This window comes from Paenibacillus sp. FSL H8-0175 (genome assembly GCF_045040615.1).
In the GTDB taxonomy this organism is placed as follows: Bacteria; Bacillota; Bacilli; order Paenibacillales; family Paenibacillaceae; genus Paenibacillus_AQ; species Paenibacillus_AQ odorifer.
This window is the reverse complement of the sequence record NZ_CP150299.1, coordinates 1-230,686: the sequence shown is the minus strand read 5'-3', so window position 1 is coordinate 230,686 and position 230,686 is coordinate 1. Positions and strand designations below refer to the sequence as shown.

The window sequence follows — 230,686 nt, the reverse complement described above, 5'->3', positions numbered from 1 at the left end:
AGCCAGCACATAATAAAATTCACAACCATTAGGTAAACAAGGAGGAATTTTCAATTGAGCGCAAATAAACCAGACAAGAATCTGATCAACACTGTAAAAGATTTGGAAGCCACGCCCGTAAACAGCCTGGAAGCCCAACAGCAGCAACAAGCCCGTAATGATCGCCGCAAGCAATCCCAGCATGATAGCGACGGCAAATTCACGGAAAATGAAACTGGGAACTTTCATTAAAGTCAGGGATAATATTGGCATCTTTTTTTCAAGCCGCAATAACGCAAAAAGACACCCTTCAAGGTGTCTTTTCTTTTACTACCTATGGAGCCGTATCAAAATCATTTAATCCTTAGTGCCTGGCTACAACGTGTGCAGTAACGTGTACCCGGCGGAGACATTGACCCGCAGCCTTTACAATAAAGCTCCTGCGTCATAGGCTTCACTTGTTCGTCATGTCGGATCGCCTCATACATAGTTGGATTTAACATATTCAAGGCATGGAACTCCTCTCTTCTGCCCCTACGAATGAGTAAGAACAATAAAAAGAGACCCATAATCCCGACTACGGCCATAACACCGGCCTTCATCAGCCCCGATTCAAAGTGATAATTCCATAATGCATGCATCACAATAACTACTAAAAACATTTCAATTGCGCGTCGCCATCTTGTCCATGGCTTGACGTCCCCCAAGCTCGAATTCTTATGCATGCTACTTGCATACCATATCCCCACAGTGGCAATCGCAGTCCATGTTCCATGACCGAAGGGCGATAATAATGCTCTCATCCATAGGACAGTAAGCATCCCTATTGACGATGCCTCGTCTAGATGAACCCATCCATAAATAATACTTTCCACTGCTGCGAATCCCATGCCTGCTGCCGCACCAAACACCACTGCATCCATTAGAAATTGGATTTTCCGCGTTCGAACGAGCATCACACAAATTAATAATTTCGCAGTTTCTTCTATTAGGGCTACAGACAAAGGTACGTAAAGCTGTGAAAAATCAAAAGAATTTGCTTTTACTTCAAAAAGCCATATCCGCTCTAAATACCAAGCCAGAGGAATAGCCACAACCGCGGTAGACACAAAAACTATAACAAGTCTCCGCTGACGGAAGCCTATTAACTGCTGACTTCTCACAAAAGCTACGAAGGCTGCGGGACCCACCACTCCTCCAACAATCAAGGTGGCGATCTTCCACCATTGGCTATGAAGGAATAGTGCCAAGAAGGAGACTACAAGAAATCCACCTACCAGCCACAACAGCTGGTCAATCCACTTGTCTTTGGTTTTAGGTAGCGATTCCTTATCCTCGGCAATAGACTCCTCGCCGATGGCAATTGTAACTTTCTCCAGCAGATGGGGTGTTCGTATGTTTAGAACCTTAATGAGTTGTTGACGAACCGGAGCGTAATAGTCGAGTATAGTTAAGAACTCTAACTTGCCCATGATAAGTAATTCACTATCTTCTACCGCGATCAACGTGTGCGAGGCAGCCGTGTCTGTTAGTAACTCTGTCTCTCCATAAAAATCTCCTTCTCGAAGAACAGTCTTACGCCGCTTTTGGCCACGAAGCTCGATACTCCCGCTGTTAATCATGAAAAAATGATCAATTACCGCACCTTCCACGATAATCTCTTCACCCTTCGTGACTTTCTTGATCGTTGTAATCTCTGCAAGACCCCGAAGCTCAGCATCAGGTATGACCGACCAGATTGTAGCTTTACGAAGCATACTATGGATCATTCGGATCCGTATGTTCACAAGCACACTCTCGTAAAATAATGGACTTAGGTTCGCCAAATATTCGAAGGATGGACGGTCTAGACGCAACGCCTTTACTGGCCCGATTGCCGTAACACTAGCTGATCTTTGTTCGTTCCGAATAAGACCCATCTCTCCCACTAACTCTCCCGGTCCAAGTTCAGCTAAGAGCAGTGTTTTCCCAACTAAGTTAACTGAGGTTACTTGCACCTTCCCTTGCCATAAAATGAAACAGTCCTTAGAGGTGGACGCTTCCATAAGAAGTCGTTGTCCATCCTCTAAAGACACAAGTGTTATAGCGTTAATTACATTTTGTAGCTCATCATCAGGAATACCTCGTAATAACGGATGATCACGTAGAAAATCAACTGCAGCTTTGGATATCATAGTTTTAACTCATCACCGCATATTCCCTATAATACTACTTCTGGAATCTTGCATTTTTTTAATAAAATTCGTCATTACATCGAAGGCTTCGTTACGTTTATTCGTTAAACTTTGCAGGCGCAGCATGTCCATTTGCTGGCTATTACTTGCACTATCAATCTGTGACTTGATTTGCCCCAACAGCTTCTCAAGTTCCCCTTTGGTTTGCGGTATAGCCATGCCCATAGCAGTAAACATAGCACCCTTGTCATCTACCAGATCCACAGCAGAGCCGGCCTCAGCACCAGAAGGAAGCTTCCCTAGCTCTTCATTAATAACTCCCAACAATTGATTCAGTTTTGCGATTGTTTCATTCTGGGCTTGTACAGCTGTGATTTGATCTTTTAACTGGCTCTCTAACATATTAGTACGATTCTCCTGCACAGCCATCATTGCGGTTTCAAGATCCATGCCCTGAATGTTAACCTGTGTCATCCCCTCCAAATTAACGCTACCTACCGAGTTTTGCGTGGCATTTCCATTCAGGGCATCCTTAACAGAGTTATAAACCGAATTGTTATATAACAAGGCCCCTCCTACAATGATCCCCAGTAAAAAAGTACCTGACATAGATAAAACCAATTTTTTTACACTCATTTCATTTCCCCTTTTCATTTATGGATGATCATTGTGTCATCACGATTAATAAAGCAAAATGTACGCGTTCTTTGTTAATATTGTTATATCATTTAGGGTGATTTATGGTCTGTAACCCCAATTACAAATTCAAACATTTGAACTCACTCAGATTACGTCAAGTATATTTCTAAGTCTACCTATGTTACACACAAGTATTTTCCTCTGATCAATACGTATCAACTGCTCATCCTGTAATCCAAGCAATGATTTTGTCACGGTCTCACGCGCCGTTCCTGTCATATCCGCCAGGTGTTGATGCGTTAATTTCAAATCGATTAGAACACCTTCATTAGAGGGCACTCCGTGCTGTTCTGTTAGACGCAACAACACGCGAGCAATACGCGTACGTACGTCGATAACGGTTAAGTCTGTTATTAATTTATTGGCATCCCGCAGACGATCTAATGCTGTTTCCAAAATGCCGATTAGTATTTCCGGATTACTTTTTAGTAAAGGAATGAAATCACGTTTTTTCAAAATACATAAGGTAGACTTCTCAATGGTCCTTGCAGAAGCAGAGCGCGCTCTTTCGTTTTGCAACAAAGCCATCTCTCCAAAGAAATCACCTTCTCTAAAAATAGAAAGAATTACATCCCTAGAGTGGTTATCTTGATAGATTTGAACAACTCCAGAGAGAACCAGATAAAGCTCCTCTCCCTCTTCACCCTCAAAAAAAATGGACTCTCCTTTTATATAAGTACGCTCGTTACATACCTTAGCAATTTCAGCTAAATATTCATCATCAAGATGTTCAAAGAACGGAAAATCCCGTAACAGTTGTGGGTTCATCTTCTAGAGGTTCCTCCAGTATAAGCAATAAATTTTTTAGGATTGAATCGCGAAACCTATCCTATATTGTAATGCTTTTAATTTAAGATAAATAGTGACAGCAGTCATTAAATTATGATGTGACATTTTTACATTTTATGGGTTTGTTGTTGAGTATATTTCACAAATTTTCCAAATTAACCATCGTAAAATGGAAGGTTTTGGTTGTTTAGGACAAGAATAAAGTTAAGATTCTAAATTTCGAGAAGTGAGTTGATGAACATGAGTGATAAGATGGTGACTGTTTTTAGAAGACAGTTTGATCCAACCGTAGAAATGTTGAAGAATCTTATCGAAGTATGTCCTGATCATTTTTGGAAGGATGCCAAGCATAAATACTGGAAGCATATATTCCATGCTACAACCAGCATGAAATTTTGGTTTAGGCAGCAGAAGGATGAAGAATTCACGATACCTGACTTCGGTAAAGATATAACAGAAGACTTAGATAAGGAGTGCTCTGACTACCCTACTAAGGAGGAAATGACGGAGTACGTAGAGGAGATAATGAGTGTGGCTCGTAATTTTTTTGCTGAACTTACTGACGGCAGATTATTGGAACCATGTGTACTATACGAAGAAATAACTAAAACTGATGTTATCCTCATGCAGATAAGGCATGTTCAACATCATATAGGTTATTGCAACAGCATATTGAATTCGAATCACCTACAAACAGCAAAGTGGCTATGATAAAATGAGTGACCGAAATCAGCTTCTTTACCACGAGAAGTGTTATTTATATGGTTTATGAATTTGATAGTGAGATAAAGCTGCTGGAAGGTAAAATGAAATGGAAAGTAGTCTATTTCCCCTATTCAGTAAGGGAGATATTCAATACTAATGGTAAAGTACCTATTCAAATCTCTGTTGACGGGTACGAATTTGACCATACTTTATTGCCGTCAAAGAATGGGCATTATTTTGTTTATAACGAATTTATTCGAAGAGCAGTACAAAAAGAGCTCGGTGATACATTACATATAATACTTAAGAAATGCGAGGAAAATCGTAAACTGATTGTGCCTGATTACATTACTACAAACCTTGAAGAGTACCACATGCTGAATACATTTCTAAACCAGCCTGATTACATTAAACGAGAGCAGATTAATTATATTGAGCTTGCTAAAAAGGAAGATACAAAAAATAGACGAATACTAGCTCTAATTGATAAACTTAAGGATTAATAAAGGGACGACAATAAAGTTGAGGTAAAATGAAGACATCAGAGTTAAGCAACGAATAAAATGAGCACAAAACTTTAAAAAATCACAAAAAAGCGATGAGAAACAATCCTCATCGCTTTCACATTACTAAAACCAGACTTGTTACAGCAAACCTCTGCCATAGTAATAGATGATCGTTTAAGAGTCAGCAACCCTCTGCCCCCTTACGTGGTGCTGGCACGTCGATTAGCAAGCGCCATAGCAGCGGCGTAGCCGGAGCTCCAAGCCCATTGCAGGTTATAGCCGCCGCAATCTCCATCCACATCCATCACTTCACCTGCCAAATACAGCCCAGGGACTAACTTAGATTCTAACGTTCCTTCGATTAGCTCCGTCGTATCGATGCCACCGGCTGTTGTTTGTGCATTCGTGAAGCTATTGGTATCGGTCACTTTAAATTCCCAATGCTTCAAGATTCGATAAAATATTTTCTTGGTTTTCCATGATAAATCCATACAAAGCAAGTGCGGCTGTTGATCAATTCCAGCCTCCTTCAGCAGAACTGGAATCAGTTTCTTGCTGACGATGCCCACAAAAGAATCGGCAACCGTCCGGTGTCCGAAGATCCCCCAGTGGATCTCCAGAAAATCAATTAACTCTTCCTCCGTGCGCTCCGGCATTAAATCAACCGACAATGTCACCGATTCTCCTATTCCGAGATTATACGCAGCCTTTCTGCTGAGCTGAAGTATGGGCGGGCCCGAGATACCATAGTCCGTAAAAAGAATCTCACCAGACTCAGTGCGGATGACTTCATTGTTTACGATAACATGGGCCTCTCCCTCAAATTTGATGCCCGATAGTTCCTTCAAATACGGATAATCCAGCTTCAATTGTACAATGCCTGGCACCGGGTTGATCAGGGTGTGCCCCAGGCGTTGGACAAGCGTATAACCGGAGCCGTCCGTTCCCGTTTTGGGAGCGGTAAGGCCGCCTGCACATAGAAAAAGATAGTCGCTGGTATACACAACCTGTTCCTCTGTCTCCGTCTGGCAGGTTATCGCGAACCGCGGATGTCCCGCCGAAACGGTAACATCCAACACTTTATGTTTATAATATACGGGAACATTCCGATCCTCCAGCGCCAGCTTAAATACACCCGGCACCGAAGCCGCCTGCAGCGACATCGGATACATCCGGCCATTCTCCAAGCTTACAAAAGGAAGCCCGAGTGAGGAGAAAAATTCGATCGTTTGGCGGACACCGAATTGCCGCAATACATGTATTGGGAATCCTTCCTGATTACTGTGATACTTGCGTGATAAAGCGGCCGCTTCATCCGTACCGGTGGCGGTGGATTGGTTCGTAATGTTGCAACGCCCGTTACCCGTCGTTATTATTTTCTTCCCAAGCCGGTCATTGCTTTCAATAATTGCTGTATCAATACCTTGATCCCTCGCTGTAACTGCAGCCATTAGACCTGCAGCACCCCCACCGATAATGAACAGCTCGTGGTGCTTAGAAGTCTGATCCTTATACATGTTAATTGATGCATCCCTTTTCCTAATAAATTTATTGAATTGACTTAGCTAGCGCCATGGCGGCCACATATCCGGAACTCCAGGCCCATTGCAGGTTATAGCCGCCGAAATCTCCGTCGACATCCATCACTTCGCCAGCCAAATACAGCCCAGGCACCAGCTTGGATTCCAGCGTTCCTTCGATGAGTTCCGACGTATCAATGCCGCCGGCTGTCACTTGCGCATTCGTAAAGCCATTGGTATCCGTCACTTTAAATTCCCAACGCTTCAAGATTTGATAAAATTTCCCCTTAGTTTTCAACGACAGAGCCTGGCAAAGCAGCTGTGGTTGCTGATCTAAGCCGGTCTCCTTGAGTAGGACCGTAACAAGCTTCTTGTTAAAGATGCCAACGAGAGAATCCGCAACCGTCCGGTGTCCAAAGGTCTCCCAGAGCCTTTCTAAAAACTCAACTAACTCTTTCTCCGTGCGGCCCGGCATCAGATCAACCGACAATGTTACCTGTTCTCCTCTTGCAAGATGATACGCAGCCTTCCTGCTTAGCTGAAGAATTGGCGGGCCGGTAATACCATAATCCGTGAAGGCAATTTCACCCTGTTCACTGCAGATGACTTTACCGTTCACAATGATATGGGCTTGTCCCTGAGATTTGATAGTGGACAGTGCCCTCATATTCGGATATTGCAGCTTCAATTGCACAATGGCCGGCAAAGGCTCAATCAGGGTGTGCCCCAGACGTTCGGCAAGTGTATACCCAGGAGGTTCTTTTCCCGCATTTGGACCGGCAAGGCCACCCGCAGATAGAAGTAGATAGTCGCTAGTATAAACAACCTCCTCCTCTGTCTCCGTTTGGCATTTTATCTTGAAGCGCGGATGATTCTTCGAAACAGTAACATCCAACACTTTGTTATTGAGGTATACCGGAACATTCCGATCCTCCAGCGCAAGCTGGAAAATATCCAGCACCGCTGCTGCCTGCAGCGACATTGGATACATCAAGCCCTCCTTCAATCTTGTAAGTGGAAGCCCGAGAAAGGAGAAAAAATCTATAGTCTGACGGATGCCAAATTGCTGCAATACCGCAAGTGGAAATCCGGCCTGATTACTGTGATACTTGTGCGATAAAGCAATTGCTTCATCCGTACCCGTCGCAGTGGATTCATTCGTAATGTTACAGCGGCCATCACCTGTCATTAATATCTTCTTTCCAATCCGGTCGTTACCCTCCAGAATGGCAGTATCGATACCCATATCACGCGCAGTAACGGCGGCCATTAGTCCGGCAGCACCTGCGCCGATAATAAACAGCTTGTGGTGCATAGAAGTCTGATTCTCATACATGGTTGGTCAATGCATCCTTTATCCAATTTTTCTAAAACACAGAGTCACTTTATTAAATTATAGCATAAGTATACTGGTTTTCATTTATATCTCCCTATTAACTCTTCCTATCCTAGGTTTGCCTTTTTTATCCCTATATAGAACCTTAAATTTTCCTTCACACCTTCTTCACTGCAATCTTTAATTCCACATACGAAAGATACTGGATCTAGCAAGATACTCATTTTTTTGAACCGCCACGCATAGTCCAGATCATATTCTGAAAATATGAAAAAAGACACCTTTCATGGTGTCTTCAATAGTACTCCATATGGAGCTGAGCCATGGCTGTACAAATCCACAATTCGCCGCCGTGTGATGATTCGGATGTTCGGCGAGGTAGCATAGTTTAAGATCATTCCTTGGTCAGCGTATCGATGCGCGTGTGGCATTGCCCAGCGGATCAAATACGCCATTCTTCTTCCCATTGATAATACTAGCTTCTGCTTCATCTTTAATTAGATTCACTGCATAAGAGCTTGCGGTAGACATATCCGTAACTTTGCCTTTGGAAGCATCTTTATTACACTGATTTAGCCATTCAAGGAAAACAAACTCTCCTATAAAGAAAGGCGATCCTTGAGTAGCATAAAAAAGAGTTGCAACGACAACAAGACCTAGACGAAGCGTTCGAAGCGGTTAATTACAAACTTCGCAAGTACGATCAAATCTAGAAGGGGCAAATAACGGCTGAGCAGGAGTTTGTAATGGGTGATCACGAGGTAATGCATGACGAGTTCCTCTAAATATACACAAAAAAGAACCTTCAACCACTTAGCTTGTGGTTGAAGGTTCTTGCTGTTACGAACTCAGTTTGGCCGCTTCGAGCAAGCGTTGTAAAATGACGGTAGCTTCGGCACGTGTAATGACATTGTTCGGCGTAAGCTGTCCTTGATTGCCTATGATAATTCCGTATTTAACGTTAAGTGCAGCTGCCGCTCTTGCAGACAAGTCGAGCAAATGATGGTCTTTGAATGTGCTAAGCTGTTGAGCGGCTTCGCTATCGGAAATCGCTGTATCCATCCCAGCAAGCTTCATGGCTTTCCCCAGCAACACCATTGCTTCTTCTCGGCTTAGCTTCTCGTTGGGAGTGTACTGGCTATTGTTACTTGCCGTAACTAACCCGTAGCCTTCCGCAATGGAGACCGTTTCGTAATACCATTGCCCGCTGTTGACGTCAGTAAAGCTAGTAGGCTGATCAACCGTGTGTAATCCGAGAGCCCGGACCAACATCGCCGTGAACTCAGCTCGGGTAATTTGCTTGTTCGGTTGAAAGCTCGATTCAGTGACACCTTGGACGATCAGCTTGGACGCTACTTGTTCGATATCATACTTCGCCCAATGATTCTGAATATCCGCAAAGGTTTTGTCATTCTCTATAACGGCATAGACGCTATTTGTCAGGCTATAAATGACAGCAAAGGTCTTGCCGTTCTCCCTCATCATTCGGGTAGGTACCGGCACGATGTTTCCATCCTTCGTCATCGTAATCCCCGTTATATTTTTATTGTGATCATCTGCTGAATTGGGAATGACAATCGTCCGCTCGACATAGCTAAGAAACTTGTTGAGCTCAATCGTCTTACCGCCATGTGCTGCTGTGATGTTGAAATCAATCGGCGGCGACAAGAGTCTTGCCTTCCCTATACTATTAGCAAGTTGCACGATATCGCTTTCTGGTACATTGGTAATCTCGACTTGAATCACCATGTTTCGCAGTGCATCCTCCGAACCGAAACGCTTCGTGACAAGACTCCAATCGATCCGGTTGGCAGCTAGAAGATAGGAACCAAGCTCCGTTTGAATTAGAATAACTGCGTTTCGGTCATTCAGTGTTGTGATAAGCTGACCGTTTAAGAGCAGAAGAACACGATCTGAATCATTATGGACCGGTATGTTAATGACTGGCTTATCGGGTAAGGAATCGAGGTAACGCGATAATTTCTTCTCGTCGATGGTTACCGTTGTCACTTTCTTTCCGTTCATAACAGCAGTTGTTTCTTTGGCTAAATCCTTCTGTTTAACTCCATTGATCTCGATCTCTAGCCCTAAGCTTGGAATTGGGCTTGTACTTGAGCTTGTACTTGGGTCTGAGCTTGAACCTGAACCGGATTCAGGAGTCGAGATGTTCAGCGTAAACGTGGCAATCGTCTGATTTCCTGCTTCATCGATGACGACTAGCGTGTAGTTGCCAGAAGATATAACTCTCGTTCCGGTTGTGAAGGGCTGACCGTTTAATGTAGCGGTACCTTCATTAAATCCAATCGTCAACGGACTGGTGTAGTTGCTTATTCCTACAGTTAGACCGGTTATAATCGGGTTTGTTCGATCAATTGTGAAAGAAATCATTGTGACGTTACCCGCCTCATCCGTCACCACAAGCGTATAGTCACCTTCGGCAAAAACCGTTGCGCCACTTGCGAATGGATCTCCGTTCAAGGTCGCCGTACCTTCATTGAACGTAATCGATTGATTCGTGTTATAGATAGAGCCGTCGGTCACACCGCTAATGATCGGGACCGTTTTATCGATCGTGAATGCAATGGTTGTAACGTTGCCCATCGCGTCCGTTACGATGAGTGTGTAGTCGCCCTCGGCACTGACTTCAGATCCGCTAGCAAAGGGATCTCCGTTCAATGTTGCGATTCCCGTGTTAAACGTGATCATTCTGTCGGTATTATAACTCGATCCGTAAACAACCCCAGTAACGGTTGGGCCGGTTTTGTGGATCGTAAAGCTGACTGTCGTAACGTTGCCCACCGCATCGGTCACAATGAGTGTATAGTCGCCTTCGGCGGAAACGGTCTCGCCACTTGCGAATGGATCTCCGTTCAACGTTGCCGTACCTTCGTTAAAAGTGATCGTTCTGTCGGTGTTGTAGCTCACCCCGTAAACAACGCCGGTGACGGTTGGAGCGGTTCTGTCAATGGTGAAGTTGGCCGTCGTAACGTTACCCGCCTCATCCGTCACCACAAGCGTATAGTCACCTTCGGCGAAAATGGTTGCGCCACTTGCAAATGGATCTCCGTTCAAGGTCGCCGTACCTTCATTGAACGTAATCGATTGATTCGTGTTATAGATAGAGCCGTCGGTCACACCGCTAATGATCGGGACCGTTTTATCGATCGTGAATGCAATGGTTGTGACGTTGCCCATCGCGTCCGTTACGATGAGTGTGTAGTCGCCCTCGGCACTGACTTCAGATCCGCTAGCAAAGGAATCGCCGTTCAACGTTGCGATTCCCGTGTTAAACGTGATCATTCTGTCGGTATTATAACTCGATCCGTAAACAACCCCAGTAACGGTTGGGCCGGTTTTGTGGATCGTAAAGCTGACTGTCGTAACGTTGCCCACCGCATCGGTCACAATGAGTGTATAGTCGCCTTCAGCGGAAACGGTCTCGCCACTTGCGAATGGATCTCCGTTCAACGTTGCCGTACCTTCGTTAAAAGTGATCGTTCTGTCGGTGTTGTAGCTCACCCCGTAAACAACGCCGGTGACGGTTGGAGCGGTTCTGTCAATGGTGAAGTTGGCCGTCGTAACGTTACCCGCCTCATCCGTCACCACAAGCGTATAGTCACCTTCGGCGAAAATGGTTGCGCCACTTGCAAATGGATCTCCGTTCAAGGTCGCCGTACCTTCATTGAACGTAATCGATTGATTCGTGTTATAGATAGAGCCGTCGGTCACACCGCTAATGATCGGGACTGTTTTATCGATCGTGAATGCAATGGTTGTGACGTTGCCCATCGCGTCCGTTACGATGAGTGTGTAGTCGCCCTCGGCACTGACTTCAGATCCGCTAGCAAAGGAATCGCCGTTCAACGTTGCGATTCCCGTGTTAAACGTGATCATTCTGTCGGTATTATAACTCGATCCGTAAACAACCCCAGTAACGGTTGGGCCGGTTTTGTGGATCGTAAAGCTGACTGTCGTAACGTTGCCCACCGCATCGGTCACAATGAGTGTATAGTCGCCTTCAGCGGAAACGGTCTCGCCACTTGCGAATGGATCTCCGTTCAACGTTGCCGTACCTTCGTTAAAAGTGATCGTTCTGTCGGTGTTGTAGCTCACCCCGTAAACAACGCCGGTGACGGTTGGAGCGGTTCTGTCAATGATGAATTTCACCATCGTGACGTTGCCTGCTGCATCGGTTACAACCAGCGTATACACACCATCCTGATCAATCTTTGTACCGCTTGTATAAGCAGTTCCATTCAATTGCGCTGTCCCTTCATTAAAACTAGGAACTACCGATATATAAATTCCGCCCTCCATTACTCCCGTGACAATTGGCGCCACATTTTCGATCTCAAAGTTAACCGTTGTTACATTACCTACTGTATCGGTTACAACCAGCGTATACACACCATCCTGATCAATCCTTGTACCGCTCATATAAGCAGTTCCATTCAGCTGCGCTGTTCCTTCATTAAAACTGGGAGTTACCGACTTATAAACCCCGCCCTCGCTTACCCCTTTAATTTTAGGTGCTGTTGTGTCTATCTCAAAGTTAATCGTTGTTACATTGCCTGCTGTATCCGTTACAATCAGGGTATACACACCATCTTGTGAAACCTGTGCACCACTAACAAAAGCAGCTCCGTTTAAAGTCGCGGTTCCTTTGTTAAAGGTAATCGTTTTGATTGTGTTGTATATTACACCATTCGCTATTCCCGTTACGGTAGGTGCTATCGTATCAACCTTGAAAACCACCGTCGCACTATTGCCTGCTTGATCGGTGACGATCAGTGTATACGTTCCATCCTGGGTGATGTCTGTACCACTGGTATAGGGACTCCCATTAAGCAATCCGCTGCCTTCATAAAATAGAGGATTAACTTTGCTATTATATACTATGTTATTCACTACATTTGTAATAACAGGAGCTATTGTATCTACTGTAATTGTACTACTAATAGTTGAGTTGCTCGAATTACCAACTCTATCTTTATATTGTACATATACGTTTTTGACTCCCTGTCCAGCCGGAAGGACCCATGACCTCCCGTTCAGATCAGCGATACTGAACCAGCTGGTCTGCCAAGTCCCATTAACATTGGAGAGACGCACCTGCTCAACTCCTGAGCCGCTTCCATCCGTATAGGTTCCTTTTAAAGTGACCATCTCTGATTTCGTCCATGCAGCACCATCATTAATAATCAGTGCACCTGTTGGTGCTGTCTGATCCAATAGAATGATCTGAGAAGAACTGGCAGATATCGCATTGTTGGAATCTCTCACCTGCATATAGATGTTCTTCGCCCCATCCCCTCCACTTAGACTGAATGTTGCTGTATTGCTGAAAGGCAACCAAGATGCCGCCGATAAATTAGCAACGCTATTCGCAAATCTCATATGGGTAACACTATCACCTGCATCAGGATCTGAACCTGTTACGGATAGATTGACTGTGCTGGCGCTTGTCGCTGTTCCCTCCGCAATTTTGAAAGAGCCCGTAGGCGGGGTATTCGTCGGTCCGGTCTCATAAGTAACGACTAGCTTCGGGCGAAATGCAGCATTCGAAGCTTCTAAGGAATACAATAAAAATCTCCCGCTGTCTGCATCTGCTTCATTGCCGTTAAGTGTAAAAGTTACTGTGCGATCAGAACCACCCGTAAAGGCATCGACAGCACTCTTAACATTGAAAGTAATCGATTGATCCTGAAGATAAGTGCCCATCGGCACTTCCGCAGTGCTTTTCGCCGTAAATTTATCTGAAAAAGGGCTATTCACATCTACGAAGGGGAAGGTACCATTAAAATTATGGTCCAAACTATTCGCAGCAGAGCCCCTTGCCTCCATGTACAGCGTGTGATTCGGGACTCTTAATACAGTAGCAACCGTCACAACCAGCTCTGCTGATACAATGGTCCCTTCTGGAGCACCTAAATTGAAAGATGCGGCCATTCTATTGCGCACATTGACGAAGCCGTCATTATTGCTCATGCCGACATATAGATAACCATCTCCGTCATTATCATAGATTCCGTTATATTCCGCTTGACCATTTAATTGCATCGTATCAGCAGTTGCTGTATAGGTCTTTGTAACTGTGCCTCCTGCTGCTTCAGCACTCGGTACCAACCCGGGTGTGATTGTCGTGAATAGAATAGCAATCGTCATGAATAGAGTTAGAATTCTTTCTCTCAATGTTTCTCCCCATTTCATATAAATATCAATATAATACTTTATGTAATATAATTACATTATAAATAAATAATACAAAATAAAAATTTATAGACAATAGCCTTACGAAGCCTATCTTGTCTATGTAATCTATCCATTATATAATTCCAGCATTTGAGAGAATAGTTACTGCTGTCATCACTATTGTCACATGACAAATTTGTAAATTTAACCAGTTATTATTCATCCTATTTAGGTATACTTTAGAGAACGAAAAAACTGGCCTCATGTGTGTTCAATCAGTTGAGAACAGTTACGTATCCCTTCTCGTTCAGCTACCTCCTTATAGCTCGATGAACCCTCTTAATACGCTCTGACCGCCTTTAATTTGAATTCCTCTGTATACTTCTGAAATGTTTGACCTTTTTTAGCCATAAAAAATATCCCCTCCAAGTGGCACTCAAGCCTACATGATAACATGAAGGTTTTTTTGAGTGTCTACTTGAAGGGGATAATATCAATCAGCGGGTCTTTCAAATGGAGCCGAGGGGAGTCGAACCCCTGTTCGAAGATAATGACACATAATCTTCTACGAGTCTACTTACAGTTTTGATGTCATCCTAGAAGCATTCTAACCAATATTTGATAAGTCATTCTGATTAAGGAGACTGGTCATAGGAATAACTCCTTAGTATAGTGATCCATTTATATAAGTTAATCCTGAATATATCGGTTTTTCACAGTGCTTCTTCAATACGCAGAAAGTACCTTTGGCGCTACAGATGATGGCTGGATCCTTTTAATTTTTAGAAGTTGCTAATTCCCTGCAGAATCAAGATACGCTTCAGCTTCTTCTATCGATTCGTACAAGTTTGCAATATCTTTAAACATACGATTCATTTGCGTTTTGTAGAACGCCGTAGGCGCAACATACACCCATTTGTGTTTTGTGGACATTCCAGCTTTCACAGCATCTTCACCAGTTGGAGCAAGAATTGCCATCACCTCTTGCTTAAATACCAGACCACCAGTGATTACAGTCATACCTGTAAACCCTCGCTTAGTTTTCTTCAGTATCTTCGGAAATTGTTCTGCGTACGCAAAGGCATCCTCAACTTCCATACCGTCCGATGTTACAATAATTCTGTTTTTATTTTTAACATAATCAATAGTGAAACTCATAATAGTAATTCCCCCGAATATTTTTGCTTTTGAGTGCTTAATGCCATAATCTAATCTTATATCAGTTCGAGCTCTTATAGATGTAGTTTCGGAAAATGTGCCACTAAATATTAACTTCAAAGTGAATGATCTAATTTTAGATGTAGACAACATGTCTACAAGAATAAATACTTTTAGTTCCCCATAATTCCTTGTCTGCATTCGGTCTACAATTCAATCACTAAACAGCAAAAAAACCGCTATCTCAGCGGGTTCCTCTTATGGAGCCGAGGGAAGTCAAACCCCTGTCCGAAGATAACGGCACATAAGCTTCTACGAGTGTAGTCAGAGCTTTGATGTCACAAAATTCATGACTCCCGCCAGAAAATTGTTTTACGGTGTAGTTGTAATTCTAAACTCAAAACTGTGCTATAGCGAAAAATCGGTAACACCCTTTTTATAGGAAAATTTAAGACTATATGTTTCTTCTTTTCCATAGGGCATTGTAGCAATTTTTATACGAGTATAATCAAGCCTGCTATCTCTTAAAACTCTCTTTACCAAGGCTATACTACGTTCTTCTTCCGTAATGATACAAAATATATTAAGAGCATATTTTTTTGGGTCGGAAATGCATTTGCCCATATCAAAGCCATCAACACAACCTAAGTTAGCATCTATTAGAGATATGTCCAGGTATTCCATTACTTTATCTCTTAACCAGTTATCACGTTGGCTTCCTTTTTCACTTTTTAGAGGATACTGTACTACTAACCAAAATTTTTCACTCATTCATAATCACCAGCCAATGAAGAGATTATTATAATAATTATAACAAAGAAACTTTGCAAAAGGGTATCGTTAACAATAGTATGGGAACCATCCTCATGCGGACGGTATTCGTGGTGGAAGAGAAATCTTTTTGCAGTTTAAAATGCATATCAAACATTCCGAAGACCTCATAGTAGACATGATAAACCACAAGTACACATTTGAGGAATTGGCTGAAATCATTAAAAAGCATTGCCTAACTTTAATTATGAGGATACAAAAAAGCGACCCCTAAAGGTCGCTTTTTCTAAAACTCCATATGGAGCCGAGCCGTGGCTTGGTAAATCCACAATTCGCCGCCGCGTGATGCTTAGGATGTTTGGCGAGGTGACACAAATTATGTTAGCCAATAGATCAAATTTAGTTGTAACAACACCAGTAGTAATTTAGAAGATCGGCAAATAAAACTTAATTAACGAATGGATTAATTCGTATCCGATTCTGCAGTATGCAGTTGTTTCGTCATTCGTTCCATGGAAGTTAGAATTTCTAATAGCGTAGGCGCATAATAAAGCATTCTCAGAAACTGCTTCATTATTATTATTATGAAGTGCATCCTTTAATTTCAGAGAAACATTATTACTATTTCGCAGTTCAAGATTCGCTGATTTAAGTGAATCTAAATATTCACGGCAATATCCACTATTGATGAACGCAATGACATCGCGTTTTTTGGAAAATTGGACAATGGAAGCCTTATCACCATTGGCGGTTGTTGTTACCTCGTACAAAGCATTAAACGCACTCCATATATACCTAAATCTATTGATAATGTCATGCGAGGTATAGGTCCTCTTATCTTGGTTTACTGTGTTTGATAAATGCATAAAGAATAATACATCATCAATTTTATCTTTAGTGGAGAGCCTATTTAACATATTAATGGAGTCGATGAATTCGTTTTGAGGTAATACCACCGCTTTCTTAACTAATTCGGCCTTGCCATATAACTTTTCCATTATATAATTGGATACCCCAGAAGCTATAAGAGCAGTTCGATTGGTAAGTTCAATATGAGGATCCATTAGATAATAATTGTCAATACCTTTATGGATTGAGAGTACCTTCCCAATAATCTCCGGAATGTGGTAATCAATATACATGTATCCTGCTGCCGCGTGATCAGAAGTAGAAATCGTTTTCCCTTCAACGATTGTGTCATCACCTGTGCTCTTAAAGATTAACTCTACAACACGGTGTGAATTCCGTTTGAAGGTATCCAATAAGGTCTGATCCATAATCGTTAAATTAAGAGCTATCCGTTGAATTTTCATTGAAAACGAGAAATTGAAAATGTGACTCATAGTAACTCCTTATCTTGATCATTGATTTTTAAGAATTCCTCGTGATGAACCCCTGTCCATCATTAACCGTTGTGGTTTTGTATGGACAAGGGTTTATTTTTCCGAACCATGGTTGTGCAAAACCACAATTCGCCGCAACGTGATGATCAAACTTTCTGATCCCCCTACTTCGACGTAAAACTAGGGGACGCTTTAGCGAACATTTCAGTGCGTGTAAATCTAGAAATGTCGAATTGATAAACACTGCAATTGCAGTCTCAAAGGTCTCGACGTTCGCGTTCGAATAATAATTCAAGGCCCTAACCGACAAGTAATTCGCGACACTGAGCCCTATACTAAACAAACTATAAGGGTCGATACAGCCTCCGGCTACATCCACCAAACATTGTCCACGAACTCCCCCGCTCTTGGCAAGAAAAAATCTCCTTCCCCTACAGGAGAATTGAGCGGCTACACTATTCATTTAATTTCACATAGTATTCATAACAATTGTTAATAACTTCTCGATTTATAAAGTCTATTTCACTGTCAGGGTAATCTATAAATGCAAAATCTATTTTCTTGTCTAAATAGAATATTCCAACTAGTATGTTTGGTGTTAATGGGAAGTAAGTGTACTGAGGTTCAGTCTCTTCGTTAATGATAGTAAACACTGGATTATCAGATGTAATAAATTTTTCACTACCTCTTGCAAATATAAACACTAATTGCTTTGTTGAGATTTCATGTAATTGATATCCCATAATATTATTACGAATACCATTTTGATAATCGATAATAGTTTTCTTAAACAGAAATGATGTGAACTCTTCTTTTAAGCTTGCATCAACTTCTTTGCAGAATACAATTTCTCCGTCCTTTGACCAGTAGTTATCTATATATATTTTGCAGCGGTTAAATGCATGTGGATTTCTAAAACTAGATGAAACTATATAATCATATAAATCAGAAATAGTTTCACCATTTAGTTCATATTCCGTATCGTAGTATAACTTTTCCAACTCACTTTTTATTGTGTGGAATTTCCCTTCAACTTTGTGCCAACCTATCTCAATATCTATCAGTCGGTTCTCGTATAGTCTTTGCTTTATATAATTGTGTTCTACACATACTCCATCTTTCATGATAATCCAATTATCGAACCATTGAATACAAGTTCTAAAATCATCCGAAGTCTCTAATCTTTTATCATAATGGTAGACTTCAAAATCTTCGAGGAATTTAAATACTTTATCAACATTTTCATCAGAAATTAAAAGCGGTTCGTTATGTCTTATTGAATAAAAATCATTTGCACCAAACGCTTTAGTTACATTATTGCTAAAATTTTTATTGGTTTTCTTATTTACAATCTTAATTTGCCCGTTTTCAGCCCATTGTTCTAAATAAGCACGTTGAACATAATGTTGAAACTTATAGTCAGCCATATTATCCTCCTCACTTTTACTGTTATATGTGAGAAAGTGAATTCCAGCGGGGTAAAACCAGTCCCTGCCCGCCGATTATATTCTCAAACGATATTAAATCAATATTCGACTAAATCTTCCACATACCTCCACATACAAATAAAAAAGCACCCAATCAACGTCACATTGACGCAAGTCGGGTACTTCTATTAGTGACAAGCAATGCTGAACCCCTATCCAGTATTATTAGTTGTGGTTTTGCAAGGACAAGGGTTCACAAAAGCGAGCCGTGGCGTGGTAAATCCACAATTCGTCGTCGTTTGATGTTGAGGATGTTCGGAGAGCTGGCATGATTACTCAATGCCGAACGACGTCCCACCTATAGAATTCATTATTCTTTCATACAATTTCCCCTTATATATTTCATTGTAAATATTTGCAAAACTACCTAGCACAAGTGCATATTCTAATGTAAATAATATTACTTTCTTACTAAAGGCATTTTTATACTTCTTTCTAACTTTTTCATCTATTAAATAATCATTAATTTTCTCAATAACTCCATCTAGATTCATAATGGTATCTTCAATTTCAGATATAGTAATCTCTTTTGGTTTACCTCCTATAGGAGGGTTTGCAATAGCAAACATCAAATGAGAGTCTTTAAATTTTTCTGGAATATCATCTGCGACAATTTTGCAAAATTCATTCTCAAATGACAAACCTACCTTTAGCACCGATGTTCAGAAACTAGCGCTTATTAATAGAGATGGCGTGCGGTTAATTTGTTCCGTCAATTCATTGGTGATTATGACCGAGAAGCGTTTTGTATTCTTTGCCTCAATACAAAAAACGAGCCAACAGCGATACATCAGGTATCCTGCGGTTCACTGAGCGCCTCAATTGTTCATCCTAGGGAGACGTTTAAGCTTGCTATCCTGGCCAACTCAGCTTCCATCATAGCCTGCCATAATCATCCGTCAGGCCAGCCAGATCCAAGTCCTGAGGACGTGGAGATTACAGAGCGACTACGAGACAGTGGCTGCCTACTTGGGATAGATCTACTGGACCACGTCATCCTAGGCGACAATTCTTTCGTCAGCATGAAGGAACGCGGATTAATGTAATCATCCACAAAATGATCATCGTACTCTTTGCGTCAGAAACTCAAAAAATTAAATCGCTAACAACAAGGAGGATTTCGATCATGCTATACTTCACCATCATTTCTCGAAAAAAACTCAAGCAATCCTGCACTGAACCCGATTCAAGTTCCATGCAGTCTGCTGAACAGGTAATGGAGACACCTGAACAATATTATCAGCCTGCAGTTGAACTACTGAATACTATTCTCCAAAAAATATCATAAACAAATATCATCTACATCATTCTAACAGCGGCTCCTCTGGTTAGGGGCCGATCCTTTAATAATCATGTAAATCAGAGAGGGGAATTCTCATGACTTTTAGAGCAGCTTTTTACGGTAGATTTTCCAGCGATAACCAAAGAGACGAATCAATTGATGCACAAAAACGTGCAGCCGAACATTTCTGTAGGTCAAACGACTATAGAATTGTGGCAGAGTATGAAGATCGTGCAAAAACAGCAACATCTGACAAGCGGCCTGGCTTTCTTCAAATGATAGAAGACAGCGGAAAAGGGATGTTTGATGTAGTTATCATTCACAAACTGGACCGCTTCAGTCGCGACAAATACGATAGTGCCAAATATAAGCGAATATTAAAAATGAACGGCATACGCTTGATTAGCGTAACGGAGAATCTGGATGACTCTCCAGAGAGTATCATTTTGGAATCCTTGCTCGAAGGCATGGCCGAATATTACTCCAAGAACCTTGCTCGGGAAGTGATGAAGGGCATGAAAGAAACCGCCTACCAGTGTAAGCATACAGGGGGATTGCCTCCAATTGGCTACTCGGTTGACCCCATCACCAGGAAATACATCATTAACGAGGAAGAACGCCGAATCGTAGATACAGTTTTCTCGATGTTTATCGCAGGCTACGGTTACAACCAAATCATTCGGGAATTGGCCGACAATGACTACAAATCACGATATGGCAAGCCCATCAGCAAGGGAACTTTAGGTACAATACTTCGTAACGAGAAGTACACAGGAACCTACATCTATAATCTGACGGACGGGAAAGATGTACACGGCAAGCGGAACGGCAACCGTAAAAAAGACAATGAGGATGTCATTCGAGTAGAAGGGGGCATGCCAGCAATCATCTCTAAGGAAGTTTTCCAGCAGGTTCAAGAAAAGATGGACAGTAACAAACGCCAGCCTGGAGCATATAAGGCTAAAGAAGTTTACCTGCTAAGCGGTCTCATCGTCTGTGGTGAATGCCTAAAAAACGTTGGTACTCCGTATTCAATGATGGGCAATACAAAATTCAGCGGAAGAAACAAGCTCAAATACGTCACCTACCGCTGTGGTAATCGTGATCGAACGAAAGAATGTAATAATCCCGAGCTACGCCGAGAATATATTGAAAACTACGTCATCTCTCAATTGCAAGAGAAGATATTTAATGAGGAGGCCATTCCGCTGCTTGCCAAGCAACTAAACGACTATCATAACTCCAAGCAATCAAACGTAAAAGGTGAACGCGAACGCTTAGCTAAGAGCCTGGAGGGTATTGAACGTCAGATTACAAATATAGTTAATGCCATCGCTAGTGGCACTTTCAACATTGCTTTGTCTAGTAAGCTTGAGGAATTAGAGCAGCATAAACTACAGCTTGGCCAGAAGTTGCTCGAAACTAAGGCTGTAACAGAAAAAGCAGCCATCACAGAGGATACTCTGCGACAACTGCTTTCTAAGTTTGGAGTCCACGTTACAAACCACGATCTTCCCGAAATCAAAAAGTTCATTGGTAGTTATGTGGATAAGGTGCTCGTCTACAAAGTGCATGTAGAGATAATCTTTAAACTCCAAATTGTGGATTTAACATATGGAGCCGAGGGGAGTCGAACCCCTGTCCGAAGATAACGGCACATAAGCTTCTACGAGTGTAGTTACAGTTTTGATGTCACCCGAGTATCGCCCCGTAACTGGCTATACGTTGGGTCAGCCTGATTGTCTTCTTCAGCTCACCGCAGGCGGAGATGAGACAGCGATCCCACTATTTGTTAGCCCCTATCCCTGTCACATGGGCGATGCAGAGTAGAAGCACGCACACAGTTTCTGAATAAATACTTTATGCTAATACATGAAAAGAAAAAGGGTTAAAGCTTAGTCTTTCTACATCAGGCACAACCCTATAGAGCAAACCATCGAATCTCAGTGATCCAATTTCCTTTAAATTATCCAAAACATCCCTAATCGAGGCATGCTCATCTATAATTATTTCATTGTTTTCTTTAATAAATATTTGTGTTATTTGTTGTTCGGAAAATTCCTTCATTTCATACACTAAATCAACAAAATTTTCTTTATTACGATCAAATCTTTTGCACATTTAAATCGCCTCCCAATTCATTAAAAAATTTATTGATTTCTTCCGCAAGACCTTTTCCTATTTTCTCCTTTACTTCACGTAACTCATCCTTAGAAAGACTCCGTCCAGCAGTATACATATATATAAAGTATGGCGGAAAAACACCTTTATTACTCTTTAAATCAACTTCAATACGAGAATTGTCTTGAATTGATTTAATACCATGTTCATCATAAATTATAGCCTCATTGCTAAGACCTGTAGAAAGTTTTGTCTTTTTAACAATAATATCTACAATATTGTATTCTGCCTTAACTGCATTCGCTACATTGTTTAGCATTGATAAAATTTCATGGTCTTTCCCTAAATTGCTAAACAGTTCCGTTATCGCAATAATAAACAACCCGTGCATCGGAACTCTGGATGCCCAAGAACGCCCTTGTTCTATCTCATTTCTATATTCTGTTTTATAATAGGAAATAATTTGTACTAACGCTTTAGCATTCTGCTTTTCTTGAACGCCTACCAAACACCCCTCATCAAAATGTTCAAGTAAAGCTAGGTCTAGAGGAAGTAATCCATCGTAACGTTTATACAATGAAAAATAATGCTTTTTATTTGAGAGCAGCTCTTCAAGCTGAATAGTTGTAGCATCGTTTATTTGATTATGTTTTCTCTTAAAATATTCTCTGCGAAGACACGACAGGAGCCATGAATCGTCCCATTGTATAAAATGATTTATATAATCAATATGAGTTAAATTAAATGATTTCCCTACAGTTTTCCATAATCCAGATATATCATTCGGAATAGTAAAGTCGTAATCTTCTTCTACCTCCTTCGGTTCCTTTTCTAATAAGTATTCTTCTGCAAGAGACCTGATGGTTTGATTAAGTAGCAGATCTGTTTTAACAACACGATGGTGGAGTATAACATGCTTATACATCCTCCATCTTCTATTTAGAAAATCCTCAATAGTGTTCATTACACTACTTGAAAAACAAAACTTAAAAGAGGCTCCGTTCTGAGCTAGTTTCATAGTTTTAATAATACGTCCATATTCAATTTGTCCATCATTAAATCCAGAAGCTAGTGGATCACGAGAAACGTAATCTAATCTATCGCAATCAATAACCCCATCAACTACTCGATGAATCTCTTTAAAATCTTCCGAAAAGTCATTTAATATTGCAAGCGTTACAAATTTAACGTGAAGGTAGAATATTATTTTTTCTTTATTTTCAATAGCATTTAGAGTAGAAGAAAAAACATGCGTAACTAAGTGTTTACTTAATTTCTCGTGTAGTTTATCTCCAGATATTTTATATTCCTTAATTGTATTATAATAATCAGTTTCTCTTCCATTCAATCTATCACCACGATCAATTTTCGACTGAATACTGGCATAAATTGAATCCAATGCATCCTCAGTAATATGGCTAAATGGCGGATGACCTAAATCATGCAACAATGCCGAAAGGCGGAGACTTTGATAAACAACAATATAAGAGTATAGCTGTTCTTGTGATATTAGAAAAGGTGAATTTGCTTTATAGAAGGAATCATCGAATTCTCTCCTCTTTAAATCAGTGAACATTCTCTTATACTCAGTCATAGAATTAAACGAAATGCCAACTTCTCTCCGGAAATCTTCATTATTGTCAGACAAAGTATTCAGAAACGTTTCGATAACTCTCAATAGATTTTCAATAGCAATATTTTCTCCATTTGTCACTGCGTAACGGAACATCTCACCTCCAAGGTGCATAACACCGATAGAATGTGCAAATCTACTAGTTTTATTTGTTGGAAAAGTAAGATACGCAGTTGAGTTCTGAAGAACATGATGTAATCGATTAAAAACCTGAGTAGAGATAATCGTTTTCTCAAGTTCACTTATTTGAATTGATCCGTGCAAACTATCCGATATTTGATTTATCTTCTTTGTAAACACAAGTCCATCTCCCCAATCAAGTTCCATACTTTATTATATGTCCCTTGTATTACTAGTTCAACACTAAGAAATCGAGCTCTATATTTCTTCCTATTTTAGTCTAGACTCTTCAATGCATTTATCCTATCAACACAATTAGGACAAACACCACAATGAACTTCACTGTTTGCTTGGCATGAATAAGTTAATGCTATTGGAACTCCCAATTCAATTCCTAACTCAGCAACTTCCTTCTTAGACATATCACGGAAAGGCATTTGAATATTAACAGTTCCGTATTCTCCAAGTAAGCCTCCCAATTTATCAAAGAATTCTTTGGAACAATCAATTTCTTTTGCATGATTAGAATTAATAAAGGCCGAGTACACTTCAGATACGTTTTCAGATTGAGCGACCGATGAAGCAATTGATAGAAACAAGAGGTTACGGTATGGTAAGTATAAATCATCTGCCGTAACATCATCTTCCCACAGGTTAGGCTCCCGTATCATTCGAGATTCTGAATTCACGTATATATCTCCTATCCTGACGACTCGAACAGAATCCTTATACTCCTGAGGAAGTACTTTGAGTAGTGTTTCATATTCCACTTTTTTAAAATGTTGTCCATAGTCAATAAACAGGATTTGCACCCGCATACCTTGCTTTTTCAGCCAATAAGCCATGACCGTCGAGTCAAGACCACCAGATGCCATAAGAATTGCATCATAGCTTGCTTTATCATTTCCCAACTTCTTCTTCTCCTTTTGTACTAAGCTGGTACACCGCATCTACAACTTCTCCTAAGGTATAACATATCTTGGTTACAGTCTTTATTAAAAAGAGGTTATATGATCTACGATAAGGATCAAACAAGATTGTTGGTTTTCCGAATTTGGCCATCCAACCAATTTCCACATATGTACCAGGATCATCATTTAGCAATACTGCAACTAATATAGAGCATTCATTTAATAATTTTATGTCTTTATCATAAGCTTGTAACTGTTGTGACTCAGGCTCATTCCCTCTAATAATGCCGTTTTCTCTGACTGGTCTATGCGGTATAAAATTATGATATGTCAACGCATTGCATACATAGTCAATCCAAGTAGTATCCACGTCTGGAAAATCTGGAGCAGCAATATATATATGCTTCATACTTCTTTCATCCCAGGGTAGTTCTATGCCATTAAGTAATAACAACTCTTCTTCATCAGGTAAAAAATTCATTATTTCCTTAAATTCATCATGCATCCATGTGCTTGCATATAATGATGCTGAATACGATGCTTGCTTAAGGGCAAATCGAATATTATCCTGCATGTATTTTGTACTTAGGAAAACCGAATTATAGCAGTCTCCCACACCTACTGAATGCTGAGTAACGACTGGAAACGAAGGGGCCGTAATCCACTGCTTCTCACTATGAATATATAGTCTGGAGCCTCCTCTATTTTCCTTTAATAATATTGTTTTGGCGTACTTGCTCTCAATTTTCTCAACAAGAAGTGAGGATTGTCTGTTACATTCCTCTTTAAAATATCCAGCTGAAGTAGATAAAATAAACGTTTCAAGAATTATTCCATTTGCTCTGAGCATTTCCAACTCTACTAATCCATACTGAAAATCAATATGGATGCGGCATTTAGTCTTTCCAAGACTTTGATAGATGGATGATAGAGGATATTTCCCTGGATATAGAACAATATCTGTTGGTTTAAACTTATCCAAAGCCTTTTCTAGTTCGGATATATTTATTGAAGCTGTTGATTGTTCTCTTAAAATATCGTTGTAGCCTTGGTCTCCTGCTTCGACAGAATCGGATATCAGCATCACATTTGGGCAGTTATTTATCTCTCCAATATAAAAACATTCAACCGCCGAAAGTTCATTAGCATATTTACTGACACTTTCATTTATATAGCTTGGTGATATTGTAGCTAAAGCATAAACTTGATTAAATGCATCAAGTGATCGAGCACTATGAAACACCCCACCTAACCTTAAAATACTCTTCCCATCCGATTTTGCGTGCAGATGAACGTCAGTATATACTTCTCCGATAACCAAAAATCTAGAATTAGACTGCATCTATGTTTACCATTACTTTAGGAATAGGGGTATTAACACTGTGCACAACAGTACCTATGTATTGATGCCCTTTCTTCATACAACCTAGCAAGTAGCTATATGAACTAGGCAATAAACCTATTATTTCATCTGTAGATGTGCTGACTACAACAATCCTTCCATTAACTATACTGTTATGAATATGAACTGGATGCATTATTGAGGGAACTCCACCTTGAGTTTTAAAGAAATCACATCTTGCTACTTCTTCAAGCCAGTCATCCTTTATACTTCTTAAACACATTTGACTTTCGCTTGACCCTTTCAAATCACCAAAAGATCCGGTTCCAGAACTCCCCATTTCTTTTCCTCCTTTTTCCTTCTCGACATTTTATGTAACTATTAGACATTAATATGCAAATCCCTTCTTTCCCCAATAAAAAAAGCCCTCCAATTTATAGAGGGCCTATTACTATGCCTGCAATGATATATCGCAGACTTCTAACTCATTTTTATTATATATTAGCTTACCAGTAATGATGCCTTCGTAGTCAACAATGTAAGGAAGAATATAGGTCATACTATCAGGCACATTTCTACTATTATAAATAGTATCTAAATCAATCCAGTCAATTAATCCTTCATCAGAAGAAGTTAGTTCTCCTTCAAAGTCACTTGATTCAAACAGCATTAGGACTTCTGTTCCCAACTTGCGTATAGCATTAGAAACAGTCATGATTCCTCTAAATTTCAGATCATTGAGGTGCAAACCAGTTTCTTCATACACTTCTCTCAGGCAAGCTTCAGTGGGAGACTCTCGAAGCTCCACTTTTCCACCTGGAGCGTTCCAAAATCCCTTGAACGGGTGTTTCTCCCTTTTTTGTACTAATATCTTCTCGTTGTCTCTAACTATACAGAGCGTGAATATATTACTACTCATAGTCATTTCACCTCCAAAACTAGTTAAGACTCCTTATAAAACTATCAGAAATCCTATCATTCTTAAAGAGAACATATGCTTCTTTTCAATTAAGAACTCCTTTTAGGTCAAAACTTAATTATTTCTAAGCAAGTTAAGATTGCTAAACCTAGAATGATTTATTAAGTTTTTGCTCATATGACCTCTATAACTATTATCTACGACTAAGCTTAGGTAAGGATTTGTCTAACCACGTTCCTTTGAGCTGAGTTCCAGAACAATGGATATCGTATCCAAGCAATTCAAAGTTCATTGGAACTTCAGAATAAAATTCATTTGGGATTCGATGAGTTGTATTCCGTAATGTGTTTATTGTGTACCCTACACCTTTATTTAGTAATTCAATTAAATGGTCTAACGTTACGACATGAGCAAAAGCGTCGCAATGCTCTCCCGTGCCTATACTTTCATTTATAGCGACACAATATTCTTGATCTCTAGGCTGCACTCCTTTATAGGATGCACCGAAGTATTCGAAAAGTATGGTATCGATATGTTGAGCTACATATTCATGGGCTTTTTGTAATTGCTCTAAACCCTTCTTTACCTGATTATCAACATTGTACATTTCACCTGTATTAGATGGAGAAGCTGTCCATTTCAGTTCAACTACTAACAATTCCTTAGTATTTACATCTAAAAATAAAATGTCCATACCTGGCCTAACCTCTTGAGCTTTAGTTTTCTTCTCTGCTATGAGAATCTCTTCATCCTTTAAAGATTGTTTTATCAAACTTATTTGTTGTCCTTCACAATCGTTAGTTAATTGATGGAACGCATTCTCTGGCATTTTAGGTATTAGGGCCACTAAATTCCTTTCCGGTCTAATAAACACACCTGCAAAACATGCAGATAGGGCTAATTCATTTTCATTAAGAGGCACAAAATATTGATATGCTGGATCAGTATCTTTTATATTGCTGTAAGTTAAATCCGATATAATATCCTTAACAGTATTTTGGGATAATCCAGATATATTTGATATCTGTTGAAACCACCAATTTTCATGATGAATTTTCACTAACTCTGATGAATTATATTTACCAATTACTATTTTGGGATTTTTAGTCCCGTGATTTTTTATCCATATTGAAAGCAATTCATCAAGACTTACACTAAATTGCTTATACTCATTCAATGTGTATTTGCCTAGATCCCATGTATCTGGCATAGTAAATTCGCTTGACTGCACTTCCTTTATAGCTGCTATTCCTGTTGACTGAATGTTATTAATCTGTATGCGTTCTCTGTAAGCTTGTCTCCAAGAATTGTATGCTAAGAAAGCGTGATTAATATTCTCAGGAATAAACTCGAGTCTATTATTTGTTAATTTAATAGAATATCCACCTTTTGAAGCAGAAAACAGCACATCACGAAAGAAATCATATTTATAAGCAAATATCAGCATCTCAATTACTTCTTTTCTCGAAGGTTTAATTGATTTGCTTTCCCCTTTATCATTACAAAAATCGAAGACCCATTTAATTGCCCATTTCAGTGATTCTTGAATTAATCTCTCACTCTGTCTTTCATCAAGTTCAGGATTTAGATCAGGTATTCTCCGATACCCACCTTTAAGATGTATAAATGAAAGTTCAGAGTGTACTGTTAGTAATTCTAATAGAGCTTTCCTTCTGGAAAGATGAACTATAGGGAGACTCGCAGGATAGTCGCCAATTTTTTTCAAAAACAAATGTAAATCCTCTTGAGTACCTAATGATTCTTGATGTAATTTATATTTTGTCCCTTGTTTTTCGCCCATTGATTGCACCTCTAAATTTAATTTCATTCTTTAAAAAGGAAGGTCATCATCAATAATAATTTTTATACTAGCTAACCGAGTATGTATATTGTCTAAAACTATTTTCTGCTTGTAAGGCTCTAATCTTAATAAAAAATGATAAAAGTCCTTTACGTGGTTTACGCTTATATCACATTTTTTATTGAAAGAGTATCCTCCCTTAATGAAACATCTAATTAACTGAGCATTGTCTTGTACAAATATCTCAAGCGAACTGTTGCGAATTAGGGTACCTAACTTATTGAGTGTTATTTCAATATCGTTTATTGGGTCGTACTTATCATAATAGTTAGATATATGACTGACTAAGGCATCCGCAAAATGTTTATATGTCTCCTTTTCCTTATTCGAGAAATTTATTTCACTCATTACTCCAGCTGATATGACTTGAGATATTTCATTGAAAGAGCCATAACGATCACTTGGATCAATTTTGATCATCTTATTAACAATATAATCAAATTTAAAATTTTCTTTTTTACTTTTTTCCCTAAGAATACTTTGAAATAGTTTTCCAATGAAATAGATTTCAGTCTGATGATTATATACACCTTCTAGTTGTGTTTCATTAGGTAGCTGTGTAACAGGCCAATTAAGAAATACACTTCTCCCCTCTTTTTCCTCAATCTGTAGTTTTTTTCCGAAGCCAAAATCAATGATCTTTACATTTTCGTCTTTATCTATCATTATATTAGACGGTCTAATATCTCTATGTAATATTTGATTTTCTTCTAGATATTCAAAAGCATATATAACCTCTTTAAATATGTCAGTCCAAGTCTTTCCAAAGCTTGGTTCAAATTTGTGAATAGCTACTCCGTCTACATATTCCATTTGCAAATAACCTGATTTAGCTTCAGGGTATAAATAATAATTAAAGATTCTAACTACATTATGATGAGACAACTTGAATAAAATTTTTATCTCATCAACAAAACGTCTAAATGTATCATCAGTATCATTAGAACCTTTCGGCGAATACTTTTTAAAAGCAAAGAGCATATCGGTCGTTTCATCCTTAAATAGATGAGCATCTCCAGTACCTCCGGCTCCTAATGGCGAGAGATGTCTAAAATTTTTCATACTATTAAATTTCACTATTTCACCTGGTTGCAACATAATAATTCATCCCATCCCTGCCTTATTTTTCGTTTCTTTCTTTTGACCATTTCATCTGCGGAATAGCAGCATTTAACACACAAGCTAATCACAATAATTCACTAACATCCAAAACAACTTGAGCAAGCGGCATCTCTCCTTCATACTCCCGTATTCGTGCAACAGCCGTTTCTAAATAAGTTTGGCTAAGCCTCTCAGGAACGCTCTTCGCCTGCATAAGCGTATGAGCAATGATTTGATCAAGAATTCGGCTATATTCAGCCTCTGCTTCCTTAATGGTGAGTTGATACTCCTTCCAGCCGATATCAAGACCAGAAATCCAAAGAATATCACCTTCACGTTTTGCTACCCACTGTTCGCCATGTTCATTCTCGTAGTATGAGAAGTAAGAGTCATTTTGCTTACCCATAGTCCAAGCAGGGGGATTCAAACCTTGAATGTTTATACGAAATTCAGCCGACAACTCTATCAACTCCTTCAAGATATTGGAATGTTATATGGCAATATTCTCATACCGTGAATTTACTGTCAAAAGAATTGTCGACCGTTTCATACAGAGAGCTTTATTACATTTCGGCTACAATGTTCTTCTCATACAAAACATCATCCGCATTCACAAATTGCACCTTCACATAAACATTCTTCGTCTCCCTCTGCACAACCACCTTCGATACAAACTTACTCACGATCTGATGCAACATCTGCGGATTCTGAACCTCTGCATCCAGCAGACCAATTAATGTCTGAATATCATATTTCACAGACGCGATGTATTCCTCTGGGACATCGACCTCTCGCAGCCCTGCCGACAATGCTGCATGCTCTGCCTTCTTCTCCATCAACTCCGTCTTCATCTCATCCAGCATCTCCTGATGAAATGACTTTTCTTTCCCTGCATTCATATCACCTACAACCGCATCTACACGTTTCTCCAAAAATATGATCTCGGCCGCAAGGCTCGATACTTGAGCAATGACATGCTTGTTCTTCTCGTTATGGCATGCGAATCTCTTCCTCCAACTGATTATCCATCGACAATCGCAACAGCGTTGTTCTGAGCTTATTCGTCACGACCTCTTCCACACGCTCCTTTCTCCAGCCGACATAAGAGCAGAATTCCTTTCCTTTCCTCAGATATCCGCCACAAGTGTAGTATCGCTGTCCACCACTCTTACTGCGTGTGGATGCAGAGTTGCCAACCATTCACGAGCCGCATTTGTCGCAGACCATGATGCCACGCAGCCAGAAGGGCGATGCGATCCTGTTGCCGAAGGGCTTGTGAGTTTCACCTCCACCATTGTTGCGTCGCTTAGCAGCAGCCTGGCACTGTTCAAACAGTTCCTTCGTAATCAACGCTGGGTGAGCGTTCTCAGTGATGATCCATTCAGAGCGATCTCTCCACTTTTTACCTTTGGTTTGATAGTCTTGCTTATTCCACACTTTGCTTCCGATATACGATTCATTAAAAATGATTGCACGAATGGTACTGGCTGACCATGTTCCACCTTTTTGCGTAGGCACTTGCTGTTGATTTAATTCAGATGCGATTTTATGGTAGCCTTTGTTTTCAAAAGCGTACTGATTAAATATCCACCGGATAATATCAATCTCTTCACGTGGCCCCGGCACCCACACCGACTTCGTATTCTGGTGTCCCAAAGCGATGTGTTCCGTCCGATAGCCGTATGGCGGCGTTCCACCATTGTTGTAACCCAGTTTGGCATTCTGAGTCATTCCTTTCCGCACCTCTACAGCAAGATTGGCATTGAAGAATTCAGAGATGATTTCAAGCATTCCCTCCAGCAGCATATCCTGCGGTGTCTCCCCTTCCGTTTTCTCCGTAATCGAAATGACCTTATCCCCACATTGATTAAGCAACGCCTTGTAAATAACATGGTCGTCACGTTTACGGGAAAACCTGTCGAACTTGTGGACGATCACCGCGTCAAAAGGGCGATTGGAGCGTTTGGCTAAAGCGATCATCTTCTGAAATTCCGGACGATCATCCGTTTTGGCGGACTTGCCTTTTTCAATAAACTCGCCGACGATACTCCAATTTTTCTCCATGCAGTATTGTTGTATGGCTTTTATCTGTGCTGGAATGGATAACTCTTTCTCTGCTTGACGCTCAGATAACACACGGACATAATAGACTACTTTCATAAATACACATTCCTCTCGTATATTGATTTTTGGGCATAAAAAAAGCAGATACACCCATGTGGGCATACCTGCTGATAAATGAAGCCAATATTACTTGGACTGTCTGCGACTCATTAAGGAAGCCTGAGCGGCATTCCACAGTTCCATGTCGATAATCGAAGGATGAGCATCTTCGGTCACGATTAAATCATTTCAGCACGATAACGTAAAAAAGACACCCCTAAAGGTGTCTTTTACTTTACTCCATATGGAGCCGAGGGGAGTCGAACCCCTGTCCGAAGATAACGGCACATAAGCTTCTACGAGTGTAGTCACAGTTTTGATGTCACCCGAGTATCGCCCCGTAACCGGCTATACGTTGGGTCAGCCTGATTGTCTTCTTCAGCTCACCGCAGGCGGAGATGAGACAGCGTATCCCACTATTTGTTAGCCCCTATCCCTGTCACATGGGCGATGCAGAGTAGAAGCACGCACACAGTTTCTTAGGCTGCGAAAGCGTAGTTGTTTTGTTGTTTGCCGTTTAATAGGCTTTAGCGTTGATGAAGCGGACGCGTCCCCACTACTCGCTACTCATGCTCGAACTACCCCCGTCGAATCCAAGAACGGCCCCTCATTAAAAAGGGCGCTTCGGATCAAGCGGATCTTCCAAGCAAGAGAGATCCAATCTACAGCTTCTTGTTCAAGAAAACTGTAACGAAGCAATAACTAACTTACTTACTTACTCAGTATAGCACATTTATCAACACTTTAACACGTGGGTTAAAGGAATTGAAGGTTGAAACTGGAACTCATTTGAATCGTCTAGTTCTCCCAGATTATCTGGCGATCTTTTGCTTATCACGCAGTACACGCTGGATATCACGTTGAGCATCTCGCTTGGCAGCCGAGTCACGTTTGTCATACTCTTTTTTACCTTTACCAAGACCAATCAGCAGCTTCGCATAGCCATTCCGCACATAAATCTTAAGTGGCACAATCGTAAACCCATCTCGCTTGGACAAGCCCAGCAGTTTATGAATTTGCTCCTTATGCATTAACAATTTACGTGTGCGTGTGGGATCAGTAGGATTGGCACGGTTACCTTGTTCAAAAGGGCTGATATGCATGTTGTGAATCTGAATCTCACCATTGCGGATCGTAGCAAAAGCATCTCCAATATTAGCGCGGCCATTACGCAGCGACTTGATCTCTGTACCCGTCAGCACCAAGCCAGCTTCATAAGTATCCTCGATAAAATAATCATGGGAAGCTTTCTTGTTCTGGGCGAGTACTTTCCCGTCTGCTTTTTTACCCATGAGAATCACTCCTTGAATCATATTCATAAGTTAAAGTAACCATGTCTGTCTAATCTTAAACGACACAGCCATCGAACGTCTGATCTATATTGTAACAAATGGAATCAAGTGAGCGCAAGGAACCTTCAACCAAATATACCTCACCTAATTTGTCATATAGTTGTCAGTAACATTACCCAATATCTAGCATTTGTTACAAAAAAACATTAAGCTGAGTTGATCTGGAGTTTTTAGAAAATAGCGAGGTTAGCCTTTTGCTTGTGCGCCTTAATTAACAGATAGTTATCCACTAATCTCTTACATATCTATATCCATCTACCCTATTTACTTATTACCTATTGTTCTCAATTATCCGCTTCCCCCTACTTGGATATACATCTATTCGACGCCTATTCAAATAGTGCCGCTTTTACCTATACTGTGCCTATCCTATACTGCACCTATCCTCTACCTATCCACTTTGCTATCACCTACGTTTTTCTATATAAATGTATTTCGTGCAACTATTTAAGCCTTATCACCGCCAAAAAACTAATTAGTTGCACTTTCTGCAGCTAAAAAAGCGAAATCAAACCAATTAGAGGTAACTCATCAGATTTAGATGTACAAAATGCAACTAACTGCCACTTTTACTACATAACCCAAATTTAACTGCACATAATGCAATTAACCAAGCCTGTTATGTGTTAAAAAGCACCGCCCCCAAGAGGGACGGTGCTTAGTATCGTTATAGAGTTATGCAACGCATAACCGTCATTTATTTCTTTTTACGCTTACGTGGTGCTCCTTCTGGAGCGCCGCCATTATTGTCACCCCGTTTAGAAGTAACTTGCTCAGACGTCTCTACGTTGCCTGGTGTCACGGACTGGCCGATGAACACGCCGCCTTTGGTTTTCTTTTTGCGGCGGCCTTTGCCTGTAGGAGCGCCGTTACGGCCTTCTCCACCGCCAAAGTTACCCCCGCGATCCTCGCGGCTGCGGAACTTCGTGCTGCCATCCACGCCCCGCGCTTCGCCGCCGGAGGCGTCGGACGCAGGAGCGCCGTATCCGCCTTTGCCTGAGCCAAAGCCGAAGCTGATGCCGCGTCCACCACCGGCACCGCCGGTGTCTCCGCCGCGGCCTCGCCCGCCGCTTCGCTCACGCGGCGCGCCTGCGTTGCCGCCGGCTTCGCCTCCGCGCTCTGCGCCCGGCGCAGCAACTACCCGGCTCGCATCCTCGCCGGCCTCGCGCCCGCGCTTCCGCTTACCGCGTCCGCCCGCTGCGCCAACACCGGCCGCTTCGCGCGGCCCTTCACCGGCGCGCACAGCTGCGCCCGGCTTGCCCTTGCCCGCGCCTGCAGCAGCGCCGCCGGGCTTGCCTTTACCGCCGCGTCCCTTGCCCGCGGCGCCTTTGCCCCCGGCCGGCTTAATGAAGCCGCCGCCCGAACGGCCGCCCTTGCCTCCGCGGCCGCCTGCAAAACCACCGCCGCGGTGCTCGCCTGGCGCGCGTGGCTTCATGTCGACCAACTCGAAATCGATCGTGTGGTCATCCATATTTACTTTGGCGACTCGGATCTTCACCTCGTCACCAATGCGGAACACACGCGATGTGCGCTCGCCAATAAGCGCCATATGACCTTCGTCGAAGTGATAATAATCGTCGCTCATTGCACTGAGACGAATAAGACCTTCGACGGTATTATCCAGCTCGATGAACATTCCGAAGCTGGTCACACTGCTGACCATAGCCTCGAATTCCTCGCCTACTTTATCCTGCATGTATTCTGCTTTCTTCAGTTGCTCCGTATCGCGTTCAGCTTCTACCGCCACACGCTCGCGTTCCGAGGACTGCTGAGCAATGTCAGGCATCCGGCTAGACAAATAATCATGCCGTTTCTGGGTCAGTGCCCCTCCATTCTCAATCACTTCACGCATTACGCGGTGAATGACCAGATCGGGGTACCGGCGAATCGGAGAAGTGAAGTGAGAATAGTATTCCGCAGCCAGTCCGAAATGGCCCGTGCTCTCCGCATCATACTTTGCCTGCTTCATAGAACGCAACATCATCGTACTGATGACCGTCTGCTCCTTTGTGCCTTGGATTTGCTCCAACAAATCCTGCAAAGCACGTGGATGAACCGAATTGCCACGACCCTTGACGTGATATCCGAAATTGGCCGCAAAAGCCATGAAATTCTGCAGCTTCTCTGGGTCTGGATCTTCGTGAATCCGGTAAAGGAACGGAACCTTCAACCAGTGGAAATGTTCAGCTACTGTTTCATTTGCCGCCAGCATGAACTCCTCGATAATCTGTTCAGCTACAGAACGTTCACGCTTCACGATATCTACAGCCTTGCCGTTCTCATCCACGATGATTTTGCTCTCTTCAAAATCAAAATCAACCGCACCCCGGCGCATCCGCGCATCGCGCAGCTTCATCGCCAATTCTTTCATGAGGCGGAAATCGTCAATTAGTGGACTATAACGTTCCAGCAGCTCTGGATCTTCGTCTTCGAGAATTTTACGAACATTGGAGTAAGTCATTCTCTCTTTGGTGCGAATCACGCTCGTAAAGACATCGTGCTTCACAACCTTCATTTGCTCGTTAAATTCCATTTCACAGGACATTGTTAACCGGTCTACCTGTGGATTCAAGCTGCAAATCCCGTTCGATAGACGGTGCGGCAGCATCGGAATAACCCGGTCTACCAAATACACACTACAACCGCGGTCATAGGCTTCTTTATCCAGCTCAGAGCCTTCACGCACATAATAACCTACGTCTGCTATATGGACGCCCAGCTTGTAATGTCCATTCTCCAAGCGCTGTACGTTTACCGCATCATCCAAATCCTTAGCATCTTCGCCATCAATCGTAACAATGTTCAGTCCGCGCAGGTCGCGTCTTCCTTGCTCCGCAATCTCCTCTTCTGTAATTGAATCAGGAGCACTATCGGCTTCATCCATCACTTCAGCTGGAAATGCTTCAGGCAATTGATGTTTGCGGATAATGGAAAGAATATCAACACCCGGATCATCCTTATGTCCGAGAATTTCAATAATTTCACCCTCTGCCGCTGCTCGGCCTTCCGGATAACTCACAATACGCACAACGACCTTTTGACCATCTACAGCACCTTTAAAGGATTGCTTCGGAATAAAAATATCACGATTAATCCGCTTATCATCAGGCAGCACAAAACCATAGGTCTCCAGGTTCTGAAAAACACCTACCGTCTGCAACACGCCACGTTTTACAATACGTACTACTTCGCCTTCCATACGTCCGCCGGACGGACTTTTAGAGGTAATACGAATCAGAACGATATCGCCATTCATAGCTCCCTTAAGATCATTTGCATGGATATATACGTCAGGATGATCACGATCATCCGGGATTAAAAAAGCAAAACCCTTCGCATGTGCTTGTAAACGTCCACGCAGTAAATCCATCCGTTCTGGCACGCCATAACGTGCAGTACGGGTCAATACAATTCTTCCATCCTGCTCTAATTCAATCAGCAGCTCCTCGAACTTTTTAAACCCTTCACTATCCTCTAGAGCAAAATGACTCACCAGCTCTTCATAAGTCATTGGTTTATATGCAGTTTCCCGCATGAAATCGAGTAATATTTCTTGTGTTATCATGTTCGTCACCCCAGCCCTCCGCGGCTTCAAGCCGCTGGCAAATATGTATATCTTGTCCTGCCCTGCAGTAATGCCAAGTAAATTTTACCTTTACTACTTCATACCCTAGTATACACGAAATCAATCCTGCGCATCCCTGTTACTGTCATCCAAAGGTTAACGCAGTACAAAATTTCCTTTAACTGCTGAAATACATCCATGCCAATTTCAGATTTACTTCTTATCGATCCAGCCTTTTTCTTTGCGAATATGAAAAGAAAAGCACCCTTAGGTGCTTTTTAACTCCTTTTAATATAACAAAAAAGCCTCCGCTCTATTCCATTTAGAACAGAGCGAGGGCTTACGGTAGATCTTTTAGTCGATTAGAATAGCAGCTAGAATCGCCATGATGAAGAAACCAGCAGCAAGTCCAACAGTTACACGTTGTAGTACAAGCTCCATACCACGAGCTTTTGTTTTACCAAAGAGATGCTCAGCACCGCCAGAGATGGCACCGGAAAGACCCGCGCTTTTCCCCTTTTGCAGAAGAACGACCGCAATAAGACCGACGGAAAAAATCAGGAGCACAACTTTCAAAAAGATATCCATTCACTTCCACCTCCTACGCCTAAGCATCACTATCTATGGTAATTTAGGTTATCACGATACATAAACAGTATTCTTATTTTATCATAGCGCTGTCGGTAATACAACAGCTTAGACTGTTAAGTCGTAGCTTTTCTTGCAAGATAAGGATAAACCTATTAAAGTCTATCTTCTTCAAATCATAAAAAAGACCCGCCATAACGGCGGGTCTTCGAAGTCTGCTATAAAAGCAGATTATCTTTTAAGGTTGTAGAAGGATTTCAGGCCGTTGTATTGAGCCAATTCACCCAACTCATCTTCGATGCGAAGCAATTGGTTGTATTTAGCAACACGGTCTGTACGGGAAGGAGCACCTGTTTTGATTTGACCAGCATTAGTCGCAACGGCGATATCAGCGATTGTGCTATCTTCGGATTCACCGGAACGGTGGGAGATAACTGCTGTGTAACCAGCACGTTTAGCCATTTCAATAGCATCAAAAGTTTCAGTCAATGTACCAATTTGGTTAACCTTAACCAAGATGGAGTTACCGATACCTTTTTCGATACCTGTTGCAAGACGCTCAGTGTTAGTTACGAACAAGTCGTCACCAACCAATTGGACTTTGTCGCCCAATTTTTCAGTAAGCAATTTCCAGCCATCCCAGTCGTCTTCGGACATACCGTCTTCGATTGTGATGATAGGATATTTTTCAACCCATGAAGCAAGAAGGTCAACATACTCAGCGGAAGTGTAAGATTTACCTTCGCCAGCAAGGGTGTATTTACCGTCTTTGTAGAACTCAGTGGAAGCAACGTCCATACCCAAGAATACGTCAACACCTGGTTTGTAACCAGCTTTTTCAATAGCTTCGATGATTGTAGTGATTGCTTCTTCATTCGAACCAAGGTTCGGTGCGAAACCACCTTCGTCACCTACAGCTGTGTTCAGGCCTTTGGATTGAAGTACGGATTTCAAGTTGTGGAAGATTTCAGCACCTGTGCGAAGAGCTTCTTTGAAGCTTGGAGCTCCTACAGGAAGAACCATGAACTCTTGAACGTCGATGTTGTTGTCCGCATGCTCACCACCATTGATGATGTTCATCATTGGTACTGGTAGAGTTTTAGCGTTGAATCCGCCCAGGTATACGTACAAAGGAATATCCAAAGCTGCTGCAGCTGCACGAGCTACTGCCATGGATACAGCTAGGATTGCGTTAGCGCCCAATTTACCTTTGTTAGGAGTTCCGTCCAAAGTAATCATCAATTTGTCGATGCCCACTTGGTCAAGAGCGTCCATACCGATAACTTCTGGAGCGATGATTTCATTTACGTTCTCAACAGCTTTCAGAACGCCTTTACCCATGTAACGGGATTTGTCGCCATCACGAAGTTCTACAGCTTCGTGAGCACCAGTGGAAGCGCCGGAAGGAACGATAGCGCGGCCTTTAGCACCGGATTCCAGATAAACGTCAACCTCTACAGTAGGGTTACCACGGGAGTCAAGGACTTCGCGAGCATATACATCAGAAATAATAGTCATGTAAGTTAATCTCCTTTTAACATTGTTTTGGTCTTACTTGTATAGCTTAAAATCAAAGGCGTTATACCTTACCTTACTTACGGCTAGCAATCATGGATTGTCCGGTCATTTCCGCAGGTTGCGGAAGTCCCATCAAATCTAGGATTGTTGGTGCTACGTCTGCAAGAATACCGGATTCACGCAATACAACATTCTCAGTAGTCACGATGAACGGAACAGGATTGGTTGTATGAGCTGTGAACGGGCGACCGTTCTCGTCAAATACCATATCTGCATTACCATGGTCAGCGATAATAATGGCAACGCCACCTTTGGCAACAACCGCATCCACTACTTTACCTACACACTCATCCGTCACTTCTACAGCCTTGATTGTTGGTTCCAGCATGCCGGAGTGTCCAACCATATCAGGATTGGCAAAGTTAAGAATGATAGCATCCTGTCTTTCCGCTTCGATTTCCGCTACGCAGGCTGCAGCCACTTCGTATGCGCTCATCTCAGGTTGAAGATCATAGGTTGCCACTTTAGGAGAGTTGATTAAGATCCGAGTTTCACCAGGAAGCTCCTCGTCACGTCCACCGCTGAAGAAGAAGGTTACATGCGGATATTTCTCAGTTTCCGCGATGCGCAGTTGCTTCTTGTTTTGTTGAACAAGCACTTCACCCAATGTGTTATCCAGGTTCTTCGGTGAATAGGCTACATAACCTTGTACCGTTTCGCTGAAAGTAGTTAGGCATACGAAGTGCAGGTTTTGCGGGAACAAAGGACCACGATCGAAACCGCGGAAATCTTGATTCGTGAACACTTGTGACAATTGAATAGCACGGTCAGGACGGAAGTTGAGGAATACGACGGAATCGCCGCTCTCTACTGCCGTTACAGGTTTGCCTTCACTGTTTACAATTACACTAGGTTCAACGAATTCATCAAATACCGAGTTTTCATAAGATGAAGTGATGGCTTGCACAGCATCCGTGTATTTAGGGCCTTCACCATAAACCATAGCACGGTAGGCTTTCTCTACACGTTCCCAACGTTTATCACGATCCATTGCGTAATAACGTCCGGACACCGTTGCAATTGTACCCACGCCAACCTCTTCGATTTTAGCTACTAGATCTTGGACAAACTTCTTCCCACTATCAGGAGCTACGTCACGACCGTCCATAAAAGCATGGATATACACTTCATGCATATCTTCTTTTTTAGCCAGGTCAAGCATAGCAAACAGGTGGTTAATATGGCTATGTACCCCTCCGTCGGATACAAGCGCATAAAGGTGAAGCTTTTTGCCAGTGTTCTTAGCATTTCTAACTGCGCTAACCAGGGTTTCGTTATCGAAGAACTCACCCTCGCGAATCGATTTATCGATACGAGTCAAATCCTGATAAACGATCCGGCCTGCACCAATATTCAAATGCCCTACTTCGGAGTTGCCCATTTGCCCTGCCGGAAGGCCTACAGCTTCACCGCAAGCAGTGAGTGTAGTGTTAGGATATTGTTTCAGGTAACGGTCATAGTTAGGTTTGTTGGCTTGAGCAACGGCATTACCTTCTGTCGTTCCACGCAAACCAAAACCATCCATGATGATCAAAGCTACGGGTTTTGGAGCTGACATCTTACTTCGCCCCCTCAACCAATTGAACGAAGGAATCCGGTTGTAAGCTGGCACCGCCAACAAGCGCACCATCGATGTCGCTTTGGCCCATGTACTCAGTTACATTCTCAGGCTTCACGCTGCCGCCGTATTGAATACGAACAGCTTCAGCTGTTGCTGCATCATACAGATCTTTTACAAGACTGCGGATGTAAGCAATAACTTCGTTAGCATCTTGGGAAGTGGAAGATTTACCTGTGCCAATAGCCCAGATAGGTTCGTATGCAATAACAACTTTTGCTGCTTGCTCGGCACTAAGACCTTGGAATGCAGCTTCAGTTTGTACTTTACATACTGCTTTAGTTTGATCAGCTTCACGCTCTTCGAGCTTTTCGCCAACACATACGATAGGAGTAATTCCGTGACGAAATGCAGCATGCATTTTCTTATTCACGATTTCATCCGTTTCGCCAAAATAAGCACGACGCTCAGAGTGGCCAATGATAACATAGTCCACACCAAGATCACTTAGCATTACACCACTGATCTCGCCTGTGTAAGCACCGTTATCTTCAAAGTGTAGGTTTTGTGCACCAATCTTGATGTCAGTACCTTTTGCAGCTGCTACAAGTGCAGGCAGGTTAGTAAATGGAGCGCAGATTACAGTCTCAACGCCTTCTACTTCTGCTTTGCCTTTAATTTCAGCAATAAAGCTTTCTGCTTCAGGAACTGTTTTGAACATTTTCCAGTTACCTGCAATAATAGGTGTTCTCATGACTTATGTTGCCTCCTTCTTAGGTCTTACTTATCGTTCAGTGCTTCTACGCCAGGAAGCGCCTTGCCTTCCATGAACTCAAGGGATGCACCGCCACCAGTGGAGATATGATCCATTTGATCAGCCAGGTGGAATTTCTCTGCTGCTGCTGCGGAATCTCCGCCACCAATAACAGTGTAACCTTCAGTAGTTGCACAAGCTTTTGCTACTGCAAGTGTACCTTCAGCGAATTTATCGATTTCGAATACGCCCATAGGTCCATTCCAGACAACCAGCTTGGAGTTCTTGATAATATCGGCATAAAGTTCACGAGTCTTAGGTCCGATATCAAGTCCTTCCCAACCTTCTGGGATTTCATTGTAATCAACGATCTTAGTGTTAGCGTCAGCACCAAATTTATCAGCAACAACAACATCAACAGGAAGCATGAAGTTTTTACCAAGTGCTTTTGCTTTTTCGATGAATCCAAGAGCAACGTCCAGTTTGTCGTTGTCTACTAGTGATTTACCGATTTCAAAGCCTTGTGCTTTAGTGAATGTATAAGACAATCCACCGCCGATCAGGACGTTATCAGCCAAAGACAACAAGTTATCAATAACATCAATCTTGTCTTTAACTTTCGAACCACCGATGATCGCAGTGAAAGGACGTTCTGGGTTAGAAAGAGCTTTACCAAGAACGGACAATTCTTTCTCCATCAAAAGACCGGATACAGCTGGTAAGAAATGAGCGATACCTTCTGTCGATGCATGTGCACGGTGAGCCGCACCAAACGCATCATTAACAAACAAATCAGCCAATTCAGCGAATTGTTTAGCCAGTTCAGGATCGTTTTTCTCTTCACCTGGGTAGAAGCGAACATTCTCAAGTACAAGTACGTCGCCTTCGCCTAGCTCAGCGATTTTTGCTTTTACAGCTTCGCCAATTGCCTCGTCAGCTTTAGCTACTGGTTTGCCAAGGAGCTCGGACAGACGTTCAGCAGCAGTAGTCAAACGCATGGAATCTACGAATTCGCCTTTAGGACGACCCATATGACTCGCAAGAATGATCTTTGCACCGTTCTCGATCAAATATTTAATGGTTGGAAGTGTTTCGCGAATACGAGTATCATCAGTAATTTTACCGTCTTCTACAGGTACGTTGAAATCCACGCGTACAAATACGCGCTTACCCTTTACTTCTACATCACGGACGCTTTTTTTGTTCATGATTAATTCCTCCACACCCAAAATTGTTTCTAGCAGGAAACAAGAAATACATTTAGAAAGAGCGGAAACAAGGAATTTCTGTTTCCGCTCTATAGATGTTGCTTATATCAAGTCAATTACTTAGCGATTTTAGCGAATTTCTCCAAAGTACGAACCAATTGTGCAGTGTAGGACATTTCATTGTCATACCAAGCAACAGTTTTAACCAGTTGTTTGTCGCCAACAGTCAATACTTTAGTTTGTGTAGCATCGAACAGGGATCCGAAAGTCATACCTTTGATGTCGGAAGATACGATTTCATCTTCAGTGTAACCATAAGTGTCTGGATCGGAAGCTGCTTTCATTGCTGCGTTGATTTCTTCAACAGTAACGCTCTTATCAAGAACAGTTACAAGCTCAGTCAGGGAACCAGTTGCAACTGGAACACGTTGAGCTGCACCATCCAATTTACCTTTAAGTTCTGGAATAACCAGACCGATTGCTTTAGCAGCACCAGTAGTGTTAGGAATGATGTTCTCAGCTGCTGCACGAGCGCGTCTGAAGTCACCTTTAGCATGTGGAGCATCCAAAGTGTTTTGGTCGCCAGTGTAAGCATGAATTGTAGTCATCAAGCCTTCAACGATACCGAACTTGTCGTTCAGTACTTTTGCCATTGGAGCTAGGCAGTTAGTTGTGCAAGATGCGCCGGAAATAACAGTCTCAGTACCATCAAGAATGTCATCGTTAACGTTGTAAACGACAGTTTTCATGTCGCCAGTAGCTGGAGCGGAGATAACTACTTTCTTAGCTCCACCTTTCAAGTGTTTTTCAGCTGCTTCTTTAGTTGTGAAGAAACCTGTGCACTCAAGTACGATATCAACGCCTAGGTCGCCCCATGGCAATTCTTCAGGGTTGCGGTTAGCAAGAACCTTAACTTCTTTACCATTGACTTTGAAGAAGCCATCATGCACTTCAACATCACCTTGGAATTTACCTTGAGTTGTATCATATTTAAGCAAATGAGCAAGCATCTTAGCGTCAGTCAAGTCGTTGATTGCTACCACTTCGATACCTTCTACATTTTGAATACGGCGGAAAGCAAGGCGTCCAATACGTCCAAAACCGTTAATTCCAACTTTTACACTCATTGAATAGTTCCTCCTAGAATTCGTTTTATTTATTCAAAACAGACGGTGAGGTCTGTCATGACAACAATGTTAAGTATGATGCAAGAAGTATGTTATTGCCTGCAATCTAAAAACTACGAAGATAGCTGTAGTTGATTGTCAATTTCCTTGCCTATTTCTACTGCAGCAGCCTCGTCCGTGACGAGAATATTCTCCTGCCCGAAACGCAGCATGGCATGAATGGCTTTGGCCTTGGGTTTGCCTCCTGCAATACCGATGACTTTCTCTGTCCGGATAATATCTTCTAGACGTAGACCCATCGTAAGCATGGTATGGACAACCTGACCCTCTTCATTGAAATAATAGCCAAAAGATTCGGCCACTGCCCCTTCACCCTGGATTTCCGAGACTGTAGCCTCGTCCAGTTTGCGGCGGCGGGTCATTTCAATGGCATCCCCAATCCCATGTACAATAATACGCGAACTACGGATGGTTTGTACAATCTCTCCAATATTAGAGTCAAGTGCCAGCGATTGGTATGCATCCCCGCTAAGCAAATCAGGGACATGCAACAACCGGTAGTTGGCTCCAACCCGCTTTGCCATTGTTGAGGCAATCGTGTTGGCTTGAATCTCCATACTCTCTCCTAATCCTCCACGCGCCGGAACAAACCAAGCGTTCTTATAGGAAAGGGACAACGGCGGTGCCAGTTGATCAGCCATATCGGCAAGCGTCGATCCACCTGTGACGGCAACTGTATCATCTGCGCGAAGTATACTCAGCAGCGCTTTCGCACCCGCTCGGCCAAGCTCTCGTTTGGTGAACGGCGATGACTCACAATCACCCGGTACTACAATAACTTTATCCAGACCATACGTTGCTCGAATTTTCTCTTCCAGCTCATCCAGACCAAATAGGCTCTTAACAACCGGCTCTAGCAAATCAAGCAGTCTACGTCCAGCAGCGCTAATGCGCATGCCAACACTCTCGATCTCAATAAGCCCTTGCGATTTCAGAAGATCCGTCTCGGCACGCAGTACCCGCTCAGTCATATCTAGCGAAGCGGCTAGCGTTCTGCGCCCAATAATATCGGACAGCATGATCTGATGAAGAATCGTGTACCGTCTCTTAAGGGTTTCCATGAGATCAGGCAGAAGCTGCTTTTGGATATCTAATAAATTACGCATACTTTCACTCCTGCAACTTCGTCTTCCTCTATTCCCTTGTTCATGGTCTCAAAACGTCCCGGGTAAACTTTTTAAGTCCCACCCATATTCTAACCAAATATTGCTCGAAGCGCAAGTCTTCCGAGAGTAGAATTCTCAAGCGCTTGTCTTCTTATACATTAATAAGGTCAGAAAAAGATATAGCGCCCGATGCCTGTCCCTAGAGCGCTTGTCCAGTATTAATATTACATTGCAATTGTGTAAAAATTGTATTATAATCATTTTTGTTGCGCCCGTGGTCCAATGGATATGACGTAGGCCTCCGAAGCCTGAGATCCAAGTTCGATTCTTGGCGGGCGCGCCATTAATTTCATTTTTGCACATAATTTAGTAGTGCCTATACTACTACTTAACCAAAGAGCCGCTTGTCGGCTCTTTTTTTTGAATATAAGTTTGACTTTCTTTGACTTTTTGTTTGAATTTGTTTATCATGTGGGTAATACGGCAAGAGTAAAAATGAATACATTTGAAGAACCAATATCAAGGAGGTTTTCCACGTGAGTTATATTCCTATGGTAGTAGAACAGAGCAACCGCGGCGAGCGCGCTTATGACATCTATTCCCGCCTGCTGAAGGACCGCATCATTTTCCTTGGAACGGAGGTTAATGACGTGGTAGCCAATTCTATCATCGCACAAATGCTGTTCTTGGCTGCCGAAGATCCTGACAAGGACATTCACCTTTACGTGAATAGCCCAGGCGGTTCCATTACTGCAGGTATGGCTATTTTTGATACAATGCAGTACATTAAACCAGATGTTTCCACCATCTGTGTGGGTATGGCAGCTTCCATGGGAGCTTTCCTGCTAAACGCTGGCGCCAAAGGCAAACGCTTCGCACTGCCTAACAGCGAGATCATGATCCACCAGCCTCTGGGTGGTGCTCAAGGTCAAGCAACGGACATTGAAATCCGTGCCCGCCGCATCCTCAAATTGCGCGATAAGCTGAACCGTATTCTAGCAGAACGTACGGGTCAACCTCTAGAACGTATTGAGAAGGATACAGATCGCGACTACTTCATGACTGCTGCAGACGCGGCTGAATACGGTATCGTAGATAAAGTAATCGAGAAGACATTGCCTAGCGGTGTGTAAGCTATAAAGTAAAAATATAAAGAGGCTGTGCTCTATCCGTTATGGTTAGAGCACAGCCTCTTTATATTTTATAGAAGACCTAAATCCAATCACGCCAGCCCGCCATAACCTAGCGCATCCAGCTTCTCGGCAATCACGCGATAACCCCGGCCATTCGGATGCAGATGATCAATGGATAACAGCCCTCTCTCATTTCCTGCGAACTCACTATAAATCGAAGCAAATCCACATACTCGGCTGCTGTACTGTGCTGCGTATTGATTAAACTGTCTGACCCACTCTGTCGCACCAACCACCTGAGGATAGGGATTATATAATCCCACAATTCTAATGATAAAAGGTCTACAAGTCCTCGCCTTCAATTGTATAAGGATATTCATAATTGCAGAGAAATTTTGTTTGCATTCCTGAAGCGATCTCCGCAGTTCTGCGGATAAGTTTCCTTGCTGTCTTGCTGCTGATTTGGCCGCGTGAATCAAATCATTACCACCGATAGACACAGTGATGATATCGGCTACTCGAACGGCCTCACGCATCATGGAATTTCCGCGCAGCCGCTGCTCCAGCTCTGAAGTAGTCATTCCGTTCACGCCTAAATTCGTAGAGGCTACAGTAGTCCGCAGTCTCCCTTCTGCCATTCTACGGTACACCGGTACAAAACCGTTACCTGGCAGAGCACCAAATCCAGTCGTCAAGGAATCGCCAATTGCAGTATATTGGTAGCCCATAGCTCTCCCCCGTTCATAAACTAGTTACTCCCTTTAGCATATGAACAAGAGACAACTCTGGTAAGGGGGAGATGTCTTGTGCCGACATTAGCGGAGACGAAACATTGCCATTTATTTCATGCCAGCAAACGGGCTACTGCCATCCGGCAAAAGCTCTTTGAAACTAAAAGTATACTCAGGGAAGCCTGCAGCATACGCTGTGTACTCATATAATTGGAAGAACAGAACAACCTTGTCGTCCTTCAGATAGAAATATTTCTCCGTATTCAATCCGTTGAATCCTCCCAAATAACTATCCTCTGCCTTCAGCAGCTTGCTCAGCTTTGCATTCAGCTGTTTTTTGTAGTTTGGATTAGCTCCAAACAGGTCGCCCAACAGTAGACGTTTACCATCCTTAAGCGAGAAGGTGAAGGCTTCACGGTTAGTCATTCCATGGGCCCCGCCCGTATCACTATACTGATGCATCACTATGCTGATCACACCATTCTGATTGTAGGTCACTACATAACCTGAATCATAGGTGTATTTGGGCTCTGCTCCATCTCGATCGGAGATATCCTGTTCTGCACCCGCCGCGAATTTCATAACACTTTCCTTCAAAGTATTATTAATAGCTTGTTGCGCACTGGAGTTGCCCAATCCACTGATCTTCGGATAATCAAGCTGAATAAAAGCTTCTGCCCGATCTTTAGCATAAGTTTCCGTGGTTACCGTCAGCGCGTTCTGCGGTCTGTTCACCACATTCAGCCTACTGGCGGCCCGACTCCAATCTACCTTATAACCCATATAATCATTTAACAATCCTGATGGAACATAGAGGCGATTATTAATTAACTTCCCTTCATACTCTCGAATGAAATAGTTGTTCACCCACACAGAAGTACCGTAGCTGGATAACATCAACTTGGCCTTGGCCGATCCTTTTCCAATCATGTACGCATTTTCCTTCTTATCATACACAAGCGGTAATCCCAACACATCTCGCATAAAAGTTATGGGAATCCAGGCCTGTCCTTCCTTCAAAATACCTTCCTGCAACGAATTTATCCCGTTTGCCTTTAAAACGATACGCGAATCAATAGCTTTATTCTCCGTTTTACTAGCTGCTGCATAACCCGTTTCGCTGGGCAGCAGACCTCCACCAAACAATAAACCTGCTGACATCAGACCTATGCCCCATTTGCGTGCTGATTCTTTTGAAATAATATTCATCATCTTATTTTTCCTCTCCTTTCCAATTTATTAAACAGAATCGTAGAGAACTTACACAAAAAAAGAGGCGCCCCCCCACTATTACTAGTGGAAGACACCTCTCCTCTCTGCATTCACCTTGTTCTGATACTATTTCAATTCATACATTACGCTCAGCTGAGTTGTAACTTTAACTACTCCGGGTTGCACAGATGTGCTTGCACCAGCATCTGCTGCAGCCATATTCATTTTTAGATTCTGTTCAAAATAAACCGGAGTGATATCGCCATCATTTTGGCTGACCGTGATCACTTGACCCAAGCTGCGTTTAGCTGCCTTAGCAATAGCCCCTGCTTTAACATCTGCATTCGCCATCGCTTTTTCAATCACCTGAGCTTCAAATGCAGAAGTATCTTCCACAGAAAAACGTGCATTTCCGATATTATTCGCCCCTGCCGCAGATGCAGCGTCCAGCAATTCACCAACCTTGGTCAGATCTCTATAAGACACTAACAGCGTATGATTGGCGTTGTACCCCTTCACTTGCTGTCCTTCTTTTTCGCTGTAACTATAATTGGGTTGCACATAAAACTGCGTGCTTTGAATATCTTTATCTGCAATTTTCCAAGTATTCTTCAGTAAAGTCATAATCTTCTGAATTTTAGCGGCATTGGTCTTCTGCGCTTCTTGCGCAGTTGTGGCTGTAGTATCCACACCGATGGACAAGTATACGATATCCGGCTTGAGGGACAATTCGCCTTTACCTACTACACTAACGACATTTTTCTGCACTTCATCTGCGTAAGCCTTTGCAGGACCTTGGAAAACACCACTCATGCTGATCCCTCCAATTAACAAACTCCCTACGATCATCACTGAACCAATTTTCTTCAATAAACCTTTCATATTTGCCAGCCCCTTTCATTTCTTGTGATTTGTTATTATCCTCTAGACGAGTCATTTTGGTAAATGTTGCACGTTCTCCATCTATTTTTTGGTATTAAAAAAAGCCCCGAAGGGCTTTTGGTCATGCGATAAATAAAGTCTTCCTAGCAGAAACGATGTTGTCTTCCTATTATTGGTTCTCAAGCTCTTCTTTGCTGACCAGACTTGTCAAAGCGTTTACAGCTTGATCGGCATCCGCACCGTCCGCGCTAATGTAAATCTCCGTGCCGGAACTGATAGCGAGGCTCATAATCCCCATAATACTTTTAGCATTTACTTTTTTATCATCTTTTTCCACGAAAATCTCCGACGAAAACTTGTTAGCTTCTTGCACAAACAATGCTGCCGGTCGGGCATGAAGCCCTGTCTTCAACCGAACAACTACCGGGTGCTTTGTCATGAAACGCTTACCCCCTAATTGAGTTCTCCCCAAAAGTTTCACATTAATTTTATATTATTATATCATTATAACGTAAACCACACTAGAAAAAAAGTAATTAGCCGCCTCGAACCTTGTCCGCCAGCTCATCAATCTTACGAAGCCGATGATTTACTCCCGACTTACTGACTGTACCTTTGAGCATTTCACCAACCTCCTTGAGGTTGATATCTGGATGCGCCATTCGAATTTCTGCTACTTCACGCAGTTTATCCGGCAAATTCTCCAGTCCCATTTCTCGCTGCAACAGCTTGATATTTTCAATCTGCCGCACCGCAGCACTTATTGTTTTGTTGAGATTTGCGGTCTCGCAGTTCACGATCCGATTCACGGAATTACGCATATCGCGCATAATTCTTACATCCTCAAATTTGAACAGCGCCTGATGCGCTCCAATCAAACTTAAGAATTCAATAATCTTCTCGCCTTCTTTAATGTAAAGAATGAACCCTTTTTTACGTTCGATGCAGCGTGCGTTTAGGTGGAATTCCCCAGCCAGATCCACTAATGCTTTACAATGTTCCTCATACATCGAGGAAATCTCCAAATGGTAGGAGGAGCCTTCCGGATTATTAACCGATCCGCCAGCCAGAAAGGCACCGCGCAAATAAGCACGCTTGCAGCAGTTATTCCCAACAATCTCATCATCAATACCATCGGTAAAAATAAATCCTTCCGACACAATTCTAAGATCCTTTAGGATCTCTTGTACACGGTTTGGGATTCTGACGATATAGACGTTATTTTTCTTCAAACGCATTTTTTTACGCACGAGTAGCTCAATATGGACCTGGTAATATTTCTTAAGTAAAGAATATACCCGCCTTGCAATCGCGGCGTTCTCCGTCGAAATGTCGAGAATAACCTTTTTGCTTGAAAGCTGCACAGATCCATTCATACGGATAAGCGCTGACATTTCCGCCTTCTCGCAGCAGGGTTCACTCTCCACCATCGTCAGCTCTTTTTTGGTAAGGGCCGCAAAAGACAAGGGTCTCACCTCTTTCTTGATAAGTACTTCGTTCTCATCTATAAGTTATACCCTAGGGTTTCTGTTTATCCAATCCTGCACAAGCTGATAAATGTGATGGCTAAGCTTATCGGTATCATGTCTCAAATAAGTTCGGAATAAAACCAGTTTATCGGCTATAACCTTGTATCCATTGCCATCCAGCGCTTCTTTATCAAGCTGCACCGGGCGCGCGCCCTTCTCGGCGTATTTCGTCTGGACCTGTTCCGGAATCTCACCGTCATTAACAATAACATAATCGAATAAATCGATCCCGATATGATCATATACAGCTTGAAGATGATCGCTGACGGTATAGTTATCCGTTTCACCCGGCTGAGTCATTACGTTGCAGACGAAAATTTTGATAGCATTCGAAGATACAACCGCTTCTGCCAGTTTCGGAACAAGCAGGTTGGGAAGAATGCTCGTATACAGACTGCCAGGACCCAGCAGGATCGCATCTGCATTCCGAATCGCCTCAAGCGCTTCGGGCAACGGTTCTACATCTGGCGGCTCCAAGGACACTCGTCTGATGATCCCGCCAGCTTCAGGGATTTTGGACTCCCCCGTGATAATCGTGCCGTCCGACATTTCTGCATGCAGGATTACAGCTTCACCGGCCGCAGGCAATACCCGGCCGCGAACAGCGAATAATCGACTAAGCTCCCGTACAGCCGTAACGAAATCGCCGGATATATCCGTGAGCGCAGCAAGAATCAAGTTGCCGAGACTATGACCAGCTAGTCCCTCACCCGTGTTGAAACGGTATCTCATAATCTCTGCCATGAGCGGCTCCACATCAGCCATAGCTGTCAATACGTTGCGGATGTCCCCAGGAGGAGGCATTTGCAGTTCACTGCGCAAAATACCTGAGCTTCCCCCATCATCGGCAACGGTAACAATAGCAGTAATATCTAATGGCTTCTCTTTTAAACCACGAAGCATGACAGATAACCCCGTGCCACCGCCCATAACGACGATACGTGGACGCTGTCTTTGTTCTTCAGCCACTATGACCCCTTCTCTCTAGTGCCGATCACGCTCGGAATCCCGATGACTAACGGTTACGGATTCCGTCTCGCTAACGCCCAGCATTTTACCCAAATACTCGGAAATGGCTACGGAACGGTGTTTACCTCCCGTACAGCCAATGCCAATGATAATCTGGGACTTACCTTCCTTACGATATTGCGGAATTAGAAAATGAAGCATATCGAGCAGTTTGGTCAGGAACACCTGTGTTTCAGGCCACTTCATTACATAATCGTAGACTTCACTGTCCTGGCCGGTTTTAGGCCGCAGATGGTCCACATAATGTGGGTTAGGCAAGAAGCGGACATCGAAGACAAGATCTGCATCAATAGGAATACCGTACTTAAATCCGAAGGATGTAATATTGACGGAAAGCGTACTTTTTCCTAGATGCGAAAACCGTGAAACGATCTTCTCCTTAAGCTGCACGGGCTTCATACTGCTGGTATCTAAACATAACGTAGCTGAATTTTTCAATTCTTCAAGCATTTTACGTTCTAGCTTGATACCATCAAGCGGCAGCCCCTTAGGTGCTAATGGATGATGACGTCGACTTTCCTTGTAACGCTGAACAAGTACTGAATCTGTAGCATCCAAAAACAAGATCTCACAGCCAATGGTTGACTCATCCTTGATATAGGCAAGAGACTCAGACAAAGCAGTGAAGAATTCTCGACCACGCAGGTCAATTACAAGGGCTACCTTGGCAATCTTACCCTTTGACTGTTCAATTAGCTCTGCGAACTTGGGAATCAGCACCGGTGGTAAATTATCGACACAGAAGAACCCTAGGTCTTCCAGACTTTGTACAGCAATTGTCTTCCCCGCACCTGACATTCCCGTAATAATAATCAGGGTGGCTCCAGCCGTTGGGGTATTGTCCAATTCGGTCATAAAAGCGTCCCCTCCCTAGATTTAGTATATGAATACTTCCCGTCTTTTAAGAACGCAGCAAAAGGCCGGCAGCCCCAACAATACCTGCGTCATTGCCAAGCTCAGCTGGAATAATCGAAACACCAGTTTGAAGCGGAGCCGGTGTCAATTTCGCAAACACTCGACGAACCTCATCAAATAGAATATCTCCAGCCTTAGACACACCGCCGCCAACGATAAATACTTCAGGGTTAAGCACAGCCGCAACAGAAGCCATGGATTTACCCAGATAGTACGCTGCACGATTTACTATACGGATAGCTACTTCATCGCCAGCCTTAGCCGCATCAAAGACTTCTTTCGCAGCAATCTTCTCTACCATAGAGAGAGAAGTACGATCGCCACGAGCTACTGCATCATTAGCCATGCGGATAATACCTGTAGCGGAGGAAACGGTTTCCAGACAGCCCATGTTGCCACAGCCGCATTGAATAGCTTCCAGATCCGGCACTACTGTGATATGACCAAGCTCACCAGCTAATCCCGCAAAGCCTTGATAAATCTTTCCATTAATAATGATTCCGCCACCGACACCTGTTCCAAGCGTATAGCAGACACAGTTATCAACGCCACGTCCCGCACCACTCCAAGCTTCGCCCAGTGCAGCCACATTCGCATCATTGTCTATTTTGACAGGCTTGTTCCAACGATCTTCCAAAATGGAACGGATCGGCACATCTCTAAATCCTATGTTAGGCGCAAGGATGATGATTCCTTCACGAATATTTGTGAACCCGGCTACACCCGCTCCTACACCTGCAAGCTGATCCCAAGAGTACGGGGAATCCTCCACAATTTGGCGTACATACTTCTCGATATTATCGATAACAGTATCGACACCCTCTGCAGTTCCTGTAGGTCCCTCATAAGTATGTAGCAGGGTACCTTCAGCATTACAGATTCCAACCTTAATTGCAGTTCCACCCAAATCCACGCCAACGTAGATATTCTCAGACATGTAACAAGCCACCTTTTTTTATACTAAAATAGTTAATCCTAAGTACCAACTATAATAGAAGCCCTCTCTGTGGTCAAGGAAAGACAACACACCCGGGAATTCCTTATTTTAAGAGTATACTCTATTATATTCTAAAAAGACCCCCTTACGCCTAAGTAAGAGAGTCTTGTACTTATATTATTATCTGGAAAATAACCCAACGCACCGATTTATTCTGATAAAATGCGCTTTTGGCCCTCTAATGCTCGGATTGGAGCGATATTCTGTGTGAACTCTAGCGTGCCCATATATTGGCCTGACTCGTCTCGTACAGCGAAGTAACGGATGTAGATAAACTTATCCTTGATATTGATCCAGAAGTCTTCAGCATCCTTACGGCCTGCCTTAAAGTCTTCCAAAAGCTTCTCTACCACATGAACACTTTGCGGGGGATGACAGTTCTGTACTGTACGGCCGATAACCGCTTTAGTTCGGGCAAAGATACGCTCCTTCCCATGTGAAAAATATCGGACAACATCATTCTCATCAATGAAGGTTAGATCTACAGGAAGATGGTTGAGTACGGTCTCCAGCTGATGCAGTGACAACAACCCTGTCTCAAAACGGATGAACCCGCCTTGCGGCGTAGCTCCTTCTGTTTCTTCCAGCACTGCGCCGTCCGGCTCAGCGGCCCGCTCAGGGATCCACTCCTGCTCCGGTGCGGTTAGGCAGAACCCGATCTCATCGCTCTCCCGGGCGATTTTGACCCATTCATCTTCCGTCAGTTTGTCCAGGGCCATAGGCAATAGAATATTTTCTTCCTTAAAGATCATTTCATTAACTTCCTTGATGATCTCCTCAAGCTGAACGCCTATTTCTGCTGCGTTTCCGCTATAAGTGCTGAGCGCTGCTTTTGCCTCTTTAATCATACGGCGGATATTATCATCCACTCCCCACATTACCTTGGTTGGGCCATAAATGCCGTATTTTTCGAGGTATGGGAACAGCAGATTTTCTTTTCGGCTATAGTGTTTATCAAGATCCAGCAGCAAGCTAAGATCCTCCAACAATTTGAAGATCAGTTCCTCACTATCATTCTTTTGAAACTTTGTTGCGTGCAGATCCATGCGGAAGTTAACAAGTCTTTCGATCTCACGATTCTCCAATTTGAAGGTGTGTACTGGATGGCCTGGCTGCTCCTCGGGCTGGGACGAGCGGTGAATCTGCTCAATAGAGCCTTTAAAAATGGCTGTATGTACCGAACAAAGACGTTGGACCTCGGATACCGGAATTCCTTCTTCGGTCATTAATGAATGCTCCATCGCGGAAATCTCCGCTACGGTAACATCACCCACAGCTTCGGCGAATCGCGCCTTAACCTCTTCTACACTTTTCCCTGCATGCAGCTCTTTAATAATCTCCTTAAGCATAGCCTGGCGACGAGTCTGTTCCGGCACATCAACTTCACGGTTGTTAATCAGTTCGCTCATATTAACACTCCTTTATTAAATAATCTCGAAACCATGACGTTCAAAAGTTAGCTTCACGTGCTCGAGTTCCATTTTCTTCAGCTTAATTCCTTTGGATAAGGTCATGAAACGGCCAGCGGTCTGCAGCATGCCAGGCTTGGCAATATCCTTAAAGCCCAGCTCTACCATAATCTCGATGACCTCCGGATGCCGTGATACCATCTCGAATATAGATTCATCCAAACTCAGCACTTTTTCCATTTCACTCTTCTCCTTCATGTGAGAACTATTCTCAATAAAAGATTAGCACAGGCCGTACAGGACCATTGTGATTGCAATCACTAATTCAAAAGAATGCAATTATCGTTCTTTTTAAGACGGATTATGTCTGCTGTGAACCTAAAAAAACTGCCCCCTACGCTTAAAAAGCATAAGAGACAGCCTGATTTGTCATTAATTAATGATTTATTATAGCGTTACTCCTGTTTTGAATATGGAGATCTCACGGAAATTATTCTTTTCATTATTAACCCATTCACCGCTGGCCACCGCAATAATATAGTTTATGAAGCTGCGCAGGACCTCATCTGGAGAACCATCTTCCACCAACACACCTGCATTAAAATCGATCCAATGACGTTTGCCTTCATACAATGGGGTATTGGTAGATACCTTCATCGTAGGCACGAATGTACCAAATGGTGTTCCCCGCCCGGTCGTAAAGATCACCAATTGGCAGCCAGCAGCAGCCAGTGCAGAGGAAGCCACAAGATCATTGCCAGGTGCGTTAAGGAGATTTAAGCCTTTATTAGTGATAAGCTCCCCGTACTTGAGGACATCCATAACTGTAGCGTTCCCGGATTTTTGAGTACAACCCAATGATTTATCCTCAAGCGTAGTAATTCCTCCGGCTTTATTCCCTGGAGAAGGATTTTCATATACCGGCTGTTTATAGTCCATAAAATACTGCTTAAAGTCATTAATGAGATCAACAATTTTGTTGAAAATATTTTCGTCCGCAGCACGTTCCATTAGAATTTTTTCGGCACCAAACATTTCAGGTACTTCTGTCAGTACAGTGGTCCCGCCTTGAGCAGCCATATAATCAGACAGACGTCCAAGGAGCGGATTCGCAGTAATACCGGATAACCCGTCGGAGCCTCCACATTTCAGACCGATTTTCAGCTCAGAGAGTGATACCTCTTCCCGTTGATCGCCTTGGACATTATTATAGATTTCCTTCAGCAGCTTCACGCCTTCTTCAATCTCATTCCCAACCTCTTGGGAGACAAGGAAACGCACACGATCCTCATCATAGCTGCCCAGCATGTCTTTAAAAATATGCAAATTGTTATTCTCACAGCCCAATCCGAGCACAAGCACGCCGCCCGCATTCGGGTGTTTAACCGCGTTAGCCAGAATCGTACGTGTATTGTCATGATCATCGCCCAGCTGGGAGCAACCGTAGTTATGCTTAAGCACGAGCACGTTATCGAAAGGTGCGATATCTCCAACCTCTGCTTTGAAAATATTGATGATCTGCTCCGCCACTCCATTCACACAACCAACAGTAGGGACGATCCACAGCTCATTGCGGATACCTACAGATCCATCAAAGCGGCGATACCCCTTAAAGGTCAAATTCTCCGCTGCAAAAGGATTCGGCGTCAGCTTCTGCTCAAAGGTATATTCCTCTACCCCTGTTAGGTTTGTCTTAGTGTTATGGGTATGCACCCACTGCCCCGGCGCGATAGACGCTATAGCATGACCAATGGGGTAACCATATTTCAATACGTTTTCACCTTCGCTAATGCTGGATAGTGCAATTTTATGGCCTCTAGCGATATCTTCAGTAATTTTAATCTCTTTTGAACCAATCACAATGGTGTCGCCTGCTTTATAGTCTTTTAGTGCAACAGCGACATTATCAGCCTCATTAATCTGCAATACTTCTTTCATCGTCTTGATCATATCATTGTCACCTCCAGGGTATTAGTTGTGTGCCGGTCTCTTCACGAACGCTTTTAAGGCTTGCTTCATGCCATTTTTCTCAATCGCAATCAGTCCTTCTGTCACCTTGTCAGTAAGTCCAGACACTTCATTCAGGTCACAGCCCCAGCGATTGGTTGCGGCAAGTACTTCGACGGCCAGTGCGCGCAGCCCGGTGTCTGTGCCATCCCATCCTCCCCATAAGGAGGCGAACCATTCCAAAATATCCGCATCATCAGCCAGTTGAATGTTTTCTTCCCCTCTGCGTCCTCTATAGAAGGCAATTAATGCGCTCAATGAGAAGACAAGCTTTTCAGGCAATTGTCCTTTGGCCTCTACATATTGCAGTAAAGAAGGCAGATCTCTTGTCTTAAACTTCGATATAGAATTAAGGGAAATGCTCATCAAGTAATGCTGCACATAAGGGTTCAGGAATCTTTCTAATACCGCGTCTGCAAAAGAATTCAATTCCTCTGCCGGCAGATCCAGCGTTGGAATAATCTCATCATAGATTAAGGACTTCACGTACGCCCCAACCTCTTCGTGCTCAATGGCTTCAGCAACCGTATCAATACCGTACAAATACGCTACTGGTGTCATAGCTGTATGAGCTCCGTTTAAAATCCTCACTTTACGAGTCCGATAAGGGGCCATATCATCCACCACCAGCACATTAAGACCTGCTAGTTCAGCCGGAAACTCCTTTTTAATCCACTGTGGTCCTTCAATCACCCAAAGATGGAATTGCTCGCCGACAACGACCAGCTTATCCTCATAACCCAGCTCTTCTGTAATCTCGGCAATGCTGTCTCTTGGATAACCGGGAACAATGCGGTCCACCAGACTGCAGCAGAAGGTATTAGCTTCATTCAACCAGTTCACAAAACCTTCTCCAAGATTCCACAGCTCAGCATATTTCAAAATAACCTTTTTGAGTTCATCACCATTCCGGTCAATCAGCTCGCATGGAATGATGATAAAACCTTTAGAAGCCTCCCCATTAAAAATTTGATAACGTTTGTACAATAAGGCCGTCAGCTTGCCTGGGAAACTACTCTGCGGCGTATCGGTTAACTTGTCGCCAGCTTCAAAAGCAATTCCCGCTTCAGTAGTATTAGACACGATAAAGCGCAGCTCAGGGTTCTCAGCCAGCTTCATATACTCCTCATGCTGTGAATAGGGATTAAGCGTCCGCGTAATACAATTAATTACCTCGTGTTCTTTTACAGCCGCTCCGTCTTTAATGCCTTGCAGATAAAGGGTATACAGCCCATCCTGATCATTCAGCATTTCTGCCAGTCCGTTAGCCAATGGCTGTACAACAACCACTCCACCATTGAAATCCGTTTTTTGATTCATGGTATGAATCTGCCAATCTACAAAGGCGCGCATGAAATTGCCTTCGCCAAATTGTAGAACCTTCTCAGGATACTGCTTGTAAGCTGTCCAATTATCACTATTTAATCTTTTCATATTAACGCCTCCTAATAGTAAATGCACACGATAAACTTATTAAATAAACTATATAAAATCATATTTATATTACTAATTCATTAAATATATGCACACGTGAAAATTTTAGATAGCAATCCTTTACGAAGGTAAAGGATCAGGCTGCTATGCGCAGCCTCTACTTCTGCAACTTCCTGACTGATTCTCTGGCAATAAGCTCTGTCTCGATCGAGATCCGCCCGTCTTTTTCTGAGGGTTCCTTGACCAAGCTTAACAGCTGGCGAGCGCCTTGCTCACTAATCTTCTCAATAGGACGTTTGACCGTGGTGAGTGAAGGATTGGCAAAAAGTGAAAACCCAATGTCGTCAAAACCAACAACAGAGATATCATTTGGCACCTGCAGCCCTCGCTCAAACACGCCTTTCATAGCCCCGATCGCCATATCATCATTGGAGCAAAATACAGCAGTCGGTGGCTTCTCGAGATCCAGCAGCTTGCCCATCGCCTCATATCCACTTTGCATATCATAACTACCGCTTATCATGTAGTCATTACGAACAGGGATATTATGGTCAATCAAAGCTTTTATAAAGCCATCTCTGCGTTCCTGTGTGGATTTAAAGCCCTCGACACCTTCAATAATTGCAATGTCTTGATGCCCGTTTTCGATCAGGTATTTGCCTGCATTATAAGCACCTTCCCGGTCGTTCGAGATGATGTTGATAATGGAACGGTCATCAATTTCCCGGTTCAGCACAACGATTGGAATGCCTTGCTGGACAACATGGTAAATGAATTTATTATCTGCTTCACTCTGGCTCATTAGAATAATTCCATCAAAACGTTTGCGATGAATAGAGGAGTAATCCGCATAATCGTCGATCCCACGGATGAACAGATTGTACTCTACATCTATGACCCTATTTACACCACGAATCGTATCAGAGAAGAAACCAGAAGTTGTGCCGTTGGCAATACTCGTGAAGAACAGACCAATGGTATAGGATCGCTGCATCACAAGGCTTTTGGCATTGTAATTAGGGACGTAACCCACTTGCGCAGCGATCTCGGCAATTTTTTTACGTGTGACCTCTTTAATTAGTGGACTATTGTTAAGTGCTCTCGATACAGTTGTATGCGATACATTCGCCAATTTGGCGATATCCTTGATTGTAGGTGCCATGGGTCAACCTTCCTTATTAAACGGGTTTGGCTCTTCCATGTAAGGATATCATAACGATTACCTAGTCACCAATGCCTGTTTCGAGAAATTAAAATAATGATCAGCGTTATTGTAACAGATGTTCTCAATCATACTGCCCAGTAACTCCATATCATCCGGGGCTTCTCCAGCTTCTACCCAAGAGCCTACTAGATCACACAAGATTCTTCTAAAGTACTCATGTCTGGTATACGATAAAAAGCTTCTGGAGTCTGTTAACATCCCAACAAATTGGCTAAGTACGCCTAGATTAGCAAGTGTCTTCATCTGTTCCAGCATGCCGTCTTTATTATCGTTGTACCACCATGCGGTTCCGAATTGAATCTTCCCTGGAATACCGCCGCCCTGGAAGCTACCCATTAGACTGGCAATAACATGATTATCATTAGGGTTCAATGAGTACAAAATGGTCTTAGGCAACGCATTCTCACGATCCAGCGCATCGAGCAGACCCGCCAAAGGCTTAGCAATCACGCCGTCATTGATAGAATCATAACCCGTGTCAGGTCCGAGACGTCCGAACATTACGCTGTTGTTATTCCGTAGCGCATGAATATGGAATTGCATCGCCCAATCCAGCTCGTTATACAATTTGCCGAGGAATACTAGCGTGAATCCTTTATATTTCTTTTCTTCACTCTCACTTACAGTGCCTTCATAAAGTGCTTTAGCGAATATAGCTGTAGCTTCCTCCAAGGTAGTAGGCTCAAACATTACCGCATCCAAAGCATGGTCAGATACACGGCCGGCTCTGGCGTGGAAGAATCTCACTCTGCTCTCCAATGCTGCAAGAAACTGTCCGTAATTCTTAACAGCCATTCCCGAAACTTCGCTTAGCTGAGCTACCCAAGGCTGGAAGGTAGGACGGTTGATTTCAAGCGCTTTATCTGGCCGGAATCCCGGCACAACGCTAGCATTGAATCCACTCAGATTACTGATTTTCTCATGATATTCCAGATTATCTACAGGATCATCGGTAGTACAAACCGTAGTCACCTTCGATTTAATGATCAAATCTCTTGCTCCGTATCCTTCACCCTGTAACTGTCTATTCACTTCATCCCAAATTTTTGGTGCGTTAGCTTCATTCAGCAACTCATATACACCGAAGAAACGTTGCAGCTCCAGATGCGTCCAATGGTATAGCGGATTCCCGATAATCATCGGAACCGTTCTAGCCCAGGCTAAAAATTTATCATAATCACTGGCATCGCCAGTAATGAATTTCTCTTCTATACCGTTAGCGCGCATCACTCTCCATTTATAATGGTCGCCATACAGCCAAGCTTCGGTGATATTGTTGAACGTTTTGTTCTCATAAATTTCTTTTGGGCTGAGGTGGCAATGATAATCGATAATGGGCATGTCTTTCGCATGATGATGAAACAGCTTAATTGCGGTCTCGCTCGACAATAGGAAGTTCTCATCCATGAATTTTTTACTCATGAGGTTTGCTGCTCTCCTTTAAGTTCGAATGGGAGTTACACAAAGTTTAACGTGAACATTTATTCAATCGGTCGATTTCTTAATAAATATTTTAAACTTAAAATTATTGCTTATAATAGTGTTTGTGTAAATTGTTCACGTTAACATTATATCTTCATTGTAAACGTATTTTTAAAATGCGCAAGTCTTTTTATAAAGACATTGTTACAGTTATTTTAACTTCCGAGCGGTAATAAATAAACAACATATTTAATATCTGGACACGGCCCCGCCAATATTGAAAAAAGCAGGCAACCCTTTAGAAAAAGGATTACCTGCTTATATGTCATCGGACTAAGATTTCTCGCAAAATTAACTATCCAGTGTTTCGCTCCAGTCATGCACCATCGTACCCTCTAGGTACTTCTCAGCATCCATTGCTGCCATACAGCCGGATCCCGCTGCAGAAATTGCCTGACGATAACGGGTATCCTGCACGTCGCCACAAGCGAATACGCCCGGGATGTTCGTTTCTGTCGTTCCAGGGTTGACCACAATGTAGCCGTTGGTATCGGTCGTAATTTGCCCCCCTAAAAATCCGGTGTTCGGCGTGTGCCCGATCGCGATAAACACTCCGTCCGCTTCGATGAGTTCATCAATTCCCGTCTCATTGTTGCGAACCGTCAGCCCCTTAACGCCAGACTCGTCGGTTGTAACCTTAAGCGGTGTACGGTTAAGAGCCCACGATACCTTACTGTTATCCCGTGCGCGAGCCTGCATAATCTTCGAAGCTCTAAGCTCATCACGACGGTGAACCAATGTTACATTGGAAGCGAATCGGGTTAAAAAGCTGGCTTCCTCCATCGCTGAATCTCCACCACCGACGACAATAATCTTTTTGCCACGGAAAAAGAATCCGTCACAAGTAGCACAAGTGCTGACCCCACGGCCCACATTCTCCTGCTCCCCGGGGATTCCTAAATATCTGGCAGATGCGCCGGTTGAGATGATCACTGACTCCGCCTCTAATACTCCCAATCCATCTACAGTCACTTTAAATGGACGCTGTGAAAAATCAACTGAATCCACCCAACCATTCTTAAATTCAGCCCCAAAACGTTCAGCCTGCTTGCGCATGTTGTCCATTAAATCCGGGCCTAGAATTCCTTCAGGAAAGCCTGGGAAGTTCTCGACTTCTGTTGTCGTTGTCAGTTGTCCACCTGGTTGCATACCTTCAATCACAAGTGGGTTTAGGTTGGCACGTGCCAAATAAATTGCAGCAGTAAGCCCGGCTGGGCCTGTTCCGATTACAATCGTTTTGTACATAACAGTGGCCTCCTCACAATAGGGTTTATTTAGAAGAAACGGGCCCTTTTTTGGCGAGCATAGACGCCTTCGGTGTCCCTATAAGGAACATTAGCGTTACGCAAGACATATAAAAAGGGCTCCGTTTCTACGAAATACTACATGATCGATTTAGATATTCTCGGTAAATGGCGGAAGGCTGTCGCTCACACTTCCCTCGAAACTACATTCCGTATCTATGCGCCGAGCATAACGACTGACCATAGATACGGAAACATTGTAACGCTGAGCTACTTCACGGTAGGTGACCGGCAGGTTATGCGTTTTAGCAATTAGATATTCTAAGGCAGCACACCAGCCATTCGCATGACGGATAAACGGAACATCCGGATAAAGGCTGCTCAGAAATTGCTTCCACAGTAATTCAGCATCTTTTTTGTGGATTGCATCATATCTTCGATCCATCATACTAAGGGTCTGGTCGATAACTTTCTGCCAATCCTCTCTCCATTCCGGCAGTCCCTTCAGACGCGGGGAAGAGGTTTCTTTGACTTCCTGAAGCACATTCTCTTCAGGAACACTTCCAATCAGCCGCTGCAGACTAAGAAGTGCCGCTTCTTGCAGCTTTTCTTCCTGCAAGGGCTGCTGCTTCAGAAGTCCTTGCAGAATTTCGGACATCTCTTCATCTTCGATCCACCGCAGAGCTTCTGTAACCTGAAGCTTCGTATTGGCATCCCCGTAGCGGAGCGCCCAGAAGAAGGAAGAGCGAAGCAGCGGATTGTTCCGTACCTCTTCGGTAAAGCTGCCCTTGTTGTCCTTCCACAGCTTCAGCTGCTCCTGAAAAGGAAGCTGATAGTTGTAGCTGACCAGCGACAGCGTTTTACCTTCCCCCTGCGCCTGCTGCAGCTGAGCCAGAAAAAATCTCGGCACAGCCGATTCCGGATCGAGCTTAGCCGCCTTCTGCCAGCAGCGTTGTGCTTCTGTATACAGGCCACTATTGCTGGCAGCTGCCGCACAGTAATGATAGAGACTGGCGTCGCCACCGACCTCTTCATCCTTCAACAGACGTCTAAAATGGCCATAGGCGGTTCTATGGCGTCCCAGAATCCCCATGGTGGTGGCCATTTTGAACAGATGCTCCTGATGAAACGGAATGGTGGTCTCCAGAAGGCGTAACAATCCATCCAGTTGCCCGCGGTCACCTTCATACTGAAGGAAGATCGCTAAGTTACAGAGTGCATGCAAATTCCCGGAGTCCTGCTCCAGCACCCGCATAATACATTCCTTAGCTTTGGTAAAACGACCCATGTAAAAATACGCTAGGGCTAGGTTGTTATGTGCCGCCAGGAAGTCAGGCGTATTGCTCACAATCTCTTCAAGCAAAGTGACGGCTTGTGTAAACTTGCCCTCCTCCAACAGTGCTCGGGCTCGCTCATGCTCTATTACACCTTCCCGGCTTCTAATCCGGATAAGTGGAGCAGGACGGTCCAGCTCATATTGCAGCAGCTCCATCAATTCTTCCGATTCGGCCAGAAATTCACCGTTCACATCTTCTTCGAGATAAGTGACGAGTGAGCGTTCTGCCTCCTCATAGCTTTCCATATTGGCGAAGTTGTTAGCCATATAGAAATAACATTCCGTCATTGCCGGATCAATATTCTCCAGTACATGGGTTAAAATGTCGTTGGACGCTTCATAATTACCCATTTCTGATAATACGCCAGCCACGTTGCAATGATTGACCGGATTCTCCGGCTCGTACTCTACAGCTTTGCGAAAATTCTTTAATGCCTTATCATATTGAAAGCGATCCAAGGACCGAACGGCTCTTTCAAAGAAAAAATTGGCATTCAGAGTTACAGGAATCACATTATCATTCCCCAGTTCATACTCTGAAGTTCTCTCAATCATGGAAGCAAGGCACCTCCCTTATAAGAAGCTTCCTTATACTAACGAAAAATAGGAGGGCGGCGCCCTATGGGGTATGCCGGAGCTCCATCCTTAATCGCTATTCCGTTCCCTTATTGGGCGCGGGTATCTCCACACAGTATACCACATGTGACAGCGAGAATCTCAAGTTGAGAAAGACTCTACCACTCTGCTTACAACATCTTTTTTGACAAAAAATAAAAAAGACGGGGAATTAAATTCCCGCGTCTCTAAATAGCTTATCGATTGAACCACCCTCAAGGATGATGTGCGTAGCCTGGGCAAGCATCGGTGCAACAGATAATACCGTAAACCGACTTGAATGGTCATCAGGCAGTGCAATAGAATCTGTCGTAACCACTTCCTGAATAGAAGGATGGTCAAGCCGCTGTAGCGCGGGCCCTGAGAATAATCCGTGCGTCGCGCAGACAATACTGTCCTTCGCACCTCTCTCCTTCAGGCCTTCTACCACATTCACAATGGTCGTCCCAGTATCGATCAGATCCTCAATAATGATAGGTGTCCGTCCCTCGACATCACCAATGACATGAGTGATTACCGATTCATTATGGGCTGGGCGCTTCTTGATCATAATGGCAAAAGGTGAATCCAGCTTATTCGCCAGCTTCTCAGCCATAGACGCACGCCCTGCATCCGGGGAAACAATGACCAGATCAGACATTGCCTTGGCTTTCAAATGGCTGCTGATCAAATCGAGTGCAGTCAGATGATCGACCGGAATGTTGAAAAAGCCTTGAATCGCCGCTGCGTGCAAATCGATGGTGATTACGCGGGTTGCTCCAGCGGTCGTCAGCACATCAGCCACCATCTTAGCCGAGATCGGCTCACGGGGTGCGGACTTCCGCTCCTGCCGAGCGTACCCATAATACGGCACAATAATGTTCACTGTACGAGCTGAAGCCCGTTTGGCAGCATCTATCATCACCAGCAGCTCCACGAACATCTCATTAATGGGATGCGAAAGGGATTGCACCAAAAATACGTCGCAGTTCCGGATGCTTTCTTCGTAATGCACGTAAATCTCGCCGCTCATGAAGCGGGTCAGCTTTATCTGCCCCAATTCAACACCAAGTCGCTCCGCAATATCAGCCGCTAACTTTGGATTCGACGAACCGGAAAAAATACGTAATTGTTGATGATGCATAATACCCTCCTGCGGATTATATATTATAGTTTGAACTGAACAGTGGTACGGCGGCGTCCCTCAAATACAGCCAGCTCACGAAAACCAGTCTGCCAAAGCATACTACGCGCCTCTTGCAGCCCGTCCCCCAGCTTGGCAGGATCATGTGCATCGGAGCCTAATGTCAGCGGTATGCCGAGCTTTAGGGCCTCCTGTAGCAGATGCTCGGCCGGGAACATCTCAGCGCAAGGCTTCGTAAGTCCGGATGCATTCAGCTCCATGGCGATTCCTCTATCCGCTATAACCTTTAAGGTCTCTAGCTCCAGCGCCCTTACCTCAGCCGTGCCCTCCGGTGTTTGTGGGCCATAACCGAACCGTTTAATAACATCCATATGTCCTATAATATCATATAATCCCGATAACGCCGACTTCTTTACCGCATCGTAATAAAGACGATATACCTGTAGCGCATCTTTGCCTTCCCAACCATGAACCTGGCGGTGATCCGTAATATCCCACTCCCCAAGAAAATGCACAGAACCTATAAGATAATCCCATGGATACGGCGACAAAATCTCGCGAATTTGCTCTTCATAGCCTTCGATATAATCGGCTTCCAGCCCCACCCGCAGATCTATGACTCCACGGTAACGCTCCTTTAGGGTTAGACATTCCTCCACATAACGAGGCAGTTCAGCCATTGGCATAGCCATTTCAGGATAATAGCTGGCGGGATCTACGTGGATGAGCGGCAAGTGGTCGGATAATCCCAGCTGCTGAAGTCCAAGCTCTATCCCGCGCTGTACATACTCCTCAAGCTTACCCACGGCATGGCCACAGCGTTCATGATGCGTGTGGTAATCAATGTGCATCACTCAGTCCTCCCTTAGTACTGATCCCGGCGTGGGCGTTCGTGACGGGTACTCAACTCTTCCATAATCTCATCCAGTGGAAGCTTGCGCTCTTGCAGCAATACCAACAGATGATAGATCAGATCACTGACCTCAAGACGCAGCTCGGCGTTATCTTTATTTTTGGCGGCAATTATGGTCTCGGAAGCTTCCTCGCCTACCTTTTTGAGGATCTTATCCACGCCTTTATCAAACAGATAAGTGGTATACGCGCCTTCCGGGCGTTCCACTTCCCGCTCAGCAATCACACGCTCCAGCTCACCAAGAACAGCAAAACGCTCACCATCTGTCAAACTAGACACTGGTTTCGAAGCATCTGTTATTGGGTTATTCAAAGGAATCTCACGGAAAAAGCATGACGTAGCTCCAGTATGGCAAGCTGGTCCTTCAGGCACAACCTTCACGAGTAGTGTGTCGCTATCACAATCATAGGATATGGAGGTAATAGCTTGTGTGTTGCCTGAGGTTCCGCCTTTATGCCAAAGTTCGCTGCGCGAGCGGCTCCAAAACCAAGTCTGGCCACTCTCCAGTGAGAGCTGTAACGATTCGGAGTTCATATAAGCAACCATCAGTACCTCTAAACTGCTAGCATCCTGAACAACGGCAGGCACCAGACCCGCTTCATTCCAGCGAATGCCTGCCAGAGCTTCTTTTTGGCTTAATGTGGTATTGTTTTGTGTTTCGCTCATCGGATTTCTACCCCTTTTTGCTTCAAATCTGCCTTTAAATCATTAATTGCAATCTCTTTATAGTGAAAAATGGTCGCCGCAAGTCCCGCATCGGCTTTCCCTTCCGTAAATACATCGTAAAAATGCTCCTTCTTCCCAGCGCCGCCAGAAGCAATCACAGGAATACTGAGCAAATCGCATACTGCCGAGGTTAGCTTCAGGTCGAAGCCGTCTTTTGTGCCATCTGCATCCATGCTAGTGAGCAAAATCTCACCTGCGCCCAGCTTCTCAGCTTCTTTAGCCCAAGCCAGAGCACGGATGCCGGTGGGCTTACGCCCGCCATGAGTGTACACTTCCCATTCACCAAAAGCCTCATTATATTTAGCATCTATCGCTACTACAATACACTGGGAGCCAAATCGGCGAGCACCGTCCAAAATTAACTGAGGATTAGTGATGGCTGCCGTATTAATGCCGATTTTGTCTGCGCCTGCACGAAGAATTCTTTTCATATCATCAGTTGTAGAGATCCCTCCACCCACTGTAAAAGGAATGGCAATCTCACCAGCGGTCTGCCGCACAACCTCGATCATCGTTGCTCTACCTTCTACGGAAGCCGATATATCGAGAAACACAAGCTCGTCTGCGCCCTCACGGTCATACAGCGCCGCTAGCTCTACCGGATCTCCAGCATCACGCAGATTCACAAAGTTAACGCCTTTGACTACCCGTCCATCCTTAACGTCAAGACAGGGGATGATACGTTTTGCTAACATTATGAAATCCCCCTTTCTTTAAAAAGCCTTTCAAGCACCTAAAGTGTGTCCGTCCCCCTAAAGCCCTCTTAGTCCAGGGGGAGCCCAAGGGCCCCTGCCCTTTGGAAACCTCGATTGTTGGCATGGCGGATCATAGCCCATCCGGCTGAACCATAGCCCACACGGCTGAACATGTGCTATGATCGCTAACCCCTTCGTAGCCGCTTCCTTGACCCATAACACCTTCATGTTCCGCGGTTTTGGCCCTTATGTCGTCGGAAGGGCTCGCGCCACCTGCAAGCCCACGAGTATTTAGTTGCACAACGTGCAGTTATTTTATCAACCTTTTTGCAAGCTACTCTTTTAACTGCATTTCGTACAACTAAATCTGGGGATGAGCTTATAAATCAACTCATCTCTGAGTTATAGCTGCACGAAATACAACTAAATTAGCTAATCAGCTCTAAATGTGAAAAATAGCTGTATAAAGTACACTTAAATCATCATCCGAGGAAAAACACCCTTCCCGCCGCCTCATTACGCCTATTGTAGCAGATTGTGAAGCGGGTTTTAGCTAGCGGGTAACCTCCATCTTCACAGGTATTAAAATTTCACCGGATCCCTCGCTGAAACAGCGCCCAAGTCGTTACGCCATTCGTAATGAGATGAGATTTTTGCAAAGTGAAAACACATTAGCTAGTTGGATTTGTTGCTTTATTGGCCAGCTGGTTTGTTTTAGCTCTTTTGTTGGTTTGTTGCTTTGTTATTAAGCCCTTTTGCTGGTTTGCTGGTTTAACTTTTGCTAGTTTGCTTCTCTGGGCGTTCATTTAATTATCATTAGTTACTCATTTACTGTTACGTCTATTTCTTTAACCCACTGCTCATTTACTAGTTCATCTATTGTCTTTTTGTTCATTCGCTCGTTTATTAATTAGTTTGGTGATTTAGTGATTTGTGTTCACTACGTTACTGTTAAGTCTATTTCTTTAACCCACTGTTGGTTCTTTCTGTTTCATTAATCCACTATTCCTTGGCTAGCTCATGTCGTCTTTTTGTTCATCCGCTCATCAATTAGCGCGCTCGCCCAACGCTATTTCTGCCCAAGCGCTCGCAAAGCTCCAGAAAGATCAATATTGCCCGTATATAACGCCTTGCCAACAATAGCTCCGCCTACACCGCTGCCGCTGTGCACGTTCAGACGCAACAGATCATCAAGACTGGTGACTCCGCCGGACGCGATCACAGTTTTACCGCTGGCCTGCGCCATGGACAGGATACCGTCCACGTTCGGTCCCTGCATCATCCCGTCGCGGGAGATGTCGGTGTAAATGAATGTCTCGGCTCCTTTTGCCGCCAATTCCTTGGCAAGAGCTTCAGCACGTACTTCAGAGGTGTTCAGCCAGCCGTGTGTCGCAACATAACCGTTACGTGCATCAATGCCGATCGCGACTTTATCGCCGTATTTTGCCAGTACCTCTTCGGTAAAAGCATGATCATTAATCGCAGCAGTACCGATAATAACGCGGCTAACGCCAAGTCCGAGCAATTTCTCTACGTCCGCAAGATTGCGAAGACCGCCACCCACCTGCACAGGAACGTTAGCATTAGCAGCAATAGCACCGATAATCGCATCGTTCACAGGATGACCCGCTTTCGCACCATCTAAGTCCACCAAATGAATGAACTTTCCACCTTGCTCTTCCCATGATTTTGCCACCTTTAGTGGACTATCATTGTATATCGTTTCCTGATTGTAATCCCCCTGCTGCAGCCTGACGCATTTTCCATCCCGGATATCAATCGCCGGATATACAATAAAAGAAGACATTTGGCGCTCCCCACTTTCGTTCCATTATATTTATAGCGTGACTTACGCCCGCTCTCTCTTAATCTTCAAAAAATTACCCAACAGCTTGATTCCCAGCTCTCCGCTTTTTTCCGGATGGAACTGCATACCGAACACATTATCTTGCCCGACAATAGCTGTAACTGGGTAACCATAATCTGTGACGGCCAGCAGATCACTCTCTTTTGCTACAAGCGCGTGATAAGAGTGGACAAAATACACATGCCCCTCCTCAAGGCCAACAAAAAGCGGATTCTCCGGCTGTCTAAAGCTAAGCTTGTTCCACCCCATATGCGGCACCTTATAGCCATCTCTAGGAGCGAACCGCACCACTGAACCCGAGAGAATATCTAACCCCTCATGGCTGCCATGCTCTTCACCGGTGCTAAACAACAGCTGCATACCAAGACAGATCCCAAGCAGAGGCTGCTCTCCAGCGGCTACCTGTTTGACGACAAGATCCAAACCATTCTCCCGCAGATGCCCCATCGCATCGCCAAATGCACCGACACCTGGCAGAATGACACTATCAGCAGCGAGAATTTGCTCGGCATCACCCGTCACTACACACTCATAACCGAGACGTTCTACCGCCTTACTCACACTGTGCAGGTTGCCCATGCCATAATCGACGATTGCAACAGTCATCCTACAGCACTCCCTTCGTAGAAGGCACACCCTTCACACGGGGATCAATCAATGTTGCCTCATCCAGCGCCCGTCCAAGCGCTTTGAATACAGCCTCAATCATGTGGTGTGTGTTAGAACCGTAGTGTACGATAACATGTAACGTAATCCGTGCTTCGAGCGCGAACTTCCACAGGAACTCCTGAACAAGCTCCGTCGAAAAGCTGCCCACCTGCTGTGAAGGATAGGTTGCACGATATTCAAAGTGCGGGCGATTGCTGATATCGATCACAACCTGCGCCAACGCCTCATCCATCGGTACAAAAACACTCGCATAACGTTTGATTCCTTTTTTATCACCCAGTGCTTCGTGCAGTGCCTGCCCTAGGCAGATCCCAATGTCTTCAACCGTGTGGTGGTCATCAATCTCGATGTCTCCACGCGCCTGTACAGACAGGTCAAATTGTCCGTGCTTCGTGAACAGATCCAACATATGATTCAGAAAAGGAACATCCGTCTCCAGCTCTGAAACTCCACTTCCATCTACGTTAAGAGACAACTTTATATCCGTCTCGTTTGTTTTACGGCTTAATCCAGCTTGGCGCAGGGCCTGTTCGTTATTGTTCTCCATATCCGTCTCCACCTTTTCCTTCGTTCTTGAGTCGAATCTCAATGGCTCGTGCGTGGCCTTCTAAGCCTTCGCGACGTGCCAACTCTATAATGGTCTTCCCATCACGCAAGAGTGCTTCCTTACTGTAATAGATCAGACTTGATTTTTTAATAAAATCATCCACATCCACTGGTGACGAGAAACGTGCGGTCCCATTGGTTGGGATAATATGATTTGGCCCGGCAAAATAATCACCCACGGGCTCGGAGCTATACGCTCCCAGGAAGATGGCTCCAGCATTCTCAATGCTGCCTACGAGGCCCATAGGATCTTCGACAACAATCTCCAGATGCTCTGGTGCCAGTCTATTCACTACGGAGATCCCTTCCTCCATAGATTCCACAACAATGATCGCGCCGTAATTCTCTACCGAAGAACGGGCGATCGCCTGACGCGGCAGCTCTTGCAGCTGACGCTCCACTTCGGCCGCCACGTTATCCGCCAGGCTCTGCGATGGCGTGACCAGAATCGCCGAGGCCATCTCGTCATGCTCGGCCTGCGAGAGCAGATCCGCTGCGACATAAGCCGGCTCAGCGGTCTCATCTGCCAGCACGACAATTTCGCTTGGACCCGCGATACTGTCGATATCCACGGCGCCATATACCTCGCGTTTAGCCAGCGCAACGTATATGTTGCCAGGCCCACATATTTTATCTACCGGCGCTATGCTCTCCGTACCAAAAGCCAAAGCAGCTACCGCCTGTGCTCCGCCCACACGGTAGATTTCATTCACACCTGCTTCTGCGGCAGCAACCAGGATATAAGGGTCAATCCCTTCCTTGCCGCCGGTGGATGGCGGAGTCACCATGACGATCTCCGGCACACCCGCGATCTGTGCTGGGATCACGTTCATCAGCACCGAGGAGGGATAAGCTGCTTTGCCACCAGGTACATATACCCCTACCCGCTTCAGCGGACGAATAATCTGCCCCAGAATCGTGCCATCCGGCTGCAAATCCATCCATGAATTCCGTTTCTGTCTGGCATGGAACGCCCGGATATTGGCTGCAGCTGCTTGAATGGCAGATACGAAAGATTGCTCTACTCGGCCATACGCTGCCTGAAGCTCTTCCGGCGTTACCCGCAGTTGATTCGGCGTAAGTGCAACCCGGTCAAATTGCTCCGTATAGCGAAGAAGCGCTGTGTCTCCTTCTTTTTTAATGGCGGCCACAATTTCCTTTACCGCCTGATTTTGCTCTGGCGTACCATACTCCACTTCCCGCTCTAGCTTAAAGTCCTTGCTCGACACAACCTTCATCGCTGGTTCCTCCCTTTACCCCTAACATCTGTTGCCGCCTACCGCAAATTAGGTTGCCCTATAACTGCCTGTAGTCGGTCACACAGTTGCTGTATCTCTTCATTTTTCATCCGATAGCTCACACGATTCGCCACCAGGCGGCTTGTAATTTCGAATATACTCTTCATTTCGATTAATCCGTTGTCCCGCAGCGTTTGCCCGGTCTCTACCATATCCACAATACGATCGGCCAGACCAATCAGTGGTGCAAGCTCGATGGATCCATTTAGCTTCACTACCTCGACCTGTTGGCCCTGCTCCCTAAAATACCTTGAAGCTACATTCGGATATTTCGTCGCTACACGCTGCTGAATTCCCGGCTGCCAGTTCGGCAATCCGATGATCGACATCCGGCAGCGGGCAATGCCAAGATCAAGCAGCTCGTATACATCACGATCTTCCTCCAGCAAAACATCCTTGCCCACGATCCCAATATCCGCCACGCCATATTCTACATATGTAGGTACATCTACTGGTTTCGCCAATATAAACTCCATCCCTGCCTCAGGCAGCGGAATAACAAGCTTGCGTGATGCCTCACCGTCCGGTGGAATCGGAAGACCTGCCTGGCGGAACAGCTCAGCAGCCTTTTCGTAAATCCGGCCTTTTGGCATAGCCACCTTCAATATCTGTGCCATTGTTAAGTTGCCTCCTTTTCCATCTCCATGCAAAATTTATGTTATTCGCTTTTTGTACTAGCGATATCCTCAGCCATGCTCACTTACAAAAGATACGAATGTATAGATCTCACCGTACCGTACACCCTCTGCTTCAACCGTGTCCGTATCCAAACGCTTCACCGTTTCAAGCTCTTCTGGACCTGCAGCAAGTCTAGTAACGACTGCATGACCCTCTGACCGCAGGCGTGTTGCCTCTTCCAAGCCTTCTTTTCTGCGAATCGCATCATATTGGATCAAAATAGGCAGCTCTTGCTCTTCGACCACTCCAGTTACACCATCCAAGATGCGATTCGTTTTTAAGGAAAATCCTGTGGATGGGATCGGACGCCCAAACTGTTGCAGCAGATTGTCATATCTACCACCACTGCATACCGGAAATCCTAACTCCGCTGCATAACCTTCAAAAGTCATGCCTGTATAATAGGAAAAGTCCCCGATCATCGTCAGATCAATCAGTACATGCTGTGATACGCCGTAAGAGACCAGCACCTCCCACACCTTGCACAAATGATCAATCGAATGACGCGCGAGCGGATGATTGCTCAGCTCTAGCGCCTGTCCACAAATCTCCTTGCCTCCGCGCAGACGCAGCAGCCCATCCAGTTCGTTCTTCTGCGCTTCTGTAAGATCCAGCCGCCGTAAAGTCTCCCGGAAAGAAACATAGTCACGGCCCAGCAAATGACTTTTCAGCTCCTCTTGAGCCTCAGGCAGTTCAGGAAGTGCCTCTTGAAATAACCCATTCAGAAAGCCTACATGCCCCATAGCGATCTTAAAAGACTTCACACCCGCGGCTTGCAGCGAAGAAATAGCAAGCGCAACTACCTCCGCATCGGCTTCAGGTGAATCATCACCTACCAGCTCTACACCTGTCTGGAAGAACTCCGCTTCCCGCCCCGCTTCTTCCTCAATGGCACGGAATACATTCGCGTGATATGACAGACGCAATGGCAGTGGCTCATCCTTCAATAGAGAGGCAACAACACGGGCAACCGGGGCAGTCATTTCTGATCGAAGCACCAAAGCCTGACCACGATTGTTAAGTAATTTATAGAGCTTCTGGTCCGACGTAGAGCTAGCCACGCCAACTGTATCGTAATATTCCAACGTTGGAGTCATCATTTGCTGATATCCCCAGCGACTCATGCAATGCAGTACATCGTTCTCAATTTTGCGCAATTTCGTTACGGCCCGGGGCAGATAGTCCCGAACGCCAGACGGCTTCTCAAATCCCTTTGGTTTGGACATCTTCATTGTTCACCTCGTCAGTTATCATTAGATACTGTTTATGTTTACTTTACTATGGTAAAGTGGTAGCAAATTAAAGTATTTTCAATATCGTATCATGTTCACTGCTTTTTCGTCAATCAAACCCTTAGTCGAGCGTTTGGCATTTTCTTTATTTTTGCCTCCCCGCTTATCGAATACTATAATGAGCTAATACGATTGTACTTCATAATTTTGTAATTGGTGTTCTAAAAATATACTTTCAACTAGAAAGAAGGGCTAACGCTTGACTAAATCCTATATGATTGGCGTTGATATTGGTACTACAAGTACAAAGGCAGTTCTCTTCGAGGAGAATGGAGCCATAGTTGCACAAGCGAATATGGGTTATCCCTTGCATCAACCCTCCCCTTCTATAGCGGAGCAGGACCCAGAGCAAATCCTACGTGCAGTCTTTCATACCCTCTCTAATGTCATGCGGCAAAGCGCCGTAACTCCAGATAAGATCCTATTCGTCTCCTTCAGTTCAGCCATGCACAGTGTCATTGCAATTGATCAGCTGGGTAAACCACTTACTGCCTGCATCACTTGGGCTGACAACCGTAGTGCCGGATCTGCACTTCGCCTGAAGAACGAGTTCAACGGACATGAGTTGTATTTGCGCACAGGAACGCCTATTCATCCTATGTCACCGATTACCAAGCTAATGTGGCTTCGGGAAGAGCAGCCTCAGTTGTTTCAACAAACCTATAAATTCATTTCTATAAAAGAATACATATTCGCTCGGCTGTTCGGCGAATACATCATCGATCATTCCATTGCCTCTTCTACAGGCATGCTCAACCTTGAACTTTTGGAGTGGGATCAAGAGGCCCTGGAGATAGCCCATATTTCACCAGATCAACTCTCACGGCTTGTTCCCACCACAGAGATCATGCAAGGCCTGCTTCCCGGTCTAGCAGAGGAGCTATTACTGCTCCCGACGACACCTTTTGTCGTAGGAGCCAGTGATGGCGTCTTGTCCAACCTTGGCGTAGGCGCGATTAAACCCGGTGTAGTGGCCGCAACGATTGGAACAAGCGGAGCGATTCGCACCGTAGTGGATCACCCGCTTACCGACCCTAAAGGACGGACCTTCTGTTATAACTTAACCCCAAAACATTGGGTGATCGGAGGGCCCGTTAATAACGGTGGTATGCTGTTCCGCTGGGTACGGGATGAGTTCGCTGCTTCTGAAGTCGAAACCGCCAAACGTCTTGGCATTGACCCTTACGAGGTTCTAACGCGCATCGCGGAACAAGTTCCGGCAGGTAGCGGTGGTCTTCTATTCCATCCTTACTTAACTGGTGAACGGGCACCGCTGTGGAATCCTGATGCTCGTGGCTCCTTCTTCGGCCTTTCTATGAATCACCATAAGGAGCATATGATTCGCTCGGTACTAGAAGGCGTAATCTTCAATATGTATATGGTTCTGCTGGCTATGGAAGAGCAAATCGGGCGTCCTAGCAAAATTCTGGCTACAGGCGGCTTCGCCCGTTCCTCAGTCTGGCGGCAGATGATGTCTGATATTTTTGATCAAGAGGTCATCATTCCGGAGAGTATTGAAAGCTCCTGCCTCGGAGCAGTAGTGCTTGGTCTTTACGCAACGGGCCGCGTGGACTCCTTCGATGTTGTATTCGACATGATCGGTTCAACTTACCAGCATGATCCGATTGATGAACATACCAAAGTGTACAAGCAGCTGCTGCCGATTTATATTTCCGTCTACCGTAGTCTGGAAAGCCAGTATCAAGCTATTGCGGAGTTTCAGCGGGAACAAGCTGGAGAATAGACAAAAAATAAAAGCGCCGGTCAACCCGCATATACGGGAGACCGGCGCTTTTATATTACCTAGCAGTAGACTATGCGCTTATGGAGCCTGTTTTTGCTTTCTTTTGTGCGCCTGATCCGAAAATAATCCAAGACGCAGGCACATACCGGAAGACGAGAGCCACTGCCAGCCATGAAACCAGCAGCGCAACAAGCCATCCTCCTACAATCGCTGCGATGTACGCAAGAGAACCCCCGTGAAACGGTAATTTTCTATAGAAATACAGCAGCATAGGGTGCAATAGATAAATTCCGAAGGAGCATGCTCCCACGGATACCAAAAGTCTTGTCAGCAAGCTACGACCCGCCCCATAGAGCAAGAAGGAGATTTGCAACAGCACCACACAAGAGAGCAGCGCATGTAAATTAGAGAAACCCTCATACCATAAGCTGTTGATGACAGTTTTTTTCGTGTAATTGTTAAACCATAGCTCAACATGAACAACCCCTGCTACAATCCATAACAACCACAAAGTAATCCAAACCGGACCTTTACCGGCGCGCCAGCCTTCACGTGAAGGCACTAACCATTTTTTCAAAGAAGAGTAATACACTGCAATCCCAGCACCCAGCAGGAAATACGAGAAGTAAGTGATCGCCAGACTCCCCTTGGATAACTGCCAATACCCGTGATTGGTCATGTATTTATTCAGCAACACAAAACCCCACTGTAGTAATAACCCGATCAGTGGCGCCCAAGCCGCCAGATGACGAACCTTTTGCAAACACCACAAAATGAGCGGAAATAACACGTAAAACTGAATAATGATAATAATATAATACAGATGCGTATATGCCGTTCCTGTCCATAAATACTTCCATAGCTTAGAAGCCATCTCCCCCGGAGGTAAGCCCCAAGTATTCCCGGCATTCATTTTTAACGCAAAATACAGCAGTGAAAATACTACATAAGGCACAATAATATAAAGCAGCCTTCTAGTGTAGAACTTTCCTAGCGTTTTGCCACCCAGCGGACGGTCAATATAGTTATAGAAGAGCACGAACCCACTCAAAAATATGAATGAAGGTACGGCGAACTGGCTGAATTTATTAATAAATAAGAACGGATGAAACATGTTTGTACCTAGTGTCTCCGCCAACGTTCGTGAAGTAGCATGAATAGCCAGCACTGCAAAAATAGCAATCGCCCGAAAAATATCCAGCTGCGGAATTCTTTCTTTTTGTCTCATAATCTTTCCTCCTGTTAAGCTCCGCATCGAAGTGATGCCTTTTTAATCAAATATTATGAAGGCTACTTCCCCACGTTTAAGCGTGTGCGTGTATCAGACCTTCTTCTAACGCTATTTCTCCTGCTGCACGAACCCCTTTGCCCGTTCCTCAGGGATATAACCTGACTTTTCCTGCGGACTGGATTCCAAAGAGCGAGGCACGCTTCCAAAAATAATCCATGAACCCGGGACTCGCCGGAAAGCAAACTGCACAATAAGCCAGCTCCCTCCCAGTGCGACCACAAGCCCTCCGTAGATGAACAAAACATATGTTAGCGACTCTAGGGGAATCTGATATCGGAACCTGCGATATACCGCCAGCAATAGCGGATGAATCAAATATATCGCAAATGAGAGTTCACCCAAACGTGTTAAAAAAGCAACAATCCCGCGAGAGGCCTTACGATAGATCAGGAATGTAGCATACAACAGAACCAATGCTGATAACATCGTATGGACATTCCATAGTAGCTCGTACCACAGCGAATCCGTCCACACCCCAAAATGGCGGGCCACATACCATAGCTGCACATGGATAAAGGCTGCAATTAACCACCCGCTCACTAACAGGGCAGTCCATCCTTTTTGCCTGGCAGTTAGCTCTCTCCATGGCTTCATCAGCCAAGTCTTCACCTTCTCAAAGTGAATTGCGATATAAGCACCCATCATATAATAAGCCAGATAAGAGATCGCGAGGCTCCCTTTTTCAACAATGTGCAGTTCGTATTTATTCCAGAAAATAAACCCCCACTGAAGTGCCAATCCGAGCGGAACCGCCCATTTAATTAAAAAGCGGGAACTCTGGAGTAGCTTAAGCAGTACTGGAAAAAGCAAATAAAACTGAATGCTGATAAATACAAAATACAAATGCGCATATGCGGAACCTGAGAATAACGCTCTAATAAAGCTGTACAGGTTGCCACCGAGGTTCTGGGTCAATCGTCCGTTCACATATAAGGTTAGTGCGTAATAGCCCATAGAGGCTAGCAGATAAGGTAATAAAATATACTTTAATCGACGACGGTAGAAATTAATAATCAAGCTGCGTGTCACAGGACGCCCATAATAATTATAAAACAATACAAAGCTGCTCAGAAAAATAAATGAGGGCGTACCGAATTTAAAGAAAATGTTGATCCAGTTCAGCCAGTAATAATAAGGGGAATGCAGTGCCTGCTCTCCAGCGGCAAAAGATGAGGAATGCACATGCAATACGCCTAAGATCGCTAATGCTCTGAAAATATCCAGCTGGGGCAGCCTTTCCTGTCTCGCAGTGTTCATATTATATTCCTCTTCTCTACTATGATGGTTGTTCATAGAGACGCTAAGCGGAATGTGGAAACTGAAAATACCAGGAAGCCTGCACCTGCTGATTTTACATTCTGATATTTGAAGCTGAATGCCTAGCGTGGGATTCGCCTTATCACTAACGCTAATTATATCGAATGTATCTGTTCTAAAAACTTAAGAAGAACTTAAAGTTTCCTTAATAATCTTCTCTAAGACGCAAGAAACCCTGCAGAACCTGCGCTAAAAAAACGCAATATGTAACTGCAGGGTTAAAAAAGCATCGTTTACACTTGTTCCGAATGTTCTTCCGTTGAAGAGGGGCGCAGCTCTCGCAGAGGATTGCCTCCGACAAAAGAGCCAGCCGCCACATTTTTGTGCACCACGGAGCCAGCAGCTATAACTGCCCAATCTCCAATGGTTACACCGGGAAGAATCGTTGTATTCGCGCCGATCAATACATTTTCACCGATCACCACTTCGCCCAGACGATATTCCTTGATCAGATACTCATGCGCCAGAATCGTCGTGTTATAACCAATAATAGAATTCTCACCTACCGTTATTTTCTCCGGAAAAAACACATCCACCATTGCCATAAGACCAAAAGCCGTGTGTTTACCAACCTTCATCCCCAGCATCCGTCGATAGATCCAATTCTTTAACGGTAGAATCGGACAATAGCGGGCAATCTGAATAAAAATAAAGTTGCGGACACCCTTCCAAGGGCTGACCGTACGGTAAATATACCAAAGTGAGTTATGACCTTCTACTGGATAACGGGTTACGTTTCTCACGATTCATTCGTTCCTCGCTCCATAATTTCTATAATATCCTTCATGTTATGGATGATAAAGTCCGGATCATACTTGCGGAGCGTATCCTCGCCCTTCAAAGACCAAGATACTCCAGCAGCGTATACACCGGCAGCTTTGGCTGATTGAATATCAACTGCACTGTCACCTATCATTAAGGTTTTGCGAGGATCAACACCAAGGTTGTGGACCGCTGTCAGTACGGGCTCCGGATGTGGCTTTGGTTCAGTAACATCGTTCACAGTCACAATCGTATCCATGTACTTAAGCAAATCGAACCTTTCCAGGGTCTTGATCGTTGTTGGACGGATCTTAGTAGTTACAATCCCAAGTTTGATCCCACGACGCGAGAGCTCCTCTATGGTCTCCTTTACAAGCGGAAAGGAACGCACTAACTCATCATGATGCTCATTATTATAAGAACGATAGGACTTTTCTAACGTACCATTTACATCCTCTAGTCCAGAGAATACTCTCATCTGTTGCTGAAGGGTTGTTCCCATATGCGGAATTATCTCTTCTCTGGTCAGTGGAGCCAGACCATTGTCCTTCAGCGCGTACATAAATGAGCTAATGATTAGCTCATTCGTATCGACAATCGTTCCATCCAGATCAAAAAGAACGCATTCTATCATAAGTTTTACTGCTCCTTCTTATCTCCATCCGCTGGCTGTCCTTGCTCAGGTTGTGTTCCTTGACGAGTTTTCTGCGGTGTATTTACTGCGCTTTCTGGCACTACAGTATCTGCTTGGATCGGTTTAGTACATACGATAGGGTCAGAATAATGTGCTTTAGGCTCTCCGGTTACTCTGCGAATAACGATCAGCAATATAGCTGCCACAATAATAAGTAGAGAAAGCAGCTGAGAAATACGAATATTACCATAGGCAGGATCCAGATATCCTTGTTCAAAACCTAACCATTCCATCGGACTCCATAAGCCGTTTATAAACGAAGCCAGTCCTGCACTTCCGTTAAAAGCTAAACTGTCAGTACGCACAGCCTCGATGAAGAACCGACCGATGGAATACCATATAAAGTAAGACATAAAGATTTCTCCAGCACGTACAAACTTCTGACGACGGAGAACCATCAATAACGCAATCCCTAGTAAGCTCCAAAGAGATTCATACAGGAAGGTCGGATGATGAAAAGCATCTCCTATGTACATTTGATTAACGATGAAGTCAGGTAAATGCAGTTTATCCCGTAAAAAAGATTCCTCAACTACGCTGCCGTATGCCTCTTGGTTGACAAAGTTTCCCCAGCGGCCAATCATTTGACCCGCCAGTAGTCCAGGTGCACAAATATCAACAATACGCCAGAAAGGGTAACCCTTATAACGGAAATAAATAATTCCGCAAATAATCGCTCCTATTAATGCGCCGTAAATGGCGATGCCGCCATTCCAGATCTTAAAGACGTCTATCAGATTATGCTTATAATCGTCCCATTTAAAAGCTACAAAATAAATCCGTGCCCCTATAATTGCCGAGGGTACACCCAGTAGCAGCATATCCATAAAGAATTCTTGCGGGATTCCGAACCGTTTGCCCTCGCGGATCGCAAGAAATAATCCCGCGAGTGCACCGACCCCTAGTATTAACCCGTACCAGTGTACAGGTAGTGATCCAATTGAGAATACAATAGGATCTATTGCTAATGGGAACATTGTCTCACACTCCTAATCGAGATCGTCCATATCCTCAGATATGGTCGCAGTTAACTTATTCGTAAACTGCAGGGCTGCATTAAAGCCCATTTGCTTCAGGCGATAGTTCATCGCAGCAACCTCAATAATAACGGCAAGGTTACGTCCTGGACGTACAGGAATGGTTACAAGTGGAACATCGGTATCAATAATCCGCGTTGTTTCCTCATCAAGTCCAAGCCGGTCATACTGCTTGTCTTGCTGCCAAGCCTCTAATCTAACGACAAGTGTAATCCGTTTATGATTACGGATAGCACCCGCACCAAAAAGTGTCATTACGTTAATGATACCTACTCCGCGAATTTCCAACAAGTGACGGATCAACTCAGGGGCTGTACCATGCAGCTGGTTATCTGAAGTCTGGCGGATTTCCACGGCATCATCAGCGATCAGTCTATGTCCACGTTTTACAAGTTCAAGGGCTGTCTCACTCTTACCAATACCACTACTACCAGTAATCAGCATACCTACACCATATACATCACAGAGTACACCATGAATCGTTGCTGTAGGGGCTAATCTCCCTTCTAAGAAGCTCGTCAAACGGCTGGAGAAAATAGTCGTAGCCATCGAGCTACGAAGCACAGGAAGTCCCTTTTCATTACTTATATCAATTAACTCCTGTGGCACATCCAAACTACGGGTAATTACGATACAAGGGGTATTGTCATTACAGATTCCACGAAGCCTACTTTTACGTTCAGCTTCAGGCAGCATGGAGAAGAATGCGAGTTCTGTCTTACCTAATAGTTGAACACGTTCTTCCGGATAATATTCGAAATAACCAGCAATCTCTAGTCCAGGGCGATTCAGGTCATCGACCGTAATAGGTCGTTTTAGACCTTCCTGGCCGGAAATAACCTCTAATTGAAAATGTTGTACCAATTCAGATACTTTTACTTTCTTAGCCATGTAAATTCGTCCTTTCGTCACCTGCGGTATATGTCCGCTTACTGCGTCCGGTTGACAGCGATCTCATTACAATTCCGGAGGTAATTCTCCTGCTATCTTAATTGATAACGCTTGTGAATGCAATCTTAACGCCTATCCATTACGACCCTAATTAAACAATAAAGCCACCCTTTCGGGTGGCTTTATCAAGAGAGAAAAGATCCTGCGATCTTATCCCAACAGAATGTTAACTTCGGATTCTTTATCGAAGAAGTGAACTTTGTTCATATCGATAGCCAATTTTGGCTTGCTGCCTTCGCGAGTAGTGGAACGTCCATCTACACGAGCGATTACAGTAGATTTACCAAGGCCGCTCAAGTAAAGGAGCATTTCGTGACCAAGGTTTTCAGTTACATCAACCAATGAAGTAAAGATTGTGTTCGGGGAAGCTTCCAAGAATACTGGCTCTTCATGGATATCTTCTGGACGAACGCCCATAATTACTTCTTTGCCAATGTAGCCTTTGCTGCGGATGATTTGAGCTTTTCCGCCTGGTACTTCAACATCAAGGTTCTCAGCGCGGAAACGGATAGAACCGTTTGCTTCGGACAAAGTACCATTGATAAAGTTCATTGTAGGGGATCCGATAAATCCAGCTACGAACAGGTTAGTTGGTTCATTGTACAACTCTTCAGGGGAAGCAGCTTGTTGAATGATACCATCATACATAACTACGATACGGTCACCCATTGTCATAGCTTCTGTTTGGTCATGCGTTACGTAGATACAAGTGGTTTCAAGGCGTTTAACCAGTTTAGTGATTTCAGCGCGCATTTGACCACGAAGTTTAGCATCCAAGTTGGAAAGAGGCTCATCCATCAAGAAGACTTGTGGATCACGTACGATAGCGCGTCCCAAAGCGACACGTTGGCGTTGACCACCGGAAAGTGCTTTTGGTTTACGATCTAGCAAATGCTCGATATCGAGAATTCTAGCAGCTTCACGTACTTTCTTGTCGATTTCATCTTTCTTCACTTTACGAAGTTTCAAACCGAAAGCCATGTTTTGGTATACGCTCATATGCGGATACAGGGCGTAGGATTGGAATACCATCGCGATATCGCGGTCTTTAGGTGCAACGTCGTTGACTACACGATCGCCAATGTACATTTTACCTTCGGAGATTTCTTCCAGACCAGCGATCATACGCAAAGTTGTGGATTTACCGCAACCGGATGGTCCAACCAATACTAGAAATTCCTTATCTTTAATATCAAGATTGATATCCATTACTGTTGCTTTATCTGAACCCGGGTATTTTTTGAAAATATGCTCTAAACGTACGCCTGCCATTGTATTTCCCCCTCGAGTTAATTATTGATTAATTGAAAAATTCTTTTTTCCTTGTACATTTATATTACCCTAGACGGGACACGGTGGCTATTTGTAACGTTCACAAAAAACCTATTTCCTTTTCGTCACTTTATACAAAAGCATAGTAAGCTTCACAATAGCAGCGTCCCCAAAGCTACGCACATCGGCACCCGTCTCCTGTTTTATCTTGTCCAGACGGTATAAAAGCGTGTTGCGATGAATATATAACTTCTTGGCTGTTTCACTTACATTACAATCCATCTCAAAAAACGTCTCCAGGGTCATCAGCATCTCTTTATCCGATAATACGGAAGAATAGTCGCCAATCTGTCCAAGTAACTGTTTACGCCGTGCATCAGGAATGCTGTTAACCAAACGTTCCAAATGCAGCTCCCAAGGTAAATGAATATATTCACCCACTTGGAAAATACGTCCGAGTACAATGGTCTCCCTCAGCAAGGCCACGGATCCCGTCAATCCCTTAACAGGGACTATAGCCGGAGCTACAGCCAAATGGAATACACCTACCCATTCGCTGGCTATCAGTTCGTGTAAGCCCATACTGGTCTGAGCCAGAATTTCATCTACACTCTCTTCTTCCTCATCCTTATCATCTCCGCCCGTGAGTAGTTCCTTCCGGGCCAATATTAACCATTCTTTTTCTTGAAGAGGTATAAGCAGAATTTCATTCTCAAAATAGCTGCGCAGCAGCTTCATTAAGGAACGATAAGTGATCTGCGGGCTATGTGCATTCTCACTGCTAAGTAGGAATGGAACCATATCTCCGAATAAACGTCCCTTTAGAGCCATCTCATCGGGTATCTCAGAGTCATTTTTCTCTTGCTCCAGTTCGGTGTTCAACCAGGTACCCAGCTGCCGAGCCTCCGCTTCCCCTTCTTCTCTAACCCCAGTAGCTTTTAGTGCAATTGCAAAGTTTCGAACTGCATAATTCACTAATTGTATTTCCAAAGAGTTAAGTCCATCCAATTCCACCCAGACAGCGGTTACACGTCCATCAGTCTCATATAATGGTGCCCAAAGATGACCTTCATGGATTACCGGCTGTTCTTGTGCTTCCAATCCCAGGCTAAAAAGAGAAGCTGAATGTTGCCTCCCTAACTGCTTGATTCCGGTTTTCTTTCCGGTGAGCTGCTCTAACTTTTTTCGCAATGTTTCGCTATCCATAGTCACCATACTCCACCACTTTTGCTCTTTTCGCCTATTTTAGCATATTCTCTAATATTATGTTAATCACTGCAGCAGCGCGCTACTATAATACGACATAAAAACACAAAAAAAGCCACCACCCTAAGGTGATGACTTTCTGTTTGGGATGAGCCATGAAGGACTCGAACCTTCGACACCCTGATTAAAAGTCAGGTGCTCTACCAACTGAGCTAATGGCTCATAAATGGTGGGGGATGATGGATTCGAACCACCGAACACGTACGTGAGCAGATTTACAGTCTGATGCGTTTGGCCACTTCGCTAATCCCCCAAAAAAGGTGGCTCGGGACGGAATCGAACCGCCGACACGAGGATTTTCAGTCCTCTGCTCTACCGACTGAGCTACCGAGCCATAAGATTACATGACAATTAAGCGGAAAAGTCTTACACTTCCCACTCATTTTGTGGAAAAAATGGCGGAACCGACGGGATTCGAACCCGCGGTCTCCTGCGTGACAGGCAGGCATGTTAGGCCAACTACACCACGGTTCCGCATTAATTAAAAATGGTGCCGGCGAGAGGACTTGAACCCCCAACCTACTGATTACAAGTCAGTTGCTCTACCAGTTGAGCTACACCGGCACGGTGTAAAAGCAATTCTAAAAAGATGAAAATGGTGGAGGCTGAGGGGATCGAACCCCCGACCCTCTGCTTGTAAGGCAGATGCTCTCCCAGCTGAGCTAAGCCTCCAGGTATTATGGTAGCGGCGAAGGGGATCGAACCCCCGACCTCACGGGTATGAACCGTACGCTCTAGCCAGCTGAGCTACACCGCCACAATAATTAGTATTGCTATGGATTGAAAATGGCGGAGAGAGTGGGATTCGAACCCACGCACCGCTTACGCAGTCTAACCCCTTAGCAGAGGGTCCCCTTATAGCCACTTGGGTATCTCTCCAAACGATATCAGTACCACAGCAATCCAAACAGGAATTTGACTCCCTGAAAACTGAATCCGAAACGAATCTGCATTCTAACTATAGGATAAGCCCTCGACCGATTAGTATTGGTCAGCTCCATGCATTGCTGCACTTCCACCTCCAACCTATCTACCTCGTCGTCTTCAAGGGGTCTTACTAATTGGGAAATCTCATCTTGAGGGGGGCTTCACGCTTAGATGCTTTCAGCGCTTATCCCGTCCGTACGTAGCTACCCAGCCATGCTCCTGGCGGAACAACTGGTGCACCAGCGGTACGTCCATCCCGGTCCTCTCGTACTAAGGACAGCTCCTCTCAAATTTCCTGCGCCCACGACAGATAGGGACCGAACTGTCTCACGACGTTCTGAACCCAGCTCGCGTACCGCTTTAATGGGCGAACAGCCCAACCCTTGGGACCTACTTCAGCCCCAGGATGCGATGAGCCGACATCGAGGTGCCAAACCTCCCCGTCGATGTGGACTCTTGGGGGAGATAAGCCTGTTATCCCCAGGGTAGCTTTTATCCGTTGAGCGATGGCCCTTCCATGCGGTACCACCGGATCACTAAGTCCGACTTTCGTCCCTGCTCGACTTGTAGGTCTCGCAGTCAAGCTCCCTTATGCCTTTGCACTCTGCGAATGATTTCCAACCATTCTGAGGGAACCTTGGAACGCCTCCGTTACTCTTTAGGAGGCGACCGCCCCAGTCAAACTGCCCGCCTGACACGGTCCCCGTACCCGGTAAGGGCACTAGGTTAGAACCTAGATACGATCAGGGTGGTATCCCAACGGCGCCTCCACCGAAGCTTGCGCTCCGATTTCTACGGCTCCCACCTATCCTGTACAGATCGTACCCAAATTCAATATCAAGCTGCAGTAAAGCTCCATGGGGTCTTTCCGTCTTGTCGCGGGTAACCTGCATCTTCACAGGTATTAAAATTTCACCGGATCTCTCGTTGAGACAGCGCCCAAGTCGTTACGCCATTCGTGCGGGTCAGAATTTACCTGACAAGGAATTTCGCTACCTTAGGACCGTTATAGTTACGGCCGCCGTTTACTGGGGCTTCGGTTCATAGCTTCGGGTTACCCCTAACCACTCCCCTTAACCTTCCAGCACCGGGCAGGCGTCAGCCCGTATACTTCGCCTTGCGGCTTCGCACAGACCTGTGTTTTTGCTAAACAGTCGCTTGGGCCTTTTCACTGCGGCCCCCTCGTGCTATTCACACTACCGGGGCACCCCTTCTCCCGAAGTTACGGGGTCATTTTGCCGAGTTCCTTAACGAGAGTTCTTCCGCGCGCCTTAGAATTCTCTTCTCGCCTACCTGTGTCGGTTTGCGGTACGGGCACCTTCTCCTGGCTAGAGGCTTTTCTTGGCAGTGTGAGATCATGACCTTCGCTACTATAATTTTCGCTCCCCATCACAGCCCAGCCTTAATGATGTGCGGATTTGCCTACACATCAGCCTCACTGCTTAGACGGACATCCATCAGTCCGCGTCACTACCCTCCTGCGTCACCCCATCGCTCATAGCGGATTACGGTGGTACAGTAATTTCAAACTGTTGTCCTTCGACTACGCCTTTCGGCCTCGCCTTAGGTCCCGACTTACCCTGAGCGGACGAGCCTTCCTCAGGAAACCTTGGGCTTTCGGCGGATCAGATTCTCACTGATCTTTTCGTTACTCATACCGGCATTCTCACTTGTGTAGTGTCCAGCGCTCTTTTCAGTACACCTTCAACCCCTACACAACGCTCCCCTACCCCAGATACATACGTATCTAGCCATAGCTTCGGTGGTGTGTTTAGCCCCGTTACATTTTCGGCGCAGAGTCACTCGACCAGTGAGCTATTACGCACTCTTTCAATGGTGGCTGCTTCTAAGCCAACATCCTGGTTGTCTGTGCAACTCCACATCCTTTCCCACTTAACACACACTTGGGGACCTTAGCTGATGGTCTGGGCTGTTTCCCTTTTGACAATGGATCTTAGCACTCACTGTCTGACTCCCGGCAATAAGTATATGGCATTCGGAGTTTGACTGAGCTTGGTAATCCTTGCGGACCCCGCACCCAATCAGTGCTCTACCTCCACTACTCTTATACCGAGGCTAGCCCTAAAGCTATTTCGGGGAGAACCAGCTATCTCCGAGTTCGATTGGAATTTCTCCGCTACCCCCACCTCATCCCCGCACTTTTCAACGTACGTGGGTTCGGGCCTCCAGTGCGTGTTACCGCACCTTCACCCTGGACAGGGGTAGATCACACGGTTTCGGGTCTACGTCCACATACTAATTCGCCCTATTCAGACTCGCTTTCGCTGCGGCTCCACCTTCTCGGCTTAACCTTGCATGTTAAACGTAACTCGCCGGTTCATTCTACAAAAGGCACGCCATCACCCATAGATCGGGCTCTGACTTTTTGTAAGCACACGGTTTCAGGTTCTATTTCACTCCCCTTCCGGGGTGCTTTTCACCTTTCCCTCACGGTACTGTTTCACTATCGGTCGCCAGGTAGTATTTAGCCTTAGCAGATGGTCCTGCTGGATTCATACGGGGTTTCACGTGCCCCGCACTACTCGGGATCCGTCTCGGAGAGAACACAGTTTAGGTTACAGGGCTTTTACCTCTATCGCGGGCCTTTCCAGACCTCTTCACCTACCATATTCCTTTGTAACTCCATGTGAGACGTCCCACAACCCCTAAGAGCAAGCTCTTAGGTTTAGGCTGTTCCGCGTTCGCTCGCCGCTACTGACGGAATCACTATTGTTTTCTCTTCCTCAGGGTACTTAGATGTTTCAGTTCCCCTGGTCTGCCTCTACATTTCCTATGTATTCAGAAATGAGTAACTGCGAATTACCACAGCTGGGTTTCCCCATTCGGACACCCCCGGATCAAAGCTTGCTTACAGCTCCCCGAGGCAGTTTCGTTGTTCGCCACGTCCTTCGTCGGCTCCTGGCGCCTAGGCATCCTCCGTGTGCTCTTATTAGCTTAACCTTGATTCTTCCGCAGGAAAATATCATACGATGACATTCTCTTTGGAATCATCTCACTAATAACATTTACTTGTTTGCACAAGTTGCTAAAAGATGTTCTAAAACGCAAATTCGTTTCGGTATCCAGTTTTCAAGGATCAAGTTGAAAAAGTTATTCATTTAAAAATTTATGGTGGAGCCAAGCGGGATCGAACCGCTGACCTCCTGCTTGCAAGGCAGGCGCTCTCCCAGCTGAGCTATGGCCCCATAAAATTACTCTATAGTGTTATATGGTGGGCCTTGGTGGACTCGAACCACCGACCTCACCCTTATCAGAGGTGCGCTCTAACCAACTGAGCTAAAAGCCCATATAACATATATAACATTGTGAATCAACCAATGAATTGGTTGTCCGCTTGGCAACGTCCTACTCTCCCAGGACCCTTCGGTCCAAGTACCATCGGCGCTGGAGGGCTTAACGGTCGTGTTCGGGATGGGTACGTGTGGAACCCCTCCGCTATCGCCACCAAACGCATACGAAAGAGACTTGCTCTTTCAAAACTGAACACGAGTGAGTGTTCGAACCCGAGGGTTCTATCGTGGAAGCTAAGCTTCCGATTTGAATGTTCTCATTGCAGAGAACGATTCTCCATAGAAAGGAGGTGATCCAGCCGCACCTTCCGATACGGCTACCTTGTTACGACTTCACCCCAATCATCTACCCCACCTTCGGCGGCTGGCTCCCTTGCGGGTTACCCCACCGACTTCGGGTGTTGTAAACTCTCGTGGTGTGACGGGCGGTGTGTACAAGACCCGGGAACGTATTCACCGCGGCATGCTGATCCGCGATTACTAGCAATTCCGACTTCATGCAGGCGAGTTGCAGCCTGCAATCCGAACTGAGACCGGCTTTGATGGGATTGGCTCCACCTCGCGGCTTCGCTTCCCGTTGTACCGGCCATTGTAGTACGTGTGTAGCCCAGGTCATAAGGGGCATGATGATTTGACGTCATCCCCACCTTCCTCCGGTTTGTCACCGGCAGTCACTCTAGAGTGCCCAACATTACTTGCTGGCAACTAAAGTTAAGGGTTGCGCTCGTTGCGGGACTTAACCCAACATCTCACGACACGAGCTGACGACAACCATGCACCACCTGTCTCCTCTGTCCCGAAGGCCGCTGCTATCTCTAGCAGATTCAGAGGGATGTCAAGACCTGGTAAGGTTCTTCGCGTTGCTTCGAATTAAACCACATACTCCACTGCTTGTGCGGGTCCCCGTCAATTCCTTTGAGTTTCAGTCTTGCGACCGTACTCCCCAGGCGGAGTGCTTACTGTGTTAACTTCGGCACCAAGGGTATCGAAACCCCTAACACCTAGCACTCATCGTTTACGGCGTGGACTACCAGGGTATCTAATCCTGTTTGCTCCCCACGCTTTCGCGCCTCAGCGTCAGTTACAGCCCAGAAAGTCGCCTTCGCCACTGGTGTTCCTCCACATATCTACGCATTTCACCGCTACACGTGGAATTCCACTTTCCTCTTCTGTACTCAAGCCACCCAGTTTCCAGTGCGACCTCAGGTTGAGCCCAAGGTTTAAACACCAGACTTAAATAGCCGCCTGCGCGCGCTTTACGCCCAATAATTCCGGACAACGCTTGCCCCCTACGTATTACCGCGGCTGCTGGCACGTAGTTAGCCGGGGCTTTCTTCTCAGGTACCGTCACTCCGGTAGCAGTTACTCTACCGGACGTTCTTCCCTGGCAACAGAGCTTTACGATCCGAAAACCTTCATCACTCACGCGGCGTTGCTCCGTCAGGCTTTCGCCCATTGCGGAAGATTCCCTACTGCTGCCTCCCGTAGGAGTCTGGGCCGTGTCTCAGTCCCAGTGTGGCCGTTCACCCTCTCAGGTCGGCTACGCATCGTCGCCTTGGTGGGCCGTTACCCCACCAACTAGCTAATGCGCCGCAGGCCCATCCCTCAGTGACAGATTGCTCCGTCTTTCATTCTTCTCTCAGGAGAAAAAAGAAATTATCCGGTATTAGCTACCGTTTCCGGTAGTTATCCCAGTCTGAAGGGCAGGTTGCCTACGTGTTACTCACCCGTCCGCCGCTAAGTTATTTTGAAAGCAAGCTTTCAAAATAACTCCGCTCGACTTGCATGTATTAGGCACGCCGCCAGCGTTCGTCCTGAGCCAGGATCAAACTCTCCAATTAGTATTGAAAAGAGCGATATGCTCATTTTGAAACATCTGACGAGAAAATTAATTCTCTAATTTGGATTTCACTTACGTGATTTCCCACTCACTCGTTGTTCAGTTTTCAAAGATCAATGTCTCATCTTTCGTCGTCGTTGCTTGTCAGCAGCGACCTTTATAATATATCACAGCGCCTTTGTTTTCGTCAAGCATTTTTTTAATTTCTTTTTTTGCTTGACCATTTCAGCAAGTTGTTAATCAACAGCTTGTCCAAACGGGCGAGACTTAATGTATCATATTTTTCAAAGCCACGTCAAGCATTAAAACAAAATTATTCTTAATCCGAGTAACATCACCACGCCAGGAAGCCCAAGAACCGTTACTGCGCCTATAGTTGCAGGGTTCAAAGGGATATACACCTGCGTGAGCAAACCTGAGAAGTTCACTACATATATCCCGAGTGCAGCCAATACCAAATGAACCCCAAATAAACTTAGCCACCCAAAACCCAGCTTTTTTCTAAATACAACTAAAATTAATAAGATAACGGATAATATCAATACGCCCATAGCTATCATTCTAAGCATGTAGATCCCCCTTATACATTTATTTATAAGCCCTTATATTTGACTGCTGTTCAACCCCAAGCTTTTTGCATGTTTGAGATGTATCTGATATTTACGTTCTGCGGCCTCCAAAATATATATTGCGTAATCTATCTGATCCTGTCCCAACGCCTCGTCGAACATCAGGTACGCCCTCTCCCACTCTGAATGCGCCTTACGGACCTCTAAGAGGGTTTCCCATCCCTCACTTTCCTTTTCGCCTTGTTCCTTATCCACTCCCCACCACAGCTCTCTCCACCATCCCATTTCAATTCCTCCTCAGAATAATTTTGATGCAAAATACACATCTCGTTATTCTCATTCATATCGGGATAGGGACAAACTTAGAACAAAAAAAAGGAAACCCGAGGGCTTCCTTTTTGAAAAATACCACTATAGAGCTGCTAGAATAGCTCGCGACGGCCTTCCAACGCTTTGGACAAAGTAACTTCATCAGCGTATTCAAGATCGCCACCTACAGGCAAGCCATGAGCTATCCTGGTGATTTTAATCTCAAACGGCCGAACAAGACGAGAAATGTACATCGCCGTTGCTTCTCCCTCAATGTTGGGGTTAGTCGCCATTATAAGCTCGCTTACTCTCTCATCACTCAGACGGGTCAATAATTCTTTCAGGCGAATATCATCAGGGCCGATACCCTCCATAGGTGAAATAGCACCCTGAAGAACATGGTAATATCCATTAAACTCCTTGGTTCGTTCTATAGCCACCAAATCCTTAGAGTCTTGAATCACACATATCACTGAAGGATCTCTAGTTTTGTCCTGACATATCTTACATGGGTCCGTATCCGTAATATTACAGCAGACCGAGCAATAGTGAAGATTGCGTTTGACGCTTACTAGCGCTTTTGCAAAATCAATGACTTCATCCTCTTTCATGTTAAGCACATGAAAAGCTAACCGGGCGGCTGTCTTCGGTCCAATCCCGGGCAAACGCGTAAAAGCATCGATCAGCTTAGCTAGCGGTTCGGGATAATACAAATTAATAATTCTCCTTTAGACTGAAGTGGAGTGGGCTATTAGAACAAGCCTGGGATCTTCATTCCACCAGTGAATTTACCCATGTCATTGTTAGCAAGCTCTTCAGCTTGAGTCAATGCATCATTTACAGCAGTGATTACAAGATCTTGCAGCATTTCAACATCTTCCGGATCAACGGCTTCCGGTTTAATTTGAATAGACAGCAATTTTTTGTGGCCGTTTACTTGAACAGTAACTACGCCGCCACCTGATGAACCCTCAATAACCTTGCCTCCGAGTTCCTCTTGAGCTTTAAGCATTTGCTCCTGCATTTTCTTAACTTGCTTCATCATTTGGTTCATATTATTCATACATCGTCTCTCCTTTGGAATGCGCAATTAGCGCTAGTATGTTTATATTACTCTTTTATGACAACAAGGTCTTCTCCAAAAAGCTGGATAGCCTCATCAATCCAAGGTTCAGGTTTAGCTTCTGCAGTATCGTGTTCATGCTCCAATTGCAGTTCTTCTTTGCCAGTCTGTCCCACAGACTTCTGGGCAGCTTCATTCCAGTCACGAAGCATCATGGTTACAAGTCTATAAGGTTTTCCTAGACGCGCTGCAAGCACACTCTCAATAACCTGTCTGTTTGCCGGCTTCTCAGTAGTATCGCGGTGAATCGTGTTCTTGAATGCAACAAGTACCGCATCCTCCATAATCGATACTGGCTCACCGTCTACAAACCATGCATGAACCGTTACCTTTTCCTCTTTTACTCCCTGCAGGACAAGGCTCCACTGTTTATAGACAGCTGCAAAATCGGGACTATCCTTACCAGCAATAAACCTATCTACGTTAGGAGGCATTTTCGAGGCTGAAGAAACCCGCGGTGTTGGAACCGCGTGCGATTTCGGTGCAGGAGCACCATCACGCCCTCCTCCGGAAATACCACCGGATTGCATTGCCTGTTCCAGCTTCTTCTCCAGTGCTGCGATCTGTCTTTTGAGAAGATCCAGTTCACCAGAGTCAACGCTCGAATGATTCGCGCTTACTCCGGCATTTGTTTCACCTAACGGAGCAAATGCGGCGCTCTGACTTACCTCTTGCTGCAAGCTGCAAAGCTTCATCAGCGCCACTTCAAACAGTGTCTGAGGATGTGTTGCGTATTTCATTTCACCTAGGTATTTATTGATTGTATCTACAATCTGAAATAGACGCTCCCGAGAAAATGCGGTGGCCATATCTTTAAATTCAGCAGGATTCAGCACCCTCTCTGTTAATTGATCGGCCTCGGGTACCATCTTAATCATCAATAAATCACGGAAATAATACATGAGATTCTCTAGGCATTTATCTGCACTTTTACCTTCATGCATAAGCTGCTCAACGAGCTCCAGAAGAAGACCCATATCACCTTCTAATATGGCAGTGGCAAGACGTGCAAATTGCTCGGAGGGAATTCCCCCTGTCATTCCTAACACTTGCTCGTACGTAACATTACCATCTGTAAAGGATGAAATCTGATCCAGCAAGCTCAATGCATCACGCATACCACCATCAGATAGACGGGCAATATACTGCAATGCGTTGTTATCCGCTGTAATCCCTTCCTTCTCACAAATAGCAGTCAGATGGGCGGTCTGTTCTTCTAACGCCACTCTACGGAAGTCAAAACGCTGACAACGGGAAATTATTGTCGCCGGCAATTTGTGAGGTTCCGTTGTCGCAAGAATAAACATCGCATGTGACGGCGGTTCCTCCAAAGTCTTTAATAGAGCATTAAAAGCTTCTGTCGTCAGCATATGCACTTCATCAATGATATACACTTTACGGCGCACCTCGGTAGGTGCATACTTCACCTTCTCACGCAGATCACGGATCTCCTCTACGCCCCGGTTTGATGCCGCATCTATTTCCTGCACATCCATTACATTACCCGCAGCGATTCGCAGGCAGGATGGACATTCGTTACAAGGTTCCGGACCTGGCCCACGTTCACAGTTAACCGCTTTAGCTAAGACTTTAGCAGCACTTGTCTTACCAGTTCCCCGCGGACCGCTGAACAGATAGGCATGCGAAACCCGCTGTTCACGAATTGCGTTCTGCAGCGTTTGGATAATGTGCTGTTGTCCAACCATGTCTTGAAACGACTGCGGCCGCCAAGCACGGTACAGCGCGATATGTTCCACTATGCATTACCCTCTCTTAAGCTGCCGCTTTCCCGGCATTTGTCGCAAATTTATTATACTATATTCATCGGCTATTGACCAAAAACAAAAAGCATCTTTGCTTGTGGCAAAGATGCTATGATAAACAGAATTATAAACCGTGCACCTGTTATTGATGGCTACGATCCAAGCGGCACCCCTACATGACTGCTCGAGTTAGGCCACCCTCCGGCACAAGAGTAATCTTACTTATGGCTGCTTCCTTCCGGACCTGACCAGGTTCATAAGCACTCATTGCGGAGGACCCAACTGTCAACACAGCCCGTAGGAACCAAGGCCTCACATCGATAGCACCTCTAACAGGAATTCAACCTCGCTACAGCGGATTGCGAGTTACAGGGCACCGCTACCTCCCCGTCTAGCACGGCGAAGATAAGTATAGCTCACGCTCGGACAAAAATCAACTCCAAGACATAAAATGAGCCCCTCAGCTATACAACTGGGGGCTCAATCTAACCGTTAAGCCGCAAAGCGACTGTTCAAATTAGATACCATATTTCTTCTTAAATTTATCAACGCGACCGCCGGCATCCAAGAACTTCTGCTTGCCAGTGAAGAACGGATGGCAGTTGGAGCAAATTTCGACACGAAGCTCTTGTTTAACAGAGCCAGCTTCGAAAGTGTTGCCACATGCGCAGGTTACCTTAGTTACATTATACTTTGGTTGAATTGCTTCTTGCATTTTGAATTTCACCTCTCATGCCCTAAGCCTCATGCGGACCCAGAGTTATATGATTACACTGTGGTATTTTAGCACGAAATATCAAATTGGGCAATATGTTTCATATTTACATTTTAGCTGCTTAAATATTGATTCCCCGCCGCTTAGCCCGCGCCATATCTGCTGGTGGCACATGTGTATAAGAGCCTATAACTACATCCGGCAGTTCATCGCGGAAAATATCAAGCATCGTCTTCATCCCAAGGATTTCACCCTGGGCAGGAGGAATCAACTCTAAATAACTCTCCGGGTCAATGTTTAGATTGCGCATCTGAATAAGCTTAAGATCAGTACGTCTTACAAACTCCAGCATCGCTTCAATCTCTTCTTCGCGATCAGTCACTCCAGGGAAGATCAGATAATTGATCGATGTGTAAACCCCCTGCGAAGCAGCGTATTTCAAAGATTTTTCTACATTGGCCAATGTATAACCGCGTGGTTTGTAATAAGCATTATAATGGTCATCAAGGGCACTGATTGTGCTGACACGCATCAAATCGAGCCCAGCATCAACGATTCCTCGCATATGATCGCTTAATCCCGCATTGGTGTTGATATTGATATAGCCCATATCAGTAATCGAGCGCACTTCACGAATAGCTTCTATAATAAGTTTTGCCTGCGTGGAAGGTTCCCCTTCACAGCCTTGTCCAAAGCTGATAATCGATTCAGGCGTCTTTAAATGTTCCAACATAACTTGTGAAATTTCGTTGACCGTAGGCCGGAAATTCATCCGAGTCTGCGGAGATACAAAGCCGCTATCATCAGGTTGCTCAGAAATACAGCCAAAACATCCAGCATTACATGAATAAGAGACGGGTACACCGCCCTCCCAACGCCCTAAAAAGGTATTGGAGGAAGTCAGGCATTCATAGCCAAGCGCACAGTTAGAAAGATGCTCATAGAGGCGGTTATCAGGATATTTGGCTGTCATCTCACCAACACTGACTTCAAGATCTTCTTTGTCACAATTAAGTGGATTCCATTTCTCTGGATTATCGGTAGGGTCTGCCGCAACATAGAACCCGCCATCCTTCCACACTACAGCCGAATACCCAAACAGAGGAAGCTTATAAGACTTATCTGTCTTCACATAACCAGGAAGACATAGACGAGTGTAGCCTTGCGGCAGCAGCGCTCCGACAGCCTGCGAACCTTCCGGCAAAGACATCATTTCACCCGTCTCAGGATTCATACCCACAGCACGTGTACTAGGCAAGCCCACGAGCGTAGCACCTTCTGGTAATGGAATTAATTCTTCCTCCAGCATTTCAACAATCATATCCCCACTACGGGCTAGCCCGTACAGTTCAGGATGATCATATACGTTTCCTTGCCCGTCGGCATATACCAAATACATGTTAGTCTCCTCTTATTATCAATTCTCAAGTTGTAGGTACTGAAGGTGTCTTCGCCCGTGTGGTACGACGAGCAGCTGTACCGCTGTTGGAGGTGCCTCCGTTACTTGCAGTCCCGTTTGGTGTTGTTTTTGCCCCAGCAACGTCAAAGGATGCCAAGAACTCAGCATTAGTCTTCGTATCACGCAGCTTTTTGATGAATCCCTCCACAAAATCGTAGGACTCGTTCATATTTTTGCGAATCGCCCAAATCGTATCCAGTTCTTCTTTGCTCAAGAGCACTTCTTCGCGACGTGTACCTGAACGACGAATATCGATAGCTGGGAATATCCGGCGTTCCGCCAATTTGCGGTCCAAATGAAGCTCCATATTACCGGTACCCTTAAATTCTTCATATATAATATCATCCATACGCGAGCCAGTATCTATTAATGCTGTTGCCAAAATAGTTAATGAGCCGCCTTCTTCCACATTCCGTGCAGAACCAAAAAACCGCTTCGGCCGGTGAAAAGCCGCCGGGTCAATCCCCCCGCTAAGTGTACGTCCAGATGGTGGAACCACCAGATTATAAGCACGCGCCAGACGCGTAATGCTATCCAAAAGAATAACTACATCCTTCTTGTGCTCAACTAAACGAAGTGCCCTTTGCAACACAAGCTCAGCCACTTTAATATGATTCTCTGGAAGCTCATCAAACGTCGATGCAACCACTTCGCCTTTTACAGAACGCTGCATATCGGTTACTTCTTCAGGACGTTCATCAATCAGCAATACAAAGAGCTCAATCTCAGGATTATTAGTGGAAATACTATTGGCAATTTCTTTTAAGAGGAGCGTTTTTCCTGCTTTTGGAGGTGCTACAATCAAACCCCGCTGCCCCAAACCTACAGGAGCGAGCAAATCCATTATTCGGGTAGACAAATGAGTAGGGGATGTTTCAAGCGGTAGCTTGTCTTGCGGATAAAGTGGTGTTAATGCTGGAAAATGAAGACGCTCCGCTGCACTAGCAGGGTTCTCGCCATTAACGGCATTGACTTGAAGCAGGCCAAAATATCGTTCATTTTCTTTTGGTGTCCGACATTTACCAGACACAAGATCTCCGCTTCTGAGATCAAACTTACGAATTTGTGAAGCTGAGATGTAAATATCTTCAGCACTGGGCAAATAGTTAATCGGCCTAAGAAACCCATAGCCCTCAGGCAAAATTTCTAGTACGCCTTCCATAAACATGAGACCGCTCTGCTCTGCCTGTGCCCGAAGGATCGCAAAGATCAGTTCCCGTTTCTTCAGCTGTCCGTAATAAGGGATCTGGTATTTCTTGGCCAGCTTATATAACTCGGTCAGCTTCATTTCTTCCAGATCGGAAATTTGAAGATCCATGTAATAACCACCTATTCAATTTTTAAATGAGTTCTTCCTAGTCTATCTACTAGGCAAAAATATGATTCTATTAAAATGCTCATTAGGTTAGTATTACCCCAAATGGAAGGAAATATGCGGTTTGGCCGCAAATTAATACTCCTTCCAAGCGGGATATCCTAATATTATTCATTCTCACGCCAAACATGAGCACCAAGTTGCCGAAGGTTGCTCACTAAATTATCATAACCACGATCAATATACTCTACGCCGGTCACTTCAGTAATACCATCTTCTACTGTTAACCCGGCAATGACAAGGGCTGCACCCGCACGCAGATCAGCTGCCTTTACTTTAGCAGCATTAAGTTTACTGCCCTCAATAATTGCAGATCGGCCTTCAACACGAATCTTTGCGCCCATTCTTACCAACTCTGGCACATGCTTGAAGCGGTTGCTGTAGACGAAATCGCTAAGCACACTAACCCCTTCTGCCTGTGTCAGCATACTTGTCATAGGAGATTGTAAATCTGTAGGAAATCCAGGATAGGTCAGTGCTTTAACATCTGCATGTTCATAATTAGCTCTACCTATAACTCGGATACTTTCATCAAGCTCTTCAATATCCACGCCCATCTCTAAAAGCTTGGCTGTTAAGGCTTCCAAGTGCTTAGGAATAACGTTATCTATCAACACATTACCGCGCGTAGCCGCAGCGGCAATCATATAAGTTCCTGCTTGAATCCGATCGGGAATAATGGAATGACGGCAACCGTGCATTTCCGAGACCCCTTCGATCCGGATGGTTTCTGTACCAGCGCCTTTAATAACAGCGCCCATAGAGTTCAATAGGGTAGCTACATCTATAATCTCAGGCTCTTTAGCCGCATTTTCAATAATTGTAGAGCCTTTGGCTCGTGAAGCCGCCAGCATGATGTTTATAGTGGCACCTACGCTTGATACGTCCAGATAAATCTTCGCACCGCGTAGCTCTTTTGCATATAAGTGGATAGAACCATGTTCGTTGGTAACTGTGGCTCCCAAAGCCTCGAATCCCTTGATATGTTGATCAATTGGACGAGGTTCAAAATTACAGCCACCAGGAAGACCTATTGTCGCTTCTTTGAATCTTCCAAGCAGAGCTCCCATCATATAATACGAAGCTCTAAGTTTCTTAACCGGCCCATTGGGCATTGGAATAGATACAATACGTGAAGGGTCAATTCTCATCTGATTGCCTGACCAGGATACATTAGCGCCAAGCTCTTGCAAGATTTCGGAGTAAACGGCTACATCACTAAGGGACGGTAAATTATCCAGAACAACTTCAGATTCGGCCAAAATTGCCGCAGGAATAAGCGCGATGGCACTATTCTTTGCTCCACTGATGGTTACAACGCCCTCTAGCGGACGTCCACCGCCAATCATTAATTTTTCCATAGATTTATCAATTTCCCCCTACGTGTATTGCAGCTGGGTGGGCAATACGTGCTGTGGACTTTTAGTGATGAAAATGGAAAGACACCGGCTAAGCGGTGTGCTTTCCTCATCAAACTATTCAACTGGACAGAGTAATAGCCCTATCCTTTAACAAATTGCTTGTCCACCTGAGGCGGAAGCTACAATGATTAGGCTTTGTTGTTGGATCCAAATTCGCGAATTTTACCAATAACGGTTTCTTTGATTGCATCGCGACCTGGTGCGATGAATGTACGTGGATCGTAAGCATCAGGTTTAGCAGCTAGAACTTCGCGAACCACTTTTGCGAACACGATTTGGTTCTCAGTGTTCACGTTGATTTTGGAAGTACCCAGGGAGATGGCTTTCTTGATGTCATGTTCAGGAATACCTGTACCACCATGAAGAACCATTGGGATGTTAGTAGCGTCACGGATTTCTTCCATTTCTTTGAATCCGAGGTTAGGCTCGCCATGGTAAGGTCCATGAACGGAACCAAGTGCAGGAGCCAGGGTGTCGATACCTGTTTCTTTCACAATACGTACGCACTCATCAAGCTTAGCATACATGATGCCGCCGATAACGTCGTCTTCTTGTCCACCAACAGTACCTACTTCAGCTTCTACAGAAACGCCTTTAGCGTGAGCATATTCAACGACTTTTTTAGTCATATCGATGTTCTCATCGATTGGGTGATGGGAACCGTCGATCATTACGGATGTAAATCCAGCATCAATTGCTGCTTTACATTTATCAAAGCTAGATCCATGGTCAAGGTGGATAGCTACAGGAACAGTGATATTCATGTCAATAATTAGACCTTCAACCATTTTAACAACAGTAGTGAAGCCGCCCATGTGGCGTGCTGCGCCTTCAGATACACCAAGGATTACTGGTGATTTTTCTTGTTCAGCGGCACCAAGAATAGCTTGAGTCCACTCCAAGTTGTTAATGTTGTACTGACCTACTGCATATTTTCCTTCAAGTGCTTTGTTCAACATGTCTGTCATAGATACTAATGGCATGGTTTCATCCTCCTAAGAATGTTGGTTGGCTATGTTTTTAAACCGACATCACATACAGGCTTATTATAGCACATCCTGTGTCAAATACTAAATAGGGTAAACAAAAAAATGTCCCGGTGGGACGATTTTTATCCAGCCCATATAACAATTACACTCATCCTCTTCGGAGTCACCACGCGAAATAGGACCGATACAGAAATCACCGTTCTAACTGCATTGATCCACAGACTTGTTATGAAGATGCATGTTTACCGCTACGCGCATTTCGTCTATGTCGAACGGCTTTGTAAAATGCATTAACGCCCCTAGCTTGGTCGCCTCCTTAATCATGTCCAGTTCACCATATGCCGTCATCATAATGACCTTAATGGACGGATTGATCTCCTTTAGATGCTTCAGAATCTCGAGTCCATCCATTCCCGGTATTTTCATATCGAGTAAGACCAAATCGGGTGACTCGCTGCGAACAATGTCTAATGCCAATTTTCCGTTAGCCGCTTGAAATGTTGTATATCCCTCACTATTGAACACTTCCATAAGAAGAATCCGGATCCCATTCTGATCATCGACAATTAATACTTTCTTCTTTTCCATACGATACCCTCCCAGAAATTAAGGCAGATTGACTATACCGCGCTCTCCACAGCGACCGGCCCCTTTAGAAACTACTCCATACGAAACCTATTATTCGTGCTTTACTGTCCAAATCCTGCTAATTGGATAAAATGGGTAAATAAAGAGTCTAAAATGAAATAAATGTCAGTTACAATATTTCTATTAAAGGGTAATACAAAAAGAGAGCCTTCGGATGAAGGCTCTCTTCGACTATTTAAGAACCGAGGGTTCTTTCTGTCTGTGTATAAATTATTGCTGCTCGGAATGCGTCAAAGAGGCTTTGACAAATTCACGGAATAGCGGTTGCGGGCGGTTCGGACGCGAAGTGAATTCCGGGTGGAATTGAACCGAGAGAAACCACGGATGCTCTGGAAGCTCTACGATCTCAACTAGACGGCCATCCGGAGAAGTTCCGGAGATAACCAGTCCTGCTTTTTCAATTTCGTCACGGTAAGCATTGTTGAACTCATACCGGTGACGGTGACGCTCATATACCAGTTCATCATCATAGCAAGACATTGCCAGAGAGTCCGGAATAATCTTACAAGGATACAACCCAAGACGCATAGTGCCGCCCATATCTTCAATATCTTTTTGCTCAGGAAGCAAATCAATCAATGGATATTGTGTATTTGGATCGATTTCGGAGCTGTTTGCACCTTGTAGTCCAAGAACAGAACGGCCATATTCAATTACAGAAACCTGCATTCCAAGGCAAATGCCAAAGAAAGGTATCAATTGCTCACGGGCATAACGAATAGCGGAGATTTTACCTTCGATTCCCCGATCACCGAAACCACCAGGAACAAGAATACCGCCAATACCACGCAGCATTTCGTCCACGTTCTCATCCGTAATTTCCTCTGCATTCACCCAGCGGATCTTAACCTCTGCATTCGCAGCAAAACCTGCGTGTGAAAGTGATTCAACAACGCTCAAATAAGCGTCATGCAGTGCTACGTACTTACCTACAATTGCGATTTCTACTGTCTTCTCTAATTTCTGAATCCGGCTAAGCATACTTTCCCATTCGCGCATATCTGGCGCAGGTGTTGTAAGCTTCAAATGATTAACAACAATCTCGTCCAATCCTTCATCACGAAGGTTCAATGGAACTTCATATAACGTCGAAGCATCGCGGCATTCCACAACAGCATTAGCATCAATATCGCAAAAGAGTGCGATTTTGGCTTTCATGTCCGCGGAAAGCTCATATTCCGTCCGGCACACGATGACATTCGGTTGAATACCGATACTGCGCAGCTCTTTAACGCTATGCTGTGTCGGCTTCGTCTTCACTTCTCCAGCAGCCTTGATATAAGGAATCAAGGTTACGTGGATATACATCACATTTTCCCGGCCAATATCACTCTTGATTTGACGAATCGCTTCCAGGAACGGAAGACTTTCAATATCCCCTACAGTACCGCCGATCTCTGTGATAACTACATCAGAGTTGGTCTCGCGGCCCGCGCGGAACACGCGTTCTTTGATCTCATTCGTAATATGCGGGATAACTTGTACAGTTCCACCCAAGTACTCTCCACGACGTTCCTTGCTGATTACGGATGAATAGATCTTACCTGTCGTCACATTGCTGTTCTTCGACAGATTGATATCAATAAACCGTTCATAGTGCCCAAGGTCAAGGTCAGTCTCTGCACCGTCATCCGTTACGAAGACTTCTCCGTGCTGGTAAGGGCTCATTGTTCCAGGGTCTACGTTAAGATACGGATCAAATTTCTGAATCGTTACCTTTAGACCTCTGTTCTTGAGCAGCCTGCCCAGCGAAGCGGCGGTAATGCCTTTACCCAGGGAAGACACAACGCCACCCGTTACAAAAATATACTTTGTCACTGTAAAACCCTCCTAAATAAAGTCCAAACATAAAAGCGGCACATGGTGTTTATCGTAACCCGTTTTACTATCATCAAAACAGGGGAAATCAAAAGTTTAATTCACCGGGGAAAACATAAACCGTCATCCCTCAAATTCCATTAATCTACAGCTACTTTGCATCTAAAAAAACAAAAAAGTGACACCCGTAGAACCGGGGCACTTTTTATTTTAGAAAACACGTTTATTAACTTACATGATAAGCCCATGCAATAGTTTACTCTGACGATCCCCCACTGTCAAGGGAGGAATTATGCCACAGACAAGACTCTTCTGATTATTGATCTTACTTGTCATCCTCGGAATCTTCATCGTCGCCATCTTCTGCATCGTCTTCGTCCGTATCGTCTTCGTCTATGTCATCTTCATCGATCACGACATCTTCGTCGACTTCTTCTTCGCTGTCGTCGTCAGAATAGAGGTCGTCGCGATCTTCATCGATAGCGTCGAAATCCTCTTCTTCAGCTGTGTAGTTTTCTTCTTCATCAGCAAAATCGTCATCTTCCAAATCATCGTCTTCATCGTTGATGATGCGCACCCGTTTAGTGTTACCAACCGGATCATCGGAGCGCTCAAGAGGATACCAGCGTTTCAGTCCCCAAAGGTTGGTTCCGACACAGGCAAAACGCCCGTCAATGTTAATCTCGGTATATAACTGGGCAATAGTATCTTGGCTTTCTTGATCGGTCATGCCGCGTAACTTGGCTACCTCGACCATCAGATCACGGTAATAATACGGTGTATTGGCTGCTTTAAGCACCAGAAAGGCAAGATCCACCATTGGCATTTCTTTAACTTTCTCAGGGTCTAGCTTTAAATTGAGTGGCGTACTCACTAAAGGACACTTCCTCTCACGCATTGTTCACATTACGGTTTATTTCAATAATATCCATTAACAAAACTAAGTAAAACCTATTTAACAACAAAATGCAAGTCAAATGCAAGAACCGCCCAACAGAAAAAGCCTCCTGCTTATTATCCATACAGGAAACCTGTCTTCATCAAGAAGAGTTGATATGTAATTGTAGCAAGGGTCGCCGCACCCAAAGTTTTTAGAAATGGGATTTAAAAAGGCGGAGGAAGACCTCCGCGCATGACTGTATCCACGCCAAGGATCGGCTCCTTACGGGATGTTACAAAGAGAGTTTTAATCTCTTCTGTTTATTTTATGTAAAGCGCCGTCTTTTGACACGCTGGGCAGCCCATTTCCTTAAAAAAGGGCAAGTTCCCATTCGGACCCCTCCCTCCGCTCATACAATATGGCAGCAGGGCACCGAGGAGGGACAGCGAAACCTATGGACTATTACAAATTTTGGAACATGCTTCTTGAAGAAATATCGGTTGCCCCCAAAAATGGTGAGCGGCGTATTCTTACCTTCAACGATCCCCGCCAGTATGCCGGAGCTTTCTCACAATGGAAGGCTCTAAAAGCAAAGCAGCCCGAGCTGCGGCAAGTACAGGTATCTCCGCTGATTCGGGCCTTCTTCGTGCCCGCTGCCGCCGGAAAGCTGATGAACCGATTTGCAGACCTTCTAAATGTCGAGGACGATCTGCAAATCCAAATCCATTCCATAGCTAACGAAAAAAGCGGAATCGCAGCGCTCCCATGGGGGGTGAAAGCGATTCATGCTCCTCAGGCATGGTCTAAATCAACCGGAGTTCACGTCAAAATCGGCGTCATTGACACCGGCGCGGATTACCGTCATCCCGATCTGAAGCATTCATTAGCCACTGGAGTCAACCTACTACACCGCGGAATGCTGCCGCTGGATGATAATGGGCACGGAACTCATATCGCCGGAACCTTAGCGGCAGCAGGGGGGAATCGCGGAATGATGGGAGTGGCGCCGCGAGCGCTGCTATATCCAGTCAAGGCTTTTGATCATAGTGGATCAGCCTATGTATCCGATATTGTGCTAGGTATTGATTGGTGTGTCCAGAACCGAATCGACGTCATTAATATGAGCTTTGGAATGAAGACTAGAAGCAAGGCGCTCCACAATGTGGTTATAAAAGCGTATCGGGCCGGAATCGCCGTCATTGCCTCCTCTGGGAATGACGGCAAACGTGGCGGGGACTATCCCGCCCGTTATCCCGAGACGATAGCCGTGGGCGCCATCGATAAAAGACACCGGGTTGCCGGCTTCAGCAATCGCGGTTCATATATCGATGTATACGCGCCCGGCGAAGGCGTGCCCTCCTGCTGGCTGAAGGAGGGCTACAAAGAAATGAGCGGCACCTCCATGGCGACCTCGCATGTCACGGGAGCCGCCGCACTGCTGCTCGCACTGCGACCGGGCCTCACGCCAAGGGAGCTGAAGCTGCTCTTGCGCCGCACCGCGTCCCCGGTGCGGCTGCGTAAGGGGCAGCGCCGCGCATCCCTAGGCGGCGGCTCTGCCGATGCCCTACGCCTGCTGAGAGCAGGAGTAAGGGCGAAGCGTTCGGTCTCCGCGAACGTGTAGACCCCGCCCGGGCACCGGGTGGGTCACTCTGACGTTAGCGCAGCTGATGCCGGTGCGAAGAACGGCAGCAAAGAAAAATCCGCCCCCCAGGAAACCGGAAGGCGGATTTTTTGTCGTTTGCTGTTGATTTACATGCGATCCGGTGCAGAAACTCCGACAAGACGCAGTACATTGGCAATAGTAGTACGTGTTGCGCCCAGCAGAGCAAGACGCGCCACGGTTTGAGCAGCATCCTCAGTAATTACACGTTCAGCTTTGTAATAACTGTGGAACATCGCAGCCAGCTCATATACATAACGAATGAGGCGATGTGGAGCATAACCTTCAGCCGCAACAGCGATTTCTGCCGGGAGCTCACCAATTTTGCGCAGCAGGTCATATTCATGCACTGCTGTCAGCTTGGAGAAGTCAATTTCAGCGTAATCAGGGATAGAAATCCCTTGCTCCTCTGCCTGACGGAAAATACTGCAAATACGCGCATGCGCATATTGAACATAGAATACAGGATTTTCATTAGAAGTAGAGATCGCCAAATCCATATCGAAATCAAGATGAGAATCCATGCTGCGCATGGTGAAGAAATAACGAATCGCATCGATCCCTACTTCCTCCATCAAATCTTCCATCGTAACCGCTTTGCCGGTACGTTTGGACATTTTGACCTTTTCACCATTCTGGAACAGGCTGACCATCTGAGCAATCAGAACCACTAGCTTCTCAGGATCATTGCCAAGGGCTGACATTGCCGCCTTCATCCGCGGAATATAACCATGGTGATCAGCGCCCCAAATGTTAATCATTTTATCGTAACCGCGGCCATACTTATCGCTGTGATAAGCAATATCCGGGGTAAGGTAGGTATATGTGCCATCATTTTTGATCAAGACACGGTCTTTATCATCCCCGTATTTTGTCGTTTGCAGCCAGGTTGCCCCATCTTGCTCATACACTTCTCCACGATCACGGAGCTCGTCCAGCGAGCGCAGTACTTCTCCGTTCTCATACAGCGAGGTTTCACTGAACCAGATATCGAAGTTTACACGGAAAAGACCTAGATCACGTTTGATTTTATCCAACTCTTTATTAAGTCCATAGGTCCGGAAAAAAGCAGCGCGCTCACTAGGGCTCATCTCGAGCAAGGTATCGCCCTTTTCTGCCACAAGCTCCTTCGCAAAACCCTTAATATCCTCACCATGGTAACCATCTTCCGGCATTTCTGCCTCTTGTCCCAGCTCCTGAAGGTATCTGGTTTCAATGGATTTACACAGATTAGCCACTTGGTTACCGGCATCATTAATATAATATTCCCGGGTCACTTCATAACCTGCATAATCAAGCACATTACACAGCGCATCACCGACAGCAGCACCACGGGCATGCCCTAAATGTAGGCTACCCGTTGGATTGGCACTGACGAACTCCATTTCAACCTTCTGACCTTGACCCAGATTAATACGGCCATAGTCATCCCCCTGCTCAGCAACAAGGCTGATGATTGGGTACAAGTAATTCTTAGACAGGGTAAAGTTAATAAAGCCTGGTCCTGCAATCTCCGCTTTCTCAATAGAAGCTCGGCTCGTATCCAAATGCTCAATAATAGCTTCAGCAATCTGGCGTGGATTACGTTTAGCAATTTTGGTCAGCTGCATAGCAGCGTTCGTAGCCAAATCACCATGCGCCTTATCTCTTGGTACTTCAAGTACAATATCCGGAACCTCTTCCGGTGCAACCAGCCCAGCATTCACAATCGCATCGGCGATGGCTTCTTTTACCCGTTCATTTACAAGCTCTAACGGATTCTTACTATGTGTCATAATTTCGGTTCCTCCTGTATATGCAAACTAATAGCGAACTTTCCTGTCAATTCCTCGTAAACGTACAAATCATATTCCCAGGCAACCGTTAAAGAACGCCCTTCGCGCACAACTTCCAGCTTGTTCGTTTCCGTAGAAAGATTGAACTGCGTATATGGCGAGCGGTAGAATCCTGGCAGACGCCGTCCAGCTTCAAAGCTCTGCTCCGACTGAATCCCGCCATGGCGGATTAGCTTCAGTTGATTGCCTGCAATCTTTATCGTTGTACGAACAGAAACTTCCTCTCCGCGAGGACCCTGCTCTAATTCTTCATATTGAATATATAGATGCGGTCCCTTGGATGTTACTTCTCCATTCGCTTCCATAACATTTCGCTGACCATCTTGAAGGCTCACGAGCGTAATAGAGACATCATATTTGTCAGACTGTATTTCAGGCATCACACGTTCCTCCATTCTGCAAGCCTCTGCATTCTGCATAAGAAAAACGTCTAATGGCAAAGCTTAAACATTTTTATATTAATCAAAGGCCTATTTCGCTTTCCCATTGTACACTATAATCCAGTTCAAAGAAGCATTTCAATACAGAATCAAGCATATCTTCATAAGCACATAAAATATTACCATATTGATGATTAAAAGCACACTTTGAACGTCCATTCTCTATGTATATCATTTACTTCGATTATATTTGCACCTACCAAGCACCTATCGGACATAGATGACCTTAAACGCAGTATGATTCCATATTCGGTGTGATAACGGACCCCTTAGTCGCTATTGGCATAAAAAGCAACCCATTTGAACCTCTTTCTAGGCAATAGTGTTACTGGAGTCCGAAACCCTATCCCAAAGGCCGAAAATTTGCAAATAACGTCAACTGGGTCCGTACCCCTCCGAGGATGAGGGATCTGATAAGGCCACTGATAAGGGTACTATTCAAGCAAGCAACCAAGGATAAAAAATACAGAGCAGCGATTCTCCAAGTATCCGGAGAATCGCTGCTCTGCTGTTTATTTGCGATTTTTACAATACTTCGGACCCTTATATTTTTTTATTGAAGAGAATTATTGGGTCATCACTTTTAAAGAAAACCTGCTTTCCCATGAAGCTCCGCCGTCTTTGGTCACATACAAGGAAGAGTAATCAAGCTCACGGATGGCGAGCCAGCCCTCTTTATTACTAGTGAAGGAGATTACCCCGTCATAACCAGCGAGCTCCGGAAGATTAGTCCATTGCTTACCGCCGTTATAAGAGCGTCCAACTGCCACTTTCTCTGCTGCTGGAGAAAATCCCACTAAAAAAGATGTGCTGTTTCCCACAAGCTGCAGGTTCCCGGGTTTGCCAGCGGCTGGCCCTTTATTGAATTCAGCCTTGCCACTGCCTGGTGCAGGTCCGCCGCCGGCAGTTTCCTGAGCGATCACACGATTCCAACTTTTCCCCCTGTTCGCACTTTCATACAGCGAGTAGGAGGTCTGACTCATCCCCGTACCGCCATAGAGCACTACAGCGACCTGATCTCCCTTAGCGGAGATTTGTCCAAACTCGGGCTCGGCAAAAGCCGCCTTCAGTGAAAGGCTCCAAGTTCCCCCTCCATCTGTGGTCTTCATTACCCGATATCCGCTTCCCGGCACGATTACAACCGCCCAGCCGGTATTCCGGTCACTAAAATAAGCGCCTCGTGTATTGGGTGGGGTGGAAATTTTACTCCAGCTCAGCCCCCCGTCTTTGGTGTAAAACGTGGCGGCTCTCTCATAAGCAAAACCTTTCTTACTATCGATAAAATTTATTCTTTCAAAGCTGACGGCATTGTTCGAAAGTCTCTTCCACTCCGAGCCACCGTTAGAGGTACCAATTAAATATTGAGCCTGCCCCTCCTCTACAGAAGCAAGAGCAAAGCCATGTACATTATCGGGAAAATCGAATTGTTTGAAGCTCCATTGGCCTTGATAGATCTCTTGAAAATGGCAACCTCCGTCAGAGGTACCAATCATAAATCCGTTACCTGCTGCCCGTCCGGTATTCCCATTCAAAAACTGAACATCAGAAAAGCTAAGCGGTGTGGATACATCGCCTGAATGCTTGTTTTGCAGGGCCTGTAGCAAGCCGTGATCTCCCGTGCCGCAAGTCGCTGGTGCTGGTGCAGCATGTACAGAAGTTACAGGTGCACTCCAGCCTGAAACCATAATAAGCGTCGCCGAGAGGGCGGTTATTGTCGTCTTATGAATCCTTTTCGTCCATTTCATGATGACACCTCCTAATATGTATATACCCTTACTCACAATCCCTACTCTGTTATACCGCCAGAGAGGATACCCTATCTACCTTAAACAATCACAAAATAGAAACAATTTGTTACCCTCCATATCCCTAATGAATATCCTTCCAGATCCTTCCCCATAATATGAAAGAAAGGAGTCTGGTGCCATGACACGCGAATCAACGAATCCACCGAAACGAAAAAGCCGCTTCCGGCGTTTATTTCGGCTGCTGGCAGCCTTGATCATATTATTTGTATTAACCACCGGAGCTCTGCTCGGTTATCTATATCAAAAAGATCTTCCACCGATTAGCGATGATGTGCGCTCCAAGCTGTTTGACTCCCGGGGCAATGTTCTTGCCACCTTTACCTCAGACGGCCGCAGCCGTGAACCCGTCAAATTAAGTCAAATTTCTCCCCTGCTCATTGAAGCTACACTAGCAGTCGAGGATCGTAAATTTTATGAGCATTCCGGATTTGATCTGAAAGGGATGGCACGAGCTGTTCTTGTCAATCTGGAAGAGGGGAACCGGTCGCAGGGTGCTAGTACGCTAACTCAACAGCTCGCACGTAACCTCTACCTATCCCATGAAAAAACGTGGACGCGCAAGGCTAAAGAAGCTGTCTATACGATGCAGCTGGAGATGAAATACAGCAAAGATGAAATCCTGAACATGTATTTAAATAATATCTATTATGGCCACGGTGCTTACGGCATTGAAGCAGCCTCACGGATGTATTTTGGTAAATCTGCAGCTGATTTAGACCTGGCAGAGAGTACCATGCTGGCTGGAATTCCAAAGGGACCTACCTATTATTCACCATACAACCACATGGACAATGCTAAAAACCGCCAGAGAATCATCCTGACCGTCATGGCGAATTTAGGTAATATCACTCAGGAAGAAGCCGGACAAGCTGTCCAAGAGAACTTAAACTTCAAGCCGCAAGGGCAAAAGGATACGCTTGTAGCTGCGCCTTATTTCCGGGATTATATCCGCAATTTGGCTATAGAATCGCTCCACATCAGTAATGATGAGCTGGAGCAAGGCGGACTAAATGTCTATACCACCCTTGACCCTGACATGCAGCATGCCGCAGAAAATGCTGTTGACACAGAGATGGATCAAACTAGTGATCTGGAGACTGCGCTTGTATCCATCGATCCTCGCACCGGTTACATCAAAGCAATGGTCGGCGGAAAAAATTATCGTACCAACCAGTACAATCATGCTTTGGCCACCACACGCCAGCCGGGTTCTTCCTTTAAGCCGATTATGTATTTGGCCGCACTCTCTTCCAAAGAGATGACAGGACTTTCGGTCTTCAATAGTCAGCCAACGATGTTTCATTATGATAACAACCGCAAAACGTATCAGCCCCGAAACTTTGGGGATAAGTATCTGGGTGAAATTAATATGCGGCAAGCTATCGCAGCATCGGACAATATCTATGCTGTTAATACAATTATGAAGATCGGCGCGGATAAAGTGAGCGAAATGGCTGCGAAGATGGGCATTGACAGTCCACTTCAAAGCGTACCTTCGCTGGCACTAGGCACTTCACCGATCAGTCCGCTTGAAATGGCTGCGGCTTTTGCTGTAATTGGAAACAGCGGTCAGAAAATGCCGACCACAGCCATTCTAAAAATAACCGATTCAAATGGCATGGTCCTGTATGAAGCACCTCAACCCAAAGGAGTAACCGTCGTAGAACCTTCAGCTGCCTATGTCCTGACTCGTTTAATGGAGGGGGTATTCGAGACTGGGGGGACGGGCAATCGGGTGGCTTCCATAATCAAACGTCCGGTAGCCGGCAAGACCGGCACTACGGATACAGATGGCTGGATGGTAGGATTCACCCCGGAGCTATCCACGGCAGTCTGGGTTGGATACGACAAGGGGCGCGACATCGCAACTACCGACGGACGGCGTGCGGCTCCTATTTTCGCCCAATTTACTGAAAAAGCGCTGGAAAATGTCCCTCCAAAAATTTTCCCCATTCCAGATGGAGTGGTCAGCGTATACGTCAATCCGCAATCCGGTAAACTTGCTACAGCAGCATGTCCCGACAAAGAACTGGAAACCTTTATTAGTGGAACTGAGCCCACCGAATACTGCGAATTGCATGGGACAGGCTCCGCTCCTGCTGTCGATGACATACAAAGCAAGGTTGATCCTGCTGAAGAGAACCGTTCCCTATGGAAGAACATTAAACGCTGGTGGTTGAATTAGCCTCTTCATTTATATTGAAGGGGTTTTTCTTTTTTATAAGTTATATATTGTAGTAACAACAGAATTTCCAAATTGAAATATCACTTATCACATAAGGGATGTAACCGTTTTATTTATTATGCTTACCCCATTCTCTTAACTCTCAATTACTGCTATAATAGTTATTAGAAACCAAAATAAATTGATGTAAATGAGGGACATGGGATGAAGGATACAGGCATGATCCGGAGTTTAGACAGTCTTGGGAGAATTGTGGTTCCCGCAGAAATCCGTATGACGCGTAATATCGACATTGGTGATCCTATCGAATTTTTTGTTTTAGACGAAAAAATCATCGTCCTTAGGAAGTACACCTCGACAGAGTGTACATTTTGCAGAAGCCACGACCATGTCACCTACTATAAAGAGCAGTTTATTTGTAGCAGCTGTCTAAAAGAAATTGTCGATCCTGAACGCATGTCTCAATTGCCAGAGTCACGTGAGGATTTTGTTGTTGAGGCACCAGAGCACAACACCAGCATCCGAAAGTCGAAGACAGAGGAAATGTGCCAACGTCTGGAACAAGCTATTGAAGATCATCCCTATGCCAACCAAAAAGAACTTGCAGAAATCCTCGGGATTAGCCAAGCCAGAGTGAGTCAGCTCAAACGCAAGCTTAGCAGTACAAGCAAATCATAAATTAAAAAAGCTTCGACGCTCCTATTTCCGGAGGTCGAAGCTTTTTTTATATCGGATAACCCTTCTGGAGGCTCCTATACTATTCAGTCAGTGCAGCTTTAAGCTCATCTGAGGATGCATTCCACCATGCTTCATTATGAGAGATCAGAAGGGATTTGAGCGCCGACTTCTCAATGGCTCCAAGCCCTGCCACATCGATCTTGCGTTTAAGAGCTGCATCCAGCTTATTGACATGCTCGGCAAGAATTTTCCATCCGCGGCGCGCTTCTGTATCAATCCACATTTCACAGGCTGTGATTCCACCATAAAATTGAGCTTCCAATGTACGGTCTACCGCTACCCATACCACCCAAACCTGTCTTCCATTCGGTACATCTTCACGATTCATGGAAAATTTAATTCCTTTTTCCACCTTGCTCTTGGCATGCATGGCACCGATATCAATAACCGCCACATCACCATCAATAATGACAGGTGAAACGTTGTTGAGATCTATAGAGCCTGCTCCAAAGCCTTTATGTTTACTTTTAGCGTTCACAATATTTAAGGCAATCTGTTTCTTGCCCTCCGGTTGTATGTTGTCCACGAGTGCACACCCTTCCTCTTACGAATAATTTAATTTTAGCTAATAATGCGGCGATTGCAAACATATACATCCCGTAGATGCTTGTCACGGGAGGAATCACACTATGAAGTCACTGTCATTAAAGTACATCATCTTTGCGACCCTGGCCATCCTCGCGCTGCTGGGAGGAGGAATATGGACCTTTTCAGGGGATAGCTCAACAGCTTCTGTTACTAGCTTTGCTTCAAAAGAGGCCAAGTCCTCTAGCGGCACAGCGCCTGCAGCCGTACCACAGCAGGTATTGCCTGAGAGCGCACCCGTCCCGGCAGAGGAGGCTTTAAGCCAGCGGGTAGTCGAGTATCACATTGATGTCCAGCTTGTTCCTGACACAGAAACCTTAAAAGCTTCTGAGACAGTAACCTGGACACACCCCGGAGTAAAGCCAGTAAGTGATTTATATTTTCACATGTATCCAAATGCATTTGCCTCATCAGATACCACCTTTATGAAGGAATCCGGGGGGACGCTCAGAGGCGACAGCATGCCTGAGAACGGCTTCGGAAATATGACGCTGACCGATCTGCGCACGACAGAGGGAACTTCGCTAATGCAAAGAGTGCAATATGTTCAACCTGATGACGGCAATATCAACGATAAGACGCTTCTAAAGGTACATCTTCCTCAGCCTGTTAATGGTGGGGAAAGTGTAACACTTAAGCTTCAGTATGAAGTCCAGCTGCCCAAAATCTTTGCTCGCATGGGTGCTTCAGGTAACTTCGTTATGGCTGGGCAATGGTTCCCTAAGCTTAGTGTATACGAGCCTAAGGGCACACGCGGAGTTAAAGAAGAAGGCTGGGACCTGCATCAGTATCACGGGACCTCTGAGTTTTACAGTGATTTTGGCATCTTTAATGTAACGATTGCCGTTCCTTCCAACTATACGGTGGCTGCGACCGGATTTCCTGTAAAAAATGCCAAGCTCAAACAAGATCAAAAAATATATCAGTTCTACGCCGATGATGTCCACGACTTCGCTTGGGCTGCATCCCCTGATTTTACAGTAGCAGAGGAAGCTTTCTCTACGCCGGAAGTGCCTGGAGTACGAATTAAGGTGTATCTCGACCCACTGCACAAAGACTTACAAGAGCGTTACCTTCAAGCTGCCAAGGCTGCCCTGACCTACTTCAGCAAATGGTATGGCCCTTATCCCTACTCTACGCTGTCTATTATCGTCCCACCTAAGGAGGGAAACGGCGCGGGAGGAATGGAATATCCTACCCTTATTACAGCCTTTGGGGCCGCGGATTCTTCTCCAGATACCTCACTTGAAAGAACCGTCATTCATGAGATCGGCCATCAATACTTCTACGGTATGGTAGCCAGCAATGAATTCGAGGAGGCCTGGCTGGATGAAAGCTTTACTTCCTATGCCGAAGACAGACTTATGGAACAAGAATACGGTATCAAGTCTAATTTGCCTTTACAGGCCAGCCTGGTAACTATACCTGAGCCGTTAAATCTGGAAACGTGGAAATATGCAGGGGCGGATTCCTATAGCCGAAATGTTTATATCCGCGGCAAGCTTGTACTTAAAGATATCGAACGCCAGGTAGGTACCAAAGCAATGAACAGCATCATGTCCTCCTACGCTCGTAAGTTCCGTTTCCAGCATCCCGCTACGTCAGATTTTCAGAAAGTCGTTGAGAAGGTAACCAAAAAATCATGGCAGGCCTATTTCGATGACTATATTTATGGTGATGGTGCGCCTGACTTCTCAGTAGATACGATTACTTTTAAAAAAAATAACAGCGGCGATGCTCAAAGCTACGAATCATTAGTGAAGATTTCAAACAAAGGGAGCCATTACGTTGATGTTCCCGTGAAATTCACATTCGCCGACAGCTCTTCGGTGCAGCGGGTCTGGAACGGTGATGGAGCAGAGACTACGTTTCAATTGTTAAGCGATAAGCCTCTTCTCTCTGCTGAGATTGACCCTGAGCATTCCATCTTATTGGAGAGCAAACATTTAAACAACTTTAGGCTGGCGGAAATAGAGCCCAAGACGCTCTCTCGCTGGACGTTAAGTGTAACTAAACTACTTGAAACCGTGCTCGGAACTCTTGTCTGGTGAGGTGAATGATTGTGAGAACATCGATAACCCGCGGCTGGCAAAGCATGAAGGAGCAATTTTATATTTTAATTCTGCTCTTCATCTACCGACTGCTCTGGGGCTACTTTATGTATGGTTTCATCCGATCTGCTATTATTCCAATTCTACTGCGCTATCCAGATAAAGACGCCGGCGGCAGCGGTATGGGCAGACTGTTGTATTATATCGAGGGACAGTTCAGCTTGAATACTGACCCTGCGATACGCACTTGGTTATGGATGCTTCTAGGACTTGTTGTCTTGCGACTTCTGCTTTCTCCTTTCATAAGGGCAGGATTGCTGCATGAGCTGCACCAGGAGCGAAAGGGCGAGCGCGGGCTGTTCTTTTTCCCCGGCATGAAGATCTATGGACTACCTGTCTTAGTCTTTAGCCTAATCGAATGGGTGCTGACCCTGCTGCCGCTTTACTGGCTTGCTCCAAAAATGTACGGGCTGTTCTTATCCTCTTTGTTTAACTACACTTTGTTACTTCATTTAGTACCATACGTATTGGCATGGCTTATATATATTTTTATCGTGCGCCTGTTTCTTCTATATATGCAGTTTGGTTACACCGGCGGTACAGGAATGTTCTCCTCACTGTTCATCTGCTTGCGGTCACTGATTCCTGCTATAGGTGTTTCCATTGTACTTGGTGCGGGAGGCTTGCTCTTACTGCTAGTGTGCGGACTGACGGGTCTGTTCTGTCCCGGCCTGCCGGCACTTATAATACGGCAAATCTCACCACTACCTTCTACGCTCTTAAAAATGTGGGGAATCTCTGCACAATATCATCTATGGTGTAGCAAAGCATTTCCACAATAAATTAACCTTATTTGACATAATAAAAAGGTCCCAATTCCTGTATTCAGGAGCTGGGACTTTTTCTCATTACGGATAACTTAAGAGTATTTGCAAAATCATAAAAGCTCTGTTACAATAAGTCCTGTGCTATTAGTAACAATTTTGTAATCAATTGAAACGATTCCTACATAACTAAATGTATTTATCGTAAGTGTAACTGTCGAAACGTCATTCTCTTGGTGCTTAACACGCCTAATTCCTTTGCACCGGGAAGTGGGGGAACCATATTTTGGGTGAATTGATCTCGCTTTACAGGGATCATAGGGAATCTTCTACCGAACCCTTAAGCTAACCTCGCAGGCCTTGGAAGGAGTACATCTTTTGAAAAGACATAATTTAAGAAAAAAATGCGTCGCTGCGGCGCTAGGACTTGTAATGGCATTATCTATTGGTGGAGGAAGCGCCTTTGCCGACTCTAAGATGGACACTGTAATCTCAAAGACTATTGGAGTTGCCTATAAAACCGGAGGTACAAGCACTGCCGGATTTGATTGCTCTGGATTTACAAAATATGTATTCAAGAATGTGGGTCTTACTTTACCTCGTACATCAAAAGCTCAATATAGCGTTGGAACTGCTGTATCCAAAAGCAATCTGCGTTCTGGTGATCTAGTGTTCTTTAACACACTTGGCAATGGAGTATCCCATGTCGGCATTTATGTTGGAAACGGAAAATTCGCACAATCGTCCTCTTCGCGTGGAGTGACCATCACTTCACTCAGTCAGGCCTACTGGGCCAATCGTTATGTTGGCGCTAAAAGAGTAATGAGTACTTCAGCTTATCAAGCTGTAGCCTTCGATTGAAACCTTCCTCACAACTATAACCTCATAATTACAACTATATGAACCTGAATCTGATTATTCCCGTAATCAAATTCGGGTTTTTCTTTTTTCCATAATATATTTTTACACTAATAGAGCCCAATTGAAACACGTTTATTTGATAAAAATTGCAATTATATTAAAAATTAGGTCATTATTAACGCTTACATATGCCTTTCTACCGTAAAAATGCCAATTTTTCTGCATTAATATGTTAAAAACGATTGCCAAGCGGCTTTCTGTTTGTTACAATTAGCGCAGTGAGATTTTAGTAACATTTTTGTAATCATTAAGTTGTTATTTACAAAGGTTTTGTCATGTATTGATTACAAGCTAATCCTAATCAACAGTATGAGCCGAGTTTCCTAACTATTAGGAAAACGGGGGAACCAACTTTGGGTGAATTGACCTCCATTATATAGAGGGGTCATAGGGGACCTTCAACCGAACCCTTAAGCTAACCTCGTAGGCATTTGGAAGGGGTATACACTTTTGAAGAAGAAGTTAGCAGCAGCAGTACTAAGCTTTTCCATCATCCTCACCATCGGAGCAGGAAGCGCTTTCGCAGATTCCAAAATGGATAAAGTGATTGACAAGGCCATCGGTACTAAATACGTATCCGGCGGTATATCCACTAACGGATTTGATTGCTCCGGATTTACAATGTATGTGTTTGATAAGATTGGCATTAACCTTCCACACCAATCAGGTTCCCAATATCAAATGGGCACAGCAATCTCCCGTGATGATATAAGAGCCGGAGATCTTGTATTCTTCAATACAAGTGGCAAAGGTGTCTCCCATGTCGGCATTTATGTCGGTGAAGGTAAGTTCGCACACGCTTCTACCTCACGCGGTGTTACGATTAGCTCTCTGAGTGATAGCTACTACGTGAAACGCTACGTTGGTGCTAAGCGCATTATGAGCACAGACGCTTACCAATCGGTTGCTGCTGAATCGGAAGACAATGATGATGTCCAATAAGTAACGTACATAGGCTCTTTTCCAAGGTAACTCTTGGAGGAGAGCTTGTTTTTTTGTCTTATTACTTATTTACCCCTCTCATAATTTGTAAAACATTCCTCTCATATAAAGTTTCTGAGTCGAACCTCCCCCATTTTGTATATAATTAGTAATATAGCAATGTCCTCGTGAAAGGAGATCGTTGACCTTATGATAAATCCCTCGGTAACTTTTCATGTTGTTCCTATGGAGGCAATTCACGGAGAAGCTATTTGTAAGTGGAGCTATACGCCCCCATATAATATTTATGGCTGGATGCCGTGGGAGCAGATGCAGGCTCTTGGCATCGAGTTTGGCGATCCGCAGCTCCGGGAGGAACAATATATCTCCATATTAAATGAACAAGAGATTTTGTGCGGATTCGCACAGTTGTTCCCGATGGAAGGAGTCGTTCGTTTAGGAGTTGGGATGCGCCCCGATCTATGCGGCCATGGTTTAGGCAAACTATTCGTAGATGCCATCGTCCAGACAGCCTTGAATCGTTATCCTGATCGTGAGATAGATCTAGAAGTCCTGACCTGGAACCAACGCGCCATTCGAACTTATCAAAAATGTGGATTTACGATTACAGATACGTATGAACGCCGCACACCTACAGGAGACAAACCTTTTTATTGCATGGTCTATGACAAATGATATTAAATACCATATATTTCATGAGAATGATTGTATTCTCGTTCATTTTTTTGTCACAAACCCTATGATAACGCTTCACCATAAGCTATAATGTAGGGAGCAGCTTACATAGAAGGGACGAATTGGGATGCAGAAATGGATCATGAGCGGTTTGTTTTTTGCCGCCTGTGCCTTTGCGGTAGTACTCATGTTTACACTTCCGGGTAAAGAAGAGGTAGCGGAAGAAAATAAGCCCACGATGCCGGTAGTTCAACTGGACGCAGCAAAGGCAGAAGCAACCGTGAAAGCCAGCTGTATCACCTGTCACGGCGATCAGCTTCAAGGTGGAGTTGGACCAAGTCTTCAGAATGAAGGTGGCCAGCATGACGCTGAGGAAATCTATAGCATCGTCACTAAAGGACGTGGCCAAATGCCTTCCTTTAAGGAGAAACTAGCGCCTGAAGAGATCGCCAACGTCGCACTCTGGCTCTCAGAGAAAAAGTAACCCACCCAAGCAACTAAAAACGCCCGTGTATGAGATAGGTGACTATCTCTGCACGGGCGTTTATTTTATGATTTCGGCTAAACTAGTGATTTTTTTCAAAGGCTTCATTAAATTGATGCGCCTCTCGAAGATCTAGAGCCGTAATCCCATCTTCTTCATTAGATTCAAGTCGCAGTGTAACTGTTTTATAATCAATCGTAATATGTGGATGATGATCGAAGGCTTCTGAAATCGTGGCTACTTCATCAACAAACGCAATGCCCTTCATATATTGGCTGAACATATATTTTCGTACCATAACGTTATCTTCCAGCTTCCAGCCCTCTAGCTTGGTGATCTCCTCACGCAGTTCCTCTTCCGTAAATAACAATTCGTTTCCTCCCTTACAAAAAATTGCAGTAAAGTGCGCAGTTCCCTTTACTTGTCTTAGGCTTTAAACAAAACATCCCTTAGCTTCTGAGGTCCAAGGGATGTGCCAGGATAAAGGCGATATTTTCGATTTAATGTATTCACAAATCCCAGCGATTATAACTCGGCTTTATCAATTTTAACACGGGCTACTGACTACGGGCAAATTACGTACAGACTTCTCCTCCGCCTAAATTAAAACCACTGAAGCCAAATCCTCTTCGCCAACTAAAATATTAATGCGGTGCGTGTCCTTATCGTAAATAATTACGCCGCTCCCCACCTCAATCATAGGTTCATTACCCAGCGCGAAGAAAAGATCCTCAGCCAATGCTTCCCATACCTCCAGCTTTGATTCTTGGGGTAGTTCCTGCCACTCGTCCGGATCCATCTCAAAAAATAAATATCCATCGGAAATTCGTCCGACGGCTTCGGTCAAATCTGTTAGAATTTCACCGTAATCTCTACCATGCTTTACACCCACGTATATCACTCCGTTTTCTTCACAGATGAATAATTACTTACCTTATCCATTATAGCCGAAAAAATGACTTCACAAAAAACCGAATGATGTCGATAAATAAGAATATACGTTAATTCGGTTTCGCACAGAGTGCCCTGCCGCTGTTTCAAGGATGATATACGCGGCATTGTCGGAACACATCTTAAATCTCACGGACGAGGTGCAAAATGGAAATTTCAACAATAATTGGTTTAATTTTTGGTTTGGTTGCTGTAATCTGGGGCATGATCCTCAAGCACGCTCCACTTCATGCTTTGGCCACACCTGCTGCTTACGTTATTATCTTGGTGGGTACGGCAGCGTCTATTTTCATGGCCTTTCCTTTCAACGAGGTCAAAAAGATTCCAAGTCTGTTCAAAATGATCTTTATCAAAAAGAAATTAATCAGTAAACCCGAATTAATCACTATGTTTATGGAATGGGCTTCTATCACACGGCGTGAAGGTCTGTTGGCTCTAGAATCAAAGGTCGATGAAATAGAAGATAACTTCCTCAGGAATGGCATGCGGATGATCATTGATGGAAATGATCAGGATTTTGTCCGCGATGTCCTCATGGAGGATATCCACGCCACAGAGGATAGACATAAAGCAGGAGCGCTCATTTTCTCACAGGCAGGTATGTATGCTCCTACCCTTGGGGTGCTCGGGGCGGTTATCGGCCTCATCGCCGCTCTGGCTGATATGAGTGATATGAACAAATTGGCTGCGGCAATCGGGGCTGCCTTCATCGCCACTTTGCTTGGTATCTTTACAGGTTACGTATTATGGCATCCTATTGCTAATAAACTGAAACGTCTCTCCAAACAAGAAATCGAAGTTCGAATGATGATGGTCGAAGGTCTTTTGTCCATACAGTCCGGTGTATCTACTATTGCCATCAATCAGAAGCTTGCTGTATTCCTAACACCTTCGCAACGCGTTAAGTTAAATGAGAAGGACGGTGGATCAGGTGAGCAAAAAGACTAGACACGAAGAGCATGAAGAACATGCCGATGAATCGTGGCTGTTACCTTATTCCGACCTCATGACTCTTCTGGTGGCTCTGTTCATCGTTATGTATTCTATGAGCGCAACGGATGCCAAGAAATTTGAAGAGATGAGTCAAGCCTTCAGTTCCGCACTTAATGGCGGTACAGGTATTCTTGAAGAGCGGGCAGCAATGCCTAGTAAAACTCAAGAAGATCTAGGGAAAAATGATAAGATGGGTAGCTCTACTTCCAAGAAAGCTGAAGAAGCAGAAATGGCAAAGCTACGACAAAAGGAACAAGAGGATTTAGAGAAGCTTAAGAAACAATTCGATCAATATATTAAGAGCAACGGTCTAACTGATCTGCTCAGTACGAAGCTTAATCAATCTCAGCTAATGATTACGATCAGTGATAACGCATTGTTCGCCTCTGGCCAAGCCATTGTTAAGGATGATTCGCGGCAATTAGCTAAATCCATCTCAACGATGCTGCAGCAATTCCCGGATTATGATGTAGTAGTGCAAGGGCACACCGACGATATTCCGATTTCCAATAGCAACTATTCATCCAACTGGGATCTGAGTGCGGATCGGGCACTTCAGTTCATGAAGATTTTGCTGCAGAACACGAATCTAAATCCGCGCAAATTTAGTGCGATTGGATACGGCGAGTATCATCCTATTTCGGATAATGACACAGCTACCGGCCGAAGCAAGAATCGCCGGGTAGAGGTTTCCATTATTCGCAAATATCAAGAATCCAAAGAGTTTACAGGGATTGTTCCCTCTGCTGAATAAGTGATGTCGTAAGGTAATAAAAAGAGCTGTCCAAAGGTCTTAGACCCCGGACAGCTCTTTTTTGTTGCGAGTACTACATTCTATATGGACCTGTAACATTGTAATAACATTCCTACAGTAACTCGTAGTTCAGCGTAGCTCCAAGCTCTTTCTTCTCATCAGCAGACAGCTCCCGCCATTCTCCCGTTTGCAATGCCCCCAGGCGAATATTCATAATCCGAATGCGTTGCAGCTTTCGAACCTCATAGCCAAAAGCGCTGCACATACGACGAATCTGGCGATTTTTGCCCTCTGTCAAAATAATACGGAAGACACGCTCCGTAATACGCGTGACCTCACAGGGCAGCGTCTTCTCACCTAATATTTTCACACCGCTCGACATGCCGGTAATAAATGAAGGCGTAATGGGTCTGTCCACGGTAACCACATATTCTTTTTCATGCCGGCCTTCCGCCCGCAAAATTTTATTAACGATATCACCATCATTAGTAAGCAAGATTAATCCTTCCGAATCCTTATCGAGACGACCAATCGGGAATATACGCTCATGATGACCTACAAAATCGACAATATTCCCCTTGATATGCTGTTCTGTGGTTGATGTAATCCCTACCGGCTTGTTTAGAGCAATGTAGACCGTCTGGCTTGAGGTTTCAAGCGCTATACCATCTATTCGCACATCATCGCCCGGAACAGCCTGACTGCCCAGCACAGCAGGCTCTCCGTTGATCGTAACTCTGCCGGCATCCACAAGCTTGTCTGCTTCTCGGCGTGAACAGTACCCTGTCTCACTGATGAATTTATTAATTCTCACGTTGTTCTTCACTCCGTTCATCCTTAATGTTGAGCCAAGGTGTAACCCCTCCAGCTGCAGGCAGCTTAATCATAACGGTTGTCCCCCGGCCAACTTCACTTTGTATTTCCAAATGACCCTTATGAGCCTGAATAATACGCTGGCTAATCATTAACCCAAGACCAGTCCCCGATTCCTTATTCGTGAAGAACGGTTCACCCAGCTTAGGCAGCACGTCCTCTGGAATCCCTTCACCCTGATCTTTAATTACAATAAAGACGCAATCCACAGAGTTCCACAGTTCCATCGAAATGACGCCACCCTCGGGCATAGCCTCAATTGCATTTTTAACAATATTAATAAATACCTGCTTCAGCTGGTTCTCTTCACAATGTACAGTAGCAGGTTGTTCAGAGAATTTCGTACTAAATTGAATATCATGTAGATGAGCCAGACTATCCAATAGAGAAACTACATCACCTAATATGTAGCGAAGATCTTTCTCCTGAAAATGAACGGCTTGTGGCTTAGCCAGAATTAAAAATTCACTGACGATAAGATTAATCCGCTCCAGCTCGGATAACATCAGCTCTATATGAAGCGGAACCAAGAGCTCCTTCTCCTGTTGAAGCTGTAGAAATCCTTTTAATGTGGTAAGAGGATTACGAATCTCATGAGCTACTCCTGCGGCCAATTGGCCGACTGTAGTTAGTTTCTCAGAGCGTCTAAGCAGCTCCTCCATTCGATTGCGTTCCGTCATATCACGAGAAACGTGAATAAAGGAATGGGGATAACCCTCTTCATCTCGAATTATCGAGGTACTAACGCTAACTTCAACTAATGATCCGTCCCGTTTAAGTCTCACTGTCTCGATCGGCGGCAGAACTGCACCATTTCTTAACGCGTCAAGCCGCTCTTCCTCTTGCTTAAGCGCTGTCGCGGGTACAAGATATGGCATATTGCCTATCACTTCTGTTGCACTCCATCCGTACAGCTCCTCAAAGGCTCTGTTAGTGCTAGTGATTCGTCCCTCCATATCCAACGTATGAATCGCATCCGACGTACCGTTAATTACGGATTCCAAATGCTCCTTAACCGCCCGGTTCTCTTCCAGCGTCTGCTTAAGACGATTGGTGCGTTGCATAAGATGAGAAGTCATAGCGTTAATCCGCAAGGCTAATTGACCTAACTCATCACGAGAGGTTACCTTTAATGGAGGTTCGAACTTACCTCGCGCTACGTCATTGACTTTGGCAAGTATAGCCTGAATTGGACGAGTAATAAAACCTGAAAGTATGTAACTACATAGCAAAAATAATGCTAGCAATAACAGAGACGTAGTCAAATAATTGGCTAATTGTTCATGAACTACGGATGAAATCACAGAATAATCCAAAACTACACCGATTACGTAAGGCTCCATTTTAGGATTCTGAATAGGAATGAAGCTTTTGAGCACTCTTTTCCCATGTACCTTCGTCTCCAGTGTAACTGGCTTCTGCTTCTGCTGAGCTAATAGAATAGCTGCTTTATCTTGCTCCACATTACCATAAGTATAGGTACCGAACTTAATTGGGCGGTTGCCAAGTTTCTTTTTAAATGCATCGCTTCCATCACCCGCCATACTTGCTAAACCAAATGTTGTTGGATTAAATCCTGTAAGCTCTAAAATCCCTGGATTAACTTCTTTGGTTCGCTCTACAATTTGATCGGGGTTGGTGATTTCGATATATTCACTTGCCGCAGTATTGAGAATAACAGGATTAATGATGTAGTTGCTTGCTTCATCATGATAATAACCCCACTTCTCAATGAAATCGGGATTGTAGGTTGAATATTCAAATGGGCCTGACCAAAAATGATCCAATGACTGACCTTGCCCCACAGTGACTTCCTGATTATCAAATAACTCCAAAAGGGCAAGGTACCAGTACCCCCAACCTTGAGTGGACATTCCAATATCAATCGGATTTGATGCCCTTGTCACCACGATATCATTATCAGTCTTTACCAGAATTGAAATATTAGACACGCCCAACTTGGAAGTTAGGGCCTTAAGTTGAGCGTTGGTTATATTCTTATAATCCGGACCCAATTCCTTAGAGGCAAAGATGGCAGCCATTCTTAAGTTATGCGCGATTTGATATTCTACATAGTTAGAGCTATAGTTACTTTGTTCTACAGAAACAGCCATTTGCATAGCGGTGATCTGCATATTATTTACGTTTTCATTTCTTAGATTATTCTGAGCGGCATAAAGGTTAAATGTCAGATTCAATGCTAAAATTAGCAGTACCGCTCCAAAAATAATAGCAGATAGTTTTGTCTTTATGGACAAACTGTTATTCACCTCTTATCCACTGGTAAATCCTTGCGGAGCCTATAATAAACATCATACCTTTTGCCCCCTCATTTGAAAAGGACATTTAAAACAAGCCTATTAATTCACCAAATATTGAAATTCAAAAGGTGTTTCTCTACAATATATAAGAAACCATCCACATCTTATGCACATATAAACAAATTATTAAAGTCCGGTGTGTACAAAAATGTGTATAAGTAGGCTGTTATCCACAGAGTTATGCACATTTTGTTAAGAACGAATATTTGTTCGTTGTACAATGGTTACAGAAGAAGGGAAGATGATCTTGAATATTAAAGCCAATGAATCGCCAGAAGATATACAAGCGGTTCATGAATATTGGATGAGGCAGGCGATCGCAGAAGCACGTAAAGCTGAGGCATTAGGTGAGGTTCCTATTGGCGCTGTCATTGTTCGACATGGTGAAATTATAGGACGTGGATACAATTTACGAGAAACGACAATGGATTCGACAGCCCATGCAGAGATGGTAGCCATTCGCGAGGCCAGCAATGTCATGAATTCTTGGCGTCTGCTGGATTGCCAGCTGTACGTCACCCTAGAACCTTGTCCGATGTGTGCAGGAGCAATAGTGCAGTCCAGAGTGCCTCTCACGGTATATGGAACGCCTGACCCTAAAGCTGGATGTGCCGGGACCCTCATGAACTTGCTTGAAGAGCCGCGATTTAATCATAGAACTGAGGTAATACAGGATGTTTTACAAGAAGAATGTGCAGATCTACTCACCTCCTTCTTTCGCCGTTTACGTAAAAAGCCAATTAAACAAAAGGAGGACTCCTAAATGACCCTTACTCTATATCATACCTCTCAAGGGATCTATATTTCTCCACTTGAGCTTAAGGATGCACAGAGCCTGCTGGAGCTTCGTTTAAATAACCGGGTAACCCACGAACCGTTTGAGCCAAAACGTGATGAGCACTTCTTTACCCTGGAGAGTCAGCAACAGATCATCAATCAGCGTATTGAGGACGCCCTACAGGACAGAGCTTATATGTTCGGCATTTATCTGCTGGATGGACAGCTAATCGGTCAGATCACATTGTCCAACGTCTCACGAGGTGTAGCACAATATGCTGATTTAGGATATTTAATGGATCATCGGATGCAAGGACAAGGTTATATGACAGCAGCGGTCGGATTAGTCCTTGGCTATGCTTTCCGAGCCTTAGGTCTACATAGAGTTCAGGCAGCTATTTTATTGCATAATGAAGCTTCCCGAAGAGTCCTGGAGAAGAGTGGGTTTAAACCTGAAGGGGTTGCCCGTCAGTATCTTAAAATAAATGGACAGTGGCAGGATCACCAAACCTACGCAATCTTAACTGAAGATGTGCTGACAGAGGAACAGAAATAGGATTCTGCATTGTCGCAGGAATCAGCGCTACTTTTTTTCCTAAAAAAAGACCCGCATGGGCGTATAATATACGCCTCATGCGGGTCTTTATCTTGCGAACTGGGATTAATAAGTTCCCAAACCACCGAATTCTTCTCCAAGTTGATCCATTGTAATTACATCATCACCTTGAGGGATACCAATCTTGAATACCGGCTTTTCGTTGATCTTGCTGTATTGGCCCGTTCCATTTACTGAGAAGGCCACTTTTGTGCCATCTTCCGGATCATTTACTTTAACATCCATCAATAAATCCTGATACACAGCGTATCCGTCCTTATTGATCGCAGTATTATAGTGGAACTGGTTGATGGTAAGGTACTTATCAAGATCAGCTAAGCCCTTATCCAATTCAGTTCTAGCTTCACCTGATGTCAGTTCTTCTTTAGCCTTAGCTAGATCTGCATCTTTAATCTGCAGCATATCCTTGTATTCTTCCTTGCTTACGATATCAATGATTTTTGGCAGGGCATTATTCACCAAGATAGTGATTGCTTCTTTAACATTATCGTTAGTCACTTGGAACTGAACGACTTGTTTAGCTTCCACACCTTCTGGTAAATTAGCATCTTTGGGATCAATCTCGTTAAAATATTTTTCTTCGTCATATTCAGCTAGGACAGTGTCCACCACTTCATTAGACAGCTTCTGCATTTTTTGAGTATCCATCGTACTTGGGTTAAATTCTGCACCCTCCTGCTCTGCCAACGCCTTCAGATCAACCTCTACAAACTTATTGAGGATTGTCTCAGGAATCGGTACGAAAGGAATAGATGGAATCTTAACATACAACTTCTCGGCAGTCATTACCATAGGAACATTAAAGCTCATGCTCATATCGCCTTTCAGATTCAGAACCATAGTTAGTTCTGTCTGCATTGGCTCTGCTTGATATACCCCATCAATGGTAATATCAGCATTCTTAAGCATACTAAGTACCTGTGTAGTCATTGCAGCAGATTCAGCGTCAGAAGTCTCGATCGTAAGATCGTTGATCGTGAATTTACTCTTCATCTCATAAGATGACATTGTAGTCGCTTTAGTAGCGGCTGATTTTAAGGCCTCTTTTGGCGCCTCCTGTTTACTTGCACATCCCGGCAGAATTACTGCTGCTGTAAGCAGCAATGCAGCGGCCGACAAACCCCACTTTTTGTTCATTATTGTTCTCCTCTCCCATTGTAAAAGAAATCTCTCCCCCTCCTATGATAAACCATTTGTAAAAATCAAGAAACACTTCTTTAAAATTCTTAACGTTTTTATTTGTTAACCTTGTGGATTATGGTGGTCAACATGGTTCGCTTGTTTCACCTTTTTAGAACCTGAAAGCGGTTCTGGGCCTGATGGAGTATGGTCTTTTCTCCGCTCACCACTTGTTGGCTCTGCCCCAGGAACAGGGATACTTTTTGGTTTCGACATTTTCATTCCTCCTAAGGATTGGTCAAGTTCTGAAGAGCCTGAGCACATTCATGAATTTGCCGTGAGTATTGCTGTGCCAGCTGCTGTACGGCATCACTACGCTCATCAATATGGAGACCGCTCTGTTCCACATCCAGCAGATCCACTGCCACTTCTCTGCTATCTACATACTTGCAGCGAAAATCCAGCGAATAGCCTTGATGACCTGCCGCATTAAAATGAATCAGCAAGCTATTCGGATCCCCATTATCCGCCAGCACACTGAAACTATCCCCATCATCCATCAACGCCGGCAAGCGCTCCTGCCAGGCTGAGACAAGCTTATGCTGATCAACTTCTAATGATCTATCCATGATTATGATCATCCTCCTTCTCTAATACATTGCGGAGAAATGAAGCTTTTTATTCTCAATAGAACTGGGTCTACCAAACAAAACAAAAAACCGTCCCCCAGAGGGAACGGTTTCTATCTAATTATTCTTTAAGTTCATAAAGGAATGGCGGAGAGGATGGGATTCGAACCCATGTGGGCTTGCACCCTAACGGTTTTCAAGACCGCCCCGTTATGACCGCTTCGGTACCTCTCCAAATGCATTTAAATTTCACATGCATTAGGATTGTACCATACAATGCAAAGAAAAAGCAACTATATCTTTAAATAGTTTTTGGTTGTATAGATTTTACATTGCGCATATAAGGTTGTAGGCATTCTGGAATCAGAACACTGCCATCCTCTTGCTGATAATTCTCAAGAATTGCAGCAACCGTACGTCCAACAGCCAAAGCAGAGCCGTTCAGCGTATGAACAAATTCAGGCTTCGATTTTGGATCCTTACGGAAACGAATATTTGCCCGGCGTGCTTGGAAGTCTTCTGTATTTGAGCAAGAGGAGATCTCACGGTACATCCCACTCTCAGGCAACCACACTTCCAAATCGTACGTCTTAGCCGATGTAAAGCCCATATCAGCCGTACATAACCCAAGTACACGATAAGGCAGTCCCAACAGCTGCAGCACACTTTCAGCGTCTGCTGTCATTTTTTCTAATTCCTCATAAGAGGATTCAGGGGTGGTGAGCTTCACCAACTCTACCTTGTTGAATTGATGCTGGCGAATCAAACCGCGAGTATCACGGCCCGCCGAGCCCGCCTCAGAACGGAAACAAGAGCTGTAAGCTACATGGTATTTAGGCAGGTCAGCTGCCGTCAAAATCTCTTCGCGATAGTAGTTCGTTACCGGTACTTCAGCTGTAGGAATCAAATAGTATTCGGTATCCCGCAGCTTGAACAGATCCTCTTCGAATTTAGGCAGTTGTCCTGTACCATACAAGCTGTCTTTGTTTACAATGTAAGGCGGCAGCATTTCCTCATAGTTATGCTCACCACTGTGAAGATCCATCATAAAGTTAATCAGCGCCCGTTCTAGACGTGCTCCAAGTCCTTTATAGAAAACAAACCGGGATCCTGTAACCTTTGCTGCAGCTTCAAAATCAATAATATCAAGCTGCTGCGCAAGCTCCCAATGTGATTTCGGAGTGAATCCGAACTCTTTGGGCTCCGACCAGCGGCGTAATTCAACGTTATCATCCTCAGACTTCCCTACTGGAACTGAATCATGAGGAATATTAGGGATATTCATAGTAAGATCAGCAATCTGAGCTTCCAGTTCACGTACTTCATCATCAAGCTCTTTAATTCGGTCAGATACTGTACGCATTTCTGTAATTAGATCATCTGCTGGTTCGCCGTTCTTTTTCTTTTTCGCTACTTCACCTGAAACTGTATTACGACGGTTCTTAAGACCTTCGGTTTCTTGCAGTAATTCACGTCGACGCAAATCAAGTTGTGGAAAATCAGCAATTAAGTCCAGTGATTTGCCCCGTTTTTCTAAAGCCTCTTCCACTCTTGCGTAATCACTACGTAGTATTTTCACATCTAACACAAAGTTTCCCTCCTGAAAACAGCCTAAACTCTTTCAAAATGCTGATTACAGCTTTGAAAGAGTCAGGATGTTCTTTATATGCGATTTTGTTGTTGGACTTCCCTATTCGCCTCTACCATATCGGCAAAATATTGGTGCAGTCTGAAATCATCGGTCAGTTCTGGATGAAAAGAAGACACCAGCAAGTTGCCTTCGCGCGCGGTTACAATCTCATCATTATAGACTGTAAGCACATCAACTCCCGGTCCTACCTCGTTGATAAGCGGTGCACGTATAAACACAGCACGAACCGGCTCATCAATGCCTTTAACCTCCAGATCACATTCAAAGCTTTCCCGTTGGCGGCCGAATGCATTCCGGGCTACGGTAATATCCATCAGCTCCAAATGCCCCGGTTCACCACCGGCAATTTTTTTGGCCAGCACGATCATACCCGCACATGTGCCAAAAATAGGCTTACCCTGATCAGAAAAATCACGGATGGCTTCTATGAAGCCATATTTCCGCATTAGCTTTCCAATCGTTGTACTTTCTCCGCCGGGGATAATCAGGCCTTCAACCTCTTCTAGCTGCTCCACACGCTTGATAGGCACGCCTTCTGCACCGGTCTTCTCTATACTAACAATATGCTCCGTAACAGCGCCTTGCAGCGCCAATACTCCTATCTTCATCCTACAACCTTCTCTCTATTAACGGCCACGCTCCGACATACGTTCAGCCGGGGTGAGAGTTGCAATATCAATCCCCTTCATTGGTGCACCAAGGTTCTTGGATACTTCAGCAATCAGTTTGTAATCAGTATAGTGTGTAGTGGCTTCAACAATCGCACGCGCAAATTTCTCAGGATTGTCCGATTTAAAAATACCCGAGCCTACGAATACACCATCAGCACCCAAATGCATCATAAGAGCAGCATCTGCAGGAGTAGCTACACCCCCAGCGGCAAAGTTAACAACCGGCAGTTTGCCAAGCTCATGTACTTCGAGCAACAGCTCGTAGGAAACTCCCAGGTTCTTTGCTTCATTATATAGCTCGTCCTTGGACAAATTCGTTACTTTACGGATTTGACTGTTGATAAAGCGCATGTGACGCACGGCCTCAACAATGTTGCCTGTTCCTGGTTCACCTTTTGTACGGATCATGGAGGCACCTTCGTTAATACGTCTCAGTGCTTCTCCCAGATCCTTCGCTCCACATACAAAAGGAACGGTGAACTCATGTTTATCAATATGGAATACTTCATCAGCAGGAGTAAGAACTTCACTCTCATCCAAGTAATCAACACCCAAAGATTCTAGAACTTTCGCTTCTACATAATGGCCGATACGAGCCTTAGCCATAACAGGGATACTTACCACCTTGAGAACCTCTTCTACAATTGTAGGATCGGCCATCCGTGCTACACCGCCAGCTGCACGAATGTCAGAAGGTACGCGTTCCAGAGCCATAACAGCAACTGCACCAGCAGCCTCAGCAATTTTTGCTTGCTCTGCATTCATGACGTCCATAATGACGCCGCCTTTTTGCATTTCTGCCATGCCTCTTTTAACTCGCGATGTACCTGTTTCCATGTCCTAACCCCCCGAATGATCTATCTTAATCTAACTTGTAATTTTACCCCAATGAAGGGAAATCTACAACCCATTTACTCGGATTTACTGCTGATTTCGACACCAAACTGCATTAGAACAAGTTCTTGATCCCTGAAAATAAATCACCGAAGAAATCACCAATCGCTCTAAGGAACAACTTGAACCAGCCAGCCTTCTCAGCTTCCTCTACTGTGATCAGATTAACTGTTTTCTCCTGTGCTGCTTGCATGCCTTCAGCCTTGTAGGAATAGGTAACTTTACCTACTTTAGAGGATTGAGCTATAGGAGCAACCAAAGTTGCAGGGTCATTTGTTACAACAGTTGTAGTAACTTCAGGAGAAACCGTTCCCTTAGGAACAATGAAAGAAACTCCTTCATCAGTAACTATAGAAACATCTTTATTCTTTCCTTTCAGTACCGGAACTGTTTCCGTGCCAGCAATAACAGCCTTCGGAGCTACAACCTGTTTGATTTCAAAGTTGTTAAATCCGTAGTCGAGCACTTTTTTTGTTTCTGTGAATCGATGTGCCTCTGAATTAGCACCCATAACAACACTGATTAGACGCATTCCATCACGCACAGCAGTACCTGTAAAGCAGTTACCTGCATTTGTGGTATGGCCAGTCTTCAGTCCATCTAGACCTGGATAAGCATATGCCTTAAAGTTGGGAATACTTTTGTTAGCTTCCAGCATCCAGTTGTAGTTAATGATCGGCGCTGTATCCCGATCACGGAATTTATAAGACTGAATCGTTGTAAATTCAGTGAAGTCCGGGTGGTCAGTAACTATAAATTTAGCAAGAGTAGCTGCATCTCTAGCTGACATTACAGTCTCTTTATCAAGATCAGGACGGAATTTCTTCGGCATGTCTGCCCGATCAAGTCCAGTTGAGTTAATAAAATAGGTATTTTTCATGCCCATCTTCTGTGCAGTCTGATTCATTAGTTCTACGAATTGTTCTTCTGAACCCGATACCAATTCTGCCAAAGCAACTGTGGCATCATTCGCCGATCCTACGGCCATCGCTATGTATAGCTCTTTAACCGTATGTTCATCTCCAGCTGCCAGAAAAATTCGTGATCCGACCTGTTTGGAAGCATTCTCTTGAATGATAACTTTCTGATCCCAAGAGATGTCTCCTTTTTTCACGGCATCAGATACAAGATATTCAGTCATCATCTTGGTCATACTCGCAGGTGGGAGTGGTGTATCTGGATTTAGAGCCATAAGTACTTGGCCTGTAGTTGGTTCTATTAGAATAGCAGAACTCAATTCCAAGTTAAGAGATTCCACAGAAGGGATCTTAACTGCGTTGGTCTTGGGTGCAGTTTCAGTAGTAGTTGCGGCACCCTCGGTTGTAGCCGGAGTTTTGCCCGCTTCAGCCAATGCTGGAATTACAGGGTTCATTAACATATTTAAAAGCAGACCTACAGTCGCTGTCTTAATTACAATTTGCTTACCATTAAATTTTCGTTTGTGCTTCAATGATTACGACTCTCCTTTAAATCTCATATCAATAGCTTGTTCTATTCTAACACAGGGGTACCCGCAAAAAAAGACAGACAGGACGAAATAGTCCTGTCTGTCCAAAAAATAATACGGTTAGTCCATTATACGGAATAGTTTGGTGCTTCTTTTGTAATTTGCACATCATGCGGGTGGCTTTCACGAAGTCCAGCACTTGTGATGCGAATGAAAGAAGTATCGTTACGCAGTTCTTCCAATGACTTCGTACCGCAATAGCCCATACCTGAGCGCAATCCGCCGATCAATTGATGAACAGTGTCCGAAAGAGGCCCTTTAAAAGCAATACGTCCCTCAATTCCTTCAGGAACGAGCTTTTTATCATCATCTTGGAAATAACGGTCTTTACTGCCTTGTTTCATGGCACTCATGCTACCCATACCACGATATACTTTAAATTTACGGCCTTGATAAAGCTCAGATTCCCCTGGGCTTTCTTCTGTACCCGCAAACATACTTCCCATCATTACAGCATGAGCACCAGCTGCGATAGCCTTAGTGATCTCCCCAGAATACTTAATACCGCCATCAGCGATAATAGGAATTCCGTACTCACGAGCAACTGTGGCACAATCATAAATGGCTGTAACCTGTGGTACGCCGATACCAGCGATAACGCGTGTTGTACAGATCGATCCTGGTCCAATACCTACTTTAACTACAGATGCACCAGCTTCAATAAGTTCACGGGTTGCTTCGCCTGTAGCTACGTTACCAGCAACAATCGTAAGATCAGGATACAGCTCACGAATTTGGCGAACCGCTTCAATTATATTAATGTGGTGACCATGTGCAGAATCGACGACGATCAAGTCCACACCAGCTTTTACTAATGCTGCAGTACGTTCGAAGGTGTCTTTAGAGATACCAACAGCTGCTCCAACAAGTAGACGGCCATGTGCATCTTTGGCTCCGTTAGGGAATTGAATAGCTTTTTCAATATCCTTAATGGTGATGAGGCCCTTAAGAATATTATTCTCGTCCACAAGGGGAAGCTTCTCGATCTTATGACGTTGCAGGATACCTTCTGCTTCCTGAAGGGTTGTACCCACAGCAGCTGTTACAAGATTCTCATGTGTCATAACTTCTTTAATTTGAATATTGAAATCATGAATAAAGCGTAAGTCTCTATTAGTCAGAATACCGACAAGTTTATTGTCACTGTCTACAATCGGCACTCCGGAAATGCGATATTTACCCATTAAAAGCTCTGCATCAGATACCATGTGTTCTGCCGTAAGTGAGAATGGATTCGTAATAACTCCGCTCTCGGAACGCTTCACACGATCTACTTCTTCCGCTTGCTGCTCTACAGGCATATTCTTGTGTATAATCCCGATGCCACCCTCACGAGCAATTGCAATGGCCATGGCTGCTTCTGTGACTGTGTCCATACCTGCACTCATAAGTGGAATATTCAACTTCACATTCTTACTTAGAACTGTGGTCAAATCCACTTCTTTAGGCAGTACCTCAGATTTACGCGGAACCAGCAGCACATCATCAAAAGTTAGACCTTCTTTACCAAACTTATCTTTCCACACCTGGGTCATTCCTCCTCGGTTGTTTTAAATTATACCCGCCTACAAACTTTATGAAAGAAGAACCTTTGACTCCAGTCCATTCACGACAGACAATTCTGTACATCTGGGGGCTGAACAAGTGTAGATCTTCAATTAAGGTTTGAGATGCTTATCCAAAAATATATTATTGCCATCTTAGCAAAGGGCATTTGGACTGTCAAGAACATTACATCATCAGAGTAGGTATTCAAAAAACGGCCGCCGAGTAAGCGAATTATTGGACGTTAGTCCGTGCTGAGAGGACAATTTAGTGTGTTAAAAATTTACAGTTCGCCTCTGTTCACCTTTTAAACCACGCTTATCTCCATCTTAGTATCTCAAAATATAGCCCAATGAATTCTCTATTTACATAACAAAAAGACCACTGTCGATTACTCAACAGTGGTCTTGCGTGCTTGGCAACGTCCTACTCTCCCAGGACCCTTCGGTCCAAGTACCATCGGCGCTGGAGGGCTTAACGGTCGTGTTCGGGATGGGTACGCGTGGAACCCCTCCGCTATCGCCACCAAACATGCGTCTGTGAAACAGACGCTGCCGCGTGAAATTCGGTTCTTCACCAGAAGTGAGAATAAATTTCTAAGCGTGTTACAGGCTTGATGCCTGAAAACTGAATCCGAAACAAATCTGCATTCTAACTATAGGATAAGCCCTCGACCGATTAGTATTGGTCAGCTCCATGCATTACTGCACTTCCACCTCCAACCTATCTACCTCGTCGTCTTCAAGGGGTCTTACTAATTGGGAAATCTCATCTTGAGGGGGGCTTCACGCTTAGATGCTTTCAGCGCTTATCCCGTCCGTACGTAGCTACCCAGCCATGCTCCTGGCGGAACAACTGGTGCACCAGCGGTACGTCCATCCCGGTCCTCTCGTACTAAGGACAGCTCCTCTCAAATTTCCTGCGCCCACGACAGATAGGGACCGAACTGTCTCACGACGTTCTGAACCCAGCTCGCGTACCGCTTTAATGGGCGAACAGCCCAACCCTTGGGACCTACTTCAGCCCCAGGATGCGATGAGCCGACATCGAGGTGCCAAACCTCCCCGTCGATGTGGACTCTTGGGGGAGATAAGCCTGTTATCCCCAGGGTAGCTTTTATCCGTTGAGCGATGGCCCTTCCATGCGGTACCACCGGATCACTAAGTCCGACTTTCGTCCCTGCTCGACTTGTAGGTCTCGCAGTCAAGCTCCCTTATGCCTTTGCACTCTGCGAATGATTTCCAACCATTCTGAGGGAACCTTGGAACGCCTCCGTTACTCTTTAGGAGGCGACCGCCCCAGTCAAACTGCCCGCCTGACACGGTCCCCGTACCCGATAAGGGTACTAGGTTAGAACCTAGATACGATCAGGGTGGTATCCCAACGGCGCCTCCACCGAAGCTTGCGCTCCGATTTCTACGGCTCCCACCTATCCTGTACAGATCGTACCCAAATTCAATATCAAGCTGCAGTAAAGCTCCATGGGGTCTTTCCGTCTTGTCGCGGGTAACCTGCATCTTCACAGGTATTAAAATTTCACCGGATCTCTCGTTGAGACAGCGCCCAAGTCGTTACGCCATTCGTGCGGGTCAGAATTTACCTGACAAGGAATTTCGCTACCTTAGGACCGTTATAGTTACGGCCGCCGTTTACTGGGGCTTCGGTTCATAGCTTCGGGTTACCCCTAACCACTCCCCTTAACCTTCCAGCACCGGGCAGGCGTCAGCCCGTATACTTCGCCTTGCGGCTTCGCACAGACCTGTGTTTTTGCTAAACAGTCGCTTGGGCCTTTTCACTGCGGCCCCCTCGTGCTATTCACACTACCGGGGCACCCCTTCTCCCGAAGTTACGGGGTCATTTTGCCGAGTTCCTTAACGAGAGTTCTTCCGCGCGCCTTAGAATTCTCTTCTCGCCTACCTGTGTCGGTTTGCGGTACGGGCACCTTCTCCTGGCTAGAGGCTTTTCTTGGCAGTGTGAGATCATGACCTTCGCTACTATAATTTTCGCTCCCCATCACAGCCCAGCCTTAATGATGTGCGGATTTGCCTACACATCAGCCTCACTGCTTAGACGGACATCCATCAGTCCGCGTCACTACCCTCCTGCGTCACCCCATCGCTCATAGCGGATTACGGTGGTACAGTAATTTCAAACTGTTGTCCTTCGACTACGCCTTTCGGCCTCGCCTTAGGTCCCGACTTACCCTGAGCGGACGAGCCTTCCTCAGGAAACCTTGGGCTTTCGGCGGATCAGATTCTCACTGATCTTTTCGTTACTCATACCGGCATTCTCACTTGTGTAGTGTCCAGCGCTCTTTTCAGTACACCTTCAACCCCTACACAACGCTCCCCTACCCCAGATACATACGTATCTAGCCATAGCTTCGGTGGTGTGTTTAGCCCCGTTACATTTTCGGCGCAGAGTCACTCGACCAGTGAGCTATTACGCACTCTTTCAATGGTGGCTGCTTCTAAGCCAACATCCTGGTTGTCTGTGCAACTCCACATCCTTTCCCACTTAACACACACTTGGGGACCTTAGCTGATGGTCTGGGCTGTTTCCCTTTTGACAATGGATCTTAGCACTCACTGTCTGACTCCCGGCAATAAGTATATGGCATTCGGAGTTTGACTGAGCTTGGTAATCCTTGCGGACCCCGCACCCAATCAGTGCTCTACCTCCACTACTCTTATACCGAGGCTAGCCCTAAAGCTATTTCGGGGAGAACCAGCTATCTCCGAGTTCGATTGGAATTTCTCCGCTACCCCCACCTCATCCCCGCACTTTTCAACGTACGTGGGTTCGGGCCTCCAGTGCGTGTTACCGCACCTTCACCCTGGACAGGGGTAGATCACACGGTTTCGGGTCTACGTCCACATACTAATTCGCCCTATTCAGACTCGCTTTCGCTGCGGCTCCACCTTCTCGGCTTAACCTTGCATGTTAAACGTAACTCGCCGGTTCATTCTACAAAAGGCACGCCATCACCCATTAATAGGGCTCTGACTTTTTGTAAGCACACGGTTTCAGGTTCTATTTCACTCCCCTTCCGGGGTGCTTTTCACCTTTCCCTCACGGTACTGTTTCACTATCGGTCGCCAGGTAGTATTTAGCCTTAGCAGATGGTCCTGCTGGATTCATACGGGGTTTCACGTGCCCCGCACTACTCGGGATCCGTCTCGGAGAGAATACAGTTTAGGTTACAGGGCTTTTACCTCTATCGCGGGCCTTTCCAGACCTCTTCGCCTACCATATTCCTTTGTAACTCCATGTGAGACGTCCCACAACCCCTAAGAGCAAGCTCTTAGGTTTAGGCTGTTCCGCGTTCGCTCGCCGCTACTGACGGAATCACTATTGTTTTCTCTTCCTCAGGGTACTTAGATGTTTCAGTTCCCCTGGTCTGCCTCTACATTTCCTATGTATTCAGAAATGAGTAACTGCGAATTACCACAGCTGGGTTTCCCCATTCGGACACCCCCGGATCAAAGCTTGCTTACAGCTCCCCGAGGCAGTTTCGTTGTTCGCCACGTCCTTCGTCGGCTCCTGGCGCCTAGGCATCCTCCGTGTGCTCTTATTAGCTTAACCTTGATTTTTCCGCAGGAAAATATCATACGATGACATTCTCTTTGGAATCATCTCACTAATAACATTTACTTGTTTACACAAGTTGCTAAAAGATGTTCTAAAACGCAAATTCGTTTCGGTATCCAGTTTTCAAGGATCAAGTCTTACTTGAGAGCTTAAACTCTCAAAACTGAGCAACGAGTGAGTAACAGGCCTAAACCTGAGTTTTGGAAGCTTAGCTTCCGATTTGAATGTTCTCATTGCAGAGAACGATTCTCCATAGAAAGGAGGTGATCCAGCCGCACCTTCCGATACGGCTACCTTGTTACGACTTCACCCCAATCATCTACCCCACCTTCGGCGGCTGGCTCCCTTGCGGGTTACCCCACCGACTTCGGGTGTTGTAAACTCTCGTGGTGTGACGGGCGGTGTGTACAAGACCCGGGAACGTATTCACCGCGGCATGCTGATCCGCGATTACTAGCAATTCCGACTTCATGCAGGCGAGTTGCAGCCTGCAATCCGAACTGAGACCGGCTTTGATGGGATTGGCTCCACCTCGCGGCTTCGCTTCCCGTTGTACCGGCCATTGTAGTACGTGTGTAGCCCAGGTCATAAGGGGCATGATGATTTGACGTCATCCCCACCTTCCTCCGGTTTGTCACCGGCAGTCACTCTAGAGTGCCCAACATTACTTGCTGGCAACTAAAGTTAAGGGTTGCGCTCGTTGCGGGACTTAACCCAACATCTCACGACACGAGCTGACGACAACCATGCACCACCTGTCTCCTCTGTCCCGAAGGCCGCTGCTATCTCTAGCAGATTCAGAGGGATGTCAAGACCTGGTAAGGTTCTTCGCGTTGCTTCGAATTAAACCACATACTCCACTGCTTGTGCGGGTCCCCGTCAATTCCTTTGAGTTTCAGTCTTGCGACCGTACTCCCCAGGCGGAGTGCTTACTGTGTTAACTTCGGCACCAAGGGTATCGAAACCCCTAACACCTAGCACTCATCGTTTACGGCGTGGACTACCAGGGTATCTAATCCTGTTTGCTCCCCACGCTTTCGCGCCTCAGCGTCAGTTACAGCCCAGAAAGTCGCCTTCGCCACTGGTGTTCCTCCACATATCTACGCATTTCACCGCTACACGTGGAATTCCACTTTCCTCTTCTGTACTCAAGCCACCCAGTTTCCAGTGCGACCTCAGGTTGAGCCCAAGGTTTAAACACCAGACTTAAATAGCCGCCTGCGCGCGCTTTACGCCCAATAATTCCGGACAACGCTTGCCCCCTACGTATTACCGCGGCTGCTGGCACGTAGTTAGCCGGGGCTTTCTTCTCAGGTACCGTCACTCCGGTAGCAGTTACTCTACCGGACGTTCTTCCCTGGCAACAGAGCTTTACGATCCGAAAACCTTCATCACTCACGCGGCGTTGCTCCGTCAGGCTTTCGCCCATTGCGGAAGATTCCCTACTGCTGCCTCCCGTAGGAGTCTGGGCCGTGTCTCAGTCCCAGTGTGGCCGTTCACCCTCTCAGGTCGGCTACGCATCGTCGCCTTGGTGGGCCGTTACCCCACCAACTAGCTAATGCGCCGCAGGCCCATCCCTCAGTGACAGATTGCTCCGTCTTTCATTCTTCTCTCAGGAGAAAAAAGAAATTATCCGGTATTAGCTACCGTTTCCGGTAGTTATCCCAGTCTGAAGGGCAGGTTGCCTACGTGTTACTCACCCGTCCGCCGCTAAGTTATTTTGAAAGCAAGCTTTCAAAATAACTCCGCTCGACTTGCATGTATTAGGCACGCCGCCAGCGTTCGTCCTGAGCCAGGATCAAACTCTCCAATTAGTATTGAAAAGAGCGATATGCTCATTTTGAAACATCTGACGAGAAAATTAATTCTCTAATTTTGGATTTCACTTACGTGATTTCCTACTCACTCGTTGTTCAGTTTTCAAAGATCAAGTTCTCGTTGGCGCCATTTAATGTCTCAGCAGCAACTCTTATACTATATCATGTTCGGCTATTTAATGTCAATCTCTTTTTTTAACTTCTTTTCGAGCTCGGCATGTGTACTTCTTGGCCGGACTTAGAATATATCATGTATGGAGTTGCATTGCAAGAGTTTTTTTGAAACTAATATTAAATCTCTACATTCTATAGGAGCAATGAAGTGAAAGCACCACTTCTAATCAACAGTAGCTGAGAGAACTGCCCTTAGACAGCTCCCTTAAGCCCTGTGTTCTATAGATACTATTCAGTACGGTTACGCATATGTGGAAACAGCAATACATCGCGAATCGATGCAGAATTGGTAAGCAGCATGATCAAACGGTCTACGCCGATTCCCAGTCCGCCAGTAGGTGGCATACCATATTCCAGGGCGCGGATGAAATCATCATCCATCTCATGAGCTTCGTCATTACCTTGCTCTTTCTCCTGGATCTGTGCCTCAAAGCGTTGACGTTGGTCAATCGGATCATTCAATTCACTAAATGCATTAGCGTGCTCACGACCCACAATAAACAGCTCAAAACGATCGGTAAAGCGTGGATCCTCATCGTTTTTCTTCGCAAGTGGTGAAATCTCAACAGGGTGTCCCATTACAAAGGTTGGCTGAATTAGAGTTTCCTCTACAAATTGCTCGAAGAAAGCGTTAAGGATATGACCGAACGTCATATGTTTCTCAACAGGCACACGATGTTCTTTTGCCAAAGCTTGTGCTTCGTCATCTGTCATGTGAACGCTGAAATCAACACCGGTTACTTCTTTAACAGCATCAACCATAGTTACACGACGCCATCCTGGAGACAGATTTACCTCTTTGCCTTGGTAATCCAGCAGTTGTGTACCTAATACCTCTTGGGCAATATGTGCAATCATATTCTCCGTGAGATTCATGATGTCCTTGTAGTCGGCATATGCTTCGTACAACTCAATCATAGTGAACTCTGGATTATGACGAGTCGACATTCCCTCGTTACGGTAGACACGACCGATTTCGTACACTTTTTCCAAACCGCCAACGATAAGGCGTTTCAAGTGAAGCTCGATAGCAATCCGCATATACAGCTGCATTTCAAGTGTGTTGTGGTAAGTAATAAATGGACGCGCAGCTGCTCCACCGGCGATCGTATGAAGTGTAGGTGTTTCAACTTCAAGATAACCAAGTGAATCCAAATAACGACGCATCGATTGAATAATTCTTGAACGGGCAATAAAGGTCTGTTGAACTTCCGGATTAATAATCAAATCAACATAGCGCTGGCGATAACGCAGTTCTACATCTTTAAGACCATGATATTTTTCAGGAAGTGGCAGCAGGGATTTGGACAAGACTTCGAGATTATGCACTTTGATGGAGGTCTCGCCTGTTTTGGTTTTGAATACTGTTCCACGAACGCCGATAATATCTCCCAGATCGAGAACATTAAACGCCGCGTATTGAGTTTCAGGAATGCTGTCTTGACGAACATAAAGCTGAATTCTTCCGCTAAGGTCCTGGATATGCGCAAAGCTGGCTTTACCCATAACGCGTTTTGCCATAATACGCCCAGCAATGCTCACTTCAACAGAAAGCTCGTCCAATTCCTCTTTGGAAAGTCCATCATACTTAGCTACGATATCGCCAGCGTTAGCTGTGCGCTCGTATTTTTTGCCAAAAGGATCAATACCAAGTCCTCTTAGCTCGTCCAGTTTGGCACGGCGGATCTGCAAAAGCTCACTAAGTTCGTTCTCTGCATTGTCCACATTGTTCATTTCCTCGGTCATGCGATTCATCCCCTTATAACTCAGTAATATCATATACACAAGAAGAAACGGCTCCGTCTCCATAGTTAGAGGACAGTCCCGTTCCAGCTCAAAATATAAGCAGTTTGTTTTACCTATCGTTTCTGGATGATTTGAAAAAAGCTTCCCTAAGGAAGCTTTCCCAAACATGTTCCCTTATCTACCTATGTACAGTGAAGTGACTAATACATATGGCAGCACATCTATTTACAGACATTAAGGTCTGTATATTACTTCATTCTGATATCGAGAATTTTATATTGAATAACTCCTGCAGGTGTGGAAACATCAACTACCGTACCTATTTTTTTTCCGATAATAGCTTTGCCTACCGGACTTTCGTTGGAAATCTTGTTATTCAGTGGATCAGATTCTGCTGTACCTACGATCGTATACTCCATAGTGTCCCCATATTCCAAATCCTCGACACTTACAGTAACACCAATACTTACTACGTCAGTAACGATCTCGTCGCTATTGATGATACGCGCGTTGCGAAGCATCTTCTCCAAAGTGAGAACGCGTCCTTCGATAAAAGCTTGCTCATTCTTCGCGTCTTCATACTCCGAGTTCTCACTGATATCTCCGTAGCCAATCGCTACCTTAATCCGTTCAGCAACCTCACGGCGTTTTACGGATTTGAGGGTCTCCAGCTCATCTTCCAGACGTTTTAGCCCGTCCGGCGTAAGGATGACTTCTTTATCGCTCATCTCAACCGATTCTCCTGTCGTATACAATTATTGAAAACACCATACTATATGCTAATCTAGAAGGATAAGAACCCTCCCTGCTGCATTGCTCTTACTGTAACGGCGATTTTATACTGTGAAATTATATTGGAACCGCTACAAAATGTCAATGACACCACATATAAAGTCAGATGTGTTCAAATATCAGCAGAAAAAAGGCAATTATACAGCAGAAGAAGACATTTCAATGCCCTTGCTCTCTTCTTCATGCTTTAATTGAACGACAAAATCATTCAATATCCTCACCATTCCATCGCGTTTTGTTTCTGTCATAAGAACATCCTTCACTCTAGCGGCAGCCTTCAAGCCTTTTAAATACCAAGCCATATGCTTACGCATCTCACGGACAGCTACAGCTTCTCCCTTAAGAGCTACCAGACGATCCATATGAAGAATAGCAACCTTAATCTTCTCATCCAAACCAGGTTCAGGCATAAGCTCGCCGGTGCTCAAATATTGAATCGTACGATACAACATCCAAGGATTACCTAGTGCTCCACGCCCGATCATTACACCATCGCAGCCAGTCTGATCCAACATAGCCCGAGCATCTTCAGGTGTATTAACATCCCCGTTGCCAATAACGGGAATGGAAACTGCTTCTTTTGCCATCTTGATGTAGTTCCAGTCCGCATGGCCTGTGTAAAGCTGCTCGCGGGTACGACCGTGTACGCTGACAGCCTTACCCCCGGCACGTTCAACCGCACGCGCATTATCTTCGACAAAAATATGCTCGCTATCCCAGCCAATCCGCATTTTCACGGTTACCGGTTTATCGACAACATCGACAACCGCAGAGACCATTTCATAGATTTTGTCGGGATTCAAAAGCCAGCGGGCTCCCGCATCACATTTAGTCACTTTTGGCACTGGGCATCCCATATTGATATCGATAATATCAGCATTGGTTTCTTTATCAACGACTTTAGCTGCTTGCACCAGTGATGCTCTATCCCCGCCAAAAATCTGCAAACTAAGCGGTTTCTCCCGTTCATCTACAAACAACATTTCGCGAGTACGTGTATTTCCGTGAATAATGGCCTTATCGCTTACCATTTCCGCACAGACCAGACCTGTACCAAATTCCTTAGCGATCAGACGAAAAGCCGGATTGCACACGCCAGCCATAGGTGCCAGAACAACCTGATTTTTCATCTCAATATCGCCAATCTTCAGCATTCGTATCACTTCCTGCCTTTTAATTCTTGGAAATTATGAGTTGGGATCCACAAGCTCTTCTGTTGTAACCCCTAGAACATTCGCAATTTTATCTAAAATTTGATCTTCTAATCGTCTGTTACCCCTCTCGACTGCACCAAGCACAGCCAAGGAAATTCCGGCAAGATCCGCAAGATCCTGTTGAGTATACCCTTTTAGCTTACGGAATGCCCTGACCCTCCGTCCCAAACGCTTGTTGTCCACAACCGAATTCCTTCCTTCCCGTCTATGTCTTGAAGCGCTGCTGTAATCAGCTTGCGAAGTCCGGAAGATTGTTCATTCTGTGGAACGATGTCACTGAGCGGAAACAATACAAAAGCACGCTCTAACATGCGTGGATGCGGTAACGTTAAATGTGGTGTATCGAGCACCTGACCCTCAACCCACAACAAATCCAAATCTACCGTTCTCGGTCCATAGCGGATATCCCGGATACGACCCAACTGCGTTTCAATCCCCAACATCACTTCCAGCAAGGACTCGGGCGCAAGTGTCGTTCGCAAAGCTGCTGCCATATTGAGAAACTGCGGCTGATCTAAATAACCTACTGGCTCTGTCTCGTAAACTTTGGAGCAGCGGACCACCGATATTTCATCATGAGCGTCCAGTCTGTTCAAAGCCTCTGACAGTGTGCCCTCGCGGTCACCCAAATTAGCCCCTAAAGCAATATAAGCCTCTGATTCTTCAGAGGTGGAATGTATATTCATGGACCTTGTTCTCACTTTCTAGTTCTGCGCAGCTCTACAGTCACTCCCTGAAAATGAATGTCGAAAGGCGGATGAGGTTTAGTTACCTTAACCGTTACTGCATTGATAACAGTATAAGTGTCCAGTACGGAGGATGCAATATATTCTGCCAAAGCTTCGATCAACTTAAAAGACTTTATTTCGACAATGTTTTTGACTAATTCATGAACTTCAGCATAATTCACAGTTTGACTCAAATCATCATTCAAGCCCGCACCCTGCAAATCAAGCTCTAGCTCTAAATCAATGTAAAAACGTTGTCCCAGCTTACGCTCTTCCTCAAATACACCGTGGTATCCGTAATATTCCATGCGATGCATTGTCATTTTATCCATGATTAATCCGCCCTTTTTCGTAAAATATAGCTATTCACGCACCACTGGAGGTGCAGCATACAACATCGCATCACACATCTTAACCGTTCGTTTAATTAGAGATACATCATGTACACGTACGATCTGGCAACCCTGAGCAATACCAAAAGCTACTGTAGCTGCGGTGCCTTCCACAACATCATCAGACGGCAAATCAAGTACCGTGCGGATGAATTTTTTGCGGGATGTCGCCAGTAACAACGGATAGCCTAACTCAGTCAACCCGTCTAAAAGCATCATTGCCTGCAGGTTTTCATTATAATCCTTAGCAAAGCCGATACCTGGATCCAATATGATATTGGCCGGCTTAACACCTGCGGCTAACGCAAGATCAATACTTTCCTTAAGATCAGCCGACATATCCGCACTCAGATTCGTATAATTACGGTCCTGCCGGTTATGCATCAAAATAATAGTACAGTCAGCAGCAGCGGCCACTGCCGCCATTTCCGGATCTTCCTTACAACCCCATATGTCATTAATGATATGAGCACCCGCAGCTAAAGCTTGGCGGGCTACCTCAGCTTTATAGGTATCGATGGATAACGGAAGATGAGGTGCCGCCTTATGAATACTCTCGATCACAGGCAATACACGGGCTAACTCCTCTTCAAGTCCCACCGGTTGATGACCAGGACGAGTAGATTCACCGCCGATATCAATAATATCAGCACCCTCTGCAGCCATACGCAGCGCATGCTCAACGGCTTTGTCCGGATGATCCCAAAGTCCTCCATCTGAAAAAGAATCAGGGGTAACATTAAGGATGCCCATAATCAATGTTCGATTTCCTAACTCCAAGTCTGTATTTCCACAACGGTATGTCCGCTTAAAGAGGACTGGTCTCATTTCGCAATCGCCGTCCTATCTCTATATAATGAAATCAAGCCAGCAGTAATTGTTCCACACTGGCCAGTACCTATAGTAAATCTTGCATCTCCGTGCCACACCCCGGTAACAGGAACAATTTCTTGTACGGAATTGGTAAGAAACACTTCATCAGCAGCTTTCAACTGCTCCCAGTGATATGTTCCTTCTTCAACACTAAGGCCTGCACTAAGAGCCAGCTCCAGCACCATTTCCCGGGTAATTCCCGGAAGAATGCCTGTGGTGAGATCTGGGGTATAGAGCCTGTTGTTTTTAATAAAAAAGATGTTGCTGACAATGCCCTCCGCAATAAATTCTTCTGCCGTCAGCATTAGTCCTTCAGCACCATTTGCGGCAGAAGCATACCCTCTAAGCTCACGCTTAGCCAGAATGTTATTCATATAATGCAGCGACTTGAATCGCACTGTTCCCTCAGGAGTATTACGCCGCAAGGACAACAGCTGCAGCTCTTTGCCTTCACTGTTAAGCTTATCTGGTACTTTCGGCAGCGCTTTGATGTACAACAAATGATTGGGCTTTTGATAATCACCAGCAGGTAATCCGAGAATATCCTCACCGGCTGTTACGGTATAGCGTATATAAGCTTCTTTTAATTCATTTTTGTCCATGACGCGCTTAATCCAGTCAAGTAGATGTGCCGCTTCTGCCTCAAATGGAATGCCCAGTTCCTTGCACCCCTCTGCCATACGCTTCAAATGACGCTCCAGCAAAAAGGGAACTCCCCCATAGGTCCGAAAGGTTTCGAACAAGCCAATGCCGTACAAAAAGCCGTGATCCAAGGCAGAAACCACGGCTTCTCGGGCGTCAATGACACCATTGTTGAATCCTATATATTTCATGCCGTTTCTCCGGCTCTCCGTTTCAAGAAATTACGCAGCATCGTATGACCATGATCCGTAATAATAGATTCCGGGTGGAACTGCACACCTTCAATAGGATATTCTTTATGGCGCAATGCCATAATCTCCCCCTCTTCAGTCTCAGCCGTAATCTCCAAGCAATCTGGGAGACTCTCCCGCTCTACAATCAGTGAATGATATCGGGTAGCTGTAAATGGAGACTCCAGACCTTCAAAAACTGAGGTCCCGTTATGGTAAATAGGCGATGTCTTCCCATGCATCAAACGCTCAGCACGGATGACATTGCCACCAAATGCTTGTCCAATCGCTTGATGTCCAAGGCATACGCCGAAGATCGGAATGATCCCCTTGAAATGATGCAACAATTCCAGACTAATTCCCGCTTCATTTGGTGTACATGGGCCTGGTGAAATCAGAATATGGTCAGGTGCCAGTTTTTCAATCTCTTCGATGGTAATTTCATCATTGCGGTGCACTTTAACCTCTTCCCCAAGCTCACCTAAATACTGTACGAGGTTATACGTAAAGGAATCATAATTATCGATGACCAAGATCACAGTGCTACTCCCCCTTCGGCTCCGCTGGTAGCTGGCAATTCCTGCTGCAGTTCACTACAGAGTACTGCCTTCACTACCGCTTTGGCTTTATTATGGCATTCACGGTATTCACGGTAGGGATCGGAATCGATCACTATGCCGGCACCTGTCTGAATATATCCGACCCCGTCTTTTACAGCCAGCGTTCTTATAATAATATTTAATTCCATATTGCCGTTATAGTCAATAAAACCCATCGAACCTGTATAGGGTCCACGTCGAACCGGCTCCAGTTCTTCGATAATCTCCATTGTCCTTACCTTGGGAGCCCCTGTGATGGTTCCCCCCGGGAATAAAGCTGCGATAACCGCATAAGCGTCTTTATCCGGCGCAATCTGGCCCTCTACCTGCGAAACGAGATGCATCACATGAGAGTAGCGCTCCACCGTCATCAGCTCCGGCACGCTGACGGAACCGTATGCAGCGACACGTCCGATGTCGTTGCGTTCCAGATCGACAAGCATAATATGCTCGGCGATCTCTTTTTCGCTCCCGCGAAGCTCCGCCTCCATGGCGGCATCCTCCGCGGGAGTGAGTCCCCGGCGCCGGGTACCGGCGATGGGCCGGGCGCTCACTTTGTCACCGTGCAGCTTGACGAGCAGCTCCGGTGAAGCGCTAGACAGCGCGAAGCCGGGCGACCGCAAGAGCCCCATGTACGGGGACGGGTTGAGCTTGCGCAGCCACTCGTAAACATCCTCCGGCGAGGACTTCAGTTGCGCCTCCTGGCGCAGCGAGAGGTTCACTTGGAAGACATCGCCTTGGCGGATGTATTCCTGAACGTCCACCACTGCCTGCTGAAACTTCTCAGGCGAAAAAGCCGAGGCCATGCCCGGCCACTCTCCTGATGAAACTGTAAGGGCCTCAATGCTGCCCACAGCCTCATCATCCAATCCTGCAGCTGAAGATATCAGCTGCCACTGCTCTACCATTTGTCCAGCCTGTTCTATACTGCCAAGATAGAGATTTTGCAGATCCTCCAGCCCACAGTCTGCTGGAACTGGAACGTGGACAGCACAATACAGCACATGCTCTTCGTGATCATAAATCCATATCTCGTCAAACCTCATAAAAAGATAATCAGGAAAACCAGGATCATCTTGGGCAAAAGAAGGCAACCGTTCCAAAGAACGAACCACATCATAACCAAGGAATCCAATACATCCACCAGAGAAAGGAGGAACATCTTCATCCTTTAACTTAGGCGACGTAAAATCCGACATCCATTGCTGCAGTAGCTCCAGCGGTTGTCCATGCAGTGTTGTTGCCTCAGGTGTCCTCTCCTCGTTCACTGATGCTGATTCCAAAGATTCAGTAGGGAAGCTAAATACTTCCGCGTTATCCTCCTTGCCCTTCAATATCGAAACAGGATTTAAGCCCAAGTACGTATAACGGCCACCCTTACCACTTTCTAAAACTACAGAATACTGGGAAGCTAACTCCCAGGCTTTCTCCCAGGACGCGGGTAATTCGTTGGTGCACCGGGGGGATTTTATAATCAAGGGAAACATGCTCCAGTCTTCAGCAGCCCATTGTTCCCACTCGTTCCAGGTTGTTATGATTTCCAAAGCCATCCTCCTAAAAGTTTTATGAAGCCATTACTTCGTAGACATCACTTCGCAATAAAACTCGCTTCGTAAGCATTTGCTTAGTTTTGTCCAATCGTCAGTAGTATATTGCCTGTCAGTATACTGTACTTAAGGCATTATTGAAAAGCCCTCAGCGATAGGAAATTATTATGATTTTTTCGTTTTCTGCAAAAACCAGAGCTTTTTTCAACAATAATAAAATTACCACGTCTAGCCTGCCATATATGCAAAGTACCAAATGCCTTTTAAATCAACGAAAAGAGTCTCCATCACCACCAAAAAAGTGGTATGAAGACTCTTATAGATTTACGTTATTGCAAATAATTACGCTTCGAAATTGTAAAGTGGTGTGCTCAGGTAACGTTCGCCGTTACTTGGGATAATGACTACTACTTTTTTGCCAGGGCCTAAATCTTTAGCTACTTTAAGAGCGGCAAATACAGCAGCACCTGAAGAAATACCAGACAAGACGCCTTCTTCTTTAGCTACACGACGTGCAGTTTCGAAAGCTTCATCATTCTCAACGTGGATGATTTCATCATAAATATCTTGGTTCAGAATCTCAGGGATGAAGTTAGCTCCGATACCCTGGATTTTGTGAGGACCTGGTTTGCCTCCAGCCAAGATTGGGGAAGCAGCAGGCTCTACAGCATAGATCTTAATATCAGGATATTGGCTTTTCAGCACTTCACCCGCACCAGTGATCGTTCCGCCTGTTCCGATACCTGCAATAAAAGCATCCAAAGGACCGCCGATGGATTCAATAGCGTCAATAATTTCAGGTCCAGTAGTCTCACGGTGAATCTTCACGTTCGCTTTATTCTTGAATTGCTCGGATGGGAAATAGCTTGGGTTCTCTTTCAGAATTTCGTCTGCTTTCTTAACCGCACCATTCATACCTTCCGATCCTGGGGTCAGCACCAATTCCGCTCCATATGCGCGAAGGAGATTACGGCGCTCCAAGCTCATTGTTTCCGGCATTACGATAACTGCTTTATAACCTTTAGCAGCAGCTACAAGTGCCAGGCCGATACCAGTGTTACCACTAGTAGCTTCTACAATCGTACCTCCCGGTTTCAGTAGACCTTCACGCTCAGCTTCTTCCACGATGCTGATTGCAATCCGGTCTTTTACGCTTGATCCCGGGTTCTGATATTCCAATTTCAAATAAATATCTGCGGAGCCTTCCTGTGCCAGACGATTCAAACGAACGAGCGGAGTACCTCCGATCAATTCTGTTACGTTGTTAACGACTTTAGCCATGAGCAAAAACCTCCTTAGAATGATAAATGCGATATAAGAACGTAAATTATGACTTTATGCTTCTGTGTATGGAGTTTAAATTGTTGACCACCGTCAGTTATTTCCGACTAAAACGGTAGGGTTTACGTTAATATCATATTATCAATCTTGCAGGCTGTTGTCAATATTTATTGATACCTCATATTTATTGCGTAAATCGCTTTCCACCTGCTGCAAGGGAGGGGCTTGCTCCAAAGCCAGCTCTTGACGTACAAGCGCCCGAATTTCTTTCTGATCCGGCATTTCTGGAGAGTGAATACTCTCCAAGCGGATAATGGCGAAGTCTTCCCCTGTCTCGATTGGACCGGCTATATCACCCACATCCAATCCAGCGGCAGTCTTTAACATTCCCTCTGGCCAAAAAGGGTCATCTTCCTCTACTTTGCCTAAACTGCCTCCGTGCTGCCGACTCTCATCATCAATAGACACTTCCCTAGCCAAATCAGCGAAATCCTCACCCTGTTCCAAGCGATCCATTACCTGCTGGCCTTTCTCATAGGATGAGACCTTGATCATAGAAAGCTGCATTTCCTTTTTTGGAATGAAGCGCTCGGCATTTTGCTCTAAATAAGCATCTATATCGGCATCACTGATTGTAATGCCCACCGTGGCTATCGCTTGTAAGGACAGACGATAAGCTGTCTCTGCGAACACTTCCTGACGAGATAATCCGAGCTGAGATTGCATTTGAGCATAATATTGCGCTTCTGATTCGTACCCAACTATAGTGCGTGCCAGTTCCTGCTTAACCTCATCGTCTGTCACGGTAATTCCTAATGCCTTAGCTTCCATGTTCACGACAATATGGTTAAGCATACTGATTAACACTTCTTCTCCATGCTTTTTTTTGAGCTCATCCATCCACTGCTGATCCGTTATCGGTTGTCCGCCTGCAGTCGCTACATCCGGTGATTCATTGTCTGTTGTATCTCCTTTAAGAAGGGCCATGGCGCGCAAACTCCAGAATAATAGACCCCCGAGCATTAAAGTTGCAACAGCTAGAATAATAACCGTATTGCGAAGTGCACGTTCCTGTCTCGTCATCATCCCAATACCCTACGAATTCGCTTGTTCTAAAATGACCTGTAAATCGTCCTTATTGAAAACATAAGCCTCATTGCAAAAATGGCATACGACTTCAGCCTGTTCATCTTCTGCAATTAATCTCTCCAGTTCATCCCGTCCTAAGCTAACCAATGTCTGCTCTACCCGCTCACGCGAACACTGACAAGCAAAGTTAATATCCAGTTCATCCATAACCACTGCATCCGGCAACAGGTAGCGCAGCATTTCTTCTGGCTCCAGCCCCTGATCGAGAAGCGCTGTTACAGAAGGCATCGCCCCTACAGCTTTTTCAATCTCTGTGATCTCCGCATCAGTCAGACCAGGAAGAAGCTGAACAATAAATCCTCCAGCCACAATTACTGACTCATCGGTATCTACCAGTACACCTAGGCCGACCGCAGCTGGAGTTTGCTCAGAAACCGCAAAATAATAGGTAAAATCATCGCCAAGCTCCCCGGAGATAATAGGAATACTACCTCTGTACGGCTCTTTCATACCTAAATCTTTTATAACATCAATGAACCCTTCAGTTCCCACCGCTCCAGCTACATCCAGCTTCCCCATGCTATTGCTCGGTAAATGAATGTGAGGATTATGCACATAACCACGCACTTCTCCCAATGCATTGGATTCTGCAACGATTTGTCCGATCGGTCCATTCCCTTTAACCATAATACTCAGCTTCTCACTACCCTTGAGCATAGCGCCCATCATGGCTGCAGCGGTAACTGTACGTCCCATTGCGGCTGTAGCCGTTGGATACGTATCGTGTCTGCGTCTCAGTTCTTCAACCAATTCAGTTGTGCGGACAGCAAACGCTCTCACTTTACCATTAAGAGCCGTGCCGCGGATTAGTCGATCCTTCTTTTTTTCCATTGGGTGCATAGCCCTCCTATCTCTTCGCCTTTTAGGCTTCTTTATCTTTATTGGTTACGATCGTAAATAATTCTTAATCCTTCTAGCGTTAACATAGGATTTACTTCATCGATACAGTCCGTTTCACCCGCAATTAGCGAGGCAAGGCCTCCGGTCGAAATAACCTTCAGTTCGGGAGCGTTCATCTCGACTTTAATTCGTTTAACAATGCCCTCAACCTGACCCGCATAGCCAAAAATAATCCCGGCCTGCATCGCGTGCACCGTATTACGCCCGATGACCTTTTTAGGCTTCTCCAATTCAATTCGCGGCAGCTTAGATGCCCGCTGGTATAATGCCTCCGTTGAAATGCCTAGACCGGGGACAATCGCGCCACCAAGATAATTAGCACCTGCATCAATGCAATCAAAAGTCGTAGCCGTACCAAAATCAACAACGACAAGTGGACATTTGTATTGTTCAATCGCAGCAACTGCATTAACAATCCGGTCTGCGCCAATTTCACGCGGATTCTCATAACGTAAGTTAAGCCCCGTCTTAATCCCTGGTCCAACAATCAATGGGTCTTTCCCTATATATTTAATACACATATCCTCAATAGTCTTAACTAGTGGCGGAACAACCGAAGATATAATTACACCTTCAACGTCTTTGACAGATATACCTGACATGTGAAAAAGATTGTGTATCATTACTCCATATTCATCCACGGTCGATTGACGCGCAGTACTTAGCCGAAAATGATGCAGCAATTCGCGTTTTCTATATACACCGAGAACAATATTGGTATTACCGATATCGACAGCAAGCATCATGACAAAGGCCCTTCCTTCTTGGCATTAAGGTCTAGACTGATATCCAGACTGGAGAAGGAGTACGTAAGGCGCCCGACAGAAATCACATCCACACCCGTTTCAGCAATCCCGCGTAAGGTTTCTAACGATACATTGCCAGAAGCCTCTGTCTTAACATGCGGAGCTTTCGATTTAATCCTAGCCACGGCTTGCTTCATCATATCGTTAGACATGTTATCGAGCATTATAATATCAGTACCTGCTGCCAGCGCCTCTTCGACTTGCTCTAAATTCTCGGTCTCCACTTCGATGCTCATCGTATGCGGGATGTTCTTCCGGGCACGACCTACAGCCTGCCGAATACCACCCGCGCCTTTGATATGATTATCCTTGATCATAACTGCATCATATAAGCCAAAACGGTGATTATAGCCTCCACCAATACGAACAGCATATTTCTCTAGCATCCGGTGACCTGGTGTAGTCTTACGTGTGTCCACTAGACGAGTCGGTAATCCCTCCAGCACCTGCACGAAAGAAGCTGTACGTGATGCCACACCCGAAAGACGCTGCATCAAGTTAAGCGCAAGCCGCTCACCTGTTAGAATCGCATGTGTGCTGCCCTCAACCTCAATAATTACAGTCCCTTTGGTTACAGCTTGACCTTCCTCGACAAGGGCTGTAAAACTAAGCGTCGGATCCACAATTTCAAAAACCAACTCTGCAATTGGGATGCCACAAATTATCCCGTCTTCCTTGGCATGAATAATCCCTTTGGACTCATGGCCCACTGGAATCGTCATCTGCGTGGTTACATCTCCGGAACCAACATCTTCCCGCAACCAGGCCTTGATGGATTGTACTAGCTCTTCATTGTAACCATTAAACATCATCGCTTAATTCCTCCACTATTCCCAGTTCGCGAATTTGAAGCAGGTGCTTACGCCACTGATCATCATCCCGCTGCGGATAATCCTCACGGTAATGCGCCCCGCGGCTCTCTTCCCGTGCCAGAGCAGACTCTGTCACAAGCAAACAGCAGGTCAGCATATTAGCAAATTCATATTCCTCACGTTTGGACAAAGCTGATCCAAAGATTGGCAGCTGTCGTTTTAATTCATCTAGTCCTTTAAGTAACATCTCTTCGTTACGACGTAGTCCGGCATATCGAACCATTACCTTCTGTAGCTTCAAACGACGTTCCACAATAGCTTGAGTTGGCGAATCTACACGTCCCTCGTTACTGTTAACCGATAAAACATCACGGTCCAGCGGGGAAAGCTCATGAATCCGATCAATAATACGCTGTCCGAATACAATGGCCTCAGATAATGAATTACTAGCTAAACGGTTAGCGCCATGCAGGCCTGTGGAGGAAACCTCTCCGCAAGCAAACAGACGTGGGATAGTGCTCTCTCCATTCAGATCGGTCTTAATCCCCCCCATCATATAATGCGCAGCGGGAGCCACTGGAATCCAATCACTTGTAATATCCAGTCCATAGCCCATACATGTCTCATATATTGTGGGAAACCGATGCTTCACCATCTCTGGAGATTCATGTGTAATATCCAAATAAACGAACGTTGATTTAGTATGTTCCATTTCACTTACAATAGCTCGTGCTACAATATCCCGCGGAGCCAGCTCAAGCAGGTCATGATAACGTTCCATGAACCGTTCTCCATTAATATTGCGCAAGACTGCTCCTTCCCCGCGCACAGCTTCGGAGATTAAAAATCTAGGAGCTCCCGGGTAACTAAGTGCTGTAGGATGAAATTGAATAAATTCCATATCTCGTATATGAGCGCCAGCGCGATAGGCGATCGCTACTCCATCTCCTGTAGCTACTTCTGGGTTGGTAGTGTATCGATATAATTGTCCTGCTCCACCAGAGCACAGAATGGTCGCATCCCCTTGCAGGAACAACCTTCCACCACCGGGCCGTTGCAATAATGCGCCTACACATTCTCCACCTTCAGTGATGAGATCGATAACATAATGATCATCCCAGACCTCAATATTCTCATGTTCGGCTACCTGTTCCGCCAATGCACGAACAATCTCATAACCTGTAGCATCCCCATTAGCATGTAAAATACGGCGGTGGCTGTGTGCACCTTCCTGAGTCAAAGCCAGTACCCCATCTTCCTTATCAAACAGAGTTCCTAAGCGAATTAACTCATGAACGCCTTCCGGCCCTTCATTAACAAGTGCATCGACAGCTGTTGAGGAGCAAAGACCTGCTCCGGCCATTAAGGTATCCTGCCGGTGGTAAGCAGGGGAATCATCCTCAGCTATAACAGCTGCGATCCCCCCCTGTGCATAGCGAGTATTACTTTCCATTACTGATTTCTTTGTGATCATTATGACACGCCGATCTTCACTGGCTTTAATAGCTGTGAATAACCCGGCAATCCCTGAACCAATAACAATACAATCTGTCTTTACCGTAGGAATATCCCGAAGATCAAAATCAACCAAATATTGTGGAATCATGACCGCTTTTCACCTGTTTCAACGAAAGAGTAGCGCATGCTACCGGACTTGTAGCATGCGCTCTAGGGATGTTCTGGCTTTGTCGGCGACAGCAGGCGGTACATAGATTTGTGGCTTCATCGTCTCCAGGCATTTCACCAGTTTTTTTAGATTATTAACTTTCATATTAGGACAAACAAGAAATTTGGTAGCAAAATGGAATTCTTTATCTGGACTATCCTTACGAAGCTGATATCCGGTACCATCTTCCGTTCCAACGATAAATTGCTTACGATCCGATTTCCGGCAATACTCCAGAATTGATGTAGTGCTGCCTACATAGTCACCCATGGCGACTACTTCAGGACGACACTCTGGATGAACTACAAATTCCGCATCTGGATATTTTGCTCTCATTTCTACTACATCTTTGACGGTCAACATGTCGTGAGTGTTGCAATAGCCTTCCCAAATAATCAGCTTCTTGCCCGTCTGATCTTGTACATATTGACCAAGATTCTTATCTGGGACCCAAATAATCTCTTCGGCGTCAAGGGATTCGATTACTTTCACAGCATTAGCAGAGGTACAACAAATATCGGTTTCTGCTTTAATCTCGGCGGACGAGTTGATATAAGTGACTACTTTAGCATTTGGATGTTGAGCTTTTAGCTTACGCAAACCGTCTACATTGACCATATCTGCCATTGGACAGCCTGCACGTTCATCAGGAATAAGGACGGTTTTGTTCGGGGCTAGAATTTTTGCACTTTCCCCCATGAAATGAACACCGCAGAATACAATAACTTCTGCATCTGTCTCTGCAGCCTTCTGAGCGAGTAAAAAAGAGTCGCCCCGGAAATCGGCAACCTCCTGAATTTCATCACGTTGATAATAATGAGCTAAAATGATTGCGTTTCGTTCCTTTTTAAGCTGTTCAAGACGTATACGAAGTTCTCGATTCTGTTCCTGCTTGCGCTCAAGCGCCAGAGCTTCCACCGATTGTTCTCCCCCTTAAATCCTCGCGGCTTTTCGCCGACATGATGTTATCAAATGGCATGCGCCATCATGGTGAAAAAATGAACATGCTGATATAAATAGTAAGTAATATTAATCACTAATGTACACAACGTTCCAGCCTCTGTCAATGTAACTGGACAGGCTTTAAGGCATAGAATCCCTTAAAAATTAAAATAAAAAATCCGGAGAACAGTTACGTTCTCCGGATAAATTTACATCATATGAATGGTGGACCCAATTAGGTAAGGCTAGTGCCCCCACCTTTGTTGTCATCACCGGAACCGTCATTACCCTCAGAATCAGGGTTATTCGGGATATCCTTCGACAGGTCAGGAAGTGTGGACTGTTCATCCTCAGGCTTGCCTTGAATGCGAACTCGCACATCACCGATATTGTCGATGACAGGCTCGCCAACTTCATGGGCAACACCTTCGCCACCCTCTGGTTTACCATCCTCGGAAAGGAATCCTTGTTCAATCAGTTGTGTGATCTGATCAAGCTCAAGTGTTTCTTTCTCAAGTAATGTATTGGCAATCAAGTGCATTTCTTTGGAGTGTTTGATCAACAGATCTTTACAACGTTCGTAACTCGAAGTAATAAAGTTCTGCATTTCCTGATCAATCTCATAAGCAATGGAGTCACTGTAATTCTGTTCATGCCCAATATCACGACCCAAGAATACTTGACCTTGAGAAGATCCGAACTGCATAGGTCCAAGCTTATCGCTCATACCGTACTCCATAATCATGGCACGCACGATGCGCGTAGCCTGTTGGAAGTCACTGTATGCACCCGTACCGATCTCACCAATAAACAATTCTTCAGCAACACGTCCACCAAGTAATCCAGTAACCTTATCCAAAAGCTCCTGTTTGGTAACGATCATCCGATCTTCCTTCGGAAGCATAATAACATATCCGCCTGCACGTCCGCGTGGGATAATAGTAACTTTATGCACCATATCGGCGTGCTCAAGGAAGTAACCTGCAATAGTATGGCCTGCTTCATGATAAGCTACAATACGTTTCTCGCGGTCACTGATCACACGGCTGCGTTTCTCAGTACCTACGATAACACGGTCAATAGCTTCATCCACTTCAATCATGGAAATATCTTTACGGTTACGACGTGCAGCTAGCAAAGCTGCCTCATTCAGCAGATTCTCCAGATCAGCACCTGTGAATCCGGTTGTGCGTTTAGCAACAACATCCAGTCTTACATCTTTCGTAAGCGGTTTGTTACGAGCGTGAACCTTAAGTACAGCTTCACGGCCTTTCACATCAGGACGGTCAACCGTAATTTGACGGTCAAAACGTCCTGGACGAAGCAATGCCGGATCAAGTATATCAGCGCGGTTAGTCGCCGCTACAATAATAATGCCTTCGTTACCACCGAATCCATCCATCTCAACCAGCAATTGGTTAAGCGTCTGTTCACGCTCGTCATGTCCGCCACCAAGACCGGCGCCACGCTGACGACCCACAGCATCAATTTCATCAATGAAGATAATACATGGAGCATTCTTCTTAGCATTCTCGAACAAATCACGTACCCGAGAAGCACCGACACCCACGAACATTTCCACAAAGTCAGAACCGGAAATACTAAAGAAAGGAACGCCAGCTTCACCTGCTACCGCACGGGCAAGCAATGTTTTACCTGTTCCCGGAGGACCTACAAGCAATACGCCCTTAGGAATACGTGCGCCGACAGCTGCAAATTTGCGTGGATCTTTTAGGAACTCAACGACTTCGACAAGCTCTTGCTTCTCTTCGTCCGCCCCTGCTACATCCTCAAAGCTGATTTTCTTCTTCTCTTCATTATATAACCGAGCCTTGCTCTTGCCGAAATTCATGACTTTACCGCCGCCACCTTGCGCCTGGTTAAACAGGAAGAAGAACAAGATGAACATAATTACCAGTGGGATAATTGAAGAAAGGAATGTCAGCCAAATGCTGGTACCTTCCATTTTCTTCTGAGTTAATTCAATCCCATTAACATCACTGGCTTGAATCAGTTCATTGATAGCGGCATCTGTAGGAGGAATATATGTGGAGAAGCTTTTCGATTTAGTATCGGCAGGCAGCTCTCTATACTCACCTGTGACCAGAAAGGCATTACCCTCAAACTGAACCGTCAAATCCTTCACATTGTTGTTCTTGATCTCCTGCCGTAACTCGTCGTATCTAGGGAAATCGGCGGCTTCATTTCCATTGCTCACAAACTGGACAATACCCACCACGACTAAAAATAAAATCAAATAAAAACCAGAATTCCGGATGAACCGATTCATCCCCTACCTCCTCTCACAACACTCAAGTTATTGTACCATAGCCTCTTGGGACACCTCAAATAAAGGAAGTTGTGGGTATCCGATCCGTATGATCGAGGCAGTCCTTAGTTCAATTGGAATAAATCTCAGGTTTCAGTACTCCAACATATGGGAGGTTCCGATACCGCTCGGCATAATCCAATCCGTAGCCTACTACAAATTCGTCAGGTAACACGAAGCCTGTGTAGCTGGCTTCAAGATTAACAGTGCGGCCTGATGGTTTATCAAACAAGGTAACCACAGAGATAGTAGCAGCATTCCGGTTGCGGAGCAACTCAATTAAATAGCTGAGTGTAAGACCACTGTCAATAATATCTTCAACGATCAAGATATCGCGGCCTTCTACCGATACATCCAAATCCTTAATAATTTTGACTACTCCAGAGGACTTGGTGGATGCTCCATAGCTGGACACTGCCATGAAATCCATCTCAACAGGTACTGTAATGGCTTTAACCAAATCTGCCATAAATATAAACGCACCTTTTAGTACACAAATTACTAAAGGGGTACGACCTGCGTATTCTTCGCTCAGTGTTCGACCGAGCTCCTTAATTTTCTGCTGAAGTTCCTCTTCGGTGATCAATACTTCTTGAATATCGTTTTGCAACTTGCGAAACCTCCTAAGTTATACTATGAAAGACTTACTTCGACCATTACGTGACTTCGTGGTCATCCAGCTCTGCCAGAGACAATAGAAGTACGGAGGTCGTGTGCCGCCCTACTGCGGCATGCATCGAGCGTCTTACGCCCGGAATCCAGACGATATTGCCCAAACCATCACAAACGAGGGGAATCAATGACCGTTCGGAAGCAGGTATTTTATCATCAATATAAATATCTTTTACCTTTTTGCTTCCGTTTAATCCCATGATCCTTATGGTATCTCCAGGCAATCGGGATCGTATCGTCAGTGGAAAGACCAGTTCATCACGGTCAAACCAAGCCGACATCTTCCCATAATCCTCCCCCTGTACAAAAAAGTTTTCTCTCTCCAGTACCGCCATCGACATCACCTTACCTATTTCCTCCAATTTAAGCTCAGAGTCCGGTAAAAACAGACGATATGTATAGCTTGCCTGTGGCGTCGTGGGCTTGGACGAGAACAAGATACTATCATATTGCCGCACACAAGTCAGGCCTCCACCCAAATCCAAGCTCCAGGTGGTGGGATAGCTCTGCAGCGTTCCCCGACGTACAGCTTCAATCTTGGGGAAATCAAGGGCAGATAAATCCGCCGACAGATAATTTAATATTAGTTTAATCAAACGCCGTTGTAAAGCGGAGGGTATGGCAGCAAATGAAGCTCTGTTAAAGGTGTATTTCCCATCCCCTTCCGAAACTAGCTCTTCAAAGCATTTTGCCGCAGACGCTTCCATATACTCATCTTCAGCTCCCGCAATTTCCGCAAGCTGTACGAGGGATTGCCTCACTCTGCCATTATACTTTTCCAGAAAAGGAAGAACTTCCAAACGAATGGCATTCCGCTTATATTTCGTCAGCAGATTGGTGGCATCCTCAGCATAAGTGAAACCTTCATTTTGGCATAACCCTAAAAGTGCTGTTTTGTTAATACGTAGGAATGGGCGAATGAGTTCCACCTTTTTTTCTGTTCTTTTCCACTTGATACCCGACAGTCCAGATAAGCCACTTCCGCGTAATAGACGCATAATTACAGTTTCTGCCTGATCATCAGCATGATGAGCCAGAGCAACAGAACGCGCCCCATATCGGTGCGCCGTATCAATCAGAAATTCGTACCGCTTCTCACGTGCAGTACCCTCAGGACCAAGTCCACTCTCTTTAGCCAAGGAGGGAATATCGAATTCCGCAAACTCAAAGGGCAGTCCCAATTCTTCAGCCATACCACGTACGAGCTCTGCCTCTTCCTTCGACTCCGGCCTAAATCCATGATTCACATGAGCACATATTAAGGTAAGCGGTATAAATTTTAAAGATATTTCATGTAAAACATGCAAAAGAGCCACAGAATCCGGGCCGCCGGAAACTGCGACTACAATGGTGTCATGGGGCGCCCACAGCTCATGCTCGGCTGCTGACTCCAATACAGACTCCACCAGTCCATTCATTTGCTCCATATGCGCCCCCCTCTCTCTCCAACTATATGTATGAGTTCAAAAACGGAATACCCAATAAATCGTAAAGGCGAGCAAAAACAAAGACAATGCGAATGCATTTTTTAACCACCGAGGGGTGTCCATACTATCCGGGCGCTTTCTGCGCGAGTTATAAATATGGTTTCGCCAGACCTCAGTAGCATCCGCAGAGCCTGAGAACCCCCCTTTTAACGCCATACAAATCCAGGAGGATAGTTTCTTATTGGGTAAATTTCTAGCCAGCTTAAATAATTCGTCCACACTTCTCGTCTGCGGCAGCTGTAAGGCTGCCTTTTTGAGCCCTTCTTCATTGAGCAAACGAAGACACAGCACAGCAAATGCGAAAAGATCGTAACCCTCATCGCTGATTCGACTGCCCGCATTCCAGAAACCACGATCATGCCATTCGGTAAACTGCTTCACGCTACGACCAATAGGGCTTGTGCCCCCAAAGTCGATCAGTTCCACTTCACCGTATTTAGATACCATGACGTTCTCGGGCTTCAAATCACCGAACACAAATCCACATTCATGAAGTGTGCGCAGCTTTTCAAGCAGACCAAGACCTACCAGGCCTAACCAATCGGGACCGTTTTTCGATAAAAAATGATGCAGCGGTTTGCCTTCAACATACCTCATCACATAGAAGGGGATATTATCCCCATTCGCAAAATCATCCGCTTCCAAAAAATAAGAAGACAATGGATTCTCACGACGAGCCCGATGTTCATTCCGCTTTCGTCGCGATTGCAGCGAGGTCAGTACATTGATCTCCGATTGAAGTTCAAGTGTATCGTATCCGATTTTTAGCGCGTACCTTTCCCGTCTGCCTTCTCTTTGCACAAGATATACGGTTCCGTTCGCGCCCCTTCCCAGCATCCGCTCAACGACATAACGGTTACCCCGCCATTTGCCGTTAATTAAGGTACCAGTAGGATAGGACGGATTAGACGACATACCCACCAATCATCCCTTCTCTTTCGTCGTGGTCATCGCTTAGTCGGCGTCCACGATGTTCATCCAGTGTATCATAACGATAATGTTCAAGCACCTTGAAAATAGCTGGGCCAGTCGGTGTTGCGCCTCTCATGTGTAATTTAGAGAATAGCGTACGAATACCTGACATGTCATGCGTCCAATCTAGATCAAGCTTGGCATCTTCACTGCTGTTATTTCCGGGAAAATGAAACACAGCAATCTCACTCTTGCCTTCCCGGGCTTCTAAACTGAGCGCCAAATCGCGAATTGCATCTTCGACAGCACCCAGTTTAGGCTTCATACTGGCACTGGCATCGATAAGAAGTGCAATGCGCAGCGGCGTTGTTTCTGTGAGTTCATCTACAACTGTAACAACCTGTGAACGTTGAACAGGAGGCAGCTGATCCAGTGAGCCATCGCCTAGTATCTTTTTTACCTCTTTATTAACCGCCTGCTGGATCGTCTGAACCACGGTCTTGCGTGTCATCATCTGAATCGTCTGCGCCAGTTGTGGTGTTCCGACTATTCGGCTAAGGCCTCCCCCGGCCTTGGCAATGTCGGCAATCTCCCGGCTGCCGATTTCACCGATCGTACCATAATCAACTACACCGACCACATTTACGGTGATTCCCTCCTGCAGGGCATGCGCCGCTGCCAACACCGGACTTTCTCCTACATTCGAACAACCGTCAGTAATGAGCATAATTTGCTTCATAACCCTCAACTCCCCCTTTGTTTGAACCTCTGTTTCTAGCATATCCAGAAATGAGAGATTTCAAACGGTCGATATTAAGTGTGGGAATTTCGATCAAATAGGGGGGGGTAGTGAATAGGGGAACTGCGAGAAATGTTTGGGCTTTCGATCGCTGTTGTCCTCAGATTCCTTGATTAGAACCGCCTCTCGCGGTTGGAATCCGAGGACAAAGGCGAACGCTCCGCTTCTACAGCTCCAAACTTTCTCTCCGTTCCATACCTTCACTAGTAAACAGTTTAGATCTACAGATTCCGTCCCAAGTCAGCCGACATTGAAACGAGAATAGTAGAGGCCGGCGAGTTACACATCACGTACTCGCCTCGAATACCTCCATCAGCACGACGCCTTACGCGTGCTACAAACTCACAAGCAACACGACGCTTCGCGCGTGCCCAACATTAAAACCTACTAAACCTAAACCTAAAATAACTAACTTACCGTACGAGGGCGCTCCATACGGCCGATGCCCGGCATATGCAGGCTGGACCATTCCGGATGGAAATGATCAAGACGGCTGACGACAATAGTCATGTCATCAAGGATCTCATTGCCCTGATAACGGATCACTTTCTCCAACAGGCTGTCCGCTAAATCCTGAGGATCATCACCCTCAAGCTCTTGGATCATCCGTTTCATCCATATCTCCTTATTAACGGCATATCCAGGCGCATCATAAATACCATCGGTCATCATAATTAAAATATCGCCGGGGCGAAGCTGCATACTGATTAAATCCACATCAATATCTTTAATGATTCCTATCGGCAGATTGCTAGAGGTTATTGGAATGACCTCACTCCCCCTCCGGATGAAGCTTGGTGCTGAAGCAATCTTCATAAACGTTGTCTGCGCAGAATATTGATCGATTAAAGCCATGTCCACAGTAGCATAGAATTCATCAGGGGAGCGTAATAAAAGAATTGAGTTGACCGACTTTACAGCCAGCTTTTCATCCATACCGGATTGCAGCAGCTTTTCTAACATGCCGAGTGCGGCACTGCTCTCCATCCTTGCCCGTTCACCATTCCCCATACCATCACTAATGGATACTGCAAAAGTGCCATTTCCAAGCTCTACGGTACTGAAGCTATCGCCAGACAGCATATCCCCACCTTTAGAAACAACTGCCACACCCGTGTTTACCTCAAAGGCTTTGGCTGAACCAAAGGTAACCATGGAGAGTCCTTCCCGGGGATGAACCGCCGTCTCACTCATGACAGCAATATTCTCATCCAGAATGTCGGAGAGGAGTGGGGCAATCATTTTACGGCATTCATCAAAACCGCGATTATAAGCGTGCACTACTTCTATTTCTACGCGTCCTGGGTCCAGACTTAAAATTTCAATGCCATGAATAGACAGTCCCAATTTCTCAAGAGCCTCGCGGATTTGCGCTTCCTGCCGATACATGGCCTGTCCCTCACGCTTAATTTCCTTGGCCAAGTCTTCCATAACCTGTGACACGCCTGACAGCTGCTCGGCAACAAATTGGCGACTATCGTATATTTGTCTTTTCCACCGCATATCATGTTGGTAGAGATCATATTGTCCCTTCATGACCTCAAGCACTTCTCCGGTTTTGCCACAAATACGGCTCCATTCCGGTGGCAGCTGAGCAGCCGTAATATCAGGGCATTCCTCAACAGTTGTCATCATATCTGTCATGTATCTATATGTCTGATAGAATTTTGCATCCCAGCAGTGGGTACGGCGAATGCATCCAGCGCAGGCGCCTTCTGTGACCGTATTCATAAAATCTTCCATTTCACGATCCGATTTGCCCACTTCTCCGGCACGTGGAATCTGACCAAAGCTACTGGAGAGCTGTTGGAATACCTGTGAGAATTGAGTGACCCGTTCTGCAGTCAGATCCCTGACCCTGCGGGCATATTCATGTTGAGATCGGCTATGATCTGACGTGCCCGGTACATATTTTGCAATCGCCGATATCATCGCCTTAGGCGTTATTAGAAACAGCACTATTGCTGCGCAGGTCTCCCATGTTGAGGCCATCATATCACCCGGACCCGTAAAATAGACGGAAAGGATCGTTGATCCTAGCAACATGCCAATAGATACCGCACCCTTTCGCCCACCCTGCATCATTCCCGCTAGCATTCCGGAAAAAGCAAGCAGACTCATCTGATAGATAGCACTGATATCGGCCAGGCTGAGGATCAACCCCGTCACCACCCCAACAGCTGCACCGAGGGGAGCGCCCCCCGCCATGGCAAAGAGCAGAATTAAATAACGAGACAATATATGCTCTAATGACCAACCATTAAGGGTCCAGCCCACAAGGCCTGTCATTACGGAGGCTAACAGAATAATAAGGCATAAAACCTCCTCGTTCCTCAGCGATCTGCTTTTTTGTTTGTAAGTTAGTAGAGGAAGTGCCTGAATGAACACAAGGGTAAGAACAAACCCAAGTAAAGCATCCAGAGTTGTCATCATAAAGGGGTACCAGGAAAGAGACGGTCCGAGAACAATCTTGAACAGGCCAACCATAAACGAGGATACGAATACCATAAGGGGTGCATAAGACAAATCTATTCGTTCGAAACTTTCAAGCCCTCTATAAACAAGAAAAAATATAATTAGTTCAGCCGTAGTAACCAAGGCACCCGGAAACGGAGTGAAGAGACTTCCAGCTATAATAGCACCTGCTACAGGTAACATAGAGTCTCGACGCATAAACACAATGACGGCAAAATATGCGACAGCAAAAGGGGACAGCTCGTCCAGAATCATAGCTCTTCCTAGCAGAAACCCCATAAAGCTTAACAGAAGCATCCACTTCTTCGCTGTTATAAGCTGAATATAACGCTGCTTCTGACCCCAAGCTATAATACGCGTGCCTAAGGCTTGTCTCTGCTTCTTATCTTCGCTTCCCACTCTTGTCCACTCTGGCAAATTCACCACATTGCTTTTACTCATTTCCCTACACCACCCGTTTAAGAATTTATGGTTCTCATTATATAGCGGGTCATTTGAGAAAGTTTGTCAGAAATGGAGGGACAGTCATAAGAAATTTCCGACAAAAAAGCCTTTGTTCATTATTCCTAAAAAAATAGATCGATCCCTTGCGGCGCAGTAGGTTGCTTCTCCTTAAGCTTGTTTCCAGTGCAGTTTTAGGCGCAAGCCTGGCGGTCATTCGCCAGCGATTGCCCTAGAGTTATGTGAGAATGACATGGATGCTGTCGGCAAGTTTATATGACACGACAAAAAAACCGCAAGGGCGAAATGCCCTTGCGGTTATTTATGATGTACAGGTATTGGATTATACGCGTTTGGCTCCACGGCCTCCGCGCTTTCCTTCTGTGTTCTTCTTAATCGAAGATATCCGTTCTTCGCTGTCTTTCAGGAATCGCGACATTTTATCCTCGAATGAAGGTTTACCGGCTGCAGGCTTAAATGGACGCCCACCCCGTTCACGATTGAATCCACCGCCGCCTCCACCACTGCCGCCACCGCCGCCGAAACGGTCTCCGCCGCTAGGACGTTCTGGTCTTGGAGCTCTAGGCGGACGTACTTCCGATGCTGGCTTGTCAACAGCCTGCTTAATGGAAAGTCCGATCTTGCCGTCCTTATCGACGTTGATCACCTTGACGGTTACTACATCACTAATCTTCAGATGATCGTTAACATCCTTGACGTAATTATCGGCGATTTCCGAGATGTGAACGAGACCTGTGACACCTCCTGACAGATCCACAAATGCTCCGAAATGCGTGATGCCTGTCACTTTGCCTTCTAACTTGGTGCCCACTTCAATTGCCATAGAATAAAATGATCCTCCCTTAAAAATATACAGACGAATATTAAGGTCATCCTGTCTGCGGTGATTTGATTATACAGTAAAGAGCAAAGCAAGGCAACAGAGTAAAAGCCTCTTTTAGCCGGTATTATTGCTCTGATTGCTCTGTTCGAATAGGAGTTTCCCCTTGAGGATAGATATTGTACCATTTACGCGCTAATTGGCCAATATACTCATCATCATTAAGTCTGGACACTTCATATTTCAGTTGATTCAAAGATGCTGTGACGCTCTCACTAGTCTTTTGTTTCTTGGCGAGTTGCTCGCCCTTGTCCGTAATTGCCGCACTTTGATTGAAGTAAGTATAACCCGCCCAGCCAAAAAATACTGCCACAAAGAGAATCCACATGACTCTTCTTCTCTTCGCGCCTGCGGCCGAATTTTTGCTGGGATTACTTTTCTCTTCCGCAGTGAATCTGTTCATGCAGCGTACCCCCTAATTCAAAGGTCAGCGTTTCCGCCATTTGGTAATCCATCCAGTAATCTTCACGATCCAGGCGCTATGCTTAAGCCGAGATAACCATGGAGAAATCCACCTTACTGGTAATACCCAAATTGGCTTCGTTAGACGCAGCAGAAGCTTAAAGATGAATAATAGAATACGACCTAGCAGCACTAGCAACCCTATAATAAGGCGCCAAAGCCAGCGAAGAGGTTTACCTATTAGAATCTCCACAAGTCTCCATAGCAATCTGCACATATACTGAACCGATTGAATTAACATTAACACAAAACGCCGCACCGTAACACTGAAGATCAAAAAATAGATCCATATTCCTAGAAATAAACCTAAAAAGACATAAAATCGCAATTGCCCCTGATTTCCGGCATAGAGCATTCTAAAAACAAACAAAGCAGCACAAAGCCAATACAGCAGGTCAAGCATGGCATTCAGCCATTTGGGAAAATTGAACTTGAGCGACAGCACCCGGTAGCTGTCATAGGCCAGTCCCATTGTCACCCCGGCCAATATCATGTAGAACAGCGTCAGCCACTGAACTGCAGGATTCATTTAAATAGCTTACCGAGTAGACCTTTATTTTTGCCCTGCGATCCGGGATCTAGATAAATCAGGGAATGTACATTGCCCTCCAAGGACAACAGTCCATTCTCCAGACTTAAATTTTTGATATGTAAATGATTCCCGCGAATGGTGAGATGGCCGAGTTCTGTACGAAGCAAAAATTCCTCGCTATCAAAGCTCTCCACATTTTGCACGCCCGTCAACTCTAGCTGTTTACGACTGCGCATGTGCAGATCATGCTGTTTATTTACCTTTCCTGGCTCGATCATAGCATGTACCCCTCCTTCTTACCTCTAATCTATGGCAGTAGAAGAAGTTATAGAACATTCCAATCCACTAAAATAAGAGAGATAAAAAAAGAAAAAAGAAGGCACAACTCTACAATATGTAAAGTTGTGCCTTCTTATTTACTATTAACTATGTTACTCCTACCAGTCCAAGCCGGTGCTTTTGGCAACAGGCTCTTCCCGAAGTAGAGTATACATACCAGCGGCTTCGTCCTTGCGTGTCGTTTCGACTAGCTTTTCGACTTTGACCGTTACAAGCTTTTGTCCAAATTGCACAGTAATCTCGTCACCGATCTTAACTGCACTACTTGGCTTAGATTCCCGCCCGTTAATCAGCACCCGGCCTTGTTCGGACACATCCTTGGCCACTGTACGGCGCTTGATTAATCGGGACACTTTCAGGAATTTGTCAAGACGCATTAGTTAACGGCTTCTTTAAGCTTGTTACCAGCTTTGAATGCCGGTACAGTTGATTCTGGAATTTCAATCGTTGTGCCCGTTTGCGGGTTGCGACCAGTACGTCCTGCACGTTTACGAGTTTCGAATGTACCGAAACCGATCAGTTGAACTTTATCGCCTTTTGCCAAAGCTTCTGTGATCTCACCCAAGAATCCGTTCAATACTGCTTCTACATCTTTTTTTGCCAATCCGTTTTTCTCGGAAATGTTGTTTACCAAATCTGTCTTGTTCATAATTTAAAGTTCCTCCTAGGATACGAAAAAATAAATGAAACGAGATTCACCGCCATATTATGGGGCAAGCCGTCATTTCGTCTTTATGATATTCTTGATGTCATCTTAAAATCCTGCCACGAATCGTCGTTTTTTAAAAAAAGAAACAGTTATTTCTCAGAAATCGTCGCAGAATCTATTCTATAGCACTATTAAACTACTCGCCATAATCTAAATCAGAGATGAATGCTACTTTCACAGCATTGCCTCATCTTAAGGTCCGTATACCGTACATAGTCTGAGAAAATCACTATAATTTTCGTTCCTCAGTCTTTGCCTCCTGCCACAACTCTTCCATCTCTTCCAAGCTGCTATCCTCTACACTCATACCCTTGGCTCGCAGACTCTGCTCGATATACTGAAACCGACGCACAAATTTGCGGTTGGTCCGGGTTAAAGCTTCTTCCGGATCTGCGCCAATAAATCGGGCAACATTGGTAACAGCAAATAATAGATCGCCCAGCTCCAGGATTTGATCCTCGGCGGCTGCATCAGTATCGATAGCTTCTTGCAGCTCTTCTATTTCTTCACGAACCTTAGCTAAGCAATCCGTAGCGTTGTCCCAATCAAAGCCCACCTTGGATGCTTTTTTCTGAAGCTTGTACGCCTTCATAAGAGCGGGCAAATCACGCGGAACCCCACTGAGGGCGGATAATTCCTCTGGCTTCACGCCTTTACGCCGCTTCTCCTCTGCCTTCATGCCCTCCCAATTGATCAGAGCTTCTTCAGCATCATTCGCATTCTTGTCACCAAATACATGGGGATGGCGGAAGATAAGCTTATCATTCAGTCCTTCTATGACGTCAAATACGTTAAACGTGCCCAGCTCCTCTTCCATTTGGGAGTGCAGCATGATCTGCAGCAAAAGATCGCCCAGCTCCTCTTTCATATGGTCTGGGTCATCCTCATCAATCGTCTCAAGCACTTCGTAGGTTTCTTCGATTAGATTTTTACGCAAAGATTCATGAGTCTGCTCCCGATCCCACGGACAACCGTCCGGACTGCGCAAAATATCGACAATCTCATGCAAGCGAGCGAAAGTACGATTTCTTAGCTTCTCCTCACGATTCGCAGGTACATAGACCAGAGACAAATTGCCATAACCCTCAAGCCGGTCCAATTCGTATAGAGGAACAGTCACAATGTTTTCTTCGTTCTCCACGCCAAGGGCATGACCCACCACCACTTCATATTCGGGCGGATACAGCTCCATCAGACATAACTTTGTCTCCGAAGCTGTAAAGCTGTCATAAACCTGGCCAATCAGAGTATGCAATTCAGGTTGAAGCTGAGCGCTGCGAATGCCTGAAGCATCTAATAACTGGAAGCCTTCAATAGGGTCGAACCCCAGTCGCACAAACGCCTCGTCCAGAAAACTCTCCCCGCCTAATATTTGCAGTTCTATTCCTTCTTCCGGGCAACGCTGACGCAGCTGTGAAACAGCTGACTCTGCAACCATGGGATGCCCCGGAACCGCATAGACAATATCTGTACCGTCTGCGGCGGAGCGAGCCTCTTCAATCAATTTTGAAGTAATTGCAGCATAGACCTCAGGAAACGAAGCTAATGTTTCATACAGTCCATCAAAGGATTGCGTGGCGATTTCAAGCTCGTTGAGAGCAGCCATAACTGGATGCTCTTGGGTACGAACGTAGACAACGGATGCTGCCTTCAGTTTTTTTATAATTCCTAGTGTCAGCCGATCGGGATTACCTGACCCGAGACCAACAACTGTTAATGTTGCACTCATATCTGTTCCTCCTTTTAAGCGGGTTAATTATGGAAATAAACGCAGCTTTTTGAACTTGTCCGCCAGAGACGGGCCGATGCCCGGAAGCTGGCGAAGCTCGCTTTCGCTGAGCAGCCGCAGCACCACCGCGCCTACGGCAAAGACAACGCAGCCTGCGAGTACCCCGAGCAGGCTCTGCGCCAAGCTGGCGGTGCGTCCGCCGCCGATGCCAGCGGCCGTAGCCGCGGCGCCAGTGCCCCAGCTGGCAGCTGCGGCGGCAAGAGCCAGGCCCGCTGTGAGCAGCGCGGGCCGTGCCAGGGCATCTGCGAGGCGAAGCCGCAGATGGCCCTGGCGGTACAGCAGCAGCACGTTAAGCGCTGCTGCGAACGAATGCGCGGCCACGCCAGCGATGGCCGCACCGGTAATGCCCTGCTGCGGAACCAGCAGCAGGTTCAGGGCCGCCTTGAGCAGCGCGGCGGCCAAAAGGTGCAGGGCCGGGGCGCGCACGTAGCCGAGGCCCTGCAGGAGCGCAGCAGAGATGATGCTGACTGTACCGCCAACAGCGGTAAAAGCCAGCCAAGTCATTGTGCTGCTGCCAGCGGTATCGCCGTAAAGAGCCATATTAATCGGCTCAGCAAGCACTGCAAGGCCCGCTGAGGCCGCTAGACCTAACAGCCAGAACCAACGCAGCGACAAGCTGCAGCGGGTCTCAATCAGCTTCATATCTCCCTTGTACTTCGCTTCCGCCAAAGCTGGAATGAACACAACAGACAGTGAGGTGGCAATCATCGTTATAATCTGCACAAGTGGCAAACCCCGATTGTACACACCAAACTGGGCCATCGCAGCTACTTCACTTCCGTCAGACGACAGCAGTCGAGGCACAGTGAATACATCTACAAGACCGATAAGAGGCATAGCCAGTGCACCTAGCATTACGGGAATTCCATAAGCCAGCAGTGTACCTGCTTTAATGCCCATAAACCCTTGCTTGGAACCTAGCCCATGTCCTGCATCCAGCGCTCTTACACGCTGACTTTCGACAGCACCAGCTACTTCAGCAGCAGCTTCCTGTTTTACCCTCCGGCGGTGACGTCTCAAGTACAGCAGCATAATTACAAGCCCTGCGGCTCCCCCTCCGGCAGAACCAAGCAGCGCGCCAGCAGCGATACTCTCGGCTCCTGCTCCCTGCGAAGTGAGATATAACAGAAGAATAATCATCACTGTAACCCGTACAGACTGCTCTACAATCTGTGACACGGCAGTAGGAACCATATTATGCAGCCCCTGAAAGTACCCGCGTATGGCCGACATGACAGGGACAACAGCCAGACCCCAGGCGCTTGTCCGCAAGGCAGGCATTACATGTGAGTTACCTACCCATTCGGCAATGATGGGTGCACCTGCATAGGTGATGGCGCCGATAATCAAGCCGCTGATGCCTGTAATTAGCGCGGATAATAGTAGAATCCGGCGGCCTTCTTCATCGCGTCTCCCAGCCGAAGCTTCGGCGACAAATTTGGAGATCGCCGCAGGCAGACCTAGCATAGCTACCGTTAACAGCATTGTATACAAGGGATACACTGTGTTGTATATACCAAATACAGCATCTCCGCCTAGATTTTGCAGCGGAATTTTTTGAAGTGTGCCAATAAGCTTTGAGATAATGGCCGCGGCACTAAGGATAAATGCGCCTTGCAGCAATCGTGATGTTTGTGTATTAGATTTCATATAATACCTGCTTCTACAACTTTGATGGGATGAATTTCTATATTATAACGTATGTATGCCCACAAGTAGAAACGGTTTTGTGTAAACGACAAAACCCCGTTTGCCCTTTGTATATCTTACCAAAAGGAAAGCGGGGTCTAAATTAAGATTACTGCTCCATTTGTTTGCCCAGGAAAGCGGCAGCCGTTTCGGCCATTTTTATTTCCATTTGCGCCATCTTCGCCGAATCATCCTTGCTCACCATCACTACACAACCAATAGGATCTCCACCGGAAATGATCGGTGAGGCTACATATGAGGACACCAAATCCGGATGATCTTTAGCAATTTCATAACTGCCTTCATTGGTTTCTAACACAGTCTTACGGCTGTCCATGACTTTCTCCAGCAGCACTCCTACCTGTTTCTCCAAATAATCTTTTTTGGAGCCGCCTGCAAGGGCAATGAAGGTGTCACGATCAGCAATCATCGTAATGTGTCCAGTACCTTCGAACAATGACTCCGCGTACTCTTTTGCAAAGTCACCCAACTCACCAATCGGAGAATATTTCTTGAGAATGACTTCACCGTCCCGATCGACGAATATTTCCAGTGGGTCTCCTTCTCTAATACGAAGAGTACGTCTAATTTCTTTGGGAATAACCACGCGTCCGAGGTCATCAATACGGCGAACAATTCCAGTAGCTTTCATTTCACATGTGCCCCGCTTTCTTAAGAAGTATGGTCTTACTACTGTCCATTATGGGAAAGGATAATCCCAGTGATTTATCGTAATATCTGACCATAGTATTCATCTCTTCCCAGATCCTTATACATAAGCTGACATGTATTAATATCTGCATCAAGATAAAGGTAGTTCTACAACCGTTTCTGCGAAATAAAAAGCCATCTTCACTTTAAGTGAAGATGGCTTTTCTAAGGTAAGCTTGTCCATATTTACCGATGTTTATTCAGCGGCATCTGTAGCACTTGGAGAAGCACTTGGGGATGCGCTTGGAGCTGTAGTGGCTTCTGTTCCACTATTTGTCCCGGTTTCATCTGCGGCAGCAGAGCTTTTTGGCAGATTGATGTTCTCAATAATGGCTTCCAGATCCTTTTCCATGAACGTTTCTAGGTTCTTGGATACAATTGAGCTCTTAATGCCTTCTTTTTGCTCATCCGTTAACTGGTCAAAAGTCTTGTCTGTACGGGACTCCACCTTGATGATGTGGTAACCGTAAGAAGTTTCTACAGGATCACTGATGGTATTTAGAGGCAAGGTCTGAGCAGCCTTCTTAAACTCCTCCACATAAGTGCCTACAGCTTTATCTTTATATTCTCCGCCTGCCTCTTTAGAGCCAGTATCGTCAGAATATTCCTTAGCGATGGCTGCGAAATCAGCACCGCCATCCAGCTTCGCCTTAACTTCTTTCGCTATTTTAAGCGCTTCTTCGCTGGTACGCTCTTTGTTGTCTGCATCTGTCAGACCAATTAGCACATGACGTAGTGTGGCAACCGTAAAGTCGCCTTTAGTCGCTTCGAATTCTTTGACAACTTGATCATCAGTCACTTTAAGCAGCATATCCTGATAAACTGTCAGCACACGCTCCATATAAGTACGAATATCTTTCTCTGTAACGTCAGCATCTTTCAATGTCTTCTTATAGGTATCGCCCAATTGTTCCTTAATGCTTGCAATTTGAGTATCGGCTTCTTTCTCCGCTTGCTTTTTCGCTTCATCCGTTGCTTGGGAAGCCAAATATTCAAAGCCCACTTCTTGCTTCAGAATGGACTCCTTAAACGCATCAATCTCTAAGTATTGCGCTTGTTGTGGAGAGAGGAATTTCATGATTTTTTGATCCATTGCAAATTCCTTTTGTGTAATCGTTCCACCTTTATAAGTGGCTACAGCTTGATTATCATCCGCACTATTTCCACATGCTGCTAGCATAGAAAAGGAAACTGCCGCTGCCAATGAAACGAGCAGCACTTTCCATGATTTTGTTTTATTTAACGACATTGTGTAGTTCTCCCTTCGATTTAAAAGACTGTTTAGCTTCCTTAAGAAACTGTTCAAGCAAGTCAAGCAGCTGTTTATCACTTAAATCTTTCGATTTGACCCGGATACTGGCTTTCGCATCCCTATCAAATTGTACACGTCTTTCGAAGCTATTTCCAACTTTGGCGAGTTTCGCTGTGTCTAAAGCGCCGAGACTTCCCTCATAGAAATTCAAGGTAACATCATCTCCGCGTCTAATCATGGAATCAATGCCATACATTTTTCCATACACTTTCAAACGAGCGACCGATAGTAGATTCACCACGGCTTCAGGTAACTCACCGAACCGATCCAAGAGCTCATCTTCAAGCTCGGAAGCATCATCGAAGGAGGTTACTGCCGCCACTTTTTTATAAATTTCAATTTTTTGGATACTGTCGTAAATATACTCTGACGGCAGATACGCGTCAATCGACAAATCAATGACTGTATTGCCTTCTTTCAGGGATGTATCTTCCTCCCCAAGCACAGTAACCTTACGCTTACGAATTTCCTCCGCCAGCATTTGTGAGTACAGATCAAACCCCACGGATGCGATAAAGCCATGCTGCTCTGCACCCAGCAAGTTACCTGCACCGCGAATAGACAGATCTCGCATCGCTATTTTGAAACCAGAGCCCAGCTCCGTAAATTCCTTAATAGACTGCAGACGTTTCTCTGCAACCTCTGTCAGAACCTTGTCCCGTTGATACGTGAAATAAGCGTAAGCGATCCGATTGGACCGGCCTACACGTCCACGCAGCTGATAGAGCTGAGACAAGCCCATTTTATCCGCATCATGCACAATAAGTGTATTAACGTTCGGAATATCTACGCCCGTCTCAATAATACTTGTGCTGACGAGCACATCGTATTCTCCGTCAAGGAAATCGAGAATAGTCTTCTCCAGCTCAGATTCCGACATTTGACCATGTCCGATGCCAACTCTAGCCTCAGGAACAAGCATAGAGATTTGAGCAGCCATTTCTTGAATGCCCTGCACACGATTATAGAGATAATAGACTTGACCACCACGAGCTAATTCCCGCTCTACAGCTTCCCGCGTAAGGGTCTGGCTATGCTCCACTACATACGTTTGCACAGGGAATCTGTTCTCTGGCGGGGTCTCAATGACAGACAAATCCCGCACTCCGAGCATCGACATATGTAGCGTACGAGGAATTGGAGTTGCAGTCAGCGTAAGAACGTCTACATTCGTTTTCAGTTTTTTCAGCTTTTCTTTATGAGTCACACCGAAACGCTGTTCTTCATCCACAATTAATAACCCCAGATCCTTGAATACAAGGTCCTGAGATAACAGACGATGTGTACCGATAACTACATCGACAGTTCCTGCCCTAACGCCTTTAATCGTCTCGTTCTGCTCTTTACGGCTGCGGAAACGACTTAAGACCTGAATATTAAGCGGGTAATTAGCGAAACGTTCCCGGAAGGTCTCATAATGCTGCTGAGCCAAAATCGTTGTCGGGACTAGCACCGCCACCTGTTTACCTTCAATCGCTGATTTAAAAGCCGCCCGAATAGCCACTTCAGTCTTACCATACCCAACATCACCGCAAAGCAATCGGTCCATTGGCCGGTTTTGTTCCATATCCTTCTTAATCTCTTCGATAGCCCGAAGCTGATCTCGGGTCTCCTCGTAAGGGAACATTTCTTCAAATTCATGCTGTTCCTGTGTATCCTTTTCAAAACCATATCCTGCGGCACTTTGGCGCTCAGCATATAGCTTTATCAAATCATCAGCAATATTCTGAACGGAGGAACGAACCTTATTGGTCACTCGTGTCCATTCATTGCCGCCTAGCTTATATACTTTCGGCTCTTTATCTTCGGAACCGACATATTTCTGAATCAGGTCAATCTGCTCAATCGGAACTGAGAGCTTATCGCCGCCAGCATACAAAATATGCATGTAATCACGGTGAATACCGCTGACCTCAAGCGTGCCGATTCCCATATATTTTCCGATACCATGGTTCTGATGGACGACATAATCACCGATTTTCAGCTCTGTGTAACTCTTGATCCGTTCTGCATTATCTATTCCTTTGGAGATCTTCCGTGCCTTCCGCTGCTTCTGAGAGAACATTTCTCCCTCAGTTATAACAGCTAGATGAATAGAGGGCAGCTCAAAACCAGAACCCAGATTTCCTTGTACAATCATCGGCTCGTTAATGCCGTAATCATAAAGAACTCTGCGCACTCGTTCAATCCGTTCCTCACTGCTCGCAAGCATCATTACCTTAACACCGGACTTCTGCCAACGCTCCATTTCCGATTTCAGCACATTCATCTGGCCATGGAAATCCTGCATTCCACGACTGATAAACCCAAGAATGTTCTGAGGCTGAATATGCGGAACCTGACGTAAAAAGATTGACATAAACAGGCTTTGGAACGGGCGCTGATACATAACAACATCCGTATCGACAGAGAGATCTAGATCCGGCAATGATTTGCCGTTTTGCAGCAAATGCAGATTCCATTCCGATTCATCCCGTTCAAGCTGTCTCGCCGTTTCGAGCAGTCTTGTCGGCTCATCTAGAATAAGAATGGTATCCTGGGCCATGTAATCAAATAAATGAGAGCGTTCAGGATATAAAAGACTGATATATTTATAGATCTCCGGGAAATAAGTACCTTCCCGCAGCATTTCCAGCTCACGGCCAATTTCTTCCCGCAGCCTGAGCTTCGCCTGGCGATCCGCCATCTTCTCCAACTGTCGCTCCATCATAGCTGAGGCTTCAGCAGAAGCAGATTCCTGGCGCAATCTACTAGCTATAATCTCTTTAGCCGGTGTAATCTTCACACTACGTACCTTATCAATAGAACGCTGATCCACTGGATCAAAAGTTCTTATGGAATCAACCTCATCGTCAAATAACTCAACCCGATAAGCAAAAGGAGATGTCATTGGATAAAAATCAATTATTCCACCCCGTACGCTCAGTTCACCACGATTTTCAACCCGCTCTACTCTTTCATAGCCCATTTCAATCATGGACATCAAAAATTCATCCAGAGCAAGCGTTCCATCTTGGGAAACGGTGACTTGTGCCTCTGCCATAACCTCTGGGGCTGGCAGCAATCTACGCACTCCTGAGTAAGGAACTACAACAATACCACGGAAGCCCTGAGCGCATTTGGTCAGCACATCTATACGCTGAGCCAGTGTCTCTGGGCTTGATACAGCCGCTTCTGCAGCCACTAGTTCATTGGCGGGATAGAGCAGAACCCGGTCAGGGGAAAGCGCTTCCTGCAAATCATCGGCCATCTTCTGGGCCGAAAACATATTATGAGTCACTACAAGTAAGGGACGAGTTGTCTCTTCATGTAATGCTGCAAGCATAATCTGTCTAGCAGAACCTGTAAGCCCCGAAATGAGCTGCTCTTTCATACCTGCAGCAACACCATGGGTGATAGACTGGAAATCGGGATCCTTGGAAAAAGCTTCTATAAGACCTTGTAACAACAGGCGCACCTCTCTTACTAAACAGGCTAACGGTGGCATAGCCACCGTCACCTATTATGATTGGAATCGAAAAGAAGCCTCAGCTGTAACGCCAAGGCTTGCGGATGACGATAGAGACAGGCGCTTCCACCTTACTGAAGCGGACTTGTCAGCAGGCTAAGCTCCGGATTGTTCTCTAAAGCCTCCTTGCAATAGTCGCAAGTAACCTTTACCGTGATTTCACCTTCTGAATTATACGCTATTATATCTCTGCGCTCCGCAGGGGTCAAGGAATGAAGGCCCAACTGCATTTCTGTAACATCACTTCTATTAATACTGCCTAGAGATGTCTTACAGTGCCTACAAACATAGTTTATTGCCATCTATATGCCTCCTGAAGGTACTATATACCTTCAGTATGTCCGGGCAGCTTCATCTTTAGCCTTAAAAACAACAGGGTTTACAGATTAACCATTGAACTTAGCCATTGTCTGCTCGAATGAATGCTGTAAGCTGTATTCCAGTGCATCACAAGTATTAAGGATCATTTGCTTAAGCGGATCGCTTTCCTTCTTAGGAAAAGTAGAAAGAACATAATCGACAATAGCAAAACCTGGCTCAGGACGAGAAATACCCATTCGTACCCGATTGAAATTCTGTGTTCCTACATGCTGTATGATGGATTTAATTCCATTATGTCCACCAGCGCTTCCTTGATAACGCAAGCGGACTTTTCCGATTTCTGTATCCAAATCATCATAAACGACGATCATATCTTCAAGTTGAACTTTGTAATAATCCATATAAGCGCGAACGGCCTCACCGGATAAGTTCATAAAGGTCATGGGCTTAATCAATACGGTTTTGACGCCACCAATGACCCCTTCACCGATGACGGATTTACATTTGCTCTGGTTGAAGGCAATTCCGTTCTGGGCAGCAAGCTCATCCAAAGCCATAAAGCCAACATTATGCCTTGTTTTCGCGTACTGTGTTCCGGGATTTCCCAATCCGACAATCCATTTCATTATCGAACCTTTCCTTTCCGTTCGGGCTCTCCGGCAAGAGGAGTCCGTTTTTGGTACAATAGATCTAATCTACATATCTCTGTGCAACCAGAGCGAAATTATACTCCGAAGACAGGTGATAACCCATGCCGCACAAAGGCGAATTATTGACACATCAACGCCATTTTCAGTACCACATCCAATATGCTGTGCCCGTGGAAATATACAAGGGCGACGTGCATATTGATATCGGTGTATTAACAGCGGTAGACGAAGCTTTCGTGGAGCTACAAGGGACACTATATAACCGCAGTTTATTCACCTTTGTCTCCCGTCCCGGATATTAAATCCAGTAGTTCTACCTGTAGCACGCCGATAAGGGTTACATCTCCGAGAACGGAGGTGTAACCCTTTTGTACTATTCATTCGTTATATTTATTCAATCTCGAACAATTTACTAATCGACAACTCTTCATGAACGCGGATAATTGCCTCACCCATAAGTGGAGCCACGGACAACACCTTGAGCTTAGAGGTTGGATTCGCGCTGCGAATTGGAATGGTATCCGTCACGATAATTTCTTTGATTGGAGAATTCTCCAGACGCTCGTGTGCAGGACCAGACAATACTGGGTGTGTACAGCATGCGTATACTTCCTTCACGCCGCCTTCCATCAAAGCATTAGCACCAAGTACGATCGTTCCAGCGGTATCGATGATATCATCGATCAGGATGGCTGTTTTGCCTTCGATATTACCGATGATGTTCATAACTTCGCTGACGTTAGGTTCTGGACGACGCTTGTCTATAATAGCCAGTGGAGCGTTCAGGAAATCAGCAAGCTTTCTTGCACGTACTACACCGCCATGGTCCGGCGATACGACAACTGGGTTCTCGATTTGCTTGGAACGGAAATACTGAGCCAGAATCGGTACACCAAGCAAGTGATCCACTGGAATATCGAAGAATCCTTGAATCTGCATGGCATGAAGATCCATCGTGATTACACGGTGAGCGCCAGCCTTTTCAATTAGATTCGCTACCAGCTTAGCGGTAATGGGGTCACGGGAACGGGCTTTACGATCTTGACGGGCATATCCGTAGTAAGGGATAACCACGTTGATGCTTTTTGCGGAGGCACGTTTAAGCGCATCTACCATAACCAAAAGCTCCATCAGGTTATCATTTACAGGGCCACAAGTGGATTGAACAATATAAACATGGCATCCCCGAACGCTTTCTGACAGCTTGACCTGAATTTCTCCATCGCTGAAACTTGTGGTGTGTGATTCACCCATCGGAATCCCGATGTAATCAGCAATTTGACTAGCTAGCTTAGGATTGGAGTTACAGGTGAAAATCTTTAACTTGGAATCACAATAAGTCATAAAATATAAACCCTCCGTGACGGAATTTAGCTTTCCAAAGGCGCCGGCGCGGAAATATAAGTCCGTCCGGCGCTTCTTAGCAACGCTTTACGATGGACTCGAGTGGTCTTTCTTCGCTTTTGCACGGGAACGGATCTTCTCTGCATATCCCGGTTTGTTCTCTTGTCTTACTCTAGCTACAGCCAGATCGTTCTCGGAAACGGAACGTGTAATTGTCGAACCTGCTACAACAAAAGCCCCTTTGCCCACAGTAACTGGAGCAATAAGGTTAACATTACTGCCAATAAAGGCATCGTCTGCGATTGTTGTCTTGAATTTATTATACCCGTCGTAGTTAACGGTAATCGCACCGCACCCGACGTTTACATTCTTACCTACAGATGCGTCGCCGACATAACTAAGATGTGACACTTTTGAACCGTCACCAATAGTAGCATTCTTGATCTCGACGAAATCTCCAACCTTAACTTCTTCTCCAAGCACAGAGCCTGGACGCAAATAGGCAAAAGGCCCAACGGTTGTCCGTGCGCCGACTTGAGCTTGATTCAATACGGACTGCTTAATCGTTGCATCATCCATAATCTGACAGTCTTCGATTTCACTAGCCGGTCCGATCACACAATTGTCCCCGATTACAGTCTTCCCTTTCAGGATGGTTCCTGGATAAAGCGTAGTATCTGATCCGATAACTACATCTGCTCCGATATAAGTGGAGGCTGGATCAATGATGGTCACACCGCCCAGCATGTGTTTACGATTAATACGTTGACGCATAAAGGCTTCCGCTTCGGACAAAGCTAAACGATCATTAACGCCGATAGACTCAGCTGCGTCATGGGTCTGATATCCTAGTACGGTATCCCCTTGTGAACGAAGAATCCCAATCACATCAGTCAAATAATACTCCTGCTGGTTATTACTGTTCGTTACCTTCTCGAGTGCAGCAAATAATTTAGCATTATCAAAACAATAAGTGCCTGTATTGATTTCTTGAACGGCATCTTCTTCAGTAGTGCAATCCTTCTGCTCTACAATCTTCAGAACGCCGCCATCTTCACCACGAATAATTCTTCCGTAGCCTGTAGGCTTTTCCATAACAGCTGTCAATACGGTTGCAGCCGCATTACGCTGTTCATGAAGCGCCATGAGTCCTTCCAGGGTCTCCGTGGTTACGAGTGGTGTGTCTCCACAAATAACTATAGTTGTTCCTTCTTCGCCAGCAAGTAAATCCTTTGCTTGTTTGACAGCATGGCCAGTGCCGAGCTGAGTTTCCTGCAGAACGTATTCCGCTCCTTCACCTACATAGGCCTTAACTTTCTCTGCGCCATGCCCAACAACAACAACGGTGCGCTGGCATCCGGTCGCTTTTACTGTATCAAGCACGTGCCCTACCATCGGCTTACCGCAAACGGGGTGCAGCACCTTATATAATTTAGATTTCATTCGCTTGCCTTGACCTGCGGCAAGTACTACAGCCATTCTTTTCAAGAATGCCAACCTCCTACTCTTGAACTCACTACTGAATATATCTCATTCCGGGCAAAAAGAAAAGAGAACCATGAAGTCATGGTTCTCTTTTCTATAAACCCCAAGTTAGAAAAGCATTTATCGCTGCCTTTCGAAGATGTCGTCAAATCCTTCACCAGCAATAGCTTTTCTTGCAAGATCAGGCTGCTAATTCATGAAGTGTATGTCGGTGTGATCTTATCAAAAACGGCGGATCCTACGCCACCCAAAAGGTAGCCGTCTTCCGAGGAAGCCTAAGCTCCCTCTTCAATAACTTCTTCTTCTTCCGTAGCGGCGCGATCGTACTCGGCCAGAACCGCGGATTGAATCTTCTCGCGTGTTCCCGAAGAGATCGGGTGCGCGATATCGCGGAATTCGCCGTCCGGTGTACGCTTGCTGGGCATTGCAACAAACATCCCATTATTGCCATCGATGACGCGAATGTCATGAACAACAAACTCGTTATCGATGGTAATGGATGCGATTGCTTTCATTCTCCCCTCAGAGTTAACGCGGCGGAGTCTGACATCCGTAATTTGCATGTGTGTGTTCACCACCTTTTTCCATCAGAGACTTGGTGTATAATTCCACACAGCAAAGCGAATTCCTTCTTTTTGATTCCATAAAATACCTAAAAAAGAAATATATTTTTTGGGATATGTTGTTTTCGACATACATCGAGTAGTTTTCTTAATATTCCTTACGTTTTCGACAATTTCCACGCTTTTTGAAAATGTAAGAGAATGGCTAATCAAGAGGAAAAGTAGTTGCCCGGATGCGCCGAAATTCTCCGCTCTTTCGAGTCTACTTCACTTAGTTTTACCAAGGACACGTAATCGTGCAACAGACGCTCTTCCGTCTCTACAGCGCCTGATTCCACTAAAACGCCTACCCCAGCAACCTCGGCATTAAATTCACCGAGCAGATCGACCATACCACGTACAGTCCCTCCCGCCTTCATGAAGTCATCTACGATAAGTACTCGCGATTTCTCCTTGAGTGCACGTCTGGAGAGAGACATTGTGTGTATGCTTTTATGAGATCCTGATACGTAGTTAATACTTACTGCTGATCCCTCTGTAACCTGATGGTCACGTCGCACAAGCACTACCGGCAAGCCTAGCTGTGCTGCTGTTGCATAGGCTAGTGGAATGCCTTTCGTTTCAACGGTCATCACCACATCGATTTCCGATCCGTAAAAGGCCGTTGCGATGATCTTACCCGCCTGTTCCATCAAAGACGGCAACCCAAGTAGATCCGACATATACAAATAACCGCCAGGCAATATCCGGTCAGTCTGCTCTAGCTGCACACATAAGCGCTGCACAAAGGTAAGCGCCATATCTTTAGGCATAACCGGGATATAACGTACTCCACCCGCTGCACCAGCTAAAGTCTGCAGCTCTCCGATGCCTTCACCTTCAAATACTTCTTTTATGATTGCCAAATCTTCACTAATGGAGGACTTAGCCGCTCCATAGCGATCGGCAAATATAGACAGCGGCAGTAGTTCATGCGGCCGCTCAAGTAAAAACTGAGTCATGTCTACCAAACGTTGGCTTCTTTTTAATTTCTTCACGGAATGCTCCTCGCCAAAACCGAATATTTTAGAAAAATATATCACTTTTGTACGGGTTTACACAAGAGAAGCAGACTAATTCAGTGATCTCACTGCGTAGACTTCCTTGCAGAACCCTCGCAGTCCGTTGTAAATCCTTGCTACTTTAGACTGCTTGGACACTAACCCGAATACGGTAGGTCCGCTGCCTGACATCAGTACGCCATCTGCTCCAAGCTTTATCATCGCTTCCTTAAGCTGCTGAACCTCTGGATGCAGCTTTAGGGTAACATCTTCAAGCACGTTGCCTAGATGGTTGCACACGCCCCCAAAGTCTCCAGCTTCTATCGCTTGCTGCATCTTTCGAGCAGAAGGATGAACCGCTATATTATTGCTCCGAACGCGTCCATACACTTCTGCAGTCGATACATTGATCGGTGGTTTCGCCAACACAACCCAGCATTGTGGCGGGTTATTGATTGGTGTCAGCTTTTCGCCTCGTCCTGTAGCCAAGGCTGTGCCGCCTGTGACGCAGAAAGGTACATCAGAACCCAGCTCAGCGCCAAGCTCCTGTAGCTCCTGCGCAGGAATACCCAGACGCCACAGACGGTTTAGACCGCGTAGCGTAGCTGCGGCATCACTGCTGCCGCCAGCCAGGCCAGCCGCAACCGGAATTCTTTTATCCAGATGGATATGTACCCCATTCTTCACGTTATAACGGTCTTTAATAAGCCTTGCCGCCTGGAAAGCTAAATTTTTCTCGTCCAGGGGAATATAACCAGCCTGACTTGATATTATAATAGTATCCCTTGGCAGCTCAGACAGCTCTAAGCGGTCTGCTAAATCTACCATGGTCATAATCATTTCCACCTCATGAAAACCGTCAGCACGTTTGTGCAGCACATCCAGCATCAAATTAATTTTAGCTGGTGCCTTTTCATACATTTTCAAGGCGTTCACCCACCTTCAGCTTTTCCCGTAAAAACAACTTAACATATTATATGAGAAACTTCTAATGAAGTCCAATAATAAAAGGGTGTCGCCATTTAGACGCACCCTTTTTCAGTAATATTCACTTTATAGCCTAAAATTTAAGATTTCCGCGCAGCCTGTTCAGCAAGCTGTATCGCTTTTTTCACCATGTTGCCAGCGTCTTGAGTTGTAATTCCACCCCAGCCCTCACGTTCCACGGTTTCATAAAAACCCAGCTCCTTGGCTAACTCTGTCTTCAATTCCTCCGACATCATGCCTCGTTTTCTGCGGCTCATTACGGAATTCCTCCCTTATGAAAATAAATGATTAACCCGTTGCCCAATTAGTATGCTTGCTTAGCACACGGATCATGCACCAAATATTTGTCCCAAAAAACGCAAACAAAAAACAGCCTCCAAGGGAGACTGTTCGTGAAACATTAAGCTTTAATATACATAATCCGCATCTGCCCATCGTCTTCACAAACTGTGATTTCCACAGATTCAGTAAGTATATCGGCATAGCTATAGGAGACTCGCTTAAAAGTTTGCTGCTCCTGATCCAGTTTGACAATAAATACAGAAGGGTACGTTTCTTCCAGGACACCTGTGCGTTCAACGGTTTTACGACGACCTCCGTTTGCACGCAATGTGATCTTATGACCGACGTGAGCTTCAAGACTGCGTTTGATTTCCAACAGCGCGTTATTAGCCATTACCTGACGACCACCTCTTTTCTTGTCCATTATACAACTTTTTCAGGACAATGTCAAAGCAAATAAATAATTAATTATAGTTGATGCATATTTCGTTGTCAACGGAATTTTTTTGCGAGAAATCAGCGCCGGACTAATATCCTTGTTATCTGTAATATAGGCATTACAAAGAAAAAAAGAAAGGGTTAAGCTCAGCGCTCACCCTTTCTTTCGGATATTCTATTCAGCCCATTCAAATTACCTATATTCCTGACACCATAGACCTATCTCTGCCGCTTAGATGGCTGATGGTGTCACTTTTAGCGCCGACAGATTCTGCAGTCGCGGCATTCCGATGCGGAAGCTGCCACGGGTCTCAACACCACCAATACCCTGATTGCCGCTGATGGTATTATTCAGAACATCGCTAAGATTTACAGTATCCCTGATGGAAGTAAAGGATGATTTTGCTGCTACATACACGGGATCCAGAGCATGGATCAAAATTCGACCAGGTGAACTGGCAAAATTAGCTCCAGCTCCAAGTAATGCCTCGAAATGAGATTGACAAGCACCGGCAACAATAGTCAACGCATCAAAATTCCGCTCATACTCCCTAGCTACCCTAATAGCAGCTATAAAGTTTTGCGAATTTTTATAGCTATTCAGACTATACAGATCGTAAGTATGCTGTTGCTTCAGTACCCCATCATGACCAGTGATCACTACAATATCTGGGCGTACACGGGGCAACAGCCGGTATAACGTATCAGCCATTGCAGATTCATGAACATGATGCCCTTCAGCGGGAATCCGCAGCTGCTCGTATAAGCTAAGGCTCTTATTCAAATATGCCGGATCGCCATCCAGATGCAGTACTTTACCTGGCACTTCAAAATAAGGAGCTTCCTTGGACGGTGGAGCCCATGTCCCCTCTGTTAGGGTTCCCCCGCTCCGCTGACTTTGCTCCTGACGGTCCTTCCGCAGCTGTGTCAGTGATTCCTTCGCTTTGATCTGTGCTTGCTGTCCCCGTTCCGTTATTCGGGTAGGAGGCACTTGAACCAGGTCATCCAGAGGAGAATCCGCCAACAGGCGGAAATCTGTGCCTTTAATGACGGCTCTATCCTGCACAATATTATCTACACGAAATGTTAAATCACCGCCATAAGATTTGCGAACGACCAAGTCTCCTAAATTCATTACAACCACCACCTCTACCCCATCGTATGGGCAAAGGCCTCAGTTGGTTCATAACTCAACATATTTTTAAAATATAAGAATGTATAATGCTCCACCAGAATAACATCCTTATATTTCTACGAGAAACGGTTGTCGTCCTTAAGACAACAACCGTTTCCTATTGCTTATTCAATTCCAGCGGCTAGCAAAACACCGCTTAAGCGGGCGTATTCTTCAAGACTGAGTGTTTCTCCGCGACGGGTCGGTTCAATACCCGCTTCTGCGAGTAATGCCTCCAGCTGCTCACGTCCTTGTTCAGGGAAGTAACGAGCCTTCAGATTGTTAGCAATCGTCTTGCGGCGCTGTGTGAAAGAAGCGTGAACCACTTCAAAGAAATGCTTCTCACTCTCCACCTTTACCGGAGGATGCTCTCTAACCTTCAGACGGATAACAGCAGACTCCACATTAGGTTGAGGGATGAATACCGTACGTGGCACGATACAGACGAGCTCAGGCTCGCTGTAGTACTGCACGGCAATGCTAAGACTTCCGTATTCCTTTCCACCTGGAGATGCAGCCATACGCTCCGCAACCTCCTTCTGAATCATTACAACGATGTTATCAAGGGGAAGCTTCTCTTCGAGCAGCTTCATCAGAATCGGAGTAGTCACATAATAAGGCAGGTTAGCAACCACACTGACCTTGTTCACAGTGGTGAAATCTTCCTTGAACATTTCCTGCAAGTTCACATTGAGGACATCATCGTTACGAACCTTAACATGGGGATAGGGGGAAAGTACGTCTTTTAATATTGGAATCAGTCTACGGTCAATCTCTACGGCAGTTACAGCACCCGCTGTTAGTGCCAGACGCTCCGTCAGCGCTCCAATTCCCGGCCCGATCTCCAGCGCCCCAGAATCGCTATCTAGTCCAGCAGCGTCTACAATCTTGTCCAAAATATTTTGATCAATCAAAAAATTCTGTCCCAGGCTTTTCTTGAACTTGAATCCATAACGTTGAATAATCTCTTTGGTCCGTTTTGGAGTCGAAATTTCCTCTCTACCACTCATGAAGTAATGCCTCCCTGATCAATTTGGGCGAGAGCCCCGGCAAATTCCTCCCGCGTAATCCCAAACATCGCCAGCCGCTTGTACAGCTGTTTGCCGTTACAATATCCGATTCCAAGCAAATTACCAAGCGCCATACGTCTTTCAGCAGCCCGAGGGTGTACAAGCATTCCAGCGGCCATAAGATCATCAATACCAATCAAAGCAGGTGCTCCTTCAAAAGAGGTATGTACATTACGCAGCGCATGACGAATCGCCTCTGGCGATGCATTCTCTACACCGATATCCCCTTTTCGAGTTGCGTCCTTCTCTGGAATAAAAGCATGCTTGCAGCCCGGCACCTTCGCTGAAACGATTTTACGAATTCGCTCCCCAGCATGGTCCGGGTCCGTAAGAATAATAACCCCTCTACGTTCCATAGCAAGCGCGATCTTAGCAATTACAGTCCGGTTTATAGCAGATCCGCCTGTCTCAATGGTATCCGCTTCTACAGCACGCTTAATGGCTACGGTATCGCTTTTGCCTTCAACGACGATTAATTCCTTAATCATATTTCTTGACTCCTTCCAAAAAAAGCAAAAAGAAGAGGATTCGCTCCTCTTCTTTTGGTTAAAGAATGTATAAGTGATGAGCGGTTGCTCTGCGATCAACGAAATGATCATCCAGCGTTCCTTAACGGTTATCATCACTATAGCTTATCAAAGGATTTTTTGCAAAAGCTTCAGTTCTAGTTAAGCTCTGGTTTCACAGGTCCAATCACATAAACGGTACGTGATTTACGGCCGAAATTACGAGCATGGCTCAGGGAATCATAATAGACATCCACTTTATTGCCTTTAATGGCACCGCCAGTATCCTCTGCACGGCGGAATCCAAGCCCATCGATATAAACCCACCAGCCAATAGGAATTACATTCGGATCTACTGCAATTGTACGACCTTCCGTTACGCGTGTTCCGGAGGCAGTTTTAGTACCTATCCCTGGCTCTTCTGACGAATAAGCTGTCATGGAGACGTTCTTAATCATCTTCTTGTACTCAAAGTCTACGCCAGCCTTGCTTGTGACGTTCTTAGTCTTAGCGCTAACTTTAGTCGTTTTGGAGGTAGTGCTTGATTTGGAAGTTGTTGTAGCTTTAGCAACTACAGTAGGCTTAGGAAGTGCTTTAGTACCAACGGCAATGATCTTATCTTTTGTTACCGTTTGTACTTCCTTGCCGATCATGCGCATAGAGGCCAGTTCTCCGTCTTGATAGATCTTTTCAATATGCTGAACCATGACGCCTGGTTTGCCTGCCTGTGCCACTCTAACTGTTCCCACAGTAAGGGAGGGATCTGCTGTCTTAATAACACGGAAAGGTAAGTTAGTTGTTCGCTGTACCGTTTGCTTGTTGATACGAACGATCTTAATCTCCATGTCAGCAGAGATGGTGGTGTCTAACGAAGGAAAAATCTTGTCATAGCCTTCTAGGTTGATACCCAGTTTGTCAATCGCTTGACCGATAGTGTCTTCGGTCGTATATAACGTTTTTGTTGCTCCGTCCGCAGTAAGGCTAAATTTCTGCGCACGATTGATAACGACACGGTCACCGTCTTTTATTTCATCACTCAGACCTAAAGATAATTCATCATGCGGCTGCAGCGAAATTTGCTCTTTCTCCAACACATCACCAAGAAGTGCTTCTCGCGTTTCAAGTGTCTGTGTTTGCCCGTCTATTACTAAAACTAATTGTTTATTACTTTGACCGTGTACGTACAGCAGAATTAACAGCGCGATTGCGATTGAAATCACACCTGCAAGTAAAAGTACGCGAGTATTTACTTGCTCCCACCGTAATGCGAAAGACCTGCTGGATGACTGCGAATCATGGGATACCTCTGGTTGGAATAAGCCCATTCTCTCCATCCTCCTTACATAGCCTCGTCGTCAATTTGTATATCATGAGGACTGAATTTCTTTGACGAAACTATTTGAGATTGTCACAGGATACGCACGTATTAACTTAGCGTCTCCTGCTCATGGATCGCCTGCTCGGCACAGCTACTCCCACACCTGTTATATAACAGTATGCGGGCAACATTCAGTTTATTCAAAAATAAAGAAGCCTAAAAAGAGTTCTCTTGAGGACTCTTTCGTGGCTTCTCCGATGTCAGAATACGCGGGAATGTTTGTGCACGAGGTTGCCTCTCTTACTTGCGCTTACGGGGTTAGCTGTCGGGTTCGGACGAAAGAGAGACGCCCTATTTCAGGTCACCCGCTCACGGCGGTTGCCCTTAAATTCACCCCAAAGACCACGTGAAGAAATCAAATATTGTTCTGCGGCAATTCCTAGTCGTATTCAAGATACAGGCATGCGGCAGTTCAATATTGGTTCCCCCGTTCTCCATACGGAGACTCAGCGAGACGATCCATGAATCAATGGCTGTCACAATAACAACAGCTCACATCACTGAAAAGATGATATCCTGTTTTGATGCATGTTGTAAAGGACGATTCAACCACGTTTACGCAAATATATGGTTAAAATATTGTAATAATCAGCCGTTTTTATATTAAAAAAGTTTAATATATCGGCCATTCTCTATTTTTCACCCGTTTTACTCCTGTTTTCAGACAATCCCAAATCGTTCCAGTGCGTTCGCATACGTAATTTTAGCCAATTCTTCCCATGTTAACCCTTTAATTTCAGCCGCAGCCTCTGCTACTAACTTCACATGAGCACTCTCATTTCGCTTGCCTCGGAAGGGGTGTGGAGTCAAATATGGAGCGTCTGTTTCGATCAATAATCGGTCCAATGGCGTCTGTGCAAGCACCTCTTTAGGCACTCTGGCATTTTTGAACGTGATCGGTCCTCCAAATGACAAATGAAATCCTAGATCTAGACACATTTTTGCGGTTTCCCAGCTGCCTGAGAAAGAATGCATTACGCCACCAATTTCATTTGCTTTTTCCTCCCGTAAAATCCGTACGACATCTTCATGGGCATCACGGTCATGTATGCAGATTGGCATTTTTAGTTCACGGGCTAGTCCAATTTGTTTGCGGAAGACCTCCTGCTGCACATCCTTGGGAGAGGTATCCCAATAATAATCCAACCCAATCTCTCCGATGGCCACCACTTTCTCATGGCTGCAAAGAGAGGCGATCCAATCGAGGTCCCCCTCTTTCATATCAATCGCATCCTGTGGATGCCAGCCCACCGCTGCATAAATATAATCATAAGATTCAGCCAGCTTCATCGTTGAAGGGATCGTTTCCCGATTAAATCCTATATTGATCATCTTGCTAACTCCGGCCTCTACTGCACGAGCTATAACTTCCTCGCGATCCTCGTCGAATTGAGGCGCATCTAAATGTGTATGAGTGTCGAACAGATACATTTTAAAGCTCACTCCTTGTTGTTTTTATCAATAGTTCCATAAATATTTGTATTATTTTGCAAAAATCTCTGCTACAGAAGAGGGCAACCGTGTAAGGGCTTTTTTCAGCTTATCCTGTGGGAAATATAGGTGATATCTGCCACGATGAATCCCGCTTATTGAGCGCACAATATCCGATACCTCTGAAATTTCCCGCAATTGCTCATTCCGATCAAGCAGTAAAATTTGATTATTGTCGAAGGCTGCTCCTGGACGGAACACATCATAAGGCAAATCTGTCGGATAATCAATCTCTAAGTCATATTCTGGGTTAAGTCCCGCTCCCGCAAAACTGCTGCGGATTTCCGTAATCATATCTGTATCCAAATTCTCGATCTCTACATATTTATACAGTTTACGATGAATAAAACGGGTACACAAGTCGCTTAATAACTCATCTTCTTCAAGGGTCCATTGCATAAAAGCAGTCTGTACCAGTGCCTCATCAAGCATTAAATATTGCTTCACTGTTACTTCTCCTCGAAAGAGATCTTCCAGCGGAGCGATCATAAAGCGAAATTTGTACCCCTCTTGGAACAACTCTTTAGCTCTACGGAAGATTTGACGCAAAATAATTTCAGAGCTGCGCGTCACCGGATGAAAATATACCTGCCAGTACATTTGATAACGCGACATTAAATAATCTTCAATGGCATGCATACCTGATTCTTTTACTACAATCCGCCCATTATAAGGACGAAGCATTCTCAAAATCCGATCAATGTCGATGGTTCCATAGTTTACACCTGTATAGTACGCATCACGCAGTAAATAATCCATACGATCAGCATCCAGTGGACTGGAAACCAAATTGACAACAATTTCATGCTCATAAGTCTTAGAGATAACTGAAGCTACTTTACGAGGAAAATCTTCCTCCACATCACGCAATATTTCGGTAATCTCCGTGTCCTCCAAAATAATCCGGCAGGTCCAATCCTCATGGTTCATTTCAAAAGCTTCTTCTATAGAATGTGAAAATGGGCCATGCCCTAAATCATGCAGCAAAGCCGCACACAAAGTAAGCAAACTTTCTTCTGGAATCCAATCCTTATACCCGCTGCGCTCAAATTGCGAAATGATTCTGCGTGTAATTTCATATACTCCTAAAGAATGAGAAAAACGACTATGCTCTGCACCATGAAAAGTGAGATATGAGGTACCTAATTGGCGAATCCGGCGTAAACGCTGAAATTCTTTTGTATTAATTAGTCGCCAAATAATCGTATCCTGTACGTGAATATAATTATGAACGGGATCCTTGAAAACTTTTTCTTCCGTGAGCGGCTGCTTCATGAGATCAACTCCTTCTAATAATTTAATATGATTTTAACTAATATCAGTATATAATAAGTAATTATGTCGTACTTTGTCGAAAAGTATCATTTTTGGTCTTGGTAAATCGACAAAATGCTTTCAGGGTAATTCTTAATTTTTATAGGGACATTCAAAGTTCTTATGGAAATTTTCTTATTCAGCCTATGAAAAAAGGTTGACTGATTTGGGAATCGTTGGTATTATAAGTATCATAAAACAGTGAACAATGTCGAATAATGACGTTTTTGGAACATTGAGAGGAGTAACGATTGTTATGATGAAATCAACAGGAATTGTAAGAAAAGTAGACGAACTTGGACGGGTTGTTATTCCTATTGAATTACGCCGTACACTTGGCATTGGCGAAAAGGACGCACTGGAAATTTACGTTGATGGCGAACGGATTATGCTTAAAAAGTATGAGCCTGCCTGCATTTTCTGTGGCAACGCTGAGAACGTAACTTACTTTAAAGGAAAAATAGTTTGTCATGAATGCATATCTTCCATCCCTACCCCTGTGACAAACTAAATTAAATAGTATATAATAGAACTAATCAAATTGTTAATTCTAACCTTTTCATATCTCCTTGACCTCCCGTGACCGCGGGAGGTATTTTTTATGTCTGGGTTTGCCCTCCTGGTTATCCCCTCCCTAAGGGCAATGTGCTTCAAGACGGAACTAGTAATACTTAGTTGTATTTCTTACAGTTATTTTAAATGCTTTTTACCATTAAACGAATTAATTGTATTTTGTACACTTATATTTCCTATATCTCCGTGAAATCAATCCTTTCCACCTTTATAACTGTATGAAGTACAACTAAACGAACAAATACATAAAAAAATTCAAAAATAACTGTACAAATTACATTTAACCCACAGATAAATCACTCAAGCTCGAAACGGCTCCGAAAATCCTTAGTTATTCTAAGAATTCGTCTACAACACTTACTCTTCTGCTCTATCAAGCAACGCATTATAAATATCCCGTTTGGCTACACCCCGGTCTGATGCCGCTTTTTTCATAGCCTCTTTCCGTGGTACATCCTGTGCTTCGTAATGAGCTACATGATCTTCAATGCTTAACTGACGCCACCACGCCGATTCTGCGATTTCTGCATCTTCCTTGCTCTCCCCTTCTACGACAATAACATATTCGCCTAGCGGAGGATGTTCAGCCAGCCATAGTGTACATTCCTCAATCGAACCGCGTAGAAACTCCTCATATCTTTTCGTTAATTCACGTGCCAACACAATCTGGCGATTACCGAATGCTTCTTGAAGATGAGCAAGTGTCTTAACTACGCGATGGGGAGATTCGTAGAACAACAAAGTGCCTTGGGCCGAGCGAAGTGGACTTAATACTGCTCGGATGTCCTTACGCTCTCGGGGAAGAAAGCCGATAAAGGTGAACGTATTCGTAGATAGACCAGAAGCGATCAAAGCTGACAACGCTGCGTTAGCTCCAGGGATAGGAATCACCGGAATTCCATGACTTATAGCAAGGGCTACAAGATCCGCTCCAGGGTCAGAAATCGCTGGTAAACCGGCATCGCTGACGAGTGCCAAATTTTTTCCTTCTATTATATAGCGTACAAGCTCAGGTCCACTGGCGGCCTTATTATGCTCATGATAACTAAACAACATCGAAGGTGAAATCTCAAAGTGGCTGAGTAATTTTCGGGTCTGTCTCGTATCTTCCGCGGCAATAATATCACATTCCTGTAATGTGCGGACTGCACGATAGGTCATATCCTCCAGATTACCGATAGGTGTAGCCACCAGAAAAAGCAACCCTGTTGTCTCCTGAGTACTGGTATTAGTCTTGTTTTGAAAACTGCTTTGGCATGATATAGTCATGATTTACCCTCTTTAGCACCATAGTAGATGTCCATAATCTCTGGACAGTATTGATTGTCCTCATTATATACGATGAGCGGTGGTTGTAAACGAACCTCAGGCTTTCCATCACGTGCGGCTTCGATTAATACCATATTTGCCTCCAGATGGGCACGTGGATGTACAAACCGAATAATCTTTGGCTCGAGTCTATATTGTCTCATAAGACTGATAATATCAACCAACCGTTGTGGTTTATGAACCATACTTACCTTTCCGCCCGTCCGAACCAATCGCACACAAGCCTGAATGACCTCCTCCAGTGTACAGCCTATCTCATGACGAGCCATAGCTTGATGGTTGTTCAGCTTCAGATCACTGCCATTAAGCGGCATATAAGGAGGGTTCACCGTTATTGCATCATACACACCATATCCTGCGGTAGTATATAACTCGCGCAAATCACCTTCATGAATTACAACCTGATCCTGAAGGCCATTTAGAGCCACGCTACGACGAGCCATATCAGCTAAACGAGGTTGTATTTCAATACCTTCTATAGAAGCTTTTGTCCGGGTAGTCATTAAAATCGGTATTACACCATTTCCCGTACAAAGATCTAGAACTCTTCCACGTGGCGGAACACTGGCGAAACGAGCAAGCAATACAGCATCCATAGAAAAGCTAAATACTTCATCACTTTGAATAATGCGCAGGTCATGTGTTAGTAAATCATCCACCCGCTCCGTCGGTAACAAGGGGACAGATATATCATTAAAAGAATTCGTCATGTAATAATCTCCTAAAGGTTTTGATGAGAAAAACTTGCTTCAAATGCATATGCCTATTGGCTAAAATTCAAAAAAAACCGTAGGATTAATCTCCTACGGCTGGATATCCTCATTTATTAAGAAAAGAAAGACAGAACAGACAGTCACCTTCCGTGCGTAAATGTCCAAAATAAACATTACAGATGTGAAAGCCTTCGTGGTAAAGCCGAGCCAAGTTGTCATAACCTTCCCCGACAACCTCTTCTGTTCCCTCTCCGGTAGCTAAAAGAGCTTCCGCCTCCGCAGAATCTACGGTAGGATCCAAAGGTGCATCCCGCTTTAAAATTTTGCGAAGCTGTTCATTCTCCAGAGTTAACCTCTGGTTAGCTTCCATCAGTTCTTTTACCGTCTGTTTCCATTCTCCAAGATTGGCGCGCATCGTTTCCATCTGCGCTTCCATATCCTGCATGTGTGCAAATATATTTTTCTTCTCCAAGTTTCCACCCCGAAAGTAACCTTATATGGTTTACTTGACGACAACATCATCCATTGGAAGTTCCTTAACTTTGCCCACTTCAAACAACTGTACATGAACCGTACGGTTTCCGGCATTGATCCCTACTACTTTGCCATCCCCCAATGAGGTCACGACAATCTTGCCGACCGCTGGCATTTCTTCCTTTACACTCTCATAATTGTCATGCTCAAATTTCAAACAACACATCAGACGTCCACAAAGTCCGGAAATCTTGGTCGGATTAAGTGAAAGGTTCTGATCCTTGGCCATTTTTATGGATACGGGTTCAAAATCCCCTAACCAAGAGGAGCAGCAAAGCACTCGTCCACAAGGTCCAAGTCCACCTAGCATCTTAGCTTCATCACGTACCCCAATTTGCCGCAGCTCAATGCGGGTCCGAAAAATACTTGCCAGATCCTTAACCAATTCTCTAAAGTCAACGCGTCCTTCAGCCGTAAAGTAAAATATAATCTTATTACGGTCAAAAGTAAACTCTACATCTACGAGCTTCATTTTGAGACCGTGGTCGCGTATTTTATTTAAACAGGTGGTAAAAGCCTCCTTAGCGGCGCTTTTGTTCTCCTCAACAACGCGTGCGTCGGTTTCTCCGGCAATACGCATCACTTTTTTGAGGGGTAGTACAACATCGGACTCCTCCACCTCTTTTTTGCCTACGACAACCTTACCGTATTCCACCCCACGTGCTGTCTCAACAATAACACATTGATCTCGTTCAATCGGAAAATCAAGTGGATCAAAATAATATATTTTACCCGCTTTTTTAAAACGGACACCTACTACGCTGTACAAAAATTAACCCCCTTGTTTGCCGGTAAAAGGAACCTATGGGCATGTCCGCTCCCTGATGATCCATGCTTGTCCTTCCTCGTCTGTTAAAACGATACTTCCAGGTAAAGCGACATCCGGAGGATATATCATTGCTAATCCTTTAACTTTCCAGTCGGATTAAGAACTGCTCCAGACACAACTGGGCATTGGCATTGGAACGCAGCTTCTTAGTACTCTCTGCAGCATATCCCATATAAGCCACCCATTGTTCCGCACTGCGCCCACGGGCATGCCTGGAAATAAAGTCTAACTGATCTATAAAAACGATACTTTCGTGCTTGCGGTACAGGAAGTAGAGCATATCTTTAAACCATAGATGGAACATGCTGAAAAGGATATCCAAATGTTCAGCGAGCCCAGTCTTGAACAGCTTCTGCCCGGCAGTTGCTACCGTGGAGCTGCCCTTGCTTAAGGACTCCTTAGCTAATTGTAACACTAGATTTCTCATTTCTGCAAACCAATTCTGTTCCAAAAGTTCCCTGCAACCATCAAGTCCCGAACTAAGTGATACTGCACATCGAGCTAAGGGGATCGGCACACCCTCACTTGCTAGCGCTTGAAGCATAATATCCGGATTTAACGGACTAAATGGGATCCTCTGAGTCCGTGACTGAATCGTCGGCAATAAAGAACGACTATTATCAGATATTAGAATTCCTACTGCCGGAGCTGGCGGTTCTTCCAGAAACTTCAACAAACTATTGGCAGCTTGTACCGTCATTTTGTCTGCCCCATCTATAATATAAACCTTTGGATTCACACCCTCAGATCGATAGGAAAAGACACGCTGCAGCTCACGGATCTGATCTATTTTTATGCTTGCACCGTCGGGCTGCAGCAATGACAAATCAGGATGGTTTCCATGCTCAACCTTTCGGCACTCTAGACATTCGCCACAGGCGTCATCCTTGCTTTCCGTGCAAAAAATTGCTTGGGCAAACATCAGCGCCGTCTTCATTTGTCCACTGCCTGCTGGTCCTGTAAATAAATAAGCATGGCTCACAGCATCCTTGCGCAAGGCATTTTGGAGTAGCCGTTTAGCATGCTCCTGGCCTACTATATCATGAAAAGGCATAATTTCCTCCCAAAACTTTAAAAAGAAAGGTTGATTAACAACCCGCGAATTTCTCCAACACGTCCCAACAGATCTATTCGGCCCTGCTCACTATTCAGCAGATCATCTGCCATAGATAGCAAAGCCGCATCAATTTCCTCAAGCAGCTTGTAACGCTTACCCCGCCCACGTCTATCCCATCCACGTGTCTCTTTCAGTATAACGCCTCTACGAGCGGTTTCTTCCAGAAACCTTTTGATCATCATCCGGTAAATGGTGAGTTCACGAATGGTCATAGACTTAGATAAACGGTCGCCTTGTGACTGTATTTCTTTGATCTGGCGGTTTAGTTCATCTTTGGTTTTCTGTTCACCTTGCTGCTGAAAAACGTCAGAGAACGATTTCTGCTGAACAGGCTTATTAGCCCCTTCTGCATTTGGAAGCTCACTCTTTAAGGGCCTATATCCCGGATTGATCTTCAAAGGTTATCTACCGCCCCTTTTTTGTAAATGACTTGCTCATTTATATTATACTTAATAATGTTCGAAACGATCTACAGGAAGCACGAATACAGTAGCGCCACCGACCTGTACTTCAACAGGGAGCGGTAAATAGGAATCCGTCGTGCCACTCATCGGAGTTACTGGAGTGACTAGTTGTTCACGCACTTTACAGCTGTTACGGATAACGTTCAATACAGCTTCGATCTGACTGTCTTCCACCCCAATCATAAATGTCGTATTTCCCGCCCGCAGAAATCCACCTGTACTTGCGAGTTTGGTAGCACGGAAATTGGCTTTTACTAGCTCACTGGATAACCGGTTACTGTCTTTATCCTGGATAATTGCAATGATCAACTTCATCTTCGCATTCCCTCCCAAAAAAGTTTTATGGAGTATTACTACTTAATGTGTTCTTAGTAGTAACCTCACTTCATAAGCAAACGCTTAGTTATATGCCACTTCTCTTATTATATTAGACAAAACACCCTAAAAACCCTTTAATACTCTCTCTTCAAGAGTTCTCACGATATCTTGTTCTACCAGATGAATAGGGCGGTTTGCATCAAGAACTACTATTCTCTCCGGATTCGCCTTAATTAATAAATGATAACCTTCACGAACCTTCTGATGAAATGCAAGACTCTCCATATCCAGACGATTGACTTCGCGATCTTGATTGGCCGCAATCCGTGATAATCCAATCTCAGGGTCTACATCCAGATAAAAGGTTAGATCGGGCATGCGATTTCCAATAGCAAAACGGTTAATACTCCACACCTCTTCCATACCTAATCCTCTTGCATGTCCTTGATAAACGAGACTGCTGTCTACAAAGCGGTCACAGAGGACTGTAAGCCCTTCTCTAAGAGCTGGCTCTACTACTTCAGCGAGATGTTGGCTTCTTGATGCAGCGTACAGCAATGCCTCTGTACGTGCATCCATTGCAGTATGGGCAGGATCCAGAATAATAGAGCGAATTTTTTCGGCGATTTCTATGCCTCCAGGTTCACGTGTAATTCGATAGGGCATGGACCGATTCTGCAAATATGCTGCTACTCTACCCAGTACCGTTGTTTTTCCGGAGCCTTCGCCCCCTTCTAATGTTATGAAGAAACCTTCTTTGCCCACTTATACTTCTCCGCCCTTCTGAATGTTGTATACCTTAATACGCTGTAAGACCGGATCAGCACAAGCCTGGAACTTCGCGCCTCCATAAGCTAAACCAGTCAGTCTTTGCTGTATCTGATCTGTGATGACCTCACCCGGATATAATAATGGAATGCCTGGTGGATAGGGAATTACCATTTCTGCAGCTACTCTCCCCACGCTGTGTTCAAGATTAATACTTTCTACCTCATTGGCTGACACCGGCTTCAAAGAGAAGGGAACGGGTACCGAGATTTGTAAAACATTCAAATTGTTCCACGTGGAAATATTTTGAGATTCTAAAATGCCAGCGGTGTGCGGTGATTCGGATGTATCCTCCGACTCTATTTCCCGCAGCGCCTGCAATAACCTTGCTGCATCTTCAGCCTTCGAACCGAGGCTGAACAGCAGCACTACGTGCCGGTCGTCACTCATCTCCGGCACACAGCCCTTAGCCTCGAGCCTGCGCTGCAGCTCGAAACCGCCTAGGACCCCGGTGGCGTCATAAATGACGACTTTGAAGGGGTCCTGCGTCTCGTACGCCGCCTTATGCAGCGGCGTGCCGTCGTGCAGCGGCTCTGCCGGCTGCACCAATCCATAGCGCGGCAGCTCGGCAAGGCCGCGCCGCAGGACATCCACGGCGGCCAGCCCCGCCGTGAATGCATCGCTGCCCCGGCTGTGCAGCAGCCGCCGGGCAAGATCAAGCGACGCCATCATAGGATATGATGGGCTGGAGCTCTGCACCATGGCGAGCCGCTGCGAGAGCAGGGCACGGTCGAGCCGCTGCCCTTGAACATGCAGCATAGCGCCCATGGTCATCGCAGTGAGCATCTTGTGCGTGGACTGCACTACGCCGTCCGCGCCACAAGCAAGCGCCCCGGCAGGCAGTGCCGGGTGCTGCCCGTAATGCGCCCCATGCGCTTCATCGACAAGCAGCGGTACACCGCTGTCGTGGCAAATACGCGCGAGGGGCGCAAGGTCACTGCCCATGCCGTAGTAATTGGGCATGGTGACAAATACAGCGGCGGCTTCCGGATAGGCTGCAAGTGCAGCCTCAACAGCTTCTGCCGCCGGCGCTACTGCCAAGCCGCTGAGTGGATCAATTAGCGGCTCGACGAAAACAGCCCTCACTCCAGCTAACATAAGACCATGAATCACTGATTTATGCACATTTCGTTGAAGAATCAGAATCATTCCTGGCTCGGGGCAAGCCGTTAGAATCAGCGCCAGGTTACCCGCCGTACTTCCGCCAACTAGAAAAAAACTCTCCTCTGCTCCAAAGCAATCCGCAGCCAACTCCTGTGCTTCCTTAATGACTCCCTCAGGATGATGAAGATCATCCGTACCGGTAATCTCCGTAACATCGTACTTCATGACCTCATCTAGAAACCCAGCGCCTTCTACGCCGTCATATGCCGCTCCATTTTTATGTCCCGGCACATGATAAGATATATTACCCACAATTCTATATTGCTCCAGCATTTCGTATACAGGTGCCCTACATCGTTGTAATTTATTCATATTAAATTCCTTCCCATAGGGTTCCTTCTATTTTAACGTAAATATTCAGAAACTCCTATGTTTCCTCATAAAAGCATCTGACTGAACAGCAAAACGGCTCCCCCCGCTTAAACAACGAGGAAGCCGTATATGAATATCTCTAATGCAGCCCTTATATCTTTCATCCAGACTGCTCTCTTATCCGCATCAATTAACAGAGTTACTCTACTTAAGCGTTCTTTTGCAATCCGATCTTCTTCATCTGGCCAATAAAAAAACGGTACTTAGCATCTTCTGCCTCGGTACGGATCATTTCTGCCTCACAATCCTCACAAATAAAATGCGAGACAATCACAATACCTTCTTCTTTTTCCTGCCCACAAATGATACAAGCTTGCCCGGTTTGCTGTTCCATAACCATCCCACCTTGACTCTTTTAAGAACAGTATGATACACCTTCTATCATTTTAAACCTTTTCATAGTTTTTTCATATCCTTCGTTTCGTGTATTATATATATTCCGCTGCCCCTATATCGGTGAATATTCGCCCATAGTTTAATAAAATGCTTTCATTCGCCGATATTAAGAACATATGAATCTGTGAGGAGGTTAGTCTATTTTATATGGAACCCAACACCAAAGGCGCTGCTACATTCTATCAATATAAATTAATCAAAAAAATTAATCTAACGGCACCTCTGCTGCGTGTTTATATTTTGCTCCCTCTTTTGGTCCTTGTGCTCGAGACAGTCTTTCTTTCTTGGTGGAGTATTCTCTACTTAATTATAGCTGCTCCGGTTATGTTCTGGGTTCAATATGTTATTTCACGCTCAGTACTTCTAATCTCCGGGCATCCTATTTCAAAAAGATGGTCCATCTCATTTAAAATCCCGTGGCTTGGCTTCATGCCAGATCAACACATTAGTTACCGCATTTTCCGTAAAGTACAGTTACATAATTTTTATATTGGTCTTTGTATTGCAGCTCTCTTTATTTTTTGGTCTCCACCGGCATTTACAGTATCCCTGATTATTTGCCACTTGTGGCTTTTATTGCCCCGTCTCTATACACTGTTCAAAATAAATCAACGCAACAAGGAAGGCATGCTGAAGTTTAATCCATCCGATGCCTCCTATTACTCTCAATAGAGTACAGTTAACCTGTGTTCGCATATAAATAAATAATCGCCATCCATAAAGGACGGCGATTATTTATTTTGTCTTAAGACCTTTAATTAAGGCCTTCTTTTCTTTAGGAATCATAACTATAAAATAATCATCATGCACTGTTAAATGAACCGTTACTCCATCCTTCTGAAAAACACCAGATGAATCGGTATTCTCCTCTTCCTGTTCAACCCATCCCCAGGCCTTAATAGTATCCATATACTCCTCTGGGATGCCGTTCTTCTCCTTTAATCCAGGTAAAGAATAACGCACATAATCCATAGCAACGTTTGTCGTAGTCTGGTCTGGTGAGTACGCCTCTTGGGGCACAGGGAAATTTTTCTCGTTTAGCGCACCCTCAAAAGCATCCCAGCTGGGCGCTTTCGTACCGCAGCCTGCCAGTATTAAAGCTACTATACACGAAAAAATTAATATCTTAATAATTCTTGTTTGTTTCATGCCTTAAATCCTCCTTACCTCCACAATGCATCTAAAGACACAAGAAAATTCAAAGTTAGAATTTATGAGTAGTTCCTTCGTATTAGAGATGTTGCTTATTATTTGCACTTATCTATTATACTTGTATCGACCTCAGCGTCGGTAACAAAAATGTCACTCAATTACAGCCCCTTCAGATGTTGTACTCCCCTTCAAATAACACTCTTGTCCAAAAAAAAACAAAAAAGCCACTGCTGATAAATCAACAATGGCTTAATGTGCTTGGCAACGTCCTACTCTCCCAGGACCCTTCGGTCCAAGTACCATCGGCGCTGGAGGGCTTAACGGTCGTGTTCGGGATGGGTACGCGTGGAACCCCTCCGCTATCGCCACCAAACATGCGTCTGTGAAACAGACGCTGCCGCGTGAAATTCGGTTCTTCACCAGAAGTGAGAATGAATTTCTAAGCGTGTTACAGGCTTGATCGCCTGAAAACTGAATCCGAAACAAATCTGCATTCTACGTATAGGATAAGCCCTCGACCGATTAGTATTGGTCAGCTCCATGCATTACTGCACTTCCACCTCCAACCTATCTACCTCGTCGTCTTCAAGGGGTCTTACTAATTGGGAAATCTCATCTTGAGGGGGGCTTCACGCTTAGATGCTTTCAGCGCTTATCCCGTCCGTACGTAGCTACCCAGCCATGCTCCTGGCGGAACAACTGGTGCACCAGCGGTACGTCCATCCCGGTCCTCTCGTACTAAGGACAGCTCCTCTCAAATTTCCTGCGCCCACGACAGATAGGGACCGAACTGTCTCACGACGTTCTGAACCCAGCTCGCGTACCGCTTTAATGGGCGAACAGCCCAACCCTTGGGACCTACTTCAGCCCCAGGATGCGATGAGCCGACATCGAGGTGCCAAACCTCCCCGTCGATGTGGACTCTTGGGGGAGATAAGCCTGTTATCCCCAGGGTAGCTTTTATCCGTTGAGCGATGGCCCTTCCATGCGGTACCACCGGATCACTAAGTCCGACTTTCGTCCCTGCTCGACTTGTAGGTCTCGCAGTCAAGCTCCCTTATGCCTTTGCACTCTGCGAATGATTTCCAACCATTCTGAGGGAACCTTGGAACGCCTCCGTTACTCTTTAGGAGGCGACCGCCCCAGTCAAACTGCCCGCCTGACACGGTCCCCGTACCCGGTAAGGGTACTAGGTTAGAACCTAGATACGATCAGGGTGGTATCCCAACGGCGCCTCCACCGAAGCTTGCGCTCCGATTTCTACGGCTCCCACCTATCCTGTACAGATCGTACCCAAATTCAATATCAAGCTGCAGTAAAGCTCCATGGGGTCTTTCCGTCTTGTCGCGGGTAACCTGCATCTTCACAGGTATTAAAATTTCACCGGATCTCTCGTTGAGACAGCGCCCAAGTCGTTACGCCATTCGTGCGGGTCAGAATTTACCTGACAAGGAATTTCGCTACCTTAGGACCGTTATAGTTACGGCCGCCGTTTACTGGGGCTTCGGTTCATAGCTTCGGGTTACCCCTAACCACTCCCCTTAACCTTCCAGCACCGGGCAGGCGTCAGCCCGTATACTTCGCCTTGCGGCTTCGCACAGACCTGTGTTTTTGCTAAACAGTCGCTTGGGCCTTTTCACTGCGGCCCCCTCGTGCTATTCACACTACCGGGGCACCCCTTCTCCCGAAGTTACGGGGTCATTTTGCCGAGTTCCTTAACGAGAGTTCTTCCGCGCGCCTTAGAATTCTCTTCTCGCCTACCTGTGTCGGTTTGCGGTACGGGCACCTTCTCCTGGCTAGAGGCTTTTCTTGGCAGTGTGAGATCATGACCTTCGCTACTATAATTTTCGCTCCCCATCACAGCCCAGCCTTAATGATGTGCGGATTTGCCTACACATCAGCCTCACTGCTTAGACGGACATCCATCAGTCCGCGTCACTACCCTCCTGCGTCACCCCATCGCTCATAGCGGATTACGGTGGTACAGTAATTTCAAACTGTTGTCCTTCGACTACGCCTTTCGGCCTCGCCTTAGGTCCCGACTTACCCTGAGCGGACGAGCCTTCCTCAGGAAACCTTGGGCTTTCGGCGGATCAGATTCTCACTGATCTTTTCGTTACTCATACCGGCATTCTCACTTGTGTAGTGTCCAGCGCTCTTTTCAGTACACCTTCAACCCCTACACAACGCTCCCCTACCCCAGATACATACGTATCTAGCCATAGCTTCGGTGGTGTGTTTAGCCCCGTTACATTTTCGGCGCAGAGTCACTCGACCAGTGAGCTATTACGCACTCTTTCAATGGTGGCTGCTTCTAAGCCAACATCCTGGTTGTCTGTGCAACTCCACATCCTTTCCCACTTAACACACACTTGGGGACCTTAGCTGATGGTCTGGGCTGTTTCCCTTTTGACAATGGATCTTAGCACTCACTGTCTGACTCCCGGCAATAAGTATATGGCATTCGGAGTTTGACTGAGCTTGGTAATCCTTGCGGACCCCGCACCCAATCAGTGCTCTACCTCCACTACTCTTATACCGAGGCTAGCCCTAAAGCTATTTCGGGGAGAACCAGCTATCTCCGAGTTCGATTGGAATTTCTCCGCTACCCCCACCTCATCCCCGCACTTTTCAACGTACGTGGGTTCGGGCCTCCAGTGCGTGTTACCGCACCTTCACCCTGGACAGGGGTAGATCACACGGTTTCGGGTCTACGTCCACATACTAAATCGCCCTATTCAGACTCGCTTTCGCTGCGGCTCCACCTTCTCGGCTTAACCTTGCATGTTAAACGTAACTCGCCGGTTCATTCTACAAAAGGCACGCCATCACCCATTAATAGGGCTCTGACTTTTTGTAAGCACACGGTTTCAGGTTCTATTTCACTCCCCTTCCGGGGTGCTTTTCACCTTTCCCTCACGGTACTGTTTCACTATCGGTCGCCAGGTAGTATTTAGCCTTAGCAGATGGTCCTGCTGGATTCATACGGGGTTTCACGTGCCCCGCACTACTCGGGATCCGTCTCGGAGAGAATACAGTTTAGGTTACAGGGCTTTTACCTCTATCGCGGGCCTTTCCAGACCTCTTCGCCTACCATATTCCTTTGTAACTCCATGTGAGACGTCCCACAACCCCTAAGAGCAAGCTCTTAGGTTTAGGCTGTTCCGCGTTCGCTCGCCGCTACTGACGGAATCACTATTGTTTTCTCTTCCTCAGGGTACTTAGATGTTTCAGTTCCCCTGGTCTGCCTCTACATTTCCTATGTATTCAGAAATGAGTAACTGCGAATTACCACAGCTGGGTTTCCCCATTCGGACACCCCCGGATCAAAGCTTGCTTACAGCTCCCCGAGGCAGTTTCGTTGTTCGCCACGTCCTTCGTCGGCTCCTGGCGCCTAGGCATCCTCCGTGTGCTCTTATTAGCTTAACCTTGATTCTTCCGAAGAAAAATCTCACTAATAACATTTACTTGTTTACACAAGTTGCTAAAAGATGTTCTAAAACGCAAATTCGTTTCGGTATCCAGTTTTCAAGGATCAAGTCTTACTTGAGAGCTTAAACTCTCAAAACTGAGCAACGAGTGAGTAACAGGCCTAAACCTGAGTTTTGGAAGCTTAGCTTCCGATTTGAATGTTCTCATTGCAGAGAACGATTCTCCATAGAAAGGAGGTGATCCAGCCGCACCTTCCGATACGGCTACCTTGTTACGACTTCACCCCAATCATCTACCCCACCTTCGGCGGCTGGCTCCCTTGCGGGTTACCCCACCGACTTCGGGTGTTGTAAACTCTCGTGGTGTGACGGGCGGTGTGTACAAGACCCGGGAACGTATTCACCGCGGCATGCTGATCCGCGATTACTAGCAATTCCGACTTCATGCAGGCGAGTTGCAGCCTGCAATCCGAACTGAGACCGGCTTTGATGGGATTGGCTCCACCTCGCGGCTTCGCTTCCCGTTGTACCGGCCATTGTAGTACGTGTGTAGCCCAGGTCATAAGGGGCATGATGATTTGACGTCATCCCCACCTTCCTCCGGTTTGTCACCGGCAGTCACTCTAGAGTGCCCAACATTACTTGCTGGCAACTAAAGTTAAGGGTTGCGCTCGTTGCGGGACTTAACCCAACATCTCACGACACGAGCTGACGACAACCATGCACCACCTGTCTCCTCTGTCCCGAAGGCCGCTGCTATCTCTAGCAGATTCAGAGGGATGTCAAGACCTGGTAAGGTTCTTCGCGTTGCTTCGAATTAAACCACATACTCCACTGCTTGTGCGGGTCCCCGTCAATTCCTTTGAGTTTCAGTCTTGCGACCGTACTCCCCAGGCGGAGTGCTTACTGTGTTAACTTCGGCACCAAGGGTATCGAAACCCCTAACACCTAGCACTCATCGTTTACGGCGTGGACTACCAGGGTATCTAATCCTGTTTGCTCCCCACGCTTTCGCGCCTCAGCGTCAGTTACAGCCCAGAAAGTCGCCTTCGCCACTGGTGTTCCTCCACATATCTACGCATTTCACCGCTACACGTGGAATTCCACTTTCCTCTTCTGTACTCAAGCCACCCAGTTTCCAGTGCGACCTCAGGTTGAGCCCAAGGTTTAAACACCAGACTTAAATAGCCGCCTGCGCGCGCTTTACGCCCAATAATTCCGGACAACGCTTGCCCCCTACGTATTACCGCGGCTGCTGGCACGTAGTTAGCCGGGGCTTTCTTCTCAGGTACCGTCACTCCGGTAGCAGTTACTCTACCGGACGTTCTTCCCTGGCAACAGAGCTTTACGATCCGAAAACCTTCATCACTCACGCGGCGTTGCTCCGTCAGGCTTTCGCCCATTGCGGAAGATTCCCTACTGCTGCCTCCCGTAGGAGTCTGGGCCGTGTCTCAGTCCCAGTGTGGCCGTTCACCCTCTCAGGTCGGCTACGCATCGTCGCCTTGGTGGGCCGTTACCCCACCAACTAGCTAATGCGCCGCAGGCCCATCCCTCAGTGACAGATTGCTCCGTCTTTCATTCTTCTCTCAGGAGAAAAAAGAAATTATCCGGTATTAGCTACCGTTTCCGGTAGTTATCCCAGTCTGAAGGGCAGGTTGCCTACGTGTTACTCACCCGTCCGCCGCTAAGTTATTTTGAAAGCAAGCTTTCAAAATAACTCCGCTCGACTTGCATGTATTAGGCACGCCGCCAGCGTTCGTCCTGAGCCAGGATCAAACTCTCCAATTAGTATTGAAAAGAGCGATATGCTCATTTTGAAACATCTGACGAGAAAATTAATTCTCTAATTTGGATTTCACTTACGTGATTTCCTACTCACTCGTTGTTCAGTTTTCAAAGATCAAGTTCTCGTTGGCGCCGTTTAATGTCTCAGCAGCAACTCTTATACTATATCATGTTCGGCTATTTAATGTCAAGCTCTTTTTTTAACTTCTTTTTCGAGCTCGGCATGTGTACTTCTTGGCCGGACTTAGAATATATCATGTATGGAGATGCATTGCAAGAGTTTTTTTATATATAATCAAAAGCATAAAACATCATCTATGTATTATCGTATTATAATAACTACCTCCCCTTATCATCTAATTATCTAGAAAGTAAAAAAACAACTGCAGAAGATAACAGTTGTTTTTTAGAAGAAGCTTAGACGATTCTAGATTAATTCCGCTTCCTTCGCTCCAGTAATTACGGCAATGATATTGCTTCGAAGTGCCTCCGCATTGTGCGCTTCATATGGATCCACTTTGAAAACAACAGCATCTGCAATAAAACCTTCTGCAATTTGTCCCAGCTCGTTACCGCTCCCCAGAATATCTGCAGCACTTTTAGTCGCAGCCTGCCACGCTTCTCTCCGAGTTAAGCCATAATCAATCAATGTATCCAGTTCTTGAAGGTTATAGCCATGTAGTGCAGGTGTGGCATAATCTGTACCGAATCCAATACGAACGCCTTCTCTTTTTGCATAATGAATGGCCTTGGAATGACATTCGGCAGCGCGGGCAGCTCGGTCGCAAATGATCGGGTTCAACGCTAGAACGCCTTTTGGGTCTGCAGCAATACGATAAATTGATGTGGTGGGTACAAACGCTACCCTCGAGTTAGCAAGTCTTCCTGCCTGATCCTCAGTTAGAAACATCCCATGCTCTATTGATTCCACGCCGGCCTGGATGGACCAGTCTATCGTCACTCCGCCCCAGGTATGAACCAGTACCTTCTTATCATGGGCATGTGCATTACGAACAATGAACGAGAACTCTTCTTCGGAAAAGATCGGGTCAACAACTTTCTCGGTAGGTGCTCCAAGCCCGCCTGTGGCCATGATTTTTATCCAACCCGCTCCTGTAGCAAAGATTTCCGCCATGCGTTGTTCTAAATGCTTGAGACCACGGGCATCTGCTGCTCCAATCATATCGCTACTGGTCTGCACTCTTAATGGATGCTGATATTGCTGAACAAGATGCTGCACTGTGCTCGGCAGAATCCCACCTGCATCACGGGCAGTCGTTACACCCGTTCTAAGAGTAGCTTCAAAAGCTTGTGCCTGCATAATTTCGATCTGGTTGGCATCGCGCTTCAATTGATCAGAGTGATCAAAATCTGTCCAAGCTAAATGCGTATGTAGATCAATAATACCCGGACTTAGCCACAGATCTGTTCCTGCAAGATTTGACTCTACTTGATGCGGCTCCGCTTCAGTAATGGATGAAAAACGACCATCCTTTATCACGACATCAAAACGTCTGCCTTCGATGCCTGCTATAAAAATATCATTGAACGTCTGCAGCTCTGGATGCTTATGAATCATCTTCATTCCCCCCATGCCAGCCGAACAGCTGCTAATGCCTGAACAGGGTCTTGTTTCAACAGTTCGGCAAGCGTGGATATAGCCTTCTCCACACTTTGCCGCTCAGCATTCGTTCCAAAATGGTTGATCCGTAGAAGATGGCCAAATAATTCTCCGTCTCCGGGAGCCACAATGCCTATAGGCTGCTCAATCCGCAACTCTTGCTTTCCAGAAATCCGCACCGTTGTAGTCAGCGTAGAATAATGTCTGCTGTCCTTTTGCCAAGGCTCAAGCCCCAAGGATTTAATACCAGCTACAGCAGCTGCTGCGGCTCGCTCATGGCGTTTGATTACTTGATCCAATCCTTCTTCTTCAATTCGTGTCAAAGCTTGAGTCAAGGCTCTAGCCTCCAGCGTAGGAATGTTTGGGGCAACCCGCAATGGCGCGGCGTCTCCAAGTGATGGTTTCAGATCCAGCAAGGATAAGATAGAATTGCGTGGAGCATTTTCATTCGACTCAAGAAATTCCCAGCCACGTGGAGAAATACTTACGGCACTAACACCGTTGGGTCCAGCTAAGGCTTTTTGCGCACCTATAACTGCAAAATCAACGGACCATTCATCCACCAGCAGGGCCTCCCCCCCAACCGCAGATACGGAGTCCGACACAGTAATTAGATTGAATTCTTTTGCAATTTCAAATATTTCTTTAGCAGGATTAGAGCCTCCAGTAACCACTTCAGCTTGAACAAAAGAAAGGGCACAAGGTTTAAACTCCTTAATCGCAGAAGCAACTTGGTCGCTAGTGACCACTTCATCAAAAGGAACCTTTACTTCAACAACCGTTGCTCCACCCCGCTCAAGCCATTTTCCAAATAAACTTCCATAAGGACCTGTTACTATATTTACAATGGTTCGACCGGGTGCAGCTATTCCGGCGGCTACCGCCTCGATTCCAAGGATTGCCTCAGCCGGAATAATAACTGGAGGGTGCTCAGTAAACAAGACTTTGGAAATTAAATGTGTTAGCTTATTGTACTCAGCCAGTGAAAGTGGCACGTATCCTTTATGTTCTCGGTTCATAAAAAAACCTCCTGATGTACTTTATTTTGGCATTTTCGGAACCGCCGACAACAGCTCATAACTGTATTCATGTTTAGGACGGATGAAGAATTGGTCCCGCGGACTCTGCTCCACGAGCCTTCCTTGCCGCATAACTGCTACCGTATCGCTAATTGCATTGATTACTCCTAGATCATGAGAAATAAAAAGCATGGTGAGATTAAGCTCAGCCTTCAGCGTATTGAACAGTTCGAGCACACTAAGCTGCACAGATACATCCAACGCACTTGTAGGTTCATCCGCGATCAGGATGTTTGGCTCAACACTTAATGCACGAGCGATCGCTATCCGTTGACGCTGGCCGCCGGAAAATTCATGCGGGAATTTGTCTAACGCCTTTTGTTCTAAATGAACTTGATTCAAAAGCTCTTTGCATCTTTGTTCAACATCTGTACGCCCCACTATTTTATGAAACAATAAGGGCTCGGAAAGAATTTGCCTAATCGAATGTTTAGGATTTAGCGAAGCATCTGGATTTTGGAAAATCATCTGGATTGTTTTGTGCTGCTCACGGCTTCTTTTCTTTTTTAATTCTTGGGTTCCCAACAGAATCTGTCCCTCATTTGGGGCAATCAGTCCAGCAATTACTCGCGCCAGCGTAGATTTCCCTGATCCAGATTCTCCAACAAGCCCAAGGGTGGTGTGCTGCTCAAGATTCAGATTGATATGATCCAGTGCAGTAAAGCCGCCATAATGAACAGTTAAATCTTTTATTTGTAAGGCTAATTCCATGAGTCTCTACTCCCTTCAAGCTCTGGCAAAGGAAGCACCGAATCAATCAGCATCTGTGTGTAAGGGTCTTTCGGATTTCGTAAAATATCAAGGGTATTGCCCTGCTCAACAATCTGTCCCTGTTTCATTACACATAGCCGTGAACACAAGTTTGCTGCAATCGCTAGGTTATGCGTAACAAATACCATGGCAAAACTGAGCTCATGCTGGAGGCTCGTGATCGTCTCAATAATTTGCCGTTGAACCGTGACGTCCAGTGCCGTTGTCGGCTCATCACAGAGAAGTATGCCTGGCTTGCACGCCAGTGCCAGAGCGATGACTACCCGTTGACACTGACCGCCTGACAGCTGACTCGGATACCGGTCCTTTTTCTTCAATGAATCGGGGAGACCAAGCCTTTCGAGCAGTTCCAGTGCAATTACCCGCGAAGTCTTACGGCTTACTTTCTGTCTGTAATACACAACTTCAGCCAGTTGTTTGACAACCGTACAGAGCGGATCAAGCGCACCTCTTGGATCTTGAAATACCATCGCACTGCTTACGTCACTTTTAATGGTGCCACCAGTCTGTTCAACACCATTTGGAAGCAAGCCTAAAATTGCACGCAGCGTAAGCGATTTTCCTGATCCCGATTCACCTACTAATCCCAGACTCTCCCCTCTACCCAGCGAAAAACTAACATTATTGACCAATCTCTCATTTGACTTAGCTGCCAGCGATAGCGCCTCTATTTCTAAAATGGGTTGTATAGACATTATTTTTTCCTCCATATGTCTGCCAAACCATCACCTAGGAGCGACAAAGCTATCCCCGTATACACCACTGCAAATCCCGGAACGGCCGAGAGCCACCAAGCTGTAGTGATGAAGGGCTGTCCATCTGAAATCATTGTCCCCCAGTCAGGAGTTGGCGGTGTAATGCCGATACCAAGATACCCGAGTGTAACAATGGCAACAAGCAATCCAATCATATCTGTCATAAGGACGACCACGGCTTGCGGAAGTACATTCGGCAGGAGATGACGCAAAATAATTTTCACTCCTGGTAGCCCTAAGGTTTGAGCGGACGCCACCCATTCCTGATTACGAAAAGAAGCACTAAGACCTCTGACGACACGGGCAAAGACAATCCATCCTACAAAGATAAAAGTAATATAAATGCCTCGTTCTCCTGCTCCACTTGCAAAAGCCACGATAATAACGATCAGATAAAAAGGAAAGGCGATGAATGTATCTGACAACAGCGTAATAACTGTATCGATCCATTTGCCGTAATATCCTGCCAGCATTCCTAGAAATACACCTGTGCAAAAGGGAATGATTTCTGCCAAGACCATGATTTTCAAATCAGTCCTCGCTGCATAAACCAGTCTGGTAAACAGATCACGCCCTAATTGATCAGTTCCCAACCAATGTTCGGCTGACGGAGGCTGTAAAAAGGCACTCAAATTTTGCTCAGAGGGGTCATAAGGACTTATATAAGGTATAAACACAGTCAAGAGAATAAGAGCTGCAAACATAATAATTCCCACTAGAAGTGATGGGGTATTCCATATTCGCTTTAAGCCGCTTGTTATCTTACCGTCTTCATACAATCGCGAGTCTAGTCTTATAGTTTTCATTGTTTTCCTTTCGTTCTGGGATCAAGCCACCAGGAAATGATTTCAATCAAGAGACTGATGATCACAACAGATAGCGCACAGTAAAGTGCTATTCCTTGAATAACCGGAAAGTCCCGTTTCGAAATTGAGGTGAACAATAAGCTGCCAATTCCCTTAATTCCAAATACCTGCTCAACGACCAAGGTGCCTCCGATTAAATAAGAAATATTCACACCCAGCAGCATTAACGTAGGAAGAGCAGAGTTGCGCAGCACATGTTTAAATAAAATAACCCTGTTTGGTATGCCCGCAGCCTTAAGGGTGACTACAAAATCCGATTCTAACACTTCAAGCATCTGCGCTCTTAATGAACGAACAAGCGTAGGAACCTGTGAAAAAGCAACAGTGACTGCTGGAAGTGCAAGACTATGCAAGGTTCCGACCCACCCTTCACTTACTCCCCCAACAGGGAACCAGCCAAGCCGGACACTAAAGAGCAAAATTAAAAGTAAGCCAACCCAGAAGATTGGCATACCTAGAGTAATTGTAGGAAAAATACGTATCAAATGGTCCAGCAGTTTATCCTTATGCGTAGCGGCTACCGTAGCGAGCAGAAGGGATACAAAAATCGCCAACACACAAGCCATCACGATGAGCAGCAAAGTAACAGGGGCCCGTTGTGTAATCAACTCTCTTGTTGATGTCCCCATAATAATGGAGTTTCCAGTATCTCCTTGAGTAAACAGCGTCTTCACAAATCGGATGAATTGCTCCCATAAAGGGAGGTCCAGCCCAAGAGTATGATGCATACTCTTGAGCGCCTCAGGGGTGCTGTATTCTCCCAAAATCATTTTTGCTGGATCTCCCGGCACGATTCGTATGATGAAAAAGACTGCTATCATTACGCAGAAGATCACTGCCAATGCTTTTATAAGAGATATCACAAGCCAGTTGTAAGAACCCTTGCTTCCTTTCGGTTGATTTAACACCTGCTTAAGATTCATCATTGGCTGATGCGGACATCTTCGAAACGGGCACTGCCGTTCGGTAGAACAACGAGACCGTCAACTGAAGAACGAATACCTTTTAAAACATCTGGATAGTAAAGAGGAATATAAGGAACTTCATCAGCAAGGGTCTGCAGCAGCTTAGTATAGATTTGTGCACGTTCATCGCCATCCGCAGTTTTTTGTCCCTCATATAGAAGCTTCGTTACTTCATCATTTGTATAATGCGTCCAATATGATTTGCTGAAGCCTTCCGGATCGGTCTGGAAAGCAATAATTGAGTTCGCTTCAGGGGAATCCGCTTGGCCACTGTTCAGCATTGCCGCAAAATCATATGCGAAGAAACGTTCACGGAAAGTGGCAAGTTCAATCGATTCAATCTCAATCTTAATCCCGATCGTTTGGCCCGCTGCCTGAATAATTTGTGCCTCTTGAGCTCTTGTGCTATTACCGGATGCTACAAGTAATTTGGTAGTGAAGCCATTAGGGAAGGAAGATTTTGCAAGCTCCTCCTTGGCTGCTTCGATATTAAAGTTCAGTGCTTTGATTGTATCATTTGCGTTATAAGGAATCGTTGTTGGCAGCAATGAGTTTGCTGTTTGTGCATAACCAAAGGTTAGCGCCTTGGTCAAGCCCTCACGATCAAGCGCCAGCGCCAGAGCGCGACGGACATGCACATCAGAAAAATGTTCATCCAACGTATTAAAGAACAATTGCTCTGTCACCCAACTACCGTTAGTAACTACTTTAGTGTCAGCCCCGTCTTTAATCTCATTGGCATTTTGCAGAGCCAAAGATTCAATAGCATTAACTTCTCCAGCCTTCAGCTGGTTAATCGCTTGGCTGTCATCTTCAATCAGCTTATAAACGAGCTTATCAATATAGGGTTTACCTTCTTGCCAGTAGAATGTATTCTTAGTGAAGGTCAGATCACCAGCAGTGTCCCATGTTTCAACAACAAAAGGTCCCGTACCGATTGGTTTCTTGAAGAATTCCTCTTCGGATACTCCCCCGAAATTGTTAGGAAGGATACCATTTGAGAAATTAGATAGCTCCGAGATAAATGGTGTATAAGGCTCTTTAAGTGTAATAACAAGCGTTTTGTTATCTTGCGCTTTGATTGTGTCGACCTTTGCGGATATTGCAAGCGGGCCGCCTACCTTCAAGTGCCGCTCAAGAGAGAATACAGCATCTTCTGCGGTCACATCCGTACCATTGGAAAACTTCAACCCATCACGAAGCTCGAATGTATACGTCAGACCATCTTCACTGATATTATGTGACTTAGCAAGCCAATCTACAATTTCACCTTTGCTGTCAAAAGCGACTAATGATTCAAAGACTTTGTCGATTGCAAAAGCATTGTTGGACGTAATCTGATTATGCAAATCCAGCGAAGTTACAGAAGCAGGTCGTCCATAGACGAAAGTCCCTCCCGTTGCAGGTTCTGCAGTTTGAGGACTTTGAGTTGCCGGACTCGCACTTTCCTGTGCCTCTTTATTTGAATCAGCCTTATTATTAGACCCCGAGCACCCTGCAATTAACATCAATAGCAAAACTGCTATTGCCCCCAACAGAATTGGTTTCTTAATAGATACACTAAAGTACGACATAATTCGCTCCCCCTATAATTCTTATATGTTTAGTATGAATTGTATTATGGGTTAAACACTCTAGTCTGTCAAACATAATTTAATTTGCAACAATCCTTAAGTAAATATACATAACAAAAAGACCACTGTCGATTACTCAACAGTGGTCTTGCGTGCTTGGCAACGTCCTACTCTCCCAGGACCCTTCGGTCCAAGTACCATCGGCGCTGGAGGGCTTAACGGTCGTGTTCGGGATGGGTACGCGTGGAACCCCTCCGCTATCGCCACCAAACATGCGTCTGTGAAACAGACGCTGCCGCGTGAAATTCAGTTCATCACAGAAGTGACAATGAATTTCTAAGCGTGTTACAGGCTTGATGCCTGAAAACTGAATCCGAAACGAATCTGCATTCTACGTATAGGATAAGCCCTCGACCGATTAGTATTGGTCAGCTCCATGCATTGCTGCACTTCCACCTCCAACCTATCTACCTCGTCGTCTTCAAGGGGTCTTACTAATTGGGAAATCTCATCTTGAGGGGGGCTTCACGCTTAGATGCTTTCAGCGCTTATCCCGTCCGTACGTAGCTACCCAGCCATGCTCCTGGCGGAACAACTGGTGCACCAGCGGTACGTCCATCCCGGTCCTCTCGTACTAAGGACAGCTCCTCTCAAATTTCCTGCGCCCACGACAGATAGGGACCGAACTGTCTCACGACGTTCTGAACCCAGCTCGCGTACCGCTTTAATGGGCGAACAGCCCAACCCTTGGGACCTACTTCAGCCCCAGGATGCGATGAGCCGACATCGAGGTGCCAAACCTCCCCGTCGATGTGGACTCTTGGGGGAGATAAGCCTGTTATCCCCAGGGTAGCTTTTATCCGTTGAGCGATGGCCCTTCCATGCGGTACCACCGGATCACTAAGTCCGACTTTCGTCCCTGCTCGACTTGTAGGTCTCGCAGTCAAGCTCCCTTATGCCTTTGCACTCTGCGAATGATTTCCAACCATTCTGAGGGAACCTTGGAACGCCTCCGTTACTCTTTAGGAGGCGACCGCCCCAGTCAAACTGCCCGCCTGACACGGTCCCCGTACCCGGTAAGGGTACTAGGTTAGAACCTAGATACGATCAGGGTGGTATCCCAACGGCGCCTCCACCGAAGCTTGCGCTCCGATTTCTACGGCTCCCACCTATCCTGTACAGATCGTACCCAAATTCAATATCAAGCTGCAGTAAAGCTCCATGGGGTCTTTCCGTCTTGTCGCGGGTAACCTGCATCTTCACAGGTATTAAAATTTCACCGGATCTCTCGTTGAGACAGCGCCCAAGTCGTTACGCCATTCGTGCGGGTCAGAATTTACCTGACAAGGAATTTCGCTACCTTAGGACCGTTATAGTTACGGCCGCCGTTTACTGGGGCTTCGGTTCATAGCTTCGGGTTACCCCTAACCACTCCCCTTAACCTTCCAGCACCGGGCAGGCGTCAGCCCGTATACTTCGCCTTGCGGCTTCGCACAGACCTGTGTTTTTGCTAAACAGTCGCTTGGGCCTTTTCACTGCGGCCCCCTCGTGCTATTCACACTACCGGGGCACCCCTTCTCCCGAAGTTACGGGGTCATTTTGCCGAGTTCCTTAACGAGAGTTCTTCCGCGCGCCTTAGAATTCTCTTCTCGCCTACCTGTGTCGGTTTGCGGTACGGGCACCTTCTCCTGGCTAGAGGCTTTTCTTGGCAGTGTGAGATCATGACCTTCGCTACTATAATTTTCGCTCCCCATCACAGCCCAGCCTTAATGATGTGCGGATTTGCCTACACATCAGCCTCACTGCTTAGACGGACATCCATCAGTCCGCGTCACTACCCTCCTGCGTCACCCCATCGCTCATAGCGGATTACGGTGGTACAGTAATTTCAAACTGTTGTCCTTCGACTACGCCTTTCGGCCTCGCCTTAGGTCCCGACTTACCCTGAGCGGACGAGCCTTCCTCAGGAAACCTTGGGCTTTCGGCGGATCAGATTCTCACTGATCTTTTCGTTACTCATACCGGCATTCTCACTTGTGTAGTGTCCAGCGCTCTTTTCAGTACACCTTCAACCCCTACACAACGCTCCCCTACCCCAGATACATACGTATCTAGCCATAGCTTCGGTGGTGTGTTTAGCCCCGTTACATTTTCGGCGCAGAGTCACTCGACCAGTGAGCTATTACGCACTCTTTCAATGGTGGCTGCTTCTAAGCCAACATCCTGGTTGTCTGTGCAACTCCACATCCTTTCCCACTTAACACACACTTGGGGACCTTAGCTGATGGTCTGGGCTGTTTCCCTTTTGACAATGGATCTTAGCACTCACTGTCTGACTCCCGGCAATAAGTATATGGCATTCGGAGTTTGACTGAGCTTGGTAATCCTTGCGGACCCCGCACCCAATCAGTGCTCTACCTCCACTACTCTTATACCGAGGCTAGCCCTAAAGCTATTTCGGGGAGAACCAGCTATCTCCGAGTTCGATTGGAATTTCTCCGCTACCCCCACCTCATCCCCGCACTTTTCAACGTACGTGGGTTCGGGCCTCCAGTGCGTGTTACCGCACCTTCACCCTGGACAGGGGTAGATCACACGGTTTCGGGTCTACGTCCACATACTAAATCGCCCTATTCAGACTCGCTTTCGCTGCGGCTCCACCTTCTCGGCTTAACCTTGCATGTTAAACGTAACTCGCCGGTTCATTCTACAAAAGGCACGCCATCACCCATTAATAGGGCTCTGACTTTTTGTAAGCACACGGTTTCAGGTTCTATTTCACTCCCCTTCCGGGGTGCTTTTCACCTTTCCCTCACGGTACTGTTTCACTATCGGTCGCCAGGTAGTATTTAGCCTTAGCAGATGGTCCTGCTGGATTCATACGGGGTTTCACGTGCCCCGCACTACTCGGGATCCGTCTCGGAGAGAATACAGTTTAGGTTACAGGGCTTTTACCTCTATCGCGGGCCTTTCCAGACCTCTTCGCCTACCATATTCCTTTGTAACTCCATGTGAGACGTCCCACAACCCCTAAGAGCAAGCTCTTAGGTTTAGGCTGTTCCGCGTTCGCTCGCCGCTACTGACGGAATCACTATTGTTTTCTCTTCCTCAGGGTACTTAGATGTTTCAGTTCCCCTGGTCTGCCTCTACATTTCCTATGTATTCAGAAATGAGTAACTGCGAATTACCACAGCTGGGTTTCCCCATTCGGACACCCCCGGATCAAAGCTTGCTTACAGCTCCCCGAGGCAGTTTCGTTGTTCGCCACGTCCTTCGTCGGCTCCTGGCGCCTAGGCATCCTCCGTGTGCTCTTATTAGCTTAACCTTGATTCTTCCGAAGAAAAATCTCACTAATAACATTTACTTGTTTACACAAGTTGCTAAAAGATGTTCTAAAACGCAAATTCGTTTCGGTATCCAGTTTTCAAGGATCAAGTCTTACTTGAGAGCTTAAACTCTCAAAACTGAGCAACGAGTGAGTAACAGGCCTAAACCTGAGTTTTGGAAGCTTAGCTTCCGATTTGAATGTTCTCATTGCAGAGAACGATTCTCCATAGAAAGGAGGTGATCCAGCCGCACCTTCCGATACGGCTACCTTGTTACGACTTCACCCCAATCATCTACCCCACCTTCGGCGGCTGGCTCCCTTGCGGGTTACCCCACCGACTTCGGGTGTTGTAAACTCTCGTGGTGTGACGGGCGGTGTGTACAAGACCCGGGAACGTATTCACCGCGGCATGCTGATCCGCGATTACTAGCAATTCCGACTTCATGCAGGCGAGTTGCAGCCTGCAATCCGAACTGAGACCGGCTTTGATGGGATTGGCTCCACCTCGCGGCTTCGCTTCCCGTTGTACCGGCCATTGTAGTACGTGTGTAGCCCAGGTCATAAGGGGCATGATGATTTGACGTCATCCCCACCTTCCTCCGGTTTGTCACCGGCAGTCACTCTAGAGTGCCCAACATTACTTGCTGGCAACTAAAGTTAAGGGTTGCGCTCGTTGCGGGACTTAACCCAACATCTCACGACACGAGCTGACGACAACCATGCACCACCTGTCTCCTCTGTCCCGAAGGCCGCTGCTATCTCTAGCAGATTCAGAGGGATGTCAAGACCTGGTAAGGTTCTTCGCGTTGCTTCGAATTAAACCACATACTCCACTGCTTGTGCGGGTCCCCGTCAATTCCTTTGAGTTTCAGTCTTGCGACCGTACTCCCCAGGCGGAGTGCTTACTGTGTTAACTTCGGCACCAAGGGTATCGAAACCCCTAACACCTAGCACTCATCGTTTACGGCGTGGACTACCAGGGTATCTAATCCTGTTTGCTCCCCACGCTTTCGCGCCTCAGCGTCAGTTACAGCCCAGAAAGTCGCCTTCGCCACTGGTGTTCCTCCACATATCTACGCATTTCACCGCTACACGTGGAATTCCACTTTCCTCTTCTGTACTCAAGCCACCCAGTTTCCAGTGCGACCTCAGGTTGAGCCCAAGGTTTAAACACCAGACTTAAATAGCCGCCTGCGCGCGCTTTACGCCCAATAATTCCGGACAACGCTTGCCCCCTACGTATTACCGCGGCTGCTGGCACGTAGTTAGCCGGGGCTTTCTTCTCAGGTACCGTCACTCCGGTAGCAGTTACTCTACCGGACGTTCTTCCCTGGCAACAGAGCTTTACGATCCGAAAACCTTCATCACTCACGCGGCGTTGCTCCGTCAGGCTTTCGCCCATTGCGGAAGATTCCCTACTGCTGCCTCCCGTAGGAGTCTGGGCCGTGTCTCAGTCCCAGTGTGGCCGTTCACCCTCTCAGGTCGGCTACGCATCGTCGCCTTGGTGGGCCGTTACCCCACCAACTAGCTAATGCGCCGCAGGCCCATCCCTCAGTGACAGATTGCTCCGTCTTTCATTCTTCTCTCAGGAGAAAAAAGAAATTATCCGGTATTAGCTACCGTTTCCGGTAGTTATCCCAGTCTGAAGGGCAGGTTGCCTACGTGTTACTCACCCGTCCGCCGCTAAGTTATTTTGAAAGCAAGCTTTCAAAATAACTCCGCTCGACTTGCATGTATTAGGCACGCCGCCAGCGTTCGTCCTGAGCCAGGATCAAACTCTCCAATTAGTATTGAAAAGAGCGATATGCTCATTTTGAAACATCTGACGAGAAAATTAATTCTCTAATTTGGATTTCACTTACGTGATTTCCTACTCACTCGTTGTTCAGTTTTCAAAGATCAAGTTCTCGTTGGCGCCGTTTAATGTCTCAGCAGCAACTCTTATACTATATCATGTTCGGCTATTTAATGTCAAGCTCTTTTTTTAACTTCTTTTTCGAGCTCGGCATGTGTACTTCTTGGCCGGACTTAGAATATATCATGTATGGAGATGCATTGCAAGTCTTTTTTTGAAATATAATAGATAAATGAGAGACTGTGCTGCCATAAGCCTCAATACTGCGATATATAATGGCTAGCACAGCCTTATTCCCTTGTACCTACGCCCTAAGCAATGATCTCTTGAATATACAATTCACGTTCCAACATCAAGTTAACTATTGTTTCCTCTATTTTAACCATCGGACGTGTAGGGTTTGCGCGATCAGTGAAGATAATCTCCCCATGACGGCCATCACTTAATTTGATTCTAGTGCCATTAAAGAGATCAGTACTCTTCTGTATAAACGTCTGCACAATCACTGGGTCAAGCTTACCGAAGCTTTCTGTCAGAATCTGCTCTAGTACCAAATAAGGAGACTGTGCTCTTCTGTAGGCTCTTTCTAAGGTCATAGCATGGAATATATCTGCTACTGCGACTACTTTAGCGTAGAAATGAATCTGACTGCCGTCCAGCTTCAATGGATAACCAGAGCCATCAATCTTCTCATGATGCTGCAAGGCGGCAAGTCTTACCCCTTCATTAATCGCTGTAACATTGCGTAATAATTGATAACCATATGTAGTGTGTCGGCGAACCTCTTCTATTTCACTATTGTTAAGTGACTCCGGTTTCTGTAAAAGTGAGCTGTCTACTTTTGCATTGCCGATATCATGTAATAATCCTGCAAAAGCAATCTGCATCCAATCCTTTTGTGGGTACCCACACCACTGAGCAATTTTATAGGAGGTCAACGCGGACAACACAGCATTGTGATAGTTGTAATCCTCATATTTTAAAGTGCGCGGTGTAAACTTCAAGACATGATAATCCTTCAAATAACCTATTAATGTCTCTAACTGACTGCGAAGCTCAAAAATAGGAAGTGAAGCTGCCGTTACCGATCGATAGCTGTTCTTAATAAGAGTGAGCATTTTATCGTATTCATCATGTAGAGGAGAATTAGTCTTGGCCAACATCGATTCGTTGATAATGGCTCCAGCTTTAGGGGAAGCTTGCTTAGCTGTTGTTTTGGCTCCATCCGAACTCGCCTCACCTTGGTCACCTTCGATTTCCACTTGCCCAATCAAAAAAGCCTGTAAAATATCTAGATCACGAGGGAGCAATATTTTTCCCTTAGTGAATAAAGTCCCCCCTAAAGGTGTAATTACATCCTTTATTATCTTTGAGCCTGCTTTAACTTCTCCAACCAATATATTTGGCATATACTCAGCCCCTTAATTTCTATAAGCCGTACACCCAGCATTACCTCACATTGATAAGACAGATAATTTCTGAGAAATTAGTACTTTATAGGATTCTATTGGCTAATTATAGTACGGATAAATGGAAGACACTAGTGCAGTGAAAACTATTCTTTCAAAATATTTATTTTATTTTTATAAGCATCGGTCATTCAAATAGCAACAAAAAGAGCAAGAACTTCTGTAAAAGAAGCCCTTGCTCTTTTTTGAATTCAACCTATTCTAAGTCAGTGTCTTCGTCCTCAGTCAGGATCTCAGGCTGATCAATATTGCCAGATTCCTCGACTGTATCTTGCCCATCCAGGCCTTCTTGCCCTTCCAAGCCTTCCAGACCTTCCACTTCCTCAGATTCATCCTCTTCGTTCTTGTCAGCTCTACACAGGGTAGCTACTGCGTCATCCTCACGGATGTTAATCAGCTTAACCCCTTGAGCATAACGGCCCATAGTAGAAATTCCATCCATGCTGGTACGAATCAGCGTACCGCTAGTCGTAATAATCATTAAGTCTTCATCCTTCTTAACGACCTTAAGACCCACTACAGGACCATTCTTATCGGTGAGATTAATGGTCTTGATCCCTTTACCGCCACGAGTCTGGGAACGATAATCACCGGCTGGTGTCCGTTTACCATAGCCCTTGGTAGTAACAATCAGAACCTCAAGCTCCTTATCGACACAGTCCATACCAATGACATGGTCGTTTCCGTCAAGCGTAATGCCCTTAACGCCAGTCGCGCTACGTCCCATAGAACGCACATCATTCTCTGAGAACGTGATCGACATTCCGCGAGCTGTACCGATAATGAGATTTTGCTGTCCATCAGTCAGCTTAACCTCGATTAGGGAATCTTCTTCACGAAGATTAATAGCAATAAGACCGCCTTTACGGATGTTGTTATAATCCCCAAGAGGCGTCTTCTTCACGATACCCTCGCGGGTAGCAAAGAATAAATATTTGTCGCTATCGCCATCTTCCACTTGGATTACCGCACTAATCTTCTCACCTTGTTCGATTTGAATCAGGTTGATGATTGGCGTCCCCCGGGCTGTACGGCCCAATTCTGGGATCTCATAAGCTTTAATCCGGTAAACTTTACCCTTATCGGTAAAGAACATCAGATAGTTATGAGAGTTACTCACGAAGAGATGCTCCACGAAATCCTGGTCCTTGGTGTCCATCCCCATGACTCCGCGACCTCCGCGCTTCTGACTGCGGTAGGTGCTGACAGGTAGACGTTTGATATATCCTGTATGTGTAATAGTGATAACAACCTCTTCACGTGGAATAAGGTCTTCATCCAGGATACTTTCTTCACCAACCGTAATCTCTGTCCGGCGTTCATCAGAATATCTATCGCGGATATCCTGCAGCTCGTTGCTGATGATTTCCAGTACAAGATGCTCGTTAGCCAGAATTTCACGGTACTCTGCAATTTTAACGATCAATTCGTTATATTCATTCTCGATCTTTTCCCGTTCCAGACCGGTCAGACGTTGCATCCGCATATCGAGGATAGCCTGAGCCTGCTCTAAACTGAGGCTAAAGGTGCTCATTAATCCTTCGCGGGCTATATCAGTTGTCCGTGAAGCACGGATTAACGCAATCACTTCATCCAGATGATCAAGCGCAATGCGCAGACCTTCTAAAATATGAGCGCGTGCTTCAGCTTTTTTAAGATCAAATATAGTACGACGACGAATAACTTCAATCTGGTGCTGCAAATAATGATAAAGTACATCACGCAGATTAAGAATTTTCGGCTCGTTATTTACGATGGCAAGCATGTTGATCCCAAATGTGGATTGCATAGAAGTATGTTTATATAGATTGTTTAATACTACATTTGGATTAACATCGCGTCTCATCTCAACAACTACACGCATACCGTTACGGTCAGACTCATCTCGAAGATCCGTTATACCTTCGATCCGTTTCTCACGTACTAATTCTGCGATTTTTTCAACCAATCTTGCTTTGTTAACCTGGTATGGAAGCTCATGCACAATGATGCGAGCCTTGCCGTTGTTCTCTTCGATCGTTGCCTTCGCACGCATGGTTACTGAACCACGCCCCGTACGATAAGCCTGACGAATGCCCTCACGACCCAAAATATATCCAGCCGTAGGGAAATCCGGACCTTGGATAAACTCCATCAATTCCATTGGCGTGATATCAGGATTCTTAATCATCGCCTGCACACCATCGATAACTTCACCAAGGTTATGCGGTGGAATATTAGTAGCCATACCTACAGCAATACCAGATACCCCATTTACGAGCAGATTCGGATAACGGGCTGGCAATACAACCGGCTCATTCTCTTCACCATCATAGTTGGGTGCGAAGTCAACTGTCTCTTTGTTCAAATCACGAAGCATTTCGCCTGCAATCTTGGAGAGACGGGCTTCTGTGTACCGCATCGCCGCGGCCATATCACCATCAATCGAACCAAAGTTCCCGTGACCGTCTACAAGCATATAGCGCATCGAGAAATCCTGAGCCATCCGTACCATTGTTTCATAGACAGCTGAGTCACCGTGAGGGTGGTACTTACCGATAACCTCACCGACGATTCTTGCAGATTTCTTATGAGGCTTATCCGCAGACATTCCAAGCTCCGACATCGCAAACAAAATGCGTCGGTGAACCGGCTTGAGTCCGTCCCGCACATCTGGCAAAGCTCGGCTAACAATGATGCTCATTGCGTAATCCATAAAGGATTCACGCATTTCCACGCCAATGTCCCGATCTTTGACTTGTGGGTTATTTTGTTCAGCCATGAGTTGCTGGACCTCCTTCAGTTAAAAAACCGCTACCCTTAATTATATTACTTTCACAAAAGTAGCACAATTAAACATGATAGCCTTTTATCTTCTAATATTGATTTCTTTTTGCGCTTATCAGGGTATTTGCCCTTTCCGCAAATATCTTTACTACATAGACTGTAAAGACAAGAAACACGGTTTTATTATCCTAATATCGTTCGATAAGGCATAACCCCATATCCTTATATTATACCATTGTTTAGGTAGCTTGTCCTGATTTTCAGCTGTCAAAGATTATGCTGCCACTGCATTTTTTACAACAAGGAACCCAAAGGACCTATTCCTGCACAAAACTCATAAGGAGGAAGATAATGAAGATTCAACGCGTCCCAAGCAAATGGGCTAAAACGAAAGTCATCCTTCAAAATCACTCTCTATTGCAATATGTGCCTGATACCCGTAAATTCGATGTCAATGCTCTTAAGGAGATGCTTGCGTTATATACAATGGTCTATATTAAGCCAGATCGAGGGAGTTATGGTATCGGTGTAATGAGAGCTGAGCAGCGTACTGTAACTCTTAGCACTAGCAAACAGAAAGCTGAACACGGTGCCGACCTCGATAATGTTAATAAAGAAGAGCCCGAAGAACAGATCTTGTATATTTTAAGATATGGGAAGACTGCGGAAGTGTTTTTCTCACCAGAAGAGCTGTATGAGAACTTACAGAAACGAATTCAGAATCGAACCTATTTGATTCAAAAAGGGATTGACCTTCTGCGTCATCAAGACCGCCCTTTTGATCTTCGGGTTCTTACCCAAAAGACTCCATCAGGAGTATGGGAAACAACAGGAATGCTTGGAAGAGTAGCTGCCCCTCAAAAAATCGTCACCAATTATCACAGTGGAGGCAGTATCCTTTCCGTAAGTACTCTGCTAAAAAATTATATGCCGCCCTCTGAAGTCCTAGTTACGATCAATCACTTAAAAGCTTTGGGTATACAAATCGCGACACAGCTTCAATCTGCCTATCCAGGAATCAAAGAGATTGGTCTGGATATTGCCATGGATCAACATCTGGATATGTGGCTGCTGGAAGTCAACACTCTTCCGTCCATTGCTGTATTCAAATTATTTCCTGATAAATCAATCTATCGTAAAATACATCGCTATGCCGTAGCCTATGGACGTGTAAAAGCAAGAAAATCCCCTTATTCGACCCGCAATAAACAATCCACAAGAGCCTAAAAAAAAGCTTGAAATCAAAGAACCTCCAGAGTTCTCATTCCGTTAGGAATAGAAGCCGGAGGTTGTATTAAATATTGTTCTTACACATCAAGGTATCTAACGTTCTTGGCATGCTCATGGATAAAGTCACGTCTTGGTTCAACATTGTCACCCATAAGTGTATCAAAAATACTATCTGCCAGCATCGCATCTTCAATCGTAACCTGGAGCATCATACGGGTCTCAGGGTCCATCGTTGTGTCCCAAAGTTGGGTTGCATTCATCTCTCCCAAACCTTTGTAACGTTGGACGTTAACCTTAGCATTTTCTCCAAAAGAAGCGATAATATCATCGCGTTCCTTCTCGCTGCCTGCGTAGCGGATAACCTTATTGCGCTCAATCTTAAAGAGAGGAGGCTGTGCAATATAGATATAACCCGCGTCTACTAGCTTCCGCATGTAACGATAGAAGAACGTTAATAATAGCGTTCTAATATGGGCTCCATCGACGTCGGCATCGGTCATAATAACGACTTTATGATAGCGAGCCTTCGATAAGTCAAAGTCATCGCTGATCCCTGTGCCCAAAGCCGTAATGATGGCGCGGATCTCGGCGTTAGATAAAATACGGTCAAGGCGAGCTTTCTCAACGTTTAGGATCTTACCACGCAACGGTAGAATCGCTTGGAAATGGCGATCCCGGCCTTGCTTAGCCGATCCACCCGCTGAGTCACCTTCGACGATGTATAGTTCGCTGATCGAGGCATCCTTGGATGAACAGTCGGCGAGTTTACCAGGCAGAGCACTGACTTCAAGCGCACTCTTCCGACGGGTTAACTCACGTGCCTTACGGGCAGCTTCTCGCGCGCGTGAAGCGGAGAGTGATTTCTCAAGAACGCGACGTGACACTGCTGGGTTTTCTTCCAGGAACTCTTGTAATTTCTCTCCGAACAGTGATTCTACGATACCCCGAACTTCACTATTTCCGAGCTTAGTTTTCGTTTGACCTTCGAATTGTGGATCTGGAATTTTGACAGAAATAATGGCTGTCAATCCTTCACGCACGTCATCACCAGTCAGATTCGAATTGCTATCCTTCAGTACTCCCGCTTTACGAGCATAATCGTTGATGATACGGGTCAGCGCACTTTTAAAGCCGGATTCATGCGTTCCGCCCTCATGCGTATTAATATTATTCGCAAAAGAGTAGATGTTCTCAGTATACGAATCGTTATATTGGAGAGCCACTTCAACTTGGATCATATCGCGTGAGCCTTCCACGTAGATCGGATCCTCATGTAGTGCTTCTTTTTTCTCATTCAAATATTTCACATATTCAACGATACCACCCTCGTATTTGAACACGTTGGTGACATCCGTCCGCTCATCATGAAGTGAAAGCTCGATTCCTTTGTTAAGAAAAGCCAGCTCCCGAATACGAGTAAGCAGTGTCGAATATTCAAAAACTGTGGTTTCCGTAAATATTTCAGGATCCGGATGAAAGGTTGTAGTCGTTCCTGTCTCATCTGAATCGCCAACGATTTTGATATCATACTGCGGTGCACCACGTCTATATTCCTGTTGGTAGATATGACCGTCACGTTTGACCTTAACAAGGACCTTTTCAGACAAGGCATTCACTACAGAGATACCCACACCATGCAAACCACCGGAAACTTTATATCCGCCACCGCCGAATTTACCGCCTGCATGCAGCACGGTCATTACGACTTCAAGCGTCGACTTCTTAAGCTTTACATTCTCACCTACAGGTATGCCACGTCCATTATCGATAACAGTGATCGCGTTATCCTCATGTATAATCACTTGAATCCGGTCACAATAACCTGCGAGTGCCTCATCGATACTATTATCGACGACCTCCCATACCAAGTGATGGAGACCTTTAGAACTAGTCGAACCAATATACATGCCCGGACGTTTCCGAACCGCTTCCAGCCCTTCCAGTACCTGAATCTGGCTCTCATCATATGTCGGTTGATTCATTGACATGCCTTCACCTACTTCTTTCTGATTATCTCTTTGTTACCCAATGCAAGTTATATTTCGAGCAAAATTTTGGCTCTTTTTTTAAGAGTGGAGGAGGAAATGGGGGAGTAATACACGATATTTTTAGTTACGACAATAGATTTTGCTTCCTCTTCGCCAATCCGCTCAAGCTTCTTATCCTGCTCAGAGTGAATAACGAATTGCTTAGATACCTTGGAAGATTTCTCAATCGAAATATCAAATATAGCAATTAACTCCGAAGACCTAATGATCTTCTCCCCGCCCAAATGAATATACATGATCGTCCTCCGCTCTTTTATAACTCAACTTTTCCATCATGAACATGAAATAGGCTGGCGCCCTTTAATTTATCGGCATTCAGACCCTCAATTCCGGTAGCGGTAATGAATGTCTGTACCTTGCTTTGAAAGGTTTCAATAAGCTGGGTCTGGCGGTAAGGATCAAGCTCGGATAAAACATCATCAAGAAGCAGCACAGGATATTCTCCGATTTCCTCATGGATCAGCTCGATTTCCGCCAGCTTAAGCGATAAAGCCGTGGTACGCTGCTGTCCTTGAGAACCGTAGACCTGAGCTTCCCTTCCGTTGATAAAAAAGGACAGGTCATCCCGATGGGGACCCGTCAGCGTCATGCCGCGCCTGATTTCTTGTTCTCTCGTTTGTGATAACTTTAACATAAAATTGTCTAATAAGACAGCTTCATCTTCCTCATCCCGATCGCCGAAAGAGGGGACATAGAGCAATTTCAGTTCTTCTCCGCCGTTCGTAATCCCCCGGTGAATGCTTTCAGCCCATATTTGCAGCTTCTTTATGAATTGTTTCCTTTTTTTGACGATTTTAACACCATGCTCTACAAGTTGAGCATCCCAGATTTCCAGAAGCTCTTTCCCTGCAGCCTCTTTTCCCCATAATTGCTTTAAGAGATTACCTCTTTGCAAGAGAATTTTTTGATACTGCTGTAGGTGAAATAGATAACTAGGCTGGACTTGGCCGATCTCCATATCAAGAAAACGCCGTCTGATACCAGGGGTCCCTTTTACAATCTCTAAATCTTCCGGTGCAAACATGACCACATTCAGAGATCCAACAAACTCACTAAGGCGCCGCTGCTCCAAACCATTGATCTTGGCTTTTTTACCTTTGGCAGATAGGGTGAGCTCCAGCTTGAGATCGCCATACTTGCGTTCCACCTCGGCAACGATCTGAGCTGCATCTCCGGGGGCATCGAAGGAGATAAGTTCGCGGTCCTTAGAGGTGCGGTGGCTTTTGGTCATCGCCAGGACGAACAATGCCTCCATGAGGTTTGTTTTGCCTTGGGCGTTCTGACCCAGAATCAGATTCACATCGCCCAGGCTCTCCAGACGCAGCAGCCCGTAATTCCGATAATGCTGCAGACCGATATTTTTAACAAACACGAAATGGTTCCTCCCCTAGCGTACTACTCTTTTACTCCTCCGCCTTCAACCTCAAAGGTACCGTTATCCTGCACTTCGATTTTGTCACCCGGATAAAGTTTTCTGCCGCGCCGTTCCTCTACCTCTCCGTTGACCAGTACGTGACCTTCCTGCAATAAAGCTTTGGCCATTCCACCTGTGGATACACAATCTGCGAGTTTCAGAAATTGGTCCAGCTTAATGTATCCACTGTGGATAAGTATTTTTTTCATGGTTTTTATCCTTTCAGCCACTTATCCACATGTTCATGAATGTTGGCATTAATTTGTTGTACGGTAAGGCAAAATGATATACAAGCTATTGGTTTGGTCAAGTGGTTTCAAAATGATCGGACTCATCATCCCTGTAAATGCAATAACGAGCTGTTCACTCTCTATGACCTTTAATACATCAAGCATATATTTCGAGTTAAAAGATATTTTGAGAGGTTCACCTTTGAAATCAATGACTTCAAGTTCCTCGCGAACCTTACCCAGCTCTGATGAGCTTGAAGAAATTTCAATACCGCCTTGATCAAGTGTCTGCATACGAACAATATTTGTTTTTTCTTCCCGGGACAGCAAATAAGCACGATCAATCGATTCGCTTAATTTTTTTGTATCTAAAGTTAGTTCTGTTTTGTAGGTTGTTGGAATAATTCTAGAAGTATCAGGATAAATCCCATCTAGGATCCGTGAATAAAACAGTACTTTGTCGATTTTGAAGAGAACTTGATTATCCGCAACGACAATATCAACCAGCATATTTTGGTCAGGGATAATTTTGCTGAGCTCATTAAGGGTTTTACCGGCAATAACAATATTTCCGAAATTGACATTTTCCGTGCCTTCAAGTTTAGCAGCTCTTGTTGCCAAGCGGTGACGGTCAGTCGCTGTAAACTTAAACTCATTGTCGCTCAGATTCCATAGTATACCCGTTAATATCGGAGTTGTCTCTTGGGTAGAAATAGAAAAGGCTGTTTGTTTAATCATATTTTTCAGCAAATCACCTGGTAGAGAGATCGTGTCATTCTCTTCAATGCTCGGTAACACTGGGAATTCTTCAGGGTCTAAACCTACCATCTGAATCTCAGTGGATCCGGAAGAAATGTACGTTTGGAATCCTTCTTTTACTTCCATGTGGATTTCTTTGGAGGGCAGCTTCTTAATAATCTCGACGAAAAATTTAGCGGGAAGGACAACACTTCCTGGCTGATCTATCTTCACGATGGTGTGGCTGTCATTCTCTGCTGGAATAAACGATTGAATAGAAATATCGGTATCACTTGCAGTTAATGTGACGCCTTGATGGCTAACTTCCAGTTTAATACCGGTCAAAATAGGGATTGTTGTTCTGCTGGATATAGCTTTGGATACGTGTTGAATGGATTCGTTGAGCTCATTTTTAAGAATGCTTATTTTCATGATTTCACTCCTAGCTGAAAAATTGGGAATTTCGATGGATTTGAGTCTGTTAATTACGCGTCTTTACATGATGAATTATTATAGTTATTTAATAGTATTAGTAGTAGGGGCGACGAATATGTGGATAACCCCACCAAACAGCATAAAATTAAGCCTACCCACATGTGTATAGATTGTGTATAGGCTCTTTGTTCCTCTTAGGAAGGATTTTTAATTTTCTCCGCAAGATTATTTACCACTTTGTACAACTCCTGATCGACCTTTAATGCCTGTGTAATTTTATCGTGCGCATGAATTACGGTCGTATGGTCACGTCCTCCGAAAGCCTCACCAATCTTAGGCAGCGAATAATCCGTTAGTTCACGGGATAGATACATTGCGATTTGACGTGGAAACGCTACGGCTTTGGTTCTTTTGCGTGCTTTGAAGTCTTCAAGGCGCAAATTGTAGTATTCTCCGACTTTTTGCTGAATATCAGCGATGGTGATCATCTTGGGACGACTGGAAGGAATAATATCCTTGAGCGCTTCAGCTGCCAAATGAGTGGTTACATCCTGGTTGGTAAGCGAAGAATAAGCAACTACCCGGATTAATGCACCCTCAAGCTCACGAATATTGGTGTCAATCTGGTTGGCAATATACATCATGGCCTCATTAGGGATATCAAGGTTCTCTGCCTTAGCCTTTTTGCGTAAAATCGCAATCCGGGTCTCCAGATCTGGTGGTTGAATATCCGTAATCAAGCCCCATTCGAACCGGGAACGCAGCCGTTCTTCCAGTGTGGGAATTTCCTTTGGTGGTCGGTCGCTGGAGATGATAATTTGCTTGCGTTCTTCGTGGAGCGCATTGAAAGTATGGAAAAACTCCTCCTGTGTAGACTCTTTTCCAGCGAGGAATTGAATGTCGTCGATAAGCAAAATGTCAACATTACGATACTTGTTACGGAAGCTTTCACCGCGGTTATCACGGATCGAATTGATAAATTCATTCGTGAATTTCTCAGACGAGATGTAAATTACCTTGTTATTTGGGTTATGTTCCAGGACATAGTGCCCAATTGCGTGCATCAAATGGGTTTTGCCCAGACCTACACCACCGTATAAAAACAAGGGATTGTATGCTTTGGCTGGTGCTTCGGCTACTGCCAGTGAGGCTGCATGCGCAAAGCGGTTCCCAGAGCCGATTACAAAGGTGTCAAAAGTGTACTTTGGATTGAGCAGATGCGTTTGTGCTTCTTCTCTTGATACTACGGGAGTCGGAGCGGATTGTTGAACCACAAGCTCAGGCGGCTTGCTTTCTTCAATCACGAATTTTACATCCACTTGTTTCCCTGTGACTTCGTAGACGGTTGCTCCTACCAGTTTGGTGTAACGACTTTCCAGCCATTCTACTGCAAACGTTGTAGGTGCCGAGATAATGAGAACCTGGGAGTTGAAGGTTATCGCTTTAGTAGCCTTAAACCAGGTATCAAAGCTCGGCTTGCTTAATTTGGTTTGAATAATCGATAAAATTTGCTGCCATAATTCGGAAGTATGGCTGTCCAC

195 protein-coding genes, 12 tRNA genes, 12 rRNA genes, 3 other RNA genes and 3 riboswitches are annotated in these 230,686 nt (G+C 45.3%); of the genes, 26 read left to right on the top strand and 196 right to left on the bottom strand.

Features of this window, described 5'->3' with window-relative positions:
• Positions 1 to 54: 54 nt before the first annotated feature.
• Entirely contained in the window at positions 55 to 231 is a 177-nt protein-coding gene (locus tag MHH46_RS01110) for a hypothetical protein (protein WP_169744731.1), read from the top strand.
• A gap of 101 nt (positions 232 to 332) precedes the next feature.
• On the opposite strand, the gene MHH46_RS01105 is transcribed toward MHH46_RS01110, so the two are convergent.
• From MHH46_RS01105 to MHH46_RS01095, 3 genes are all read right to left on the bottom strand, one after another.
• Positions 333 to 2,153: a cyclic nucleotide-binding domain-containing protein gene (locus MHH46_RS01105; protein ID WP_081387857.1), complete on the bottom strand. Its 1,821-nt coding sequence runs from the start codon at positions 2,151 to 2,153 to the stop codon at positions 333 to 335.
• 12 nt (positions 2,154 to 2,165) lie between these two features.
• Complete coding sequence (locus MHH46_RS01100) at positions 2,166 to 2,789, bottom strand: hypothetical protein (RefSeq protein WP_076192627.1); 624 nt, start codon at positions 2,787 to 2,789, stop codon at positions 2,166 to 2,168.
• 147 nt (positions 2,790 to 2,936) lie between these two features.
• Entirely contained in the window at positions 2,937 to 3,620 is a 684-nt protein-coding gene (locus MHH46_RS01095) for a Crp/Fnr family transcriptional regulator (protein ID WP_076192629.1), read from the bottom strand.
• Positions 3,621 to 3,881: 261 nt separating this feature from the next.
• Here MHH46_RS01095 and MHH46_RS01090 point away from each other — a divergent pair, with 261 nt between their 5' ends.
• Complete coding sequence (locus tag MHH46_RS01090; RefSeq protein ID WP_179086299.1) at positions 3,882 to 4,352, top strand: DinB family protein; 471 nt, start codon at positions 3,882 to 3,884, stop codon at positions 4,350 to 4,352.
• Between the two features lie 50 nt (positions 4,353 to 4,402).
• A complete protein-coding gene (locus MHH46_RS01085) occupies positions 4,403 to 4,849 on the top strand; it encodes a YdeI/OmpD-associated family protein (protein WP_076192634.1) in 447 nt (148 codons plus the stop codon).
• 203 nt (positions 4,850 to 5,052) lie between these two features.
• Here the strand turns inward: MHH46_RS01085 and MHH46_RS01080 are convergent, their stop codons facing one another.
• The 9 genes from MHH46_RS01080 to MHH46_RS01040 all read right to left on the bottom strand — a co-directional run bounded on the left by MHH46_RS01080 (position 5,053) and on the right by MHH46_RS01040 (position 19,315).
• The gene (locus MHH46_RS01080; protein ID WP_076126895.1) at positions 5,053 to 6,369 is read right to left on the bottom strand and encodes an NAD(P)/FAD-dependent oxidoreductase; all 1,317 of its coding nucleotides are present in this window, start codon (positions 6,367 to 6,369) and stop codon (positions 5,053 to 5,055) included.
• Positions 6,370 to 6,400: 31 nt separating this feature from the next.
• Complete coding sequence (locus MHH46_RS01075; RefSeq protein WP_081383478.1) at positions 6,401 to 7,708, bottom strand: aminoacetone oxidase family FAD-binding enzyme; 1,308 nt, start codon at positions 7,706 to 7,708, stop codon at positions 6,401 to 6,403.
• A gap of 284 nt (positions 7,709 to 7,992) precedes the next feature.
• Positions 7,993 to 8,199 carry a hypothetical protein gene (locus MHH46_RS01070; RefSeq protein ID WP_175620007.1) on the bottom strand — a complete coding sequence of 69 codons (207 nt, stop codon included), beginning with the start codon at positions 8,197 to 8,199 and terminating at the stop codon, positions 7,993 to 7,995.
• A 349-nt stretch (positions 8,200 to 8,548) separates the two neighbouring features.
• Complete coding sequence (locus tag MHH46_RS01065) at positions 8,549 to 13,918, bottom strand: S-layer homology domain-containing protein (RefSeq protein WP_405132551.1); 5,370 nt, start codon at positions 13,916 to 13,918, stop codon at positions 8,549 to 8,551.
• A gap of 774 nt (positions 13,919 to 14,692) precedes the next feature.
• Positions 14,693 to 15,259, bottom strand: a complete 567-nt coding sequence (locus tag MHH46_RS01060; RefSeq protein WP_405132550.1) for a hypothetical protein — start codon at positions 15,257 to 15,259, stop codon at positions 14,693 to 14,695.
• Positions 15,260 to 15,466: 207 nt separating this feature from the next.
• A complete protein-coding gene (locus MHH46_RS01055; RefSeq protein WP_076126889.1) occupies positions 15,467 to 15,829 on the bottom strand; it encodes a hypothetical protein in 363 nt (120 codons plus the stop codon).
• Between the two features lie 425 nt (positions 15,830 to 16,254).
• Entirely contained in the window at positions 16,255 to 17,142 is an 888-nt protein-coding gene (locus MHH46_RS01050; protein WP_076126887.1) for a hypothetical protein, read from the bottom strand.
• A gap of 485 nt (positions 17,143 to 17,627) precedes the next feature.
• Positions 17,628 to 18,599 carry a DUF4238 domain-containing protein gene (locus MHH46_RS01045; protein WP_076126885.1) on the bottom strand — a complete coding sequence of 324 codons (972 nt, stop codon included), beginning with the start codon at positions 18,597 to 18,599 and terminating at the stop codon, positions 17,628 to 17,630.
• Positions 18,600 to 18,931: 332 nt separating this feature from the next.
• Entirely contained in the window at positions 18,932 to 19,315 is a 384-nt protein-coding gene (locus tag MHH46_RS01040; RefSeq protein ID WP_405132549.1) for a hypothetical protein, read from the bottom strand.
• A gap of 48 nt (positions 19,316 to 19,363) precedes the next feature.
• On the opposite strand from MHH46_RS01040, the gene MHH46_RS01035 reads away from it, so the two are divergent.
• The 3 genes from MHH46_RS01035 (at position 19,364) to MHH46_RS01025 (ending at position 21,593) form a co-directional block, all read left to right on the top strand.
• Complete coding sequence (locus MHH46_RS01035) at positions 19,364 to 19,705, top strand: JAB domain-containing protein (RefSeq protein ID WP_081387859.1); 342 nt, start codon at positions 19,364 to 19,366, stop codon at positions 19,703 to 19,705.
• An 80-nt stretch (positions 19,706 to 19,785) separates the two neighbouring features.
• Positions 19,786 to 19,947: a hypothetical protein gene (locus tag MHH46_RS01030; protein WP_179086301.1), complete on the top strand. Its 162-nt coding sequence runs from the start codon at positions 19,786 to 19,788 to the stop codon at positions 19,945 to 19,947.
• 89 nt (positions 19,948 to 20,036) lie between these two features.
• A complete protein-coding gene (locus MHH46_RS01025; protein ID WP_179086302.1) occupies positions 20,037 to 21,593 on the top strand; it encodes a recombinase family protein in 1,557 nt (518 codons plus the stop codon).
• On the opposite strand, the gene ssrA (MHH46_RS01020) is transcribed toward MHH46_RS01025, so the two are convergent.
• The 22 genes from ssrA (MHH46_RS01020) to MHH46_RS00915 form a co-directional block, all read right to left on the bottom strand.
• Positions 21,554 to 22,075: a transfer-messenger RNA gene (gene ssrA / locus MHH46_RS01020) on the bottom strand. The genes MHH46_RS01025 and ssrA (MHH46_RS01020) overlap by 40 nt on opposite strands.
• Positions 22,046 to 23,995 (bottom strand): hypothetical protein, encoded by a 1,950-nt coding sequence (locus MHH46_RS01015; protein ID WP_179086303.1) that lies wholly within the window; start codon positions 23,993 to 23,995, stop codon positions 22,046 to 22,048. The genes ssrA (MHH46_RS01020) and MHH46_RS01015 overlap by 30 nt, the downstream gene beginning before the upstream one ends.
• A 95-nt stretch (positions 23,996 to 24,090) precedes the next feature.
• Positions 24,091 to 24,726: a 7-cyano-7-deazaguanine synthase gene (locus tag MHH46_RS01010; RefSeq protein ID WP_218641638.1), complete on the bottom strand. Its 636-nt coding sequence runs from the start codon at positions 24,724 to 24,726 to the stop codon at positions 24,091 to 24,093.
• The gene (locus MHH46_RS01005; RefSeq protein ID WP_405132548.1) at positions 24,716 to 26,047 is read right to left on the bottom strand and encodes a nucleoside 2-deoxyribosyltransferase; all 1,332 of its coding nucleotides are present in this window, start codon (positions 26,045 to 26,047) and stop codon (positions 24,716 to 24,718) included. Before MHH46_RS01005 ends, MHH46_RS01010 begins: the two co-directional genes overlap by 11 nt.
• Positions 26,048 to 26,057: 10 nt before the next feature.
• Positions 26,058 to 26,408, bottom strand: a complete 351-nt coding sequence (locus tag MHH46_RS01000) for a hypothetical protein (protein WP_076126878.1) — start codon at positions 26,406 to 26,408, stop codon at positions 26,058 to 26,060.
• Between the two features lie 111 nt (positions 26,409 to 26,519).
• Positions 26,520 to 26,987 (bottom strand): NUDIX domain-containing protein, encoded by a 468-nt coding sequence (locus tag MHH46_RS00995; protein ID WP_076126875.1) that lies wholly within the window; start codon positions 26,985 to 26,987, stop codon positions 26,520 to 26,522.
• Positions 26,988 to 27,180: 193 nt separating this feature from the next.
• Entirely contained in the window at positions 27,181 to 28,815 is a 1,635-nt protein-coding gene (locus MHH46_RS00990) for a hypothetical protein (RefSeq protein ID WP_405132547.1), read from the bottom strand.
• Positions 28,816 to 28,818: 3 nt separating this feature from the next.
• On the bottom strand, positions 28,819 to 29,946 hold the full coding sequence (locus MHH46_RS00985) for a protein kinase family protein (protein WP_076126871.1): 1,128 nt from the start codon (positions 29,944 to 29,946) through the stop codon (positions 28,819 to 28,821).
• An 88-nt stretch (positions 29,947 to 30,034) separates the two neighbouring features.
• Complete coding sequence (locus MHH46_RS00980; protein WP_076126869.1) at positions 30,035 to 30,409, bottom strand: hypothetical protein; 375 nt, start codon at positions 30,407 to 30,409, stop codon at positions 30,035 to 30,037.
• Positions 30,410 to 30,512: 103 nt separating this feature from the next.
• Positions 30,513 to 30,881 (bottom strand): hypothetical protein, encoded by a 369-nt coding sequence (locus MHH46_RS00975; protein ID WP_256715790.1) that lies wholly within the window; start codon positions 30,879 to 30,881, stop codon positions 30,513 to 30,515.
• Between the two features lie 58 nt (positions 30,882 to 30,939).
• A complete protein-coding gene (locus MHH46_RS00970) occupies positions 30,940 to 31,149 on the bottom strand; it encodes a zinc ribbon domain-containing protein (protein ID WP_256715789.1) in 210 nt (69 codons plus the stop codon).
• Complete coding sequence (locus tag MHH46_RS00965) at positions 31,150 to 32,109, bottom strand: recombinase family protein (protein WP_256715788.1); 960 nt, start codon at positions 32,107 to 32,109, stop codon at positions 31,150 to 31,152.
• A 245-nt stretch (positions 32,110 to 32,354) separates the two neighbouring features.
• Positions 32,355 to 32,719, bottom strand: a transfer-messenger RNA (tmRNA) gene (ssrA, locus tag MHH46_RS00960).
• Between the two features lie 205 nt (positions 32,720 to 32,924).
• A complete protein-coding gene (gene smpB / locus MHH46_RS00955) occupies positions 32,925 to 33,404 on the bottom strand; it encodes an SsrA-binding protein SmpB (protein ID WP_036687155.1) in 480 nt (159 codons plus the stop codon).
• Between the two features lie 757 nt (positions 33,405 to 34,161).
• The gene (gene rnr, locus MHH46_RS00950; RefSeq protein ID WP_076192669.1) at positions 34,162 to 37,029 is read right to left on the bottom strand and encodes a ribonuclease R; all 2,868 of its coding nucleotides are present in this window, start codon (positions 37,027 to 37,029) and stop codon (positions 34,162 to 34,164) included.
• A gap of 354 nt (positions 37,030 to 37,383) precedes the next feature.
• Complete coding sequence (gene secG / locus MHH46_RS00945; RefSeq protein WP_076126868.1) at positions 37,384 to 37,617, bottom strand: preprotein translocase subunit SecG; 234 nt, start codon at positions 37,615 to 37,617, stop codon at positions 37,384 to 37,386.
• A gap of 231 nt (positions 37,618 to 37,848) precedes the next feature.
• Positions 37,849 to 39,135 (bottom strand): phosphopyruvate hydratase, encoded by a 1,287-nt coding sequence (gene eno, locus MHH46_RS00940; RefSeq protein WP_036687130.1) that lies wholly within the window; start codon positions 39,133 to 39,135, stop codon positions 37,849 to 37,851.
• Positions 39,136 to 39,208: 73 nt separating this feature from the next.
• Positions 39,209 to 40,753, bottom strand: a complete 1,545-nt coding sequence (gene gpmI / locus MHH46_RS00935) for a 2,3-bisphosphoglycerate-independent phosphoglycerate mutase (RefSeq protein WP_076186855.1) — start codon at positions 40,751 to 40,753, stop codon at positions 39,209 to 39,211.
• 1 nt (position 40,754) lies between these two features.
• Positions 40,755 to 41,507: a triose-phosphate isomerase gene (gene tpiA, locus MHH46_RS00930; protein WP_076126864.1), complete on the bottom strand. Its 753-nt coding sequence runs from the start codon at positions 41,505 to 41,507 to the stop codon at positions 40,755 to 40,757.
• A gap of 26 nt (positions 41,508 to 41,533) precedes the next feature.
• Entirely contained in the window at positions 41,534 to 42,715 is a 1,182-nt protein-coding gene (locus MHH46_RS00925) for a phosphoglycerate kinase (RefSeq protein WP_036687122.1), read from the bottom strand.
• A 116-nt stretch (positions 42,716 to 42,831) separates the two neighbouring features.
• The gene (gene gap, locus MHH46_RS00920; RefSeq protein ID WP_036687120.1) at positions 42,832 to 43,842 is read right to left on the bottom strand and encodes a type I glyceraldehyde-3-phosphate dehydrogenase; all 1,011 of its coding nucleotides are present in this window, start codon (positions 43,840 to 43,842) and stop codon (positions 42,832 to 42,834) included.
• 113 nt (positions 43,843 to 43,955) lie between these two features.
• Positions 43,956 to 45,008, bottom strand: a complete 1,053-nt coding sequence (locus tag MHH46_RS00915; RefSeq protein ID WP_076126862.1) for a sugar-binding transcriptional regulator — start codon at positions 45,006 to 45,008, stop codon at positions 43,956 to 43,958.
• A 268-nt stretch (positions 45,009 to 45,276) separates the two neighbouring features.
• On the opposite strand from MHH46_RS00915, the gene MHH46_RS00910 reads away from it, so the two are divergent.
• Positions 45,277 to 45,351 (top strand) — tRNA-Arg (locus MHH46_RS00910).
• Positions 45,352 to 45,544: 193 nt separating this feature from the next.
• Positions 45,545 to 46,141, top strand: coding sequence for an ATP-dependent Clp endopeptidase proteolytic subunit ClpP (clpP, locus tag MHH46_RS00905; protein WP_036687113.1), 597 nt, complete (start codon positions 45,545 to 45,547; stop codon positions 46,139 to 46,141).
• A gap of 89 nt (positions 46,142 to 46,230) precedes the next feature.
• On the opposite strand, the gene MHH46_RS00900 is transcribed toward clpP, so the two are convergent.
• The 26 genes from MHH46_RS00900 to MHH46_RS00775 all read right to left on the bottom strand — a co-directional run bounded on the left by MHH46_RS00900 (position 46,231) and on the right by MHH46_RS00775 (position 73,989).
• Entirely contained in the window at positions 46,231 to 46,869 is a 639-nt protein-coding gene (locus MHH46_RS00900) for a GDSL-type esterase/lipase family protein (protein WP_076192640.1), read from the bottom strand.
• 111 nt (positions 46,870 to 46,980) lie between these two features.
• Positions 46,981 to 48,084, bottom strand: a complete 1,104-nt coding sequence (locus tag MHH46_RS00895; RefSeq protein WP_076192643.1) for a PdaC/SigV domain-containing protein — start codon at positions 48,082 to 48,084, stop codon at positions 46,981 to 46,983.
• Positions 48,085 to 48,210: 126 nt separating this feature from the next.
• Complete coding sequence (locus MHH46_RS00890; protein WP_076126857.1) at positions 48,211 to 48,966, bottom strand: SIMPL domain-containing protein; 756 nt, start codon at positions 48,964 to 48,966, stop codon at positions 48,211 to 48,213.
• Positions 48,967 to 49,135: 169 nt separating this feature from the next.
• Entirely contained in the window at positions 49,136 to 49,405 is a 270-nt protein-coding gene (locus MHH46_RS00885) for an HPr family phosphocarrier protein (RefSeq protein ID WP_036687106.1), read from the bottom strand.
• A 97-nt stretch (positions 49,406 to 49,502) separates the two neighbouring features.
• Positions 49,503 to 50,432: a DNA-binding protein WhiA gene (gene whiA, locus MHH46_RS00880; protein WP_036687104.1), complete on the bottom strand. Its 930-nt coding sequence runs from the start codon at positions 50,430 to 50,432 to the stop codon at positions 49,503 to 49,505.
• A gap of 45 nt (positions 50,433 to 50,477) precedes the next feature.
• A complete protein-coding gene (gene yvcK, locus MHH46_RS00875) occupies positions 50,478 to 51,425 on the bottom strand; it encodes a YvcK family protein (protein ID WP_169744815.1) in 948 nt (315 codons plus the stop codon).
• A 54-nt stretch (positions 51,426 to 51,479) separates the two neighbouring features.
• Complete coding sequence (gene rapZ, locus MHH46_RS00870; protein ID WP_076126855.1) at positions 51,480 to 52,379, bottom strand: RNase adapter RapZ; 900 nt, start codon at positions 52,377 to 52,379, stop codon at positions 51,480 to 51,482.
• 46 nt (positions 52,380 to 52,425) lie between these two features.
• Positions 52,426 to 53,376: an ROK family glucokinase gene (locus MHH46_RS00865; protein ID WP_036687097.1), complete on the bottom strand. Its 951-nt coding sequence runs from the start codon at positions 53,374 to 53,376 to the stop codon at positions 52,426 to 52,428.
• Between the two features lie 209 nt (positions 53,377 to 53,585).
• Entirely contained in the window at positions 53,586 to 54,845 is a 1,260-nt protein-coding gene (locus tag MHH46_RS00860; protein ID WP_076186864.1) for a DUF438 domain-containing protein, read from the bottom strand.
• Positions 54,846 to 54,860: 15 nt separating this feature from the next.
• The gene (locus MHH46_RS00855) at positions 54,861 to 55,085 is read right to left on the bottom strand and encodes a DUF1858 domain-containing protein (protein WP_076186866.1); all 225 of its coding nucleotides are present in this window, start codon (positions 55,083 to 55,085) and stop codon (positions 54,861 to 54,863) included.
• A gap of 207 nt (positions 55,086 to 55,292) precedes the next feature.
• Entirely contained in the window at positions 55,293 to 56,783 is a 1,491-nt protein-coding gene (locus MHH46_RS00850) for a UxaA family hydrolase (protein ID WP_076192672.1), read from the bottom strand.
• 33 nt (positions 56,784 to 56,816) lie between these two features.
• Positions 56,817 to 58,286, bottom strand: coding sequence for a tagaturonate reductase (locus MHH46_RS00845; protein WP_076192645.1), 1,470 nt, complete (start codon positions 58,284 to 58,286; stop codon positions 56,817 to 56,819).
• 157 nt (positions 58,287 to 58,443) lie between these two features.
• Positions 58,444 to 59,448 (bottom strand): LacI family DNA-binding transcriptional regulator, encoded by a 1,005-nt coding sequence (locus MHH46_RS00840; protein WP_076105201.1) that lies wholly within the window; start codon positions 59,446 to 59,448, stop codon positions 58,444 to 58,446.
• 57 nt (positions 59,449 to 59,505) lie between these two features.
• Positions 59,506 to 60,933, bottom strand: a complete 1,428-nt coding sequence (uxaC, locus tag MHH46_RS00835; protein ID WP_076192647.1) for a glucuronate isomerase — start codon at positions 60,931 to 60,933, stop codon at positions 59,506 to 59,508.
• Between the two features lie 351 nt (positions 60,934 to 61,284).
• Complete coding sequence (trxB, locus tag MHH46_RS00830; protein WP_076192650.1) at positions 61,285 to 62,238, bottom strand: thioredoxin-disulfide reductase; 954 nt, start codon at positions 62,236 to 62,238, stop codon at positions 61,285 to 61,287.
• A gap of 150 nt (positions 62,239 to 62,388) precedes the next feature.
• Positions 62,389 to 64,128: a tetratricopeptide repeat protein gene (locus tag MHH46_RS00825; RefSeq protein ID WP_076126845.1), complete on the bottom strand. Its 1,740-nt coding sequence runs from the start codon at positions 64,126 to 64,128 to the stop codon at positions 62,389 to 62,391.
• Positions 64,129 to 64,360: 232 nt separating this feature from the next.
• Positions 64,361 to 65,311: a ribose-phosphate pyrophosphokinase gene (locus MHH46_RS00820; RefSeq protein ID WP_036687083.1), complete on the bottom strand. Its 951-nt coding sequence runs from the start codon at positions 65,309 to 65,311 to the stop codon at positions 64,361 to 64,363.
• 23 nt (positions 65,312 to 65,334) lie between these two features.
• Positions 65,335 to 66,162, bottom strand: coding sequence for a histidinol-phosphatase HisJ (gene hisJ, locus MHH46_RS00815; RefSeq protein WP_076126843.1), 828 nt, complete (start codon positions 66,160 to 66,162; stop codon positions 65,335 to 65,337).
• 14 nt (positions 66,163 to 66,176) lie between these two features.
• A complete protein-coding gene (gene hisIE / locus MHH46_RS00810; RefSeq protein ID WP_076126841.1) occupies positions 66,177 to 66,890 on the bottom strand; it encodes a bifunctional phosphoribosyl-AMP cyclohydrolase/phosphoribosyl-ATP diphosphatase HisIE in 714 nt (237 codons plus the stop codon).
• Positions 66,887 to 67,645, bottom strand: coding sequence for an imidazole glycerol phosphate synthase subunit HisF (gene hisF, locus MHH46_RS00805; RefSeq protein ID WP_036687077.1), 759 nt, complete (start codon positions 67,643 to 67,645; stop codon positions 66,887 to 66,889). The genes hisIE and hisF overlap by 4 nt, the downstream gene beginning before the upstream one ends.
• A 1,069-nt stretch (positions 67,646 to 68,714) precedes the next feature.
• Positions 68,715 to 69,452 (bottom strand): 1-(5-phosphoribosyl)-5-[(5-phosphoribosylamino)methylideneamino]imidazole-4-carboxamide isomerase, encoded by a 738-nt coding sequence (hisA, locus tag MHH46_RS00800; protein WP_076126839.1) that lies wholly within the window; start codon positions 69,450 to 69,452, stop codon positions 68,715 to 68,717.
• Between the two features lie 42 nt (positions 69,453 to 69,494).
• Positions 69,495 to 70,118 carry an imidazole glycerol phosphate synthase subunit HisH gene (gene hisH, locus MHH46_RS00795; protein WP_076126837.1) on the bottom strand — a complete coding sequence of 208 codons (624 nt, stop codon included), beginning with the start codon at positions 70,116 to 70,118 and terminating at the stop codon, positions 69,495 to 69,497.
• A gap of 1 nt (position 70,119) precedes the next feature.
• Complete coding sequence (gene hisB, locus MHH46_RS00790; protein ID WP_036687073.1) at positions 70,120 to 70,728, bottom strand: imidazoleglycerol-phosphate dehydratase HisB; 609 nt, start codon at positions 70,726 to 70,728, stop codon at positions 70,120 to 70,122.
• Complete coding sequence (hisD, locus tag MHH46_RS00785) at positions 70,715 to 72,025, bottom strand: histidinol dehydrogenase (protein ID WP_076126836.1); 1,311 nt, start codon at positions 72,023 to 72,025, stop codon at positions 70,715 to 70,717. Before hisD ends, hisB begins: the two co-directional genes overlap by 14 nt.
• A gap of 38 nt (positions 72,026 to 72,063) precedes the next feature.
• Positions 72,064 to 72,702, bottom strand: coding sequence for an ATP phosphoribosyltransferase (hisG, locus tag MHH46_RS00780; RefSeq protein WP_036687062.1), 639 nt, complete (start codon positions 72,700 to 72,702; stop codon positions 72,064 to 72,066).
• 69 nt (positions 72,703 to 72,771) lie between these two features.
• A complete protein-coding gene (locus tag MHH46_RS00775) occupies positions 72,772 to 73,989 on the bottom strand; it encodes an ATP phosphoribosyltransferase regulatory subunit (RefSeq protein WP_076126834.1) in 1,218 nt (405 codons plus the stop codon).
• Positions 73,990 to 74,269: 280 nt separating this feature from the next.
• On the opposite strand from MHH46_RS00775, the gene gntK reads away from it, so the two are divergent.
• On the top strand, positions 74,270 to 75,799 hold the full coding sequence (gntK, locus tag MHH46_RS00770) for a gluconokinase (protein WP_076192674.1): 1,530 nt from the start codon (positions 74,270 to 74,272) through the stop codon (positions 75,797 to 75,799).
• Positions 75,800 to 75,869: 70 nt separating this feature from the next.
• Here gntK and MHH46_RS00765 read toward each other — a convergent pair whose 3' ends face one another.
• The 35 genes from MHH46_RS00765 to rpoE all read right to left on the bottom strand — a co-directional run bounded on the left by MHH46_RS00765 (position 75,870) and on the right by rpoE (position 103,530).
• A complete protein-coding gene (locus tag MHH46_RS00765) occupies positions 75,870 to 77,027 on the bottom strand; it encodes an acyltransferase (protein WP_076126832.1) in 1,158 nt (385 codons plus the stop codon).
• Positions 77,028 to 77,138: 111 nt separating this feature from the next.
• Positions 77,139 to 78,347 carry an acyltransferase gene (locus MHH46_RS00760; protein WP_076186883.1) on the bottom strand — a complete coding sequence of 403 codons (1,209 nt, stop codon included), beginning with the start codon at positions 78,345 to 78,347 and terminating at the stop codon, positions 77,139 to 77,141.
• A 293-nt stretch (positions 78,348 to 78,640) separates the two neighbouring features.
• Positions 78,641 to 79,150 (bottom strand): DapH/DapD/GlmU-related protein, encoded by a 510-nt coding sequence (locus MHH46_RS00755; protein WP_172628771.1) that lies wholly within the window; start codon positions 79,148 to 79,150, stop codon positions 78,641 to 78,643.
• Positions 79,147 to 79,803, bottom strand: coding sequence for a pyrophosphatase PpaX (gene ppaX / locus MHH46_RS00750; protein ID WP_076126829.1), 657 nt, complete (start codon positions 79,801 to 79,803; stop codon positions 79,147 to 79,149). Before ppaX ends, MHH46_RS00755 begins: the two co-directional genes overlap by 4 nt.
• A gap of 5 nt (positions 79,804 to 79,808) precedes the next feature.
• The gene (lgt, locus tag MHH46_RS00745; protein WP_076126827.1) at positions 79,809 to 80,840 is read right to left on the bottom strand and encodes a prolipoprotein diacylglyceryl transferase; all 1,032 of its coding nucleotides are present in this window, start codon (positions 80,838 to 80,840) and stop codon (positions 79,809 to 79,811) included.
• 12 nt (positions 80,841 to 80,852) lie between these two features.
• The gene (gene hprK, locus MHH46_RS00740) at positions 80,853 to 81,791 is read right to left on the bottom strand and encodes an HPr(Ser) kinase/phosphatase (RefSeq protein WP_036687047.1); all 939 of its coding nucleotides are present in this window, start codon (positions 81,789 to 81,791) and stop codon (positions 80,853 to 80,855) included.
• Positions 81,792 to 82,001: 210 nt separating this feature from the next.
• Entirely contained in the window at positions 82,002 to 83,123 is a 1,122-nt protein-coding gene (locus MHH46_RS00735) for an ABC transporter ATP-binding protein (protein ID WP_076126826.1), read from the bottom strand.
• Between the two features lie 111 nt (positions 83,124 to 83,234).
• The gene (locus MHH46_RS00730; protein WP_036687042.1) at positions 83,235 to 84,329 is read right to left on the bottom strand and encodes a CdaR family transcriptional regulator; all 1,095 of its coding nucleotides are present in this window, start codon (positions 84,327 to 84,329) and stop codon (positions 83,235 to 83,237) included.
• A 149-nt stretch (positions 84,330 to 84,478) separates the two neighbouring features.
• Positions 84,479 to 84,551, bottom strand: a tRNA-Lys gene (locus MHH46_RS00725).
• A 5-nt stretch (positions 84,552 to 84,556) separates the two neighbouring features.
• Positions 84,557 to 84,642: transfer RNA gene (locus MHH46_RS00720), tRNA-Tyr, on the bottom strand.
• Between the two features lie 8 nt (positions 84,643 to 84,650).
• Positions 84,651 to 84,723 (bottom strand) — tRNA-Phe (locus MHH46_RS00715).
• A gap of 62 nt (positions 84,724 to 84,785) precedes the next feature.
• Positions 84,786 to 84,863: transfer RNA gene (locus MHH46_RS00710), tRNA-Asp, on the bottom strand.
• Positions 84,864 to 84,877: 14 nt separating this feature from the next.
• Positions 84,878 to 84,953, bottom strand: a tRNA-Thr gene (locus MHH46_RS00705).
• Positions 84,954 to 84,985: 32 nt separating this feature from the next.
• Positions 84,986 to 85,061: transfer RNA gene (locus MHH46_RS00700), tRNA-Val, on the bottom strand.
• Positions 85,062 to 85,069: 8 nt separating this feature from the next.
• A tRNA-Met gene (locus MHH46_RS00695) sits at positions 85,070 to 85,146 on the bottom strand.
• Between the two features lie 30 nt (positions 85,147 to 85,176).
• Positions 85,177 to 85,268: transfer RNA gene (locus MHH46_RS00690), tRNA-Ser, on the bottom strand.
• Between the two features lie 82 nt (positions 85,269 to 85,350).
• Positions 85,351 to 88,277 (bottom strand): 23S ribosomal RNA (locus MHH46_RS00685).
• Between the two features lie 169 nt (positions 88,278 to 88,446).
• Positions 88,447 to 88,522: transfer RNA gene (locus tag MHH46_RS00680), tRNA-Ala, on the bottom strand.
• 24 nt (positions 88,523 to 88,546) lie between these two features.
• Positions 88,547 to 88,623 (bottom strand) — tRNA-Ile (locus MHH46_RS00675).
• Between the two features lie 46 nt (positions 88,624 to 88,669).
• Positions 88,670 to 88,786 (bottom strand): 5S ribosomal RNA (gene rrf / locus MHH46_RS00670).
• A 124-nt stretch (positions 88,787 to 88,910) separates the two neighbouring features.
• A 16S ribosomal RNA gene (locus tag MHH46_RS00665) occupies positions 88,911 to 90,468 on the bottom strand.
• The 16S, 23S and 5S rRNA genes sit together here with 10 tRNA genes alongside, the layout of an rRNA operon.
• Positions 90,469 to 90,769: 301 nt before the next feature.
• Positions 90,770 to 91,027 (bottom strand): pro-sigmaK processing inhibitor BofA family protein, encoded by a 258-nt coding sequence (locus MHH46_RS00660; RefSeq protein WP_405132623.1) that lies wholly within the window; start codon positions 91,025 to 91,027, stop codon positions 90,770 to 90,772.
• Positions 91,028 to 91,069: 42 nt separating this feature from the next.
• A complete protein-coding gene (locus MHH46_RS00655; RefSeq protein WP_076187197.1) occupies positions 91,070 to 91,321 on the bottom strand; it encodes a DUF2508 family protein in 252 nt (83 codons plus the stop codon).
• A 137-nt stretch (positions 91,322 to 91,458) separates the two neighbouring features.
• Positions 91,459 to 92,058: a recombination mediator RecR gene (gene recR / locus MHH46_RS00650; protein WP_036679922.1), complete on the bottom strand. Its 600-nt coding sequence runs from the start codon at positions 92,056 to 92,058 to the stop codon at positions 91,459 to 91,461.
• Between the two features lie 38 nt (positions 92,059 to 92,096).
• Positions 92,097 to 92,408: a YbaB/EbfC family nucleoid-associated protein gene (locus tag MHH46_RS00645; RefSeq protein WP_036679924.1), complete on the bottom strand. Its 312-nt coding sequence runs from the start codon at positions 92,406 to 92,408 to the stop codon at positions 92,097 to 92,099.
• A gap of 47 nt (positions 92,409 to 92,455) precedes the next feature.
• A complete protein-coding gene (gene dnaX, locus MHH46_RS00640; protein ID WP_076195059.1) occupies positions 92,456 to 94,225 on the bottom strand; it encodes a DNA polymerase III subunit gamma/tau in 1,770 nt (589 codons plus the stop codon).
• A 137-nt stretch (positions 94,226 to 94,362) separates the two neighbouring features.
• Positions 94,363 to 94,631: signal recognition particle sRNA large type (gene ffs, locus MHH46_RS00635), an RNA gene on the bottom strand.
• 117 nt (positions 94,632 to 94,748) lie between these two features.
• Entirely contained in the window at positions 94,749 to 94,946 is a 198-nt protein-coding gene (gene rpmE, locus MHH46_RS00630; RefSeq protein WP_036679927.1) for a 50S ribosomal protein L31, read from the bottom strand.
• Between the two features lie 121 nt (positions 94,947 to 95,067).
• A complete protein-coding gene (locus MHH46_RS00625) occupies positions 95,068 to 96,345 on the bottom strand; it encodes a radical SAM protein (RefSeq protein ID WP_038568079.1) in 1,278 nt (425 codons plus the stop codon).
• A gap of 25 nt (positions 96,346 to 96,370) precedes the next feature.
• On the bottom strand, positions 96,371 to 97,723 hold the full coding sequence (gene rho, locus MHH46_RS00620; RefSeq protein WP_036679930.1) for a transcription termination factor Rho: 1,353 nt from the start codon (positions 97,721 to 97,723) through the stop codon (positions 96,371 to 96,373).
• Between the two features lie 164 nt (positions 97,724 to 97,887).
• Positions 97,888 to 99,141 carry a UDP-N-acetylglucosamine 1-carboxyvinyltransferase gene (locus MHH46_RS00615; protein ID WP_036679932.1) on the bottom strand — a complete coding sequence of 418 codons (1,254 nt, stop codon included), beginning with the start codon at positions 99,139 to 99,141 and terminating at the stop codon, positions 97,888 to 97,890.
• 188 nt (positions 99,142 to 99,329) lie between these two features.
• Positions 99,330 to 100,184, bottom strand: coding sequence for a class II fructose-1,6-bisphosphate aldolase (gene fba / locus MHH46_RS00610; RefSeq protein WP_036679934.1), 855 nt, complete (start codon positions 100,182 to 100,184; stop codon positions 99,330 to 99,332).
• Positions 100,185 to 100,391: 207 nt separating this feature from the next.
• A complete protein-coding gene (locus MHH46_RS00605; RefSeq protein ID WP_036679935.1) occupies positions 100,392 to 100,778 on the bottom strand; it encodes a response regulator in 387 nt (128 codons plus the stop codon).
• A gap of 270 nt (positions 100,779 to 101,048) precedes the next feature.
• The gene (locus tag MHH46_RS00600) at positions 101,049 to 102,656 is read right to left on the bottom strand and encodes a CTP synthase (RefSeq protein WP_076130377.1); all 1,608 of its coding nucleotides are present in this window, start codon (positions 102,654 to 102,656) and stop codon (positions 101,049 to 101,051) included.
• A gap of 325 nt (positions 102,657 to 102,981) precedes the next feature.
• Entirely contained in the window at positions 102,982 to 103,530 is a 549-nt protein-coding gene (rpoE, locus tag MHH46_RS00595) for a DNA-directed RNA polymerase subunit delta (protein ID WP_036679939.1), read from the bottom strand.
• A 460-nt stretch (positions 103,531 to 103,990) separates the two neighbouring features.
• Between rpoE and MHH46_RS00590 the strand changes: the two genes are divergently transcribed.
• The gene (locus tag MHH46_RS00590) at positions 103,991 to 105,157 is read left to right on the top strand and encodes a S8 family peptidase (protein WP_036679942.1); all 1,167 of its coding nucleotides are present in this window, start codon (positions 103,991 to 103,993) and stop codon (positions 105,155 to 105,157) included.
• Positions 105,158 to 105,285: 128 nt separating this feature from the next.
• Here the strand turns inward: MHH46_RS00590 and argS are convergent, their stop codons facing one another.
• From argS to MHH46_RS00575, 3 genes are all read right to left on the bottom strand, one after another.
• The gene (gene argS / locus MHH46_RS00585; RefSeq protein ID WP_036679944.1) at positions 105,286 to 106,971 is read right to left on the bottom strand and encodes an arginine--tRNA ligase; all 1,686 of its coding nucleotides are present in this window, start codon (positions 106,969 to 106,971) and stop codon (positions 105,286 to 105,288) included.
• Positions 106,968 to 107,411 (bottom strand): DUF1934 domain-containing protein, encoded by a 444-nt coding sequence (locus MHH46_RS00580; protein ID WP_036679946.1) that lies wholly within the window; start codon positions 107,409 to 107,411, stop codon positions 106,968 to 106,970. Before MHH46_RS00580 ends, argS begins: the two co-directional genes overlap by 4 nt.
• Positions 107,412 to 108,037: 626 nt before the next feature.
• Positions 108,038 to 109,216, bottom strand: a complete 1,179-nt coding sequence (locus MHH46_RS00575; protein ID WP_076195056.1) for a hypothetical protein — start codon at positions 109,214 to 109,216, stop codon at positions 108,038 to 108,040.
• Positions 109,217 to 109,397: 181 nt separating this feature from the next.
• On the opposite strand from MHH46_RS00575, the gene MHH46_RS00570 reads away from it, so the two are divergent.
• Together MHH46_RS00570 and MHH46_RS00565 are read left to right on the top strand one after the other, a co-directional pair.
• Positions 109,398 to 111,464 carry a transglycosylase domain-containing protein gene (locus tag MHH46_RS00570; protein ID WP_076195054.1) on the top strand — a complete coding sequence of 689 codons (2,067 nt, stop codon included), beginning with the start codon at positions 109,398 to 109,400 and terminating at the stop codon, positions 111,462 to 111,464.
• Between the two features lie 204 nt (positions 111,465 to 111,668).
• The gene (locus MHH46_RS00565; protein ID WP_038568063.1) at positions 111,669 to 112,142 is read left to right on the top strand and encodes an AbrB/MazE/SpoVT family DNA-binding domain-containing protein; all 474 of its coding nucleotides are present in this window, start codon (positions 111,669 to 111,671) and stop codon (positions 112,140 to 112,142) included.
• A 79-nt stretch (positions 112,143 to 112,221) separates the two neighbouring features.
• Here MHH46_RS00565 and MHH46_RS00560 read toward each other — a convergent pair whose 3' ends face one another.
• Entirely contained in the window at positions 112,222 to 112,728 is a 507-nt protein-coding gene (locus tag MHH46_RS00560) for a YwhD family protein (protein ID WP_036679953.1), read from the bottom strand.
• A gap of 103 nt (positions 112,729 to 112,831) precedes the next feature.
• Here MHH46_RS00560 and MHH46_RS00555 point away from each other — a divergent pair, with 103 nt between their 5' ends.
• The 6 genes from MHH46_RS00555 (at position 112,832) to MHH46_RS00530 (ending at position 118,684) form a co-directional block, all read left to right on the top strand.
• Positions 112,832 to 114,838 carry a M1 family metallopeptidase gene (locus MHH46_RS00555; protein WP_076195051.1) on the top strand — a complete coding sequence of 669 codons (2,007 nt, stop codon included), beginning with the start codon at positions 112,832 to 112,834 and terminating at the stop codon, positions 114,836 to 114,838.
• Positions 114,839 to 114,849: 11 nt separating this feature from the next.
• On the top strand, positions 114,850 to 115,680 hold the full coding sequence (locus MHH46_RS00550; RefSeq protein WP_076130393.1) for a hypothetical protein: 831 nt from the start codon (positions 114,850 to 114,852) through the stop codon (positions 115,678 to 115,680).
• A gap of 218 nt (positions 115,681 to 115,898) precedes the next feature.
• Positions 115,899 to 116,037: riboswitch (cyclic di-AMP (ydaO/yuaA leader) on the top strand.
• A 57-nt stretch (positions 116,038 to 116,094) separates the two neighbouring features.
• Entirely contained in the window at positions 116,095 to 116,523 is a 429-nt protein-coding gene (locus MHH46_RS00545) for a C40 family peptidase (RefSeq protein ID WP_076130394.1), read from the top strand.
• A gap of 362 nt (positions 116,524 to 116,885) precedes the next feature.
• Positions 116,886 to 117,028: riboswitch (cyclic di-AMP (ydaO/yuaA leader) on the top strand.
• A gap of 5 nt (positions 117,029 to 117,033) precedes the next feature.
• A complete protein-coding gene (locus MHH46_RS00540; RefSeq protein ID WP_036679958.1) occupies positions 117,034 to 117,525 on the top strand; it encodes a C40 family peptidase in 492 nt (163 codons plus the stop codon).
• Between the two features lie 189 nt (positions 117,526 to 117,714).
• Positions 117,715 to 118,200 (top strand): GNAT family N-acetyltransferase, encoded by a 486-nt coding sequence (locus MHH46_RS00535; RefSeq protein WP_076187212.1) that lies wholly within the window; start codon positions 117,715 to 117,717, stop codon positions 118,198 to 118,200.
• Between the two features lie 127 nt (positions 118,201 to 118,327).
• Positions 118,328 to 118,684 carry a cytochrome c gene (locus tag MHH46_RS00530; RefSeq protein WP_036679962.1) on the top strand — a complete coding sequence of 119 codons (357 nt, stop codon included), beginning with the start codon at positions 118,328 to 118,330 and terminating at the stop codon, positions 118,682 to 118,684.
• Between the two features lie 82 nt (positions 118,685 to 118,766).
• On the opposite strand, the gene MHH46_RS00525 is transcribed toward MHH46_RS00530, so the two are convergent.
• Positions 118,767 to 119,054 (bottom strand): 4a-hydroxytetrahydrobiopterin dehydratase, encoded by a 288-nt coding sequence (locus MHH46_RS00525; protein WP_076187214.1) that lies wholly within the window; start codon positions 119,052 to 119,054, stop codon positions 118,767 to 118,769.
• A gap of 228 nt (positions 119,055 to 119,282) precedes the next feature.
• Positions 119,283 to 119,576 carry a hypothetical protein gene (locus tag MHH46_RS00520; RefSeq protein WP_036679966.1) on the bottom strand — a complete coding sequence of 98 codons (294 nt, stop codon included), beginning with the start codon at positions 119,574 to 119,576 and terminating at the stop codon, positions 119,283 to 119,285.
• Positions 119,577 to 119,782: 206 nt separating this feature from the next.
• Between MHH46_RS00520 and motA the strand changes: the two genes are divergently transcribed.
• Together motA and motB are read left to right on the top strand one after the other, a co-directional pair.
• Positions 119,783 to 120,583, top strand: coding sequence for a flagellar motor stator protein MotA (motA, locus tag MHH46_RS00515; protein WP_036679967.1), 801 nt, complete (start codon positions 119,783 to 119,785; stop codon positions 120,581 to 120,583).
• Positions 120,567 to 121,382: a flagellar motor protein MotB gene (gene motB / locus MHH46_RS00510; RefSeq protein ID WP_076130384.1), complete on the top strand. Its 816-nt coding sequence runs from the start codon at positions 120,567 to 120,569 to the stop codon at positions 121,380 to 121,382. Before motA ends, motB begins: the two co-directional genes overlap by 17 nt.
• A gap of 112 nt (positions 121,383 to 121,494) precedes the next feature.
• Here motB and rluF read toward each other — a convergent pair whose 3' ends face one another.
• Both rluF and MHH46_RS00500 read right to left on the bottom strand, forming a co-directional pair.
• Positions 121,495 to 122,196, bottom strand: coding sequence for a 23S rRNA pseudouridine(2604) synthase RluF (rluF, locus tag MHH46_RS00505; RefSeq protein ID WP_036679985.1), 702 nt, complete (start codon positions 122,194 to 122,196; stop codon positions 121,495 to 121,497).
• A complete protein-coding gene (locus MHH46_RS00500; protein WP_076195048.1) occupies positions 122,186 to 124,513 on the bottom strand; it encodes a sensor histidine kinase in 2,328 nt (775 codons plus the stop codon). The genes rluF and MHH46_RS00500 overlap by 11 nt, the downstream gene beginning before the upstream one ends.
• 304 nt (positions 124,514 to 124,817) lie before the next feature.
• Between MHH46_RS00500 and tadA the strand changes: the two genes are divergently transcribed.
• Entirely contained in the window at positions 124,818 to 125,339 is a 522-nt protein-coding gene (tadA, locus tag MHH46_RS00495; protein ID WP_076130386.1) for a tRNA adenosine(34) deaminase TadA, read from the top strand.
• Positions 125,340 to 125,909 carry a GNAT family N-acetyltransferase gene (locus MHH46_RS00490; protein ID WP_076187218.1) on the top strand — a complete coding sequence of 190 codons (570 nt, stop codon included), beginning with the start codon at positions 125,340 to 125,342 and terminating at the stop codon, positions 125,907 to 125,909.
• 105 nt (positions 125,910 to 126,014) lie between these two features.
• Here the strand turns inward: MHH46_RS00490 and MHH46_RS00485 are convergent, their stop codons facing one another.
• The 48 genes from MHH46_RS00485 to pth all read right to left on the bottom strand — a co-directional run bounded on the left by MHH46_RS00485 (position 126,015) and on the right by pth (position 177,900).
• A complete protein-coding gene (locus tag MHH46_RS00485; protein ID WP_076130388.1) occupies positions 126,015 to 127,106 on the bottom strand; it encodes a hypothetical protein in 1,092 nt (363 codons plus the stop codon).
• Positions 127,107 to 127,211: 105 nt separating this feature from the next.
• The gene (locus MHH46_RS00480; RefSeq protein WP_076138623.1) at positions 127,212 to 127,364 is read right to left on the bottom strand and encodes a small acid-soluble spore protein P; all 153 of its coding nucleotides are present in this window, start codon (positions 127,362 to 127,364) and stop codon (positions 127,212 to 127,214) included.
• Between the two features lie 11 nt (positions 127,365 to 127,375).
• Entirely contained in the window at positions 127,376 to 127,717 is a 342-nt protein-coding gene (locus tag MHH46_RS00475) for a hypothetical protein (protein WP_036679977.1), read from the bottom strand.
• 145 nt (positions 127,718 to 127,862) lie between these two features.
• Positions 127,863 to 127,951 (bottom strand) — tRNA-Ser (locus MHH46_RS00470).
• Positions 127,952 to 128,018: 67 nt separating this feature from the next.
• Positions 128,019 to 129,305 (bottom strand): serine--tRNA ligase, encoded by a 1,287-nt coding sequence (gene serS / locus MHH46_RS00465; RefSeq protein ID WP_038568043.1) that lies wholly within the window; start codon positions 129,303 to 129,305, stop codon positions 128,019 to 128,021.
• A 74-nt stretch (positions 129,306 to 129,379) separates the two neighbouring features.
• Positions 129,380 to 129,976, bottom strand: coding sequence for a pyridoxal 5'-phosphate synthase glutaminase subunit PdxT (gene pdxT / locus MHH46_RS00460; RefSeq protein WP_076130391.1), 597 nt, complete (start codon positions 129,974 to 129,976; stop codon positions 129,380 to 129,382).
• Between the two features lie 18 nt (positions 129,977 to 129,994).
• On the bottom strand, positions 129,995 to 130,876 hold the full coding sequence (gene pdxS, locus MHH46_RS00455) for a pyridoxal 5'-phosphate synthase lyase subunit PdxS (RefSeq protein WP_036679980.1): 882 nt from the start codon (positions 130,874 to 130,876) through the stop codon (positions 129,995 to 129,997).
• A 112-nt stretch (positions 130,877 to 130,988) separates the two neighbouring features.
• A complete protein-coding gene (locus tag MHH46_RS00450; RefSeq protein ID WP_076130392.1) occupies positions 130,989 to 132,383 on the bottom strand; it encodes a D-alanyl-D-alanine carboxypeptidase family protein in 1,395 nt (464 codons plus the stop codon).
• Positions 132,384 to 132,508: 125 nt separating this feature from the next.
• Positions 132,509 to 133,966 carry an IMP dehydrogenase gene (guaB, locus tag MHH46_RS00445; protein WP_036679982.1) on the bottom strand — a complete coding sequence of 486 codons (1,458 nt, stop codon included), beginning with the start codon at positions 133,964 to 133,966 and terminating at the stop codon, positions 132,509 to 132,511.
• Positions 133,967 to 134,398: 432 nt separating this feature from the next.
• A 5S ribosomal RNA gene (gene rrf, locus MHH46_RS00440) occupies positions 134,399 to 134,515 on the bottom strand.
• A gap of 128 nt (positions 134,516 to 134,643) precedes the next feature.
• Positions 134,644 to 137,570, bottom strand: a 23S ribosomal RNA gene (locus tag MHH46_RS00435).
• Between the two features lie 262 nt (positions 137,571 to 137,832).
• Positions 137,833 to 139,390: ribosomal RNA gene (locus MHH46_RS00430) — 16S ribosomal RNA — on the bottom strand.
• 405 nt (positions 139,391 to 139,795) lie between these two features.
• Complete coding sequence (lysS, locus tag MHH46_RS00425) at positions 139,796 to 141,313, bottom strand: lysine--tRNA ligase (protein ID WP_038573979.1); 1,518 nt, start codon at positions 141,311 to 141,313, stop codon at positions 139,796 to 139,798.
• 248 nt (positions 141,314 to 141,561) lie between these two features.
• Positions 141,562 to 142,041 (bottom strand): transcription elongation factor GreA, encoded by a 480-nt coding sequence (greA, locus tag MHH46_RS00420; protein ID WP_036678719.1) that lies wholly within the window; start codon positions 142,039 to 142,041, stop codon positions 141,562 to 141,564.
• Positions 142,042 to 142,242: 201 nt separating this feature from the next.
• Positions 142,243 to 143,259 (bottom strand): tRNA dihydrouridine synthase DusB, encoded by a 1,017-nt coding sequence (gene dusB, locus MHH46_RS00415; protein WP_076130084.1) that lies wholly within the window; start codon positions 143,257 to 143,259, stop codon positions 142,243 to 142,245.
• 33 nt (positions 143,260 to 143,292) lie between these two features.
• Positions 143,293 to 143,502 (bottom strand): helix-turn-helix domain-containing protein, encoded by a 210-nt coding sequence (locus MHH46_RS00410; protein WP_076099929.1) that lies wholly within the window; start codon positions 143,500 to 143,502, stop codon positions 143,293 to 143,295.
• Positions 143,454 to 144,005, bottom strand: coding sequence for a 2-amino-4-hydroxy-6-hydroxymethyldihydropteridine diphosphokinase (gene folK / locus MHH46_RS00405; RefSeq protein WP_036678725.1), 552 nt, complete (start codon positions 144,003 to 144,005; stop codon positions 143,454 to 143,456). Before folK ends, MHH46_RS00410 begins: the two co-directional genes overlap by 49 nt.
• 11 nt (positions 144,006 to 144,016) lie before the next feature.
• The gene (folB, locus tag MHH46_RS00400; RefSeq protein ID WP_036678726.1) at positions 144,017 to 144,379 is read right to left on the bottom strand and encodes a dihydroneopterin aldolase; all 363 of its coding nucleotides are present in this window, start codon (positions 144,377 to 144,379) and stop codon (positions 144,017 to 144,019) included.
• A gap of 30 nt (positions 144,380 to 144,409) precedes the next feature.
• Positions 144,410 to 145,267 carry a dihydropteroate synthase gene (gene folP / locus MHH46_RS00395; protein ID WP_076130083.1) on the bottom strand — a complete coding sequence of 286 codons (858 nt, stop codon included), beginning with the start codon at positions 145,265 to 145,267 and terminating at the stop codon, positions 144,410 to 144,412.
• Positions 145,264 to 146,145, bottom strand: a complete 882-nt coding sequence (locus MHH46_RS00390) for an aminotransferase class IV (protein ID WP_076130082.1) — start codon at positions 146,143 to 146,145, stop codon at positions 145,264 to 145,266. Before MHH46_RS00390 ends, folP begins: the two co-directional genes overlap by 4 nt.
• Entirely contained in the window at positions 146,142 to 146,723 is a 582-nt protein-coding gene (pabA, locus tag MHH46_RS00385; protein ID WP_036678733.1) for an aminodeoxychorismate/anthranilate synthase component II, read from the bottom strand. Before pabA ends, MHH46_RS00390 begins: the two co-directional genes overlap by 4 nt.
• On the bottom strand, positions 146,720 to 148,333 hold the full coding sequence (locus MHH46_RS00380; protein ID WP_076130081.1) for an anthranilate synthase component I family protein: 1,614 nt from the start codon (positions 148,331 to 148,333) through the stop codon (positions 146,720 to 146,722). Before MHH46_RS00380 ends, pabA begins: the two co-directional genes overlap by 4 nt.
• Positions 148,334 to 148,672: 339 nt before the next feature.
• Positions 148,673 to 149,611, bottom strand: a complete 939-nt coding sequence (gene cysK / locus MHH46_RS00375; RefSeq protein WP_036678737.1) for a cysteine synthase A — start codon at positions 149,609 to 149,611, stop codon at positions 148,673 to 148,675.
• Positions 149,612 to 149,752: 141 nt separating this feature from the next.
• Entirely contained in the window at positions 149,753 to 150,697 is a 945-nt protein-coding gene (locus MHH46_RS00370; RefSeq protein WP_081383501.1) for a peptidylprolyl isomerase, read from the bottom strand.
• Between the two features lie 9 nt (positions 150,698 to 150,706).
• Complete coding sequence (gene hslO, locus MHH46_RS00365) at positions 150,707 to 151,591, bottom strand: Hsp33 family molecular chaperone HslO (RefSeq protein WP_036678742.1); 885 nt, start codon at positions 151,589 to 151,591, stop codon at positions 150,707 to 150,709.
• Positions 151,592 to 151,638: 47 nt separating this feature from the next.
• Positions 151,639 to 152,406, bottom strand: coding sequence for a type III pantothenate kinase (locus MHH46_RS00360; RefSeq protein WP_036678745.1), 768 nt, complete (start codon positions 152,404 to 152,406; stop codon positions 151,639 to 151,641).
• Positions 152,403 to 153,278 (bottom strand): carboxylating nicotinate-nucleotide diphosphorylase, encoded by an 876-nt coding sequence (gene nadC, locus MHH46_RS00355; RefSeq protein ID WP_076130079.1) that lies wholly within the window; start codon positions 153,276 to 153,278, stop codon positions 152,403 to 152,405. The genes MHH46_RS00360 and nadC overlap by 4 nt, the downstream gene beginning before the upstream one ends.
• Positions 153,268 to 154,884: an L-aspartate oxidase gene (gene nadB, locus MHH46_RS00350; protein WP_076130078.1), complete on the bottom strand. Its 1,617-nt coding sequence runs from the start codon at positions 154,882 to 154,884 to the stop codon at positions 153,268 to 153,270. Before nadB ends, nadC begins: the two co-directional genes overlap by 11 nt.
• A gap of 39 nt (positions 154,885 to 154,923) precedes the next feature.
• Positions 154,924 to 155,862 carry a quinolinate synthase NadA gene (gene nadA, locus MHH46_RS00345; protein WP_036678753.1) on the bottom strand — a complete coding sequence of 313 codons (939 nt, stop codon included), beginning with the start codon at positions 155,860 to 155,862 and terminating at the stop codon, positions 154,924 to 154,926.
• A gap of 259 nt (positions 155,863 to 156,121) precedes the next feature.
• Positions 156,122 to 158,176 (bottom strand): ATP-dependent zinc metalloprotease FtsH, encoded by a 2,055-nt coding sequence (gene ftsH, locus MHH46_RS00340; protein WP_036678755.1) that lies wholly within the window; start codon positions 158,174 to 158,176, stop codon positions 156,122 to 156,124.
• Between the two features lie 109 nt (positions 158,177 to 158,285).
• Positions 158,286 to 158,825 carry a hypoxanthine phosphoribosyltransferase gene (gene hpt, locus MHH46_RS00335; RefSeq protein ID WP_036678757.1) on the bottom strand — a complete coding sequence of 180 codons (540 nt, stop codon included), beginning with the start codon at positions 158,823 to 158,825 and terminating at the stop codon, positions 158,286 to 158,288.
• Positions 158,826 to 158,871: 46 nt separating this feature from the next.
• Positions 158,872 to 160,314, bottom strand: a complete 1,443-nt coding sequence (gene tilS / locus MHH46_RS00330; RefSeq protein WP_076130077.1) for a tRNA lysidine(34) synthetase TilS — start codon at positions 160,312 to 160,314, stop codon at positions 158,872 to 158,874.
• Between the two features lie 36 nt (positions 160,315 to 160,350).
• Positions 160,351 to 161,289: a protein kinase domain-containing protein gene (locus tag MHH46_RS00325; RefSeq protein ID WP_036678862.1), complete on the bottom strand. Its 939-nt coding sequence runs from the start codon at positions 161,287 to 161,289 to the stop codon at positions 160,351 to 160,353.
• Positions 161,279 to 162,025: a VWA domain-containing protein gene (locus tag MHH46_RS00320; protein ID WP_038568031.1), complete on the bottom strand. Its 747-nt coding sequence runs from the start codon at positions 162,023 to 162,025 to the stop codon at positions 161,279 to 161,281. The genes MHH46_RS00325 and MHH46_RS00320 overlap by 11 nt, the downstream gene beginning before the upstream one ends.
• A gap of 468 nt (positions 162,026 to 162,493) precedes the next feature.
• Positions 162,494 to 165,001, bottom strand: a complete 2,508-nt coding sequence (gene spoIIE, locus MHH46_RS00315; RefSeq protein ID WP_076130076.1) for a stage II sporulation protein E — start codon at positions 164,999 to 165,001, stop codon at positions 162,494 to 162,496.
• A 343-nt stretch (positions 165,002 to 165,344) separates the two neighbouring features.
• A complete protein-coding gene (locus MHH46_RS00310) occupies positions 165,345 to 165,845 on the bottom strand; it encodes a S1 domain-containing RNA-binding protein (RefSeq protein WP_036678766.1) in 501 nt (166 codons plus the stop codon).
• A gap of 124 nt (positions 165,846 to 165,969) precedes the next feature.
• Positions 165,970 to 166,305 (bottom strand): septum formation initiator family protein, encoded by a 336-nt coding sequence (locus MHH46_RS00305; protein WP_076130075.1) that lies wholly within the window; start codon positions 166,303 to 166,305, stop codon positions 165,970 to 165,972.
• Between the two features lie 24 nt (positions 166,306 to 166,329).
• Positions 166,330 to 166,893, bottom strand: a complete 564-nt coding sequence (gene yabQ, locus MHH46_RS00300; RefSeq protein ID WP_076130074.1) for a spore cortex biosynthesis protein YabQ — start codon at positions 166,891 to 166,893, stop codon at positions 166,330 to 166,332.
• Positions 166,890 to 167,174 carry a sporulation protein YabP gene (yabP, locus tag MHH46_RS00295; protein WP_036678773.1) on the bottom strand — a complete coding sequence of 95 codons (285 nt, stop codon included), beginning with the start codon at positions 167,172 to 167,174 and terminating at the stop codon, positions 166,890 to 166,892. The genes yabQ and yabP overlap by 4 nt, the downstream gene beginning before the upstream one ends.
• Before the next feature lie 159 nt (positions 167,175 to 167,333).
• Positions 167,334 to 167,612 carry an RNA-binding S4 domain-containing protein gene (locus MHH46_RS00290; RefSeq protein WP_076130073.1) on the bottom strand — a complete coding sequence of 93 codons (279 nt, stop codon included), beginning with the start codon at positions 167,610 to 167,612 and terminating at the stop codon, positions 167,334 to 167,336.
• The gene (locus MHH46_RS00285; protein WP_036678778.1) at positions 167,612 to 167,884 is read right to left on the bottom strand and encodes an HU family DNA-binding protein; all 273 of its coding nucleotides are present in this window, start codon (positions 167,882 to 167,884) and stop codon (positions 167,612 to 167,614) included. Before MHH46_RS00285 ends, MHH46_RS00290 begins: the two co-directional genes overlap by 1 nt.
• 289 nt (positions 167,885 to 168,173) lie before the next feature.
• Entirely contained in the window at positions 168,174 to 169,673 is a 1,500-nt protein-coding gene (gene mazG / locus MHH46_RS00280; protein ID WP_076130072.1) for a nucleoside triphosphate pyrophosphohydrolase, read from the bottom strand.
• Positions 169,674 to 169,700: 27 nt separating this feature from the next.
• Complete coding sequence (locus MHH46_RS00275; protein WP_076194961.1) at positions 169,701 to 171,383, bottom strand: polysaccharide biosynthesis protein; 1,683 nt, start codon at positions 171,381 to 171,383, stop codon at positions 169,701 to 169,703.
• A 148-nt stretch (positions 171,384 to 171,531) separates the two neighbouring features.
• Positions 171,532 to 172,074: a stage V sporulation protein T gene (spoVT, locus tag MHH46_RS00270; protein WP_036678783.1), complete on the bottom strand. Its 543-nt coding sequence runs from the start codon at positions 172,072 to 172,074 to the stop codon at positions 171,532 to 171,534.
• Between the two features lie 255 nt (positions 172,075 to 172,329).
• On the bottom strand, positions 172,330 to 173,382 hold the full coding sequence (locus MHH46_RS00265) for a peptidylprolyl isomerase (RefSeq protein WP_076186806.1): 1,053 nt from the start codon (positions 173,380 to 173,382) through the stop codon (positions 172,330 to 172,332).
• Positions 173,369 to 176,893: a transcription-repair coupling factor gene (gene mfd / locus MHH46_RS00260; RefSeq protein WP_076186834.1), complete on the bottom strand. Its 3,525-nt coding sequence runs from the start codon at positions 176,891 to 176,893 to the stop codon at positions 173,369 to 173,371. The genes MHH46_RS00265 and mfd overlap by 14 nt, the downstream gene beginning before the upstream one ends.
• 131 nt (positions 176,894 to 177,024) lie before the next feature.
• Entirely contained in the window at positions 177,025 to 177,255 is a 231-nt protein-coding gene (locus MHH46_RS00255) for an anti-sigma-F factor Fin family protein (protein WP_036678789.1), read from the bottom strand.
• Positions 177,256 to 177,339: 84 nt separating this feature from the next.
• Positions 177,340 to 177,900 (bottom strand): aminoacyl-tRNA hydrolase, encoded by a 561-nt coding sequence (gene pth / locus MHH46_RS00250; protein ID WP_076130069.1) that lies wholly within the window; start codon positions 177,898 to 177,900, stop codon positions 177,340 to 177,342.
• A 125-nt stretch (positions 177,901 to 178,025) separates the two neighbouring features.
• On the opposite strand from pth, the gene MHH46_RS00245 reads away from it, so the two are divergent.
• The gene (locus MHH46_RS00245) at positions 178,026 to 178,226 is read left to right on the top strand and encodes a hypothetical protein (protein ID WP_036678792.1); all 201 of its coding nucleotides are present in this window, start codon (positions 178,026 to 178,028) and stop codon (positions 178,224 to 178,226) included.
• Positions 178,227 to 178,314: 88 nt separating this feature from the next.
• Here MHH46_RS00245 and MHH46_RS00240 read toward each other — a convergent pair whose 3' ends face one another.
• From MHH46_RS00240 to MHH46_RS00180, 13 genes are all read right to left on the bottom strand, one after another.
• A complete protein-coding gene (locus MHH46_RS00240) occupies positions 178,315 to 179,268 on the bottom strand; it encodes a ribose-phosphate diphosphokinase (RefSeq protein ID WP_036678796.1) in 954 nt (317 codons plus the stop codon).
• A gap of 87 nt (positions 179,269 to 179,355) precedes the next feature.
• The gene (gene glmU / locus MHH46_RS00235) at positions 179,356 to 180,756 is read right to left on the bottom strand and encodes a bifunctional UDP-N-acetylglucosamine diphosphorylase/glucosamine-1-phosphate N-acetyltransferase GlmU (RefSeq protein WP_076138495.1); all 1,401 of its coding nucleotides are present in this window, start codon (positions 180,754 to 180,756) and stop codon (positions 179,356 to 179,358) included.
• Positions 180,757 to 181,028: 272 nt separating this feature from the next.
• Entirely contained in the window at positions 181,029 to 181,316 is a 288-nt protein-coding gene (spoVG, locus tag MHH46_RS00230; RefSeq protein ID WP_020425826.1) for a septation regulator SpoVG, read from the bottom strand.
• A gap of 209 nt (positions 181,317 to 181,525) precedes the next feature.
• Positions 181,526 to 182,353 carry a pur operon repressor gene (gene purR, locus MHH46_RS00225; RefSeq protein WP_036678807.1) on the bottom strand — a complete coding sequence of 276 codons (828 nt, stop codon included), beginning with the start codon at positions 182,351 to 182,353 and terminating at the stop codon, positions 181,526 to 181,528.
• 75 nt (positions 182,354 to 182,428) lie between these two features.
• A complete protein-coding gene (gene ispE / locus MHH46_RS00220; protein ID WP_076194958.1) occupies positions 182,429 to 183,283 on the bottom strand; it encodes a 4-(cytidine 5'-diphospho)-2-C-methyl-D-erythritol kinase in 855 nt (284 codons plus the stop codon).
• Between the two features lie 140 nt (positions 183,284 to 183,423).
• Positions 183,424 to 183,600, bottom strand: coding sequence for a small, acid-soluble spore protein, alpha/beta type (locus MHH46_RS00215; RefSeq protein WP_036678812.1), 177 nt, complete (start codon positions 183,598 to 183,600; stop codon positions 183,424 to 183,426).
• A gap of 143 nt (positions 183,601 to 183,743) precedes the next feature.
• Positions 183,744 to 184,019 carry a biofilm formation stimulator Veg gene (gene veg, locus MHH46_RS00210; RefSeq protein WP_019914493.1) on the bottom strand — a complete coding sequence of 92 codons (276 nt, stop codon included), beginning with the start codon at positions 184,017 to 184,019 and terminating at the stop codon, positions 183,744 to 183,746.
• Between the two features lie 276 nt (positions 184,020 to 184,295).
• Positions 184,296 to 185,198, bottom strand: a complete 903-nt coding sequence (gene yabG, locus MHH46_RS00205; RefSeq protein WP_036678813.1) for a sporulation peptidase YabG — start codon at positions 185,196 to 185,198, stop codon at positions 184,296 to 184,298.
• A 164-nt stretch (positions 185,199 to 185,362) separates the two neighbouring features.
• Complete coding sequence (gene rsmA, locus MHH46_RS00200) at positions 185,363 to 186,247, bottom strand: 16S rRNA (adenine(1518)-N(6)/adenine(1519)-N(6))-dimethyltransferase RsmA (protein WP_036678815.1); 885 nt, start codon at positions 186,245 to 186,247, stop codon at positions 185,363 to 185,365.
• A complete protein-coding gene (rnmV, locus tag MHH46_RS00195) occupies positions 186,244 to 186,795 on the bottom strand; it encodes a ribonuclease M5 (protein WP_076194955.1) in 552 nt (183 codons plus the stop codon). Before rnmV ends, rsmA begins: the two co-directional genes overlap by 4 nt.
• A 176-nt stretch (positions 186,796 to 186,971) precedes the next feature.
• The gene (locus MHH46_RS00190) at positions 186,972 to 188,138 is read right to left on the bottom strand and encodes a 3D domain-containing protein (protein WP_076105834.1); all 1,167 of its coding nucleotides are present in this window, start codon (positions 188,136 to 188,138) and stop codon (positions 186,972 to 186,974) included.
• A 285-nt stretch (positions 188,139 to 188,423) separates the two neighbouring features.
• Positions 188,424 to 188,653: riboswitch (cyclic di-AMP (ydaO/yuaA leader) on the bottom strand.
• A gap of 198 nt (positions 188,654 to 188,851) precedes the next feature.
• On the bottom strand, positions 188,852 to 189,622 hold the full coding sequence (locus tag MHH46_RS00185) for a TatD family hydrolase (RefSeq protein ID WP_036678823.1): 771 nt from the start codon (positions 189,620 to 189,622) through the stop codon (positions 188,852 to 188,854).
• A gap of 51 nt (positions 189,623 to 189,673) precedes the next feature.
• Positions 189,674 to 190,957, bottom strand: coding sequence for an HD domain-containing protein (locus MHH46_RS00180; RefSeq protein ID WP_076186801.1), 1,284 nt, complete (start codon positions 190,955 to 190,957; stop codon positions 189,674 to 189,676).
• A 295-nt stretch (positions 190,958 to 191,252) separates the two neighbouring features.
• Here MHH46_RS00180 and MHH46_RS00175 point away from each other — a divergent pair, with 295 nt between their 5' ends.
• Positions 191,253 to 191,507 carry an AbrB/MazE/SpoVT family DNA-binding domain-containing protein gene (locus tag MHH46_RS00175; RefSeq protein ID WP_036678829.1) on the top strand — a complete coding sequence of 85 codons (255 nt, stop codon included), beginning with the start codon at positions 191,253 to 191,255 and terminating at the stop codon, positions 191,505 to 191,507.
• A gap of 419 nt (positions 191,508 to 191,926) precedes the next feature.
• Here MHH46_RS00175 and rsmI read toward each other — a convergent pair whose 3' ends face one another.
• The 10 genes from rsmI to MHH46_RS00125 form a co-directional block, all read right to left on the bottom strand.
• A complete protein-coding gene (gene rsmI / locus MHH46_RS00170) occupies positions 191,927 to 192,838 on the bottom strand; it encodes a 16S rRNA (cytidine(1402)-2'-O)-methyltransferase (RefSeq protein WP_076194952.1) in 912 nt (303 codons plus the stop codon).
• Complete coding sequence (locus tag MHH46_RS00165) at positions 192,835 to 193,608, bottom strand: tRNA1(Val) (adenine(37)-N6)-methyltransferase (RefSeq protein WP_076194950.1); 774 nt, start codon at positions 193,606 to 193,608, stop codon at positions 192,835 to 192,837. Before MHH46_RS00165 ends, rsmI begins: the two co-directional genes overlap by 4 nt.
• A 109-nt stretch (positions 193,609 to 193,717) precedes the next feature.
• Entirely contained in the window at positions 193,718 to 194,083 is a 366-nt protein-coding gene (gene yabA / locus MHH46_RS00160) for a DNA replication initiation control protein YabA (RefSeq protein ID WP_036678835.1), read from the bottom strand.
• A gap of 30 nt (positions 194,084 to 194,113) precedes the next feature.
• Positions 194,114 to 194,914 carry a stage 0 sporulation family protein gene (locus MHH46_RS00155; RefSeq protein ID WP_036678838.1) on the bottom strand — a complete coding sequence of 267 codons (801 nt, stop codon included), beginning with the start codon at positions 194,912 to 194,914 and terminating at the stop codon, positions 194,114 to 194,116.
• Positions 194,915 to 195,053: 139 nt separating this feature from the next.
• Entirely contained in the window at positions 195,054 to 196,028 is a 975-nt protein-coding gene (gene holB, locus MHH46_RS00150) for a DNA polymerase III subunit delta' (RefSeq protein WP_076099912.1), read from the bottom strand.
• 17 nt (positions 196,029 to 196,045) lie between these two features.
• A complete protein-coding gene (locus MHH46_RS00145; RefSeq protein ID WP_036678842.1) occupies positions 196,046 to 196,489 on the bottom strand; it encodes a YaaR family protein in 444 nt (147 codons plus the stop codon).
• Positions 196,490 to 196,540: 51 nt separating this feature from the next.
• Positions 196,541 to 196,870, bottom strand: a complete 330-nt coding sequence (locus MHH46_RS00140; RefSeq protein ID WP_036678844.1) for a cyclic-di-AMP receptor — start codon at positions 196,868 to 196,870, stop codon at positions 196,541 to 196,543.
• A 126-nt stretch (positions 196,871 to 196,996) separates the two neighbouring features.
• On the bottom strand, positions 196,997 to 197,638 hold the full coding sequence (gene tmk, locus MHH46_RS00135; protein WP_036678846.1) for a dTMP kinase: 642 nt from the start codon (positions 197,636 to 197,638) through the stop codon (positions 196,997 to 196,999).
• Positions 197,639 to 199,177: an aminotransferase class I/II-fold pyridoxal phosphate-dependent enzyme gene (locus MHH46_RS00130; RefSeq protein ID WP_076194947.1), complete on the bottom strand. Its 1,539-nt coding sequence runs from the start codon at positions 199,175 to 199,177 to the stop codon at positions 197,639 to 197,641. It lies immediately after the preceding gene.
• A 208-nt stretch (positions 199,178 to 199,385) separates the two neighbouring features.
• Positions 199,386 to 199,571, bottom strand: a complete 186-nt coding sequence (locus MHH46_RS00125; RefSeq protein WP_036678851.1) for a sigma factor G inhibitor Gin — start codon at positions 199,569 to 199,571, stop codon at positions 199,386 to 199,388.
• 209 nt (positions 199,572 to 199,780) lie between these two features.
• Here MHH46_RS00125 and MHH46_RS00120 point away from each other — a divergent pair, with 209 nt between their 5' ends.
• Positions 199,781 to 200,305, top strand: a complete 525-nt coding sequence (locus MHH46_RS00120; protein ID WP_076194944.1) for a hypothetical protein — start codon at positions 199,781 to 199,783, stop codon at positions 200,303 to 200,305.
• A 63-nt stretch (positions 200,306 to 200,368) separates the two neighbouring features.
• Here the strand turns inward: MHH46_RS00120 and MHH46_RS00115 are convergent, their stop codons facing one another.
• From MHH46_RS00115 to gyrA, 16 genes are all read right to left on the bottom strand, one after another.
• Entirely contained in the window at positions 200,369 to 200,782 is a 414-nt protein-coding gene (locus MHH46_RS00115; protein WP_036678856.1) for a hypothetical protein, read from the bottom strand.
• A gap of 259 nt (positions 200,783 to 201,041) precedes the next feature.
• Positions 201,042 to 201,158, bottom strand: a 5S ribosomal RNA gene (gene rrf / locus MHH46_RS00110).
• Positions 201,159 to 201,287: 129 nt separating this feature from the next.
• A 23S ribosomal RNA gene (locus MHH46_RS00105) occupies positions 201,288 to 204,214 on the bottom strand.
• 232 nt (positions 204,215 to 204,446) lie between these two features.
• Positions 204,447 to 206,004, bottom strand: a 16S ribosomal RNA gene (locus MHH46_RS00100).
• A 424-nt stretch (positions 206,005 to 206,428) separates the two neighbouring features.
• A complete protein-coding gene (locus tag MHH46_RS00095; protein WP_076195262.1) occupies positions 206,429 to 207,580 on the bottom strand; it encodes an amidohydrolase family protein in 1,152 nt (383 codons plus the stop codon).
• Positions 207,581 to 207,582: 2 nt separating this feature from the next.
• The gene (locus MHH46_RS00090; protein ID WP_076195264.1) at positions 207,583 to 208,641 is read right to left on the bottom strand and encodes an alanine--glyoxylate aminotransferase family protein; all 1,059 of its coding nucleotides are present in this window, start codon (positions 208,639 to 208,641) and stop codon (positions 207,583 to 207,585) included.
• Between the two features lie 21 nt (positions 208,642 to 208,662).
• Positions 208,663 to 209,412: an ABC transporter ATP-binding protein gene (locus MHH46_RS00085; RefSeq protein WP_076195266.1), complete on the bottom strand. Its 750-nt coding sequence runs from the start codon at positions 209,410 to 209,412 to the stop codon at positions 208,663 to 208,665.
• The gene (locus MHH46_RS00080) at positions 209,403 to 210,167 is read right to left on the bottom strand and encodes an ABC transporter ATP-binding protein (protein ID WP_076195269.1); all 765 of its coding nucleotides are present in this window, start codon (positions 210,165 to 210,167) and stop codon (positions 209,403 to 209,405) included. Before MHH46_RS00080 ends, MHH46_RS00085 begins: the two co-directional genes overlap by 10 nt.
• Positions 210,167 to 211,033: an ABC transporter permease gene (locus tag MHH46_RS00075; protein WP_139330225.1), complete on the bottom strand. Its 867-nt coding sequence runs from the start codon at positions 211,031 to 211,033 to the stop codon at positions 210,167 to 210,169. Before MHH46_RS00075 ends, MHH46_RS00080 begins: the two co-directional genes overlap by 1 nt.
• Positions 211,030 to 212,019, bottom strand: coding sequence for an ABC transporter permease (locus MHH46_RS00070; protein ID WP_076195271.1), 990 nt, complete (start codon positions 212,017 to 212,019; stop codon positions 211,030 to 211,032). Before MHH46_RS00070 ends, MHH46_RS00075 begins: the two co-directional genes overlap by 4 nt.
• Positions 212,016 to 213,632, bottom strand: a complete 1,617-nt coding sequence (locus MHH46_RS00065; RefSeq protein ID WP_076195273.1) for an ABC transporter substrate-binding protein — start codon at positions 213,630 to 213,632, stop codon at positions 212,016 to 212,018. Before MHH46_RS00065 ends, MHH46_RS00070 begins: the two co-directional genes overlap by 4 nt.
• 154 nt (positions 213,633 to 213,786) lie before the next feature.
• Positions 213,787 to 213,903: ribosomal RNA gene (gene rrf / locus MHH46_RS00060) — 5S ribosomal RNA — on the bottom strand.
• A gap of 127 nt (positions 213,904 to 214,030) precedes the next feature.
• A 23S ribosomal RNA gene (locus MHH46_RS00055) occupies positions 214,031 to 216,957 on the bottom strand.
• Positions 216,958 to 217,189: 232 nt separating this feature from the next.
• Positions 217,190 to 218,747 (bottom strand): 16S ribosomal RNA (locus tag MHH46_RS00050).
• A 379-nt stretch (positions 218,748 to 219,126) separates the two neighbouring features.
• Complete coding sequence (locus MHH46_RS00045; protein ID WP_076124333.1) at positions 219,127 to 220,224, bottom strand: HD-GYP domain-containing protein; 1,098 nt, start codon at positions 220,222 to 220,224, stop codon at positions 219,127 to 219,129.
• Between the two features lie 256 nt (positions 220,225 to 220,480).
• On the bottom strand, positions 220,481 to 223,045 hold the full coding sequence (gene gyrA / locus MHH46_RS00040) for a DNA gyrase subunit A (protein WP_076191454.1): 2,565 nt from the start codon (positions 223,043 to 223,045) through the stop codon (positions 220,481 to 220,483).
• Between the two features lie 356 nt (positions 223,046 to 223,401).
• On the opposite strand from gyrA, the gene MHH46_RS00035 reads away from it, so the two are divergent.
• The gene (locus tag MHH46_RS00035; RefSeq protein WP_076181701.1) at positions 223,402 to 224,277 is read left to right on the top strand and encodes a YheC/YheD family protein; all 876 of its coding nucleotides are present in this window, start codon (positions 223,402 to 223,404) and stop codon (positions 224,275 to 224,277) included.
• Positions 224,278 to 224,357: 80 nt separating this feature from the next.
• Here MHH46_RS00035 and gyrB read toward each other — a convergent pair whose 3' ends face one another.
• The 6 genes from gyrB to dnaA form a co-directional block, all read right to left on the bottom strand.
• On the bottom strand, positions 224,358 to 226,268 hold the full coding sequence (gyrB, locus tag MHH46_RS00030; RefSeq protein WP_036677726.1) for a DNA topoisomerase (ATP-hydrolyzing) subunit B: 1,911 nt from the start codon (positions 226,266 to 226,268) through the stop codon (positions 224,358 to 224,360).
• Between the two features lie 47 nt (positions 226,269 to 226,315).
• Entirely contained in the window at positions 226,316 to 226,564 is a 249-nt protein-coding gene (gene remB, locus MHH46_RS00025) for an extracellular matrix regulator RemB (protein WP_036677731.1), read from the bottom strand.
• Between the two features lie 17 nt (positions 226,565 to 226,581).
• Positions 226,582 to 227,700: a DNA replication/repair protein RecF gene (recF, locus tag MHH46_RS00020; RefSeq protein ID WP_036677733.1), complete on the bottom strand. Its 1,119-nt coding sequence runs from the start codon at positions 227,698 to 227,700 to the stop codon at positions 226,582 to 226,584.
• Positions 227,701 to 227,723: 23 nt separating this feature from the next.
• A complete protein-coding gene (gene yaaA, locus MHH46_RS00015; RefSeq protein WP_036677736.1) occupies positions 227,724 to 227,951 on the bottom strand; it encodes a S4 domain-containing protein YaaA in 228 nt (75 codons plus the stop codon).
• Positions 227,952 to 227,999: 48 nt separating this feature from the next.
• Complete coding sequence (gene dnaN, locus MHH46_RS00010) at positions 228,000 to 229,142, bottom strand: DNA polymerase III subunit beta (RefSeq protein WP_036677739.1); 1,143 nt, start codon at positions 229,140 to 229,142, stop codon at positions 228,000 to 228,002.
• A 197-nt stretch (positions 229,143 to 229,339) separates the two neighbouring features.
• A complete protein-coding gene (gene dnaA / locus MHH46_RS00005; RefSeq protein WP_036677741.1) occupies positions 229,340 to 230,686 on the bottom strand; it encodes a chromosomal replication initiator protein DnaA in 1,347 nt (448 codons plus the stop codon).

Bases quoted from the DNA above. Each gene is read 5' to 3' on its own strand.
- hprK (WP_036687047.1), bottom strand. From the start codon at position 81,791: ATGGCTAAGAAAGTAAAAGTATCTGAATTGGTACAACATTTTCAATTA.
- rpmE (WP_036679927.1), bottom strand. From the start codon at position 94,946: ATGCAAGAAGCAATTCAACCAAAGTATAATGTAACTAAGGTAACCTGC.
- hisA (WP_076126839.1), bottom strand. From the start codon at position 69,452: ATGTCTTCTTTTATTGTATATCCGGCGATTGATATCCGGGATGGAAAA.
- yabQ (WP_076130074.1), bottom strand. From the start codon at position 166,893: ATGAATCCTGCAGTTCAGTGGCTGACGCTGTTCTACATGATATTGGCC.
- MHH46_RS00590 (WP_036679942.1), top strand. From the start codon at position 103,991: ATGGACTATTACAAATTTTGGAACATGCTTCTTGAAGAAATATCGGTT.
- trxB (WP_076192650.1), bottom strand. From the start codon at position 62,238: ATGTACAAAACGATTGTAATCGGAACAGGCCCAGCCGGGCTTACTGCT.
- pdxS (WP_036679980.1), bottom strand. From the start codon at position 130,876: ATGGAAACAGGTACATCGCGAGTTAAAAGAGGCATGGCAGAAATGCAA.
- MHH46_RS00380 (WP_076130081.1), bottom strand. From the start codon at position 148,333: ATGGCTTTGGAAATCATAACAACCTGGAACGAGTGGGAACAATGGGCT.
- MHH46_RS01000 (WP_076126878.1), bottom strand. From the start codon at position 26,408: ATGGGGAGTTCTGGAACCGGATCTTTTGGTGATTTGAAAGGGTCAAGC.
- dnaN (WP_036677739.1), bottom strand. From the start codon at position 229,142: ATGAAAATAAGCATTCTTAAAAATGAGCTCAACGAATCCATTCAACAC.
- MHH46_RS00490 (WP_076187218.1), top strand. From the start codon at position 125,340: ATGACCCTTACTCTATATCATACCTCTCAAGGGATCTATATTTCTCCA.
- tpiA (WP_076126864.1), bottom strand. From the start codon at position 41,507: ATGAGAACACCTATTATTGCAGGTAACTGGAAAATGTTCAAAACAGTT.
- MHH46_RS00310 (WP_036678766.1), bottom strand. From the start codon at position 165,845: ATGGCAATTGAAGTGGGCACCAAGTTAGAAGGCAAAGTGACAGGCATC.
- rnr (WP_076192669.1), bottom strand. From the start codon at position 37,029: ATGATAACACAAGAAATATTACTCGATTTCATGCGGGAAACTGCATAT.
- MHH46_RS00090 (WP_076195264.1), bottom strand. From the start codon at position 208,641: ATGAACCGAGAACATAAAGGATACGTGCCACTTTCACTGGCTGAGTAC.
- MHH46_RS00580 (WP_036679946.1), bottom strand. From the start codon at position 107,411: ATGCCTGAAATACAGTCTGACAAATATGATGTCTCTATTACGCTCGTG.
- MHH46_RS00965 (WP_256715788.1), bottom strand. From the start codon at position 32,109: ATGAAAGTAGTCTATTATGTCCGTGTGTTATCTGAGCGTCAAGCAGAG.
- MHH46_RS00475 (WP_036679977.1), bottom strand. From the start codon at position 127,717: ATGGATAGATCATTAGAAGTTGATCAGCATAAGCTTGTCTCAGCCTGG.
- MHH46_RS01100 (WP_076192627.1), bottom strand. From the start codon at position 2,789: ATGAGTGTAAAAAAATTGGTTTTATCTATGTCAGGTACTTTTTTACTG.
- veg (WP_019914493.1), bottom strand. From the start codon at position 184,019: ATGGCTAATAACGCGCTGTTGGAAATCAAACGCAGTCTTGAAGCTCAC.
- lgt (WP_076126827.1), bottom strand. From the start codon at position 80,840: ATGTTCCCATTAGCAATAGATCCTATTGTATTCTCAATTGGATCACTA.
- MHH46_RS00565 (WP_038568063.1), top strand. From the start codon at position 111,669: ATGAAGGATACAGGCATGATCCGGAGTTTAGACAGTCTTGGGAGAATT.
- MHH46_RS00850 (WP_076192672.1), bottom strand. From the start codon at position 56,783: ATGAAAGAAGTATTGCAGATTAATGAGGCTGATAATGTCGCTGTTGCA.
- folP (WP_076130083.1), bottom strand. From the start codon at position 145,267: ATGAGACCAGTCCTCTTTAAGCGGACATACCGTTGTGGAAATACAGAC.
- MHH46_RS01025 (WP_179086302.1), top strand. From the start codon at position 20,037: ATGACTTTTAGAGCAGCTTTTTACGGTAGATTTTCCAGCGATAACCAA.
- gyrA (WP_076191454.1), bottom strand. From the start codon at position 223,045: ATGGCTGAACAAAATAACCCACAAGTCAAAGATCGGGACATTGGCGTG.
- MHH46_RS01045 (WP_076126885.1), bottom strand. From the start codon at position 18,599: ATGGCTGACTATAAGTTTCAACATTATGTTCAACGTGCTTATTTAGAA.
- MHH46_RS00895 (WP_076192643.1), bottom strand. From the start codon at position 48,084: ATGATGAATATTATTTCAAAAGAATCAGCACGCAAATGGGGCATAGGT.
- MHH46_RS00605 (WP_036679935.1), bottom strand. From the start codon at position 100,778: ATGGAAAAGAAGAAAGTATTAATTGTCGATGATCAGAATGGGATCCGG.
- MHH46_RS00165 (WP_076194950.1), bottom strand. From the start codon at position 193,608: ATGACGAATTCTTTTAATGATATATCTGTCCCCTTGTTACCGACGGAG.
- MHH46_RS00265 (WP_076186806.1), bottom strand. From the start codon at position 173,382: ATGTCGTTAAATAAAACAAAATCATGGAAAGTGCTGCTCGTTTCATTG.
- MHH46_RS00245 (WP_036678792.1), top strand. From the start codon at position 178,026: ATGCCGCACAAAGGCGAATTATTGACACATCAACGCCATTTTCAGTAC.
- MHH46_RS00075 (WP_139330225.1), bottom strand. From the start codon at position 211,033: ATGAAAACTATAAGACTAGACTCGCGATTGTATGAAGACGGTAAGATA.
- MHH46_RS00535 (WP_076187212.1), top strand. From the start codon at position 117,715: ATGATAAATCCCTCGGTAACTTTTCATGTTGTTCCTATGGAGGCAATT.
- MHH46_RS00320 (WP_038568031.1), bottom strand. From the start codon at position 162,025: ATGAAGCAAATTATGCTCATTACTGACGGTTGTTCGAATGTAGGAGAA.
- MHH46_RS00035 (WP_076181701.1), top strand. From the start codon at position 223,402: ATGAAGATTCAACGCGTCCCAAGCAAATGGGCTAAAACGAAAGTCATC.
- MHH46_RS00115 (WP_036678856.1), bottom strand. From the start codon at position 200,782: ATGAAACAAACAAGAATTATTAAGATATTAATTTTTTCGTGTATAGTA.
- pdxT (WP_076130391.1), bottom strand. From the start codon at position 129,976: ATGAAGATAGGAGTATTGGCGCTGCAAGGCGCTGTTACGGAGCATATT.
- MHH46_RS00305 (WP_076130075.1), bottom strand. From the start codon at position 166,305: ATGAACAGATTCACTGCGGAAGAGAAAAGTAATCCCAGCAAAAATTCG.
- folB (WP_036678726.1), bottom strand. From the start codon at position 144,379: ATGGATAAAATGACAATGCATCGCATGGAATATTACGGATACCACGGT.
- lysS (WP_038573979.1), bottom strand. From the start codon at position 141,313: ATGACCGAGGAAATGAACAATGTGGACAATGCAGAGAACGAACTTAGT.
- MHH46_RS00765 (WP_076126832.1), bottom strand. From the start codon at position 77,027: ATGAGACAAAAAGAAAGAATTCCGCAGCTGGATATTTTTCGGGCGATT.
- MHH46_RS00485 (WP_076130388.1), bottom strand. From the start codon at position 127,106: ATGAACAAAAAGTGGGGTTTGTCGGCCGCTGCATTGCTGCTTACAGCA.
- yabG (WP_036678813.1), bottom strand. From the start codon at position 185,198: ATGAATTTAGGAGACTTGGTCGTTCGCAAATCTTATGGCGGTGATTTA.
- cysK (WP_036678737.1), bottom strand. From the start codon at position 149,611: ATGGCTAAAGTCGTTAACAACGTAACAGAATTGATCGGAGGTACTCCG.
- greA (WP_036678719.1), bottom strand. From the start codon at position 142,041: ATGAGCGATAAAGAAGTCATCCTTACGCCGGACGGGCTAAAACGTCTG.
- MHH46_RS00070 (WP_076195271.1), bottom strand. From the start codon at position 212,019: ATGATGAATCTTAAGCAGGTGTTAAATCAACCGAAAGGAAGCAAGGGT.
- MHH46_RS00180 (WP_076186801.1), bottom strand. From the start codon at position 190,957: ATGAAGCAGCCGCTCACGGAAGAAAAAGTTTTCAAGGATCCCGTTCAT.
- MHH46_RS00290 (WP_076130073.1), bottom strand. From the start codon at position 167,612: ATGCGTCTTGACAAATTCCTGAAAGTGTCCCGATTAATCAAGCGCCGT.
- gap (WP_036687120.1), bottom strand. From the start codon at position 43,842: ATGAGTGTAAAAGTTGGAATTAACGGTTTTGGACGTATTGGACGCCTT.
- nadC (WP_076130079.1), bottom strand. From the start codon at position 153,278: ATGATGTTTAATGGTTACAATGAAGAGCTAGTACAATCCATCAAGGCC.
- MHH46_RS00615 (WP_036679932.1), bottom strand. From the start codon at position 99,141: ATGGAAAAATTAATGATTGGCGGTGGACGTCCGCTAGAGGGCGTTGTA.
- gpmI (WP_076186855.1), bottom strand. From the start codon at position 40,753: ATGTCAGCTCCAAAACCCGTAGCTTTGATCATCATGGATGGTTTTGGT.
- MHH46_RS00855 (WP_076186866.1), bottom strand. From the start codon at position 55,085: ATGGAAAAAGTGCTGAGTTTGGATGAATCTATATTCGAGATGGTATCA.
- MHH46_RS00065 (WP_076195273.1), bottom strand. From the start codon at position 213,632: ATGTCGTACTTTAGTGTATCTATTAAGAAACCAATTCTGTTGGGGGCA.
- MHH46_RS00480 (WP_076138623.1), bottom strand. From the start codon at position 127,364: ATGTCGAAACCAAAAAGTATCCCTGTTCCTGGGGCAGAGCCAACAAGT.
- MHH46_RS00045 (WP_076124333.1), bottom strand. From the start codon at position 220,224: ATGCCAAATATATTGGTTGGAGAAGTTAAAGCAGGCTCAAAGATAATA.
- MHH46_RS00240 (WP_036678796.1), bottom strand. From the start codon at position 179,268: ATGACTTATTGTGATTCCAAGTTAAAGATTTTCACCTGTAACTCCAAT.
- secG (WP_076126868.1), bottom strand. From the start codon at position 37,617: ATGGATATCTTTTTGAAAGTTGTGCTCCTGATTTTTTCCGTCGGTCTT.
- MHH46_RS00545 (WP_076130394.1), top strand. From the start codon at position 116,095: ATGGCATTATCTATTGGTGGAGGAAGCGCCTTTGCCGACTCTAAGATG.
- hisJ (WP_076126843.1), bottom strand. From the start codon at position 66,162: ATGCACATTGATTACCACACGCATCATGAACGCTGTGGCCATGCCGTG.
- holB (WP_076099912.1), bottom strand. From the start codon at position 196,028: ATGCCTTTTCATGATATAGTAGGCCAGGAGCATGCTAAACGGCTACTC.
- MHH46_RS00130 (WP_076194947.1), bottom strand. From the start codon at position 199,177: ATGAATAAATTACAACGATGTAGGGCACCTGTATACGAAATGCTGGAG.
- MHH46_RS00730 (WP_036687042.1), bottom strand. From the start codon at position 84,329: ATGGATAGCGAAACATTGCGAAAAAAGTTAGAGCAGCTCACCGGAAAG.
- fba (WP_036679934.1), bottom strand. From the start codon at position 100,184: ATGCCATTAGTATCTATGACAGACATGTTGAACAAAGCACTTGAAGGA.
- MHH46_RS01060 (WP_405132550.1), bottom strand. From the start codon at position 15,259: ATGCAGACAAGGAATTATGGGGAACTAAAAGTATTTATTCTTGTAGAC.
- MHH46_RS00570 (WP_076195054.1), top strand. From the start codon at position 109,398: ATGACACGCGAATCAACGAATCCACCGAAACGAAAAAGCCGCTTCCGG.
- MHH46_RS01075 (WP_081383478.1), bottom strand. From the start codon at position 7,708: ATGTATGAGAATCAGACTTCTATGCACCACAAGCTGTTTATTATCGGC.
- rho (WP_036679930.1), bottom strand. From the start codon at position 97,723: ATGGATCTTCAAATTTCCGATCTGGAAGAAATGAAGCTGACCGAGTTA.
- MHH46_RS00530 (WP_036679962.1), top strand. From the start codon at position 118,328: ATGCAGAAATGGATCATGAGCGGTTTGTTTTTTGCCGCCTGTGCCTTT.
- MHH46_RS00860 (WP_076186864.1), bottom strand. From the start codon at position 54,845: ATGAGCGAACTGATTAACAACCGTGAAGTTGATGTGCCGGAACAGACT.
- hisD (WP_076126836.1), bottom strand. From the start codon at position 72,025: ATGAAGGTTGTGTCGAGCAAGGACTTTAAGCTAGAGCGGGAAGTGGAG.
- MHH46_RS00285 (WP_036678778.1), bottom strand. From the start codon at position 167,884: ATGAACAAGACAGATTTGGTAAACAACATTTCCGAGAAAAACGGATTG.
- MHH46_RS00625 (WP_038568079.1), bottom strand. From the start codon at position 96,345: ATGTATTTGGTATATGCCGACGGGCAAGGAAACGTATATGATCATCCT.
- yvcK (WP_169744815.1), bottom strand. From the start codon at position 51,425: ATGGGCGGTGGCACGGGGTTATCTGTCATGCTTCGTGGTTTAAAAGAG.
- MHH46_RS01090 (WP_179086299.1), top strand. From the start codon at position 3,882: ATGAGTGATAAGATGGTGACTGTTTTTAGAAGACAGTTTGATCCAACC.
- yaaA (WP_036677736.1), bottom strand. From the start codon at position 227,951: ATGAAAAAAATACTTATCCACAGTGGATACATTAAGCTGGACCAATTT.
- MHH46_RS00140 (WP_036678844.1), bottom strand. From the start codon at position 196,870: ATGAAGTTGATCATTGCAATTATCCAGGATAAAGACAGTAACCGGTTA.
- MHH46_RS00080 (WP_076195269.1), bottom strand. From the start codon at position 210,167: ATGTCTATACAACCCATTTTAGAAATAGAGGCGCTATCGCTGGCAGCT.
- MHH46_RS01080 (WP_076126895.1), bottom strand. From the start codon at position 6,369: ATGTATAAGGATCAGACTTCTAAGCACCACGAGCTGTTCATTATCGGT.
- smpB (WP_036687155.1), bottom strand. From the start codon at position 33,404: ATGGGTAAAAAAGCAGACGGGAAAGTACTCGCCCAGAACAAGAAAGCT.
- hslO (WP_036678742.1), bottom strand. From the start codon at position 151,591: ATGGAAAAAAAGAAGGATCGACTAATCCGCGGCACGGCTCTTAATGGT.
- yabP (WP_036678773.1), bottom strand. From the start codon at position 167,174: ATGATCGAGCCAGGAAAGGTAAATAAACAGCATGATCTGCACATGCGC.
- hisIE (WP_076126841.1), bottom strand. From the start codon at position 66,890: ATGAGCGAAACACAAAACAATACCACATTAAGCCAAAAAGAAGCTCTG.
- MHH46_RS00825 (WP_076126845.1), bottom strand. From the start codon at position 64,128: ATGATTGAGAGAACTTCAGAGTATGAACTGGGGAATGATAATGTGATT.
- MHH46_RS01085 (WP_076192634.1), top strand. From the start codon at position 4,403: ATGGTTTATGAATTTGATAGTGAGATAAAGCTGCTGGAAGGTAAAATG.
- MHH46_RS00575 (WP_076195056.1), bottom strand. From the start codon at position 109,216: ATGAAATGGACGAAAAGGATTCATAAGACGACAATAACCGCCCTCTCG.
- MHH46_RS00970 (WP_256715789.1), bottom strand. From the start codon at position 31,149: ATGGTTGGCAACTCTGCATCCACACGCAGTAAGAGTGGTGGACAGCGA.
- gntK (WP_076192674.1), top strand. From the start codon at position 74,270: ATGATTGGCGTTGATATTGGTACTACAAGTACAAAGGCAGTTCTCTTC.
- rsmI (WP_076194952.1), bottom strand. From the start codon at position 192,838: ATGACTATATCATGCCAAAGCAGTTTTCAAAACAAGACTAATACCAGT.
- MHH46_RS00985 (WP_076126871.1), bottom strand. From the start codon at position 29,946: ATGTTGCAACCAGGTGAAATAGTGAAATTTAATAGTATGAAAAATTTT.
- uxaC (WP_076192647.1), bottom strand. From the start codon at position 60,933: ATGAGTAAAAAATTCATGGATGAGAACTTCCTATTGTCGAGCGAGACC.
- hisB (WP_036687073.1), bottom strand. From the start codon at position 70,728: ATGGAGAACAATAACGAACAGGCCCTGCGCCAAGCTGGATTAAGCCGT.
- MHH46_RS00900 (WP_076192640.1), bottom strand. From the start codon at position 46,869: ATGGGCTACCAATATACTGCAATTGGCGATTCCTTGACGACTGGATTT.
- MHH46_RS01070 (WP_175620007.1), bottom strand. From the start codon at position 8,199: ATGAAGCAGAAGCTAGTATTATCAATGGGAAGAAGAATGGCGTATTTG.
- MHH46_RS00370 (WP_081383501.1), bottom strand. From the start codon at position 150,697: ATGATGACGAGACAGGAACGTGCACTTCGCAATACGGTTATTATTCTA.
- MHH46_RS01095 (WP_076192629.1), bottom strand. From the start codon at position 3,620: ATGAACCCACAACTGTTACGGGATTTTCCGTTCTTTGAACATCTTGAT.
- MHH46_RS00175 (WP_036678829.1), top strand. From the start codon at position 191,253: ATGATGAAATCAACAGGAATTGTAAGAAAAGTAGACGAACTTGGACGG.
- MHH46_RS00760 (WP_076186883.1), bottom strand. From the start codon at position 78,347: ATGAACACTGCGAGACAGGAAAGGCTGCCCCAGCTGGATATTTTCAGA.
- rnmV (WP_076194955.1), bottom strand. From the start codon at position 186,795: ATGATTAAGGAATTAATCGTCGTTGAAGGCAAAAGCGATACCGTAGCC.
- MHH46_RS00275 (WP_076194961.1), bottom strand. From the start codon at position 171,383: ATGAAATCTAATACACAAACATCACGATTGCTGCAAGGCGCATTTATC.
- nadB (WP_076130078.1), bottom strand. From the start codon at position 154,884: ATGATTCCACAATATTTGGTTGATTTTGATCTTCGGGATATTCCTACG.
- dusB (WP_076130084.1), bottom strand. From the start codon at position 143,259: ATGCTGAAGATTGGCGATATTGAGATGAAAAATCAGGTTGTTCTGGCA.
- MHH46_RS00255 (WP_036678789.1), bottom strand. From the start codon at position 177,255: ATGGCAATAAACTATGTTTGTAGGCACTGTAAGACATCTCTAGGCAGT.
- MHH46_RS00325 (WP_036678862.1), bottom strand. From the start codon at position 161,289: ATGTCGTCTAATCCGTCCTATCCTACTGGTACCTTAATTAACGGCAAA.
- MHH46_RS01065 (WP_405132551.1), bottom strand. From the start codon at position 13,918: ATGAAATGGGGAGAAACATTGAGAGAAAGAATTCTAACTCTATTCATG.
- MHH46_RS00095 (WP_076195262.1), bottom strand. From the start codon at position 207,580: ATGATTCATAAGCATCCAGAGCTGCAGACGTTCAATGATATTTTTATA.
- MHH46_RS00185 (WP_036678823.1), bottom strand. From the start codon at position 189,622: ATGTATCTGTTCGACACTCATACACATTTAGATGCGCCTCAATTCGAC.
- mazG (WP_076130072.1), bottom strand. From the start codon at position 169,673: ATGAGTGCAACATTAACAGTTGTTGGTCTCGGGTCAGGTAATCCCGAT.
- MHH46_RS00125 (WP_036678851.1), bottom strand. From the start codon at position 199,571: ATGGAACAGCAAACCGGGCAAGCTTGTATCATTTGTGGGCAGGAAAAA.
- MHH46_RS01105 (WP_081387857.1), bottom strand. From the start codon at position 2,153: ATGATATCCAAAGCTGCAGTTGATTTTCTACGTGATCATCCGTTATTA.
- MHH46_RS00660 (WP_405132623.1), bottom strand. From the start codon at position 91,027: ATGATAGCTATGGGCGTATTGATATTATCCGTTATCTTATTAATTTTA.
- MHH46_RS00840 (WP_076105201.1), bottom strand. From the start codon at position 59,448: ATGGCACCTACAATCAAGGATATCGCCAAATTGGCGAATGTATCGCAT.
- MHH46_RS00775 (WP_076126834.1), bottom strand. From the start codon at position 73,989: ATGTCCAAACCAAAGGGATTTGAGAAGCCGTCTGGCGTTCGGGACTAT.
- MHH46_RS00360 (WP_036678745.1), bottom strand. From the start codon at position 152,406: ATGATGCTTGCTGTCGATATCGGTAATACCAATATTGTTCTCGGTGTA.
- MHH46_RS00655 (WP_076187197.1), bottom strand. From the start codon at position 91,321: ATGGGATGGTGGAGAGAGCTGTGGTGGGGAGTGGATAAGGAACAAGGC.
- MHH46_RS00845 (WP_076192645.1), bottom strand. From the start codon at position 58,286: ATGAAAAGATTAAATAGTGATAATTGGACAGCTTACAAGCAGTATCCT.
- MHH46_RS00865 (WP_036687097.1), bottom strand. From the start codon at position 53,376: ATGTCTGAGAATATCTACGTTGGCGTGGATTTGGGTGGAACTGCAATT.
- MHH46_RS00645 (WP_036679924.1), bottom strand. From the start codon at position 92,408: ATGAATAATATGAACCAAATGATGAAGCAAGTTAAGAAAATGCAGGAG.
- MHH46_RS00190 (WP_076105834.1), bottom strand. From the start codon at position 188,138: ATGGGCTTATTCCAACCAGAGGTATCCCATGATTCGCAGTCATCCAGC.
- hisG (WP_036687062.1), bottom strand. From the start codon at position 72,702: ATGGCACAGATATTGAAGGTGGCTATGCCAAAAGGCCGGATTTACGAA.
- gyrB (WP_036677726.1), bottom strand. From the start codon at position 226,268: ATGTCAATGAATCAACCGACATATGATGAGAGCCAGATTCAGGTACTG.
- spoVG (WP_020425826.1), bottom strand. From the start codon at position 181,316: ATGCAAATTACGGATGTCAGACTCCGCCGCGTTAACTCTGAGGGGAGA.
- MHH46_RS00925 (WP_036687122.1), bottom strand. From the start codon at position 42,715: ATGAACAAAAAAAGCGTCCGTGATGTAGAAGTAAAGGGTAAGCGCGTA.
- MHH46_RS00735 (WP_076126826.1), bottom strand. From the start codon at position 83,123: ATGGCAGGCGTACGTTTAGAGCATATTTTCAAAAAATACCCGGGTTCA.
- rapZ (WP_076126855.1), bottom strand. From the start codon at position 52,379: ATGACCGAATTGGACAATACCCCAACGGCTGGAGCCACCCTGATTATT.
- hisF (WP_036687077.1), bottom strand. From the start codon at position 67,645: ATGTTAGCAAAACGTATCATCCCCTGTCTTGACGTTAAGGATGGACGG.
- hisH (WP_076126837.1), bottom strand. From the start codon at position 70,118: ATGACTGTTGCAATCGTCGATTATGGCATGGGCAACCTGCACAGTGTG.
- MHH46_RS00890 (WP_076126857.1), bottom strand. From the start codon at position 48,966: ATGAAAGGTTTATTGAAGAAAATTGGTTCAGTGATGATCGTAGGGAGT.
- MHH46_RS01030 (WP_179086301.1), top strand. From the start codon at position 19,786: ATGCTATACTTCACCATCATTTCTCGAAAAAAACTCAAGCAATCCTGC.
- MHH46_RS00390 (WP_076130082.1), bottom strand. From the start codon at position 146,145: ATGAAATATATAGGATTCAACAATGGTGTCATTGACGCCCGAGAAGCC.
- eno (WP_036687130.1), bottom strand. From the start codon at position 39,135: ATGACTATTATTTCTGATGTATATGCTCGCGAAGTCCTTGACTCCCGT.
- MHH46_RS00995 (WP_076126875.1), bottom strand. From the start codon at position 26,987: ATGAGTAGTAATATATTCACGCTCTGTATAGTTAGAGACAACGAGAAG.
- rsmA (WP_036678815.1), bottom strand. From the start codon at position 186,247: ATGAGTGGTAGAGAGGAAATTTCGACTCCAAAACGGACCAAAGAGATT.
- MHH46_RS00215 (WP_036678812.1), bottom strand. From the start codon at position 183,600: ATGAGCCGCAGAAAACGAGGCATGATGTCGGAGGAATTGAAGACAGAG.
- MHH46_RS00885 (WP_036687106.1), bottom strand. From the start codon at position 49,405: ATGACAAAGCACCCGGTAGTTGTTCGGTTGAAGACAGGGCTTCATGCC.
- tilS (WP_076130077.1), bottom strand. From the start codon at position 160,314: ATGGAGCAAATGAATGGACTGGTGGAGTCTGTATTGGAGTCAGCAGCC.
- remB (WP_036677731.1), bottom strand. From the start codon at position 226,564: ATGTATATTCATTTGGGCGGGGAGAAGATCATTAGGTCTTCGGAGTTA.
- MHH46_RS00820 (WP_036687083.1), bottom strand. From the start codon at position 65,311: ATGCATCATCAACAATTACGTATTTTTTCCGGTTCGTCGAATCCAAAG.
- ppaX (WP_076126829.1), bottom strand. From the start codon at position 79,803: ATGATAGAATGCGTTCTTTTTGATCTGGATGGAACGATTGTCGATACG.
- tadA (WP_076130386.1), top strand. From the start codon at position 124,818: ATGATCTTGAATATTAAAGCCAATGAATCGCCAGAAGATATACAAGCG.
- MHH46_RS00990 (WP_405132547.1), bottom strand. From the start codon at position 28,815: ATGAAATTAAATTTAGAGGTGCAATCAATGGGCGAAAAACAAGGGACA.
- argS (WP_036679944.1), bottom strand. From the start codon at position 106,971: ATGACACATAGTAAGAATCCGTTAGAGCTTGTAAATGAACGGGTAAAA.
- ftsH (WP_036678755.1), bottom strand. From the start codon at position 158,176: ATGAATCGGTTCATCCGGAATTCTGGTTTTTATTTGATTTTATTTTTA.
- MHH46_RS01055 (WP_076126889.1), bottom strand. From the start codon at position 15,829: ATGAGTGAAAAATTTTGGTTAGTAGTACAGTATCCTCTAAAAAGTGAA.
- MHH46_RS00120 (WP_076194944.1), top strand. From the start codon at position 199,781: ATGGAACCCAACACCAAAGGCGCTGCTACATTCTATCAATATAAATTA.
- spoIIE (WP_076130076.1), bottom strand. From the start codon at position 165,001: ATGAGTAAAAGCAATGTGGTGAATTTGCCAGAGTGGACAAGAGTGGGA.
- pth (WP_076130069.1), bottom strand. From the start codon at position 177,900: ATGAAATGGATTGTCGGATTGGGAAATCCCGGAACACAGTACGCGAAA.
- folK (WP_036678725.1), bottom strand. From the start codon at position 144,005: ATGAATATACATTCCACCTCTGAAGAATCAGAGGCTTATATTGCTTTA.
- spoVT (WP_036678783.1), bottom strand. From the start codon at position 172,074: ATGAAAGCTACTGGAATTGTTCGCCGTATTGATGACCTCGGACGCGTG.
- MHH46_RS00085 (WP_076195266.1), bottom strand. From the start codon at position 209,412: ATGGAATTAGCCTTACAAATAAAAGATTTAACTGTTCATTATGGCGGC.
- MHH46_RS00915 (WP_076126862.1), bottom strand. From the start codon at position 45,008: ATGCGTAATTTATTAGATATCCAAAAGCAGCTTCTGCCTGATCTCATG.
- MHH46_RS00555 (WP_076195051.1), top strand. From the start codon at position 112,832: ATGAAGTCACTGTCATTAAAGTACATCATCTTTGCGACCCTGGCCATC.
- motA (WP_036679967.1), top strand. From the start codon at position 119,783: ATGGAAATTTCAACAATAATTGGTTTAATTTTTGGTTTGGTTGCTGTA.
- MHH46_RS01050 (WP_076126887.1), bottom strand. From the start codon at position 17,142: ATGAAAATTCAACGGATAGCTCTTAATTTAACGATTATGGATCAGACC.